This is a genomic window from Haemophilus parainfluenzae, from assembly GCF_003252755.1.
Taxonomy (GTDB): domain Bacteria; phylum Pseudomonadota; class Gammaproteobacteria; order Enterobacterales; family Pasteurellaceae; genus Haemophilus_D; species Haemophilus_D parainfluenzae_N.
This window is the reverse complement of sequence record NZ_QEPT01000001.1, coordinates 230687-461372: the sequence shown is the minus strand read 5'-3', so window position 1 is coordinate 461372 and position 230686 is coordinate 230687. Positions and strand designations below refer to the sequence as shown.

Below are 230686 nucleotides of genomic sequence, written 5' to 3'. Positions count from 1 at the left end.
AATATTCCCACATTTGGCGATAGCCCACACAGCGGATAGAAGGCAAATCAGGATGGAGATCTTCTCGTTGATAGAGTTTTTCAACCTCTTCTTGGAAACCTAATTCGATCATTTTATGGAAACGTTGTTCGATACGTTGATGTAACACAACGCGATCTTCTGGTGCAATAGCGAATTGTAAAAATTGATAAGGCAATTCTTCGCCTTTTTGTTCGGTTAATTCCGTTAATGATTTACCCGTTAAATAGAATACTTCTAATGCACGATTAATGCGCTGTGAATCATTTGGATTGATACGATCTGCTGAAACAGGATCAATTTTTTGTAATTCTTGATGAAGCACTGGCCAGCCAAATTTTTGCGCTTTTTCTTCAATTTCTAACCGTAATTTTTCATCAGCAGATGGAAGGGGGGAAAGTCCTTCAATCAATGCTTTGTAATACAACATAGTGCCGCCAACCAAAAGCGGAATTTTACCTTGCGCGGTAATATCAGTCATTTCTCTGAGCGCATCATCACGAAAATTCATCGCGGAATAACTTTCAGCGGGATCTAAAATATCGATTAATCGGTGGGGGGCAAGGGCTAGTTCCTCTTTAGAAGGTTTTGCCGTACCAATATCCATGCCTTTATAAATTAATGCAGAATCAACACTGATCACTTCTACGGGCAGGCTTTGACGTAATTGAATGGCAAGATCCGTTTTTCCTGAGGCAGTCGGTCCCATCAGAAAAAGTGCGGTTGGTTTGGAGTCAGTTTTTTGTGTCATATTACAAATCGCTTAAAAAAGGCTGCCAGTTAATCGGTTTCAGTAATGTATTAAATTTTTCTTGATGATTTTTATTCAGTAAGCGTTCCGTTTCACTTAATAAGCTGACCGCATCCGCTAATACTTGAATTGGTTTCATCTCTAGCGTCTGACAAAGTGCGGTCAGGAAATCAGGCATATTTTCTAGATGTTCAGCAAGCAGACCCACCACACATTTTTGTAAATTTTGTGTACGTAAAATAGCGGGTACTTTGTTTAATGTAAGGCGTAGCTGGGCTTCATTCTCAATGAATTCAAAACCACTTTGTTGAAAATAGGCTTTTTGTTTTTGCCATTGTTCAAATTGTTTTTCATCTAAGCGAAAAATAATCGGAATGAGCAACGGCTGTTGTGAAATTTCACCTTGTTGTAAGGTTAATTCATAATTTAAGGTTTGCAATTTAGCTAATGACATCAAATAAAACTGCTGATTTTGTTGTAAAAGCAATGCTTTATTTTCAATTAATGCCAATGCACGTAAATAGCCTATTTCACTTGTCTGTAGGAGTTGTTCAACGACAGGTGTTGTTAAAAGTTGAGAATTTTCCGCAGAACGTACTAATTCCCCATATAAGCGTTGTTCAGTCTTTGTAGGTTGTTCACAATAACCATATGACGGAACGTACTCACTACGGTTTGAAAAGTGCGGTCGATTTTCTGATTGTTTTTCACGAGGCGGATGATAATTCGAGGCAAAAATATTTTGCCCAGCCGCCGCACGATTGGGTTTCGATTCATAGTGGGTTTGATACGAAGCCGAAGGCTCTCTAGCTTCATTCATTGTAGGTACTAAATCTAGTTCAGTTTGAGGGATAGCATTGAGCGCATTTGTTACGCCCTGACAGATAAAATCATGAATTAAACGAGCTTGATGGAAACGCACCTCATGTTTTGTTGGATGTACGTTGACATCGACATCATGTGGATTAAGGTCGATAAACAGCACAAAAGCAGGGTATTGCTCAGTATTTAAATGTTCTGTATAAGCTTGGCGAATTGCGTGTGTGATCACTTTATCGCGCACCATTCGTCCATTGATATAGCAATAGCTTAAATCATTCTGAGAACGGGTAAATTCAGGTGTTGCAACCCATCCGGAAAGATGCAGATCATCATGTTTCCAATCAATGCGTAAGGCATGTTGAACAAAATCATCGCCACAAATAGCAGCAACACGTTTTAGTTGTTGTTCTTCATTCGTCGCAGGGCGGTATTGTCGAACAATTTTGCCGTTATGTGTGAGCGTAAAAGCGATATTAAATTTCGCTAAAGCAATACGGCGAATGACTTCATCAATATGAGCAAATTCTGTTTTATCAGTGCGTAAGAATTTACGACGAGCAGGCGTGTTAAAAAAGAGATTCGCCACTTCAACTGTCGTACCGACTGGATGAGATGCAGGTTTAATTGTGGTTTCCATCTCTCGTCCTTGCGCATAGACTTGCCACGCTTCATTTTGCTCTGCAGTTCGAGAGGTAAGCGTGAGACGAGAAACCGAGCTGATACTAGCAAGGGCTTCACCGCGGAAACCTAAACTTAAAATGGCTTCGAGATCATCAAGATCGGCAATTTTACTGGTTGCGTGTCGAGCCAGCGCAAGGCTTAATTCTTCTTTAGGGATACCGCTGCCATTATCTCGAATACGAATCAGACTGGCGCCGCCGTTTTCAATATCAATATGAATTTTATTGGCACCAGCATCAAGGCTGTTTTCCACCAATTCTTTCACCACAGAAGCAGGGCGTTCAACCACTTCACCTGCGGCAATTTGATTAGCCAGCTGTGGAGAAAGAATTTTGATTGCCATAGGATTCCTTATTTTTCTTTAAGTTTGATTTTTTGCCCAGTCACGACTTTGCCATTTTTCAATGTTGGGTTCAGTTTTAAAAGACGATTAACAGGTACATTGTATTCACGAGAGATAGCATAGAGAGTTTGATCAGCTTTCACTGTATGATAAAGTGGGGTTTCTTTTTTGCCATCATCTCTCTTTTCATTTCCTTTTGAAGAGGCGTCTTTTTTATCATTACCTTTTTTCTCAGGCTCTTTTTTATTCTCAGTTTTTTCTTGTTTTTGATCTTTTTTAGAAACCGCTTTTTCTGCTTCAACAATTTTGCTACTTTTTCCTTTGTTATCGGCTTTGGCTTTATCATCTGCTTTAGGTTTTTCTTCTACCTTTTTGCCTTTGCCGTTATCAGGAATTTTAATGGTTTCATTTAACCAGAGTTCTTTACGTTTCAGTTTATTTAACTCAATAATTTCACTGACTTTTACATCATATTTGTTCGCCAGGCTACCAATGCTTTCACCTGGTTTCACTTTATGACGGACGCCGCTGTCTTTAACGTTAGAAATGCGGTCTGATTTTTCGGTGTTTTTCTCTTCTTTTTTAGTTGGTTCTTCCGCTTTTTTGCCTTTGCCATTATCAGGAATTTTAATGGTTTCATTTAACCAAAGTTCTTTGCGTTTCAGTTTATTTAACTCAATGATTTCACTGACTTTGACATCATATTTATTTGCTAGGCTACCAATGCTTTCGCCTGATTTCACTTTATGGCGAATACCACTGTCTTTCACATCGGAAGTGCGGTCAGATTTTTCATTATTTTTGTCGTTTGATTTTGTAGGTTTGCTATCTTGCTCATCACTAGGTGGAACAGCAATCGCTTTTAAATTACCATTGCGATAAGCGACTAAGCCTTCATAAATCATATAAGCAATACGACGACGATAAGCAATGGTATTCAGTTTTTGTTCTTCTTCCATATTGGAAAGGAAACCTGTTTCCACCAGAACAGAAGGAATATCGGGTGAACGCAATACACCAAGGCTCGCATGTTGTGGGGTGCTACGACTTAATGAAGTCACGCGAGCAAAGCGACGTAAAATACTATTCCCGAGTTCATAACCTGTGCGTTGGCTGTGACCAAATTGCAGATCGAGTACGGTTTGATCTAAATATTTGTCATTGTTATTGGAAAGTACTTTTCCTGCACCACCTAAAAGCTCAGAGCGTTTTTCATCGTCTTCTAACCATTGTCCCATTTCATCATTGGCTCGGCGATTGGATAGTACCCAAACTGATGCGCCACGTTGGTCTGAATTAAGAGAGGAGTCCGCATGGATAGATACGAGAAAATTTGCTTTATATTTACGTGCAATTTCAGAACGTTCTGGTACAGAAATGTAGTAATCGCTACTGCGTGTTAAAACACCTTTGAAATTAGGATCTTTATCTAATAAGGCTTTTAATTCTCGCGCGATAGAAAGGGTGACATTCTTTTCATAAATGCCTAAATTTTTTCCGATAGCACCAGGATCTTTACCGCCATGACCAGGATCAATGGCAATTGTCCATTGTGGCGCGGCAAATACGGTAGTAGAAATTAGAGAAAATATTCCAAAAAGAAACGAAAATTTTGCTTTCATGTAAATCAATTTTATAGTTGTGTCAAAATATGCTCGCCCACTGAGTTTTGAGCAATTAGTGTAATGTTGCGAGCATCGTCGTAATAATCAATATTCACCAATAAATCAGCCTCAGGCAAGATGCCCTCACCTTTTTCTGCCCATTCGATTAAGCAGATACAATTTTGGCTGAAATAATCACGAATGCCCATAAATTCTAATTCTTCAGGATCGGCAAGGCGATATAAATCAAAGTGATAAATCATTTTCTCTGCAATGCTATATTCTTCCACTAACGTATAAGTAGGGCTTTTGACATTGCCTTGGTAGCCTAAACCTTGCACTATTCCGCGAGTCAGGGTGGTTTTCCCAGCACCAAGATCGCCATTAAAATAAAGCACAATGGCGTTATCTTTCGGTTGTTTTACAAGCACTTCTGCGAGTTTTTTACCAAAACGGAGCATCGTGCCTTCATCAGGAATGTATTGGGTTAATTCGGTCATTCTTAGAGTGATTTTTTAGGTTAAAGTTTCTGTGGAATTTTATCGTATTTTGAAGGGAATATGTAGGGAAAATACAATAAAAAAATCCGCTGCTTTTCAGCAACGGATTGAGAATTTGGAGCGGGAAACGAGGCTCGAACTCGCGACCCCGACCTTGGCAAGGTCGTGCTCTACCAACTGAGCTATTCCCGCAGGGCATTCATGTGAAAATTTGGAGCGGGAAACGAGGCTCGAACTCGCGACCCCGACCTTGGCAAGGTCGTGCTCTACCAACTGAGCTATTCCCGCATTTCACATTGGTGAATGAGGCAACATTATACGAAAAAATTTATTCAACGCAAGCGCAGATTTCGCAAATGATTGAGTTTGCCTAAGTTTTCATCAACCCAGATTAATAAAGTGATCACGGTAGTAAGCTAACTCTTTTATTGACTCTCGAATATCATCAAGGGCTAAATGAGTATTGCCTTTTTTGAACCCGTCTAAAATTTCTGGTTTCCAGCGAGCAGCTAATTCTTTTAACGTGCTGACATCTAGATGACGATAATGGAAATAATCGGCTAAATCAGGCATATATTTATAAAGAAAGCGTTTATCTTGTGCGATGCTGTTGCCACAAATCGGTGAAGCACCTTTCGGTACCCAACGTTTTAAAAAATCTAATGTTTGTAATTCAGCTGCACGCTCAGTAAGTTTGCTCGCTTTGACTCGGTCAACTAAGCCATTTGCTGTATGGGTTTTTACGCACCATTCTGACATTTTGTTTAATAATTCATCACTTTGATGCACGGCAATCACAGGGCCTTCCGCTAAAATATTGAGATCTTTATCCGTTACGATGGTTGCGATTTCAATAATTCGTTCTTTTTCAGGATCTAATCCTGTCATTTCTAAATCGATCCAAATCAGATTTTGTTTATCTAATTGCATAATATAAGGTATCCTATGAACATTTTGTAATCCCGTTTATTTTAACGAAAAACATCGGAAAAAACGACCGCACTTTATGAGCAAACGTAAACTAACGCAAAATCAAACTCGTCGAATTCAATCAAATAACGCGAAAGCCTTGCATCGCCACAAGAAGAAAGAAGTGGAATGGCAAGATGATATGCTAGGTGAAAGCCAAGATGGGGTAGTCGTTACGCGTTATTCGGTTCATGCAGATGTAGAAAATGCACAAGGTGAAATTTTCCGTTGTAATTTACGTCGTACACTTTCTAGTCTCGTAGTTGGAGACAAAGTAATTTGGCGACAGGGCAATGAACAGCTCCAAGGTGTGAGTGGGGTGATTGAAGCCATTCACCCAAGACAAAATGAAATTGCTCGCCCAGATTATTATGATGGGTTGAAACCGATTGCGGCCAATATCGATCGTATTATTATTGTTTCTGCGGTGGTGCCGGTACTTTCACTTAATATTATCGATCGTTATTTAGTGGTGTGTGAAAATGCGGGGATTGAACCTGTCATTGTGGTGAATAAAGGCGATTTACTGGATGCCGAGCAAGAGAAGGAAGTGGAAAGCCAGTTACAGATTTACCGTGATATTGGTTATCAGACCATCATCATTTCTGCTGAAACCGGAAAAAATATGGAAAAATTGACCGCACTTTTAAGTGATGGAACATCCATTTTTGTGGGGCAATCAGGGGTAGGTAAGTCCAGTTTAATTAATTATATTTTTCCGACAGTAAATGCTCAAGTAGGTGGTATTAGTGAAACTTCAGGCTTAGGCCAACATACCACAACTTCTTCTCGTTTATATCATTTGCCACAAGGCGGTAATTTGATTGATTCACCAGGCATTCGTGAGTTTGGTTTATGGCATTTGGAGCCAGATCAAATCACCAAAGGCTATCGTGAATTTCAATATGTTTTAGGTACGTGTAAATTCCGAGATTGTAAGCATTTAAATGATCCTGGTTGCGCATTACGTGAAGCGGTAGAGGCAGGTCGGATTTCACCAATACGTTATGAGAATTATCATCGTTTAATTGAAAGTTTAAGTGAGACGAAATCAAAACGCCATTTTTCTGTGTAGTATATGTTTTACTCAAATTAGGTACGCAAACGTTTAAATTTTGTGATATAACTCAATTTTTTTTACGTTTCACCTTGATTATTGGACATTTAATAGCGATACTACCAAGGTTTTTTGGATTAAATTGCTTAAATTTTACTATTACTAAATAGAGGTAACCTTATGTTCTCAAAAGATGTAGAAATTACAGCCCCTAATGGTTTACACACCCGTCCAGCGGCGCAATTTGTTAAAGAAGCTAAAGCGTTTGTTTCAGATGTAACCGTCACTTCAGGTGGAAAAAGTGCAAGTGCAAAAAGCTTATTTAAGCTACAAACCTTAGGTTTGACGCAAGGAACTGTAATCACCATCTCGGCTGAAGGCGAGGACCAACAACAAGCTGTTGAACATTTAGTAGCATTAATTCCCACTTTAGAATAATTAACGATTAGCCACAGAATTCTTATTCTGTGGCTATTGTTTATCTAACCTTTAATAATTGTCTCGGAAGGTAAAAGTATGATTACAGGTATTCCAGCGTCACCAGGTATCGTTTTTGGTAAAGCCTTAGTATTAAAAGAAGAAAAAATTGTTCTTGATACGCAAAAAATTTCAGAAGATCAAGTTGAGGCAGAAGTTGCCCGTTTTTATGCTGGTCGTGAAGCCGCTGTTGAGCAGCTTAATTCTATTCATCAACGTGCATTAAAATCCTTAGGTGAAGAAAAAGCAGCTATCTTTGAAGGACATTTAATGATCCTTGAAGATGAAGAATTAGAAGAAGAGATTATTGATTATCTCCGTTCACATAAAGTGAATGCAAGTGTGGCAGCAAGTAAAATCATCGATCAACAAGTTGAAATGTTGTCAGAAATTGATGATGAATACTTAAAAGAACGTGCAGGTGATATTCGCGATATCGGTAATCGTTTAATCAAAAATATTTTAGGCATGCATATTGTGGATCTTGGTGATATTACCGAAGAATCCATCCTTGTGGCTTATGATTTAACTCCATCAGAAACCGCTCAATTAAATTTAGAAAAAGTATTAGGTTTTATAACGGATATTGGTGGTAGAACATCGCATACCTCAATTATGGCTCGTTCACTTGAATTGCCGGCCATTGTTGGGACAAATGATGTCACCGCACGCGTGAATACAGGTGATTATCTTATTTTAGATGCGGTAAACAATCGTGTTTACGTGAATCCGACTCAAGCTGAAATTGATGAATTAAAAACCTTAGAAGCAAAACTCGCTGAAGAAAAAGCAGAGTTAGCAAAATTAAAAGATTTACCAGCGGTGACCCTTGATGGTCATAAAGTCGACGTGGTAGCCAATATTGGTACGATTCGCGATTGCGAAGGGGCTCATCGTAATGGTGCAGCAGGGGTAGGTTTATACCGTACAGAATTCCTCTTTATGGATCGCGATCAATTACCGAGCGAAGAAGAGCAATTCATTGCTTATAAAGAAGTGGTTGAAGCAATGGAAGGTCGTCTAGTGGTATTACGTACTATGGATATCGGCGGTGATAAAGAGCTTCCATATTTAAATTTACCAAAAGAAATGAACCCATTCTTAGGATGGCGTGCAGTGCGTATTGCCCTTGATCGTCGTGAAATTTTACATGCGCAATTAAGAGCGGTATTACGTGCTTCTGCATTTGGTAAACTTGCCGTGATGTTCCCGATGATTATTTCGGTAGAAGAAATTCGCGAATTAAAATTTGTATTGGAAACCCTAAAAGCAGAATTACGTGTGGAAGGTAAAGCTTTTGATGAAAACATTCAAGTGGGTGTCATGGTTGAAACCCCATCTGCAGCAGTGAATGCGAAATTCTTAGCAAAAGAAGTCGATTTCTTCAGTATTGGTACAAACGATTTAACGCAATATACCTTAGCCGTTGACCGTGGTAATGAATTAATTTCTCACTTATATAACCCAATGTCACCTTCAGTACTTGGCTTGATCAAACAAGTGATTGATGCCTCTCATGCAGAAGGTAAATGGACTGGTATGTGTGGTGAGTTAGCCGGTGATGAACGTGCGACCTTATTGTTACTCGGTATGGGCTTAGATGAATTTAGTATGAGTGCAATTTCTGTGCCACGTATTAAAAAATTAATTCGTCATGTGAATTATCAAGAGGTCAAAGCCTTAGCTGATGAAGCATTACAAAAACCAACCGCTGCTGAAATTGAGCAATTAATTCAAGCTTTTTTAGCAGAAAAATCGTTAAACTAGATACAAAAAAAGAGTTTTACGTTAAAATACTAGCCATCTTTAATAGATAGGAGATTAAAATGGGCTTATTTGACAAATTATTTGGTTCAAAAGAAAACAAAACAGTGGAAGTCGAAATTTATGCGCCACTTTCTGGTGAGATTGTGAATATCGAAGATGTGCCAGATGTTGTTTTCTCTGAAAAAATCGTGGGTGATGGTATCGCAATTCGCCCAACAGGTAACAAAATTGTGGCGCCTGTTGATGGTGTAATTGGTAAAATTTTTGAAACCAACCATGCATTTTCAATGGAATCAAAAGAGGGTGTTGAATTATTCGTTCACTTCGGTATTGATACCGTTGAATTAAAAGGTGAAGGATTCACTCGCATCGCACAAGAAGGTCAAAGTGTAAAACGCGGTGACACAGTAATCGAATTTGATTTAGCAACATTAGAATCAAAAGCAAAATCAGTTTTAACACCAGTTGTTATCTCTAACATGGATGAAATCTCATCTATCGAGAAAAAATCTGGTGAAGTGATTGCTGGAGAATCTGTTGTTTTAAGTTTAACAAAATAAGATTTATAGACTAAAAGATCCGCTTTAAATAAGCGGATTTTTTTATACTCATTCTTTTCGAGGAAGGCAAAATGATTTATCGATTAACTGGCCAAGTACAGCATTATGCATGGGGCGGAAAAAACTATATTGCATCATTGATTGGATTAAATTCAGCGAAAGATCAACCTTGTGCAGAGTGGTGGTTAGGTGCTCATCCATTGGCGCCTTCAGAGATTGAGAATGTAACAGGTAAACAATCCCTTATTGAATTTTTATCGCAAAATCCGACCGCACTTGGGCAAGCAAGCCACCAGCAATTTGGTGATGAACTCCCTTATTTGTTAAAGATTTTAGATGTTGAAAAGCCGTTGTCGATTCAATTACATCCGACTAAAGCCCAAGCTGAAAAGGGCTTTGAGGCAGAGAATGCAAAAGGCGTGGCATTAACAGACAGCACGCGGACTTATAAAGATAGAAATCATAAACCAGAAATGATGATTGCTTTATCTGATTTCTGGCTTTTGCATGGCTTTAAAACAAAATCTCAAATTCTTGCTACATTAAATGCTCGCCCCTCTTTGCAACCTTTGGCTGAAAAACTCGGCAAACAAAGCCTTGCTGAATTTTATGCGGATGTGATGTTGGCGGATCAATCAACGCTTGCAAATTGGCTATTACCCATTATTGAAGCCAACCAACAGCCTTATAAAAATGGCGAGTTGGCGCTAGACAACCCCGATTATTGGGTGCTTTATACCATGGAAGCTATGGCAATTTTGCCTGAAAAATTAGATGCTGGCTTGGTGTGTTTTTATCTCTTTAATATCGTGCATTTGAAAGAAGGGGAAGGTATTTTCCAAGATGCAGGCATTCCTCATGCTTATCTTCGCGGACAAAACGTGGAGTTAATGGCCTGTTCTGATAATGTGATTCGTGGTGGCTTAACACCAAAATATGTCGATATTGTTGAATTATTAAAAATTGTGGATTGTCGTGAAGTGACACCTCAAATTATCTCAGCAGCACCTCAAAATCAGTCAGAATTTACTTATAAAACGCCAGTAAAAGATTTTGCTTTAGCTCAAATTTGTGTTGAAGTACAACAACATACTGAATTGACTCTTCAAAGTGCAGGTATTTTATTGGTGATGCAAGGTGAGCTGAAAATCCAAGATAAATCAATCGCACTTACCTTGAAACAAGGAGAGTCAGCATTCATTACAGCGGATTCTGTTGTCGAGATAGAGAGTGAAAAAGGCGGTTATGCCTTCTTGGCAAAATTACCATAAAATTAATGTGATAAGTATCACGATTTGCGAACTTATCGCTAGATTAGTCGAAGATTTTAGGTATAGTGGGCGTCATTCAGGCGCCCTTTTTTATATGTCTAAATTGCATTGGGAGGTTTTTATGTCGTTGCCTCGCTATTTTGAAGATCCGCAAACCTTGCACGTGAATACCACACCACATCATGCTTATTTTATTCCTTTTTCTTCAGCAGAAAGTGCGGTCAAAAAGACACGAGAATTTTCCCCTTACTTTACCTTATTGAATGGCGAATGGGATTTTTCTTATTTTGAAAGCTATACTCACTTGCCTCAAGATTTTCTTCATTTTTCGTTTACAGATAAAATCCCCATTCCGTCCAACTGGCAAAATCATGGTTACGATAATCATCAATATACTAATGTAAATTATCCTTTCCCTTTTGATCCACCTTATGTGCCCATTGAAAATCCTTGTGGTTTATATCATCGCGTCTTTAATGTCGAAATAAATTCAGAAAAACGGTATCTCTTAAATTTTGAAGGGGTTGATAGCTGCTTCTTTGTCTATGTTAATAAACAATTTGTGGGCTACAGCCAAATTAGCCATTGCACTAGCGAATTTGATATTACTGACTTTTTACAACAAGGGGAAAATCACTTACATGTTTTAGTGCTGAAATGGTGTGATGGTAGTTATTTGGAAGACCAAGACAAATTCCGAATGTCTGGTATTTTCCGAGATGTTTATCTGTTAGAACGAGAAAAAAATTACTTACAAGATTTCTTCATTCAAACGCAATTGAATCAAGAGTTTATCAAGGCTCGATTACATGTAGCCTGCCAGTTTATAGAACGTGAACAACCCATTTCTTGGCAATTATTGGATCCTCAAGGCAAATTGATAACAGAACAAAAAGGACACGCATTTCATACTGAAATTGAAAATGCACAATTATGGCATGCAGAGAACCCTCGTTTATACACGTTGATTTTGCAATATGGCTCAGAAGTGATTTGCCAAAAGGTCGGCTTGCGTCATATCGAAGTAAAGAATGGTGTCATGTTATTTAATGGGCAAGCGATTAAGTTTAAAGGCGTTAATCGTCACGATAGTGATCCGAAAACGGGTTATGTCATTAGTCGAGAACAAGCGTTGCAAGATTTACGCTTAATGAAACAGCATAATTTTAATGCCATTCGTACCGCGCATTATCCTAATGCACCTTGGTTTACTGAACTGTGTGATGAATATGGTTTTTACGTGATTGCAGAAAGTGATATTGAATCGCACGGCACGAATGCGGTCTATGTAGAGTCGCCAGAAACAAGTATTTTGTTAGGGGTAAAAACAGAGATTGATCATGAATCAATTCGTCAAAAAACAATCGACAATTATTGCTATATGGCTCGAAGCCCTGAATTTAATCAAGCCATTTTAGACCGCACTTATGCCAATGTTGAGCGAGATAAAAATCGTCCTTCTGTTGTGATTTGGTCATTGGGAAATGAAAGTGGCTACGGTGAGAACTTTGAGCAAGCAGCTGCATGGATGAAACAGCGCGATTCAAGTCGCTTAGTGCATTATGAAAATGCGATCTTTCAACATTCAGCACATCAAAATGACACATCCAATTTAGATTTTCATAGCGAGATGTACACCAGCACGGAAGAATTGGATGCTTATTTTACCGATGCCAAAAATCAAAAACCGTATCTTTTCTGTGAATATTTGCATGCGATGGGGAATTCTTGCGGTGACACAGAAGATTATTTCCAAGCCATGAAACGACATGCAGGCGCTTGTGGTGGCTTTGTGTGGGAGTGGTGTAATCATTCGCCTTATTTGCCAAACTCAAGCAAGATGGGCTATGGCGGGGATTTTAATGACACACCGAATGACGGTAATTTTTGTGCAGATGGATTAGTCACGGCAGACCGTCAAATTCAAAGCAATTTGTTGGAATACAAAAATGTGTATCGTCCACTTCGTGCTACCTTAAAAAATGGTCATATTGAACTCAAAAATCATTTGGATTTTATGGATGCGGCAGAGGTCATTTCGATTCATTATCAAATAACAGAGGACTTTTGGGTTGTACAAGAGGGCCAAATAGATGATTTAAACATTGCGCCAAAATCAACCGCCCTTTTGCCTTTAACATTGCCAGCAACTCACGGTGCGTTACAAATTTTGACCTTGACCTATCATCAAAAAACAGAAACGGGCTTGATTCCCCGAGGGCACAGTTTAGGATTTGATCAGATTATTTTGTCGGAGCAACCACATTTATTCGCTAATGAGCTCAAATCAAATCTCCAACCTATTTCTGTTTCAGAGAATGCTAATTTAATTTCAGTTAAAGTGGCAGATGTTGAATATCAGTTTGATCAATATAAAGGCACTATTCACCAAATTCGTAAAGATGGTAAGCTGTGGTTGAATCAACCTACTGATTTCAATATTTGGCGAGCGCCTTTAGATAATGATAGTTTAATGAAAGCACATTGGCTTGCCGCAGGTTACGATCGTGCGACGAGTCGAGTCTATGATTACCGCTTAACCGAGCAGGAAAGTGCGGTTGAAATCACCTTTAAATTGGGGCTAGCCGCTGTATCAAAAGCGCGAATTTTGACATTGAATGTGGTGTATCGAATTGAACAAAATGGGTTGCTTCACCTCAATATTCATGCTGAAAAACAACCGCATTTGCCATTCTTACCACGCTTTGGTTTGCGTTTCTTCCTTAATCAAGGATTTAATCAAGTAGAGTATGTAGGCTATGGCCCAACAGAAAGTTATCTGGATAAACATCACGCCACGGCTTTTGGTCGTTATAAGACAACGCCAGAAAGTAATCATGTGCCTTATTTAAAACCACAAGAAAATGGCAGTCACTATGGTTGTCGTGAAGTGAAAGTGGCGAATTCGTCTGATTGCTTTACCGTGCAAAGTCATACGCCTTTTAGTATGAATGTTTCCCCTTATTCTCAAGAAGAATTGGGCAGTAAAAAGCACCAATATGATTTGGAGAAAAGTGACAGTACGATCTTGTGTGTGGATTACAAAATGAGTGGGGTAGGCTCCAATTCTTGTGGGCCCGCGTTAAAAGCGCAATATCGTTTGAATGAAACGGAGTGGGATTGGGCAATCTCGTTGCAAATTAAATAATAAAAAAGTGCGGTTGAAATTAACCGCACTTTTATGTTTTTAGCAATAATTAAGCCACAACGTTAAATTGTTCTTTCATTAATGCTTCGAAATCAGTGCAACCGCCGATTGGTTTTTCATCAATAAAGATTTGTGGCACAGTTTCCACTTCTTTACCGACAGATTTTGATAAATCTGCTTTAGAAATGCCTTCAGCGATAATATCTACATAGCGATAATCGAAATTCGCTACTTCACCTTTTAATTTTTCAGCAAGGTTTTTTGCACGTACACAATAAGGGCAGCCTGGACGACCAAAAATAACTACGAACATAAAATTTTCCTTTTATTTAAACAAAATTCCTAGCGATTTTACTCTATTTCCACAAAAGCAGAAATCATTTTTCAGGATTATTGTGATTGGTGTAATATATCAACTCCTCTTTTCCTAAGGATATAACTGAATGAAATTATTGATGCTTTGCCGTGAGCCTCGCCTTTATAGCTGCCAGCGTTTAAAAGAAGCAGCGGAAAGTTGCGGGCATCAAATGGATATTTTGGATCCTAATCGTTGCATTTTAAAACTCGACAAAAATCAACCGCACTTTTCTTTGTATTATCAACAAAATGCAGAAAGTACGCCTTATTTATTGCCTGATTATGATGCGGTGTTACCACGCTTTGGGACGACAAGCACCCAAATGGGGTGTGCAGTATTACGTCATTTCCAAGGAAAGGGTGTCTATTGCCTCAATAAAGAACTGGCGTTTTTAGTCGCACGCGATAAATGGCGTAGTTTGCAGATGTTATTGGAACAAGGCATTGCAGTTCCAAATTCAGTCTTATCGGGTTGTGAAGTTGCGCCGAAACAAGCCATTAAGCAGACAACCTCCCCAATGATTATTAAAACCTTAAAAGGATCACAAGGTATTGGTGTGATCTTAGCCGAATGTCCACAAAGTGCGGTTAGTATTTTAGAAACGTTAAAAGATGCGAATGTGCCTGTTTTGTTACAAGATTTTGTAGAAGAGGCAAAAGGAACAGATATTCGCTGTTTTGTGATCGGTGATAAAGTCGTAGCGACAATGCAACGTATGGGGCAAGACGGCGAGTTTCGTGCAAATTTTCATCGTGGTGGCACTGCAGAAAAAGTTAAACTCACTGAAGAGGAAAAATCCATCGCCATTCGTGCAACTAAAGCCTTAGGGCTTGCGGTAGCCGGTGTTGATTTGATTCGTTCAAAAGAAGGGTTATTGGTGCTTGAAGTGAATGCTAGCCCGGGGTTAGAAATGATTGAGAAAACCAGTGGCATTGATATTGCCTTGCAGATGATCTTGTTTTTAGAACAGCAAGTGAAACAATAAAAGAAAAGGGCGAACTATATCATGTTCCCCCTTGTTGTTTATCCTTTTGCGTCTTGTTTAAAATCGTAATTTGGTGGTAATTCCGGCATCGTATTTTCTTCATCAAAAGGCTCGCTAGCCGGTTGATGTTGAAATTCTTTGCTATCGTGAGCCGGTTTTTCTTTACCTAATAATTGCGGTTGTAATTTGATAAAACTACTTTTATCTGAAAGCCACACATCAATAAACGCTTGTGTAAATTTTTGATCGAATTCATGATCTAACACGGTATCATTCAACACAAAATAGCCTTTATCCGCTAAGGCAACAAAATTTAAGATGTCATTTGGTGAAAAATCAGGGAAGATTTCCTGCATTTTTTTGAGCCATGCCGTGGTGTCATCTTTACTTAAATTTTGTGATTCCATTTCTTTGGTTAAAGCAATGGCGAAGTTTTTTCCTTCTACTGGTTTTTCATATTTAATCGAAAACATTAACGGACGTTCATTGTTTTCATAGGAACCCGTTTCAGAATATAAGCCGACAGTATAAACATGGAATGGCCCCCATGTGTATTCAGCATTGCCAACCGGTTGCCATTGGGCAAAAAGTGCGGTGGAAAATAAGGCTGAAATGGCAGCAATAATAAATTTTAGTTTCATAGTTTTTTTCATGTCAAAAATATTGCCGTGATTATAACAAAAAAGCCCTTTAAAAAAACAAATAAAAAGGCAGGATAGACCTGCCTTTGACATCAAATTATGGGGTGAGTTTATTTTAAGCTACCCACCATATCTTCTGGACGAACCCATTTATCGAAATCTTCGGCTGAAACTAAGCCTAAGTTAATCGCTTCTTCACGTAGGGTTGTTCCATTTTTGTGTGCAGTTTTCGCAATTTTCGCGGCATTTTCGTAACCGATGTGTGTATTAAGTGCGGTTACTAACATCAATGAATTTTCCAATTGTTGTTTAATGCGTGGGTAGTTCGGTTGAATACCGGTTGCGCAGTGTTCATCAAATGATACGCAAGCATCACCTAATAATTGTGCCGATTGTAAGAAATTCGCCACCATTACAGGGTTAAATACGTTTAATTGGAAGTGACCTTGTGAGCCAACAAATGCGATAGTGGTATCGTTACCGAATACTTGTGCACACACCATGGTTAACGCTTCACATTGAGTTGGGTTCACTTTACCCGGCATGATTGAAGAACCTGGTTCATTTTCAGGAATTAAGATTTCACCAATACCAGAGCGAGGGCCAGAGGCTAATAAACGAATGTCGTTTGCAATTTTGAATAAGCTCATCGCTAATTGTCTAATTGCACCGTGAGTTTCAACGATTGCATCGTGTGCAGCTAACGCTTCAAATTTGTTTTCCGCAGTCACAAATGGTAAGCCGGTGAATTGTGCGATGTAATCCGCCACTTTCACATCATAGCCTTTTGGTGTGTTCAAACCTGTACCCACTGCAGTACCACCAAGTGCTAATTGGCTTAAGTGTGGAAGGGTATTTCTTAGTGCACGTAAACCGAAATCTAATTGTGCTGCGTATGCAGAGAACTCTTGGCCTAATGTTAATGGGGTGGCATCCATTAAGTGAGTACGACCAATTTTTACTACATCTTTAAATGCAGCTGATTTTTGTGCAAAAGTTTTTTGTAAACGTTCTACACAAGGAATAGTGTGTTCAACGACTTTTTTGTATGCCGCAATGTGCATTGCAGTTGGGAAGGTATCGTTTGAAGATTGTGATTTGTTTACATCATCATTTGGGTGAACGAAGGATTTTTCGCCTAATTTACCACCATGTAAAACGTGAGCACGGTTTGCCACCACTTCGTTCACGTTCATGTTTGATTGTGTACCTGAACCGGTTTGCCAAATGACTAACGGGAATTGGTCGTCTAATTTTCCTGCAAGGATTTCATCACAGGCGGTTGCGATCAAATCACGTTTTTCTGCAGGTAATACACCTAAATCACAGTTTGCGAAAGCAGCGGCTTTTTTCAAATAACCGAACGCTTCAATAATTTCGTGCGGCATAGAAGCTGCCGGACCAATTTTGAAGTTGTTGCGAGAACGTTCGGTTTGTGCTGCCCAGTATTTATCTGCAGGAACTTGAACTTCGCCCATAGTGTCTTTTTCAATACGAAATGCCATGTGATACTCCTATCATCGAAAATAAAAATAAATCTTGAAAATTCTAACACCTACGAGTTATGAATGGAATGTAACATAAAGGTTAAAAGTTACTTTTGTGATGTAGATCATAAAAGTGCGGTAAAAAATTTCCGTGTTTTTTCTATTTACCTTAATCACCTTGTAGATGATTTATTTTTTGCTGCTTTTTTGATAGAATCCGCCAGTTTACAAAACGATAAATGGAGAAGTCGCAATCATGGCAAAAAACGCACAATTTTATCTCTTAAATCCAGAAAAGAAGATAACAGTTGAGCAACTTGCCTGTGATCTTGCCGCTCAAGCGTGGCGTTTAGGCAAGCGAGTTTTAATCGCGTGCGAAACAGAAGAGCAAGCATTTTTAATTGATGAAGCATTATGGCAACGGGATCCAAATGAGTTTGTTCCTCATAATCTTTCAGGCGAAGCAACACAATATGCGCCGCCAATTGAGATTAGTTGGAAAGGCAAACGCAATGCCCAACGTAGAGATTTGCTGATCAATTTACAAATGGAAGTGCCGGATTTTAGCCACAGCTTTACGCAATTAATTGATTTTGTACCAGTAGAAGAAACGCAAAAAGCCCAAGCGCGTGAACGTTATAAAATTCTTCGCTCGCAAGGTTGGACGCTTTCTACTGAAAACACTTAATATTTTTAACTTTAAAACCTAGGAAATTAACATGAATTTAAACGCTAAAGTGGCTTTAAGCCTTATTCTTGGCGCAAGCACCTTATTATCTGCTTGTGACAATAAAGAAAATACATCAACCCAAGTTGAGAAAGCAGTAAGAATACCTGCACCAACAGAAAAAGCAGAAAGTGCGGTTGAAAAATCAAAAGAATTAGTGGCTGAAACTAAATCAGCCGAAAAAGTCGCTGAAAAAACAGAAAGCACGGAAGTTAAAGCTGACGTTAAAACTGCAGAAGTAAAATCCGATGTAGTCAAATTTGAAGTAAAAAAAGAAGTAAAAGAGGTTGATGTAGCAGAGAAAGCATCGGATAAAAAAGAGACTGTTGTCGCTCAACAAGCAACTCACTCTCAGAAACCACGCGTGGTAGTGACTAAAAAAGCACCAAAAGAAAGTGCAGAGCGTAAACAGCAAAGAGCCGTATTAAATGTGTTAGAAAAACAATACGAAGAAGTTCGTTGTTCTGCCAATGCGAAAAGCTTAAGCGGTGATAGTTTTTGCCGTCAAGAAGAACGCCGTTTATTCTTAGAAATTCAACGTATTAAAGATAAATTAAGAGGGATTAAGGAATAATCCTATCCTGACCAATATGAGGGCGTGCTCAATTCGCCCTCAAAATAAAAAAATAGATTTTTTGTGACCGCACTTTATGAACGATATTACCTTTTATCAACGCTTCGAAGCCGATATTCTCGCAGGGCGTAAAACCATCACGATTCGAGATCAATCCGAAAGCCATTTTAAAGCAGGTGATATCTTACGTGTTGGTCGATTTGAAGATAATCAATACTTCTGCACCATTGAAGTGTTAAGTGTGTTGCCAATTATGCTTGATAATCTAACAGAACAGCACGCAGCTCAGGAAAATATGAGCTTGTCGGAGTTGAAAGAGGTGATTCGGGAGATTTATCCGAGTGAAGAACGGTTTTATGTTATTAGATTTAAAATAAACAAGGGGATTATTAATGAGTTTTGAGGATAACATTAGTCATAATCCTATTAAATGGCTTTTAGGTTCTGTAGTCGCGACAGCTATGACAGTTAGTACAGGAATGTTTTTTCTTATGCAATATATAAACTCTATAAATAATGAGACCTTAAAGAATAGAATTGAGCATTTTTCTCTGATGGAAATAGAGAAAGAAAGTATCATCAATAAATTAAATAGCGAGAATCAAATTCTTAAAAGTGCCATAGAAAATAATAAAATAGTCCTAGATGAAATTAATAAGAAATATAACTTACTAGAAAGTGATTATGAAAGATTAAGGAATGAAAAGACTAAACTGTTCAAAAATGCACCTTCAAAAAATAGTTCTATCCTAACTAGAATAAAAGAATTGGAAAGTCAAAAGAAAAAATGTAGTGCATGGGTTCATCCTTCAAGTATATCTGAGCAAGAAAAAATAGATTCTTGCAACCAATATAATTTAGATATAGATAAACAAATAAACGATTTTTATAAGTCCTTACAATAATTAGTTTTTATAACGGTACAATAAATTGCACCATACCAAAGAGAAAAAATTAATGACACAAAAATTCGAAATGGCAGACCGTTTTAATCCGTCTGCGGTAGAGCAAGCCCTTTATCAACATTGGGAAGAGAGCGGTTATTTTAAACCATCTGAAAATGAAAATGCGCCGAGCTATTGCATTGCGATTCCGCCACCGAACGTAACAGGTTCCCTACACATGGGGCATGCTTTCCAACAAACCTTAATGGATACCTTAATCCGTTTTAACCGTATGGAAGGGCATAATACCTTATGGCAAGCGGGCACAGACCACGCAGGTATTGCCACCCAAATGGTGGTGGAACGTAAAATTGCCGCAGAAGAAGGCAAAACCCGCCACGATTATGGTCGTGAAGCGTTTATTAACAAAATTTGGGATTGGAAAGCCTATTCTGGTGGCACAATCAGCCAACAAATGCGTCGTTTAGGTAACTCAATCGACTGGGAACGTGAGCGTTTCACGATGGACGATGGTTTATCTAACGCGGTAAAAGAAGTGTTTGTGCGCTTGCACGAAGAAGGTTTGATTTACCGTGGCAAACGCTTGGTAAACTGGGATCCAAAACTTCATACCGCGATTTCTGATTTAGAAGTGGAAAACAAAGAGAGCAAAGGTTCCCTTTGGCATTTCCGTTATCCGTTAGCCAACGGTGCAAAAACAGCAGATGGTAAAGATTATTTAGTGGTGGCAACTACACGTCCAGAAACCATGTTAGGCGATACGGCGGTGGCGGTGCATCCAGAAGATGAGCGTTACCAATCTTTAATCGGTAAAACAGTGGTTCTGCCATTGGCAAACCGTGAAATTCCGATTATTGCCGATGAATATGTAGACCGTGAATTCGGTACCGGTGTGGTAAAAATTACCCCTGCGCACGACTTTAACGACTATGAAGTGGGTAAACGTCACAGTTTGCCGATGGTTAACGTGTTAACCTTAAACGCAGATATTCGTGATGAAGCGGAAATTATCGGCACAGATGGCAAACCACTTTCTGGCTATGAAGCGGCAATTCCTGCAGATTTTCGTGGTTTAGAGCGTTTTGCTGCGCGTAAGAAAATCGTGGCAGATTTTGAAGCACTTGGTTTATTAGACGAAATCAAACCGCACGATTTGAAAGTGCCTTATGGCGACCGTGGTGGCGTGCCGATTGAGCCGATGCTAACCGACCAATGGTATGTGAGTGTGAAACCGCTTGCTGATGTAGCGATTAAAGCAGTGGAAGACGGCGAAATCCAATTCGTGCCAAAACAATACGAAAACCTTTATTTCTCTTGGATGCGTGATATTCAAGATTGGTGTATCTCTCGCCAACTTTGGTGGGGACACCGTATTCCAGCGTGGTATGACGCGGAAGGTAACGTTTATGTGGCTCGCAACGAAGCCGAAGTGCGGTCAAAATACAACTTAGATTCTGCGGTTGAACTCAAACAAGATGAAGACGTGTTAGATACATGGTTCTCATCAGGCTTATGGACGTTCTCTACCTTAGGTTGGCCAGAGCAAACTAAAGAGCTCAAAATGTTCCACCCAACGGATGTGTTAATCACTGGCTTCGACATCATCTTCTTCTGGGTTGCGCGTATGATTATGTTTACGATGCACTTCGTGAAAGATGAAAATGGCAAACCGCAAGTGCCATTCAAAACCGTGTACGTAACAGGCTTGATCCGTGATGAGCAAGGTCAAAAAATGTCGAAATCAAAAGGTAACGTGCTCGATCCAATCGACATGATTGACGGTATCAGCCTTGAAGATTTACTTGAAAAACGCACTGGCAACATGATGCAGCCGCAATTGGCAGAGAAAATTGCTAAAGCAACCCGTAAAGAATTTGCGGACGGCATTGCTGCTCACGGCACAGACGCATTGCGTTTCACATTAGCCGCATTGGCTTCAAACGGTCGTGATATCAACTGGGATATGAAACGTTTAGAAGGCTACCGCAACTTCTGTAATAAATTATGGAATGCAAGCCGTTTCGTCTTAACGAATGAAAAATTAGATTTAAGCGAAGGCGAGATCGAATTCTCATTAGTGGATCGTTGGATTCAATCAGAATTCAATCGTACCGTGGAAACTTTCCGTAATTCATTAAGCCAATATCGTTTCGACCTTTGTGCCAATGCGATTTATGAGTTTACTTGGAACCAATTCTGTGACTGGTATTTAGAATTGACTAAACCAGTATTTGCAAACGGCAACGCAGCACAAATCCGTGCGGCAAGCCAAACCTTGGTTCATATATTAGAAAAATTATTACGTTTAGCACATCCACTCATTCCATTTATTACCGAAGAAATTTGGCAAAAAGTGAAAGGATTTGTGGACATTACTGCAGACAGCATTATGTTGCAATCTTTCCCACAAGTGGAAGAAAACGGCTTTGATCCAGAGGCGGAAGCTGAAATTGAGTGGTTAAAAGAAGTGATCGTTGCGGTACGTAATATCCGTGCAGAAAGCAACATCGCACCAAGCAAAGGTTTAGATCTGTTATTCCGTAATTTAAGCGCAGAAAACGCAAAAATTCTCGAAAAACAGACCGCTCTTTTAAAAGCCATGGCGAAATTAGATAACGTTCAAGTATTAGCTGCAAATGAAACTGCACCGCTTGCGGTAGCGAAACTCGTCGGCAATGCGGAATTGCTCGTACCAATGGCTGGCTTTATCAATAAAGAAGCAGAGCTTGCGCGTTTAACTAAAGAGATTGAAAAATATCAAAATGAAGTTAAACGTATCGAGAATAAACTCAGCAACGAAGCTTTCGTGGCTAAAGCACCTGAAGCGGTGATTGCGAAAGAACGCGAAAAACAAGCGGAATACCAATCAGGATTAGAAAAAATCCAAGAGCAGTATAAAGCGATTGAAGCGTTGTAGTCTTTAAATAAAAAAAAGCGGTTAGATTTAAAATCTGGCCGCTTTTTATTTTCTTAAATATTGTGGTAAGTAGAAAATCTATTTTAGTGATTCAATACTTCAAGCAATGCTTGAACAGGGTGTTTCAAGATAGCTTTTTCGTATCGTTTCACTTGGCTACGGCAGGAATAGCCGGTCGCAAGGCAATAATTCGGATCTTTACCTTGCATTTTTTTGCCCCATGATATGTCGTAAATATCTTTCGACATGGTTTGATTTTTAACTTCATGACCAAATACACCCGCCATACCACAGCAACCGACTTTTTCGACCTTTAAGGTTTGTCCAAATTGCGCGAAAATATGCTGCCATTCTTTTGGGCTGTTTGGCATAAAGGTGGATTCAGTACAATGAGGGAATAAATGCCACTCAGAAGTGCGGTCAGATTTGGCAATATTTGTCACCGCACTTTGTAATGCGTTACTTTTTAATTGATTGGTCAGCCATTCGTGCGCTGTGAGTACATGGAAGTCACCGCGAGAATCCCCTAAGACCTCTTTATATTCATCTCGATAAGAAAGCACAATAGCCGGATCTACGCCGACTAAAGGCACATTTAATTTGGCGACGCGATTTAAAAACTCCGCTTGTGTTTTCGCGGTTTTACTAAAGCGAGCTAAAAAACCTTTAATATGCATGGCTTTGCCATTCGGTTTAAAAGGCAGAAGGATTGGCTCAAAACCTAGTTTTTGTGTGAGCACCACGAAATCCCGAACCACTTTAGCATCGTAATAAGAGGTATAAGGATCTTGTACGATAAAGAGCATATTGGCTTTTTCTGTGGCACTGAGACCTTCCAATTCTTCTAATTTTTTGCCTTGGTAGCCAATTTCTACCAATTGTTGTTGAAGGTTTGGTTCTGAAAGAAGAGGCAAGTCAGTCATACCCAGTGTTTTTTCAACCAGGCTTTGTGTGATTTTCAGCTTGGTGAAATAATTGAATAATGCCGGTTGTTTCGCCATATAAGGTGCTGCTACTTCTAAATTCGCCACAATATGATCTTTGGCTGGACGCAAATACCGGCTGTGGTAAAAATGGAAAAATTTTGCACGGAAACTTGGTACATCAATTTTAATCGGGCATTGGCTTGCACAGGCTTTACAAGCCAGACAAGTATCCATTGCGCCTTTCACTTCATGTGAGAAATCATACTCACCGCGCCATTTCTGTACGCTATTGCGGAAACGCTCCACAAGTGCGGTCAGTTTCACTTGTGTTTTATGAAAATCTAATTGATCAGGCGATACGTTTTCATTGGCCATTAATCTCAACCATTCACGCACCATCGCGGCTCGTCCTTTTGGTGAGAATACGCGATTTTTACTCACTTTCATGGAAGGGCACATAATACTGTGCTCATCAAAGTTAAAGCAAAGTCCATTGCCGTTACAGTTCATTGCGCCTTTGAATTCATCTCGCATTTGAATCGGGATTTGGCGATCATTGTCCGCACGCATCGGCGAGAGAATCGAATAGAGCTCCGCATCGCTATTAAGTGGTGTACAGATTTTACCTGGATTGAGACGATTATTTGGATCAAATAAGAATTTCACATAACGCAATTCCTGCCAAAGTTCAGGTGTAAAAAACTTCTCTCCATAATGAGAGCGTACGCCTTTGCCGTGTTCTCCCCATAACAAACCGCCATATTTCACCGTGAGTTCAGCCACTTCATCTGAAATTTGTTTAAAGAGTTTGACTTGTTCTTTATCGCATAGGTCTAAAGCGGGGCGAACGTGTAATACGCCAGCATCAACATGGCCAAACATCCCATATTGCAGATTGTGGCTATCTAATAAGGCTCTAAATTCTGCAATGTAATCCGCAAGATGTTCTGGTGGCACACAGGTATCTTCCACAAAAGGAATCGGTTTGGCTGCACCTTTCGCATTCCCCAATAGCCCCACCGCTTTTTTACGCATGGCGTAAATACGTTCAATAGAAGGCAAGTCAGAACAAAGTTGATAGCCGATAATGTGATCTTGGCCTTGTGCAATTTTTTCATCTAATTGCTGACAAAGTGTGCTCACTTGGCTGTCAATTTTAGCTTGATTGTTACCCGCATATTCCACAATGTTTAAGCCAAGAATTGGATTTTGTTCTTCTTCTGTTAAAAGTTCTTTTACCGAATGCCAAATAATATCTTGCTTAGCAAGGTTCAGCACTTTGGAATCGACGGTTTCAACGGAAAGGGCATTGGCTTTCACCATAAAAGGCGCATTGCGAAGGGCTGCATCAAATGAGCTGTACTTCACATTAATTAAGGTACGATATTTCGGAATCGGTAATAAATTAAGTTTGGCTTCGCAGACAAAGGCAAGTGAACCCTCTGATCCAGTCAGAATTCTAGTGAGGTTAAATTCACTTTCATCTTTATTAAAGACATTCTTAAGATCGTAACCGGTGAGAAAGCGATTGAGTTGTGGTAAGTCTTGAATGATTGAGGTGCGCTTCTCTTTACAACGTTGGAAAATCGTTTGATGTAACGCTTTACCATTTTCTGCAAGCGGGTAGTTTCCTAAAACATCGTTAGATTTGACCGCACTTGTATCTAATATTTCACCATTCATTAAAACAGAACGTAATGCTAAAACGTGATCAGAGGTTTTCCCATATTGTAATGAACCTTGACCGGAAGCATCGGTATTAATCATGCCGCCTAAAGTTGCACGATTACTGGTGGAGAGTTCTGGCGCAAAGAATAAACCGTGAGGTTTTAAAAATTGGTTGAGTTGGTCTTTTACTACGCCCGCCTGAACGCGAACCCAGCGTTCTTCTATATTAAGCTCTAAAATGCTCGTCATGTGGCGAGAGAGATCCACAATAATATTGTTGTTAATAGATTGCCCATTGGTGCCCGTGCCACCACCGCGAGGTGTAAAGGTTAGATGAAGGTATTTCTCTTTATTGGCTAATTTGGTGATACGTACTACATCGGCAACAGATTTAGGGAATAAAATAGCCTGAGGAAGTTGTTGATAGACGCTGTTATCTGTCGCAAGACTTAAACGGTCAGCATAATTTGAGGCAATATCACCTTCAAAATGCTGCTTTTGGAGTTCGCTAAGATAATCACTTACCACGTTATTAAGTTGTGGCACATTAGAAAGACGGGGCAACATAAAATCACTCACCTATATAATAGAGAAGAAAGTGAATTTGATGATATATGAAGCTCAAAAAAAAGTCGATTTGAACAAAAGATATTTTTTGTTAGAATAGAAATCGGGTTAAAAAGTAACCCGATTTTTGTGAACAAATGTTCATTTTAGGGGTTGTTTGTCTATAAAATAACCAAAAAGGGCAAAAAAAGTTTGATCTTTGATGTTTTTATAGGATAATAACCATACTTTTGAACGTTCCTTTGGCTATGGCAAAGGAATTGAATTTGTCAAAAGGATAAGTTAGGGCAAATTCAAAACCCTAGTTAAGCAACGTTTAGAGTGTTTCTTTTTTATAAAGTTCACAATAAACAAGGAAACTTTTCTTATTAATAACGATGACTAAATAGAGGACATCAAAATGAAAAAAACTGCAATCGCATTAGTCGTTGCTGGTTTAGCAGCAGCTTCAGTAGCTCAAGCAGCTCCACAAGAAAATACTTTCTATGCAGGTGCTAAAGTTGGTCAAGCATCTTTCCATGATGGTATCAAAGACAACTTAGGTTCTTATCACCGTAACTCTGTTACTTACGGTGTGTTTGGTGGTTACCAAATCTTAAACCGTGATAACTTAGGTTTAGCGGTAGAATTAGGCTATGATGACTTTGGTCGTGTTAAAGGTCGTGATTTAGGTAAAACTGACTTCAAACACACTAACCACGGTGCTCACTTAAGCTTCAAAGGGAGCTACAATCTTGGTGGTTTAACTTCTGCTTTAGAAGGCTTAGATGTTTATGGTCGTGCAGGCGTAGCATTAGTTCGTTCAGACTACAAATTCTATGATGTAACAAACGGTGGTGCTCGTATCCACGATGCTGGTCGTCATAGTTTACGTACTTCTGGTATGTTCGCAGCAGGTGTTGAATATGCATTACCATCATTACCAGAGTTAGCATTACGTTTAGAATATCAATGGTTAACTCGCGTGGGTAAATTCCGTACTCAAGATGCACCTAACAGCTCTATAGACTACAACCCATGGATCGGTTCTATCAACGCTGGTTTATCTTACCGTTTCGGTCAAGGTGCTGCTCCAGTTGTTGCACCTGAAGTTGTAAGCAAAACTTTCAACTTAAGCTCTGATGTAACTTTCGCTTTCGGTAAAGCTAACTTAAAACCACAAGCTAAAGCAACTTTAGACGGTATCTATGGTGAAATCGCTCAAATCAACAACGCTAACGTAGCAGTTGCTGGTTATACAGACCGTATCGGTAAAGATGCACCAAACGTGAAATTATCACAACGTCGTGCAGACTCTGTAGCTAACTACTTAGTAGCTAAAGGTGTTCCAGCTCAAAGCATCTCTGCAGTTGGTCACGGTAAAGCTAACCCAGTTACAGGTTCTACTTGTGATGCGGTTAAAGGTCGTAAAGCACTTATCGCTTGTTTAGCACCAGACCGTCGTGTTGAAATCGCAGTTAACGGTACTAAATAATTTTATTTAGTTATCCATTAACGGATTAACATTAGAAGACCTAAACTTCGGTTTAGGTCTTTTCTTATATAAATTAAACCTATAATTGAAGGAATTTTTGAATGAAAAAGTGGATTATCTTGATTATTATTGCTGTTGCTGCAGGTTTTGGCTTAATGTCTAGCTACAATGGCTTAGTAAAAGCAGAAACTGAAATTGATTCTGTTTGGGCAAATGTTGAATCATCTTATCAACGTCGTGCTGATTTAATTCCGAACTTAGTGAATACTGTAAAAGGTCAAGCTAATTTTGAACAACAAACATTAACCAATGTCATCGAAGCTCGCGCAAAAGCGACACAAACTAAAATTGATCCGTCTAATTTAACAGAAGAACAATTAAACGAATTCCAACAAAACCAAAATCAAGTGGGTTCAGCATTATCTCGCTTACTTGTTACAGTAGAACAATACCCACAATTAAAAGCAAATGAAGGTTTTATGAACTTACAAGCGCAACTTGAAGGTACAGAAAACCGTATCAATGTGGCTCGTAATAAATTTAATGAAGCTGCACGTATCTATAATGAAAAAGTACGTCAATTCCCAACTAAATTAGCAGCAATGATTTTTGGTTTTAAAGCTAAACCTTACTTTAAATCAGCTGCAGGCGCTGAAAATGCACCAACTGTAAACTTTAACTAAGGTTTATCTATGCCATTTTTTTCCCGAATTCCGGTAGATAAAAAGCAAATCGAGGCGGCGATTAGTCGCCTCGAAAGCTTAAGTTCGGCTGAGTTACGTGTTTATATTGAACGTAAAGTACCAAAGGCTTCAGCACAACTGTCTGCAATGGAACGAGCTTTAGAAGTCTTTGACGAGCTGGAAATGCATAAAACAGCGGCACAAAATGCCGTGTTGATTTATGTGGGATATAAAAATCATCTCTGTGCAATCGTAGGTGATAAAGGCATTCATCAATTTGTTGATGTGGCTTATTGGCAGTTACAATGCGATTTAATGATTGAGCAGTTTAAACAAAAAGCTTATACACAAGGCATTGTCGATGCGATTGATCGTATTAGTGATATTTTATCTCGCCATTTCCCTATTCAGCCTGATGATGTGAATGAATTATCTAATGAGGTAATTATTAATGGCTAAGCTTTTATCTTTTATGAAAAGTGCGGTTATTTTTAGCCTTGTTTTTTTTGCTCAAATGGTTGTTGCGGCAGAATTTCCGCCTGTACCAAATCCTTTCCATTATATAAACGATTACACCAACACACTTTCATCAGAACATAAGCAAATTTTAGAAAATAAACTGATTGCTTATAGTAAAGAAACGAGTTCACAAATCGCTGTCGTTTTGGTTCCTACAACCGGTGAATATGAAATTGCTGATTATACCTTTGCTTTAGGTGATAAATGGGGCATTGGGCGTAAAAATCTGAACAATGGCGTGTTGATGTTGATTGCGAAAAATGATCGCAAAGTTTTTATCGCAACAGGACAAGGTTTAGAAGGTGTATTGCCGGATGCTTTTTTATCGCAAGTCATCCGTTCGGCAATTTTGCCACAATTTAAACAAGGCCAATATGCCCAAGGTATTAATGATGGCTTAAACCAAATTATTGCGGCAAGTAAAGGCGAGTTTGATGCGGCACAAGTTGAAGAAGATGTGTTCGATAAGTACATCCCATTCTTAATGGTATTGGCATTTATTGCTATTGTATTATTTGGTGAATTCCAATATCACAAAGATGAAGTCTATATTAGCCCGAATCAACGTGACCAACTGAATAAAATCATTCGTCAAAGTACGATTTCTCGTCGCCGTGGTGGCGGTTTCGGAGGCGGATTTGGTGGAGGCTTCGGTGGCGGTGGTTCTTCCGGTGGTGGCTTTGGTGGCGGTGGCTTTGGCGGCGGCGGAGCTGGTGGAAGTTGGTAAGACCAAGTCTTTCACTCAGGTTCTATCTTATGCTAGAATAGCGCCCTATTCAGACTTATTTGAACAAGGAACATTATGGAAACGTTAGACAAAATCAAAAAACAAATCGCTGAAAACCCAATTTTAATTTACATGAAAGGTTCACCAAAATTACCTTCTTGTGGTTTCTCTGCGCGTGCATCTGAAGCATTAATGAATTGCAAAGTGCCTTTCGGCTATGTTGATATTCTTCAACACCCAGATATTCGTGCTGAATTGCCGGCTTATGCAAACTGGCCAACTTTCCCGCAATTATGGGTGGAAGGTGAGTTAATTGGTGGTTGTGATATTATTTTAGAAATGTATCAAGCTGGCGAACTTCAAACTTTATTAAGCGAAGTAGCGGCTAAACATCAAGCTTAATTGACGATAGATTACTGAGATAAACCTGCTTTTTAGCAGGTTTTCTTTTGTTCAAAAAATGATAAATCAGATATAAAAGTGTGATCGGATTAACATTTTTAAGTTAAATAACTTGTTGATAAAATTCCCTTACGTTAGACTACATCGCGTTAGTCGGGGTGCCTCTATTAATGGCTGAGAAATACCCGTGAACCTGAAACAGATAATGCTGGCGTAGGAAACTAATCATCTCATTATGCTGTTTCGTTATGCAAAAATAAGGAGAACGCATAATGAACAAAACACTTCCCATTTTAACCGCACTTTTTACCGCTTCCGCTTTCGCACAAGCTGCACCTCAAACATTAGATGTTTATACTTATGATTCATTTAGTGCTGATTGGAGTGCTGGACCAAAAGTAAAAGCAGCTTTTGAACAACAATTCCCGCAATGTAAGCTGAATTATGTGGCTTTTGACAATAATGGCACCTTGTTTAACCGTGTTCGTCTAGAAGGTAAAAAAATTAAGGCGGATGTGGTACTCGGTTTAGATAGTTATCAAATTGAGGCTGCACAAAAACTCAATATTTTTGAGCCAAATAAAGTGGATTTAAGCCAGTTACGTTTACCCATTAAATGGGAAAATCACACGTTCTTACCATTTGATTATGCGCAATATGCGTTTATTTATGACAAAAATAAGCTGGCTAATCCACCAAAGAGCTTAAAAGAATTAGTTGAGCGTCAAGATCTTAAAGTGTTATATCAAGATCCGCATACAAGCAGTATTGGACGTGGTTTATTACTTTGGATGAATATAGTTTATCCAGAAGCAGATGTCGCAAATGCCTGGAAGACCCTTTCTAAACATACGGTCACGGTCACCAAAGGTTGGACTGAGTCTTATGGGGCCTTCTTAAAAGGCGAAGGTGATCTGGTTTTAAGCGTCAATACGTCACCGATTTACCATATTCTTTCTGAACAAAAAGACAATTATGTGGCAACGGAATTTGCAGAGGGTAGCGTATTACAAGTTGAAGTCGCGGCAAAAGTCGCTAACCGCAATAATGCCTGTGCTGATGAATTTTTAGGATTCTTACTTTCACCGCAAGCTCAAGTGGATATTGCTAAAAATAATGTGATGTTACCCGTGGTAGAGACCAATATCGAAAGTCATATTGATGCGCTTAATTCTCGTGCAAAATCAATGCGTATTTTAGATACCACAACGGTAACAAGTGAGCAGCTTAAAGGCTGGATCAATCAATGGCAAAAAGCCTTATCTAAATAGTATTAATGAGCTTATTGCAACATCCGCATTTTCGTCCTCGCCATTATTTGGGCGGAAGTGCGGTTATTTTTTTCATCGTTTTACTTTATGGATTTTCCCTTTCTGCGGTTTTTTCAGTAGGAAGTGATTATGCCTTATCTGATTTTTTAAAAGACGATTATCTGCATCAAGTTATCGCCTTTAGTTTCGGTCAAGCATTATTATCTGCCTTGCTTTCTAGCATAATTGGTATGTTATTTGCGCGTGCTTTTTTCTATTTAGATTTCAAAGGCAAATCGCTCATTTTACGCATTTTTTCCCTCACCTTTGTTTTGCCAGCATTACTGGCTATTTTCGGTTTGATTGGGATTTATGGCACGGCCGGTTGGCTAACACAACTGCTGCAAACCTTAGGTATTTCGTGGAAACCCTCCATTTATGGTTTAAGTGGTATTCTCATTGCCCATTTATTTTTTAATATTCCCTTAGCGGCACGGATGAGTTTGCAGGCTTTGCAAAGTGTTCCGACTGAGCAGCATCAACTCGCTGCACAATTGAATATCAAAGGTTTCACATTTTTCCGTTTAATTGAATGGCCTTATTTGAAAAGCCAAATCGTGTCAGCCTTTGTATTGATTTTTATGCTATGTTTCACTAGCTTTACGATTGTATTGGCTCTAGGTGGTGGACCACAAAACAGCACATTAGAAGTCGCGATTTACCAAGCCATTTTCTTTGAATTTGATTTACCCAAAGCCGCACTTTTTGCGCTTGTACAATTTGCGTTTTGTTTTGCGTTATTTTCACTTTCACAATATTGGGCGAAAGCACCTGAAACGCAGATTTCGCAACGTTATCGATGGGTTTTGCCTTCTTCAAGTGCGGTCAAATTTGGACATATTTTTGTCTTATTCTCGGTGTGTTTATTTATTTTAAGTCCCTTATTCAATATTGTTTTCCAAGGTTTGTCTGCAACTCAATTATTTGGCTATTGGCAAAATCCACAATTATGGAAAGCACTTGCTTATTCATTAACCATGGCACCGACCGCAGGGATTTTATCGGTATTATTTGCCTTCTTCCTATTGTTACTTTCCCGTCAGCTACAATGGTTATATCACCCCAAATTAGCGCACTTAATTTTAACAGGGGGCATGATGATTTTAGCCATTCCGACGATTGTCTTAGCAGTCGGCTTATTCCTTTGGTTGCAAGATATTGATTTTTCAGCAGGGCATTTATTTGTAGTGGTATCTGTTTGTAACGCCTTGGCTGCCTTGCCGTTTGTGATCAAAATTCTCAATATACCAATGAATCAATCGATGCAATATTATGAAAAACTCTGTTTATCGCTGAATATTACAGGCTGGCAGCGTTTTCGTTTAATTGAATATCCGTTGCTAAAAGTCCCGTTGAAATATGCCTTGGCGCTCGCGACGACCTTATCACTCGGCGATTTTACAGCGATAGCCTTATTTGGTAGCCCTGATTTTACTTCGTTGCCTCATTTGCTTTATCAACAAATCGGGCAATATCGAAGCCAAGAAGCGGCAGTGACGGCATTGATTTTATTGGGCTTATGTTTAGGTTTATTTATGTTTATTGAAGGGCAGAAGGAACAACATGATTAAATTAAATAATGTGGTCTTCAATTATCAATCCATGCCGATGGTATTTGATTTACATATTCAAGCCCAGGAAAAAATTGCCATCATTGGTGAAAGTGGCGCAGGAAAAAGTACCTTACTGAATTTAATTGCCGGCTTTGAATATGCTGATAGTGGGGAGATTTGGCTCAATGGTAAAAATCATACTAAAACGGCACCTTTTGAACGCCCCGTTTCCATGCTATTTCAGGAAAATAATCTCTTTACTCATCTTTCTGTGGAAGAGAATATTGCCTTAGGTTTAAAACCGAATTTAACCTTAAATGCAGAAGAAAAAGCCCTTGTAGAACAAGCTGCAAGTGCGGTCAATTTACAGGATTTTTTAACGAGAAAACCGACCGCACTTTCAGGTGGACAAAAACAGCGTGTGGCGTTAGCGCGCTGTTTGCTACGAGATAAACCTATTTTATTATTGGATGAGCCTTTTTCAGCCCTCGATCCTAAATTACGCATTGAAATGCAGGATTTAATGGATCAATTATGTGAAGAGAAAAAGCTCACCATGTTATTGGTTACGCATCAACCCAAAGAAATTGAACGGCATATTGATCGAGTGATTGAAATTCATCAAGGAAAAGTGATCTGATCTCTTTTTATCATATTGCAGAGTAATATGCTCAACTTAATAAAAGCTATGTAGCTTAAACGAGGAAAATATAATGACCACAACAAATGTAGTACAGCTTTCATCTATTACGCCCCATCCATCAGTAGAGTATTGGTCTGTTTGTAAAGTAGAAGCGTTGTTTGAAACACCTTTTTTAGAATTAGTCTATCGTGCGGCTCAAGTGCATCGAGAGCATTTCAACCCAGGTGCGATACAGTTATCGACGTTGATGTCGATTAAAACGGGTGGCTGTCCAGAGGATTGTGGTTATTGCCCACAATCAGCACGTTATCAAACAGGCGTGCAAAATCAGAAGATCTTGGATATTGATGAAATTGTCGAAAAAGCCAAAATCGCTAAAGCACGTGGTGCAGGGCGTTTTTGTATGGGCGCAGCATGGCGCGGTCCTAAGCCTAAAGATATGGAAAAAGTGACGGCGATTATTCGTGCGGTAAAAGATATTGGCTTAGAAACGTGCGGTACCTTTGGGTTGTTGCAAGATGGTATGGCGGAAGAGTTAAAAGATGCAGGATTGGATTATTACAACCACAATCTTGATACGGCGCCAGAGAATTATCACAATGTCATTGGCACGCGCCGTTTTGATGATCGTTTAAGCACATTAGGAAAAGTGCGTCATGCCGGTTTGAAAGTTTGCTGTGGTGGTATTGTGGGGATGAATGAAACCCGTAAAGAACGAGCTGGTCTCATTGCAAGTTTGGCAAATCTTGATCCGCAGCCAGAGTCAGTGCCGATTAACCAATTAGTGAAAGTAGAAGGTACACCGATGGCAGATGCAGCTGATTTAGATTGGACGGAGTTTGTTCGTACTATTGCGGTGGCGCGTATTACCATGCCAAAAAGTTATGTTCGTCTTTCTGCTGGTCGTCAAGGCATGAGTGAAGAAATGCAAGCGATGTGCTTTATGGCGGGAGCGAATTCCATTTTCTATGGCGATAAATTATTAGTGACAGGCAACCCAGAAGAAGATGGCGATCAACTTCTTATGGCTAAATTGGATCTTGAGCCGGAAACGGAAGAAAATAGAAAGCCACTCGAAAGAAATTAGTCATAAAAAAGTGCGGTGAAATCTACCGCACTTTTTATTGAGTCTTACTTCACTTGTTCGGTTAAGCAAGGCTGAATTTTATTTAGCATTTCTTTTAAAATACGTGCTGGAGCCGCCACGATATTGCCTGAGCGTAAATAGCCGTGACCCGCATTGAAATCACATACTAAACCGCCCGCTTCACGCACGATTAAATCACCCGCTGCGCAATCCCAAGGTTTTAAGCCCATTTCGAAATAACCGTCAACGCGACCGGATGCCACATAGCAAAGGTCTAATGCGGCAGAACCCGTACGACGGAAATCTGCTGCTTCATCAATTAAGTTATTCATGATGGCAAATTGAGTTGGCATCAAGCTTGGTTGCTTGAATGGGAAACCGGTGGCTAAAATCGCCCCGTTAAGTTCATTTTGGCTATCTACACGTAAACGCACTTCATTTAATTTTGCGCCTTCACCACGTACAGCGGTGAATAATTCATTACGAATAGGATCGTAAACCACACCCACTTCGGTACGGTTTTTTACACGGATAGCAATAGATACAGAGAAATGTGGCAAACCTTTTACGAAGTTGGTTGTGCCATCTAGTGGATCAATTACCCATTGAATATCACTGTCTTTGCCTTCTAATGCACCACGTTCTTCACTGATAATTGTGTGATCAGGATAAGATTTTTGAATGATTTCAATGATCTCAGCTTCAGCGGCTTTATCGACGCTGGTCACATAATCATTAATACCTTTTTTACTTGTTTGGATGTCATCACGGCGCTCATAGTTTTTAGCAATCACGTTGCCCGCTCTTCGTGCCGCACGAATAGCGATATTTAACATTGGATTCATATTTCCACCAGATTTTAAAGAACAGATAATAGGTCGCCTATTATAAGGGAGTTTTAGTAAATAGCCAGTTGAAAATGTTTAATTCACGGTTTTTCACGTTTTTTAAAGGAAATTTGCGATCAGTATCGCAAAAATAAAGTAGTAAATTTGGCTTTCTTCTGAAGGAATTTTAAAGTGCGGTCAAAAAAGAAGGCATTTTATGTATAAAGGGATAACCTTATTAGAAACCTTGATTGCATTATTTATTTTAAGCGTAACGTTGGCGTTTACATTGCCTAAATGGCAGAAAAATGATCCCAAATATTTTCTCGAAAAAGAGCAACAACGGCTTTATTTTTTCTTACGTAATATCCAAGCGAGGGCAGAAAACTCATCAGCGATTTGGTTTATTTTGGCCAATCAAGATAGGGCAAATCAACGTTGGTGTATCACAGCTCAAGTAAAAAGTGATCATTTTTGTGATTGTTTTCATCCCCAGAATTGTCCTAAAAACCTTTATGCGCATTTTTACTATCCTTATTTTGAAGGAAAAACGATGCTGATAGGCCCTAAATTATATCCATCTGAAGTGGCGGTGAAATTTAATGGGGCCAGAAATACCATGGAAACGAATTGCTTTATGTTGCAGGCTGAAGAGCATCGTACATTATTTTCTTTTTTCAATGTGGGCAGTATCAAATTAAAGTCTGATCAAGCGGCGAGTGCATGTACAAGATGAAACCACTAAAAGGCGAAACATTGGTGAGTTTGTTGATTTCACTTGGCTTATCAGCTTTATTATTGCTATTGGTTGCACAGTTTTATGTCCAAACTCAACAGCAAAATCAGCGTTTAATGTTACAACTTAAATTACAAGCGGAATTACAACGCACAATTCAACTCATCGGGAAAGATCTGCGTCGCGTAGGCTTTCGAGCCGCAAACCCAAAACTTATTGAAGATAATCTAGCTTTATTCGAATTAGACGAAAAGGGCACAGCAATAACCATTGCTCAAGCAGACAATGCTCCATCAAATAGCTGTGTTTTGTTTTTTTATGATTTGAATAGCAATGGTTGTATTGGTGAAAAATACACAAAAAATACCTGCGTAAATGGTGTTAAAAATGTGGCAAAAAATATCGAAAAAGAGCTATTTGGTTACAAACTTAACGGCAAAATGATCGAAACCAAACAAACTTATAAAAATGCAGTAAATGCAGATTGTCGCTCAGAAGAGTGTCAGAGAGCCTTAGCGCAATCTACTTGTAACGCTGGTGGTGGATGGACAGATTTATTGGATGAAAAAGAGTTTGAGATTTCTCAATTACGTTTTGATTGGTTAAAGGCAGGGAAAGGGATTGAAATTAAACTCACAGGGCATCTTGCCGCATATAAGCATATTCAATATGAAACTTCGCTTGTAGTGCCTTTATTAAATCAAGAAGAATGATGATGAAAAAAGGGATTGTGACACTGACAGCACTGATTTTACTTTCAGGCTTATTGGCGCTGATCTTATTATTTGATGAACAGATCTTTGCTTTTTTTCGATCTCAAATGAGTCAGCGAAAATATTATGTAGAACAAAGCCTTCCTTTACAGAAAATCAGTCAGCAACAAAAAACGTACATTTGTCAAAACGTGCCTTTAAATGGTGCTGAAAAAGTGAAACAAGTCTTTTTCGAGTCTTCTGGGGCTGAGGATAAAGTCGCCTATTCGGTTTGGTGTAAACGCGCTGAGTTATTTAAGAAATCGCCGACAAGAGGCATTAATGAAAATATGCTGCGAGATTTTATTTCTAGCGAAAAACAAGCGGATTTTCAACCGCACTTTGTGAAAGTAGCGTCAATTTTAACGGCTCAAAAAGTACCCCAAGTGTATTGGATAACACAAAACCAATTAGAAATTAAAGGGAATGTGAGTGGTATTCTGCTAGCAGAAGGGGATTTAACCTTAACGGGCAAAGGACGAATAAGCGGTGCAGTGATTACAGGTGGTTCACTTAAGTTAGAAGAGGGCGTGACGGTGGCTTACGGTAAAGCCGTGGTGACAAAACTTGTACAAGAATATAGCCAATGGCGTTTGGTGGATAAAAGTTGGAGTGATTTAAGTGCGCAAGATCAAAGTGAATAATGGTATGTCGTTAATGTCACTTTTATTAGCCTTATCGATTTTCAGCGGGTTGTTTTTGATCTTTAATCGGTGGACGACCGAGCAACGGAAAAGTGCGGTCAGACTTTTTCAAGAATTTCAGGCGATTCAAATTGCTGAAAATCAGGCTCAACGACAGTTTTTAGGCTTGTCTTGTGAAAATAGCATACAACAAAATGGCATTCAATTTGCAATTCAATGCAGTCATCATCAAGTGAATATACGCTATCCTCAAGGTGAATTTTCATTGAAAACCGAGTAAAATAACGCATTGTTTTTGCTTTCAAAAGGGCGTTACTTTGTTCGTTACTTATTATTCAAACCAACCGGAAATTCAAAAGGATATTTTAGTTTCGCTGTTGGAAAATTTACCGCAACATGATCCATTTCAATCTGACATTGTGTTGGTGCAAAGTCCGGGTATGGCACAATGGTTACAAATGGAAATTGCTAAAAAACGCGGCGTTGCAGCGAATTTCCAATTCCCCATGCCTTCCAGTTTTATTTGGAAACTTTATGCCGATAATTTGCCCAATGTTTCCACGCAAAACCCTTTTGAAAAAGATTTAACGTTATGGCGATTAATGCGATTAATTCCTACCTTTTTACAGCAAAAAGAATTTGAGCCATTAAAAAAATATTTAGCGTCCTCACCAGCATCAGAACAGCAAAAACTTTATCAATTAAGCCTAAAAGTTGCCGATTTATTTGACCAATATCTCGTCTATCGTCCCGAATGGATTGCCGCATGGGAAGAAAATAACGATGAAAAAATCTTGGCACAAATTAATCAGCAAAAGCAGGGGCTTTCGGCATTAAATCCTACCTTTCTTTCTCAAATTAAAGGCAATATTCACTGGCAGGGAATTTTATGGCGAGCCTTGGTGAATGATGTTCAACGTGATTTTGGTGGAAAAGCAAAACATCGTGCTGCACTCAATCAACAATTTTTAGCATTATGTCGTGATCCAAATGCGACACTCAACTTACCAGAGCGTATTTTTATTTTTGGTATTCCTGCATTGCCAACGGTTTATCTCAATATTTTCCAAGGTATTTCAGCTAAAACAGATGTGCATTTATTCTTCAATAATCCATGCCAAGAATATTGGGGAGATTTGCGAGATCTGAGCAAATCCTATTTATTAGAAAGACAGCGTTTCGTGCAAGAAACCAACGATGTGAAGCCTTTAATTTCAGCCGAGCAAGTGTCATGGGAACCTGCTGACCTTGATTATACCAATCAACAAGAAGAATTGTTCAGTGGAAATCCGCTTTTAGCCTCTTGGGGAAAAATGGGACGAGATTTTCTCTATCAATTAGTGCGAGATGAGGAAAATATTCAAGCGATTTCGCGTGATTACTATGCAGAACTTCCTGAACAAACCTTGTTAGGACAGATCCAAAATCAAATTTTGACGTTAAGCCATGGTGCATTAAATGTCACGAAAAATGACCGCTCTTTGGTGATGAAATCTTGTCATAGCGCGATGCGAGAAGTTGAAGTGCTACATGATTATTTGTTGGATTTATTCAATCAAAATCAGCATAAAGCAAAAGAAGAACAAATTACACCAAAAGATGTGGTGGTCATGGTTGCCGATGTTAACCAATATACGCCTTATATTCAGGCTGTCTTTGGTACGAATAGTGTGGACGCACCCGTTATTCCGTTCTCAATTTCGGACAGTAAATTGTCTGAAAGTGATGTGATCGTATCAAGCTATCTTTCTCTGTTAAATTTAAGAGAAAGTCAGTTTGGCGCGGAAGAAGTACTGGCTTTATTGGATATTCCCGCTATCCGTGAACGTTTTAATATTGCCCTTGCCGATCTCGAACAAATACGTGAATGGGTGAAAGAGTCAGGTATTCGCTTTGGTTTGGAAAAACGGCAGAATACACTGAATTTTAATGCGTGGCAGGCGGGACTTGAACGCATGACCTTAGGTTATGCGATGCGTGAAGAGCAAGGCGTTTGGCAAGACAGTCTTGGACTTGATAGTAGCTATGGATTGAAAGGGCAGTTAGTTGGTGCAGTGAATCAATTTTTTACGGCCTTAAATAAATGGCATCAAGATTTGCAAAAGGCACACAATATTGAAAAATGGCGTGAAAAATTGACCGCACTTTTGATGGATTTCTTTGTGCAAAATGAAGAAACGGCGGATACCTTATTTTATATTCAGGATTGCATCAATACCTTTGCCGATGATTTGCAGACCGTTAATTTTGAAGAAACTTTGCAAGCGGATGTCATTGCGGAAGTGATGTCTGCACGTTTAGAAGAAACGCCAAATAGCCTTCGTTTTTTAGCAGGAAAAGTGAATTTCTGCACACTTTTACCAATGCGTTCCATTCCTTTTAAAGTGGTGTGTTTGCTCGGAATGAATGAAGCGGATTACCCACGCAGTCATACACCAAATAGTTTTGACTTAATGCAATATCATCATCAAAAAGGCGATCGTGTTCGTCGAGATGATGACCGTTACTTATTCCTTGAGGCTTTGCTCGCCGCAAGATCCCATTTTTATGTGAGTTATGTGGGCTGTTCGATTATTGATAATCAACCCAAAGAGCCTTCAGTATTGGTGAGTCAGTTGGTTGATTATATTAATCATTATTCAGACGATGGCTTGAGGATTGAACAACATCCAATGACGGCGTTTAGTCCAAGCAATTTCCAAAGTGAAGGGAAAATTAACCGCTCTTTTGCGAAAAAATGGCTGCCGATTGCGCAATTCCAAGAAAGAAAATGTCATGAATTTGTTGTGCCGATGGGTGAAAATCAAGAGCCAATAACGGAAATTGAGCTCGATCGTTTTGTAAGTTTTGTTGAAAATCCAGTGAAATTCTTTTTTGAAAAGCAGCTTGGTGTGTATTTCCGAGATGAAGATGATCGCATTGAAGAAAGTGAAAATTTCACGTTAAATGGTTTGGATCATTATCGCATTAGTAATGAGTTATTGCATTTAGAGGAAGCGCAATTTAACGATTATTTTGCCAAACAGCGAGTGAAAGGCATCATGCCACGCGGCGAGTTTGCGGAAGTTTGTGCGCAATCCATTCGTGCTGATGTATTGGCTTTTAAAGAGAAAATTAAGGATTATTCTTCACCACATAGTGAGAGTGTTGATTTTGTGGTGGAAACGGCACAAGGCAATATTCGCTTATTTGGCTATATGGAGCCATTATTTGGTGATGAAAATCAGATAATCGAATGGCGATTTGCAAAATATAAAGATCGTTATCGCATTCGCCCATGGCTTTATTATCTCATTCAACTGACGACAAAAGAGAACGCAATGCCACCACGCATTATCGCTAAAGATAAGGATTTAACATTAAAAACAATAGAAAAATCAATCGCACTTGAGAAACTGAAAATGTATGTGGAGGCTTATTTACAAAGCCAGCAACAAATTCAGCTCATTCCAACGGAAAATATAGCGAAGTTTATTGAAAAAGATGAAAGTGCGGTCAATTTTGATAATGTTTTAACGAATATCGAATCCCTTGCGAAAACTGATCCTTATGGTTATAGAAAAGCCGATCCTTATTGGGTGAGGGTATTGGGGCAAACAGAACAATTTAAATCGCAGGATGGTCTTTTGCAGCTAGTGAAACAAACTACATCGTGGTTTGGAGAAATGTTGTCTTAACGCGGATCTTAAGATCGAAAAGATCCTGGATTTTTGATAAGATATCGACTTAGGAATAATTTTGAAAAGGAGCTAAAATGCGTTGTCCGTTTTGTTCAACTGAAGAAACTAAGGTAATTGACAGCCGTTTGGTTTCTGATGGGTATCAAGTGCGTCGTCGTCGGGAATGCGGGAATTGTCATGAACGCTTTACTACCTTTGAAACGGCCGAATTAGTCGTGCCAAAAATTATTAAAAATGATGGGTCACGCGAGCCGTTTAACGAAGATAAATTGCGTAGTGGTATTCAACATGCGTTAGAAAAACGCCCTGTCAGTTCAGATGATGTGGAAAAAGCAATCAGCCATATTATTATCCAATTACGTGCCACGGGTGAACGTGAAGTGCCAAGTCATCTCGTGGGCAAATTAGCCATGAATGAGCTGAAAGAATTAGATAAAGTGGCGTATATTCGTTTTGCGTCTGTTTATTTGAGCTTTGATAATATCAATGAATTTACCAAAGAAATTGAAAGCTTAAAGGATTAATATGAGTGACACTTTTTCCTCTGATGACGTAAAATTTATGCAACTGGCTCTTGAGCTTGCGGCAAAAGGGCAGTACACCACCGCGCCGAATCCATCGGTGGGATGTGTGTTAGTTAAAAATGGTGAAATTGTCGGGAAAGGGTTTCATTTTAAAGCTGGTCAGCCTCATGCAGAACGAATGGCGTTGGCCGATGCCGGTGAGAAAGCGAAAGGCGCAACGGCTTATGTAACGCTTGAGCCTTGTTCTCATTATGGCCGCACACCACCTTGTGCATTAGGTTTAATTGAAGCGAGGGTTAGTCGAGTTGTTGCCGCTATGGCAGATCCTAATCCTCAAGTGGCAGGCAAGGGCTTAAAAATGTTAGCCGATGCAGGCATACCAAGTGCGGTCAATTTATTGAACGAACAAGCAGAAGCCTTAAATAAAGGTTTTCTAAAACGTATGCGAACCGGCAAGCCTTATGTGCAGCTGAAATTAGCCATGAGTTTAGATGGTCGAACAGCCATGGCGAGCGGTGAAAGCAAATGGATTACAGGCGAAGCAGCTCGTGCGGATGTACAAAAAATGAGAGCCAAAGCGACCGCACTTTTATCAACAAGTGCTACCGTCTTAGCTGATGATCCAAGCTTGAACGTGCGCTGGAATCAATTTCCCGATGATTTAAAAACAGAATATGCCGAAGAAACCGTGCGGCAGCCTATTCGTGTTATTTTAGATTCTAAAAATCGAGTTCAGCCAAGCCATCAATTATTCCATACCCATTCGCCAGTTTGGCTTGTGGGTTCAATCCCTCGAGATATGTCTGTATTCCCAGATTTCTGTGAGCAAATTTTACTGCCAGGAAACTATGAGTTTGATCTATTGATGACAGAATTAGGCAAGCGACAAGTGAATTCTGTTTGGGTTGAAGCCGGCGCCAATTTAGCGGGTAGCCTGATTGAACAACATGCTGTAGATGAATTAATCATTTATGTTGCCCCGAAACTCTTGGGAGATAACGCTCGAGGATTATGCCAACTTCCGCATTTGGAAAAACTTGCTGATGCCCCATTGTGGCAACTGCAAGAATGTGAAAGAATTGGGGATGATTTAAAGATCAGTTATTTACCTAACTTATTAATAAAAGAATAAAAAATGTTTAAAAAACTTTTCCACTCCGCCCTTTGGGGGCTTGCTGCGGCAGGTGTTATTTTATTTGCCGTTCCTAAGCTCAATAACAGCAGCCTTTTCTCTGCTGACGATATAGTGTCGTTCAACAGCGCCGTGAGAATTGCTTCTCCAGCTGTGGTGAACGTGTACAACCGATCTTTTTCTTCTGCCAGCATTAATGATAGCGATCAATTACAGGTAAATAACTTAGGTTCTGGTGTGATTATGACGAAAGACGGTTATATACTCACCAATAAACACGTTATCCAAAATGCCGATCAAATTGTAGTCGCACTGCAAAACGGTAATATTTATGAAGCGAATTTAATTGGTTCGGATAATTTAACGGATCTTGCGGTACTAAAAATTAAAGCAACCGATCTTTCCACGATTCCACAAAATAAAGAGCGCCAAGTACGAGTGGGTGATATTGCTCTGGCTATTGGTAACCCGTATAACCTCGGTCAAAGTGTATCCCAAGGGATTATCAGTGCGGTAGGACGTAGTGCTGTAGGGGATTCTTTAGGTCGTCAAAACTTTATTCAAACTGATGCCTCGATTAATCGTGGTAATTCAGGTGGCGCATTGATTAACTCAGCGGGCGAATTAGTAGGCATTAGTACGTTAAGTATTGGTAAAACAGCTAATGAAATTGCGGAAGGACTGAATTTTGCGATTCCAATCAGTATTGCAAACGATGTATTGTATAAAATTATTCGCGATGGTCGTGTGATTCGTGGTTATTTTGGTGTTCAAAGTGAAATTTCTTCTAACTCCAACGGTGGCATTGTCATTACCGGCGTGACAGCCAATAGTCCCGCAGCAAAAGCAGGTATTCAAGTGGGGGATGTGATTTTACGTTTAAATAAACAAGATAATCTGTCTATTCGTGAAATGATGCAAATTATCAGTGATACTAAACCGAATACAGAAGTTATTATCACGATTTCTCGCTTAGGTAACGTCATCAATCTTCCCGTGATTATTGAAGAGTTGCCATCTAACTAAGGATATCTTGTGGAAGTTAAAACGAGTCACTTTTTTGCCTGTTTAGATCGTCTTCGCTTAATTCAGCGTTGGTCATTGATGCGCAATATTGAAAAGGAAAACTTGGCAGAGCATAGTCTGCAAGTTGCCTTTGTTGCACAGGCTTTAGCCATTATTAAAAATCGTTTTTTTGGTGGTGAAGTCAATCCTGAACGTATTGCAGTGATGGCAATGTATCATGATACTTCTGAAATTTTTACCGGAGATTTACCGACGCCAATTAAATATTTTAATTCTGAAATTACACATGCTTATAAAGACATTGAAACAGCCGCAGAATTACATTTAATTAGTTTGCTTCCGACAGAATTACAAGACAGCTTCGCGCCATATTTAGACAGTGAACAATTTAGCCCTGAAGAAAAGCATTTAGTAAAACAAGCGGATTTGATTTGTGCTTACATTAAAGCTCAATTTGAATTAGAGCATGGTAATCATGAATTTAAAACAGCTAAAAAACGTTTAGAAAATTTAATGGAACAATGGCACAGTCAAGAAATGGATTATTTTTTACAGGTCTTTTTGCCAAGTTTTGGGCGCTCGATTGATGAGATTGCGTTGTAAGCTAAAATAAAAAAGTGCGGTTAATTTTGACCGCACTTTGAGTTTATAAGGGTTATTTCAATGTTGCCAAGATGATTTGTTCTGGCTCCACATGTAACCACACTTCTTGTCCCACTTTCCAGCCATCTTTACTATGAATACTCGCACAAAATTCAATTGAGCTGTCTTTTATTTGCAAAATCGCTTCTTCATTTTGCATAGAAAGAATGGTTGCTTGGAAAAGGTTGTTTTTTTCTTCTAATGTAGTAGCACTCACCTTCACCCAAGGCGCTTTAAACATCACCATCACTTCTTTTTCAGTAATGAGTTTTAGACGTTCAGCACTGCGTAGCGTGATCGAAACGTGTAATGGATGGGCTAAATCCTGAATATTGACCGCAACGATGCAACGGGAATCCACAATATGTTGGCTTAAAACCTTACCGAAAAATTGATTACGCGCGCTACTTTGTAAGGAGAATTTTGCTGTTGCTGAAAGCAAGCTGTTGAGTGGAATTGTCTCATCTTGCAGAATATGGAAGGCGTGCTCTTGTGTTTGTTCGAGCAAATCATAAAGCTGCAGTAAACGTTCAGCATAAGTGGTTAATGACGTACCGCCCCCATTTTTTCCACCAATATTACGTTCTAAAAGTGGTTTTGGGCTGATTTTATTCATCGCCTCAAGGTGATCCCACGCACTTTTATAGCTCACTTTTGCATTTTGGGCTGCCTGATTAATTGAGCCACATTCTTTAATTTCTTTTAAGAGGCGAACACGTTTTGGGTCTATAAATAATTTTTGATGAAGTTTGATTGTCAGTAAAATTTCAGTTTGTTTCATCATCTCCTCCTAATACATAATTTTGCTTATTTTACTTGATTTTTGTTTTTTTCTGTATGCTTATTTTAAAATTAAAGTTATAATTCAAGCGCAGTATATTTTTTTACATATAGTTTCATTTATATAGGAGATAAATAATGAAATTAACCAAATTTGCAACCGCACTTTTAATTGCAGGTATGGGCGTGTCTTTCGCTGCATCTGCAAAAATCACTGTATTTGCAGCCGCTTCCATGACTGATGCGTTACAACAAATTGCAGAGAAGTATAAAGCTGAAAAAGCAAGTAATGAAGTAGTGTTTTCTTTTGCATCTTCATCCACTTTAGCTAAACAAGTTGAAGAAGGTGCGCCAGCAGATTTATTTATCTCAGCTAGCAATAAATGGATGAAATATTTATCTGATAAAAACCTTACAGTAAAAGAAACTGAAAAAGTATTAGTGGGTAATGAGTTAGTATTAATTGCGCCAGCTAAAAGCACTGTTAATTCAGTTGATGTTGCAAAAGGCGAATGGATTAAAGGCTTAAAAGATAGTTATTTATCTGTGGGTGACCCTGCCCACGTTCCTGCAGGACAATATGCAGAAGAATCATTAACGAAATTGAATTTATGGGATCAAGTTAAAGATAAATTAGCTCGTGCGAAAGATGTACGTGGTGCACTCGCCTTAGTTGAACGTGCTGAAGCACCTTACGGTATTGTGTATAGCACCGATGCTAAAGTGAGTAAAGACGTGAAAGCAGTAGGTGTATTCCCGAAAGACAGTTATAAACCGGTAGAATACCCAGCAGCGATTTTAAAAGATCATGATAATGCAGATACTCGTGATTTTCTTAATTACTTAGAATCTGATGCCGCGAAGAAAGTATTTGTTGAATATGGTTTCTCTGTGAAATAATGAGGCTTCGTTTTACAAGAAAAGGACAGGAAACTGTCCTTTTTGTTATCTATAAAGAAATTTAATCATATCGATATATACAAGGAAATATTTTGCTCTCTTGGTTTCAATTAAGCCCTATGGAATGGGATGCAATTCACTTAAGTATGAGTGTTGCATTGAGTTCTATGCTTTGGAGTTTACCTTTCGCGATTTTTATCGCTTGGTTACTGGCTCGTAAGGAATTCTATGGTAAGTCGTTGATTACAGGGATTATTCATTTGCCTTTGGTGTTGCCACCAGTGGTAATCGGTTATTTATTATTGGTTGCCATGGGGCGTAATGGCTTTATTGGTAAGTATTTATATCAATGGTTTGGTTTATCCTTTGGCTTTAGCTGGAAAGGGGCAGTATTAGCTTCTGCAGTGGTGGCATTTCCATTGGTCGTGCGGGCGATTCGTCTTTCCTTGGAAAGCATTGATTTTAAATTAGAGCAAGCCGCACAAACGCTTGGCGCTTCGCCTTGGCGAGTTTTTTTCACGATTACGTTACCCCTTTCTCTACCTGGTGTATTGGCGGGTTTAGTATTAGGGTTTGCTCGTTCTTTAGGGGAATTTGGTGCAACCATTACTTTCGTATCTAATATTGCGGGGGAAACCCAAACCATTCCTTTAGCGATGTATTCATTCATCCAAACACCAGGCGCAGAAGCACAAACTGCACGCCTTTGCTTGTTTGCGGTGATCCTTTCATTGATTTCCTTATTGCTTTCCGAAGCCTTAAGCAAACGGATGCAGAAAAAATTGGGGCAGGGCGATGCTACACATTAATGTACAACAACAATTAGGTCGCCTAACCTTACGTGCAGATCTTCAACTGCCAACTCAAGGTGTGACGGCTATTTTTGGTTTGTCAGGTTCGGGGAAAACCTCATTGATTAATTTAGTGAGTGGCTTAACTCATCCCGATCAAGGATTTATTCGTTTAAATGACCGCACTTTGGTGGATGTGGAGAACGGTGAGAATCTCCCCGTGCATCAGCGCAAAATCGGCTATGTATTCCAAGATGCGCGTTTATTTCCCCATTACAATGTCAAAGGCAATTTACGTTATGGCATGAAGAATGTAAGTCGTGAAGATTTTGACTATATCGTTCAGCTACTTGGTATTGAACCTTTACTCAAACGCTATCCACTTACTTTATCCGGTGGCGAAAAACAACGTGTGGCGATTGGGCGAGCCTTATTAACGGATCCTGATATTTTGTTAATGGATGAACCGCTTTCAGCTTTAGATGTGCCTCGCAAACGTGAGCTTATGCAATATTTGGAAAGTCTATCCAAAGAAATTAATGTGCCGATTTTATATGTGACGCACAGTTTAGATGAATTATTACGCTTGGCCGATCGCGTTGTGCTGATGGAAAATGGTAAAGTGAAAGCCTATGACACCTTAGAAAATGTGTGGAACAGTCCGTTATTTGCCCCTTGGAAAGGTGAATCGGAGCAGAGTAGTGTGTTGGCGTTGCCAGTATATTTACATAATCCAACCTATAAAATGACCGCACTTTCTTTAGGCGGACAGCAACTTTGGATCAACGAAGTGCATCATCAAGCGAATGAAAAAGTACGCGTCTGTATTTATAGCTCCGATGTGTCGCTTACTTTAAGCAAGCCAGAGCAAACGAGCATTCGTAATATCTTACGAGGACAAATTGTACAGATCGTTCCACAAGAGAATCGTATTGATATTGCGGTATTGGTGGAAGGGCATAAAGTTTGGGCAAGTATCAGTAAATGGGCGTTTAATGAATTACATTTTGCTCAAGGCATGGATGTTTATGTGCAAATAAAAGCGATTTCTGTCGTCTAGTAATCACTCTCTTTTCAATTTTAAAAAGGGATAAAATCGTTTATCCCTTTTAAATTCTATTTAGTTATATTTCATTCCTAAAAAACATTTTATTTCCGTTAATAAAAACCATTAAATAGACTTACTTATCAACTTCTTAAGGAACAAAAATGTTATTTATTACTTTAGTGCTTTTTGTTGCTGTGCTTTTAGGGCTTAATTATCTCTATCGTAGTACGCAAAAATTAGGTCAAACGGTATTTGTTGGTTTGTTATTAGGGCTTGTAGGCGGTGCATTACTGCAATCCTTAAGTGAGCAAGAAACCGTGAAAACCGCCTTGGATTGGATCAATTTAGTGGGCGGCGGTTATGTTCGCTTACTCCAAATGATTGTAATGCCGTTGGTGTTCGTATCGATCCTTTCTGCGATTACGCGTTTAAATCAAGCCGGCTCATTAGGCAAAATCAGTTTTAGCGTACTTTCCGTGCTTTTAATCACTACAGCCATTGCGGCATTAATCGGTATCATTATGGTGCAAGTGTTTGGTTTAACTGCAGAAGGTTTAGTGGCGGGTGAGCGTGAGTTAGCGGCACAGACGAAAGTTGTAGGGCGAGTTGATCAAGTCAGCAATCTTTCCATTCCAGCGATGTTGATTTCCTTTATTCCTAAAAATCCATTTGCAGAATTAACCGGAGCGAATCCAACCTCGATTATCAGTACCGTGATTTTCTCTGCATTTTTAGGTGTAGCAGCATTAAGTTTACGTAAAGAAGATCAATCACTTGGTGATCGTATCGCACAAGGAGTTGATACATTAAATAAATTAGTCATGCGTTTAGTACGCTTTGTCATTCGTTTAACCCCTTATGGTGTGTTTGCTTTAATGATTAAAATGGCGGCGACGTCAAAATGGGAAGATATTCTGAACTTAGGTAGCTTTATTGTTGCATCCTATATTGCGATTATTTTGATGTTTATTGTGCATGGTGTGTTACTTGGTTTATCTGGTATTAACCCAATTACTTACTTCAAAAAAGCATTGCCAACATTAAGTTTTGCTTTTACCTCTCGTTCAAGCGCGGCGAGTATTCCGTTAAACATTGAAACTCAAACAGATAAACTGGGTAATAACCCTGTTGTAGCAAACTTTTCTGCCACCTTTGGAGCAACAATCGGGCAGAATGGTTGTGCAGGGATTTATCCTGCGATGCTAGCGGTAATGGTGGCACCAACAGTGGGCGTTGATCCATTTACGGTGAGCTATATTGCAACATTAGTATTGGTGGTGGCGATCTCCTCTTTCGGTATTGCTGGAGTAGGTGGTGGTGCAACCTTTGCCGCGATTGTGGTGTTATCAACCTTAAATCTACCGTTAGAATTAGTGGGTTTATTGATTTCAATTGAGCCATTAATTGATATGGGACGAACTGCACTGAATGTGAATGGTGCAATGACGGCCGGAACATTATCTAGCAAATGGTTAAAGCTTAAAGAATAATACAGAGAAAAAGGGCCTAGTAGATAGGTCCTTTTTTATCAATAAAAAAGTGCGGTCAATTTCAAAATAGTTTTAAAATTGACCGCACTTTCTGTTTAGGATTACTTACCTAAGTTATCAAAGAATTTCTTCACACCGTCTAAAAAGCTTGAAGATTTCGGACTATGCGATTTTTGTCCTTTCAAACTTTCTTCCAGTTTTTCTAATAATTCTTTCTGTTCTTTATTTAAGTTCACCGGTGTTTCAATCACCACGCGACAAATGAGATCGCCTGCGTAGCCGCTACGTGTAGAGTTAACTCCTTTACCACGCATACGGAATAGTTTGCCTGTTTGGGTTTCAGCAGGGATTTTGAGTTTCACTTTACCGTCTAAGGTTGGGACTTCAATTTCACCCCCTAACGCTGCCATTGAGAAACTGATTGGCACTTCGCAGTAGAGGTTATTACCATCACGTTCAAAGATATGATGTTCTTTAACGTGAATCACCACATATAAATCGCCTGCTGGTGCACCATTTTCGCCAGCCGCACCTTCACCGCTTAAACGTAATTGGTTGCCGGTATCCACACCTGCTGGAATTTTAACGGACAGGTTTTTCTTCTTGTGAACACGACCTTCGCCATGGCAGCTTTTACATGGTTTTTCAATTTTCTTACCAGAACCATGACAAGTAGGACAAACCGCTTCAGTTACGAAGAAACCTTGTTGACGACGAACACGACCAGAACCATGACAGCTTGGACATGTTTCAACTTTCGATCCTTTTTCTGCACCAGAGCCATCACAGCTATCACAGTGAGCAAGCGTATTGATTTGGATGTCTTTGGTTGTACCTTTTACGGCTTCTTCTAACGTAATTTGGATGTCATAACGTAAATCTTCACCACGCACTACGCGCTGACGACCGCGTCCGCCACCGCCGAAGATATCGCCGAACATATCACCAAAAATATCACCGAAATCAGCGCCGCTGAATCCACCGCCGAAGCCACCGCCTCCCATGCCACCTTGTTCAAATGCTGCGTGACCGTATTGATCGTAAGCCGCACGTTTTTCTTTATCGCCTAAGATTTCATAGGCTTCTTGGATTTCTTTAAATTTTTCTTCTTTGGCTTTATCACCTTTGGTTCTATCAGGGTGATATTGCATGGCGAGTTTTTTATAAGCACGTTTAATTGCTTTTTCATCTGCGCCACGTTCAACACCAAGAACGTCGTAATAATCTTTCTTTGCCATAATGTTTTCGTTTTCCGTTTAAAAATATAAATTTAAAAAATTTTATTTTGTTATTGTGTGGTACTGCATTAACAACATACCTAACAATAAAAATGATGCCGAAGGCAGAAATATCAAGGGTAAATACGTTAATTTATACTTGTTTTTGTTTGCTTACTATTAAGATAAGTAAACAAATAAAAATAAGCGATAAGCTAAACGCTTTTATCTCTCTATTTAAAGTGGCAGGCAATTTGCCTGCCTTATAATACTTATTTCGCTGCAGCGAATGCTTGCTCTAAGTCAGCTAAAATATCTTGAATATTTTCAATACCGCAAGAAAGACGAATAAGCCCTGCAGAAATATCGGCTTGCTCTAGTTCAGCTTCACTTAATTGACGATGCGTTGAAGTCGCTGGATGTAACGCACAAGTACGAATATCAGCTACGTGTACTTCACGTGAGGTCATTTGTAACGCGTTTAACCATTTTGCCGCGGTTTCTTTGCCACCTTTAATCTCAAAGGAAATGACACCACACAAACCGTTCGGTAAATATTTTTGTTTGAGTGCGTAATCTGGTGAGTTCGATAAGCCAGGGTAATTCACTTTAACGACTTGCGGATGTTTTTCTAAAAACTCGGCTATGGCCTGTGCATTTTCATAATGACGTTGCATACGAAGTGCAAGGGTTTCCATGCCTACATTCAATAAGAAACTATTTTGTGGGGCAGGCGCTGCACCTAAATCACGCATTAATTGAACACGTGCTTTGACAATATAAGCTGCAGGACCAAAGGTTTCTGTATAAACTAAACCGTGATAAGTTTGGTCTGGTGTGCTTAGTTGCGGATATTTACCGTTATTCCAATTAAAGTTACCACCGTCTGTAATTGCACCACCAAGGGCAATAGCATGACCATCTAAATATTTAGATGTGCTGTGAATGACCACGTTTGCACCAAATTCGATTGGACGACAAAAATAGGGGGTAGCAAAGGTATTATCAATTAATAATGGCGCCTCTGCAGCTTTCGCTAAGGCAGCAAATTTTTCAATATCTAACACTCGTAAAGCAGGGTTCGCAATAGTTTCAGCAAAGACCGCTTTTGTGTTTGGACGAATCGCTTTTTTGAGTTCTTCAAGTGGTAAATCTTGATCTACAAAAGTCACTTCGATACCCATTTTTTTGAATGTGTGGGCAAATAAATTATAGGAACCGCCATACACATAAGAAGAGGAAATGAAGTGATCGCCCGCTTCTAAAATATTCAACATCGCATAGAAAACAGCAGATTGGCCTGAGGCAGTACACATTGTTGCGACCCCACCTTCAAGTGCAGTAATTTTTTCTTCCGCAGCATTTGTCGTTGGGTTTGCTAGACGAGTATAGAAATAACCTGCGGCTTGTAAATCAAATAACTTACCAATTTCTTCTGCAGAATCGTAGGTATAAGTCGTGCTTTGCACGATAGGTTGAACACGTGGCTCACCGTTTTTAGGGCTATAGCCAGCATGGAGGCATTTCGTTTCGAATTTCATTGTTTCTCCTACATTTTTGCGTATGTAAACTAAAAATTTCCTGTATAACCATCTAAGGTAAAATATTTTTTTTATCCTACTTTTAAGTGTGATTAATTATATTTTTAATAAGGTTAAATTATGAATTGTATTTGTATTATTTAAGTCAATATTTTCTAAATGTTTATTAAGTTGTGCAGTAATGCTTTTTTTATATGATTAAGCAGGTTTTTAGATGTTTTTTCATCACTTGATGTTTTTGAGAAAACCACAATGAATCGGTCGTCGTTAATGAATTTTAATTTGTTATGTGTTCCATCTTCTATGACTTCTAATTTTAATTTAGATAAGTCACTTTTCATTTTTTTTGTTATAGATGAATAATTTGTGAAAATCCTTTTGCACTCTCTTATTATTTCGTTTGCATATTCAAGTTTTAAGTTTTTATTGATTATATCCTCTAGGATTTTATATTGTCGATCATTTTTGTCTAAATCTGTGTTTTTGTAATAAGATTCAATTATACTTAAAATGAGATCCTTTATTTCATCAGGGTAAAGATCTTCCTCGACTCCATAGTTAAGTAATCCATATTCTTTTTTTATTTCTCTATCTTTTTTAGAATATATTATTCTATTTTCTAAATTATATTTATCTTGTTTTATTCTTTTTATTTCTTCTTCAAGCTCTAAGTTTTTTAAGGATAATTCGTCAATTTCTGCTTTGAAATCATTTTTTTTCTTATTGAATATATCATCTTGTTTTTTTAATTCATCAAATGCTTCGTTTGCTAAACTCTCATAATCTTTACTATCTTTAACTTGAGTTTTAAGGAGTTCAATTCTATCTCTTGACCTTTTTGATCTGACATCTGTTGGACTGAAATGTTTTCTTTTATTAAAACCATTAGTCGTATGAGTGATAAAAGAAAGTAACTCATGATAAATATCATTACCAAGTTCATTTAGCTTTGTTATTTCACAACTTCTAAATAGTTTTGTGTGTTTTACCCTTGGAGGGTAGATAATCCTAATTGCACCATCCCAAACACTATTAGCACCAATGTAATTTTCTAAATCTTTTAAATTAACATCTTTATCAATAGAAATAACTTTAGCTAACCCAACTAGTTGTTCTTGTAATTTATTAGGCTCTAATAAAAATTCATCACTGTGTTTCCTTTTACTCACGAGAACAAGAGAGTATTCTCTGTTTTCTTTATTTATCTCATAATCTAACGCTCTAAATTCATCGTGGTTATTCTTTAATCTACTGACTTTTAGTCCAATAGTATTAGGGGATAAGTATTTATTTTTATTCAATAAAGCAACTAAATAAGGTTTGGTTGTTTTGGGCGGCTCTTTTACACGGGTACTGATATCACTAACTTCTAATGAGATAGATATTTCAGTCTTATTATTTTCTGATTTTATGCTAATTTCAGTAATCCACTGTCTTCCAGATACGTTTTTATCAGGGTGAGAGAATAATATAGAATATAAATAGGGTTCTAATTCATCAGCAACATACGTTCTAATGTGACTAGTTTTTATTGAAAGTTCCTTACCACTTTTTAAAAATTCTTTTGAGATTTTTTTGTTTGCATTTTTAGTCAGCCATTTAGAAATAAGGTAAAAAGCCTCATCACAACTATTTTTGCCTACTAATTCAAATTGGTTAATATAAACGAGCATGGTTATTTAGTGTCTATTTTTATATAAAAAGGATAAAGGGCGTATTTCTACGCCCTGTTATTATTTAACAAAAAACTATTTATTATCTTTCACTTCTTCAAACTCAGCATCAACCACATCATCATTTGGGTTGCTACTTTGAGCTTGTTGTGTATCAGCTTGTGGTTGAGCAGCTTGAACAAGTTTTTGAGCAACTTCTGCAAGCACTTGAAGTTTAGCTTCGATAGCTGCTTTATCTTCCCCTTTCGCCGCTGTTTCTAGATCGCTTAATGCGCTTTCGATTGCTGCACGATCTTCAGCTGGAACTTTATCACCCGATTCTTCTAATTGTTTACGTGTGCTGTGTACAAGATGATCTGCTTGGTTGCGAGCTTGTACTAATTCTTCAAATTTACGGTCTGCTTCAGCGTTTGCTTCTGCATCACGAACCATTTTTTGAATTTCTTCATCACTTAAACCTGAAGAGGCTTTGATGGTGATTTGTTGTTCTTTACCAGTACCTTTGTCTTTTGCAGAAACGTGGATGATACCGTCAGCGTCGATGTCGAAGGTCACTTCAATTTGTGGCATACCGCGTGGAGCTGGGTTGATGCCCTCAAGGTTGAATTGACCTAAAGATTTATTTGCTGATGCTTGTTTACGTTCACCTTGTAATACGTGAATCGTTACTGCACTTTGGTTATCTTCTGCTGTTGAGAAAACTTGTGATTTTTTAGTTGGAATCGTTGTGTTTTTCTCAATTAAGGTAGTCATCACACCACCCATTGTTTCGATACCTAAAGATAATGGTGTTACGTCTAACAACAATACATCCGTTACATCACCTGCTAATACGCCACCTTGAACTGCTGCACCAATAGCAACGGCTTCATCCGGGTTCACATCTTTACGAGGTGCTTTACCGAAGAATTCTTCTACTTTTTGTTGTACTAATGGCATACGGGTTTGACCGCCCACTAGGATAACATCATCAATTTGTGACGCACTTAAGCCAGCATCGTTTAATGCAACTTTTACAGGCTCAAGTGATTTCGCCACTAAATCTTCTACTAAAGATTCTAATTTAGCACGAGTTAATTTAATGTTTAAGTGTTTAGGACCTGTTGCATCTGCAGTGATGTAAGGTAAGTTAACATCTGTTTGTTGTGCAGAAGAAAGTTCAATTTTCGCTTTTTCACCTGCTTCTTTTAAACGTTGCATTGCAAGTGGATCATTACGTAAATCAACGCCTTGTTCTTTTTTGAATTCATCCACTAAGTAGTTGATGACACGGTTATCGAAGTCTTCACCTCCTAAGTGAGTATCACCGTTGGTTGCTAATACTTCAAAGGTTTTTTCGCCACCTACTTCATCAATTTCGATGATAGATAAGTCGAATGTACCACCACCTAAGTCATAAACAGCGATAGTTTTGTTGCCTTGACCTTTATCTAAACCGTAAGCTAATGCTGCTGCTGTTGGTTCGTTGATAATACGTTTGACTTCTAAGCCTGCGATACGACCAGCATCTTTTGTTGCTTGACGTTGAGCATCGTTAAAGTATGCAGGAACAGTGATTACCGCTTTAGTCACTGGCTCACCTAAGAAATCTTCCGCAGTTTTCTTCATTTTTTTCAATACTTCTGCAGAAATTTGTGGCGGTGCAAGTTTGTCACCTTTTACATTTACCCATGCATCACCATTGTCTGCTTTGGTGATTTCAAATGGCATAATATCGATGTCACGTTTTACTTCAGCATCTTCAAAACGACGACCGATTAAACGTTTAATCGCGAACAATGTATTTTTCGGGTTGGTCACCGCTTGGCGTTTTGCCGGTTGACCCACTAAAATTTCGTTATCATTTGTATAAGCGATAATTGACGGGGTAGTACGATCGCCTTCTGCATTTTCAATTACGCGTGGTTTATCACCATCCATTACAGCGACACAAGAGTTTGTTGTACCTAAGTCAATACCAATAATTTTTCCCATGTTGTTACTCCTAATTAAATTTTAAATTCGTTGTAAGTTATTACGATGAATAAGATGTGGATACTTTTTCGCATTTCAAGAGGTAAGATTTAAAATTTTTTCTTCCTTTTAAAGTGCGGTCATTTCCGTTCTTGTTTTACAAAATAAGTCCGCAGGAATAAAGTTCAAGGGGAAAAATAAAATATTTTTGAAAAAATAAGAAAAAAATTTCATTTTATGATAAATTGCTGACAATTTTAGTCATCTATTAATTTAATAAAGGAATCAAAATGAAAAAATCAGTCGTAGCATTAGGCGTAATTGTGGCACTTGGCGTGGTAGGTGTCGGTGGAGCTTGGTTTACTGGGGAAAAAGCACAAACTGAATATTTACGCCAAATTGAATTAGCAAACAAACAAGCTCAGGCTTTAGGCTTATCTGATTCATTTAAGGTTGTTTATCAAAATAAACAGTTTGAGCGCGGTTTCTTTACTTCTCAAGTGGAAGATGAAGTGGTCATATCTTTACCCAAAGAGGGGAAGGTATTTACTATTCCATTTTCAACTAAGCTTTATCATGGTCCATTTCCGCTTAATCAGCTAGAAAAATTCAACTTTGTACCAACAATGTTTTCAGCACAAGGTGTGATTGGTAAAAATGAAACAACCCAACCTTTATTTGATTTGCTTAAATCAGATAAGCCTGTTCAATATCAAGCTTCTACTAGCTATAGCTTAGCAACAAAGGGTAAGATTGATCTAGCGGCAGGGGAAGTGATTGATCCTAACTCACCACAAAATAAATTAGCTTGGTCAAATATCAATATAGGTTTTGATGTTGATAAAGATCGTGCGGGTAAATATGAAATGACTTTAGACGAAGTGACTACTGATTTAGGACCTAATCATGTTGATGGGGAAGATAACCAGGATGTTACTGCTGTTAAATCGGTAAAAATGAAGATGAAGGGCTCGAAATTTGATGGGGCATTTAATCCAACAAAATGGGCCTATATTTATACAGGTAAAGGTTCTTCTTCAACTGAAAGTTTTGAAATGACCAGTACTGATTATGCAGGAAAAACAACGTCTATTATTGAAAAAGGTTTAAAAGCAACATCAGATATTTCACTTAATGGTGATTTTGTGAACTTTAAAAGTGAAAATACATTAGACTCAGTCATTATTGATGGAAAAGATTTGGGAAAATTAACTTACAATGGTGAATTAAACCATATTGAAGCAAACGCAGCAAATGCTTTGATTGAAGCACTTTTCACTGTCTTTAAGTCAGTAAGTGATGATAAAAATGTTAATGAGGAGGTTGTATCTGAAATTTTAAGTTCATGGGTTGAAAATCATGGTATGGCTATTTTTAATAATCAGCCTCAAATTAAATTGAATCCGGTTTCTATTTCAGATAATCAAGGTAAAGTCTCATTAGATTTAAATGTGGCATTAGCGAAAGATCCGAAATTAGATTTAATGGCGGGTAGTTTATATAAACAATTTACGGATTTCGCGGTAAATATTCATGTAGATAAAGCGACTGCAGAAAAAATTATTACACAATTTGCCACAGAAGAAGATAAAGCTTTGGTTAAAGAGAAAATTGAAGAGCAAGCGAAACAAGCGGCAGCACAAAATATTGTGGTGAATAATGATAAAAATGTAACGCTTACCTTAGTGCTTGAAAAGGGAGAACTCAAACTGAATGGTCAAGTAATTCCAGAAGAGCAAGTTCAAGGTGTGTTGTTTATGCTAATGATGGCAGCAGCGGCTCAAGGTCAGTAATTAACAACGAAACAATTAGAAAGGAGATAAAGTCATTTATCTCCTTTTTTATCAGGTTAGTATTGTTTGACTAGCAATATTATCATTTAATCTAAACGAGCCTTTAAATATCCTTCATAATCGGGAATATCAATATTGATTTTCTGATCAAATAAGTTTGATGTTAAAAGAAAATCAGCCGTGCTTTGATTAATTGCTACGGGAATATTCCAAACAGTTGCAATACGCATTAAGGCTTTTACATCGGGATCATGTGGTGCTGCGTTCATCGGATCCCAAAAGAAAATCATCATATCAATTTTTTTCTCAGCAATCAGTCCGCCAAGCTGTTGATCTCCTCCCATCGGACCACTTAATAATGAGGCTATTTCAAGTCCTGTTTCTCTAGACAATAGATGGCCGGTTGTACCTGTTGCATAAAGTTGATGGGGAGCGAGAGCTTCTTTATGTTTCTTTACCCAATTGAGCAGATTTTGTTTGCAACTATCATGTGCAACGAGCGCTATTCGTTTATGAGAAAAGATTGGGCGAGTTGTCGTGTTCATATTTTGTCCTCTAAAAAGCTTAAAAGCATGCGAACACTTTAGATCAAAGCGGGTAGGGAATGCAATATATAAAGTATGCTTTAACTTAACCCAAAAATCCTTTAAAAATGACCGCACTTTTAGTAACGAGTATGGCAATAACTCGAAGAAATGCGTGAGAACAGTGAAAATCTACTATCTTTCTTGCAAAAAATCTTCTAAAATTTGCAAGATTTGTTAAATGTTTGTAACATTGGTTAACAAGCTTGATTTTCGTGTTTGGTTATGACCAAACTTTATTTTCACTCAGTAAAATAAGGAAAGACTATGTCAAATACCTTAGTAAACGATATTGACCCAATTGAAACACAGGATTGGTTGTCAGCTGTTGATTCATTAATTCGTGCTGAAGGCGCAGAGCGTGCGCATTACATCATCAATCAAGTGATTGATCAGGCACGTAATGGTGGTGTGAACATTGCAAAAGGTGGCGTAACAACCCCTTATGTTAATACAATCCCTGTTTCTGAACAGCCAGCATACCCAGGTGATAAAGCTATTGAGCGTCGTATTCGTAGTGCTGTACGTTGGAATGCGATCATGGCGGTATTACGTGGTCAGAAAAAAGATCTTGAATTAGGTGGTCACATTTCAACTTATCAATCGGCTGCAAGTATGTATGAAGTCTGTTTTAACCACTTCTTCAAAGCAGCGACGGATAAAAACGGTGGTGACTTAGTCTTCTTCCAAGGCCATGCGGCACCAGGTATGTATGCGCGTGCATTTGTTGAAGGCCGTATTACTGAAGAACAAATGAATAACTTCCGTCAGGAATGTGAACCAGGTAAAGGTCTTTCTTCTTACCCTCACCCGAAATTAATGCCTGAATTTTGGCAATTCTCTACGGTATCCATGGGGTTAGGCCCAGTAAATGCAATCCGTACTGCTCGTTTCTTAAAATACTTAGACAACCGTGGCTTAAAAGACACCAAAGATCAAAAAGTATATGCTTTCCTTGGTGATGGTGAAATGGACGAAATCGAAGCGAAAGGTGATTTAACCTTCGCAGCACGTGAAGGCTTAGATAACTTAATCTTCGTAGTAAGCTGTAACTTGCAACGTTTAGATGGACCAGTAACAGGTAACGGTAAAATTGTTCAAGAATTAGAAGGTTTATTTGCTGGTGCAGGTTGGGAAGTGATCAAAGTCATGTGGGGTTCCAACTGGGATAAATTATTTGCCAAAGATACCTCAGGTAAGTTAACTCAATTGATGATGGAAGTAGTTGATGGCGACTATTTAACCTTCAAATCTAAAGATGGTGCTTATGTTCGTGAACACTTCTTCGGTCGTTATCCAGAAACCGCTGCATTAGTGGCGGATATGACAGACGATGAAATCTGGGCATTAAGACGTGGTGGTCACGATTCAGAAAAACTTTATGCCGCATTCCATAAAGCGCAAACTGCAGGTAAACCTGTTGTGATCTTAGCGCACATGGTTAAAGGTTATAAAATTCCTGAAGCAGAAAGTAAAAATACTGCGCATCAATCGAAAAAAATGTCTCTCGAAAGCTTAAAATCTTTCCGCGATCATTTCCAATTAGATATTAAAGATGAAGATATTCCTAACTATCCATACATCACCTTCCCAGAAGGTTCGGAAGAGTACAATTATCTTCACGGCAGACGTAAAGCGTTAAATGGTTATTTACCAAAACGTTTACCAAAATTCACCACTGAATTTAAAGTGCCATCATTGGAAGAATTTGCACCATTATTGGAAGAACAAGCTCGTCCAATTTCAACTACAATGGCATTTGTACGTTTCTTAAATACCTTATTGAAAGATAAGAACATTGGTCAACAAATTGTGCCAATTATTGCTGACGAAGCACGTACTTTCGGTATGGAAGGTTTATTCCGTCAAATCGGTATTTACAACCCACATGGTCAAAACTATGTGCCTTCTGACCGCGATTTAGTGGCGTACTACCGTGAAGCGAAAGATGGTCAAGTATTACAAGAAGGTATCAATGAATTAGGTGCAGCATCATCTTGGTTAGCTGCAGCGAACTCATACTCTGTAAATAACCTTCCAATGATTCCATTCTTCATCTACTACTCAATGTTTGGTTTCCAACGTGTGGGTGACTTAATGTGGGCAGCAGGAGACCAGTTAGCACGTGGTTTCATGATCGGTGGTACTTCTGGCCGTACAACATTAAATGGTGAAGGTTTACAACACGAAGATGGTCATAGCCATATTCAATCTCTTGTTATTCCTAACTGTGTATCTTATGACCCAGCTTACGTTTATGAAGTGGCAGTTATCCTACAAGACGGTATCAACCGTATGTATGGTGAAAAACAAGAAGATGTGTTCTACTACATCACCACATTAAACGAAACTTACGAACAACCAGCAATGCCAAAAGGCGCAGAAGAGGGTATTCGTAAAGGTCTTTATAAATTTGAAACCGTTGAAGCGAAAGGCAACAAAGGTCATGTTCAATTATTAGGTTCTGGCGCGATCTTCCGTCACGTTCGTGAAGCAGCACAAATCCTTGCAAATGAATATGGTGTAAGCTCAGATGTATATAGCGTGCCTTCATTCACTGAAGTCGCTCGTGAAGGTGCGGATGCCGTACGTTGGAATATGTTACACCCAACAGAAACGCTACGCGTACCTTATATCGCACAAGTAATGAACGATGCACCAGCGGTTGCAGCAACTGACTACATGAAATTATTCGCAGAACAAGTTCGTGCCTTCATTCCTGCACAAAGCTATCACGTATTAGGTACTGACGGTTTCGGTCGTTCAGACAGCCGTGAAAACTTACGTGAACACTTCGAAGTGGATGCGCGTTATGTTGTGATTGCAGCATTACATGAGCTTGCAAAACAAGGCAAATTTGATGCGAAAGTGGTGGCTGATGCAATCGCGAAATTTGGTTTAAAAACTGAAATTTTAAATCCGCTTTACGCTTAATAAAAACATCCTGTGTGTGAGCACACAGGATCATCTACAAATAAAGTGCGGTTGCTTTTAACTGCGTTTTTTAAAGGTAAGATAACATGTCAAAACAAATTCAAATTCCTGATATCGGTAGTGATGAAGTTACCGTAACAGAAGTGATGGTGAAAGTAGGTGATACCATTACCGCTGATCAAAGTATTATTAATGTTGAAGGTGATAAAGCTTCAATGGAAGTCCCTGCACCAGAAGCCGGTGTGGTAAAAGAAGTATTAGTAAAAGTGGGTGATAAAGTCACAACTGGCACACCAATGCTTGTTTTAGAGTCAGCGGATGCGGTAGCGCCTGCTCCAGCTGCAGCAGCACCTGCGCCAGCAGCCGCACCAGCCGCTGCAAGTGTCGTTGAAGTCAATGTACCAGATATCGGTTCAGACGAAGTAAACGTGACTGATATTATGGTGAAAGTAGGCGATACCGTTGAAGTAGACCAATCAATCATCAATGTTGAAGGTGATAAGGCGTCAATGGAAGTGCCTGCTCCTGTTGCTGGCGTAGTAAAAGAAATTTTAATCAATGTGGGCGATAAAGTTGTTACTGGCAAATTAATCATGAAATTTGAAGTGGCAGGTGCAGCACCAGCCGCAGCGCCTGCTCAACAAGCTTCGGCACCTGCAGCAGCACCGACAGCTTCAGCGATTAAAGAAGTGAATGTGCCTGATATCGGTGGCGATGAAGTTAACGTAACTGAAATCATGGTTGCCGTTGGTGACAGCGTTTCTGAAGAGCAATCTTTAATCACCGTTGAAGGCGATAAGGCCTCAATGGAAGTGCCAGCTCCGTTTGCGGGTGTGGTAAAAGAAATTTTAGTGAAATCAGGTGATAAAGTTTCAACTGGTTCATTAATTATGAAATTTGAAGTGGCAGGTGCCGCACCAGCGCCTGCAGCGGCAGCTCCAGCGACTCAAGCAGCACCTGCAGCAGCGCCGGCAGCACAATCAGGTAATGTATCTGGTTTAAGCCAAGAACAAGTTGTAGCAAGCGCAGGCTATGCACACGCAACACCGGTGATTCGTCGCTTAGCGCGTGAATACGGTATTAACCTTGATCGCGTAAAAGGTACGGGTCGTAAAGGTCGCGTAGTAAAAGAAGATATCCAAGCTTACGTGAAAACCGCGGTTAAAGCATTTGAAACAGGTGCTGTATCTTCTGCAGCGGCTGGTAATGGTGTGGCAAACGGCGCAGGCTTAGGTTTATTACCATGGCCGAAAGTTGACTTCAGCAAATTTGGTGAAGTAGAAGAAGTTGAATTAAGCCGTATCAACAAAATCTCTGGTGCGAACTTACATCGTAACTGGGTAATGATTCCACATGTTACTCACTTCGATCGCACAGATATCACCGATTTAGAAGCATTCCGTAAAGAACAGAATAAGATTGTTGAAAAGCAAAAATTGGATGTGAAAATTACACCAGTTGTGTTCATTATGAAAGCGGTAGCGAAAGCATTAGAAGCGTTCCCACGTTTCAATAGCTCTATCTCTGAAGACGGACAAAAATTAACACTTAAAAAATACATCAACATTGGCGTAGCGGTAGATACACCAAACGGTCTCGTTGTACCTGTATTTAAAAACGTGAACAAAAAAGGTATTATCGAACTCTCTCGTGAATTAATGGAAATCTCCAAAAAAGCACGTGACGGTAAACTTTCAGGTTCTGATATGCAAGGTGGTTGTTTCACTATTTCAAGCTTAGGTGGTATTGGTACAACTCACTTTACACCAATTGTAAATGCACCTGAAGTGGCAATTTTAGGTGTGTCTAAATCAGAAATGCAACCGGTTTGGAATGGCAAAGAATTTGAGCCACGCTTAATGCTTCCATTATCATTATCTTTCGACCACCGTGTGATCGATGGTGCTGATGGTGCTCGTTTCTTAAGCTATATCAATGGCGTATTAGCTGACTTGCGTCGCTTAGTGATGTAATTAACGCGGTAAGATGTGAGTGATTAGGCTCACATCTTACAGAAAGGATCGCAAAGTGCGGTTCAAAAATTTGAACGTTTTTACGAGGTAAAAATGAGTAAAGAAATTAAAACCCAAGTTGTGGTACTTGGTGCTGGTCCTGCAGGTTATTCAGCGGCATTCCGTTGTGCGGACTTAGGTTTAGAAACAGTACTTGTTGAACGTTATTCAACATTAGGTGGGGTATGTTTAAACGTAGGTTGTATCCCTTCTAAAGCATTACTTCACGTTGCTAAAGTAATTGAAGAAGCAAAACACGCAAGCAAAAATGGTGTGTATTTCGCAGAGCCTCGCATTGATTTAGATGAAGTGCGTGCCGGTAAAGAAGCGGTTGTGGCAAAATTAACCGGCGGTCTGGCAGGCATGGCTAAACAACGTAAAGTGACCGTTGTTGAAGGTTTAGCGGCGTTTACCGATCCACACACATTAGTGGCACGTGATCGTGATGGTAAACCAACCACAATTAAATTTGATAATGCGATTATTGCAGCGGGTTCTCGCCCTATTCAATTACCATTCATTCCACATGAAGACCCACGCGTGTGGGATTCAACGGATGCACTTAAATTAAAAGAAGTGCCGAAAAAACTTTTAATCATGGGCGGTGGTATCATCGGTTTAGAGATGGGTACCGTATATGATGCATTAGGTTCTGAAGTTGAAGTGGTTGAAATGTTTGACCAAGTAATTCCTGCGGCAGATAAAGATGTGGTAGGTATTTATACCAAACAAGTTGAGAAAAAATTCAAGTTAATGCTTGAAACTAAAGTGACTGCAGTTGAAGCAAAAGATGATGGTATCTATGTTTCAATGGAAGGTAAGGCATGCAACGATACTAAACGTTATGATGCAGTATTAGTGGCAATCGGTCGTACACCAAACGGTAAATTGATTGATGCAGGTAAAGCGGGCGTTGAAGTGGATGAGCGTGGTTTCATTCATGTTGATAAACAAATGCGTACCAATGTACCTCATATCTTCGCAATCGGTGATATCGTTGGTCAACCAATGTTAGCTCACAAAGGTGTCCACGAAGGTCACGTAGCGGCAGAAGTGATTGCAGGACAAAAACATTACTTCGATCCAAAAGTCATTCCCTCTATTGCTTATACTGAACCAGAAGTAGCTTGGGTAGGTAAAACTGAGAAAGAATGTAAACAAGAAGGTTTAAACTACGAAGTCGCTAAATTCCCTTGGGCAGCTTCTGGCCGTGCGATTGCATCTGAATGTGCAGAAGGTATGACCAAATTAATCTTTGATAAAGATACTCATCGTATACTTGGTGGGGCTATCGTGGGGGCTAACGGTGGTGAATTATTAGGTGAAATCGGTCTAGCGATCGAAATGGGTTGTGATGCGGAAGATATCGCATTAACAATTCATGCTCACCCAACACTTCATGAATCTGTAGGTCTTGCGGCTGAAGTATTTGAAGGTTCAATTACCGATCTTCCAAATGCAAAAGCGAAGAAAAAATAATCAATTCTAATCCTTTTAAGGGCTGCTCATTGAGCAGTCCTTATTTTTTTGAGATCTCACTCACAAAATTGCATAAAAATTCAATAAAAACTGGCGGGCATAATGACTTTTTGATAAAATCCGACCAGTTTTGTTTTTATATTTTTTTATTATTTAAAAGCTATGTTAAAGAAGATTTTGATTATTGTAGGTTTAGCTGTTTTGACAACAGCCTGCTCTAACAATTCGGGGCAGGCTCAAAATGGCATGATTAGTGAAAGTGATGATGCTGAGTTAACGGGATTGATTGCCGGTTTAGATGGGAAAAAAGGGGGCGTTTACCCTAAATTAAGAACTAACCGTCCTAAATCAGGTTTAATTGGTGACAAAGCACTTGCTCAAGTTTATAACGAATGGGTGGGAACTCGTTATAGAATGGGTGGCACTTCAAAACATGGTATTGATTGTTCTGCATTTATGCAAACTGCTTTTCTCGATGCTTACGGCATGGAGCTTCCACGTTCAACTTCAGAACAACGCTATTTAGGTCGCCAAATCCAAAAACATGAATTACGTAAAGGTGATTTAGTGTTCTTCCGTCGCAACAATCATGTTGGCGTTTATATTGGTAATAACCAATTTATGCATGCAAGTACAAGTCAAGGTGTAACAATTAGTTCATTGGATGAAGATTATTGGTCAAGAACTTATACACAATCTCGTCGAGTGATGTAATGACAATTTTATTTCAATAAAAAAGTGCGGTTAATTTTAACCGCACTTTTTCTTTATTTAGATTATTTGATTATTGGCTTAAGCAGCAAATTTCATTAAGTCTCTTCTTGGTTTCATTTGATGGATAGTATTCGTCACCGTGCCAACTAACGGAAGGTTTGTCCATTGTGTTGTTTTAATATTTTCCACTTTAGAATCTAATGCCATGAATACAAATTCATTACCGCTTACGCCGGCAAATTCATAAATATGGAATTCGTCTTGTTTTTCTAATACGACAAGATCACCAATGAAAAGGCTGTCATTTTTTTCAACCACTAACATATCGCCCATTTCAATCCCCCAAGCAAGCATATTCGGATTGGTAACACGAATAAAACAAGTTTGTTGTGGACGTTTGATACAATAAAGGTTGAGGTCTAATTTTTTATTAAATGTCGATTTGCTTTCAACATCATTGAAAAATGGTATAGGATGATAAGAAAACGTCATATCATTTTGTGCAACTGTATTTGCGTAGTTCATCATCTTGTGTTCCTTTTAGTTTGTGTGTTTTTAATCAGTGGTTGTTTATACAGTTGTAATATACTGGTATTAGATACAGTATGTCAATAGGGCATAGAAAAAATTTTTTTATAGGCGAAAATTTTAGAAAAAATTCATTCTTAGCTTAAAAAGTTCAATTTTTTAGCAAAATAATAAAGAAAAAATTTTCTTTTAAATAAAATTTGAGCTATCTTTATCGTGTTTCGGTGGATCGTAACGATCTGAAGTTCAACTTAATCTTTATTTAAAATTATTATGAATACATCACGTTTATTTCATTTTCTTTTCCAAGGTAATTTAGTAAAACGAATTGCCGTTGGTTTGGTACTCGGGATCCTTGTTGCATTGGTGAATGAGAGTGTTAAAAATTCATCAGGCATTGATCTTGCATCTAGCTTTGGTGTGCTGGGTCAAATTTTTGTTAAAGCATTGCGTGCAGTTGCACCAATTTTGATTTTCTTCCTTGTTATGGCAGCACTGGCTAATAAGAAAGTGGGCTCTAAAAGCAATATGAAAGAAATCGTAGTGCTTTATCTTGTGGGAACCTTCTTAGCCGCTGTTGCTGCGGTAATTGCAAGTATGGTATTCCCGTCAGAGGTGGCGCTTGCGGTAAAAGAAGATGCGAGCTCAGCACCTCAATCTGTTGGTCAAGTAATGCTTACTTTAGTATTGAATGTGGTAGATAACCCATTAAATGCAATTTTCAAAGCTAACTTTATCGGTGTCTTAGCGTGGTCTATCGGTTTAGGTTTAGCCCTTCGTCATGCATCAGATGCAACGAAACAAGTTGTGGCTGATTTTGCAGAAGGTATTTCTAAAATTGTTCACGTCATTATTTCATTTGCGCCTTTCGGTGTATTCGGTTTAGTAGCTGAAACATTATCTGACAAAGGCTTATCTGCGTTAGGTGGATATGTTCATTTATTATTCGTGTTAATTGGTACAATGTTGTTTACAGCCTTTGTACTTAACCCAATTCTTGTTTATTGGAAAATTCGTCGTAACCCATATCCATTAGTGTGGACTTGTGTACGCGAAAGTGGTGTAACTGCATTCTTTACGCGTAGTTCTGCAGCAAACATCCCGGTAAACATTGAATTAGCAAAACGCTTAAATCTTGATGAAGAAACCTATTCTGTGGCGATTCCATTGGGTGCAAATATCAATATGGCGGGGGCGGCAATTACCATTACTGTATTAACGCTAGCAGCTGTTCATACATTAGGTATCGAAGTGTCTTTTGTAAGTGCTGTATTATTAAGTATTGTTGCGGCGCTTTGTGCATGTGGCGCTTCTGGTGTGGCAGGTGGTTCATTATTATTAATCCCATTAGCTTGTAGCTTATTCGGTATCAATGATGACATTGCGGCACAAATGATCGGTGTAGGTTTTGTGATTGGTATCTTACAAGACTCAACAGAAACTGCACTAAACTCTTCAACTGACGTATTATTTACTGCGGCAGTATGTATGGAAGAAGAGCGTAAAAACGGTTAATTAAATTAATCTGACAAGGCGGGCAAATTGCTCGCCTTTTGTTTTTAAGGGAAAGAGAATGACACTTTTAATTCAGCAAGCAAAATTTGAACTTCATCAAAAACAGGCCTTAAACTTACCGCACTTTGCGATTGAGCCACAGCAATATTGGGTTGTGGTAGGCAGTAATGGGAGTGGAAAATCAGCGTTTGCCTTAGCCTTGCAAAATGAGTTGCCTTTACAGGAAGGGGAGTATCTTAATACTTTCAAATGTGTTCAATCTTTCTCTTTTGAAAAACAGCGAGAAATTCTTGAAGCGACATTAAAGAACTTAAATAACGATGATACCGATCCTGATTTTTTTGGTAAAACCGCAAGGGAAATGATCTTAAATGGCAGTTCATCGCTAGATTTTTGTGAAGAGATTGCAGAAAAATTAGGAATTACTTATCTCTTAGACCGTTTCTTTATCAAACTTTCTACTGGGGAAACTCGAAAAGTCTTATTGGCACAAGCATTATTACAAAAGCCCGATCTATTAATTTTAGATGAACCTTTTGAAGGGCTAGATCAGCAATCAGTACAAGATTGGATGGCGATGCTGAACGAACTGAAAAAAGAATGTGCTATCGTTCTGATCGTTAATCGTCTCGCAGATATTCCAGAACAGTCCACTCATTTAGCCATGTTGGAAAATTTAGAGTTAGTATTAGAAGGTGTACGCCAATCCATTGAGCAACAAAGTATTTATCAACAATTAGTGTATGTGGAACAGTCTGTTGATGTTGCGTTGCCTGAGCCGGCCTCACCATTACTAAAACTATCTGAAAACCAACCGCACTTTGAACTTAAAAATGTTACAGTTCAGTATGGCGATAAAGTGATTTTGGATCATTTAAATTGGGTTGTTCAGCCAAATCAAAATTGGTGGATTAAAGGACCAAATGGAGCAGGGAAGTCAACCTTACTTTCGTTAATTACAGGTGATCATCCTCAAGCCTTTGCGAATCATGTGGTGATTTTTGGTAAACAACGTGGTTCAGGCGAAACCATTTGGGATATCAAACAAAAAATTGGTTACGTAAGCAGCCAACTGCATTTAGATTATCGTGTGAATTGTTCCGTGCTAGATGTGATCATTTCAGGTTTTTTTGACAGTATTGGGATTTATCAACAAGTGCCAGAGGCAATTCGTTTGAAAGCCATGCAATGGTTAGCTCGTTTAAATCTGACTCATTTAGCAAAAAAGCCATTTCGTTCACTTTCTTGGGGACAGCAACGTTTGCTTTTAATTACACGAGCGATGGTGAAGCATCCACCTGTTTTAATTTTAGATGAGCCTTTTCAAGGGCTTGATGGGTTAAATCGCAAGTTAGTAAAACATTTTATTGAGCAACTCGTTAATAATAGTGAAACACAGCTTTTATTTGTTTCTCATCAAGATTTAGATGCCCCGAATTGCATTACACATCTTTTTGAATTTATAAGAGAAAACGATAAATATATTTATATACAAAGTGCGGTCTAATTTGTTAGACTTTTCTTATATTTCCTCACATTAAGGAGTAATCTATGGAAGGCTTATCCGTTGCCGCAATCGTCTTTATTGTATTAGTTGTAGTCGTACTTTTTTCAGCACTAAAAACTGTACCGCAAGGTTATAACTGGACGATTGAGCGTTTTGGGCGTTATACCCACACTTTAATGCCTGGCTTAAACTTTGTCGTACCATTTGTGGATCGTGTTGGTCGTAAGATCAATATGATGGAACAGGTATTAGATATTCCATCACAAGAAGTCATTTCTAAGGATAACGCCAACGTATCTATTGATGCGGTCTGTTTTGTTCAGGTGATTGATGCCCGTAGCGCGGCTTATGAGGTGAATCATTTAGAACAGGCGATTATCAATTTAACCATGACTAACATTCGTACCGTATTAGGTTCGATGGAGTTGGATGAAATGCTTTCTCAACGTGACTCCATTAACGGTCGCTTGCTGGCAATTGTGGATGAAGCGACCAATCCTTGGGGAATTAAAGTCACCCGTATTGAAATTCGCGATGTGCGTCCACCACGTGAGTTGATTGATTCAATGAACGCACAAATGAAAGCAGAACGTAATAAACGTGCGGAAGTGTTGGAGGCAGAAGGTATTCGTCAGGCGGAAATTTTACGTGCTGAAGGGGAAAAACAAGCCCGCATTCTGAAAGCTGAAGGGGAGCGTCAAGAAGCCTTCTTACAAGCAGAGGCGCGTGAACGTGCCGCGGAAGCAGAAGCTAAAGCAACCCAAATGGTGTCAGAAGCGATTGCTAGCGGTGATACCAAAGCGATCAATTACTTTATCGCACAAAAATACACGGAAGCTTTAAAACAAATCGGTGGCTCACCGAATAGTAAAGTGGTCATGATGCCGCTTGAAGCAGGCAATTTAATTGGCTCGGTAGCGGGTATTGCCGAACTGTTAAAAGGCGATAAAAAAGCGTAATTTCTTAAAGTGCGGTTAAAAATGACCGCACTTTTTCTCTCAAGGAGTTGATATGGCAGATTGGTTAACAACTTGGTCGGTGTGGCATTGGTTGGTATTAGGTTTTGTATTATTAATCGCTGAAACTCTCGTACCTGGCGTGTTTTTATTATGGTGGGGCTTGGCCGCGATTGTGGCAGCAGGTGTAATGGCGTTGGTGCCAAGTTTATCCTTAACCGCATTAGCCATTTTTTATGCGATTTTAGCGATTATTCTCTCGTTGCTTTGGTGGAAATACCAACATAGCAAAGATAATCAGGATCAATCACGTACAACCTTAAATCAACGGGATCATACTCTGTTAGGTAAAAAAGGCACGGTGTTAGAAATTGGTTCTAACGGGATTGGTCGAGGTGCTTTTGGCGATACCACATGGCGTATCCAAGGCGAGCATTTAAATGTGAACGATCTTGTGGTGGTAGAACGCGTTGATGGCATTACATTGTTAGTTAAAAAGGTAACAGAATGAATCATTTGATTATTTTTGCGCATCCCAATAGCCAAAAAAGTTTTGGTCGTGCCATCGTGGATCGCATTGTAAAAGCAAGCCAACAGCTTGGTGTTGAAACCCATTTGCGCGATCTTTATACCATGGAATTTAACCCGATTATCTCCTTTGAAGAATTGCAATCGGCTAACAAGGGTATTATTCCGGCGGAAATTCAGCAGGAACATGATTTTATTCGCCAAGCAGATTTGATTACGATGGTTTATCCTTTATGGTGGATGGGTTTCCCCGCCATGTTGAAAGGCTATTTGGATCGTGTATTAAGCCATGGTTTCGCTTATAAAACAGAAAATGGTGAATCCAAAGGTCTGCTTCAAGGTAAAGCGATGCAACAATTTATCACCATAGGGAGTAGCGTAGCAAAATATCAAGAATACGGTGTGGATAAATCCCTCAATCATTGTTTGATCAATGGTTTATTTAATTATTGCGGTATCGAGAATGTGGATTACTCTTTATTTGGTGATATTCATATTATTGATAATGCTGCTCGCCAAGCGATGCTTGATGAAGCTGCTGAAAAAACAACAGCACAATTGACCGCACTTTTAGCTCAATCTTGAGCACAATTATAGGAAAGCAACAGATGTCAGAAACTCAAATGAATAATTTCTCTTTAATTAGTCGCTTATTCGGCAATTTATTTTATCGCAGCCCTACGGATCCAATTTTGAGTGGGGTATTTGATTGGCTGCAACAACAAGGTTTAAGTCAAGTGTGGGCGCTTTCTACGGATAAAGAAAGTGAAGCGGCCATTGATAATTTACAGATGAAAATTGATTTAACGTTGCTTGATCAAGAATACCAAAAATTGTTTGGTCCAAACGGAAACGTGCCGACAGCTATTTCAAGTTATGATATGGATGTGCAACGTTTTGTGGATTTCCGCAATGCTCGTAATGTACCAGAAGCAGAGAATGTGGATCATTTCGCCTTGTTATTACTTACGGCTTCTTGGTTAGAAGACAACACGGAATCGCTATCTGCTCAACAAGATTTATTCGGTGATTTCTTATTACCTTGTGCTGCGAAATTCTTAACCCAAGTGGAAACTTATGCAACGCTTCCTTTTTATCGTTCATTGGCGTATTTAACCCGTGAAATCTTGGCTGCAATGGCTGATGAATTAGAAGAAGGCGAGTAGTTTTCCTCAATAGAATAGATCTCTAAAAGAGATTTTTAGATGCCAATAAAAAAGCCCCACGAATCAAAACGCAGGGCTTTTATTTAATGGAAGATCAATTATTCTTCAGAAGTCACATCTTCAGTACCTTCGTCTTCATCATCCACATCACAAACACGTTCAAGACTGACTACGTGCTCATCTTCTGCGGTACGAATTAAACGAACTCCTTGGGTGTTACGGCCAACGATGCTCACTTCACTGACACGAGTACGTACAAGAGTACCGGCATCGGTGATAAGCATAATTTGGTCGGTTTCTTCTACTTGTGTCGCAGCAACGACTTTGCCGTTACGTTCGCTTACTTTAATCGAAATCACCCCTTTGGTATTACGGGATTTGGTTGGGTATTCGCTTAATTGTGTACGTTTACCATAACCGTTTTGCGTCGCCGTAAGGATTGCACCATCATTTTTCGGCACAACTAAGGATACGACTTTATCGATGTTGAGATCGAGAGTTTCTTCTGCATTATCATCAGAAACGTCTTCAATTTCGACCGCACTTTCATCATCAGCGATGTCATTAGTAAGGGCAAGTTTAATACCGCGTACACCTGTTGCTAAACGACCCATTGCACGTACTGCGCTTTCAGCAAAACGTACTACGCGACCTTGCGAAGAGAACAACATGATTTCGTTAGAACCGTCAGTGATATCCACGCCGATTAATTCATCTTCATCACGTAAGTTCAAGGCGATGATACCGCTTGAACGTGGACGGCTGAATTCAGTTAACGCAATTTTCTTCACAATACCACCAGCCGTTGCCATGATGACGAATTTATCTTCTTCATAAGCAGAGATTGGTAGGATTGCAGTGATACGCTCGTTTTCTTGTAACGGTAGAATATTTACAATCGGACGACCACGCGCACCACGGCTCGCTTGTGGTAATTGATAGACTTTCAACCAATATAAGCGACCACGGCTAGAGAAGCAGAGAATCGTATCGTGAGTATTTGCCACTAAGAGTTTTTCGATGAAGTCTTCATCTTTCATCTTCGTTGCAGATTTACCTTTACCACCACGACGTTGTGCTTCGTAGTCGGTAAGCGGTTGATATTTCACATAACCTTCGTGAGAAAGGGTCACCACTACATCTTCTTGAGCAATTAAATCTTCTAAATCAATATCACCGGAAGCTGCAGTAATTTCAGTACGACGTTCATCCGCGAATTGTGCACGTACTTGTTCAAGTTCTTCACGAATCACTTCCATCAAGCGTTCAGGACTGTTGATGATGTGGAGAAGCTCTGCAATTTTAACCAATAACTCTTTGTATTCATTGATCACTTCTTCGGTAGCAAGACCAGTTAAGCGATGTAAGCGAAGTTCTAAGATTGCATCAACTTGTTCTGGAGAAAGGTAGTAATCCGAATCTTTAATACCAAATTCAGCCGCTAATTCAGCCGGACGTGCCGCCGCATCAAGCAAACCTAAAATTTCGTTATTCAGTTTCCAAGGACGAGAAATTAATTTTTCTGCCGCTTCTTTACGCTCTTTCGATTGACGGATGATGTCAATGATTTCATCGATATTTGAGGTTGCAACCGCTAACCCTTCTAAAATATGCGTACGCTCGCGGGCTTTACGCAATTCAAATAAAGAACGGCGAATCACCACTTCGCGACGGTGCATCACAAAGGCTTCAATGATTTGTTTTAAGTTGAATAAACGCGGTTGACCGTGATCTAAGGCCACCATGTTGATCCCGAAGGTCACCTGCATTTGGGTAAGCGCATAGAGGTGATTTAATACCACTTCGCCTACGGCATCGCGTTTGATGTCGATTTCAATGCGGATCCCTTCTTTGTTAGAAAGGTCGATAATATTGCTGATACCTTCGATTTTTTTATCTTTGATAAGCTCAGCAATTTTTTCCACTAATTTGGCTTTATTCACCTGATAAGGCAATTCGGTCACAATGATTTGCTCTTTGCCTTTATCTGTGGTTTCTACGCTAGCACGAGCGCGAACATACACTTTGCCGCGACCAGTGCGATAAGCTTCTTCAATCCCTTTACGGCCATTAATTAATGCCGCTGTTGGGAAGTCTGGGCCAGGAATATATTGCATTAACTCATCAATAGTGATGTTTTCGTTATCAATATAAGCCAAGCAGCCATCTAAAACTTCATTTAAGTTGTGTGGAGGAATATTCGTTGCCATCCCCACCGCAATACCGGAAGAACCGTTTGCTAAAAGTGCCGGAATACGGGTTGGTAATACGTCCGGAATCATTAATTCGCCATCATAGTTTGGCGAGAAATTCACGGTTTCTTTATCCAAGTCAGTTAATAGCGCTTGGGTAATTTTTTGCATACGAACTTCGGTATAACGCATTGCCGCTGGAGCGTCACCGTCGATTGAACCGAAGTTACCTTGCCCATCTACCAACATGTAGCGCAATGAGAACGGCTGTGCCATACGCACAATGGTGTCATACACCGCAGAATCACCATGCGGGTGATATTTACCGATTACATCACCTACCACACGGGCAGATTTTACGTATTTTTTGCCGGCAGTGATGCCAGATTGATCCATAGAGAAAAGCACACGTCGATGTACCGGTTTTAAACCGTCACGCACATCAGGCAAAGCACGCCCAACAATCACCGACATGGCGTAGTCAAGGTAAGAAGATTTTAGTTCTTCTTCAATATTGACTGGGGTAATAGAGGAATGGATTGAATCCGTCATTTTTATTCCTTTTTTGATCAAAAAATTGCGACGGATTATAGCATAAATTTAAGCGTTTTTGTGTGAAAAGTGCGGTTGATTTTAAAGCAGTTTTTTAATGTGGAAATAAATAAGGCAGACATAAAGTCCGCCTTATGATTGAGAGAAAATCAACTATTTCCAATTTTCTCGTTTAGCTTTTTGTAATTTCGCATAAGCACCAAGTAAAGCTTGGTGTTCTTTAAAGTTTTTAAGCATTTCATCGCTGGCTGGCAAGTTATAGAATGGGTTACCTTTTTCTGCAACTGCGGCCCAAGCTTGTTGAACGGCTTCTTTGCCATACATTCTTTCAAATACAGAACGATATTGTTGTGGATCGCGAGTATTGTCTAAATGCAATTCAATGATACTGATTAAAGCACGATAGTAATTTGCACGTTCTGGCGTAAATACAGAGCTGTTCATATTCATCGTCCAGTTAGCCCAATCTAAGGCTAATTCTAATTCACCTAATGCTAAGTAAAGCATGGATTTGAGCTCACCAACACGTAATGTTGTCCAACCGCTTGCTTTTGGTGCCACGATACCGATAAATTCGCGAACACGTGTGGCATCGTCAATATCTTGCTCATCCAATTCTGCTAACAACTCTTCGTAAGTTTCAGCATCATGATGATGGTGTGGTAAATCTAATAAGATCTCGCGCCAGTCCATCCCCATGTTGTTATTGGCATAAATGAGATCATCAGCAGGGTAGATATCAGACATGCCAGGCACAATAATGCGGCAAGCGTAAACGTCTAAATGATTGTAATCCATGATGTAGACTTCTTTTTCTTCCGCATTAAAGATTGCCATCAAGTTTTCATATTCTTCTTGTGTTGAACCTGAGAAATCCCAATCTGCAAATTCATAATCTGGCGTATTTTTGAATAAATCCCAAGAAATTAAACCGCTAGAATCAATGAAGTGTGTTTCAAGGTTGGCGTGCTCCGCCACATCATCATTATTGAATGATGGAGGAGAGAATACATCGAGATCTTTTAAGCTGCGACCTTGTAAAAGCTCCGTTACTGTACGTTCTAATGCTACTTGGAAATTCGGATGCGCACCGAAAGAGGCAAAGCACGTGCCGTTATTTGGGTTGAGTAATACCACACAAATCACAGGATATTTTCCACCTAATGAGGCATCGAAAGCATAAATAGGGAAGCCTTCTTCCTCTAATTTTGCAATAGAGGCTTGAATGGATGGATAGCGATCCATCACGGATTTTGGAATTTCAGGAAGACTGATGGCTTCTGCAATAATGCGATTTTTCACATAGCGCTCAAAGACTTCAGACAGTCCTTGTACACGCGCTTCATTTTTTGTATTGCCAGCTGACATCCCATTAGAAACATATAAATTCGCAATGATACTTTGTGGAATATAGACGGTTTGTTGATCGGATTGGCGCACATAAGGCATGGCGACGATACCGCGATCGTAATTACCGGATTGCAGGTCCACGAGTAATTCAGGCGTTAGTTCTTGGTTTGGATCGAAATAATCCCATAGATAATCATCTAAAATTCCTTCTGGTAAAAGGGCGTCATCTTCAATTGGAAACCATTTTTCAGTTGGGTAATGAACAAAATCACCGTTAGCAATTTCTTGTCCTAAATAGAAATCAGCAAAAAAATAGTTGGTGGAAAGACGTTCGAAATATTCACCTAATGCAGATGCTAACGCTGCTTTTTTACTTGCGCCTTTGCCGTTAGAAAAACATTGTGGGCAATCCTTATCACGAATGTGTACCGACCATACATTTGGCACAGGATTAAGCCAAGAGGCTTCTTCAATATTGAAACCAAGTGCGGTCAATTTTTGTTGAAATTTTGAAATACTGTCTTCAAGTGCGGCATCTTTGCCGGGAATAAATGTTTGTTCGGTCATAATTGTTCCTGTTATAAAAAGCCCCAGCATCATAGGGGAGTTTAGTGAGCTAATCAAGCATAAAATTTATGCACTTCTGCTCTTGTTTTCCTTGATTTTTAAGGGTAAATTAGCTTGGCGCAGAAAGGTATTTTCTGCGTGGGTAAAATTATAAACAAATCAACCAATTGGGAGATATCATGGCTCAAGGATTTTATGAATTAAAAGTGGCTAAAGATGGACAATTTATGTTCAACTTAAAAGCAGCAAACGGACAAGTGATTTTAACTAGCGAACTTTATAAAACTAAAGCATCAGCTGAAAACGGTATTGCATCAGTACAAAAAAATGGTGTGGATGCGAAAAACTTTGAATATCGCGTAGCGAAAAATGACAAACCTTATTTCGTATTAAAAGCGGCTAACCACCAAGAAATTGGCCGTAGCCAATATTATTCTTCTCAATCTGCAGCAGAAAAAGGCGTTGAGTCAGTGATCAATAACGCATCTTCTGCAGTAATCAAAGAAGTAACAGAATAATCATTCTGTTCTTATTTCTTTAAATGCACCTGCCGGCTCTAAAAACGCCGGCATTTTTGACCGCGCTTTCTCTGGATTCAGTGTTAATGGATAGGTTCGTTTTTGAGCAACGATGACCGTGAGCGGAGAGCAGAGCGTGCTCTTTTCTTGTTTTATAGATAGTCTTTCTTCTGCAATCACATCAAAATTTAATAACGATAACCAGTCAATGACTCGCCAAGTAGCATATTGTCGGAATTTGAAGTTACCTAACTTTGGTTTGAAAAGTAATGGACTCATCGGATTAAATAACGTGATGAAAATCCAGCCGTCATCCTTTAAAACGCGATGAGCTTCACGCAATATTTGGTGAGGATCTTGCGCAAAATTTAAGGTGTTTGCCAACAAGCAGGCATCCATTTCTTTTTCAATAAAAGGCAAGGCTAATGGTGAGGCTTGGATCAAACTGTCACTTTCATTTAAAAGTGCGGTAGAAAAATACGCTGTTTTTTCAGCTAATACAATTTGATGGCGTAAAGGCAAGTCAAAGGCAATTTCGCCACTTAAGGCACCGACTTTCAGAATTTGATAGCCTAAAATTTTTGGTGTCCATTGGGCAAAATAATGTGTTAATACGTTACAATAGGCTTCACCTTGTGGTAACGCTTGCCAACTTTCAGGTGAAAGAAGTGGTTTGTGCCATTTGGCTTTCCAATTCAATGTTAATCCTATTTTCATAAGGTAATTTATGCTAGTTCCTATTCCTGCATTCAATGATAACTATATTTGGCTTTATAGACGAGAAAATTTCCCCGTAATTGTGATCGATATCCCAGAAATAACGCGTTTAATTCCGTATTTAGAATCCAATAAGCTAGACGTAGAGGCGGTGCTATTAACCCATAATCACGATGATCATGTACAAGGTGTCGAGGCGTTTAAGCGATATTATCCCAATGTGCCAGTTTTCGGTCCAACAGAATGCGCAGACAAAGGGGCAACCAATATCGTGGATAGTGGAGTGATTGATACGGCACATTATCATATAGAGGTTTTACCAAGTGGTGGACATACAGCAGGGCATGTCAGCTATTTGGTGGATGGGCATCTATTTTGCGGCGATGCGTTATTTTCTGCGGGCTGTGGTCGCGTGTTCACGGGAAATTTTGCTCAAATGTTTGAAACCATGCAGCGTTTTAAGCAATTACCGAATGAAACCGTGGTTTGCCCGGCTCATGAATATACGCTGGGTAATTTAGCTTTTGCGGAAACCGTATTGGCGGATAAAAGTGCGGTCAAAAATCAACGTGTTTTGGTGGAACGTTATCGAGCAGAGGGTAAACCGAGTTTGCCAACAACGATTGGATTAGAGAAACAAATTAACCCGTTTTTACAAGCAAAAAATTTAGACGAATTTACACAATGGCGTTTAGCGAAAGATAAGTTTTAACTCATTTTAGTTATTTGTTTGAGTTTTTTCTCTTGAAATTTGCTCAATTCTCAACAATTCATTAAAATAGCGAAACTTTTACTTTCTACTTAAGCCGCCTATTCATAAAAGTGCGGTTGTTTTTATTAGGTTTTTATGACCCTTCTTGTTCTAGGCATTAATCATAAAACAGCTTCTGTCGCTGTTCGTGAGAAAGTCGCTTTTTCTGAAGAAAAGCGGCAGCTTGCCTTACAACAAATTCACCAACAAGATTTGGCTGAAAGTGCGGTTATTCTTTCTACCTGTAACCGTACAGAGATTTATCTTCACCATCGTCAAATTTCACCCCAAGAGTGTAAGCAATGGCAAACGAACTGTATAAATTGGTTTGCTAACATTCATCAGCTTTCTGTAGATGAATTAAATAAAAGTATTTACACACATCAAAATCAACAAGCAGCAAATCATTTAATGCGCGTGGCGTGTGGTTTGGATTCATTAATTTTGGGCGAGCCGCAAATTTTAGGACAGGTGAAACAAGCGTTCCAAATCAGTGAAGATTATTATCAAGCGGCGAATATTCCACTTTCAAGCACGCTTTCTCGTTTGTTCCAAAAAACCTTTGCAACAGCAAAACGAGTGCGTACTGAAACCAATATTGGTGAAAGCGCTGTATCGGTGGCTTATGCGGCTTGTAGCCTGGCGCGTCAGATTTTTGAATCTTTACGTGAACTACAAATTTTGCTTGTTGGGGCAGGGGAAACTATTGAATTGGTAAGCCGTCATTTATTACGCCACGGCGTAAAAAAATTGATGATTGCTAACCGCACTTTATCTCGCGCTGAACAGCTGGTGGAAAACTTAGCGTCTAATACACCGATAGAGGTGTATTCTCTTGAAGAGTTGCAAACACCTTTAAATCAAGCGGATATTGTCATCAGCTCAACAGGCAGCCCGAATGTTTTAATCACCAAAGCGATGGCTGAAATTGCGGAAAAAGCACGCCAATTTAAACCGACTTTGATGGTGGATATTGCGGTACCGCGTGATATTGATGAAAACGTCTCGGAATTAGAAAGTGTGTATCATTACACCGTGGATGATTTGCAAGATATTATCCAACGCAATCTTTCTCAACGTGAGCAAGCATCAGAGCAGGCGCAAGATATCATTACACAAGAATGCACGGATTTCTTTGAGTGGTTGAAGGTTCATCAGTTCTCCAATTTGATTCGTCATTATCGTGATGAGGCAGAGAATACTCGCCAAGAATTACTCGAAAAAGCCTTACACCAAATTCAACAAGGCGAGAATGCTGAAAAAATTCTGCAAGAATTGAGTTATAAATTAACGAATAAACTCATTCATGCGCCAACCCAAACCATGCAATCCATGATGAGATCGGGTAATGCAGAAGGGTTGCATGCCTTTTCAAATGCGTTGCATTTAACCCATCCTTTAAATGAAAAAAACGATTAAATTTTTGACCGCACTTTTCAGTAGCGCATCGTTACTGATGAGTGTGCCAGCCCTAGCGGAATACCGAACTTTTGATGATGGCAATATTACTTACGGAATTTTTCAAGCAAAGCCCGAAGAAGTACAGCTACATTGGAAAGATGCCGAAGGTAAAGATTATCAAAGTTTAACGCGTCTCAAAAATGCCTTAGAGCCTAGCTATAACGTGAAAATGATCATGAATGCAGGCATTTATAGCATGAATAACACGCCAGCGGGATTATGGATTGAGCATGGAAAAGAGCTCAATGCGTTAAATACAAAATCAGGCAAAGGTAACTTTCATGTACAACCCAATGGTGTGTTTGCCATTGCAAAAAATAAGCCCTACATTTTAACAACAGCGGATTATCAGAAAAGCAAACTCAAGCCGGATTTTGCGTTGCAATCAGGCCCGATGTTGATTATTCATGGCAAAATGAATTCGCAATTTAAAGCAAATCTAGAAAGCTATCATAAGCGTAATGCAGTGTGTTTGACGAAGCAAAATGAATTACTATTTTTGATGACGATAAAAGGTGAGCCTAATCTTTATACCTTGAGTCAAGGTTTGCTTAAAATTGGTTGCCAGGATGCTTTATATCTTGATGGAACCATTTCTAATTGGTACATTCCAGGGCAATTTAGCTCTTTGCATTGGAAGCATTTTGTGGGAATGATCTCCGTTCTTGATGTGAACAAAAAATAGCAAAAGCGTTTTATTTATAATCAACTAAATCAAAAAATCCGTTTTTTGCAAAAAAATGATTGACGAGAATAGGTCAAATCAGGATAATACGCCCCGCAAAGCCGATAAGGTAAAGCAAATGATGGCTACATAGCTCAGTTGGTTAGAGCACAACACTCATAATGTTGGGGTCGCAAGTTCGAATCTCGCTGTAGCCACCAAATTTGCGGGACTGGCGAAATTGGTAGACGCACCAGATTTAGGTTCTGGCGCCGAGAGGTGTGTGGGTTCAAGTCCCTCGTCCCGCACCATTTATCAGCTTGTAGTCAAATAGTAGTTGGGGTATCGCCAAGCGGTAAGGCACCGGGTTTTGATCTCGGCATCCCTAGGTTCGAATCCTAGTACCCCAGCCATACTATCTAAATAAAATCTTCTTTATTTCCAATCAAAGAATTTCAGTTGGGGTATCGCCAAGCGGTAAGGCACCGGGTTTTGATCTCGGCATCCCTAGGTTCGAATCCTAGTACCCCAGCCATCTTATTTTCTCTATTTCTTTTGTATAAAAAATGCGATTAAATTTAACCGCACTTTGTTCTATTCGTCAGTTGTTATTTACTACAAATTTTACTGTCTTTATATAAAAGAAAAGCCACCTTGCGGTGACCTTTCATATTGATTATTTTAATTCTACTAAAGTTAAATTACACTGTGCAGTTGATGCTGAAGGTAATGCCTCATAATCTTTACCTGCTTGGGGGGTGAATACAAGTTTTTTGCCTAGGCAATGTTCATGTACTATGAACTGATGATTGGTTATATAATTAGCACCATCGGGTGTAATAATTTCACTTTGTAGAGTGATTTCAGCCCCTGATGGGATTATAAATTCTTTAAAAAAAGTACCAGAACCTATTTCATTGAATTGACTAGGATTCATACTTGCACTAGAGCTTGGCATGCCAATAGATTCATTCCCTTTAAGATAGAGTAATGAGCTGAAAGATTGTCCAATGCTTCCTCCAACATTCACTTTTTCTGTTTTTCCATCCTGTTTTACTTCCATCTCGGTATAGCGCCCATTTTGTCCATATAGACGGATACGTGCATCAGTTTGTGGATTATAAGTTTTTCCTGCATTTGATAGCTCGGTGTTTACACAGCCTGAAAGTAGTAATGCTGCTGTACTGATAAGCATCAATTTTTTCATGATTTTTCCTTTTGTTAATGATAGAAAATAGTGAATTAATGTTCTCTTGTTTTAAAGAAGGTGACGTCTGGATAACGTTCTTGTGCTAGATTTAGATTTACCATGGTAGGTGCAATGTAAGTAAGATTATCACCGCCATCTAATGCTAGATTTTGCTCATTTTTACGTTTGAACTCTTCAAATTTTTTGTTATCCGCACATTCTACCCAACGAGCCGTTGCGACATTGACCGTTTCGTAAATGGCTTCAACGTTATATTCTGATTTCAAACGAGAAACAACCACATCAAACTGTAATACACCGACTGCGCCAACAATCAAATCATTATTACTTAATGGGCGGAACACTTGAACAGCACCTTCTTCAGAAAGTTGTACTAAGCCTTTTAACAATTGTTTTTGTTTAAGAGGATCTTTCAAACGAATACGACGGAATAATTCAGGGGCAAAGTTTGGAATACCGGTAAATTTAAGCTCTTCGCCTTGCGTAAAGGTATCACCAATTTGAATAGTACCGTGATTGTGCAAACCGATAATATCGCCAGCATAAGCCTCATCTGCATGAGTACGATCCCCCGCCATAAAGGTGAGGGCGTCAGAAATGACTACATCTTTACCAATACGCACGTGTTTAAGTTTCATCCCTTTTTCGTATTTACCAGAAACTACGCGTAGGAAAGCCACGCGGTCGCGGTGTTTTGGATCCATATTGGCTTGGATTTTAAACACGAAACCAGTGAATTTTTCTTCTTCAGCTAAGACTTTACGCGTATCAGCTTGACGAGCTTGTGGTGCAGGTGCCCATTCGGTTAAACCATCTAAGAAATGATCGACACCGAAGTTACCTAATGCCGTACCGAAAAAGACTGGCGTTAATTCACCACTTAAGAATAAATCTAAATCGAATTCATTACTTGCACCTTTTACAAGCTCTAATTCATCACGTAATTGTTGGGCTAAGTCATCGCCTACGGCAGCGTCTAATTCAGGGCTATTTAAGCCTTTCACAATACGTACTTCTTGAATAGTAGAGCCTTGTCCACTTTGATAAAGATAGGTTTCATCTTTATATAAATGATAAACCCCTTTAAACAATTTACCGCAACCAATCGGCCAAGTAATCGGCGCACAATCGATTTTTAATACGCTTTCCACTTCATCTAATAATTCCATTGGATCGCGAATATCACGGTCAAGTTTATTCATGAAAGTGATAATTGGCGTATCGCGCAAACGGGTCACTTCCATTAATTTAATGGTACGTTCCTCAACCCCTTTTGCCGAGTCGATAACCATTAAGCAGCTATCCACGGCCGTTAAAGTGCGGTAGGTATCTTCCGAGAAATCCTCATGCCCCGGCGTATCTAATAAATTCACTAAGCATTCATTGTAAGGGAATTGCATCACAGAAGTGGTAATGGAAATACCACGTTGTTTTTCCATTTCCATCCAGTCAGATTTTGCATGCTGTGCAGAGCCTTTACCTTTTACTGAGCCTGCTTTTTGAATGGCATTGCCGTATAACAATACTTTTTCAGTGATGGTGGTTTTACCCGCGTCAGGGTGGGAAATAATCGCAAATGTGCGACGTTTATTCACTTCTTCTAATGGATAATTCATTTGTCTTGTTTCTTCTGTTTTAAATGATGCTGTATTGTCGCTGATTTTCAGATTGAGCTCAAATTAAATTAGGAAAATAGCGATTTTGTCGTGAATTAGCTAAAAATATCACTTAAAACCGCTTATTTTTTAACCTTTGCAAGCGTTTGCGTTGGTTATGTTATAAACATTATGATTGTTTAATTCTATTTATATGTAATTAATTAATATTTAAAACCTTTCGTAGAGTAATAGTGATTCTCAAAAATTTGTAGCACCTATTTATAGGTATCTGATTTAACTAAATGTTTTATTTAATTTTAAAGTGAATTGTTTACTATTAGTTAATAAATGACGACATAGGCTGCTTTTTATAGTTCATAAATAATTGGTCCGATGAGTTTGGTTTATTTTGCTGTGCTAGCTTAATTGCGACTGGAATATACCGATTTCAGTTTTCAATCACCGATTGAATAATATTTTCTCATTGAGGAATCTTGAGGTAAAAATGAAAAAACAAACTTTTTGTTTTAAACAATTATTGCTTATTGCATTTGGTTTGTGTTCAGCATCTACATTTGTTTATGGGAGCACACAAAATGTAACTGTTAGCGGAGCGGTTGAGAACTCTTCTTCTGGTAGTGGTAAAGCAATGATTAACGTTGGTTCAGCTGTCGGAAAAACTGTTGGTAATAACACCCAAAATGTTGTTGTTAATGGTTCCTTAGTGAATAAGGCGTCAGGTAGCGGTAAAGCCAGCATAAATGTTGGATCATCAGTAAATGATGGCGGAAGCCATAATCAGTCAGTTAGTGTTGGTTCAATTGTTAATTCTTCTTCAGGTGGTAAATCTGAAGTGAATATCGGTTCCGTTGTTAAGGATGATTAGTCCTTAGTTCGGAAATCATGATTATATTAAATAATCATTAATTTTAATAAGCATAGTAATGCTCAATTTCTTTTTAAAGAGGAAAAACAATGAAAAACTTAGTTAAAATTAGTGCAGCGGCAATCTTTGCAGCAAGTTTAGCTTTATCTGCAAATGCAAAAGTAACTATTGGCGGTAATAACGATCAGTCAGTTAATGTTCAAGGTGCTGTGGCAAATGGTGCTCAAGGTATGGGTAAAGCTGTTCAAAACTTAGCATCTAACCATGGTAAAGTAACTATTGGTGGGAATAATAAACAAAGTGTGAATATTCAAGGTGCTGTAGGTAATATTTCTTGGGGGGCAGGTAAAGCAATCCAAAATGTAGCATCTAACAGTAGCGATGAATAATTTTTTAATTAATTGGTTATTGGCTTTTGCCAATAACCAATTTTGATTTGATATATCTATATGAATGTTGGTTGATATCATGAAAAAACTATACATTTTAATACTTTCTTTGGCGAGTATATTATTCTTTTGTATTTCTTCCTCTATAGCTGCTGAACTTGCACCGAGAAAAGAGATTGGTCCATTAGATCAAGCTAAAGTACAGAAGGTTCAAGCTCAAAAATGGTCAAGGATGTCAACATTTGATGATATGGGAAGTGAGTTTGATGATAATTCAATCTCTTCGACATCAACCACAGGTGTTGGGGGGATTAGTGGACGCTCCAGAGGCTGTGTTACAAATGTTGGAAATGTTGTCCAAAAGAAAGGTTTAAGTTCTGGTCGTTATGGGCCTAAAAATAAGAATGATAATGTCGTTGTAATAAAAGGCGATGTTGTGAATGTATGTAAATAATTAATTATAATAAAATTTGGATATCTATTATGAAATTCTCTCGAACTCTTATTTCATATTTTTTAATTTCTAATCTAGTAGGCTGCTCTTTATCACCTACAAATCTGAAAGATGATGAACCCTATATCGGTTCAACAACAACTCATAACCTTCCAGCAGTAGAGCCAGTTCGTGCCATTACTAGCTTTAGCGATAGCTTAGGTTGTATGGATGACTTACTACGTCAAAGCAATATAGGTGAAACAGTTGTTGCAGTTAAAACAGTTAAGGACCCATCAGGCAAAGCAGCTGTAGCAGCAGGTGAAATGATTGTGACAGCATTATCACAAATGTCAAAAACGAGTGGAGCATTTAAAGTTGCTGATTTTGAAGTCGATCCATTAAAACAAGATACAGTTCAAACATTAACAAATTTACTTCTTCCTACAGGTTCTATGGCCATTCCCGCACCACAGTTATATATTTCTGGTGCAATTTCTTATCTTGATCAAGGCGTTTTAAGAAAATCAAATAGCGCAGGCGTATCTTATGGTGAAAATGGTGAATTAGGTATATCTGGTGACTTACAGACAACAGCACTTGGACTTGAATTACATATTGGAGATTTTTTAACGAGAACATTATATCCAGGTATAGATTCAGCTAATGAGATTGTTGCAGCTAATAAAGGATTTGGTATTGATGGTGGCGCGAAGATAAAGAAAACGGGTGTTCAATTTTCTTTAGAACGCAATTTATCTCAAGGTGTTGGTGGTGCAATGCGAACCCTTGTTGATTTGGGAACGATTGAGTTAGTGGGTAAGTTAACTAAAGTTCCTTACTGGCAATGTTTATCACTTGACCAAGCTCATCCTGAATTCCAACGTGAATTATTAGATTGGTATGGTGGCATGGGGGAGCGAAGTAAAGTGAAATTCTTCCAAACTGGATTGAAAAATTTAGGTTATTACAGTGGAAAAGTCGATGGTAAGAGTTCAAAAGAGTTCCGTGAAGCACTATCTGCATTCCAAAAAGATAATAAAGCGACGCCTTCTGGTTTCATTAATTTTGAAAGCTATGAACGCTTAATGAAAAATTATGTAAAAACAGATGCAAATGGTAACTTCAAAAAAGTTGGCCTAGAACCATCGGACGATAAAGAAGATCAACCTCGAGATGGGTATCCTGTATTAAATTCTGATAGAGATGCACCAATTAATGTAGGGATCAATTTAAATAAGTCGACATATCGCCGAGGTGATAAATTAGAGTTAGATGTCAATGTAGATAGGGATTCGACCTATTTAGCGTGTTTCTACCAAGATACATCTAAAAGTATTACTCAGGTTTACCCAAATCCCGTTCAGGGAGAGAGTATAACCTCTAAAAATAGCCCGCTGAAAATTCCAGGTTCTGATGCATTTACTTTAAGTTTAAATGAAAAAGGTAAAGAAAGTGTGATGTGTATGGCTTCATATTATAGTGTGGCGGATAAGCTTCAAACTAACTTCGGTGATGCATTTAACCCGCTTAAAGTGAAGGATATGAAAGCCTTATCTGAGCAATTAAAAACAATCTTTGGCGATGATTTAAAAGGTATCAAAACAGTTAGTTATCAAGTGAAGTAAACAAATAATCCTGGAGGTCGATATGTCAAAAAAATATTCAACATCTAAATTATTTGTTTATGCCTTACTTGCAGGAATTCCGGTTTCTTACGGTCAAATTGTCATTAATAAACCAATTGAGCCTAAGAATCCAGCTGTTCAGCAAGAGCAAAATACGGGATTTTCTCTGGCATTTGCTTATGAAAGTTACCGTAATAAGGATTATCAAAATGCTTATGATGAATTCGAACATTTTGTCTTGCAAAATAATCCAAAGGCGTTAATGGCAAATGGCTATTTGCTATTTAGTGGGAATTTACCGAGAGATTTTGCAAAAGCTAATCAATATTTAGCGCAAGTGGCCTCTCTAAAATATGCCAGAGCAATATATTTGCAAGGTCTATTAGAAAAATACCAAAAAGGTTTAAGTCAGTTTAATGCAAAGGCTGAGCGATTGGTTAATGAGGCTGCAGTGATGGGAGATTATGCAGCAGCCAATGCCTTGGCTAATTTCCATTTTCAAAAAGGAAATTATGCATTAGCTCAGCGCTGGAATGAAAAAGCGATTGGCTTAGGAAGCCCAGCTGCAAGACAGAATCAACGTGTTATCTCAAATCGCCAATATGAGCCAGCCGTTCAAACAGTACCTAAGACTGTTTCTTCACCACCAAATACAGGTGTGATTGGAGAATTAAGAGAACGCTCCCAAGCTGGAGATGCAGGAGCGAGCTACGATTTGGCAGTTCGCTTCCATAAAGGTGTGGGAGTGGCTGTGAATTTTGGTGAGGCAATTCGGTTATACCAATTAGCTGCAGAGCAGGGAAGTGCTGAAGCGCAAAAAGTATTACCTATCTTGTTATCAAAAAGAACAACGGGGGGCAATATTAATAGTATGTGGATGCAACGAATGTCAAATATGCTTCCAAGCCCTGTCGTAGTTCAACAGGATGCACATTATACACATACAGTTAAAACTGAAAATAATATTGCTGGCTTTGATACAGAAAAAGCCACCAAAGCTATAACAACTTTGCGGGAAGATGATCCATTAGAAGGGTTATTAACTTTGGAACCAAGTCGTTAATTTATTTAAAGTAAATATGAAGGAAGGTAAACATGAAACACGTTTATTCAAAATTAGCTATCACATTATTGGGTTTTGCAGCATTATCAAGCTATGCGCAAACTGATAATAATCAATCTGTTACAGTAAATGGTAGAATTGTTAATAGTGCGACAGATGGTGGCGAATCAGTACAAACTATCTCGGGCAAAAAAAGTGCGGTCGTAAATGGCACCGTTATTACTCACAATGGTGAAACCACATATATCTCTAGTGGCAGTTCATCTTCAGATAAAGTTAATGCCGCTTTAGGTGGACAAGATTTCTCAGGTCAAGATTTAGCAGGGCAATCATTTACCAATTCAGATCTTGCTAATGCAAACTTCAGCAATGCAAATTTACAAGGGGCTGATTTCACAAATACAAATTTAAGTGGGGCTAACTTTCATAAAGCTAACTTAAAAGGCGCTAATTTGACCAATTCGAACTTAGCAGGTGCAGATCTTACTGGTGCCAATTTAAAAGGTGCAATTAAAACAAATATCAATACTCGAGGAGCCAAAACCAAAGGGGCAATTTGGCGATAAGACGACAAGTGATATACAAAAAACAGGCTTTATAGCCTGTTTTTTTTATTCGCTTTTATTTTTACAAAAAAAAGCAAACGTTTGCGCTAAAAGTGCGGTACAATATCCACCGATTTTTTATTCTTATAATTAAAGGTGCAAGCAATGACACAACTTAGTCTAAAAAAAATCTATTCGGGAAAAGTGCGTGATCTTTATGAGATCGATGATAAACGAATGCTAATGGTAGCCAGTGACCGTTTGTCCGCATTTGATGTGATTTTAGATGATCCTATCCCACGTAAAGGTGAAATCCTGACTCAAATTTCCAATTTCTGGTTCAATAAGTTAGCCCATATTATGCCGAATCATTTTACTGGTGATTCAGTTTATGATGTGTTACCAAAAGAGGAAGCTGATTTAGTAAAAGATCGCGCAGTGGTTTGCAAACGTTTGAATCCAATTAAAATTGAGTCTATCGTGCGTGGTTATTTAACAGGTAGCGGGCTAAAAGATTATAAGCAAACAGGGACCATTTGTGGTTTGAAATTACCGGAAGGATTAGTTGAGGCAAGTAAATTACCTGAACCGATTTTTACGCCATCAAGTAAAGAAGAATTGGGTAATCACGATATCAATATCAGCTATGAAGAATGTGAAAAAGCAATTGGCGCAGAGTTAGCGGCACAAGTGAGAGAAAAAGCGATTGCGCTTTATACTGAGGCAGCAAAATATGCGCTGACTAAAGGTATTATTATTTGTGATACCAAATTTGAATTTGGTTTAGATGAAAATGGCACGCTCACTTTAATGGATGAGGTATTAACACCGGATTCTAGCCGTTTTTGGTCAGTTGATACTTATAAAGAAGGCACAAATCCGCCATCATTTGATAAGCAATTTGTACGAGATTGGTTAGAACAAAGTGGTTGGAATAAACAACCACCAGCACCGAAAGTACCAAAAGAAGTGATTGAAAAAACAGTGGCTAAATATCAAGAGGCTTTGGATTTATTAACAAAATAACATTAACAAACTCCCTGCTATGCTTTAGAATAGCAGGGATTTTTATGGATAAAATATTGTGAATAAAAGAGTATGAAATCTGTTGCGATAGTTGGTTTAGGTTGGTTAGGCTTACCGCTGGCGCTGCACTTAAAAGAACTTGGTTGGTGTGTAAAAGGCTCAAAACAATCCCCTGATGATGCTCAGAAATTGCATCAGCTAGGCATTGAAACTTATCCTTTTTCGCTTTCTGACGAAATGAAACGTTTGCCAGACTATATTCGCCCTCTTTTTAATGTAGATGCTCTTATTATCACCCTACCACCTAGCAGTTTTTCTTCTCAACAGTATTGTGAATATCTTGCTTTTTTAACTAATCAAGCCAAGAAACAAGGTGTACAGCATTTGATTTTTACCAGTTCAACTTCTGTTTTTCCTAATATTTCGGGGCAATTTGATGAAAGTTCTCAACTTTCAGCTGAAACAGAAATGGGCAAAACACTGATACAAGCAGAACAGTGCTTGTTCCAATCAGGAATATCGCATTGCGATATTCTTCGACTTGCAGGATTAATTGGTAAACAGCGCCATCCGGTTAAATTCTTAGCAGGAAAATGCAATTTAAAACAGGGCTATTCACCGGTTAATTTGGTGCATCTAGAGGATTGTATCCAGGCTATTAGCGCCTTACTCATGAATCCAAATGGATTGCGAACTTACCATCTTTGTGCCCCTGTTCATCCTACGCGAGCAGAATATTACACAAAAGCAGCGGCATTTTATGATTTATTCACACCACAATTTGAATGTAGTGATTCGGATCCGAAACGAATCATTATGGCAGATAAAATTTGTCGAGATTTAGGCTTCGCTTATCGTTATCCAAATCCCGATGATATGTTAGAAAAGCGCGGTGATTTTTGACCGCACTTTTTAAAGACTTACTCACCATAACCACAATAAAGGAAATAAAATATGTCAAATACGATTCTGCAACATTTACCTAAAGGTCAAAAAGTTGGTATCGCTTTTTCAGGCGGGCTAGATACCAGTGCGGCATTACTTTGGATGCGTCAAAAAGGTGCAGTACCTTATGCTTATACAGCAAACTTAGGTCAACCAGATGAAGATGATTACAATGCAATTCCCAAAAAAGCGATGGAATATGGTGCGGAAAATGCGCGTTTAGTGGATTGTCGTGCGCAGTTAGCCCATGAAGGGATTGCGGCTATTCAATGTGGTGCATTCCATATTTCTACTGGTGGTGCAACCTATTTCAACACCACACCACTTGGTCGTGCGGTAACGGGTACGATGCTTGTTGCAGCAATGAAAGAAGATGATGTGAATATCTGGGGTGATGGTTCAACTTTCAAAGGTAACGATATTGAGCGTTTTTACCGTTATGGTTTATTAACCAATCCAAATTTAAAAATTTACAAACCATGGCTAGATCAACAATTTATTGATGAGTTGGGTGGCCGTTTTGAAATGTCACAATTCCTAATCGAAAATGGTTTTGACTACAAAATGTCAGTAGAAAAAGCCTATTCAACTGACTCTAATATGTTAGGTGCAACTCATGAAGCAAAAGACTTAGAAGAATTAAGCACTGGTATTAAAATTGTGAAACCAATTATGGGCGTGGCATTTTGGGATGAAAATGTTCAAGTAAAACCAGAAGTGGTGACTGTTCGTTTTGAAGAAGGTGTGCCGGTTGCATTAAATGGTAAAACATTTGATAACGTGGTGGATCTTTTCTTAGAAGCAAATCGCATTGGTGGTCGTCATGGTTTAGGCATGTCAGACCAAATTGAAAACCGTATTATCGAAGCCAAATCACGCGGTATTTATGAAGCACCGGGAATGGCATTATTCCATATCGCTTATGAACGTTTAGTGACCGGTATTCACAATGAAGATACTATTGAACAATATCGTATCAACGGTTTACGTTTAGGTCGTTTGTTATACCAAGGTCGTTGGTTTGATCCACAAGCGTTAATGTTACGTGAAACAGCACAACGTTGGGTCGCTCGTGCGGTGACTGGTGAAGTGACATTAGAACTTCGTCGTGGTAATGACTACTCAATCTTAAATACTGAATCACCAAACTTAACTTATGCGGCAGAGCGTTTAAGTATGGAAAAAGTAGAAAATGCACCATTTGATCCAATCGATCGTATTGGTCAATTAACTATGCGTAATTTAGACGTAGCAGATACACGCGGAAAATTAAGTATCTACTCTCAAGTAGGTTTATTAACTGCGGGTAAAGATTCCGTTTTACCACAATTAGGTAAAAAATAATTTTCTCCTTTAAATATAAAAAGTGTGGTCGATTTTGACCGCACTTTTAGTAGACATAATAAAAAAACCTTAGGTTTTAACCTAAGGTTTTTGTTTTTTAGCACGAATTATTTTTTCTCTTCACATTTGTTGATATCGCTACATTTGCCGTAGAGATATAAACTGTGTGCTTTTAATTTGATGCCATGTTGTTCACTGATTTCTTTTTGACGTTGTTCAATAATGTTATCAGTAAACTCAAATACTTTGCCACAATCTTCACAGATAATGTGATCGTGGTGTTCTGTTGGCGCGAGCTCAAAAACAGATTTGTTGCCTTCAAAATTATGGCGAATCAAAATATGCGCTTCATCAAATTGGTTAAGCACGCGATATACAGTTGCAAGGCCAATATCACTGCCTTGCTCTAACAAGATTTTATATACTTCTTCAGCTGAGAAATGTTCATGTTTATGCTCTTGCATTAATGCAAGGATAGTGAGCCGAGGTTCAGTAATTTTTAATCCTGCTTTTTTGAGTAATTTGATGTTTTCTTCAGACATAATGTTCCCTTAAATTTGCTAAATTAGAGATGGTTAAGCTAATTCTGCTAAACACATTTCATCGTAGATTTGTTTTGTCCATTTCTCTACGCGTTCTGCAGTAAGTTCAGGTTGACGATCTTCATCAATACATAAACCGATAAAGTTTCCATCATCTAACAATGCCTTTGATGATTCAAAGGTGTAACCGTCCGTTGGCCAATTCCCTACAATAATCGCACCGCGTGGTTCAACGATATCTCGTACTGTACCGATCGCATCACAGAAATAATCTGCGTAGTCTTCCTGATCGCCACAGCCAAAGATACCGACTAATTTGTCAGTAAAATCAATTTCTTCTAGAGTTGGGAAAAAATCATCCCAGTCAGCTTGTGCTTCACCGTAATACCAAGTTGGAATACCGAAAAGTAAAAAATCATAACCTTCGATATCTTCTTTAGAGCTTTTTGCAATGTCACGAATATCAACGAGTTCGTTGCCTAATTGCTTTTGAATCATTTTTGCAATGTTTTCTGTATTACCTGTGTCACTACCGTAAAATAAACCGACAACTGCCATTGTTCTTTCCTTTTGAAATAAAATTAGGTGAGTAGAAAAAAAGATGAGGGATCAAAGCCCCACAATTTGTGCGAACTATAACATAAATGAATTCTCATTTGAATAGAATAATTCTCATTTAAAACGATTAATTCTTATTTAGAAACCTATCAATAGCACGTATCACAAAATCAGGTTTTTCTGCATGAACCCAGTGCCCACAACCATTGATGGTGAAGGAGGTCGCATTCGGGAATTGTTTTAGAATGGTTTCGGTATATTCAGGTTTAATATAAGATGAAAGCCCACCTTTGATGAAGAGTGTAGGCGTATTAGCGAAGACCTCTTGCCAATCCATTAGCGCCGCATAATGTTCAAAAAGTGCGGTCAAATTGAAACGAAAATATTCACTTGAAGTAGGCTCAAAAGATTTCAACATAAATTGCACCACACTCGGATCGGCAATTTCAGTTTCTAAAATAGGCTTAGCTTGTTGACGAGTTTGTGGCTGCGCTTTTTTTACCGCAAACAAACCACGGAATACATCATCATGTCCAGCACTGCTATTTGCTACGGGGGCAATATCAATGACAACCAATTTTTCCACACGCTGCGGTTGAAGTGCGGTCATTTTCATTGCTGTTTTTCCGCCCATTGAATGACCAATTAAGATTACTTTATCTAATTGAAGGTGATCGATAAGTTGCCATACATCATCAGCCATGACATCGTAATTCATTGTTTCTGAATGAAAACTATGTCCATGATTGCGTAAATCTACGCGCAAAATATTATAGTTATCGCTAAATGCACGCGCGATGACACCAAGATTATTCATATCCCCAAACAAGCCGTGAATGAAAACTAAGGTAGGCGAATTAATTGATTGTTTTGCTTGGTGAAATTGATGGTTTAATAATTGGGAAGATGACATATATTTTGCGTGAGAATTTGGTTAGAAATCGTTATAATGGACGAAAATTTTAGCAAACGGAGAGAAAAAAATGAAGATAATTGAAGTCGATGAAGAATTATATCAATACATTGCGGCACAAACTCAATCTATTGGAGAAAGTGCGTCTGATATTCTTCGCCGTTTGTTGAATTTACCTACTCACGTAACAAGCTCGGTTGATTTCTTTGAGTCTGTAACTTCGACAGAAAACTCAAAAAGTGCGGTGCATTCTGAACCTGTTTTAACAGAAAAAACAACCGAAGTATCTCAACCAAAAGTTGAACCTGTCGAACCGCCAAAAGCAGTGAAAAAACAATCGGATGAAGCAATCAATCACATTGTTGATAAGGTGCGTGCACTCTTGAATTCTGCTGAATTTAAAGAAGAGCCAAAAGCCGTTGTGCGTTTTTTAAGTATATTACGTACGCTTTATCGTACCAATCCAGAAAGCTTTGCACAGGCAACCGAAAGCTTACAAGGCCGTACTCGTGTGTATTTTGCTCGTGATGAAGGAACGTTGCTGGTGGCAGGGAATCATACTAAACCAAAACAAATCCCAGATACACCATATTGGGTGATTACCAATACCAACAGTGGCCGTAAAATGTTGATGTTAGAAGGGGCGATGCAATCTATGCATTTGCCGGAATATTTAATCGACGAAGTTCGCCCTTATTTCGTTAGCAACTAATTCGATGCAACAATTTCCTTGGCAAGCATTTGCCCAAAATTCAGCGTATGCAAATCAGATCGCGTTGCGAAATTCGCAGGGCGATCCTTTTACTTGGGCAGAACTTGCTGAGAAAATTAATCAGGTGGAAGCCTTTCTTTTACAACAAGGTGTGACAGTGCAAAGTGCGGTCGCTTTTTGTGGTAAAAATTCAGAACAGATCTTATTTCTTTATTTAGCCGTTATTCAGCTAGGTGCAAAAATTTTAGGGATCAACCCTGCATTTCCTCAAGAAAAAAGAGAAGAGTTGTGCCAAGTGTATGGCATCGATTTTTGTTACCAAACCGAAGATATTCATTATTTAACTGCTGAAGCATTACCTGAACATAAAGCTGATTTTACAAAAGCGGCAACGATGACGTTAACATCCGGTTCGACTGGTTTGCCTAAAGCGGTGGTGCATAATGTGTCTGCTCATTTAGCTAATGCGGAAGGCGTTTGTTCCTTAATGAATTTTGGCAAAGAGCAATCATGGCTAATTTCTTTGCCGCTTTATCATGTTTCCGGACAAGGTATTGTGTGGCGTTGGCTGTATGCGGGGGCAACCTTAGTTTTACCGAAAGAAGATTTTTATCAATCTATTGGTGAGGTTTCTCATGTTTCTCTCGTGCCAACGCAATTGCAGCGTTGGTTTGATTATTTGGCCGAACATCCACAACCTATCCAAACTCAAGCGGTATTATTGGGTGGTACACAAATCCCTGTAAAATTAACCCAAGCGTTAAGTGAATTAGGGATTCGAAGTTATTCAGGTTATGGTATGACCGAAATGGCTTCTACCGCATTTGCTAAACAATCGGATGGAAAAATAGGTGTGGGGCAGCCTTTGCTTGGCCGAGAGTTCAAGTTAGTGAATGAAGAAGTTTGGCTAAAAGGTGCCGGACTTGCCATGGGATATTGGCGCAATGGGTGTGTTGATCCGCTTACTAATGCTGAAGGTTGGTTCCAAACCAAAGATAAAGGTCAATGGCTAGATAACGAATTAGTCATTCAAGGCCGATTAGATAATATGTTTATTTCCGGTGGTGAAAATATTCAGCCGGAAGAAATTGAAAAAGTGATTGCACAATCAGATTTGGTGAAACAAGTCTTTGTTTTACCTAAACATGATGAGGAATTTGGCCATCGTCCTGTCGCGATTGTTGAATTTCATACCTCATTTAATGAAAGTGCGGTTGAATCTCTCAATGTTTTTTTACAAGGGCGATTGGAACGATTTAAGCAACCCATTGCCTACTATGAACTCCCAAAGGATTTAATCCAAGGGGCAATAAAGATTTCTCGCAAGGCACTCGCCGATTGGCTGTCGCAACAATAGGAAAGTTAGTTTAATGAAAAAAATCTCTCGTGTTTTGACCGCACTTGGTCTTTCATTTGTTTTTACGCTGGCACTTTCTCAGCCTGTTTGGGCAGAGAATAGTAATGCTGATTTACCAACTGAAAAAACACTAAAAAGTGAATTAGCTGAGGCGGAAAAGTTACCGGATGGTGAGGAAAAAATAAATAACGTCGCAACAATCCAGGCTTCTCTTGATTTCTTGCAACAAATTCAAACACAGCAAAAAAATAATAACGATTTGCAAGATACGCTTATTGATGCAGATTCTGAAATTCAGAAGAATAATGCTGATCTTCAAAATCTTAAAAAACAGCTAAGCTCACCAAATAACACCGATTATGCTTCGCAAAGTTTAGCAAATTTGCAGGCTCAGGTTGAGAAACTGACCAATCAACAACAGGATGCCCAATCAGCATTAAGTGCCGTGAATACGCAACTTGCAGGGCAGAGCTCTGTGTCTGAACGTGCTCAAACAGCCTTAACAGATAATGTGAAACGTACGCAAGAGTTGAATCAGAAATTGGCAGATCCAACGACGAGTTCGTTGTTAAAACAGCAAATTCAGCTTGAATTGCAACTGATTGAGCTAAAAAATATCTATAATCAAGTGCTATTAAAAAATAGCGATCAGTTGACAGTGCTTTATCAAAGTCGATATGAACTATTGAATGCGCGTGTTCAAGCGCTACAAAAACAAATTGTAGCCATTCAAGAAGTGATTAATCAAAAGAATTTGGCGCAAACACAAAGCCAAGTTGAACAGGTACAACAGCAAAGTCAAGGCACTGTAAAAAATCCATTTATTCAGAAAGAATTAGATCTGAATGCGCAGTTGAGTCAATATTTACTTGAGCAAACAGAGAAGACGAATACATTAACGCAAGATGAGTTGCGTATGCGCAATGTATTGGACAATTTAACTCAAACCCAACGTACCATTGATGAGCAAATTAGTGCTTTGCAAGGAACGTTGGTGCTTTCACGTATAATTCAACAACAAAAACAAAAATTACCAACCAATTTAAATATTCAAGGGCTTTCAAAACAAATCGCAGATTTACGCGTGAAGATCTTTGATATTACTCAGAAACGTAATGAGCTTTATGATATTGATGCTTATATCAGTAAAATAGAGCAGGATGAAAATAAGTCTTTTACCTCTGCGGAAAAAGCACAATTAACCAGTTTATTGACAGAACGTCGTAAGGTTGCCTCTGATTTGATTAAGTCATTGAATAATCAGTTGAATTTGGCGATTTCCTTAGAGCTAACCCAACAACAGATTACACAAATCAGTGATCAGATTCAGTCTAAACTCGACCAACAAAGTTTCTGGGTAAAAAGTAATAATCCAATTAATCTTGATTGGTTCAAGAAATTACCGATGTCACTTAAGGCACAATTTGATGGTATTGGAAAGAAAATTGGCTTCCCGACAAATTTTGATAATTTGCCGTATTTACTCACTTATGTCTTTATTTTGTTTGTGATTGGTGGGTTGATTTTCAAATTTAAAGAATCGATTAAACAACGTTTGAGCGTGATTAATGGCGAAATTAATACGCTTCGTTCTGACAGCCAATGGCATACGCCACTTGCTTTATTTTATACCGCGCTTTTATCTTTATCAGGTACCCTTTGGTTCTTAGCAGCTTGTCAATTGTTGGGCTTTTTCTTGGTGAAAAATCCACAAGAATTTTGGGAATGGTCACTTCGCATGGCTGCCTATTGGTGGTTCTTTAGTTTTGTTTTAGCGACTCTTCGACCGAATGGTATTTTAGTCCGCCATTTCGGTTTTTCTAAAGAGAGTGCGGCAGCTCTACAAGACGTCACAAAACGTATCATTGTTTCTGTAGTGTTATTACTGAATACATCAATTTTCAGTAATGTTATGGATACAGGCTTAGCCAATGACGTCCTGGGCGAAATTAATACGATTGTTGCCTTACTTTTCTGTATCGTAATTATTGCGCCACGTTTTGTTCGTACAGAAAAATCGTTGAGTTCAAACACAACGGATCAGCGCGATAGAACACTTTTGAAAATTATGCGCATTTTATTGCAATTAGTACCTGTTATTTTAATTGTGCTAATTGCTTTAGGCTATTATTACACCGCCTTAAATTTGATTACACATATTATTAATACCTATATTGCATGGGTTGTGTGGTCGTTGGTGCGTCATACGATTTATCGCGGTGTGACTGTTGCATCAAGACGTTTAGCTTATCGTCGTTTACAAGAAAAACGTCAGCAAAAACAACAAGATTCAAGTGATGCTTCAGCCTCTGATGATGTGGTAGTGATTACCGAACAAGAAGAGGGATTAGCCTTAAATGAAGTACGTAGCCAGTTACTACGCTTTGCCGATCTCTTTATTTGGACCGCACTCTTTGCCATCTTCTATTATGTATGGTCAGATTTAGTTACGGTTGTAAGTTATTTGCGTGATATTACCTTGTGGCAACAAACTTCAACGACTGAAGCGGGCGTGGTGACCGAAACGATTTCACTCTTTAACTTGATTGTTGCTTTAATCATTGTTGTGATTACCTATATTTTAGTGCGTAACATTCAAGGTATTTTAGAAATATTGCTCTTCTCCCGAGTGAAACTTTCACAAGGTACGCCTTATACCATTACAACATTATTAACCTATATCTTGGTTGCAGTGGGTGGCGCATGGGCATTTTCGACGCTTGGGATGTCATGGTCTAAATTACAATGGTTATTTGCCGCCCTTTCCGTTGGTCTCGGTTTTGGTATGCAGGAAATTTTTGCGAACTTTGTTTCCGGTATCATTTTATTATTTGAACGTCCAATTCGTGTGGGCGATACCGTGACCATCAACGATGTAACAGGTACGGTGGCAAAAATCCGTATTCGTGCGATTACCATGATTGATCCTGATCGAAAAGAAGTAATTGTGCCAAATAAATCTTTTGTAACCGGACAAGTGACTAACTGGGCATTATCTAATACCGTTACTCGTTTAGTCGTGTCTGTTGGAGTGGCTTATGGATCAGATTTAGAGCTGGTGAAACGTTTATTATTGCAAGCTGCAAATGAGCAACCAAACATCTTAAAAGAGCCAGAACCAAGAGCGCTATTTTTAACCTTTGGTGCAAGCACGTTAGATCACGAACTACGTGTTTATGTTGGGCAAGTGTCTGAGCGAAATGATACGCTTGATGCACTCAATCGCCGCGTGAATGAGTTATTTGCAGAAAATAATATTGATATTGCATTCAATCAATTAGATATTTTTATTAAGAATAAAGATACCGGCGAAGAAATTCCATTTATTGATGTGGCAAAATTAGCCCAAAATCATTAATTAAAGAGAGAGAATATGGCAGGGAATACTATCGGACAACTTTTTCGTGTGACGACCTTTGGGGAGTCACATGGTATTGCATTAGGCTGTATTGTAGATGGCGTACCGCCGAATCTTGAATTATCGGAAGCGGATATTCAACTTGATTTAGATCGTCGTAAACCAGGTACATCGCGTTACACCACACCACGTCGTGAAGACGATGAAGTACAGATTTTATCTGGGGTGTTTGAAGGTAAAACAACCGGTACCAGTATTGGAATGATCATTAAAAATGGTGATCAACGTTCACAAGATTATGGTGATATTAAAGATCGTTTTCGTCCAGGGCATGCGGATTTTACCTATCAACAAAAATACGGTATTCGTGATTATCGCGGAGGTGGACGATCTTCTGCACGTGAAACCGCTATGCGTGTTGCTGCGGGAGCGATTGCGAAGAAATATTTACGTGAACAGTTTGGCATTGAAGTACGTGGCTTTTTGAGTCAAATTGGCGAAGTGAAGATTGCACCACAGACTATCGATAAAATTGATTGGGATAAAGTGAATAGCAATCCATTTTTCTGTCCAGATGAAAGTGCGGTCGAAAAATTTGATGAATTAATCCGTGAATTGAAAAAAGAAGGCGATTCGATTGGTGCCAAACTAACCGTGATTGCAGAGAATGTTCCTGTTGGTTTAGGAGAGCCTGTTTTTGATCGACTTGATGCTGATTTAGCCCATGCGTTAATGGGGATTAATGCCGTTAAAGGTGTAGAAATTGGCGATGGTTTTGCGGTGGTTGAACAGCGTGGAAGTGAACATCGTGATGAAATGACTCCAAATGGTTTTGAAAGCAACCATGCTGGCGGTATTTTAGGGGGTATTAGCTCAGGTCAGACAATTATTGCAACGATTGCTCTAAAACCAACATCTAGTATTACCATTCCAGGGCGTTCTATTAATTTAGAGGGCGATCCTGTCGAAGTGGTGACAAAAGGCCGTCATGATCCTTGTGTAGGAATCCGTGCAGTCCCTATTGCAGAAGCCATGGTCGCAATTGTGTTACTCGATCATTTATTACGTTTTAAAGCGCAATGCAAATAACTCTTTTAAATTAAGCTTATTTTTCTTTCATTAAAGATAAGAAGATTCGTTTTAGGAAATTTTATGAGTAGATCTTTAGCAAAATTACTTTCAAGTGCGGTTGTTTTAGGGAGTGTTTTTTTCTCGTTACAAACAACAGCCTCACCACAAGACTGGCAACGAATTAAGCGTCCAATTCCTGCAACAGATGGTAAAGCAAATCCAATCGGCAGCTATTCGAATGGTTGTATTATCGGGGCAGAGCCATTGCCTTATAAAGGGGAGGGCTATCAAGTCATTCGTATGAATAAAAACCGCTATTATGGTCATCCAGATATGATTGCCTATTTACAGCGTCTTGGACAAAAAGCGAAGTCAGCAGGATTACCAACGATGTTAGTTGGGGATATTGCTATGCCAGGTGGTGGTCGCTTTTTAACGGGGCATGCAAGCCATCAAATGGGATTGGACGCGGATATTTGGTTGCGTATGGGGACCATGACAGACAGCGAAGCGTTAAATTCTGACGGAAAAGGCTTGCTTGTGGTGAATCGCCAAGCACAACGAGTTGATGAAAATGTGTGGAATAGCAATCATGCAACGTTAATCAAACTGGCCGCGCAAGATCCCAAAGTGACCCGTATTTTTGTAAACCCAGCGATTAAATTAAAACTTTGTCAAATTGCGGGTGATGATCGTGCTTGGTTACATAAAATTCGTCCGTGGTTTGGTCATGATTCACATTTCCACGTGCGCATTGCTTGTCCGAAAGATGCCGCTTATTGTGAAGATCAAGCGCCGGTACCAGCAGGCGATGGTTGTGGCGATGAACTTTATTCTTGGTTTGAACCCGCAAAACCAGGTTCAGGCGCTTCTAAACCAAAAGTGACACCACCAGAACCGTTTTTATGTCAGCAAGTGTTAAGTTCGCCAAATAGTAGTGAATGGTTAGAGTAGGAGTTTAACAATGGAATTGGGGATTGATATTTTAGCCATGCTTTTTGCTGCTGCCTTTATTGCCGCATTTATTGATGCGATAGCGGGTGGCGGAGGCTTAATTACAATCCCTGCCTTATTAATGACAGGTATGCCACCTGCAATGGCATTAGGCACGAATAAATTACAAGCATTTGGCGGTGCGTTGTCGGCAAGTATTTACTTTTTGCGTAAAAGAGCGGTCAATTTATCGGAGTTTTCTTTCATCTTACTGGTGATTTTTATCGGCTCGGTGATTGGTACCTTGCTTATTCAAAGTTTAGATGCGTCATTAATTAAGAAAGGGCTTCCATTTCTCATTTTAGCGATCGGCTTATACTTTTTATTTACGCCTAAATTGGGCGAAAGTGATCGCAAACAACGAATTTCTTATACTGTTTTTGCGTTATGTTTTGGCTCGCTTCTGGGTTTTTATGACGGCTTTTTCGGGCCTGGGACGGGTTCATTGATGAACCTAGCTTGTGTGACGTTACTTGGATTTAACCTAACCAAAGCCACCGCACATGCGAAAGTGATGAATTTAACCTCAAATTTTGCTTCATTAATTTTCTTCTTTATTGGGGGGCATGTCATTTGGACTGTTGGTTTAGTGATGATGGCAGGAAGCCTGATAGGTGCAAATTTAGGTGCCAAAATGGTGATGGCCAAAGGTAAACAACTGATCAGACCGATGGTGGTGATTATGTCATTTATCATGACGATAAAAATGGCGTATGATCAAGGTTGGTTTCATTTTTAACGATTGATTATGACAGATTCTCAAAAAAAATTACGTATTACGGCACGAACAGGCTATGAACCACATTTTTCATGGTCATATTTGCACCCGAAAAATTGGGGCATTTGGCTTGGTATTTTTGTGCTTTTGTTACTTGCTTTTGTGTCATTTCGTTTACGCGATAAAATGGCCGAGAAACTGGCTCGTGCGCTGACGAAAAAAATCGGTAAACCACGTATTCGTGCCGAGATTAATTTGAAACTCTGTTTCCCAGATTGGACGGCTGAGCAGCGTGAAAAAGTGATTGAAGAGATGTTTGTGACGGTCGCACAAGTCATGCTTGGTATTGGTGAAATTGCCATTCGTTCTAAAAAACATTTACAAAAACGCAGTGAATTCATTGGTCTTGAGCATATCAAACAAGCCAAAGCCGAAGGGCATAACATCATTTTGATGGTGCCACATGGTTGGGCGATTGATGCCTCTGGCATTATTTTGCATACACACGGCATGCCGATGACGTCAATGTATAACCCGCACCGAAATCCGTTGGTAGACTGGTTGTGGACTTTAGCGCGTCAACGTTTTGGTGGAAAAATGCATGCACGCCAAAATGGTATTAAGCCGTTTTTAGCACACATCAAACAAGGCCAAATGGGGTATTATCTTCCTGATGAAGATTTTGGAGCCGAGCAAAGTGTCTTTGTGGATTTCTTTGCTACTTATAAGGCAACGCTTCCTGGGTTAAACAAAATGGCAAAATTAGCGAAAGCGGTGGTTATTCCAATGTTCCCACGCTATAACGCTAAGAATGGCAAGTATGAAATGGAAATTCGCCCACCGATGCAATTAAGCGACGATCCTGAGCAATCAGCCCGTGCGATGAACGAAGAAATTGAGTATTTCGTTACGCCAACACCCGAACAATATGTCTGGATTTTACAGCTTCTTCGTACTCGAAAAGACGGGGAAGATATTTACCCAGATTAATTCATCTTATTTACAAAAGTGCGGTCAAAATTCACCGCACTTTTGCATTTTTATATGCTAGAATGCGAGCCTAAAAACAGGATTTTTTCTTACTCTTTTTTGAGCAATTATTTATGAACAAACAACTTGAATTAATCAAATCTTCTATCAAATCTATCCCAAATCATCCAAAAGAAGGCATTATTTTCCGTGATATTACGAGTTTACTTGAAGTGCCTGCTGCTTTTAAAGCCACAATCGATTTGATCGTTGAAAAGTATAAAGATCAAGGACTCACAAAAGTAATTGGTACTGAGTCTCGTGGATTTATTTTTGGTGCGCCAGTTGCATTAGCATTAGGCTTGCCATTTATCCCCGTTCGTAAACCGGGCAAATTACCGCGTGAAGTGATTGCACAGTCTTATCAGTTAGAATACGGTCAAGACACCCTTGAATTGCACACTGATGCCATTTCACAAGGTGATAATGTGTTAATCATTGATGACTTGTTAGCAACGGGTGGTACAGTTGAAGCCACCGTGAAATTAGTTCAACGTTTAGGTGGTGATGTGAAACATGCAGCTTTTGTAATTAATTTACCAGATTTAGGGGGCGAAAAACGCTTACGTGATTTAGGCATCGATTGCTACACCTTAGTCAATTTTGAAGGCCATTAATTTTTAAAGAGATGCGATGAGCTACCAAGTTTTAGCCAGAAAATGGCGACCAAAAAACTTTTCTGAAGTAGTGGGGCAAAGCCATGTACTCACTGCTTTGGAAAACGGTTTAAAAGAAAACCGTTTACATCATGCTTATTTATTTTCCGGCACCCGTGGCGTGGGGAAAACCTCTATTGCTCGTTTATTTGCGAAGGGCTTGAACTGCGTAAATGGTATCACTGCCGATCCTTGCGGTGAATGTGAAAACTGTAAAGCGATCGAAGCAGGCAACTTTATTGATTTAATTGAAATCGATGCGGCTTCTCGTACCAAAGTAGAAGATACGCGTGAGCTGTTAGACAATGTGCAATATAAGCCGGTAGTAGGGCGTTATAAAGTCTATCTTATCGATGAAGTCCATATGCTTTCTCGCCATTCTTTCAATGCGTTGTTAAAAACCTTGGAAGAACCACCTGAATATGTGAAATTCCTACTCGCTACAACGGATCCTCAAAAATTACCGATTACGATTTTATCCCGTTGTATGCAATTTCATCTCAAAGCATTAGATGAACCGCAAATTTCAGCGCATCTTAATCGCGTGCTTACTGCAGAAAATATTCCTTTTGATGCGCCAGCACTAGATAAATTAGCCAAAGCTGCACAGGGCAGTATTCGTGATAGCTTAAGTTTAACGGATCAAGCGATTGCCATGGGCAACGGTAAAGTTTCCACCGATGTGGTGAATACCATGCTTGGGTTGTTAGATGAAGATCAGCCGATTGAAATCATTTACGCCTTACATCAAGGTAACGGTGAGCGTTTAATGAAAACCATCCAAACGGTGGCTGAAAAAGCGGGTGATTGGGATGAGTTATTGGCAGAAACAGCTGAGAAATTGCATCAAATCGCGTTAATGCAGTTACTTGCTAAAAATGCCACAGATGAAAACGATCACTTAGGTTTTCTGGCCAAACATATTTCACCGGAAGACGTACAATTTTTCTATCAAGTGATTGTATCAGGTCGAAAAGAATTGGCCTCCGCACCAAATCGTCGAATTGGTGCCGAAATGACATTATTGAGGGCATTGGCATTCCACCCAAAGTTCCTTACGGCAGCACAAACGCCTAAACAAGGCGGGCTATCCCCTGAACAAAATACACAGAAAAGTGCGGTTGAAAATCAGCCTGTTTCTGGTTATGTGGATATGCCGGTGCTGTCGCAAAACATCAAAGCAAATTATTCTGCTCAAGCACAAAAGCCGATGGCTCAAGCGGCGGTTGTGCATTCCTCGTCTTCTCAACCAGTTTCCACTCAAACCACATCTTCATTGAATTTGGCTAGCCTTGCTGCGCTAGAGGCATTGAATCAATTAACGAAAATTGAGCAATCAGAGCGCCAACATCATCATGATGAACAGCAAGCCGCGGTGGAAGAAACCTTGCATCATCTCCAAGAGTTAGACGAGCAAAAAAACGCGCCTAAAATGACCGCACTTCCCGTGCGAGAGATGACACCACCGAAAGCTACGCAAACGAAAGCCGCGGTACCAAATCCAATGACTCAACAAGCTGACAAGTTAAAGCAAAGTATTGAGACGGTTGAAAATACTATTGATGACAATGCTGAAATAGATGCGGAAGAGCAAGAAATTCTGGATGCGGAAACCTATCGTTGGGAGTGGAGCAACCCGGATTTAGCCAAGGTGGATAGCGGTGTGCGTCCTTCTGATATTAAACAGGCAATGTTGAAAGATGTGACACCAGAGTTGCGTGAGAAAATTATTCAAATTACGCAAAAACAAGATCCTTGGACGGATATTGTCGAACGTTCAGGCGTGATTGGCTTTTCAAAAGAGTTGGCATTAAATTGCTTCATTAAGTCTCAAACAGAAGATGAAATTCAACTCGGGCTTCATTCTGAAAAAGCGCATTTAAAACAAGATCGAAATATTAAAAATTTAGTGGAACATCTTGAACGTTTATATGAAAAACCAGTCAAATTGTCGATTTTTGTTGAAGATTCCGATGTTTTAACACCGATGGATTACCGTAAAAAGGTTTATCAAGACTTACGTGAACAGGCACGTACGGATTTACAGCAAGATAAAAAACTGCTTTTATTACAAAAAGAGTTTGATGCGAAGTTGGATGTTGAAAGCATTCGACCAGTCTAAAACTCATTTCTCTAAATTTTAACTTTATAAAGGAAAAATATGGCGTTTAGCTCTCTTTTTACTCTTATTGATGACATTGCATCGATTCTTGATGATGTCGCCTTGATGACCAAAATAGCAGCCAAGAAAACCGTTGGTGTAGTAGGTGATGACTTAGCCTTAAATGCTAATCAGGTAACAGGGGCATCTTCCGAGCGTGAATTACCCATTGTTTGGGCAGTAACCAAAGGATCGTTAGTCAATAAAGTCATTTTAATTCCAATTGCTTTACTGCTTTCTGCATTTTTACCTTGGTTGATCGTGCCACTTCTGATGATTGGTGGGGCATATTTATGTTTTGAAGGTGTAGAGAAAATTCTGCATAAATTTATTGCCCATGAAGAGCACGAAGAAAAAACAACCTTTAATGAAGCCGCTAAAATTAAAGGGGCAATTCGTACGGATTTTATTCTTTCTGCTGAAATTATTATTATTGCATTGGGCGAATTAACCGAAGCGAGCTTGCTCACTCGCATCATTTCTCTTTCGATAGTCGGTATCGGAATTACTATTTTTGTTTATGGCTTGGTCGCATTGATTGTTAGAGCGGATGATTTCGGTTTATACCTTATCAAAAAAGGTGGTGTGGCGAAGTCAATCGGGAATGCAATTTTAGTGATTATGCCAAAATTTATGCGTTCACTTAGTTTTATCGGTACGCTTGCGATGTTCTTAGTCGGTGGCGGTATTTTTGTACATAATGTGGATTTCATTCATCATTTGCTCGCTGATTATCAATTAGCAGATGGCTTATTAGGTAATGTGGCAACGTTAGTCGTGGGTGTGATTGTAGGCGCGATTGCTTGTGCGATTGTATTGCCCGCGATGAAATTATTCGGTAAACACTAAAAACGAGATAAAAAATAACCGCACTTTGATTGTTTCAAGGTGCGGTTTTTTTATGGATGGAACAGATTATTTGCGAGAAGTGTAATCGCCAACACAAACCCATTTATAGCTGGTTAAGGCTTCTAATCCCATTGGGCCTCGAGCATGAAGTTTTTGAGTACTTACCGCCACTTCTGCACCTAAACCAAATTGTCCGCCATCGGTGAATCGAGTACTTGCATTAACATACACGGCTGCCGCATCTACTTGATTGATAAATTGAGTGGCTAGTCGTTGATTTTCCGTCAAGATACTTTCTGAATGTTGCGTGCCATATTCACGAATATGAGCAATTGCCGCATCCATATCTTCAACGACCACAACATTGAGATCCAATGAGCCCCATTCTTGGCGTAGTGCTTGTTCAGTCACTTCTTGCACATCAACATTTACAGCTTGAAGAATCGAAAGTGCGGTCGATTTTGCATGGAATTTTACTTTTTTCTCGGCTAAATATTTCGCGAGTTTTGGTAGGAAAACATCAGCAATTGAACTTTGAACTAACAGCGTTTCCAGCGTATTACATGTGCTTGGACGTTGGCATTTTGCATTCGCAATCACCGCAAGAGCTTTTTCTTGGTCAGCGCTTTCTTCCACAAAAAGATGGCAAACGCCCACACCACCAACAATCACTGGAATGGTAGAATGTTGTTTACAAAGCTCATGCAAACCTGCACCGCCACGAGGAATAATCATATCCACATAGCGATCTAATTTAAGCAGTTGCATCACAAGTTCACGATTCGGATCCGTAATAGCTTGGACTGCATGGCGTGGTAATCCCGCTTGTTCAAGGGCATTTTGTACCACTTCCACCAAAATTTGATTGGAATGTTGTGTTTCTTTTCCACCACGCAAAATTACGGCATTACCGGTTTTTAAGCAAAGACTCGCTACATCAATAGTCACATTAGGACGTGCTTCGTAAATGGTACCAATCACGCCAAGCGGAGTACGGACTCGTTCGATCTTTAATCCGCTATCTAAGGTGCCACCATCAATGATTTTCCCCACAGGATCCGCGAGCGAAATCACATGGAGCACATCATTCGCAATGCCTTTTAGGCGATCTTCGGTTAATAAAAGACGATCAATTAATGCTTCTGATAAGCCATTTTGTTTTGCAATTTCAATATCTTTTTGGTTCGCCGCAAGAATACGATCCGCTTGCTGTTCTAATTGATCTGCAATAATACTGAGCGCATGATTTTTTTCAGTGGTGTTTAACTGCGCTAAAATAAAGGCCGCATCTTTAGCCTGTTTGCCCATTTGTTCTAACATAATTATTCCTTTTAATTATTTTGTTTTCTTCGGTAATTTATCATTTGTTTCATCTTCTTGCTCTTGGAAATCGAAAACAGGTAGTCCCCAGCCAAATCGAACAGCAAGTAAACGCAGTGCAAAACCGCTGAATAAAGTCAGTAAAATCGTAAATGTATGATCTAATTGAATGTATTGGAATGCCATATACATAGCAGCAGAGAAGAACGACACGCTCGCATAAAGTTCTTTTTGGAATACAAGAGGAATGCGGTTACAAAGTAAATCACGTAATACACCACCAAATGCACCAGTCACCGTTGCTGCAATGGATGTCACGGTAAAACCATAACCCATATCAATGGCAATTTGTGCGCCGATAATGGAATACACGATTAATCCTAAAGCATCTAATACCAAGAAAATGGTGCGAAAGTAGCGCATAAAATGTTTGATGAAGGGCGCGATAAAAACGGTTAATACAGCTGCACCAGCTACCATGATGAAATATTCAGGATGTTTAACCCAGCCAACAGGGTAGTGCCCTAATAATACATCGCGTACTGTACCACCGCCAATCGCCGTTACACAGGCGATAATAATTACCCCGAAAATATCCATTTTTTCTCGTCCAGCGGCTAATGCGCCGGTAATTCCTTCGGCGGTAATTCCAATAATATAAAGTACGCTTAATAGCATTTTTTGTGGTTCCTAAAGTGCGGTTATCATTTTGCTTATTTTAAAAGGGAATGAGGCAAAATGCACGAAAGCCATTAAAAAAAGCCGTAAATTTTGGCATAATGACGCCTTCTTTTCCTAATCGAGAATTTTATGTCAGAAGAACAATCCAAACCCTTGGCCGCATTTCTTGCTATCTTGCCAATTGGGTTGCTATTAATGATCGAGTTTTTTATAGAATCTTTGCAACTTGCTGAAAAATTGATTCCTCATTTAGCCTTTGGCGTGCTGATTGCCCAATTGCTTTGTTTAGTTGCCTTTATTAAAGGGGAAATTTGCCCAGGGCAGCGTGGACGTTTAATCAAAGCAAATGCTTGTTTTGCACTTTATTGGTTCGTTTGGCTAGGGATGAGTTTAGCCTCACCACATCATTACGTGATGACTGATATTGTCAGCTTATGCGGATTATCTGCTGTATATGCAGTATGGAAACAACCTAAAGATGAAGTCGCTAGCCGTGGTTTTCTCTTAATGGCATCGTTGGTGAGTGGGTTTGGTGTCATTGCCTATTTGATGATTTTCTTCGGCAATCCAACACCGAATTTAGTGCAATATAATCCACTAGCACAATCGGTAATGGGCGTATTATTAGCGAATTTATGTTTGTCTGTTTCTCGTAATCGTCTGCAAGGTTTTATTGCGTTACTGCCGTTATTGATGATTTTATTACTTGCCCTTAATGCGTTGGCTGTGCTGATTTTTATTATTTATCAAGGGGTAAGTGTGGTCAGTTTTGATGGTGTTTTCGCATATGGTATTTATTTTGTTCTTCATTTAATAATAGCTGGGGTATTGCTTTTACACAGTGTCAATAAATGGAAACTCAGTTATAACAGCTTACTCATTTTGTTCTTTATGGCGGCGAGTTTAGCTGTTTGGGCGATGTTTATTTAATGGATAAAATAAAATCTTATGCCGCCCCGATGTTAGTGGTGGGCTGCGTACTATTCGGTTTAGGAAGCCTGATTGTTAAGTTTGTGCCAGTGGGTGGTTATGCCATTGCATTTTGGAGTTTACTTATTGCCTCTTTTATTTTCTGGTTCTTAATGAAATTAAAAAGACAGCGTTTCCCGAAAAGCCGTAAAGCGATCATGTATGCCGTATTATCCGGTATCTTTTTAGCCTTTGATTTATCTTTTTGGCATGAAAGTGTATATGCGGTGGGGCCAGGCATTTCAACCTTGTTGAATAGCTTGCAGATTTTCTTCTTGGCGGCAATTGGGTATTTATTCTTTGGCGAACGTCAAAGCAAACTACAAATGTTAAGTCTATTTTTAGCGGTTGTGGGAGTTGTCTTAATCACAGGGGAAGAACTACAACATAATTTTGAAGGGATGTACGGCATTATCATTGGGCTCATTTCTGCAGGTATGCTTGCAGCCTCAATGGTTATGATTAAAAAGGTGCACGAAGAAGAACCCACCGCTTTATTTTCGTTAATGTTTATTTTGAGTTTGAGTGGTGCTTTCGTCTTAATTATTCCTTCGCTAATTTTTAATTCCGATAACCTCTATCCTACCACTTTCACCGATTGGGGATTAGTCTTCATTTATGGTGCTGTGATGCAATGTGTCGCCTGGGGCATGATTGCTTATACCATTCCTTATTTATCGTTAGGTTTAACCGGTTTGTTGCTTCTTTCTGAACCGGTGGTTGCGCTCGTAATTGATTATTTTGGATTAGATAAGCCCATCAATCATTGGCAATGGGCGGGGGCAGTGCTGACATTAGTGGCGATTTATCTGGGCTCTCAAAAAAACAAAACCACTTAAAACAAAAAAGTGCGGTAAATTTCACCGCACTTTGTCTTCACATTAAACCAAATTACTCAGCTGCTTTCTTTTTCAAGTATTGATAGAGCTCGTCTTTAATCCGTAATTTTTCTTTTTTCAAGTTCTCAATTTCCGTATGAGTAGCGAGTTCTATGTTATCAATCCTATTTTTGATCTCTTGGTCTAACACATTGTGTTTTTCAAACAAGCGATCGAAATAAGCATCTTTATTTTTGAGATTAGTAATTAAATCGCGAAATTCAGGAAACATTGGTTACTCCTCTTGGTTAACGTTCATTTTCATTATAGAACTTTTTTTTGCTATTTCTAGTGTCTCATTCTCAGAATTTGACAGAGATCACAAAATTAAATCATGGCTAAGTGCGGTCATAAAATGGGATGTTTTTGACGAGATTAATAAAAGAAAAATCAGGGTTTTAACTGGTTTATTTGCTCAAAGCACGCTAGAATAAAAGTATCTGTTTCATAATGAAAAATAGGGAATTCCAATGATCGATCCAAATTTACTCCGTAATAATCTGGCTGAAGTAGCAGAAAAATTAAAAGTAAAACGTAACTTTATTCTTGATACGGAAAAACTTACCGCATTAGAAGAACAACGCAAAGATTTACAAGTAAAAACTGAAACATTACAAGCAGAGCGTAATGCGCGTTCTAAAGCCATTGGTGCGGCAAAAGCACGTGGTGAAGACATTGCACCATTATTGGCTGAAGTGGATAACATGGGCGAACAGCTTAACGAAGCGAAGTCCCAACTTGATGCGGTGTTAGCAGAAATCAATCAAATCGCATTAAGCATTCCAAACCTTCCAGCAGATGAAGTGCCATTAGGTAAAGATGATACTGAAAATAAAGAAATTTTACGTTGGGGGACACCGCGTACCTTTGATTTTGAGATCAAAGATCACGTGTCATTAGGTGAAGATGCCAATGGTTTAGATTTTGCTGCAGGGGCTAAATTAGCAGGTGCGCGCTTTGCGGTAATGAAAGGTCAAATTGCTAAAATGCACCGAGCATTAGCACAATTCATGTTAGATCTTCATACCGAACAACATGACTATTTAGAAACCTATGTGCCTTATTTAGTTAACCATGTGACCCTTTATGGTACAGGCCAATTACCAAAATTTGGTGAAGATTTATTCCATACTTTAGCTTTAGAAGGTGAGCAACCTTACGCATTAATTCCAACAGCGGAAGTGCCAGTGACTAACCTTGTACGTGATGTAATTATTGATGAAGCAGAATTGCCAATCAAAATGACCGCACATACACCATGTTTCCGTTCTGAAGCGGGATCGTATGGTCGTGATACCCGTGGTTTAATTCGTATGCATCAATTCGATAAAGTAGAAATGGTACAAATCGTCGATCCAGATAAATCAATGGAAGCGCTTGAAGAATTAACCGGCCATGCAGAAAAAGTATTACAGCTTTTAAATCTACCATATCGTAAAGTCTTACTTTGTACTGGAGATATGGGTTTTGGTTCTTGCAAAACTTACGACTTAGAAGTGTGGGTGCCTGCACAAAATACTTACCGTGAGATTTCTTCTTGCTCAAATATGTGGGATTTCCAAGCACGTCGTATGCAAGCACGTTGCAAAGCGAAAGGGGATAAGAAAACCCGCTTAGTACACACATTGAATGGTTCTGGTTTAGCAGTTGGTCGTACATTAGTGGCCGTGCTTGAGAACTACCAAAATGCAGACGGCTCAATTACGGTGCCAGAAGCATTACGTCCTTACATGGGCGGATTAGAAGTGATCTGCAAATAATCAAAAATATAGAATTCAATTTAGGGCTAATATTTATTAGCCCTTTCTTTCATTTCGAGAAATGAGATTTTTATTCTAGTCTTTGAGATAAATCCACAACCATATTCACGCATTTACAGGTAATCTAATAAGGTATCAATTTTTAGGAGAATAATAATGACTGATAAACGACCATTTCCATTACCAACAGGGTATTTTGCGATTCCATTAGGTTTAAGCGCTTTATCTTTAGCCTGGTTGCATATGGGCGATACGCTCTCTTTTTCTCGAAATGTGAGTGATATTATTGGCGTAACGTCTGTTTCAGTATGGGCACTTTTCGTCTTGCTCTATATTTATAAAATGATTTATTTCTCTCAAGAAGTACGAGATGAATATTGTTGTCCGATACGTTTTTCTTTTCTCGCATTAATACCGATTACAACGATGTTAAGCGGGGATGTTCTGTATCGTTGGTTTCCTCTTATTGGTGAGGGATTAATTTGGATCGGGACAATTGGGCAATTATTGTTTGCTTCAGTGCGTATTAGTGCGTTATGGAAAGATGGCACATTTGAGGAAAAATCGACACTGCCACCTTTTTATTTGCCCTCTGTGGCGACTAACTTTACAAGTGCCTCATCATTAGCCTTGTTAGGCTATCAAGATTTAGGCTATTTGTTCTTAGGTGCAGGGATGATTGCTTGGATTATTTATGAACCTGTGTTATTCCAACGTTTACGCGTGTTGCAGATTGAACCACAATTTCGTCCAACCATGGGGATCATTCTCGCACCGGCATTTGTAGGATCGTCAGCTTACTTATCGCTTAATGGAGGAGAGATCGATCTTTTCGTTAAACTCTTATGGGGATACGGTTTTTTACAAATGTTCTTTTTAATTCGTTTGTTCCCTTGGATTAGTGAAAAAGGACTGAATATTGGGTTCTGGGCTTTTTCATTCGGATTAGCTTCTTTAGCGAATGGAGCTGTTTCTTTTGTTCATCATAACGTACTGAGCGGATTGGCAAACGGTGCATTTATCTTTGCTAACTTGATGATGAGCGGTTTGGTGCTGATGACATTAGGAAAAATTTTCAAAGGACAATTTTGGTTAAAATAGCTTAAATAAAAAGTGCGGTTAAAAATGACCGCACTTTTTTTATGAATTTTTTAAATAACAACCTATCATTTACAAAAACTAGACATGTCGTTTTGCTGTTGATGTAAATGCAATTTTATCTGGTCGATAGCTAATACTCCCATATTGAAACGGTCGACCATCAGCCAAATAAGTGGTACTCGTCACATTCACAACCATGTCATACTCACCAAGATCGATCGCCTTTTTTTCTTCTTCATTTGCATAACGAAAGACAATTTTCCGTTGTGAGTGACTAATTTTTAATTTTAATTCGTTTTCTAAATAGTGATAAATAGAGTGCTCAGCGATTTCTCGGCTAATAAAAGGCACGATGCGGCGATCAAAATAAGAAACTTCGTATTCAACGGCTTCACCATCAATTTCACGCAGGCGACTGATGCGGTAGAAATCGATCTGATCATCGACATTAAAAATATGCATTAACTCTTCTTCACCTTGCACAATATACAAACTGGTTAATGTCGTTTTTACGTGGTGTGTTAAGGCACTATTTAATTCGCTAACGGTTTTAATTTCAGAAAGCATTTGTGGTTTAGATAAGTCATGCTCTAAAACAATTGAATTTCGGCCTTGTTGCTTTTGAATATAGCCATCAATTTCAAGTAAGGAAAGCGCTTTTCGAATAGTATCTTTAGAAAAACCATAGCTTTGCATGAGTTCATTTTCACTCGGAAGCTCTTGCAATGGCGCTAAATTACCATTGTTAATTTGGGTCTTTATCTCATTATAGACCTGCTTATACTTGCTCATTTTTAATCCTTTTATCTATCGTTGGTTCCATAGGTGTCGTCATAGCATATCATAAAATCATAAATGTTATACGTATAAAATGTGATATTAGTCACTCTTTTACGAAAATGTTCTAAACTTTTACGTATAAGTTGTTGCATAAAAATACGGTTAGGTTAGAATGAGCCAAAATGATAACTTCCTAGAGGAAATATTATGCTTACTCGTTCAAGTGGTGTTCTTATGCACATTACCTCGCTACCAAATGCATTCGGAATTGGTAGCTTTGGGCAATCGGCTTATGATTTTGTCGATTTTTTAGTTGAAACTAAACAAACTTATTGGCAAATTCTTCCACTTACTACCACCAGTTATGGTGATTCACCTTATCAATCTTTCTCTGCAATTGCAGGTAATACTCATCTTATTGATTTTGATCTATTAACCCAAATGGGCTTGTTGAAAGAAGCTGATTATGCATCAGTCAATTTTGGTGATGATCCAACTAGCGTGGATTATGAGCGCGTCTTCTATGCGCGCCGTCCGATTTTAGAAATAGCCGTGAAAAATTTTTTAGAGAATCAATCATTCCAAGCTGATTTCAAACACTTCGAGAAAAGCAATCGTTTATGGTTGGATGATTTTGCTGAGTTTATGGCAATTAAAGAGCATTTTGGCAATCAAGCATTGCAAAAATGGGATGATAAAAAAGCTGTGGCTCGAGATCCAAAAACATTAGAAAAATATCGCACCATGTTAGCGGAGCAAATTCAGTACTTTAAAGTAACGCAATATTTCTTCTTCAAACAATGGGGCGAATTAAAAGATTACGCGAATCAAAAAGGCATTAAGATTATCGGTGATATGCCGATTTACGTGGCTGCAGATAGCGTGGAAGTTTGGACAAAACCAGAACTCTTCCAATTAGATAAAGAACGTAATCCGTTTTTTGTCGCAGGGGTTCCTGCCGATCAATTCAGTGCAACGGGGCAACTTTGGGGCAATCCTCTTTACGCTTGGAAAGAGCATAAAAAACAAGGCTATGCTTGGTGGATTCATCGCATTGAAGAAAGCTTCAAGATTTATGATGTACTCCGCATTGACCATTTCAAAGGTTTTTCCGATTATTGGCAAGTGGATGGAAAAGCCGATATTGCCAAATATGGTAGTTGGCAACCAGGTCCCGGCTATGATTTATTCAAAGCCGTTAAAGAGCAATTGGGTGATTTACCGATTATTGCCGAAGATTTAGGTAATATTGATGATAAAGCAAGAAAACTGCTTGCAGATTGTAATTACCCAGGCATGAAGATTCTGCAATTTGGCTTTGAAGATGTCAGCGGCAAAAGCTTAGATAGCCCGCATTATTGCATCCCGCATTCCATTGTTTATACCGGTACACATGATAACGATGTGACTAATGGTTGGTATAACGGTCTGACTGAACAACAGCAACAATATATTAATGATTATACACATCGTAGTGAGGATGAATCGATTTGTCAGGCCATGATTCGTCAGCTCTTTGCAACGGTTAGCAATACGGCGATTGCCACAATGCAAGATGTTTTAGATTTGCCTACGAGTTCAAGAATGAATGTTCCTTCAACGATTGGTGGAAACTGGCAATGGAGAATGCAGCAATCTGACTTAACGCAAGATAAAAAAGACTTTTTGGCCAAAATGACTACGTTATATCAACGTGCTAATCAGGAAAATCCAATGATTAAATTTAGTACATTTGTAAAAAATGAAACCAATAAATCGCTTGAGCAATTAAGTGATAAAGAAACTTATATTCAATTATTAAATTACGTAAAAGCACTTGCTGCAGATAAACCTAAAAACACGGGTAAACGTAAGGTTTACTATATCTCAGCAGAATTTTTAATCGGTAAATTACTTTCTAATAACCTCATTAACCTTGGTGTGTATCAAGATATTAAAGAGGAATTAGAAAGTGCGAGTAAATCATTAAGCCATATTGAAGATATTGAGCCAGAACCGTCTTTAGGAAATGGCGGTTTAGGGCGTTTGGCTTCTTGTTTTATTGATTCAATGTCTACCCTTGGCTTAAATGCTGAAGGGGTAGGTTTAAATTATCATTATGGTTTGTTCAAACAAGTCTTCAAAAAGAATGAACAACATGCAGAGCCTAATGATTGGATTGAGGATAACTCTTGGTTAATTCCAACGGATATTAGTTATGAAGTGCCATTTAAGAAATTTACATTAACCTCTAAATTAGATCGTATTGATATTTTAGGTTATAAGAAAGACACGAAGAACTATCTCAATTTGTTTGATATTAAATCAGTGAATCCTAAACTAATTAAAAAAGGTATCGAGTTTGATAAAACCGCGATTGAAGAAAATCTGACTTTATTCCTTTACCCAGATGATTCAGATAAAAATGGGGAATTATTACGTATTTATCAACAATACTTCATGGTATCAAATGCGGCACAATTATTAATTGATGAAGCGATTGCGCGTGGTAGTAACTTACATGATTTAGCGGATTATGCGTATGTACAGATCAATGATACACACCCTTCAATGGTGATTCCTGAATTAATTCGCTTATTAACCGAAAAACATAAAATTAAGTTTGCTGAAGCGGTTGAAATCATACGTAATATGATGGGCTATACAAACCATACCATTTTGGCTGAAGCATTAGAAAAATGGCCGCTCGATTATCTAGATGAAGTGGTGCCGCATTTGGTGGCGATCATTAAAAAATTAGATAAATTAGTGCGTGCAGAATATAAAGATCCTGCCGTACAAATTATTGATAAACAAAAACGTGTGCATATGGCACATATGGATATTCACTTTTCAAATTCTGTGAATGGTGTTGCCGCGTTACATACGGAGATTTTGAAAAATTCAGAACTTAAAGCGTTCTATGCTTTGTATCCTGAAAAATTCAATAATAAGACAAACGGCATTACCTTCCGTCGTTGGTTAGAGTTTTCTAACCAAGCATTAGCGGCTTACATTAAAGAATTGATTGGTGATGAGTATTTGCATGATGCAATGAAATTAGAGAAATTGTTATCCTTTAAAGATGATAAAAAGGTTCATCAACAATTAGCGAAAATTAAGTTTGAAAACAAATTAGCGCTAAAAGCGTACCTTAAAGAAAATAAAGGTATTGAGTTAGATGAAAACTCAATCATTGATACGCAAATTAAGCGTTTCCATGAATATAAACGCCAACAAATGAACGCGCTTTATGTGATTCATAAATACTTAGAAATTAAAGCAGGCAAATTACCAAAACGTAAAATTACGGTGATTTTTGGCGGAAAAGCTGCACCTGCTTATGTGATTGCACAGGATATTATTCACTTAATTCTTTGTTTATCTGAGTTAATCAATAATGATCCTAAAGTGAACAAGTATTTAAACGTACATTTGGTGGAAAACTATAATGTGAGCGTGGCAGAAAAACTGATTCCAGCAACCGATATTTCAGAACAAATTTCACTTGCCTCTAAAGAAGCTTCTGGTACAGGTAATATGAAATTTATGCTTAATGGCGCGTTAACCTTAGGCACAATGGATGGGGCTAATGTTGAAATTGCAGAATTAGCAGGTGCTGAAAATATCTATACATTCGGTAAAGATTCAGAAAGCATTATTAAACTTTATGAAACAGCGGGTTATGTTTCAAAAGAGTATTATGAAAACGACAAAGATATTAAAAGAGCGGTTGATTTTATTCTGAATCCTGCAGTAGTGAAATTAGGAAATAAAACACGTTTAGAACGTCTTTATAACGAGTTATTAAATAAAGACTGGTTTATGACGTTAATCGACTTTAATGCTTATGTCGACGCGAAAGAACAAATCTTAGCCGATTATGAAGATCAAGATAGTTGGAATGAGAAAGTGGTGCACAATATCGCAAAAGCGGGCTTCTTCTCATCTGACCGCACTATCGCTCAATATAATGCAGATATTTGGCATTGTGAGGGCTAAGGGGAAGCAATGAAACTACTTACCCTGAATGTACACGCTTGGTTAGAAGCTAACCAAGCGGAAAAAATAGAGATTCTTGCTGAGACTATTGTGGAAAAGGGTTATGACATCGTTGCCTTACAAGAGGTTAATCAATTGATGTCGGCTCCTGTTATTTCGCCAACGTTAAAGCAAGATAACTATGGTGTCATTCTGTTAAATAAAATCAATCAACGCGTTGCACAGAAATACTCGCTTTTTTGGAGCAATTCGCATATTGGTTACGATAAATATGATGAAGGTATTGCATTTCTAACGCGTTTGCCTGTTTATGATGTTGATGCGTTCTATTGTAGCCAACACCAACGTCTAGACTCGATTCTCTCGCGTAAAATCATTGGATTGACGGTAGAATATCAAGGCCAGTTAATTGAATGTTATTCTTGCCATATCAATTTGCCAAATTGTGATGGTGAAAACCAACTTGATAATGTTCGTTATATTGTAGAGAGAAGTCAAAGTGCGAATCTTAAAATCCTGATGGGTGATTTCAATACTGATGCAATAAGCGATCAGCAAGCTTACCAGCAGATTAAATCCTTAGGTTTATTTGATACGTTTGAAATGGCAGAGCAGAAGGATAGCGGTATCACTGTGGAGAAAGCGATTGACGGTTGGAAAGGCCATAGTGAAGAAAAGCGATTAGATTATATTTTTTTAAACCAAGCAAAAAGGGTTTTATCCAGTCAGGTTATTTTTAATGGTAAAAATAAACCGATTGTTTCCGACCATTTTGGCGTAGAAGTAGCTCTCATCTTGTAGGAGAATCAATATGAAAAAAATGCTCAGTTTTGAATTTTGGCAAAAATTCGGTAAGTGCCTAATGGTTGTGATTGCTGTGATGCCAGCCGCGGGTTTAATGGTGAGTATTGGTAACTCACTGCCTTTGATTAGCGATGCGGAATGGCTAGCGCTTGTTGGAAACATTATCGCCCAAATTGGTTGGGGGATTATTGGTAACCTTCATTTATTATTTGCTTTAGCGATTGGTGGTAGCTGGGCAAATGAGCGTGCGGGTGGTGCATTTGCAGCAGGCCTGGCTTTCATTTTAATTAACTTAATTACCGGTAACTTTTTCGGTGTGAAACTTGAAATGCTAGCGGATCCAAATGCACATGTAAGTACAGTATTGGCCGGTGAAATTCCTGTGGCGAATTACTTTGTGAATGTGCTTGGGCAACCTGCGTTAAATATGGGTGTGTTCGTTGGTATTATCGCCGGTTTTGTGGGTGCTACAACTTTTAACCGTTACTACAATTTCCGTAAATTACCTGAAGTACTGACATTCTTTAATGGTAAACGTTTCGTTCCTTTCGTTGTTATTTATCGTTCTGTATTAGTGGCGATCTTCCTATCATTATTCTGGCCTTTAGTTCAGACCGGTATTAATCATTTTGGGCAATGGATTGCTAACTCACAAAACTCAGCACCAATTTTAGCACCATTTATTTACGGTACCTTAGAGCGTCTATTGCTTCCATTTGGTTTACACCACATGTTGACCATCCCAATGAACTACACTTCATTAGGCGGTACTTATGAGTTCTTAACCGGTGCACAACAAGGTAAACAAGTATTTGGTCAAGATCCACTTTGGCTTGCCTGGGTGACTGACTTAATCAACCTTAAAGATGCAGGTAATTTAACGCAATATAACGAACTTCTTTCAACTGTGACACCTGCTCGCTTTAAAGTAGGACAAATGATTGGTTCAACCGGTATCTTAATGGGCTTGACCCTCGCAATGTATATCAATGTGGATGAAGACAAGAAAAAACTCTATAAAGGTATTTTCCTTTCTTCTGCACTTGCGGTGTTCTTAACAGGTGTGACTGAACCAATCGAATACATGTTTATGTTTGTTGCATTACCGCTTTATATTGTTTATGCGTTAGTACAAGGTTGTGCTTTCGCCATGGCAGATATTGTTGACTTACGTGTGCATTCATTCGGTAACATTGAATTCTTAACGCGTACACCAATGGCGATTAAAGCCGGCATTGGTATGGATGTGCTCAACTTTATTTGGGTATCAATCCTCTTTGCAGTGGCTATGTTCTTTATCGCGAACTTTATGATTAAGAAATTTAATCTTGCCACAGCAGGCCGTAATGGTAACTATGATGCAAAAGGTTCAGATGAAGCTTCTAGCAATGAGCCAAAAGTGGCGGATGCTAGCGCGCAAGTTATTCAAATCATCAACTTACTTGGTGGACGTAATAATATTGCAGATGTTGATGCTTGTATGACACGTTTACGTATCACCGTGCATAATCCAGATTTAGTGGGTGATGAAGCAAGCTGGAAACAAGCGGGTGCAATGGGCTTTATCGTGAAAGGTTCTGGTATCCAAGCGATTTATGGACCAAAAGCAGATGTCTTAAAATCCGATATTCAAGATGTGCTTTCATCTGGCGTTGACATTCCTAAAATGTAATTTTACCTAAATATCTATTTTATCCCCGCCTTCAAGGCGGGGATATCATCTAAATACCTCATCTCGATACTGCTCATCTTCAATCTATCCCAAGAATCCTTTTATTTGATACTATCAACGTACAAAATATTGTCACAACTTTGGTGCTATAAAAAATACCGCCCGTTGTGTAACGAGCGGTATTTCTAGATAGAGGGAAGTGGTCATTAAATGATTAATTGACCGATAATACTGCGAGTTTCTTCTCGTACTTCGGTAAGTTTCACTTTCACCAAATCACCGATTTTGTAACGGCGTTCCCCTTGAATATACAGTGCTAATTCATCAGCATTCACTTGCATTTCATCTTTATTTGGATGCAACGTGGAAGCTGGTACGAACATGGATGCACCATTTTCTAATAATTGAACACGTAAACCGCCACGCATCACATCTTGCACTTCTGCATCAAATTCAGCATTTTCAGCGACTTTGTCAGCAAGATAGCGACAATATAACCAGTCTGCGATATCACGCTCAACCAAGCGATTTTGGCGACGGGCTTCTTGCAAGCGAGCAAGCACTTCATCTTGTGGTTTTTCACAAGCTTGCTGTGTGAGCACGGCTTTAATTAAACGATGGTTCACCATATCGGAATATTTACGGATAGGCGATGTCCAGGTCGCATAACCTTCTAATCCAAGCCCAAAATGTGGAGCGAGTTCGGATTTAAACTCCGCAAAGGTTAAATAACGACGTAAACGGAATTCTAAATAGTCACCTTCAATTGGTTCAATATCATGACGCATTTGGCAATAACCTTTTAAGGTTGCCAAATTTTCCACTGAATAACGTTCAGCAAGTTCAGCTTGATTTTCTTCATTGGCTAAATTTGCCATTAAGAAATTATGGGCATTTTCTAAGAACTTCTTATCAAAGCCAGTATGTGTATTGAAAATACCGGTTTGTGCATGCTCCGCTAAGAATTGAGCGGCACAAATGTTGGCAATGATCATGGATTCTTCCACGATTTGATTTGCAATACGACGATATTCCGCTTTAATTTCTTTCACTTTGCCATTTTCAGCGAGAATAAAGGAGTAGTCCGGTTTCTCTTTAAATAAAAGAGAATGCGTTTTACGCCATTGAATACGCGCTTGAGTAAATTGATGTAACCAATCAATTTGTTGGGCAATTTCAGGTGTTTCCGGTTGCCATGCATCCGGTACTTGTTCTAAATAATCTGAAATCTTGTTATAGGCTAATTTTGCTTTAGATTGTACATAAGCGGACACAAAACGTGGTTTCGCTGTGATGTTACCGACAAGATCTGTTTCAATGTAACACACTAATGCAGGACGAGTTTCATTTGCCATTAATGAACATAATTCATCAGATAATTCACGTGGTAGCATTGGAATGTTGAAGCCTGGCAAATAATTGGTAAAACAACGCTGTTTGGCATCTTTTTCAATTTGTGAATCTAATGCAATGTAAGCTGTGGGATCCGCAATGGCAACGACTAATCGCCAGCCGGTTTGCGTACCATTTTGCTCGATAGGTTCGATGTAAAGTGCATCGTCCATATCCTGAGTACTTTCAGAGTCAATAGTGACAAAATGAAGTGCGGTCAGATCTTCACATGTTTGTTGATCTAACATTTCATAACTTTCTGCACCTTGCACAGGATGACGAGATTGCTCATGACGTGCTAATGTGATCCACCAAGGGGCTAATTCATCATCAGCACGGCAGATAAATTGATTGATAGTGGCATAGAAAAAGCGATCATCACGTAATGGGTGCGTTTTCAAATTTGCTACAACCCAGTCGCCTTCTTGTAATTCTTCTTTGACGGATTTGGCTTGCTGTGCCCCAATGGGTTGGTTGATACTTGGATGATCAACTAAAACTTGCAATTTCTTGTCTTTATTGAACCGCACTTTGGCAATAAAGCGAGTGAGCATTGGTTCAATTAATTCTTCAGGTTCAGCTTGCTCTTTATCGCCTTGCTTTTCAATGGTGGCTTTGATTTTGTCACCGTGCATTACTTTTTTCATCGCAGGCGGGGCAATAAAGTAGCTTTTTTTATCGCACTCTAAAAAACCATAAGCTTTATCAGTACTTTTTACCACGCCTTCAACGTGTTCTTTGCTGTCGTGGATTTGTTGCTTAAGTTGTGCGAGTAATGGATTATCTTGGAACATAGTTATATTTAAAAAAAGAGAAAAGGCAGACTGAAAAGCCTGCCTAAAAATAGATTGTACGAAAAATTATTCTTCGCCTAATTCGCCCATTGCGGTGATGCTGAAACCTGCATCTACGTGAACGATTTCACCAGTAATACCAGATGCTAAATCGGAGCATAAGAATGCTGCAGAGTTACCCACATCTTCGATAGTGACAGTACGGCGTAATGCTGCGGTTTTCTCGAATGTGGCAAGCATTTTCTTGAGGTTTTTAATCCCTGATGCCGCTAAAGTACGGATTGGACCTGCAGAAATTGCATTCACACGAATACCTTCTTTACCTAAATCCGCTGCCATTACGCGCGTTGCTGCTTCAAGAGACGCTTTCGCTAAACACATGACGTTGTAGTTAGGAATTGCGCGTTCTGCACCTAAGTAAGAAAGGGTTAATAACGCCGCATTTGGATTTAAGTAAGGACGTGCCGCTTGTGCCATTGCAACGAAGCTGAAAGCACTGATGTCGTGAGCAATACGGTAGCCTTCACGAGTTGCTGCGTTTACGTAATCGCCATCTAATTGATCGCCAGGTGCGAATGCGATAGCGTGTACGAAACCATCAAATTTTTCCCAACGTTTGCTTAATTCTGCAAAGCAGTTTTGGATGCTTTCATCGGTCGCTACGTCTAAAGGAAGGACGATGTCAGAACCAAATTCTTTTGCAAATTCTTCTACGCGCGGTTGTAATTTATCGTTTAAATAAGTGAAAGCAAGTTCAGCACCTTGTTCTTTCATTGCTTTTGCGATCCCGTAAGCGATAGAACGGTTGCTTGCAAGACCTGTTACTAAAATACGTTTACCAGTTAAGAAACCCATATTTTTTCCTATGTTTGAGTTAAAAAAATCGACGAGATTATACTTGTTTTGTGTGCTTTCGGCAATCAATCACACGTTGTACCAGTTAGGCGGGATTATCAATATCTTTAAATTCTACATCCAAGCCATATTCAGCCGCTAGCCATTCACCTAATGCCTTAATTCCGTAGCGTTCTGTTGCATGGTGACCAGCTGCAAAGAAATGAATACCTTGCTCACGAGCAGAGTGAATTGTTTGCTCCGAAACCTCGCCGGTAATAAAGGCATCACAACCTTGTGCTGCCGCTAAATCAATATAGCCTTGTCCGCCACCGGTGCAAATGCCTACTTTACGGATTAAGTGCGGTCCGTTTTCGGTGCAAATTAACGGTTTACGGTGAAGCACTTGTTCAATACGGTACGCAAATTCTTCAGCGGTAACGGAATCTTTTAACGTTCCCCAAACAGGAATGCTGGTTGAGCTATTTTCTAACGGTTGAAGATCGCTAATCCCTAATAACTGAGCAAGTTTTGCGTTGTTACCTAATTCAGGGTGAATATCTAAAGGTAAATGGTAGCCATATAAATTGATATCATTCACAAGTAAGGTTTTGATGCGTTTGCCTTTCATGCCACGAATACACGGATTTTCGCTTTTCCAAAAATAGCCATGGTGGACAAGAATCGCATCAGCTTGTTGTGCAACGGCATAATCAATCAAAGCTTGGCTTGCGGTGACACCCGTGATGATCTTTTTGATCTCTGCTTTACCTTCTACTTGCAAACCGTTAGGGGCGTAATCATTTATTCTGTCTGTGCTAAGTTTTTCGTTTAGTAAACGTTCAAGTTCTAGATTGTTCATCATTTTTGAGAGAAAAGAAAAAGGTGAGATATGGTAAGGGATTTAAAAAAAAATGGCTAGTGCAAAAGGAGTGGGGGGAATGCACTAGCCAGTAGTGTGTTTGTCATAACACAAGTTTACTATCTAAAACCTTAAAACGAGTTCATTATATATTTAATTATATAAAGATCAAGAAAAAAATAAGGAAATTTTCCTTATTTTTCGATATGTCGTTTTAGTATTCAAAAACAGATAAAAAATCAACCGCACTTATGAATACAAACTTGGCTCATCTTCAGTTGGACGCGTTTTAAATCGGCGGTGTAACCACATGTATTGTTCCACGCCTTTTAAGATTTCTTTTTCCACAACTTTATTCATTCTTGCAGCGATTGCTGTTTCATCTGAAAGATCGGAAAAATCCACTGGTGGAGAAATACTGACCGTATAGCCTGAGCCGTCTTTATTACGCAATGGAGCAAAAGGGACAACTTTACAATTTGGTGCAGATTTAAGCAGATAATAACTGCCTGTCGTAGTTGCGGCTTCTTTTACTGCAAAGAAAGGCACAAATACCGCATTTTTTCTGCCGTAATCGTGATCGGGCGCATACCAAATGGTTTCACCTTTACGTAAGGCTTTGAGCATACCACGCAGATCTTTTCGATTCAGCATGTCTTTGTTTGAACGTAAGCGACCTTTGATTTGTAACCAATCCAATACAGGATTGTCATTGGGACGATAAACGCCTACGCCAGGATGATGTAAGCCCACAATACGCGCGCCTAATTCAAGTGTAAGAAAATGGACGCCTACAAATATGATGCCGTCTTTGGCGTTTTCTTTTAAATAATTTAACCCTTCAATTTTTGACCATTTTTTGATGCGAGCATCAGACCAAAACCATGCCATGCCGGTTTCAATAATCGCCATCCCAATAGCACGTAAGTTTTCTTGCAAAATAGCTTCACGTTCTTGATCGGGCATTTCAGGGAAGCAGAGCTCAAGATTTCGACGGGCAATCGCCGCACGACGTTTTCCCACTTTTAATTTTGAGAAAAGCAAGCCTAAGCCATTGCCGATATGACGTAGAATTGGATAGGGAAGTAACAAAAGGCTTCGCCAAATCGCCACACCAAGCCAAAATCCCCAGTATTTTGGGGCTAGAAAGTGCGGTTGAAATTGAGGGAGTTTTTCGTTTTTCATAATTCTTTTCTGGTTAGTTCGGCGTGTAGTTTATCGCAAATTTGAGTTGTGGTAAAATTGCGCCAAATTTTTATTATTCCAACAGAGAGATTTCAAAATGGCTCAATATTCTGCCAATTTTAATCAAGCAAAAGTATTAGTGTTAGGCGATGTGATGCTTGACCGTTACTGGTTTGGTGCGACTAATCGTATTTCACCGGAAGCACCGGTTCCTGTGGTTCGTGTACAAGATAATGAAGAGCGTGCAGGTGGTGCAGCAAACGTGGCAATGAATATTGCTTCTCTTAATGTACCTGTTCAAATTTTAGGTTTAATTGGTCAAGATGAAACAGGTGCAGCCTTAACCAATTTATTACAACATCAAAAAATTGATTGTAATTTTGTGGCATTGGATACTCACCCAACTATTACGAAATTACGCATTTTGTCTCGTCACCAACAATTACTTCGTTTGGATTTTGAAGAAGATTTCCAAAATGTGGAATGTCATGAGTTGCTTGCGAAATTAGAAGCAGAAGTGAAAAACTTTGGTGCGTTAGTGCTTTCTGATTATGGTAAAGGCACGTTAAAAGATGTGCAAAAAATGATTCAAATTGCACGCAAAGCAAACGTACCAGTCTTGATCGATCCAAAAGGCACAGATTTTGAGCGTTATCGTGGTGCGACTTTACTGACGCCAAATATGTCTGAGTTTGAAGCCGTAGTGGGTAAATGTGCTTCTGAAGAAGAGATCATTGAAAAAGGCTTAAAATTAATTTCAGACATTGAATTGACCGCACTTTTAGTGACTCGCTCTGAAAAAGGCATGACATTACTTCGTCCAAATCAAGAACCGTTCCATTTACCAACCGTTGCCAAAGAAGTATTCGATGTAACAGGTGCGGGTGATACGGTAATCAGTGTCTTAGCTACTGCACTTGCAGATGGTCGTTCTTTTGAAGAATCTTGCTATTTAGCTAATGTGGCGGCAGGTATTGTGGTGGGCAAATTAGGTACATCAACGGTTTCTACTGTGGAATTAGAGAATGCGATCCATGGACGTTCAGAAACCGGCTTCGGTATTATGTCAGAAAGCCAATTAAAAATTGCCGTAGATCATGCTAAAGCACGTGGTGAGAAAATTGTGATGACAAATGGTTGTTTTGACATTCTTCACCCTGGCCATGTGTCTTATTTAGAAAATGCTCGCAAACTTGGCGATCGTTTAATTGTTGCTGTAAATACGGATGATTCAGTCAAACGCTTAAAAGGTGAAAGTCGCCCAATTAACAATCTGAATGCACGTATGGCAGTATTGGCAGGTTTAGCTTCAGTGGATTGGGTGGTCTCTTTTGATGAAGATACACCACAACGTTTAATTGGTGAGATTTTACCGGATTTATTGGTGAAAGGCGGCGATTACAAACCTGAAGAGATTGCAGGCAGTAAAGAAGTGTGGGCGAATGGTGGCGATGTTCGTGTATTGAATTTCGAAAATGGTTGTTCAACCACAAACGTAATTGAAAAAATTAAAGCGCTGAAAGATTAATTTATTAAGGAATGAGTAGAATAAAGCTTGCCTTTATCCTGCTCAATCGTTAAAATTCAGGCTCCTTGTCATCGCTGAGTTAGAGATCGGCGAATGATGTATTAATAACACTACCTTTTAGGAGTAAAAAATGTCTCTAAGTACTGAAAAAAAAGCAGCAATTGTTGCTGAATTTGGTCGCGATGCGAAAGATACTGGTTCTTCTGAAGTTCAAATCGCATTATTAACTGCACAAATCAACCACTTACAAGCTCACTTCGCTGAGCACAAAAAAGACCACCATGGTCGTCGTGGTTTATTACGTATGGTTTCTCGTCGTCGTAAACTTTTAGACTACTTAAAACGTACTGATCTTGCTTTATACCAAAGCACTATCGCTCGTTTAGGTTTACGTCGCTAATTTTTATTACGATAGTAAAAATAAAAGCCTTCGAATTACCGAGGGCTTTTTTATTTTTTGTATATTAGAAAAATAAAAAAACGGTCAAAAATTTGACCGCTCTTTGTTAATTATTAGTTTGCAATGCCTTTATGACGAAGTAATGCGTCTAATTGAGGTTCACGTCCACGGAAGCGTTTGAATAAGACCATTGGTTCTTCAGAGCCACCGCGAGTGAGAATTTCATCCAAGAAAGATTTACCGGTAACTGGATTGAAAATCCCCTCTTCTTCAAAGCGAGAGAAAGCATCTGCAGATAGCACTTCAGCCCATAAATAGCTGTAATAACCGGCCGCGTAACCGCCTGCAAAGATATGGCTAAAGCTATGTGGTGTTCTTGCCCATTCAACACCTTTAATCACGGCAACTTTATTTTTCACTGCTTTTAAGGTATCAAGTACTTGGTTAGCTTTACCCTCTTCAAAAGTATGATGAAGGGTAAAATCAAACAAGCCAAATTCAAGCTGACGTAACACAAACATTGCCGCTTGATAGTTTTTTGCTTTCAGAAGTTGATTTAATTTTTCTTCTGGCAATGGTTCATGTGTTTCAAAGTGACCAGAAATAAAATCAAGAGCTTCTTTTTCCCAGCACCAGTTTTCCATAAATTGACTTGGAAGCTCTACCGCATCCCAAGGTACACCATTGATACCCGCGACATCAGGCACATCAACTTTGGTGAGCATATGGTGAATGCCGTGACCAAACTCATGGAAGAGAGTCGTGACTTCATCATGGGTGAATAGTGCAGGTTTATCACCAATAGGCGCGTTGAAGTTACAGGTTAAATAGGCAACAGGTTTTTGAATTGAACCGTCAGCATTACGTTTTCTACCGATGCAATCATCCATCCAGGCACCACCACGTTTATTTTCGCGTGCATAAAGATCGAGATAGAAACTGCCGCGTACTTCTCCCGTTTCATCAATTAAATCAAAGAAACGCACATCTTTATGCCAAGTATCTACGCCAAAACGTTCAACTGCACGAATATTAAAAATACGTTTAATTAATTCAAATAAGCCCGAAATAACGCGATCTTCAGGGAAATAAGGACGAAGTTCTTCATCATTGATCGCATATAAATGTTGTTTTTGTTTTTCAGAGTAGAAACTGATATCCCAAGGGGCAAGTTCCGTTATACCAAATTCTTTTTCACAATAAGCTTTGAGTTCCGCTAATTCTTTCTCTCCTTGTGCTTTTGAACGATCCGCAAGATTATTTAAGAAATCTAACACTTGTTGTGGATTTTCTGCCATTTTGGTCGCAAGTGAGCGTTCAGTATAGGTATTGAAACCTAGCAATTTCGCTAGTTCCACGCGTAACGTCATGATTTCTTCAATGATCGCTGTGTTATCCCATTTACCTGCGTTTGGACCTTGATCAGAAGCGCGAGTTGCATAAGCACGATACATTTCTTCGCGTAGTGCTGCATTTTCGCAATAGGTCATGATTGGCAAATAACTTGGAATTTCTAACGTAAAACGATAGCCTTTTAAGCCTTTACTTTCAGCAGATTGTTTTGCTGCAAGTAATGCAGATTCAGGAAGACCCGCTAATTGGCTTTCATCTTCAATAACCTTTTCCCAACCCATGGTGGCATCGAGTACATTATTGCTAAATTGTGCACTTAATTCTGATAAACGTGCCACAATCTCACCATAACGCTTTTGTTTTTCTTCGGACAAACCAATACCTGAAAGCTCAAAATCACGCAGTGCATTTTCAATGGCTTTTTTTTGTGCTACTGAATAAGTGGCAAATTCAGGACTATTTTTTAAGGCTAAATAAGCGTTGTATAAGCCTTTGTGTTGGCCTACCCAGGTGCTGTATTCAGAGAGTAGTGGTAAGCAGGCTTGGTATGCATCGCGTAATTCAGGACTGTTTTTCACTGAATTTAAATGAGAGATTGGTGACCAAGCGCGGCTTAGGCGTTCGCCTGCTTCAGAAAGCGGTTCAATAAAATTTTCCCAAGTAAAGTGCGGTTGTTTTAAAACTTGTTCAATGGCTTGACGGTTTTCTTCGATAAGTTCTTGGATTGCCGGTTGAATATGTTCTGGTTTGATTTGAGAAAACGGCGGTAAACCTTCAATATGAAGTAATGGATTAGACATAAATATTCCTTTTGCTAACAGTTTCTTTAGTAAGTTGCGACAAATTCTATAATATCAAGGTTGAAAAATCTAAAAAATCAGTAATAATTGCGTATCACTTTTATTTAGGAATAAGAATGAACGGCGTGTTATTGTTTTCTGGCTTAATCACTTTTTCGATTATAGCCGGTTTTGTTGCACTTAAATTTTTTCCCAAAAATCCTTTAATTAAAGCCATTTATATTATACTAGGCTGTATTTCTTTGGTTTTAGGCGTGATTGGTATTTTTCTACCATTTCTGCCGACTACACCTTTTTTATTGCTCACGCTTTATTCGTTTGCGCAAGGTTCTTCTCGTTTAGAACGTTGGTTCTTGGAGACGAAACTTTATCAAAAATACCTAAAATCCTTTAATGAGCGACGTTCATTAACGAAAAAAACAAAAATCTCTATTTTAACCTTTTCAACCACGATGCTTTTAATTGGTTTTTATTTTACTCCAAGTGTTGTGGGACGAACGATCATTGCGATTTTAATTGCGGTAAAATATTGGTTCTTTTTCTTTTGGATTAAAACAGAAGACGTTGAAAATGGATAATGCTTTCCTTACTTGGCTTAAAAGTGCGGTCATTTTGGGTGTCGTTTTTGGATTAAGCGGTTGTGACAAATTAAATAGCCCGAAATCTACAAACACGGCAACAGAAGAGAAACCAACACAAAGCCAGTCTATTGAACAAGAAAATACTTCAAAACCGAGTAGAACTTTACTGACTCGGGCGTTTACTCATTCTCCTTCTTTTGAGCCTTGGTTTGTGCGTTATCCTGAACAAGAAAACTTATTGCGCGATTTATATGAAGGCTTAACCGCTTATGATCAGGAAGGACGAATCGTGCCAGGTATCGCAGAAAGTTGGCAAACAAAAGACAACAAAACCTGGATCTTTACCTTACGTGAAGGGCTTCGTTGGTCAAACGGTGAACTTTTAGTCGCTCAAGATGTGATGCTTTCTTGGCAAGCACTGTCTCAATCCAATAGTCCATTAAGATCTTATTTGGCTTATCTTAATCTAAAAAATGCGAAAGGCGTTTTAGAAAAAAATAAACCTTTTAAGAGTTTAGGCATTTATGCGGAAAATGACCGCACTTTACGCATTGAGCTTGATAAACCAACACCGTATTTGCCGGAAATGTTGGCGCATATTAGCCTCGTGCCACAATATAGCGATCCTGATTCCCCTGTGACTAATGGGGCTTATATGATCGAAAGTGAAAGTGTGAGAAGCATACACTTAGCGAAAAACCCCTATTATTGGCAGAAAAATAATGTCGCTTTTGAACGCGTAGCTTATCTACCTTTTGTTGCGCCTAAATTGGCTGAATTTGATGTGGTGGTTGATGTGCCTGAAGTTCATTCAGATCTTCAGCATTTTCCGAAGCTTTGTGAGTATTTTTATGAATTTAATTTAAACGATCCTAAACTTGCTAAGGCAGATGTGCGTAAGGCGATTGCTTCGTTGGTTTCGGTTACGAATATTGTGAATAATGAGATTCCAGCGGCAATTCCAAGTTCTTATTTTTTACCGAAAGCTATGCTAAATGGACAAGATTCAAGATGGGAGCCCGTTGTTGCCGAGCAGTTATTGGCTCAAAATAAAATTGATGAAAGACATCCGCTACATTTAAATGTGCTCTATGATGATGCACCCTTGCATGTGAATATCGCGCAACGTGTAGTAGGGCAATTAACGCAGTCCGATATGTTGCGCGTGGATGCTCAACCTGTTAATTGGCAAACATTACAGACTAAGCGCCAAAAAGGGGATTTCCAAGTCATTCGTTCTGGTTGGTGCGCAGACTTTAATCATCCGATGGCATTCTTGGGTTTGTTCTATTCTAAAAGCCCCGATAATAAAAATGGCTATGCTAATGCAGAATACGATCAACTTTTTGAGCAAGCACTGAAAAGCTTAAATGAAAAAGAGCGGTCAGAAATTTACTTAAAATTAAGTGAGAAGATCCAACAGGAAAACCTTGCGTTACCGCTTTTCCAATACACTACACCGGTTTATATTTCTCCAACTATTATGGGAGCGAAGAAAAATCCAGTAGGGGTTATTTACAGTAAGGATCTATGGCGAAAAGTTGAAAATTAAAGCTGATTAAGAAAGTTGTTCATAATGTGATGAACAACTTTTTTATTAAACTTCATTAAAAGTGCGAAGTAACACTATTTACTTTTTATTTTTATCCGCTACAATACACAACAAATCAACCTAGAGGGAAATCCTGATGTTAAAAATGAATGATTTGGTTAAGCTTAGTCAGACACCAAAATCCACGGTGCTGTACTATGTGAAAGAAGGTTTGTTGCCAGAGCCGGTGAAAGATAAACCGAATTTTCATCTCTATGATGAACATTGTGTGAAGTTGCTTAGTTTTATTAAATATCTACAAAGCAATTTCAATGCGACAATTTCACAAATTAAAGCACTTTTTGCTCATCCTCATTTTGATTGGAATAACCCTTATGAAAGCCTTATTGGATTATTGGATATCATCATGGGGGCAGAAAATGAGGTATTCACTATTGAGCAATTATGTGAAGAATTTCATCTTTCCGCTAAACAAATCGAAGACATGGTAGCGGAAGGCTTATTGAATCCTCGTGAAGGCATTTTTACAGCAAAAGAACGTGATATTTTGGCGATCTTGTCTCGTTGTGATGAAGCTGAAATGGATGTGGTGAAAGCTTATTTAGCTGCAGCGAAAATGTTAGCAGAAAAAGAGGTGAATGTGACTTTAGCTGCATTAGCCAATAGCGAACAAAAAGATGAAAAATTAAAACATTTATTTGATTTATTGTTGGTGTTAAAACCTTATCTTTTGAATATGAAAACCTTTAATCTTTATCAAGCGGAGAGTGCGAAATGAAACTCTTAAAATATGCTGGCTTTGTGCCTTATTTAGCCATTGCCTTTATTAATGCCAGTGTAGATTTGGCACATAAAATTACCATTCAAAATGTATTGCTGAAAAGCTTTTCAGGTGAGAGTTTGGTGGTTTTAACGGCATTAATTAATGCGATGATTTTATTACCGTTTATTTTCTTGTTTTCCCCTTCGGCATTTATCAACGATAAATTTTCTCGCACCAATGTGATCCGTTACAGCAGTTTAGCGGCGGTGGCGATTAGCGCGGGGATTTTATTGAGTTATATGACGGGTATGTTTGCGCTTTCCTTTGTACTGACATTGATTTTGGCGGCGCAAAGTGCGGTCTATTCTCCGGCTAAATATAGCATTATTAAATCGATTGTGGGCACCGAAAATATCGGTATGGCAAACGGTGTGATTCAAGCGCTCACCATTGTGGCCATTCTATTTAGTTCTTTTGCCTTTTCTTTCTTCTTTGAAGCACATTATGTGGCATCAGATGACCCGAATGAAGTATTACAAAGTGTTTGGGTGATAGGTGTAGCATTAGTATTATTGAGTGCACTAGAAGCCTATTTTGCTTTTAAAATTCCATTCTTTAAACAAGAAGCTGAAAATACAGAAGGTCAGTTTGATATGAGAAAATACCTTTCTCTAGGGTATTTAAAAGATAATGTTCGTACATTAAAAGCTGATCAAAATATTTGGCTGAGTGTCATTGGACTAAGCCTGTTTTGGGGCGTGTCACAAATTATTGTGGCGGCATTTCCTGCACATTATAAAGCAATGTTCAATGAAGATAATGCTGTTGTCATTCAAGCAATTCTAGCGGTGAGTGGAGTCGGACTAGTGTTAGGTTCATATCTTGCAGGACGTGCTTCTCGTTTGCATATTGAGTTAGGTATTGTGCCGCTTGGGGCATTGGGTATTTGTGCATCGTTATTTTTCTTAACGCTAGCCCAAAGTGGTGTGGTATTGGCACTTTGTTCTTTTGTCTTTGGTTTCTCTGGCGGTTTATTGATTGTGCCATTGAATGCAACTATTCAGTATTTCGCACCTGAGAAAATCAGCGGCAAAATCATGGCGGGTAACAATTTTGTGCAAAACGTGTTCATGGTGGTCTTCTTGCTATTAAGCATTGTTTTTGTACAACTTAATGTTTCGACTCAAGGTTTGTTCTTAGTGACATCTGCTGCATGTTTTGCTGCGAGTCTATATACCATGTCGAAAGTGCCTCATTTATTTACGCGTTTATTCTTACTCTTTGCGTTAAAAGCGAATTACCGTTTTCATGTGGATGGGTTAAAAAATCTTCCACAAAGTGGAGGAGTTCTATTATTAGGTAACCATATTAGCTGGATTGACTGGTTAGTATTACAAGCGGCTAGCCCTCGTGCGATTAAATTTGTGATGTATCGCCCGATTTACAACAAATGGTATCTCACTTGGTTCTTCCGTATTTTCAAAGTGATCCCAATTGGTGGCGGTTCAAGCCGTGAATCTATTGAAACCATTCGTGAATATTTAGCGCGTGGTGAAGTGGTGGCTTTATTCCCAGAAGGTCATATCAGCTATAACGGTCAAATCAATGAGTTCCAAAAAGGCTTTGAGCATGTATTAAAAGATTTAGAGAATGTGACGACTGTTCCTTTCTATTTACGTGGATTATGGGGCAGCAGCTTCTCTCGTGCGGATTCTTTCTATAAGAATTTAACTAAACGCCAAGGCAAACGTGAAATTTTAGTAGCATTTGGTAAACCAATTCATGGCTTTATTGATGCGACAGCGATGAAGCAAAAAGTACTAGAACTTTCTTTCTCAGTATGGGAAAAAGTCATGAGTAAACGTAAACCGCTGATGCATCATTGGTTGAGTTCAGCAAAATCGAATCTATTCAAAGAAGCTACCGTGGATGCACAAGGCACTAAACTGAATAACCTGAAATTTATTGCTGCAGTGCTAATGTTTGTGAAAACCTTAAAAACTGCTTTAGGGAATGAAAAAAATATTGGTGTGTTATTACCAAGTTCATCAATCGGGGCAATTATTAATATGACCCTAATGGTGATGGGCAAAGTACCGGTAAATTTAAACTACACACTAAGCCCAGAAGTGATGGAAAAAGCGTTGAAAAAAGCCAACATTTCGCAAGTCATTACCTCTGAAAAATTCTTGGATAAGTTGAACGCAAAAGGTTTTGACTTTAGCCAAGTGGTGGCTGATAAAGCCCTCTTTATGGAAAATTTAGGGAAATCGATCACTAAAGCGAATAAAGTGCGGTCATTTTTAACCGCATTTTTGGCGCCACAATGGTGGATTAAATTACGTTACTTTGCAGATGTAAGCTTGGAAGATAATGCAACCATCTTATTTAGTAGTGGCAGTGAAGGTGATCCAAAAGGCATTGAATTAAGCCATAAAAACCTACTGACAAACATTAAACAGATTGGTGAATTATTAAACTTCCACAAAGATGATGTGATTTTGAATTCCTTACCAATTTTCCATTCATTCGGCTTAACAGTGACAACTTTATTGCCATTGTGTGAAGGCATTAAAATGGTAAGTGTAGCGGATCCGACAGATGGGGCGACAGTAGGAAAAATGTGTGCTCGACATCGGGTGAGTATTTTATTTGGTACTTCAACTTTCTTTAGATTGTATGTACGCAATAAGAAATTCCATCCGTTAATGCTACAAAACGTACGTATGGTTATTGCTGGCGCCGAAAAATTGAAAGCGGATGTAAAAGAAGCCTTCAAACTTAAATTTGGCTTGGAAATTTACGAAGGTTATGGCGCAACTGAAACAGCACCGGTAGCTAGTGTGAATATGCCTAATTTACTTGATCCGGAAACCTTACAGGAATTTACCTTCAATCAAGCTGGTACGGTAGGTATGCCATTACCTGGCACCATTATTAAAATTGTGGATCCAGAAAGCTTGCAAGAATTACCAGTCGGCGAAGACGGTTTGATCTTGATTGGTGGTGGGCAAGTCATGAAAGGTTATTTGAATGCACCAGAAAAAACAGCAGAAGTGATTGTTGAAATTGACGGTGTACGTTATTACAAAACTGGCGATAAAGGCCATATCGATCATAACGGCTTTATTACCATTGTGGATCGTTATTCTCGATTTGCTAAAGTCGGTGGCGAAATGATCAGCCTCGGTAGCGTGGAAGAGAAACTTGCACAAGTATTTGATGAAGAAAATCAATTTGTTGCGGTCGCTGTAAGCGATGATAAAAAAGGCGAGAGCATAGTGCTTTTAATTAAATCTACGCTTTCTTTAGATGAGATCAATGAACGTATTAAAGGATTAAATGTACCGCCGATTACGCTTCCAAGCCAAGTCTTTTTAGTGGATGAAATTCCAATGCTCGGAAGTGGTAAAGTGGATTTTAAAGGCGCGAAGAATCTGGCGATGAGTTTGGTTGAGTAAAGAACATCGTAGTAAATAAAAGAGCGGTCAATTTGACCGCTCTTTTTATTGATAGATAAATAAATTATTCTACTTTTATAATCCAGCCTTCAGGTGCTTCAACATCACCGAATTGGATACTGGTTAGCTCGTTGTAAAGTTTACGTGTAACAGGGCCTACCTCAGTTTCTGAATAGAATACGTGGAATTTACCTTTGTGTTGAATACCGCCTACTGGGGTAATGACGGCAGCAGTACCACAAGCCCCTGCTTCGGCAAATTGATCAAGTTGATCGATATATACGTCACCTTCAATGGCTTCCATACCCAAACGTTCTTTTGCAATGTGAAGTAATGAGTATTTAGTGATACTTGGTAAAATGGATTCAGATGCTGGCGTGATAAATTTATTATCTTTGGTGATACCAAAGAAGTTTGCCGCACCCACTTCTTCAATCTTAGTGTGAGTTTTTGGATCAAGATAGATCGCATCTGCAAATTTACGTTCTGGCGTACCTTCTTCTGCGGCTAGTTCATGTGGAAGCAAACTTGCTGCATAGTTACCACCCACTTTTACGCCACCTGTACCCATAGGTGCAGCACGGTCGTAATCAGTGGTGATGAAGTTTGATGGCGCTAAACCACCTTTGAAATATGCGCCGACAGGGCAGCAGAATACAGAGAAAATAAATTCAGGTGCGGTTTTTACACCGATATTCGCGCCAGTACCAAAGAGGAATGGACGTAAATATAATGTCGCGCCAGAGCCATAAGGGCCTAACCATTCTTGGTTTGCTTTTACCACTTCTTTACAAGCACGGATAAATAATTCTGTTGGCACTTGTGGCATTAATAAGCGATCAGAGGTGTGTTGCATGCGTTTTGCATTTTGATCTGGACGGAATAGATTGATTGAACCGTCTTTACAACGATAAGCTTTTAAGCCTTCAAAGCATTGTTGGCCATAGTGAATTGCGGTCGAACCTTCGTGGATATGTAGCATGTTATCGGTAGTAAGTTTTCCTTCATCCCATTTACCATCTTTCCAATGTGCAATGAAACGGTAATCTGTTTTGACATAACTAAATCCAAGGTTATTCCAGTCTAAGTCTTTCATTTTGCTTCCTTAATTTGTATAAATAATTTTATGAATGGAAATGCAGTTAATCTACACCATAACGGCAACTATGAAAACCTTTAAACTCAAAAATATTGTGATTTTTCAAAATTTTTATTGGATTTTCAAATTTGTGAAGTAGGTCAGGAAATAAAATTTTGCTTATGTTAGAATGGCTGAAATAAAAAAACGCTACTCGAAATGAGCAGCGTTTAACCAAAAATGGTTTAATATATACAGGAAGTAAATGAGTAACTTAATTGTTACTCCAGTTCGGAGAACCGAACTATATGCAAACACAACATCATACTTAAGTCTGAAACTCATTAACTTGTAAGGAATTACCAATCATTAAGTATGTGTATATTGTAGGTAGAAGGTAATGAAAGGACAAATGATGTTTTTTTATTTGATGCATAAAAAAAACTAATTCGAATTGAATCTTTTTCATTATAAACTAAAATTTAGCTGTTGGGAAGAATTATGTATAAACGTTTGCCTCCCCTGAATTCATTGAAGTCTTTCGAATCAGCTGCTCGACATTTAAGCTTTACAAAAGCTGCTGATGAACTTTTTGTGACACAAGCCGCAGTGAGCCATCAAATAAAATTATTAGAAGATTTTTTAGGTGTCGAGCTTTTTATACGTAAAAATCGTTCACTCGAATTGACGGAATTTGGGAAAGCCTATTTTGTTGATATTAACAAAGTTTTGCGAAAATTAAATGAATCGACTGAACGTTTATTAACACTTAAAGCAGAGCCTCATTTGGCAATTAGCGTGCCACAAACCTTTGGTATCCAATGGCTTGTGCCACATTTGAGTGATTTTAATAAACAACACCCTGAAATTGAAGTACGTTTGAAGGGGGTCGATCAAGATGAAGGTTTATTGAATAAAGAAATTGATATTGCCATTTATTATGGCAAAGGTGATTGGGATAATTTACAGGTTGATCGTTTAGGCGAGGAAAATCTCGTGATTTTAGCAGCGCCTTCATTGCTTGAGAAAATACCCGTTCGCCGTCCTGGTGATTTGAAAAAGCACACGCTGATTCACACACACACTCGAGATAACTGGCAAGCGATGGCTGATTATCTCAAATTAGAGGATTTGAATATTCAGCAAGGCCCGTTATTTAGTCATACCTTTATGGCATTACAAGCGGCGGTTCATGGTCAGGGTATTGCACTCGCTAATCGCATTTTGGCTCAGCAAGAAATTGAAAATGGCCATTTGCAAATTGTGTTACCAACCGAATTACGGGATCCGAAATCATTCTATGTAGTTAATCATTTAGATCGTTTAGATGATAAACAAATTCAAGCCTTTAGAACATGGATTAAAGATTCAATAAAATTAGGGAAAATATGAATAAAATAGCCTTATATTGTCGAATTGGTTTTGAAAAAGAAGTCGCCGCAGAAATTACCGACCGAGCTTCTGAGCGTGGTGTATTTGGTTTTGCTCGCGTAGTAGAAAACAGCGGCTATGTCATTTTTGAATGCTATCAACCAGGTGATGCAGATCGTTTAGCGAGAGAAATCCCATTTAATCGTTTGATTTTTGCACGTCAAATGATCGTTGTGTCAGATCTCTTAGAAAATCTGGATCCTCAAGATCGTATTTCGCCAATTCGGGCTCAATATGAACGCATTGCAGAAGACATTAATCTTAAGCAAGCGGTAGAGCTATTTGTTGAAACTGCAGATACTAATGAAGCCAAAGAGCTTTCGACATTTTGCCGAAAATTTACTGTGCCGTTGCGCCAAGCGTTGAAAAAGAAAGGTTGGTTACAAGGCAAACCGAATGCAAAGCGCGGTCAGATTTTACATTGTTTTTTCACGCAGCCGAATTGCTGCTATGTGGGGTATTCCTATCTTGGTAATAACTCCACCCACTTTATGGGAATCCCACGTTTAAAATTCCCAGCGGATGCACCAAGTCGCTCAACTTTAAAATTGGAAGAAGCGATTTTAACTTTTATTCCTCGAAATGAAGAAAGTAAACGCTTGAATGAAAATATGGTTGGCGTCGATCTCGGTGCTTGTCCCGGTGGCTGGACTTATCAGTTAGTGAAACGTGGTTTATTTGTTTATGCGGTTGATCACGGCAAAATGGCGGCAAGTTTACATGATACTGGCAGAATTGAGCACTGTCCGGAAGATGGATTTAAATTCCAACCACCAAAACGTAAGCATATTGATTGGCTTGTGTGTGATATGGTGGAGCAACCAAGCCGAATTGCGAATTTAATTGGAAAATGGTTGATTAACGGCTGGTGCCGAGAAACTATTTTCAATTTGAAATTACCAATGAAAAAACGCTATCAAGAAGTGATGTTGTGCCTAGAAAATCTTGCGGTGATGTTAGCAGAAAAAGAACTGGAATTTGCTATTCAGGCGAAGCATTTGTATCACGATCGTGAAGAGATTACGGTACATATTGCTTTAAAATAAAAAAGCAAAGTGCGGTCAAAAAATCCCATGTTTTTTGACTGCACTTTTTATTTAAGCAATTATTTATTCGCTAAAATCACTGCGCGAGTTGAGGCTTGATAGCCTTCGATGGTTTTATTGTGATCGTTTGGATCTAAGAAATCAATCAAACTTTCATTTTCTAACCAATCCGTTTTACGCTGTTCTTCTAATGTCGTGGTGGCGACATCCACACAACGCACATTAGTAAAACCGACCTTTTCCAACCAATTAATGAGCGCAGCAACGGAAGGAATAAAATACACGTTCTTCATTTTTGCATAGCGATCTGAAGGCACTAAGACCGTATTGGCATCACCATCAACCACTAAGGTTTCTAACACCAATTCGCCACCTTTTACTAATTGATTTTTTAGTTGAGTGAGATGATCAAGCGGTGATTTACGATGATAAAGCACGCCCATTGAGAATACGGTATCAAATGCCGCAAGTGGTTGCATTTCTTCAATACCTAATGGGATCAAGTTAGCTCGACGATCGTTATTTAGTAATTTTCGAACTGCTTCAAATTGGCAAAGGAAAAGCTCGGTTGGATCAATACCAACGACCATTTTTGCACCTTCACCAACCATTCGCCACATATGGTAGCCGCTACCGCAGCCCACATCTAAAATGGTACGATCTTTTAATGGGGCAAGATGAGGCAAAACACGATCCCATTTGAAATCAGAACGCCATTCGCAATCCACGTGAATATCAAATAAATGATAAGGTCCTTTTCGCCATGGCATCAATTGTTTCAAATGATGGACAATGCGTTGTTTTTCGCCCTCTGAAAGTGGGGAAGTGCGGTCAGATTTCACCGCATTTTTTAAATCGATAGTGTCTGCCTGTAAATCAGGGAGAAAGTCCACGATTTTTGACCATTTGGCATAATCACCATGAGTTTGTTTTTCCCATTCTTTTAACTGCAAAGGCAATGTTTCTAGCCAAGCAGATAAATTTGTGGTGGCAATTTGTTGATAAAAAGGACGAAAATCAATCATTATTTTGCTTCCTTATAGGCTCTTTCTGCTTTTTCAAAGGTTTCTTTAACTTCATTTTCAGGTTCTGCAGAAAGGAGAGAAACCACAATAATCGCGAGGCTAGCAAGAATGAATCCTGGGATCATTTCATAGACATTAAACCATTCACTGGTTTCAGGAATCACCGATTTCCAAGCAAAGACAACTACTGCGCCGACAACCATTCCTGCCATCGCCGCTGATGAAGTCATGCGTTTCCAGAATAAGGAGAAAAGCACAACAGGGCCAAATGCAGAACCAAAGCCCGCCCAGGCAAATTCAACGAGTTTTAATACTTTGCTGTTTTCATCCTGTGCAATCCAAATTGCAATGCCCGCGATAACTAAAACCATCGCACGACCTAGCCAAACTAATTCTTTTTCAGAAGCTTTTGGACGGATAAACCCTTTATAAAAATCTTCAGTAATAGAACTAGAAGAAATTAATAATTGTGCGGAAAGTGTACTCATGACTGCCGCTAAAATTGCAGAGAGTAGAATACCGGCAATCCATGGATTAAAGAGCAATTTAGCCAGTTCAATAAATACTTGTTCTGGTTCATTATTTACCACGCCAGCCACATTGGGGTTAGCAAAGAAATAAGGAATACCGAAGAAGCCAATACCAATCGCACCCGCGAGGCAAATCACCATCCATGTCATACTGATACGGCGTGCTTTAATAAGAGATTTCACCGAGTAAGCCGCCATAAAACGCGCAAGGATATGCGGTTGACCAAAATAACCTAAGCCCCAGGCCGCTAAACTTAATAAACCTAATGGTGTAGTAGAACTAAATAAATCAGTAAAGTCTTTATTTGCTGCGATTTCTGCTTGATGTAGCACTCCAGTAAATTGTGATACATCACCCAAACTTAAAAAGATAAAGAGAGGCGTTAAAATTAGTGCAAAAATCATCAATGTGGCTTGAATGGTATCCGTCCAGCTTACGGCTAAAAATCCACCGATAAAGGTATAGACGATAGTCGCTAATGCGCCGTACCAAATAGCTGTGGAGTAGTCGACTGAGAATAGGTTTTGGAATAATTTCGCCCCTGCAACCACACCAGAACCACAATAAATGGTGAAGAATACTAGGATGATTGTTGCAGACACAATTTTTAAGAGATTATGTGATGTGCCAAAGCGATGGTGGAAATATTCCGGTAATGTGAGTGCATTGTTGTTAAATTCGGTATAGATCCGTAAACGACCAGCTACAAGCAACCAGTTAAAATAAGCCCCGAGGATTAAACCAATAGCGATCCAACCTTCTACCAGACCAGATACATACACCGCACCCGGCAGACCCATTAATAACCAGCCTGACATATCAGATGCGCCAGCAGACATAGCTGTCACAAAACTTCCGAGTTTACGGCCGCCTAAAATATAATCGGATAAGTTGTTTGTATAATAATAGGCAAGGACTCCGATTAAAATCATGCCGAAAATATAAATACTAAAAGTAATAAGTGTTGGGTCTAAACCAAACATTAAATACCCCAAAATAAGTCGTGAAAATTTGAGAAAGGTCACATTTTACCTCATTTAGGACTATTATTCTATTTTCCTTTTCGATAGACTAATATGATTAAAACTAAGGTCGAAAAAATGGATTCTGTTGAATTATTAATGAATGTTACGCCCAATGAAACCCGCGTTGCGTTGGTGGAAACGGGTGTTTTAAAAGAAGTTCATATTGAACGTCAAGCCAAACGTGGCATCGTGGGGAATATTTATAAAGGACGAGTAACCCGTGTTTTACCAGGGATGCAGTCCGCTTTTGTAGATATCGGTTTAGAAAAAGCAGCATTTTTGCATGCTTCCGATATTGTTTCACATACCGAATGCGTGGATTTGAACGAACAAAAACAATTCCGTGCAAAAAGCATTTCTGAACTCGTACGCGAGGGGCAGGATATCGTGGTACAAGTGGTGAAAGATCCCTTGGGCACAAAAGGCGCAAGATTAACCACGGATATTACATTACCTTCTCGTTATCTCGTCTTTATGCCGGAAAATAGCCATGTTGGTGTGTCACAACGTATTGAAAGCGAAGAAGAGCGCGCCAGATTAAAAGCATTGGTTGAGCCTTTTTGTGATGAGTTAGGCGGCTTTATTGTCCGTACAGCTACCGAAGGCGCAACAGAAGAAGAGTTGCGCCAAGATGCGGAATTTTTAAAACGTTTATGGCGTAAGGTGCTTGAGCGTAAAGGAAAATATCCAACACGTTCTAAAATTTATGGCGAACCCGCATTACCACAACGTATTTTGCGTGATTTTATCGGTGCCAATTTAGAGAAAATTCATATCGATTCCAAACTTTGTTTTAACGAGGTTAAAGAATTTACCGATGAATTTATGCCGGAATTAAGTGAAAAATTAATGCTTTATACGGGCAGTCAGCCGATTTTTGATATTTATGGTGTAGAACGTGGTATTCAAAATGCACTTGAAAAACGCGTGAATTTAAAATCAGGTGGCTATCTCATTATTGAGCAGACCGAAGCCATGACGACCATTGATATTAATACCGGGGCTTTCGTTGGTCACCGAAATTTAGATGAAACGATTTTTAACACCAATATTGAAGCCACTAAAGCTATTGCCCAGCAACTACAACTGCGTAATTTAGGCGGAATTATCATTATTGATTTTATTGATATGCAAACCGATGAGCATCGCAATCGCGTGATTGAATCCTTGGAAGAAGCCCTATCAAAAGATCGCGTGAAAACCAATGTGAATGGTTTTACTCAACTTGGTTTAGTGGAAATGACGCGTAAACGTACTCGCGAAAGTTTAGAACACGTTTTGTGTGATGAATGCCCAACTTGCCAAGGTCGTGGACGCGTGAAAACAGTTGAAACAGTATGTTATGAAATTATGCGTGAGATTATTCGCGTTAACCACTTATTCTCAAGTGAACAATTTGTGGTTTATGCGTCTCCAGCTGTAGCGGATTACTTAATCAAAGAAGAATCGCACGGTTTATTGCCAGAGATAGAAATGTTCATCAGCAAACAGGTTCAAGTCAAAACAGAGCAGTACTACAACCAAGAACAGTTTGATGTGGTGGTGATGTAGCGTGATTATATGGTTTTAGAATTATGACTCAGCCAAGTGTAGCTATAATAACTTCAACTATTGGACGAGCTGAGCTAGAACAAACGATACTAAGTGTTCAAAATCAGTCGTATTCTTGTAAGCATTATGTTTTTGTCGATGGTGAGATATTTTGGCATAAAGCGAAAGCAATTTTAGATAAATATCCTAATGTTATCCCAATTTACTTACCAATGAATACAGGTAAGAATTTAATGCTTAATAGTTCTATCAATGCTATTGCACCATTTTTAGTATCTGAAGATATAATTTGCTATTTGGATGATGACAATCGAATTACTAAAAATCATGTCGAGACAATTGTCGATGAATTAAACACTGGAGCAGATTTTGTATATTCATTAAGATCTTTCTATTTGTCAGATGGAGTATTTATCTGTCGAGATGATTTTCAATCATTAGGAAATTGGAGACCGAGAGGAAGTGTTCAGTTATCTATTAACTTGGGCGAACATCAAAAAACATTAGAATATGATCTTGATATATTAGGACATCATATTGATACCAATTGTTACGCATTGCCTAAAAATATCGCTTTAATGGTCGCTCAAAGTTGGTATTCAGGATTAGAGAATGATCGTGTTGTCTACAAAAAGCTGAAAGATTTAGGATTAAAAGGACAAACTACGGGAAAATATACGGTACATTATGTAGTTGATTTTGATAAGTTCATTAATGTAAGAGGCTTATTTCCAGAATTATTGTTATCTGACCAATATAATAATGAGCTTTCTTCAGAAATATTGAAGATATTGTGTCAAAAGAATATTGAAATGTATGGTAATGAACGGCCTTGGGCTAAAGAGTAAAAAGTGCGGTCAAATTTGACCGCACTTTTCACTTTAACTACTTCAATCTTTCTAACTGTTGAATAATGGCTTCATCAGGTTGTGATTGGATTTTTCGCATACGCATAAAGAGTAAAGCAGCAGCAATGGTTAAGGCAATGATAAATGCTACCCAGAAACCTTTTGCGCCGATGCTTGGTACGATCCAATCCGTACGGGAAAGAACATAACCAACTGGGATACCCACGCCCCAATAGGCAAGTAATGTGATGTAGAGAATAATTTTAGTATCTTTATAGCCACGTAAAATACCGCTCACAACGACTTGCACTGAATCTGAAAATTGATAAATCGCCGCCATCGCTAATAAGCTGCCTGAAAGAGCAATAACGGTGGCATTATCGCCAACAATTAATGCGGCAATCTCTGCACTAAATACCCAAATCACCAACGCTAATACACTTGCCGCAATCAAGCCAAGAATAATAGCGGCGTGAGCCATGATTTTGGCTTTTTGAGGTGCATGATTACCGAGCTCTTGCGCCACTAAAATGGTTGCAGCCATCGCAATAGACATTGGGAACATAAAGGCTACGGCACTGGTGTTTAACGCAATTTGGTGGCTAGCGACCACATCCGCACCTAATGGTGAAAGTAATAAACTACTTAGCGCAAAGAGTGAGACTTTACTGCACAGCGCAATGGCAATAGGTAAACCAAGTGCGGTCAATTTTTTCAGTGTTTTGATATCAGGCTTTTCAATAATCTTTTCAAAGACTTTCAAACTACGTTCATTATAGTTTTTGGCCGAATAGGTAATCATCAAAATTGCCATCGCCCAGTTGACAATAGCCGTTGCCACACCACAACCGACACCGCCCAATGCAGGTGCACCAAATTTGCCGTAAATAAACATATAATTCAGCGGAATATTCAGCATTAACCCCATGAAGGTAATCACCATGGCGGGTTTTGTTTTGGCAATGCCATCATTCAAACAGCGGAAATTAATCAGCAATAAATAGGCAGGTAAGCCCGACACCATTGCACGCAAATAATTCATCGTCACATCAGCCATGTGGGCATCCATATTCATAAACTGTAATATGAAATCATTATGATAGATGATGAGTGCAAGGGGAATCATCACTAAAAATGAAATCCAAAGACCTTGTCTCACTTGGTGAGCTATGCGATGACGTTGTCCTGAACCATTTAAATAGGAAATTGTTGGTGGCAAGGCGAGTAATAATCCTTGCCCGAAAAGTACCAAAGGTAGCCAAATGGAGGCACCAATACCGACACCGCCTACATCAGCCGAGCTCACACGCCCCGCCATAATCACATCCACGGTACCCATGCCAGTTTGAGCCAATTGGGCAAGCCCGATAGGTGTCGCAATTCGGATAAGTTTTTGAATATCAATACGGTATTGAGAAAAAAGACGAGAATTCATAAATTTTGCTATAATATTGGAAAAATTTTTAATGAAGGAATAATAATGTTTACAGGTATTGTACAGGGCATCGCCCAAATTCATGCAATTAAAGATAGCGATAATTTTAGAACACAGATCGTAAAATTACCAGCTGAAATGCGAAAAGGCTTAGAAATCGGTGCATCAGTGGCGAATAACGGCGTGTGCTTAACAGTGACTGAAATTCACGATGATCTTGTGAGCTTTGATTTAATGCAGGAAACCTTGCGCATCACCAATCTCGGTAGCTTAAAAGCAGGGGATTTTGTGAATATCGAACGCGCGATGCAAATGGGCGCCGAAATTGGCGGACATATTTTATCCGGCCACGTTTATTGTACCGCAAGTGTTTCACAAATTATCGAAAGCGAAAACAATCGTCAGGTTTGGTTTAAATTACCCAATAAAGAGGTGATGAAATATATCCTGACTAAAGGATTTATCGCGATTGACGGCATCAGCCTTACTATTGGTGAAGTGAACGGTGATGAATTCTGCGTGAATTTAATTCCTGAAACCTTACATAGAACTCTAATCGGCAAACGCCAAATTGGCGATTTAGTAAATATTGAAATTGATCCACAAACTCAAGCGATTGTGGATACAGTGGAGAATTATTTAAAAGCAAGAGGGATATAGTTAATTAAGATTACCATAAGGAGGAAATATGTTTAAAGATGAAGTTGCTCTTATTCGCTTTTTAGGCAGAGAGTTTATTGCCATGTTTAATGTGTTTTTTCTATTTCCACTTTTAATGGTTTTTGTACTGATTGGCGTTATTAATGGTGTAATATGGAACGTACTTTTAGGTATTGCCTTTACTTGCCTCGTCTTTCTTATCTTATTTAGGATATTAATCCATTTTTTATATAAAAAATGGGAGAAAGAGCATCAGAAAAAAATGCAAGAAGAGAATGAAGTTAAATACATTATTATTAAATAGTAAACTTATACTGTATTGTAATAACATCTTTTTTCATTTCGCAGTGCTATAATTCATCTCTAACCAAGTCCACGCTATACAGCGTTGTAGCTCCCTTTTTCATTTCGCAGTGCTATAATTGATTGCCAACGAGCATTATATTGCTGGAAGTTGTAGCTCCCTTTTTCATTTCGCAGTGCTATAATGGGGTGCGTGGCTAAGAGATACGGTATTGCGTTGTAGCTCCCTTTTTCATTTCGCAGTGCTATAATACGTGTTGCTCAGTATTGGTTGGAGGCTTGGTTGTAGCTCCCTTTTTCATTTCGCAGTGCTATAATGCCCTTTCCCTTGAATTTCAGTACTTGCTTGTTGTAGCTCCCTTTTTCATTTCGCAGTGCTATAATAACTTGTTTATGCTTACGCAATGTGGATTAGTTGTAGCTCCCTTTTTCATTTCGCAGTGCTATAATTTAAAAATTGATGGTGAAAATTTAGTGATTGTTGTAGCTCCCTTTTTCATTTCGCAGTGCTATAATGGAAATTGAATCGTTAGCCTCTACGCGTTCGTTGTAGCTCCCTTTTTCATTTCGCAGTGCTATAATGTCACCTGGATTAGGCAAATCATTTTGTAAGTTGTAGCTCCCTTTTTCATTTCGCAGTGCTATAATAACATAGATATTAAACTTCATTCCTCCAGTGTTGTAGCTCCCTTTTTCATTTCGCAGTGCTATAATTCCAAATGGAATTGGTTGCCTTGCCAATTTGTTGTAGCTCCCTTTTTCATTTCGCAGTGCTATAATTTTAATGATTTTAATATTTCACACAAAAACGTTGTAGCTCCCTTTTTCATTTCGCAGTGCTATAATTGAGGTATTGAAGAAACTTTATGGAAAGGCGTTGTAGCTCCCTTTTTCATTTCGCAGTGCTATAATAAAAATTATCGCTAACTGACTTGTCACAAAGTTGTAGCTCCCTTTTTCATTTCGCAGTGCTATAATCGAGTGTATATGCTATCTCTGTGTTTTTGAGTTGTAGCTCCCTTTTTCATTTCGCAGTGCTATAATCCGCTAAAGCTGCTTAATACGAGGACAACAGTTGTAGCTCCCTTTTTCATTTCGCAGTGCTATAATAGAAGGTGCTGAAACTATTGAAGAATTAACGTTGTAGCTCCCTTTTTCATTTCGCAGTGCTATAATTGATTAAAGAGGGCTATTTAGCACCGTTAAGTTGTAGCTCCCTTTTTCATTTCGCAGTGCTATAATGTTCGGCAGTGTTAGAAGTAAATGGCGTTGGTTGTAGCTCCCTTTTTCATTTCGCAGTGCTATAATAGTCAGCCAACCGTAAATCAGTGGCTAAAGGTTGTAGCTCCCTTTTTCATTTCGCAGTGCTATAATAGGGACGGCAAAAAGCCCCATGCCGTAAGGTTTAGGGGCTTTTGTTTTATCTAAAAAAACGGTTAAAAAAGCAGTAATTGATTTGAATTGACCTTTTTTTCTTGCAGTTTTTTCTCTCCCACTAAAATTTCCATGCTCGCAAATTGTTTTTCTGTAATAGATAAACATCGAATTGATCCCTCTTCAGGTAAGTGTGCGACGAGTCTTTTATGATGTTTTTCTAACGCATCTCGCCCTTTAATAATTCGAGTATAAATAGAAAGTTGTAACATTTGATAACCATCTTTAAGTAAAAATTGACGGAATTGGTTTGCTGCCCGCATTTTTGCTTTAGTGGTAACCGGTAAATCAAATAAAACGATCATACGCATAAAGACTTCCTCACTCATATTGGTATTCCTGTAGTGCATCGATCTCTGGTAACTGCAATAATGTTGCATTTTTTTGAATAAGTGCAATTTGTAAAGAGGCAATGGTTTTATCAATAGCAGTCAAAACACTCACTTTTTCCTGGTTAAAGCGCAGTTGATGATGCAGGATTTTGATTAATTGCTGTTTTGATAGAGGACTGAGATTTTGGGAGAGTAATCCTTTTTCGAGCAAGTTCCATACCAGCAAATCAACAAGAGGACGAAACGGTTCAATAAAATCATCCGCTAAATTAAAGGCATTAAGTTCGCTATGATGAAATAAGCCTAATTGTGGTAACCAACCATAAAGCACAAGGCTTCTTGCCACAGCTGAACGTATAACGGTATAAGCATAGTTCAGATGTATATTAATCGCATTGTCTTCTTCTTTTCGTCTGAAATGAGCGCCGAATAATCCAGAGAAATAAATGACCGCACTTTGTGCCTCAAGATTATCTTTATCACCTGATTTCACTAAATTAGCGAGTTGGAGTAACCGTTCTGATTTTTCTTGATGATGACAGAGTGATAAGACTTTTGCTTGATTACGAATTTTTTGTTGCACAATACGTTGCCAAAGTTGTTTTTTCAGTGGCAAGCTCGTTTCTAGTTGTAATTTAAGGGTTTTTAATTGTCGATAATATTGATTAAAAGGGAGCCATTGACCACAAGGTAAAAATTGTTCATCACAGCTCAATAAAGTAATCCCGTATAAACCGAATGCCGAGAGCAATGGAAGGGTAATCACTGTTTCTCGGCTTTCCACAACAACAATAGCAATATCTTCTAAAGGGACACTAAATTCATTCCCTTCTTGTTGAATCAGCATTTGTTGCTGATGCAAAGAGAGTTTTCCCCCTTTACTAATAAGAAGACTTCTCCATGTCATAATGTATCCTTACAAAAAATCCCCATACGTAATGCGCATGAGGATTGAATTGAGATTAACGAACAGGTTGGCGTTTACTTGGTTTACATAAACGAATATTTTTCCCAAGTTCATCTACTTGATATTTTTCAAAGGAAAGGGCAATTTTAACTCCAATACCTTCAAAAATACCTTGTTTACCTTTTGATTTTTCTAAATCATGGGTTCTTATATTTATCCCTCCCGTATGTCGATTTAGCCCGTTAAAATAACCCCAAAATTCATCTTTTTTAGTTTTAACTCTAATTAAATCATTTGGATGTAATGAAAATTGGAAAGTCGAATTCTCATCCATCATTTCCCATTCATTTTCATCAGTATCTGCAATAACAGCTCTATTGGGTAAAATACCCTTAGCCACTTGCCAGGTATAAATAGGTACAAGGAAATATTTTCTGTCTTTGATAAAAACATCTACTCGCACTATAGAGCCAGATGCATTGTCTGCTACTCCATTACCAGCATGGACTAATACGCCAGATTTTTGTACTTTTTCTACTCGTATTGATTTAACAATAGCCCAGCCATTTTTAACAAAAGATTCAGTAAAGGCTTTAGCAGGGTCATCATTAAAAGCTTCTAGTCGAGCTTTTAAAGATTTATATAGATCTTTTTCACGCTCACGATTTACCATCAATTCTAAATCTTTTAATTTTAATTTAGTGAGTGGTATTTTAATCACGCTTATCCCCTCATTGAGACGTTTCGCTGATTTCACGGTTTCCATGTGCCCTTGACCTGTCATTTTGCGTGTAGGCATTCGAGATACAAACAGAGGTTGGACAAATTCATGATTGGCTTGCGGACGATCTGACAATCTATTTTCTAGCTCCAGTTTAGGATTATCACTAAAAATACGGATTTCAACTTCTTGCTTGAAAAATTGCCATGGAGCAGGGAAGTGTAATGGAATAATTTCACCCGTTTCACGATCTCTTCTCTCACCTGTAAATACGTTGCCTTCCTCAAAGCGAACAAAACGTGTGATTTTTTGCTGCATGGCGACAGTTGAGCAAGCGACCACAACAGCATCTAAAGCATGATGGCGATCATTGTCTTCACGTGATTTTGCTAATCCCCAACGACTACGAAGTAAGGCAGTAATTTGCCCATTGGAAGCAAATACTTTGCGTTTTCCTTCACCTGTTAAGTGCATATTATCTGCAATAAAGTTACATAAGAAACGAGCAACGTAGCGTGTATCATTTAAGTTACGTTCAATAAAGCCCTTTTCATCAAGTTTTTGGCTTAGGATGCGTTGTTTTTTTGCATAAGGGAATGCACTGGTTTCAATTAATGCTTTGAAAGCTCTCCAGCGTTCGCTGTTATGTTTACCATCAAGCCATTCAAAAGGGGTTGAATTGCCTTTGTTTTGATTTTCATTAGCAAGCACCAGTACTTTATTGCTGAAACTGTTATCCCAAGTGCGGGAAAACGGCAAGGCATGATCGACTTCTACATAACCTTTTTCTAATAAACGGTGTAATTCGATAGGTTTGCCGGAATATAAACATTTTGCATTTTGTTGTTTATAAAGTCGCATTTTTAAAATGTCTTTGGTTTTAGGTTCACCAGCAAAATGAGGGAAGTACTCTTTAAATTCCTTGATTGCGTTTTCACGCTGTTTACGATTTTCTTCCTGACGTTTTTCTAGTTCACGGCGATCTTTGTAAGATTTGCCAACTTCTCGTCCTGTTTCAATATGAATACGAGCTGGCGAACCATATAGTCTCACTACACCATTAATCACTTTACGAGCCTGCGTGAGTGTTCTTAAAACTACAGGATTACGGATTTCATCAGCTGGAATCTGTGGTAAGAAGTGATGGTTTTCTTCTGTTTTTTTACCATAATGATCGCCATAAATTTCACGGCAAGCCTCGTCATAGCGTAGTCCTTGTTGCATTAATGGCAGAAGTTTATATAAAGCTTTAAGAGATAATTGGATAAATTTATCAAAACTAAGATTTTCCAATAATACATCTAATACAGGTTGAGAGAGTTTTCCTGCTAAGTAACCACTGATATCTTCATCAGTTTTATATAATGAAAATGCCGTGCCAATTTCATCTAATAATGTTGGATTTGCCTTTAATTCAGCCCATTCAGCTTTTAGGTTATTACCTTCTAATACCTTGCGAATTTGGTGATAGGTTTTCATTTCCATCAGAGTTGTTTTGGTTTCAATGGCTTTTTTATCTTCACCGGAATAACGGACGCCTTTAAAGATTGCCTCATCAGATAAATTTAATCTTGAACGTACTTGTGCATAATTTAATTTAGCTTTCTCATAAGGTTGGTTGATTAACATTAAACGTTCATTATCATTTAAAGCACGCTCTAAGCCATTTTCTTGAATACGTAAATTATTTAATTTCGTTATCCAAACAAAACGTTCTGCGGAATAAGTGTTCTTAGCTGCCTTATATTCATCTTCAAAAGTACATTTACCGAGCATTTTTAAAATAGCTTCACCAGATAAGGCAGGTTTTTGCCACATTAAAAGTGAGGTCAAATTTTCTAATAATTTTTCTGAAGCGAATGGATTTCCAAAGTGTTGTTGACGAGAGAAGAGGAGTTCCATTTCGGCGAGTAAGTCTAGTCGGCTAAACGTGTGAGTATAGGCGCCTTGTTGGTTACGGATATGGCCTTCTTCGACCTCAAATTTTTTTACGGCAAGTTCTGCAGGCGTGCGATATGTAGCTTGTTGCAGTAATTCATGGTTACTGGCTACACCGCTTAATAGCGCGCCTAGCTCTTTATTTTCGCTTTTACTTTCATTTTTACGCTGAGATAAATAACCACGATGCTTAATTAAATGTAATAACACCGCAGCCCATTCTTGGCGTTCTAATTTACGATCTAGACCTTCGACACGTAGTTGCCAAACTTGATGAGGAAGACGTTCATCAGTGGATAAGAGAATATTTTCTGATTTCAGAAGTCGTTTTGCTTTTTTCAGGCGAGCAACGCGACGCTGAGTTAATCGACGAGCAGAGCGGGCTAAGCGACGAGAAAGCGCAAGGCTTTCACCTGTTTTGGGCACTTCTGCTCGTTCGAAAGTACGTACACCAACATCAATTAAACGCAGAGGATTCTCTTTTTCGTCAATTTCAACCACAGCCCAGCCAACAGAGGCGATACCAAGGTCGAGACCAAGGATATAATGTAAGTTTTTATTTTCCATAAGGTTGGTTCCTTTTTATTAGTTTTTTTTGTTTAAATTTTAACAGATTTTTGTATAAAAAATATATTGACGATAAAAAAATAAATAGATAGAATTCACTTCGTTGTAATGGCACTGCGAAATGAAAAACGTTGTTACAATAAGAGAAAAGATTTCTCGCAAAGCTCTGTCCCTTGAAATGTAAGTTTCAAGGGATATCTTTTTTCTGCTTATTGAGAAAATAAAGATGTGAGAGTAGGTTAAAAAAAACAAAAAACGCTTAATAAATTATTAAGCGTTTTTTTATTGACGAAAATTTATAAAATTTTAACCGCACTTTATAGGAAATTATTTAGATTGTTTCTTTGCTTTTTTCCATTTCCAGAATAAGAAAACCGCTAATGCACCAACAAGGATATAAATCACAAGCTGACCTTTTTGGATTTGCTCATGGAGCCAGTCTAAATTTCTTGCACCAAATTCGCCAAGGTAAACCCAAATTGGCACAGAAATAATCGCGGCACAGAAATCAATGAATACAAAGCGAGTGTAGCTGACACGGCGGGTGATGCCTGAAACCATATAAATTGGTGCGCGTAATCCTGGAAGGAAACGAGCCACAAATAAAACACGGTTGCCGTATTGGGCAAATTTTTCACGCACCATTTTGAGGCGTTCTAATGTGACGATTTTACGCATTGGTCGGAAACGTAAAATGCGCGTGCCGTAAATGCGGCCAAGCCAGTACATGGTTGAATCACCGGCAAGTACGCCAATCATACTGACGACTAACATTAAGTGGGAATTAACGCTTTCAGGATAGAGCCCTGCAATTACACCGCCGGAGACAAGCGTGATATCTTCTGGAATAGGTACACCAAAGCCACAAATAATCAGAACAAATAGCACCGCCCAATAACCGTAATCGGTAAAAAAGCTGATAAGAAATTCCATTTGAAACCCACTTACAATCAGTTAGTTAAAATTAATTAAAAATTGGGGCTTATTTTAATCGCTTTGCCTTGAAAAGCCTAGAAAAAATTTGCTGTGTAAATTTGCATTGTGGGGCTGAATATTTTATAATCCGTCGCTCTCAAAGTTTGTCTTTGAGCAAATTTAGGAAAATTGCTGGGTCGCCTGCAATTTTTTATTTTAAACTTTTAATCAAGAGAACATTAAAATGGCATTTAAATTTAACGCTGAAGTTCGTCAAGCGCAAGGTAAGGGTGCGAGCCGCCGCCTGCGTCACAACGGTCAAATCCCTGCAATCATTTATGGTGGCAGCGAAGCACCTGTTTCAATCATCTTAAATCATGATGAATTAAACAACGCACAAGCTCACGATTCTTTCTATAGCGATGTAATCACTTTAGTGGTTGAAGGTAAAGAAGTTGCAGTGAAAGTTCAAGCAATGCAACGTCACCCATTCAAACCAAAATTGGTTCACATTGACTTCAAACGTGCTTAATTTTTAGCTTGTGATAAGAACACCAATAATGATGAGTTATTGGTGTTTTTTCTTTTCGGGCAAAGTGCGGTCAAATTTGAAATCGTTTTAGGAGTATTTTCCAATGAAGATAGCCTTAGGCATTGAATATAACGGAAAACAGTATTGTGGCTGGCAGCGACAAGAGAAAGTGCGTAGCGTACAAGAGGAATTAGAAAAAGCGTTATCTTTTGTGGCAAATGAAAAAATTGAAGTGTTTTGTGCGGGTAGAACAGACTCAGGTGTGCATGGCACAGGACAAGTGGTGCATTTTGAAACTACAGCGGTTCGCCCTGAAAAAGCTTGGGCATTTGGGACCAATGCGAATTTGCCTGATGATATTTCGGTGAGTTGGGCAAAAGTGGTAAATGATGAATTTCATGCTCGTTTTTCAGCAACTGCGCGTCGTTATCGTTATATTTTGTATTGTAATAAATTACGTTCAGCCATTTTGCCGGAAGGGATTACCCATTGCCATTTAGATTTAGACGAAAAGAAAATGCACCAAGCGGGGCAGTTTTTATTGGGTGAAAATGATTTTTCCTCTTTCCGCGCGGCACAATGTCAATCGAATACCCCTTGGCGAAATGTGCATCATTTAAATGTGGTGCGAAAAGGGCAGTACATTATTGTGGATATTCAAGCCAATGCTTTTGTGCATCATATGGTACGCAATATTGTGGGAAGCTTGATAGAGGTCGGCGCAGGCAATCAACCTGTTGAGTGGATGAAATGGTTGTTAGAGCAAAAAGATCGTAAATTAGCTGCTCCAACAGCGAAACCCGAAGGCTTATATTTAGTGAATGCCATTTACCCTGAAAAATTTGCGATTCCACAGAAAAATTTAGGGCCATTGTTTTTAGAAGATAATCTCATCTGACTAGCAAATTTCGCTAAATTATGATTAAATACGCAAACTTTTCTAGTTAATAAAAAAGGTAAAAAATGAGCTGGATTGATAGAATTTTTAGCAAAGGAACCTCTTCCTCTGCATCACGTAAAGCTAACGTACCAGAAGGGGTTTGGACAAAATGTACCTCTTGTGAACAAGTTCTTTACGGTGAAGAAGTAAAACGTAATTTATATGTTTGTCCAAAATGCGGTCATCATATGCGTATTGATGCTCGTGAGCGCCTTTTAGCCTTATTAGATGAAGGTTCAAGCCAAGAACTATCGGCTGATTTAGAACCAAAAGATATTCTTAAATTTAAAGATTTAAAAAAATATAAAGATCGTATTTCTGCTGCTCAAAAAGAAACGGGCGAAAAAGATGCGTTAATCACAATGACCGGTACACTTTACAATATGCCTATTGTTGTTGCGGCTTCAAACTTTAGCTTCATGGGCGGTTCAATGGGCTCGGTTGTAGGAGCAAAATTTGTAAAAGCGGCAGAAAAAGCAATGGAATTAAATTGTCCATTCGTTTGTTTCTCTGCAAGTGGCGGTGCACGTATGCAAGAAGCCCTTTTCTCCTTAATGCAAATGGCGAAAACCAGTGCGGTGTTAGCAAAAATGCGTGAAAAAGGCGTGCCGTTTATTTCGGTATTAACGGATCCTACATTAGGTGGGGTATCTGCAAGTTTTGCCATGTTAGGTGATGTGAACATCGCTGAGCCAAAAGCATTAATCGGTTTTGCAGGCCCACGTGTTATTGAACAAACTGTACGTGAGAAATTACCGGAAGGCTTCCAACGTAGTGAATTCTTACTTGAAAAAGGGGCGATTGATATGATAGTGAAACGTTCAGAAATGCGTTCAACCCTTGGAAACCTTTTAAGCAAACTCACCAATCAACCCTCACCTTTTGTTGAAGTAGAAGTTGTTGAAAATGCCTAATACAATGAATTTAAAAGCCACTTCGCCACTCGCTGAGTGGCTTTCTTATTTGGAAAACAGTCACTTCAAAGCGATTGATTTGGGGCTAGAGCGTATTAAGTCAGTGGCAGAAGAATTGGATCTTTTGAATCCCACGTCTTATGTGATCACGGTAGGGGGCACAAATGGTAAAGGCACGACTTGCCGTTTGCTTGAAACCATTTTGTTAAATCACGGCTTGCGTGTGGGTGTGTATTCTTCCCCCCATTTATTACGTTATAACGAACGTGTTCGTATTCAAAATCAAGACTTGCCGGATGAAATGCATACCGCTTCTTTTGATTTTATCGAAAATCATAAAACTCAGTCTCTTACTTATTTTGAATTTAGCACGTTGTCGGCTTTGCATTTATTCAAACAAGCGAAACTTGATGTTGTGATTCTTGAGGTAGGGCTTGGTGGGCGTTTGGACGCAACCAATATTGTCGATAATGATCTGGCCGTTATCACCAGTATTGATATTGATCATACGGATTTTCTAGGTTCAACACGTGAAGAAATTAGCTTTGAAAAAGCAGGTATTTTCCGTGCAAACAAACCGGTTGTGATTGGCGAACCCAATGTTCCGCAACCTATGTTAGAACAAGTGGAGGAATTACATTGCTACGTTTCACGTCGAGATGTTAATTGGTCGTTTAAAGCCAATGAGCAAACTTGGATGTGGCAGAGCAACAAAGTGCGGTTAGAAAATTTGCCGTTTTGCCAAATTCCATTAGCCAATGCAGCAACCGCTTTGGCGGCTGTTGAGCAATTACCTTTTGATATTTCTGTCGAGACCATTAAACGTTCATTAATTGAAGTGGAATTAGTGGGGCGCTTTCAACAATTGAAAGGCAATCAGTTAGAAAAACTGGCAGCCCGCTTGAATGTCCCTTATTCACAGTTGCCAAAAGTGATCATCGATGTGGGGCATAACCCTCATGCAGCAAAATATTTAGCCAAAAAATTGACTTCACTTAAAGCACAGATTTCAGGTCGTATCATTGCAGTTTGCGGTATGCTGAAAGATAAAGATGCGGAGTCGGTATTTACTCAACTTACTTCTGTTATTGACCAATGGTATTGTGTCACATTAGGTGGTTACCGTGGTCAATCTGGCGATGACCTAAATGCAAAATTAAAAACAGTTTGCCCATCAGAAAAAAGTGTTTCTGAAGATTCTGTAGCTAAAGGTGTACAAAGTGCGGTTAAAAATGCCGATAAAAATGACATTGTGCTGATATTTGGATCTTTCCACACAGTGGGAGAGTTTTTGGAATATTTAGCATAATGAAAAATAATAAAGGCTGGTTTTGACCAGCCTTTTGTTTTTAAAGTATTTTGTGAAAGTAATCCCTTAATTCAGAGTATTCGAATGTAAATCCGCAATCTAACAAATGTTTGGGATAGGCGTTTTGGCTATCTAAAAGAATACAAGCACGTTCACCTAGAAGAGTGGTGAGTAAAAATTGAGGCACTTGAGCAAAACAAGGCCGATGTAATGCTTGACCTAATAATTGGTTGAATGTCTTGTTTTTAACAGGATGTGGTGCAGTAAAATTAAATGCACCTTCACAATCATTATGGTCAAGTAAGAAGAGCAGTCCTTTTACCATATCCTCTAATGCGATCCAGCTCCAATATTGCTCGCCATTCCCTAATTTGCCACCTAATCCGAAGCGATAGAGCGGAAGGATTTTTGCAAAAGCCCCGCCTTTTGGAGAAAGCGCTAATCCCGTTCTGACTAAACAGACTCTTGTGTTAGCTTGTTTTGCTGCATTTTCCCAATCAATACAAAGCTGTGCAGTAAATTGAGTACTTGGATTTGTGTCTTCGGTAAGTATATCTTCGCCACCGTTTCCATAAATTCCCGTTGCTGAACCTGAAATCAAGACTGGAGGATGTTCACTTTGATTAATAAGTTGAACAAGCTGCTGTGTTAAATCAATACGGCTATGACGCAGTTTCTCTTTTTGTTGAACTGTCCATCTTTTATCGAAGATTGGCTCACCGGCAAGATTAATGACCGCATCAAATTCATTTAAGTCTTTGAGTGTTGAAAGTGCGGTCAAAAATTTCGGTGTTTTTTCAGGAAAAACAGCTTGGGCTTTTTCAATCGAGCGAGTTAATACGGTAATGCTATCGCCACGTGAAAGTAGCGATTCAACCAAGGGTTTCCCAACAAATCCGGTTCCACCGGTCACTAAGATATTCATTATAGATTGCTTTCAAAGAGCGTTTGAATTTGTCCTAAAAGCGATTTGATGGTTGTGTCTTTTGTTGGTGTTACAAAAATGGTGTCATCTCCCGCAATCGTGCCTAAAATGCCTTCTGGTTTACCAATGGAATCCAATAAGCGGGCAATCAACTGCGCGGCACCTGGAGAGGTTTTAATGACGATAACGAAATCATTGTGATCAATATCCAAAACCAAATTTTTTAATGGACTGCTGGTAGCGGGTACACTTAATTCACTTGGTAAGCAATACACCATTTCCATTTTCGTATTTCTCGCACGAACTGCACCAAATTTACTTAGCATGCGTGAAACTTTAGACTGGTTAATGCTTTGAAATCCTTGGTTTTTTAAGGCGTCAACAATTTCACTCTGAGAAGCAAATCGTTCTTGATGGAGCAGTTCTTTAAATGCTTTTGTTAATTGATCTGACATAGTTATTCTCGTATAGGGGAATTTGCATAAGAATTGCATAAAAATTCATTTTAAGCAATTAAAATAAACTTATCATTTGAAAAGTTTGAGCTAGATCGCATAATTGAATTTCTCTGTTTGTAATTTAATGGGCAAGACTTTAAAATCCTACCTAGTTAGGATTAATTAATACATAAGGAGTATTTTATGAAAATTGCAGTATTAGGCGCAGCAGGCGGTATTGGTCAAGCATTAGCCTTATTACTTAAATTACAATTACCCGCTGAAAGTGAATTAGCACTTTATGATATTGCACCAGTGACACCAGGTGTGGCTAAAGATGTGAGCCATATTCCAACAGCGGTGAAAGTAGAAGGTTTTGCGGGAGAAGATCCAACACCAGCCCTTAAAGGTGCTGATGTCGTTTTAATTTCTGCAGGGGTAGCACGTAAACCGGGTATGGATCGTTCAGATCTTTTCAACATCAATGCGGGGATCGTGCGTAACTTAATTGAACATGTTGCAAAAACTTGTCCAAAAGCTTGTGTAGGTATTATTACCAACCCTGTGAACACGACGGTTGCGATTGCTGCAGAAGTATTGAAAAAAGCGGGTGTTTATGACAAACGTAAATTATTCGGTGTCACCACTTTAGACGTGTTACGTTCTGAAACATTCGTATCTGAATTAAAAGGCTTAAATGTTTCTCGTACAAGCGTACCGGTAATTGGCGGCCACTCAGGTGTGACGATTCTTCCATTACTTTCACAAGTTCAATATGCTGAGTGGAAAGAAGAGGAAATTGCACCATTAACAAAACGTATCCAAAATGCAGGTACTGAAGTGGTTGAAGCAAAAGCAGGTGGCGGTTCTGCGACACTTTCTATGGCTCAAGCAGCAGCACGTTTTGCGCGTTCATTAGTGAAAGGCTTAAGTGGCGAAACTGTGGTTGAATGTACTTATGTAGAAGGTGATGGTAAATACGCACGTTTCTTCGCTCAACCAGTACGTTTAGGTAAAGAAGGTGTAGAAGAAATTTTACCAATCGGTACCTTAAGCAAATTTGAACAAGAAGCTTTAGAAGCAATGTTACCAACATTGCGTGCAGATATTGAATTAGGCGAAAAATTTATTAACGGTTAATTTAATTCTATTTCTAGAGAAGAGGAGCTGTATGCTCCTCTTTTTTTATACGAAAACGATTAAACATAAAAAAGTGAAGAAAAATCGTGATTTAGCTCACAAATTTGAACATTGCTATTTGCAATATAAAGGACTTTGCCGTATTCTTAAATCACTAAAAACAAGTGCTATTTTTAAATAGCCGACATCTATTTTGCTTTCCGAGTAGTGCCCCAGTGGGGCACTTTTTTTTGCCTTATTTTTAGTTGAAGCATAAAAAAGTGCGGTCAAAAAAACATTGGATTTTCTGACCGCACTTTTAAAATGAATACTAAGCGAAAGAATTATTCAAACATTGCTGAAATAGATTCTTCATTGCTGATACGACGAATTGCTTCAGCAAGCATAGTTGAAAGAGTCAGCACGCGTACTTTACCAAGTGCTTTCATTTCAGGTGAAAGTGGCACAGTATCCGTTACCACGATTTCATCAATGGCATCGCTCGCTAAATGTTGTGCAGCTGCGCCAGAGAATACGGCGTGAGTTGCGTAAGCAAATACGCGTTTTGCACCACGTTCTTTTAATGCTTCAGCCGCTTTACATAATGTACCACCTGTATCAATCATGTCATCCACAAGGATACAATCACGATCTGCAACATCCCCGATAATATGCATAACTTGTGATACGTTTGCTCGTGGACGACGTTTATCGATAATCGCCATCTCTGTATCATTTAATAATTTCGCAACTGCACGAGCACGAACAACACCACCGATATCTGGAGAAACAACGATAGGATTGACAAGATCCGTTTTCTTCAAGATGTCATCAAGTAAAACAGGTGAACCGAATACGTTATCAACCGGTACATCAAAGAAACCTTGGATTTGCTCTGCGTGTAAGTCACAAGTTAATACGCGGTCAATCCCTACAGTTGAAAGTAAATCTGCTACCACTTTTGCTGTGATTGGAACACGAGCAGAACGCACACGACGATCTTGACGAGCATAACCAAAATAAGGAACAACGGCAGTAATACGGCCGGCAGATGCACGACGTAAAGCATCAACCATTACAATTAATTCCATCAGGTTGTCATTCGTTGGTGCACAAGTGGATTGAATAATAAACACGTCTGCACCACGCACATTTTCATTAATTTGCACTTGGATTTCACCATCGCTAAAGCGTCCAACAGTGGCATCGCCTAATGAAATGTAAAGACGTTCAGAAATCTTTTTTGCTAGCTCAGGTGTAGCATTTCCTGCAAAGAGTTTAATGTCTGGCATTTTATATAACCTCAGGTTGAGAATGGATAAATTGGTTGGTTGAGAGTCGTTTTAGCATTGTATGTAAAGGAGAAGTGTTCAATCCTTTAGCTACAAAGCCAAACAATTCTTTCGGTTTTTTTTGTAAAACAGTTTTTGCTGATTTTTCATCATTAAATTCAGCAAAAACACAAGATCCGGTTCCGGTTAATCTGGCTGGTGCATATTGTAGCAACCATAGTAGGGCTTTTTCAACTTCAGGATATTGAGTTAGCACGACTTTTTCGCAATCGTTTGCAAACGGTTGATTCAAAAGTTCGGCAAGGGATCTTTTTTCTGTATTGCGAGGCAAATCGGGATCGCTAAAGACCACCGCAGTAGAAATCGCAGGTTCAGGTTTTAGTACCACATAATATTTTTCTTGTGGTTCACTGTATTGGATTTTTTCACCTACGCCTTCTGCAAAAGCGGCTTGGCCATGAATAAAGATGGGTACATCAGCCCCGAGTTTTAGTCCGAGTTCAGCAAGTTCATCAATGGATAAATGGGTTTGCCATAAATAGTTTAAAGCGAGCAGAGTCGTTGCCGCATTGGATGAACCACCCCCAATACCACCGCCTATTGGCAAAATTTTATCTAAATGAATTGTGGCACCGAGCGTACAGCCTGTTTTTTCTTGTAGTAGTGTCGCTGCACGATAGATTAAATTTTGCTCTAGAGGTAAGTCTGGAATTTCAGGCGTGATACAGATTTGTTTATCTTGGCGAATATCAATGGTGAGCCAATCGCCAAAATCGAGAAATTGGAAAAGCGTTTGTAATTCGTGGTAGCCGTTTGGCAGTTTACCGTTTATATAGAGAAATAAATTGAGTTTTGCGGGGCTTGGGAAGCGGTTAGGCTTTCCAAGAGAAGTTGAAAGTGCGGTCATAAAGTGATGTGTTTTCATTAGAACGCCCATTCATCCACACGAATTTTTAGGGTTTGCGATGTACTTTTATTCTTTAATAGAATATTTTCAGGCATCGAATTATCTGCATGATAACTTAAGTAATCGGCTGTCCACATCGAGCCATCAAGTGGGTAGCTAAATTCAGATAAAAGGTGATTCGTTCCAACTTGGTAATCGGCGTTATCCGCTGGCTGACCTTTTAACCAATAAGATAAATGCTCTAATGGTACATCCATTCCGATGATTTCACGTAGCAATAATTTGGCGTTTTTATCAGATTGCTGGTTGCCCTTATTATCCGAAATAGTCATGCCATTAGGATGCATCTCCATGGTTAGCGTTGTTTTGCTAATGAGAGAATAAAGTTTTAACTTATAGGCTTTCGGGTTTTGATATTGCCACTCAAAGCGACTAGAAAAACGCTCTTGTGGACTGATGTAACCAATTTGTCCTTTGGTGCTATAATATTGAATTTGTTTGATTTTTTTGAGGTGCTGTTGCCACGTAATATCGTTTTTATCGATATGTTGAACATCTGTTGGGCGCTCTGTATCAAGAGTACAAGCGGATAAGATCGCACTGGCAAGTACAGGCACGAGAAGCGATTTTAATAATTTCATAACAAAATATTTACTAAAAAATTGCACATATTGTAAGGGTTAGTTTACTTTTAGTAAAGCTTGATTAAGCGTTTAAGCGAGTTTTCTCCGCTTTCACCGCGGCAATTCTTCGACGCGTTAATTCATCTCGAATACCTTGTTTTTCAAAACCATCAGCAATGACTTGCTTTACATCAACAGCAAGAGCAGCTTGGTAGAGCGCTTTGAGATAATCAATTTGTGGATATTCTTTATTTTCAAATCCCGTTCGCCCGCGAGTATCAGATAAACATACCAATAAGAATTCTTCAAAGCGCTGAGGCTTGCGCCAAACGTCAAACGTATTAAAGAGTTTTACCACTGTTTCAGGACGAAGCTCTAAGGCTTTATGCACATGCGTGTGATATTCACAAGTTAATTCAGCTAATTCTTGAATATAATTAGGGATTCTAAAGCGTTTGCATAATGAACGAGTCGGTTTAATCCCGGCTTTTTCGTGACCATGATGACTTGGCCACATTTCTTTTGGGGTAAGGGCTTTTCCAAGATCATGACAAATCGCTGCAAAACGGACCGCACTTTTATTCAAATTGCTATTTTCAGTGAGTTTAACGGCTTGTTGCAATACGAGCATAGTATGAATAAAGCTGTCAATTTCAGGGTGGTATTTGGCTGGATTCGGTACCCCATCTAAGGCGGCAATCTCAGGGAAGAGTACTTTGAGGGCGCCGACTTGATGTAGTGTTTCAAAATAAATTTCAGGATGCGGTTCGTTTAATGCTTTTTCCGTTTCCATCCAAACACGCTCAGCCGTTAAGTGGGCGAGTTCACCTTGTTCAGAGAGTTCAGCCATTAATTTAAGGGTTTCTTCGGCAATAGAAAAACCTAAATGATGAAAGCGAGCCGCAAAGCGTGCAACACGTAATACACGCAGTGGATCTTCAGCAAAAGCAGGTGAAATATGACGTAAAATACGTTGATGAATATCCTCTACACCATGATAAGGATCGTGCAGCTTGCCATCTTTGTCTTGGGCAATGGCATTAATGGTGAGATCTCGACGAATTAAATCTTGTTCAAGCGTAATATCATCTGAAAAATCACAAATAAATCCGGTGTAACCTTTACCTGATTTTCGTTCTGTACGAGCAAGCGCATATTCTTCATGATTGGCAGGATTCAGAAAAACAGGGAAGTCTTTGCCGACTTGTTGATAACCTTGGGCTAACAACATTTCTGGTGTAGCACCCACGACAACCCAGTCACGATCTTTAATCGGTAAACCTAAAAGTTGATCACGTACAGCACCGCCGACAAGATAAATTTCCATTTTGCTCTCCCGTCAAAATATAAAGAAAAGGTAGGCAAATGCCTACCTCTACGATGAATCATTACCAGCTATCACGGCGTTTACGTCTAGGTAAAATGTGAGGTAATACAAGACCGATTAACAAACCTACGCCCAACACAGAACCGCCATAAATAAACCATTGAATCGCAATTTCACGTTTATTGGCATCAAGCATGGCTTCTAAATCACGATTTTTATTTTTCGTCATTTCTAATTCACGTTTAAGTTGTGAATTTTGCTCAAGCAATTCACTGCTTTGTTGTTCAGCTTGTTTGCTACGGCGTTGAATTTCGTTTATGCGTTGTTGCCAATCTGAATCGACACGATTTAGCTTTAACGTTAATTCTTGAACCTGTGCTTTTAATCTTGGATTTTCTTCACGGCTACTAGGGGTAGAACTTAGTTCAGAGGTTAAAATCCACGCCTCGCGATTTTTATTATCACGAATCAGGGTATATTTTCCTTGTTGTTCTAAGACTGTTACGGCTTCGCCAGACTGGATTGCACCCGCGATCTTAAACTGATCACCTGCACCACGGCGTAAATATGTGTTCAGATTTTCTGTCACATATTGCGTTTCAGCTTGAACTGTCCCAATGGTTGAGACCAGTAAAACACAAGAAAATAAAAGTTTGCTCACTTTTGACATAATACTTCCTAGATTCATGAAGAAAGTGCGGTCGGAAAATGAAATGAAAAATAACCGCACTTTTAATAATTATACTAGTGGAAAATCGCGCGAAGGATGTAGAAAATCACGATCGCAAAGAATGCACCCGCAGGTAAGGTCACAACCCATGAACTAATGATATTACGGATAACCGTTAAGTTAAGCGCTGCAATACCACGAGCGAAGCCAATACCTAAAATAGCCCCTACTAAAGTTTGTGTGGTGGAGATAGGTAGACCTGTACCTGATGCTACAACGACAGTCATCGCTGTTGCAAATTGCGCAGCAAAACCACGACTTGGGGTTAAATCTGTGATACCTGATCCAACGGTTGCCATCACTTTTTGCCCCATTGCGATAAGACCAATGGCGATACCTAATGCACCTAAAGGTAGAATCCACCAAGCTAAATCTCCACCGCTAATGATTTTTCCACCATTTTGCACGATTGATACCACGGAAGAAAGCGGACCAATTGCATTAGCAACGTCATTAGAACCATGTGCGAACGCCATAGCACAAGCAGTAAGAAGCATTAAGATACTAAAAATCTTTTCTACTGATCCGAATGAGCCTTTTCTTGCTTTTGCGGTAAAGGTTTTACTGCGGAAGTAGAAATGACAGAAAATCATACCAACAATACTGATGAGCAATGAAATAACGAGCGTTTCATTGTTGGAAAGATTTAAACCAACGTGCTTTAAACCTTTTGCCATGGTAACGATACAAAGTACGAATGCAGTAATCGCCATGTAGTAAGGGCCATATTTTTGTGCATTTTTCAGCGGTTCTTCGGTATCGAAAATGAGTTTCTGGATACTTGCAAAGATGGTATAGGCTAAAAGCCCAGCAATCACGGGGGTGATAAACCAACTTCCAACGATCCCACCGATGGTGGACCAGTCCACAGAACTTGGACCAATCGTAATACAAGCAAAACCAATTAAAGCCCCGATGATGGTGTGAGTACCTGAAACGGGCCAACCCATTTTGGTGGCGATAAACAACCAAGCACCTGATGCAAAGAGAGCAGAAAGCATCCCTAATGCCAATACGTCTGGCATGTCGACAAATTGAGTGGGGTCGATCACTCCACTTTTGATGGTTTCAGTTACTTCTCCGCCGGCCAAATAAGCCCCGGCAGATTCAAAGATAAGGGCAATAATGATCGCTTGTTTGGCGGTAATCGTTCCCGAACCAACCGAGGTGCCCATTGAGTTTGATACGTCGTTGGCACCAATACCAAATGCCATAAAAAAACCGAATGCCGCGGTAATTAAGACTAACCACGTGCCGTATGCATTAATAATTTCCATAGTGATTTCCTATGTTGTAGTTAATGTCGTCAAAATTAGGAACGGGCTAGCATTAATTCAATGCGAGATCCAACACGTTGAGCTTGATCGGCTAATACGCCTACCCATTCGATGATTTTATATAAGAACATTACATCAATAGGGTTATAACGGCTTTCAATTGTGTATAGCATTTTGCGTAATTTTATTTGCATTTGATCCGTATCATCTTCGATAGAATCTAATTCTTGGATCATGGTATTCACTAATTTCAGTTCACGGCCTTTGAAACCGGTTTCAAGTAGTTTATCCATTTCTTCAATCACTAAATGAGCTTGATGAATAGAATCTAAACTACGTTTCACATAGTGCAAAAATTCTTCCTGCATTTCTTCAGGAATACCAAACTGGCGACCAATCATACGACCCGCAATATCTTTAGCATAGTTAGCTAATTTGTCTTGTTGGGTGACTAACTCAAGTAAATCGGTACGATCAATAGGTAAAAATAAACCGCGAGGCAATTTCAAACGGATTTCGCGTTTTAAACTATCTGCTTCACGTTCACATTGAGAAATATCTAGGCGTGTTTTTTCCGCATCATCCCATTGTTTTACAAAGGTATGTTGGAAGAATGGAATTAATAAATCACAACATTCAGTCACTTTGTCAGAATGTTTCTGCAGTGGTTTTAAAGGAGAATGGGCAAATAATCCGAGAATATTATTCATTGCCATAGGTGTTTTACTCCATAACAAGGGTTAAAATTTCGGTTGCATATTACCTGATTTTATAAGGAAATACACGAAAAAGATCTTGATTTGTATAAAAATATCTGTATATTTAAACAGTTAAAAATAATAAGGAAAAATAAAATGAGTAATGAAGTTGAATTAAAGCTTGCAGTTACCTCTGATGCTTTCGATACCTTAAAAACACATCTAAATCAATTCAAAATCTTAGAACAAAATACTGTCTTCTTAGGAAATACTTATTTCGATTATCTTGATCATTTTTTGGCGAAACAAAAAATGGGATTGCGTGTTCGTCGAGAAAATAATGATTTCACACTCACTTTAAAAACAGACGGAAAAGTGGTTGGCGGATTGCATAGCCGTCCAGAATACAATTTATCTATACCTGATAATTCCGTACCCACAACGGAACAATTAACCTCATTGTATCCATTTGAAAACTTACCTTCCGCTACATTACAACCGATTTTCTCAACAGATTTTAACCGCACTTTTTGGTTAATTGCGTTTGGTGCATCAAAAATTGAAGTGGCTTTTGATCAAGGGAAGATTCTGTCTGGGGAGAAAACACAGCCTATCTGTGAAATTGAATTTGAATTAAAAGAAGGGCTTGTTTCAGATCTTTTCCATTTTGTCTCACTTTTACCTTTTGAACAGGATGTTTATTTTAGTTCAGCAAGCAAAGCAAAACGCGGCTATCAATTAGGTAGCAAACCACTTTTAATTGATTGGCTAAACAAATGGCGTGATTTCTTAAAAGAGGAACGTGAGGGAAGTGCGGTAGATTCTCGCCAGAAATTGAGTGCGGTCATGAAAATGGAACAACAATTAATTGAAGAAACGCTTTCATTCCCAACGGATGTGTTTGCTTTCGATTTTATGAAGACCGTTGAACGTGTAGGCGCATTTTTCAATCTTTATCATTATTATGATGACCACAAAGCCCTGTTTGAAAAACTGGAAGAAAATCGATCATCTGAGTTATTAGCTAGTAATCAATTTTTCCTTAATAAAATAAAAGGCTTGATTACCTTTCATAGCGAAACAAAAGATAATGTTCAAACTATTGAAAAGTTAAAAGCATTACTAAAGAGTCGAGAGTATTTTGAAAGAATGCTTGGTTTAATGATGTTGATGGCGTAAAACGGGTTCTCTAAAGGATAGTAAAAATGGCAAAAGCTCCTAAAACCGCTTATGTATGTAATGATTGTGGCGCGGAATTTTCGCGCTGGCAAGGGCAATGTTCTGCCTGTAAAGCGTGGAATACGATTAGTGAAGTGCGGTTAATTTCAGCCTCAAATTCCACAAAAAATGATCGTTTTAGTGGTTATGCAGGAGAAACTCGCGCAAAAATCCAAACGCTTTCTGAAATTAGCTTACAAGAAACACCGCGTTTCACCAGTGGATTTAAAGAATTAGATCGCGTGTTAGGTGGCGGGATCGTGCCGGGGAGTGCCATTTTAATTGGTGGGCATCCTGGTGCGGGGAAAAGTACCTTGTTACTTCAAGTGATGTGTGGATTAGCAAAAAATATGACCGCACTTTATGTAACAGGGGAAGAGTCACTTCAACAAGTTGCCATGCGAGCTAATCGCTTGAATCTACCGACAGATAAATTAAATATGTTATCTGAAACATCGGTTGAGCAAATTTGTAATTTGGCGGATCAACTAAAACCGCAAATTATCGTAGTAGACTCGATTCAGGTTATGCATCTTTCGGATATTCAATCTTCTCCAGGAAGTGTGGCACAAGTGCGTGAATGTGCCTCTTTCCTGACTCGTTATGCGAAAACCCGACAGGTCGCTATCATTATGGTTGGACATGTCACTAAAGACGGCACCCTTGCGGGTCCGAAAGTATTGGAACATGCCATTGACTGTTCGTTATTGCTAGAAGGGGAGGCTGATTCCCGTTTCCGTACGTTACGTAGCCATAAAAACCGTTTTGGTGCAGTGAATGAGCTTGGGGTATTTGGTATGACAGAGCAAGGCTTGCGTGAGGTAAAAAATCCATCGGCGATTTTCTTAAGTCGGGGCGATGAACAAACACCAGGTAGCTCTGTGATGGTGCTGTGGGAAGGAACGCGTCCGCTTTTGGTGGAAATTCAAGCGTTGGTGGATCATTCCATGCTCGCTAATCCGCGTCGAGTTGCGGTGGGGTTAGAACAAAATCGTTTAGCCTTATTGCTTGCGGTATTGCATCGTCATGGTGGATTACAAATGTCGGATCAAGATGTTTTTGTGAATGTCGTTGGTGGGGTAAAAGTCGGGGAAACCGGAGCAGATCTTGCGTTATTACTTGCATTAATTTCCAGTTTCCGTAATCGACCATTACCACAAGATTTAGTTGTCTTTGGTGAAGTAGGTTTAGCGGGTGAAATTCGCCCGGTGACCAGTGGTCAAGAACGTATTAGTGAAGCGGCAAAACATGGCTTTAAACGTGCGATTGTGCCTTTCTCCAATAAACCCAAAAGTGCGGTCGAAAATATGGAAGTTTTTACGGTGAAAAAACTCGCCGATGCACTTGCCATTTTGGATAATTTCTAAAAAAACGTTGTCCTATTGTTGTCTGATTACTGAAAGTTTTTGATAAATTAGATAGAATATGCGCCGTACATAAGGAAAGGTTATGGAAAAGAAATTAAATAAAGCGTTGGATAGTATTGATATCAAAATCTTAAATGAATTACAACGCAACGGTAAAATCTCTAATATCGATTTATCAAAGAAAGTTGGGTTATCGCCAACACCTTGTTTAGAAAGGGTAAAACGCTTAGAAAAACAAGGTGTGATTATGGGCTATCGTGCATTATTAAATCCTGAATTACTGGATGCGCCTTTATTGGTGATCGTTGAGATTACGCTCGTGCGAGGTAAACCTGATGTTTTCGAAGAGTTTAATGCCGCGATTCAAGCACTTGATGAAATTCTTGAATGTCATTTGGTATCAGGTGATTTCGATTATTTACTCAAAACACGTGTAGCAGATATGGCCGCATATCGAAAATTATTGGGTACCACATTATTGCGCTTACCAGGTGTAAATGACACCCGAACTTATGTTGTAATGGAAGAAGTGAAACAAACTAATTATCTCGTACTAAAATAAAAATGATTAAACGAATTACAAAACGATTTACACCGAAACAATATTTAGCAGAATTATTACTCGGATTGACCGCACTTTTAGGTTTATATTTAATTGTGGCATGGTCAAGCTATACGCCATTAGATAACTCTTGGTCTACAGCAAGTTTTCAAACTGAAACCATTAATAAAGCTGGTGCTTTCGGTGCTTGGCTAATTGATGCGTTTTTTGTTTTCCTCGGCTATGTAGGTCATCTTATTCCGTTTGTCATTTTCATCGTACCGATTTATTTACTGAAAACCAAAGCGGTTCATTCTCTCTCGGCAACTCGAATTGCATTACGTTCCTTTGGCTTTATTGCTCTCATCGTGGGCTTAACCATGATGGCAACCTTGTTGCTTTCAAATACGAACTACTATCTAGCTGGTGGCGTGTTTGGGGGGAGTTTAGTGGTGAATTTATACCCTACGCTCGGTAAGTTTGGCTGTATTTTAGTGGGCTTTATCTGTGCAGTTGTGGGCTTTATTTTCTGTTCCGGTGCATCATTAATTCGTTTAATTGTGAAATTCTATCATTGGCTAACCATGAAAAATCAGCCTGCAGAAGAGGAGCATGCAGAGCATACTTCTGTAGATGATCTTGAACAAATTGTGATTGAGGCACCTCAACAACTCACTTTTTCTGATTCTCAATTGGAAACAGAATCAGCAGAAGATAAAAAAGAGGATGAGTCTGAAAATACCTTTATTAAGCCTGAGCAGCTAATTAATATCAGTGGTTTATCCTCACCGAGTGCTTCAGAGCCTGCAGATGTTGAAAAATTAGAAGATAAGTTTAAAGGTTTCACAGTTGAATCAGACAATTTACCGAATGTATCTATTTCTGCGGCTTCTTCTGTTGAATTACCGACAAAAGAAGATTTTTCAGCCACGTGGAAAAATCCGCAAGTGAATCATCAAAGTGTGGATGAGTCAGACGACATTTTTGAAGAAAATGTGATGCCAAAAGTGTCACTTAAAACACCTGAAAATACGACCGCACTTTATCCAACTTATGATGAATCTTTAGAATCAGAAAATGATGGTTTAGAAGATGAATTAGCACGTCAGTTTGCCGCACAAGAGCAAGCGCGTTTGCAAGAAATGGAAGTACGAGCAAAAGCTGCAAATGCTGAAGATGCATTAAAAGTGATCTTAAATGAACCGGCAGTTTCAGCACCTAAAGAGCGTGAAATTCATATTGAGAATGCAACTGAAACAACCTATAAGCCGTATTCTGATACGCTTATTCATCCAGCATTCCAACAACCAACGAATAAACGTGAAAAACCAACGACACCATTACCAAGTTTAGATCTACTTGAGCATCGTCCTACACAGGCTCAAGACATTACGCGTGAAGAAATTTTAGACACATCTGCACGCATAGAACAACAATTAAAAAATTTTAATGTCAAAGCAACGGTACAAGATGTATTAGTAGGACCAGTGGTCACTCGTTATGAGCTTGAATTACAACCGGGTGTAAAAGCATCAAAAGTCACAAGCATTGATACCGATTTAGCTCGAGCGTTAATGTTCCGCGCGATCCGTGTAGCAGAAGTGATTCCAGGCAAACCTTATATTGGTATTGAAACGCCAAATGCACACCGTCAAATAGTGCCATTGCGTGATGTGCTCGATAGTAATGAATTCCGTTCCTCAACATCATTGCTTTCAATGGCTTTGGGTAAAGATATTAGTGGAAAACCCGTTGTGGTTGATTTGGCTAAAATGCCTCACTTGCTTGTTGCAGGTTCAACAGGCTCGGGTAAATCTGTTGGTGTGAATACCATGATTTTAAGTTTGCTTTTTCGTGTGACACCGGATGAAGTGAAATTTATTATGATTGACCCGAAAGTGGTTGAACTTTCTATTTATAACGATATTCCACACTTGCTTACTCCTGTAGTGACGGATATGAAAAAAGCGGCGAATGCATTGCGTTGGTGCGTAGAAGAAATGGAACGTCGTTATCAATTATTGTCAGCCTTACGTGTGCGTAACATTGAAGGGTATAACGAAAAAATTGAAGAATATGAAAAACTCAATATGCCAATTCCAAATCCAATTTGGAAACCTGGTGATACAATGGATAAGATGCCGCCTCCATTAGAAAAATTGAGTTATATTGTCGTGATCGTTGATGAGTTTGCTGACTTAATGATGGTTGCAGGCAAACAAATTGAAGAGTTAATTGCTCGCTTAGCACAAAAAGCCCGTGCAATTGGTATTCACCTGATTTTAGCAACACAACGTCCTTCAGTAGATGTCATTACCGGGTTAATTAAAGCTAATATTCCAAGCCGTATTGCCTTTACTGTGGCAAGCAAAATTGACTCTAGAACGATTCTGGATCAGGGCGGAGCAGAAGCCTTATTGGGCCGTGGTGATATGTTATATTCAGGTCAAGGTTCTTCGGATCTTGTTCGAGTACACGGTGCCTTTATGAGTGATGATGAGGTGGCACGTGTAGCAGATGATTGGCGTGCACGTGGTAAACCAAATTATATTGATGGCATTTTAGATGGCGCGGATGATGAAGACTCAGGTGAGAAATCAACGACAAGTAGTGGCGATCTTGATGCATTATTTGATGACGTTGTTGAGTTTGTCTTAAGCACAGGCAATACATCGACTTCTTATGTTCAACGTAAATTTAGTGTTGGGTTTAACCGAGCAGCTCGAATTATGGATCAGCTGGAAGAACAAGGTATTTTAGGCCCAATGAAAAATGGAAAACGAGAAATTTTAGCTCGACGTTCCGAATATTAATTCTCTTAAGTTTCACTTTACAAAAAGGAAAGTAGAATGAAAAAAACATTATTAAAAATGACCGCACTTACAGCACTTTTAAGCGCAAGTAGTTTTGCTTTTGCCGATGCGGCAGATGAGTTGCAAAATCGCTTAAATCAAGTGACTGTATTGAGTGCTGATTTTGCTCAAACTGTGACCTCTGTTGGCGGTAAAAACGTCCAACAAGGAAGTGGAAAACTTCAAATTAAACGTCCAAATCTTTTCCGTATGGATACCAAATCACCGCAAGAAACACAAATTATTGCAGATGGTAAAACCCTTTGGTATTACGATCCATTCGTACAACAAGTGACAGCTCAATGGGTGAAGGATGCGGTAAATAATACCCCTTTCGTCCTTTTAACCAGTAACGATAAAAGCCACTGGAATCAGTATTCAGTGACGCAGAATGCGGATACCTTTGTGTTAAAACCGAAGGCGAAAAATAGCAATATTAAACAATTTGATATTCGTGTAGATACAAATGGTGTGTTAAAAAATTTCAGCACCACAGAAAAAGATGGTCAAACCAATCTTTATGTGTTGCGTAACATTACAAATCAAACACTAGCTGATAGCTTATTCCAATTTAGCATACCAAAAGGCGTGGAATTGGATGACCAACGTAAAGGTAAAAAATAATCCATAAGGTGTGAATGATAATCTTCACACCTTTTGCTTATTAAGGAAAGAATATGTCTAATCTTAATTTTGATTTTGCTGAAAATGACTTTCGCCCTTTAGCCGCCCGTATGCGCCCAACTAATTTGGAACAATATTATGGGCAGACGCACTTACTTGGGGAAGGAAAGCCGCTTCGTAAAGCAATTCAAGCGGGGCATGTTCATTCTATGATTCTGTGGGGACCGCCGGGTACAGGTAAAACAACACTGGCGGAAATTATAGCTCAGCGCATCAATGCAGAAGTTGAACGAATTTCCGCGGTAACAAGCGGCGTGAAAGAAATTCGAGAATCAATTGAGCGCGCGAAACAAAATCGACTTGCAGATCGCCAAACGATTTTATTTGTGGATGAAGTGCATCGCTTTAACAAAAGCCAACAAGATGCGTTTTTACCCCATATTGAAGATGGTACGATTATTTTTATTGGTGCAACAACGGAAAATCCTTCCTTTGAATTAAATAATGCATTGCTTTCTCGTGCGAGAGTTTATCTCCTTAAATCATTGACAGTGGCTGAAATCGAACAAGTTCTGCAACAAGCCATTTCTGATCCTGAGCGAGGATTAGGTAAAGAGCGTTTAGTTTTAGAAGAGAATTTGCTACAGGTTTTAGCTGAATATGTGAATGGTGATGCTCGCCTGGCTTTAAATTGTCTTGAACTGATGGTAGACATGGCTTCTGACACCGAAAACGGTAAGAAATTAGACCGCACTTTGTTGAAAGAAGTATTAGGTGAACGACAAGCGCGTTTTGATAAACAAGGCGATCGTTTTTATGATTTGATTTCTGCTTTACATAAATCAATTCGAGGTTCAGCAGCAGATGCAGCACTTTATTGGTATGCACGAATTATCACAGCCGGTGGAGATCCCCTTTATGTAGCACGACGTTTATTAGCGATTGCCTCAGAAGATGTGGGTAATGCCGATCCTCGCGCAATGCAAGTGGCTCTAGCGGCTTGGGATTGTTTTACGAGAGTGGGCGCTTATGAAGGAGAGCGAGCTATTGCGCAAGCCATTATTTATTTGGCTGTAGCACCGAAGAGTAATGCGGTTTACAACGCATTTAATGCGGCAAAACAACATGCAAAAGAGTTTCCTGATTTTGATGTACCGCCTCATTTACGTAATGCGCCAACGGCTTTAATGAAAGAATTGGGCTATGGCGCTGAATATCGTTATGCACATGATGAACCTAATGCTTATGCCGCTGGAGAAAATTACTTCCCACCAGAACTGAAAGATACTCAATATTATTTCCCAACTAACCGTGGTATGGAAATTCAAATTAAAGAAAAGCTTGAGCGTTTACAAGAGCAAGATAAAAACGCATCAAAAAAACGCTATAAATAATTTTTCTAGTATGGTAAATATAAAAAAGTGCGGCTAAGTTTGGCCGCACTTTTTGTTATCACTTAAAAACGCATTATTTTGCTGCTTTTAACTCTTGGTAATACTGTTCGTAATATTGAATCGCATCACCTACATCATCTTGCCAGTGGCTTTTTTGAAGAATTTCAGCTGTTGGATAAATTGATGGATCTTCAGTGATTTCTTTTGGAAGTACTTTTTTCGCTTCAAGGTTAGCTGTAGGGTAACCGATCGCTAAAGTCAATTTTTCCGCCGCTTTTGCACCTAGCAAGTAGTTAATTAACTTGTGTGCACCATCTGGGTTTTTAGAAGTTTTAGGAATAGCTAAAGTATCAACCCAAAGAACAGGACCTTCTTTTGGGAACACCATATTTAATGGAGCTTGTTCTTTTTTCGCGATACGCACAGAACCATTCCATAACTGACCTAATTCTACTTCACCAGAGATGAATGAGTTTGCAGGGTTATCAGAATTGAAAGAAAGTACGTTTGGACGTAATTTCAATAACTCTTCATAAGCTTGCTTGATAATTGCAGGATCTTTGGTGTTTGGATCTTGACCAATTTTTAATAATGCAATATTGAATACTTCACGCGCATCATCCAATAATTGGATTTTGTTTGCATATTCTGGTTTCCAGAAATCGCCCCAAGAAGTGAAGTCAGAACCTTTATAGGTATTGGTATTAAATGCAATACCTGGCGCACCTAACAACTGAGGAAGTGAGTATTTATTGCCTTTGTCATAAGGTTTGTTGAGCCAATCAGGGTCTAATTCTTTGATAACAGGTAATTTACTGTGATCTAATTCTTGTAGCATTCCTTCGCGTGCCATTTTAGATACGAAGTAGTTAGATGGTGCAATAACATCATAACCGCCTGCATCACCTTGGGTTTTCATTTTGGCATACATCGTCTCATTAGATTCAAGACTTGCTACAATAACTTTGATACCAGTTTCTTTTGTGAAGTCATCTAAAAGACCATCTGGTACGTATTCAGTCCAAGTATATAAGTACACAGTATTATTTGCTGGAGCCTGTGCTTTTGTTGCATCAGACTTGGCTTCTTTGTCGTTACAAGCAGTTAATGTAGCGGCAACTAAACCGGCAGTAAGCAAACCTGCAAATTTTTTCATTTTTGTTTGTTCTCCGTAAAAGAGGGGTAAAAAACCACCTGCATTAATGCAGGTATAAAAAAACGCCTTGATTGTGCGTCAAGGCGTATTTTATTTGATCTTAAAAGATTTGTGAAACCTTTTTATATCAATGTTTAATGATTATTTTTGCGTGTAACTAATTGACTTAAAATTACTAATCCTAATGAAAGCACGATCATAATCGTTGCTAACGCATTTACTTCCGGTGTTACCCCTGTTTTTACAAGTGAGAAGATACGCAATGGTAGGATCTCATAGCTTACACCACTTACGAAAGAGGATACAACAACATCATCTAATGAAATAGTAAAGCTTAATAACCAACCTGATACTACCGCGGGTAAAGCAAGTGGTAGGATAATTTTACGTAAAATAGTGACTTCGCTAGCACCTAAATCTTTTGCTGCTTCAAGCATTCTTGCATCAAAGCCATTTAAGCGAGAGAAAATTGTCACGGTAACATAAGGTAGACAGAATGTTACGTGCGCCAATAGTAATGACCAGAAACCTAACGAAATCCCTACAACCATGAATAAGGCAAGTAGAGAAACCGCCATTACGATATCTGGAGACATCATGACGATAAATAACATACCGCTTACGGCTTGTTTACCGCGGAAACGATAGCGGTAAAGCGCGATAGCAGTTAAACCACCCACAATAGTCGCTAACGTTGCGGCAAAGAAAGCAATAGTGACAGAGTGGAACGCAGCTTGGATTAAGGTATCGTTATTAAATAAACGCTCATACCAGTTCCAACTAAAACCTTTCCAACTTAAACCATAACGGTCTTCGTTGAAGGAGTTAGTCACCAAAATAATAATTGGGATATACAAATAAGCGTATACCACAAACATAAAAATATTACGCAGTAAACGACTCATTATTCTAACTCCACTTTCTTATTCAACAATTTATTTGCACGATAGTAAACGAAAATCAACAATGCCATTAAAATGGTTAAACCGATGCTGATTGCCGAACCGAATGGCCAGTTACGGGAAATTAAGAATTCACTCTTAATCACGTTACCAACTAATAATACTTTCGCACCACCAAGTAAGTCTGCTACATAGAACATCCCCATTGCTGGTAGTAATACTAATAAACAACCTGCAACAATACCTGGCATGGTTAGTGGCAAAATAACGCGGAAAAAACGTTGAACAGCATTAGCACCTAAGTCTCTTGCCGCTTCTAATAAACGTCCGTCTAATTTTTCAATAGCAGAGTAGAGCGGTAGAATCATAAATGGTAAAAGGAGATAAACTAAACCAATGATTACAGCTACTTCGGTATTTAAAATACGAATAGGCTCACTTAAAATGCCCATATCCATTAACATGGTATTTAACACACCTTTCACACCAAGGAATACTTTCATCCCATAGATACGAATAAGTGAGTTTGTCCAGAATGGTAATACCACGAGGAACAACAAAAATGGACGATATTTTGGATTAATTTTGCTGATCATAAAGGCAAATGGATAGCCAATGAGTAAGCAAATAATCGTCGCGATGCCAGACATATACAATGAGTTCCACACTACCTGCGCATAAAGTGGATTAAACAGGTTCGTGTAGTTATCTAAAGTAAATGGCAAAGCATAAAAGTCGCTACCATCTCGGGTTAAAAAACTTACGGTTAAAACCAATAAGTTTGGAATTAGCACAAAGAAGATTAACCAACTGAAGATAATTGCAACAGTAATTTTCTGGAATTTATTATTGATTATCTTCATCGTTGAGTACAACCTCCCAACCTTCGTGCCATGTAATACCTACACGTTGACCAACACTGTGATCCATATGCGGGTCATCTTCGTTAAAGAATTCACTCACTAATACGCGTTTACCGTTGTGATCAAATTCTACTGTAGACTCAAGTGTCATCCCTTTATAGGTACGATCCACAATACGGCCAATAATTGCATTTGAGTGTTCATTTTCGTCAAGCTCCTCAATCACAATATCTTCTGGGCGTAATAATACTTGCAATTTTTGACCTTTTTCAGCAGAGATACTGGTGTGAATATCACATACACGACCTTCTACGTTAGCAAGTAGCTCATCATCAGATTTACGCTCAATGACAGTTGCATCAAATACGTTGATTTCACCAATGAAGCGAGCGACGAATAGGTTAGCTGGATCTTCATAGATTTCACGTGGTGAACCATCTTGTGCAATTTTACCTTTACGTAATAAGACGATACGGTCAGACATGGTGATCGCTTCTTCTTGATCATGGGTAACGAAAATAAAGGTAATACCAAGTTGACGCTGTAATTGTTTAAGTTCATTTTGCATTTGTTTACGTAACTTATAATCCAGCGCAGATAAAGATTCATCAAGTAGCAACACTTTTGGCTTATTCACAACAGCACGAGCAATCGCGATACGTTGTTGCTGACCACCAGAAAGTTGAGCTGGTTTACGGTCGGCCATTTCCTCTAATTGCACCATACGCAATGCATCCAGAACGCGAGGTTTAATTTCACTTTCTGCCACTTTTTGCATACGCAAACCAAAAGCCACGTTATCAAAAATAGTCATATGCGGGAATAACGCATAACTTTGGAATACGGTGTTAATGTGGCGTTTTTCTGCCGGAACATTAGTAATATCTTCACCGTCCAAAATAATATGACCTTCATCTAACTCTTCTAAACCCGCTAATAAACGCAATACTGTAGTTTTACCACAGCCGGATGGGCCAAGAATTGTGACGAATTCACCGTTATTAATGGTTAGATTAAAATCATTAATAATTGTGTTAGAACCATAGGATTTTTTGATAGAACGAAGCTCAATAATCGGCTTGTTTTGAACCAGATTTTCCACTAGCTTTGGTTTTCTCCCTAATTTCACCAATTTGATTGGTACTGAGTAGAAATAAACCTGCAAAAAATGATGCAGGGGCGACATAAAATTGAGCAGATATGATATAGCGAATTGTTAATGATGAAAAGGATTTAATCGTGTTTTTAGGAAAAAATTTATCGAAAATTTGACCGCACTTTTGTCAGAAAATTTTATAACTCTTCACTTTCTTGTTATATATCAAGAACTGTAACGAATTTTAGGATTAGACTAATCCAATATAAAGGAGAATTTTAAAATGGAAGAACATAATGACAATGAATTATTACAGCGATTTTTAACTTATGTCGCGTTTGATACGCAATCTAAATCGTCTGCAAAACATTCTCCAAGTTCGCCAGGACAAATGAAATTAGCTTTGCATTTGCAGCGGGAATTAATTGAACTAGGTTTACAAGATGTTAATGTGACAAAGCATGCCGTCGTCACGGCTTATTTACCCTCAAATCATCCTGATTTAACACACACTATTGGTTTTATTTCCCATCTTGATACCTCACCACAATGTAGCGGTAAAAATGTTCAACCCGAAGTGATTGCAAATTATCGGGGAGGAGATATCGCATTAGGTTTAGGGGAAGAATTTATTAGCCCTGTGTATTATCCATTTTTACACCAGCTTATTGGCAAAACCTTGATTGTGACAGATGGAACCACTTTACTTGGTGCGGATAATAAAGCTGGAATCGCAGAAATCATGACCGTACTTTCTGTCTTACAACAGGAAAATATCCCACATTGCAATATTCGAGTGGCATTTACGCCTGACGAAGAAATTGGTTTAGGGATGCATTATTTTCCATTAGACGATTTCCCTTGTGATTGGGCATATACCATTGATGGTGGGGAAGTGGGTGAGCTCGAGTATGAGAATTTTAATGCGGCAACGGCAAAAATCACCTTTAAAGGACGGGGAATTCACCCTGGTTATGCGAAAAACAAATTAGTGAATGCGCTTACGTTAGCTTGTCAGTTTCAACAAGGCTTTCCAAAAGATGATGTTCCCGAAAAAACATCAGGAAAAGAGGGGTTTTTCCATTTAGATGATTTTAAAGGGGATATTGAGAAAGTTGAATTACATTATCTGATTCGAGATTTTGACCAAGCTAATTTTGAGCAACGCAAGGCGTTTATTTATCAACTGGTGGAAAAATTTAATAGAGAGAAAAGCCTAAAAGACCCTGTGGAATGTGTGATTGAAGACAGTTATAAAAATATGTATGACACAGTCAAAAATGTCCCACAGGCGATTAAGCTCGCGGATGCGGCAATGAAAGCTTGTGGTATAACACCAAATCACAAACCAATACGGGGTGGAACCGACGGGGCATTTTTAGCGGAAAAAGGCTTAGCTTGTCCAAATATCTTTACTGGTGGCTATAATTTCCATAGCAAACATGAATTAGTGACCCTTGAAGGGATGGAAAAAGCCGTCGAAGTGGTTATAAAAATAGCAAACTGTAAAGATTTGTAAATTAGTGTAAAGAAAAAGCTTGCATTTGTCATAATATGTCAATATAATCGTTAGCGTTTTATCGAGCTTTCCTTTGATAAAGCTAAACTTTAGAGATTTTATTCATAAATTCCTTTTTGGTGCTCCTAAGAAATTAGGAGCTTTTTTTTACCCCAAATTCCGATTTTTACTTCAAAAACGGATTGCTTCGTTTTTCTTGTCCAATGGTTGTGTAGGGGCCATGTCCCGCAATGACAACCATATCATCATTTAATATAAATAATTTATTTTTTATTGATGAGATCAATGTGTCGAAATTCCCACGAGGGAAGTCTGTACGACCAATACTGTTTTGGAAAAGGACATCACCGGTAAAGGCGATATTTTTTTCGTGTTCAATAAAACCAACATGGCCAGGTGTATGACCAGGAAGGTGAAGAATTTCAAAGGTAAATGTGCCAATTTGAATTTTTTCCCCTTCTTGATTAAACCAGCGATCGGGCGTAAACGCGGAAATATAAGGTAAGCCAAACTGCTGAGATTGTTGTGGTAGACTTTCAAATAGGAAACGATCTTCTTCCTGTGAGCCCCAGATTTCAATGTTAAAATGATCGCGAATCACTTCAGCTGCCCCTACATGATCAAGATGACCATGCGTTAATAAGACTGCTTTTAGGTTTAATTCTAATTCCTCAATACGTTGAATAAGCTTTTCCGCATTACCACCAGGATCGATAATTGCCGCATTTTTTTCATCATCCCAAATAAGTGAGCAATTTTGCTGAAAGGCTGTAACTGGAATAATTTCAATATTCATCTTTTTTCCTTATCGTTGATAACAAAAAACCGCACTAAAGTGCGGTCTAAAATAAAACTGTTTTTTATGCACCACGCCATGTTCTTACAGGGCCAGTATCCACGTGAATAAAATTGCTATACGGATAATATCCTACACCACCGCTATCAAGATTTTCAGCCGCTTGGCGTAATCTTGCTAAAGGTACACCAGGGATTTTAAAATCAATCGCTTGGCCTTTAATATGATAACTGTTGCTTGCTACATCACGACTTTGTCTACGGCGCATGGCATTTGTTGCTGCACTACGATAGCCACAAATCACATCAATTTGTGCAGTGCGTAAACCTAAATCACTTTGTAACTGATAAAATTTCATGAAAAGGCTAGGATCCATTCGATGTACTTGATCTGTACGGCGATCCCTCATAAAGTAATCAAGCTTGCCAAGCATTGAACGATTAAATCCAGTCGTTGCAGAGAACTCACCGCTTAATCGTTCATTGGTATTGACATTATAGAAGCTAAGAATGCGAGGTTTAGGGGTAGAGACCATCGCTAACACCGTACTCGGCATCATGCTTGCGCCCAAAACGATGCCGCCTAATGAAAGCCATTTACGACGATTTTTGTCAATGTTACCCATTTTTTAGTCTCTTTTATTATTCATTCTTCACTCTAGACACATTTTTCCTTAAAAAGTTCTAGTGTGAACATTTTTTTAAAGATATTTTTTCACAACAGCCCAGTCGATACCATTAAAACTTGCTGCATCATCGTATTTATAAATATCTGGTAAAACTTGTGTTTGACCGTTTTCAACCCATGCAGTCACATAATATAAGAATACAGGATCATTTGTACGAATGTTCGCAGAAGTAGTTTTTTTGCTTGCTAGGACATTACGTTTTCTATCTTCTGACCAGCCAGCTTCTTGCAATAGGATAGAGGCAAGTTGATCGGATTTTTCTACACGCACGCAACCAGAACTTAATGCGCGGTCTTTCTTACTAAATAAGTTATGATTTGGGGTATCATGAAGATAAATTGCATCAGAGCTTGGCATATTAAATTTATAGTTACCTAATGCACTATCACCAGCTGCTTGGCGGATACGGTACGGGAATCTATCACCAATACTACTCCAATTAATAGAGTAAGGATCGATAGTGTTACCTTTGCTATCCAAAATAGAGTAGTTGTGTGCTGCTGCGTAGCCTGGGTCACGTTTTAATTTCGGTAAAATATCTTCATTGATTAAACGTGTTGGGGCATTCCAAGGTGGATTAACAACCACATTGCTCAAACGGCTGTACATTACCGGTGTACGACGTTCATTTTTCCCCACGATAACGCGCGATTCTAAAATTGCTTTGCCATCACGATAATATTTCAATTGATAGCTGGGAATATTAACAAAAATTCCATTTTCAAAATCAGGAATAACACGTAAACGTTGTGCATTAAGGGCAAGTTTTTTACCCATTTCAGAAATACCTGAAGCTGAAATCATTGACGGTAGCGATTGTACCGTTTCACGGTATAAACGATTATGGTTAGATAATCCATTTACAAAGCCCGAAACATTATTGTTTTTAACCGCACTTTGCCATTCGTCAATAATTTCTTGATTTGGTAATTCTGGTTTATAAGCATTCGTTGCGTATAACCAACGTTGTGCTTGTTGATTTACGTTCTTGCTGTAATACAAGTAATCAAGGAAAGCGTCACTTAACAACACATCATAGGTGAGTCCACCCGTTTTTTCAGCGTTATGTAAATTGACTAACGATTGAGCTGAACGTTTAGAAATACCAGATGCCACCATGGCTGCATATTCACGTAGGAATTGTTTCTCAGCCGCCTTGTCTTTCCACATTAGGTCATATTTATTATCGGCATATAATTTAGCCAAAATTGGTTTGAACTGTAGATTTTGTTCACCAATTTCATGCGTTAATGACATCTCTAGCATCGCTTGCTTTTCAGCGGCAAGACGAGCTTGATCTTCTTTGATTTCAGCTTCAAGTTTTGCTCGCTCTTCTGGACTTAATTTAGACATATCAACGCCTTTATTTTCGGCTTGTTGAGGCTGTCCAACTGTTTTGGCCCATTCAGCTAATGCACAACCTGACGTCATCATTGATAATGATAAGACTAATGCGCTTAATTTCATTGTTCCTTTTAACATTGCTGTACCTTTAAAAATATTCATAAAAAATAACCGCACTCAGTTTCTTTATCTGCTAAAGTGCGGTCAAAATAATCGTTATTTTGTTGCTTTTGCCGCTTCTTGTTTTATTTCAGCATCCACTTTTTGTTGATTAGCATTAAGTTTAACTAAATCAGCAGCCATTTTTTCCGCTTCTTTTAAGAAGAAATCTGGTGCTTCATAGTCTTTTGGCAAATCATCAATGTCTTTTAATGCTTTTTTACCTTCACGTTTAAAACGATCATTGAGATCTTTTAAACGTCTCGCATCATCCTTATCATTTTCCGCTTTGCGTTCTTGGAAATTTAATGATAAGAATTTGCGCTCACGACGTTCATCACGAATCTTAAGATCTTCATTTAAAGCAATAAATTCAGGATCTTTTGCAATACGTTCAAGATGTTTTTCATTTAATGCTTCAACATCTTTACGTGCTTTATTGGTTTCAGAATAAGTCGCTGGTGGAATTTTATCCCAAGGTAATGCGTTATCTTCTTTTTCTTCACCAATTTCTTTGGCATCAATAATTTCAGGAAAATTAATATCTGCTGAGACACCTTTTAATTGGGTTGAACCACCATTAATTCGATAGAATTTTTGGATAGTATATTGCAATACACCAAGTGGTGTTTGGTCTAAATCATAAACAAAGTTTAATGAACGACTTTGTTGTACGGTACCTTTACCAAAGGTATTTTGCCCAATAATGATACCACGATTGTAATCTTGCATTGCCGCAGCAAAAATTTCAGAGGCTGATGCACTGAAACGATTAATCATTACCAACAATGGTCCTTTATATTGTTGAGCATTGTCATCATCTTCGTGTACACGAATACGTTGATACGCATCTCGTACTTGTACTACAGGACCATCAGTGATGAATAAACCGCTTAATGCCACGGCTTCTGTTAATGCACCGCCGCCATTCTCACGAAGATCCACAATTAAAGCGCCAATTTTTTTCTTCTCAGCATCTACTAATAATTTTTTCACATCATCAGTTAAGCCTATATAGAAACTTGGAATTTTAATGACACCAACAGTTTCACCATCTACTTTAGAAACTGTAAGTTTTGCTGCTTGGTCTTCAATACGGACTTTATCGCGAACTAAAGTGACAATACGGCTTTTCCCACCTTTTGCAGGTTCAATTTCAAGACGAACTTTTGTTCCTTTTTTACCTTTGATTTTGTCAACGATATCTTCTAAACGCCAACCGATAATATCTTCGATTTCGCCTTTTTCTTGGCCCACACCAATGATTTTATCGCCCGCTTGCAATTTCTTACTGCGTTCAGCCGGTGCACCTGGTACTAAAGACTTAATACTGGTTTCGTCATCTTCAGATTGTAATGTTGCACCAATCCCTTCTAAAGAAAGGTTCATGCTTTCATTAAAGCTTTTGGCAGTACGTGGCGCAAGGTAGCTTGTATGTGGATCAATTTCTCGAGCAAAAGCATTAATATAAATTTGAACAATATCATCTGCTTTGGTTTGAGTTAATCGACGAATCGCTAAATTGTAACGTTTAGTGAGTTTTTCCTTAATTTCAGGCCATTTTTTATCTTTTAATTTCAGGCTGATTACATCATTTTTGACGCGTTCTTCCCAAAGCTTATTCGCTTCTTCTTCCGTTGCTGGGAAAGCGGCTTTTTCACGATCGATCTCAATTTGATCATTACCTTTTAAATCAGGTTCTTTATCCAATAGAGATAGAGCATAAGCATAACGCTCATAACGACGTTTCATCATCAGATCGTAAATAGCAAATGCTGCAGAAAGATCGCCCTCATTAAGTTGGTCATCTAATTTTGAGCCATATTTAGCACGTAAATCATCAATATCTGATTTTAAAAAGGTGTTATGGCTGTAATCTAAACTTTTAATATAACGATCAAAAATCTTTTCGGAAAAGGCGTCATCAAGCTGGAATTTACGATAATGTGATTGGGTTAAACGTGTCGTTGCACGCTTCGTTGCTAACTGATTTGCATCAGTTGCCGAAGGAATCGTAATATCACTTTGCTTTAATTTCGGCTGCACAGCAAATGTGTCAGACGAATGAAGAAATAACGCACCTAAAATTGCTGTCGCAATAAGACTTTTGGTTGTATGTAATTTCATTTAACCTTTCCCGATAAGAAATAAATTATTAGGCAAATAAACGATCTGCGGTGACTGTCATCACTAAACCATTTTCAAGTTCTACGCGTGCGCCATCTTTTTCCACATTTAATACGGTCGCATTTTTCGCTTGTTCAGCCACTTTCACTTTCACTTTGCTACCTGCAGAAAGTGTGGTGAAATCAACCGCACTTAGTTTTACTTGTGGTGCTTTTGGTTTGCGAGTTGCTTGATTTGAATTTGGTTTACGAGCAGGTCGTTTTTGTTGTGCTTTTTTCGCTGCTAATTCTGCTTTGCGTTTTTCTGCAAATTTAGCTTTTGCTTCTGCTAATTGTTGCGCAGCATGAGAAACGTGTTCTGCGTCTAATACACCAGCAGGGTTGCCGTATAAATCTACACGCTCAGCTCCTTCACGGCAGCCGTGTAAATAGCGCCAATTAGAAGTGTATTGACGTAAAGCCTGACGTAATTGCGTTTTGCTGACACGTTCATCATCTTTTAATGCTTCAGCAAGATCTTGGAAAAGACCAATTTTTAATGGCTTTGCTTCACCTTCTGCAATAAAGCAAAGCGGGAATTTTTCCACAAGATATGCAATAATCGCTTTTGTATCAGTTAATTTTTGAACGCCTTCAGCATTATTTTCAGCTTGGGCTTCAACTTGAGAATCTGTCATTTCTGCGTTTTCCTAGGATAAAAATAAAAACTTGCACAGTTTACCGCACTTTTATAAGGATTGACAATGGTTGGACAGAATAATTCCGTTTCTAATTCTAATGAATAACTTCACAAATTCCCTTAATTCAGGCTAAAATAGTCCACTTTTATAATTTCTGAAAACATAATGACAAAAACACCTGATTTTACTCATGCCACTTATAGACTAGTGCGTTGCATAGGATGCGATGCAACAGTGTCTGTTCGTCGTCCGCAAGAAGGGGAACACGCGCAATGTCCGCGTTGCCATCATAAATTGCAATCAGGAAGTCGTTGGTCACTTAAACGTTGTTCATTAATCGCCCTTTCTATCTTAATTTTAATGCCATTTGCTTTAGGCTATCCTTTATTAAGCTTAGATTTACTAGGTACCAAAATTGATGCTTCTGTTTGGAAAGGGATTTGGAAAATGGCAGTAGAGGGATATTCCTATACTGCATTTATGATTTTCATCTGTGCTGTTTTAATGCCTGTCTCTTTTGCAATTTTAGTCATTATGTTGCAGATTTCTAAATTACTCAAAATTAAGCCTCGTAATGTCTTATTATTTGTGGGTTATATTAAGCCTTGGGTGATGTTCGACGTCTATTTAGTTGCACTGGCTGTCACTATGTTTAAAGTGCGTGAATATGCCACATTAGAAGTGGATGTGTATTTAATTGCTTTTGTTTTTACTGCACTTTTAACCACTTTATTATTCATTAAAATTAATTTAGATGATTTATGGCATGATTTTTATCCCGATCAGAAACCGGTTACCAAAAGTGATAAACCGTTAGAGCTTTGTACCGCTTGCGATTACACTTTTTTAAAAGAAGATCAACAATACGATCACCGTCATCGAGCCATTTGCCCACGTTGTGCATCGCTTATTGAAATACCAGAGAGTGTAAAATTACAACGTGTTTGGGCGACATTAGTGGCGGGGATTATCATGCTTTTCCCTGCAAACTTGCTCCCAATATCTGGCGTTTATTTGACAGGAAGTTTGTCACAAGATACCTTGATGTCGGGTGTAATGTCATTTATAAGCATGGGCAGCTATTTTGTTGCTTTCGTGGTATTCTTCGCCAGTATTTTTGTGCCCGTAAGCAAAATCCTGATTATGTTGTATTTACTGGCAAGCGTGCATTTTAAATGGAGACATTCAATTAAATGGCAAATGCGGCTATTACATATCGTTCACTTTGTAGGACGTTGGTCAATGCTGGATCTTTTTGTGCTAGCCTTGATGATGTCTCTAGTAACACGCGGACAGATTATTAATTTTACTGTAGGCCCTGCGGCATTTTATTTCGGTGCAGCAGTGTTTTTAACTATGATTTCAACTTCTCAGTTTGATAGTCGATTAATTTGGAAAATTTATGACAGAAAACAATAAACCAGAATCTCAATCTATTGATGAGCAATCTAACAATGTAGAAGCGTTATTACGTAAGAATAAACGCATCTCACCGTTTTGGTTGTTACCTTTTATCGCATTATGTATTGGTGCCATTTTATTTTTCCAAATTGTACAAGAACGAGGAAAGACTATTACGATCACGTTCTCTAATGGGGCAGGGCTCGTTGCAGATAAAACCCCTATTCGCTATCAAGGTTTGCAAATTGGTGTCGTGAAGAAGGTTAACTTTACCGACAATATGCAAAAAGTGAAAGTTGAGGCAAATATTTATTCTGAAGCAACAGAAGTGTTAAAAGAGAATACCAAGTTCTGGCTTGTTCAGCCAAGTGTGTCTCTTGCAGGTATTTCAGGCTTAGATTCTTTGGTTTCAGGAAATTATATTACCCTCCAACCAGGTGATGGTGATTCAGAAGATGAATTTATTGCGGAAGAGCAAGGCCCTATTGCACAAGTCAATCCTGGGGATTTATTAATTCATTTAATTTCAGATGACTTAGGTTCAATTTCGATCGGTGCTTCTGTGTATTTCAAAAAAATGCCAGTCGGGAAAATTTATGATTACCGATTCAATAAAGACAATAAAGTTGAAATTGATGTGGTGATTGATAAAGCCTTCGCGCATTTTGTGAAGAAAGATTCACGTTTCTGGAATATTAGCGGTATTAACGCCAACATTAATTCATCTGGTATGAATGTGGCAGTGGAAAGTTTAAATGCAGTGGTGCAAGGTGCCGTATCATTCGACTCGCCATCAGATAGCCCGCAAGCGGTGACTAATAGCAATTATATCCTTTATTCTAATTTACAAGCGGCTAAACGCGGGATTGAAGTTGAAGTGACTCTACCTGTTTCAGCAGGTTTACAAGCAGGACAAACTTCAGTTTATTATGGTGATGAGCAAGTTGGTTTGCTTTCGTCTTTAAGAACCGTCGAAAATAATGAAGATATTTTACAAGGGACATTATTAATTGAGCCAAGTCAGGCTAATCTCTTAAAAACCAATACGCACATTGTGTTGAAAAGTCGCAAGTTAGATTTAGGTGATATTGCCAATCCACAGAAATTCTTCCGTGGTGATTATTTCGAAATTATTCCAGGAAGTGGAGAAAGCAAAACGCAATTCGAAGTCATTCGAGAAAATGAGTTATTACTCAAAGCACCAAATACCTTGGTTTTGACCTTAACGGCACCAGAGACTTATGGTATCGCGGAAGGACAATCGGTGTTTTATAACAATATTGCCATTGGGCAAATTGTGAAGCAGCACTTAAATGTTGATGGTGTCAAATTTGAAGTGGCGATTGCGTCAGAGTATCGCAATCTTATTCATGAAAACACTCAGTTTGTCGCTGCCTCTAATTTTGATGTGAGTTTGAGTATTGATGGCTTACGTTTTGAATCTGCGACACCATCAAAATGGTTGCAAGGTGGCGTGCGTGTCTTAGCGAAAAAAGGAAATGGCGCACCGCATTCTACCTATCCACTTTATAAGGATATTAGCAGTGCAGAAACAGGTGTTACGGGCAACTTAGTGAATCCAACGATTGTGTTACATTCCACGAATTTGCCAAGTATTAGTAAAGGTTCTGTGGTGCTTTATCGTCAGTTTGAAGTGGGTAAAATTATTAACGTAAGACCAAAAGCCAATAATTTTGATATTGATGTGTACATTTATCCGGCTTATCAAGATCTTCTAACAGATAAAAGCGTATTCTGGGTTGAAAGTGCGGCACAGATTGATATTACGCCGAAAGGCATTAGTATCCAAGCTTCACCGGTTGCTCGTTCATTAAAAGGCGCAATTAGTTTTGATAATACGGGTTCAGGCAAAAATAAAACACTTTATCCAAGTGAACTTCGAGCTAAATCAGCTGGGCAAGTGATTACGTTAATAACAGATGATGCAACCGCTTTAAGTAAAGGAATGAGTTTGCGTTATCTTGGTATGAATGTTGGTGAGGTTGAGCAGATTGCCCTTGATCAAAAAACAAATCGTATCACAGCAAAAGCATTAATTAACCCAAGTTATATGGGCATGATTGCAAAAGAGGGGACGGTATTTAAAGTGATTTCCCCACAAATCTCAGCGGGTGGAATTGAAAACTTAGATAGCCTTTTACAGCCTTACATTGATATTGAATTAGGTAAAGGTCCATCAAAAACACAGTTTAATTTAGCGCAAACCGCACAACCTCGAAATAAATACAGCAATGGCGTGCCATTTATTTTGGAAACGAGTGATGCGATGAATTTAACGGAAGGATCACCTGTGCTTTATCGCGGTGTTGAAGTGGGAACCGTTCGTAAGTTTGAATTGAATTCTTTAGGCGATCGTGTGTTGGTACATATTGCGATTACACCGAAGTATCAACATTTAGTACGCAAAAATTCAGAGTTCTGGGTTTCATCAGGTTATGATTTCAACCTTGGTTGGAAAGGCGCAGAGTTTAATACCGGTAGTGTACAGCAATTGTTGAAAGGTGGAATTTCGTTCTCGACTCCATCGGGTACGATCGTTCAACCACAAGCAACGGCAAATCAGCGCTTTATGTTGCAAGTGAAAAAACCCGCTGAAGCACCAACTTGGAATTCGGGTGCTTTACCGGCAAATCAATAAAACATAAATAGAAATAACCGCACTTTTGAATCATCAAAGTGCGGTTATTTTTTTAGGTGTTTTGAGTGGTGCTATTGACCCATATTTTTGACTGATTTTAAAAAGCCCTTGGCTGAAGTATAGACTTCATCTTTGCCCTGAGCATGTAAAATCATATCGGACATTTCACGGAATGCACCCTTCCCGCCGCCAAGTGAAAGTATATAATCCACAGCATTTTGCACATAAGGCGCAGAGTCTGCCACAGCAAAAGAAAGGCCACAGGTTGCAAAAGCAGGGAGATCGACGCTGTCATCACCAATATAGGCAGTTTGTTCTGCCGTAACACCAGCTTGTTTCATGAGATCCAAACAAGCACTTTCTTTTTCAAGCTTACCTAAAAAGAACAATTTAATTCCGAGATCACTAATTCGTTTACGTAAAATCGCGGAATCTCTGCCCGATAATACGGCGACATGAATACCTGCATCCATCAACATTTTGACACCAAGTCCATCGCGCACATGGAAGCTTTTAATGGCTTCGCCATTTGCATCATAATGGAGTAGTCCGTCAGTTAATACGCCATCAACATCGGTGATGACCAATTTAATTTTCTTTAATTTTTCGTTAATCATTAGCTTGAGAACTCCACTAAACCCACAACATTATTTTCGTCATTGACCACAACCAGTGAGTGAATTTTCTTCTCTTTCATCAAGTCTTCCGCTTTCGCCAAGAATTCATTTTCATGAATGGTTTTTGGTGAAGAGGTCATCAATTCTTTAGCGGTCTTGTTAAGGGTATCAGCACCATTAGCTGTTAATGCTCGGCGCACATCACCATCGGTAATAATGCCTTTAAGTTGTTGGTTTTCCATCACTAATGCCACACCCATACGACCTTCATTCATAATTGTTAAGCAATCAGTGAAGCAGGTATCTGGTGTGGTAATCGGTAATCGAGTTTGCATTTGATCTTTTACTTTGCATAACAAACGACGACCAAGGCTACCGCCTGGATGGAATTTCGCAAAATCAGCCGGTTGGAAATGACGAGCAGTAATCAATGAAACGGCAAGGGCATCACCTAATGCTAAAGTCACTAACGCAGAAGTGGTTGGGGCGAGGTTATTTGGACACACTTCGCGTTCAACAGTAATATCCAAAACATAATCAGCATGGCGAGCAAGCGTTGAGTTTTTATTGCTGGTTAGGGCAATAATTTTATTGCCAAAGTTTTTCAAACTTGGAATGAGTTTATTTACATCATCGGTTTCACCGCTATAAGAAATCAGCATCACGATATCGATCGGTTTTAACATACCTAAATCGCCATGAAAGGCTTCAGTCGGGTGCAGGAAGAAACTTGGGGTTCCTGTTGAGGCAAAAGTCGCCACCATTTTTTTGCCAATTAGCCCTGATTTACCAATACCACCGATGACTAAACGACCTTCGCAAGCAAGGATAAGATCCACAACTTGAGAAAACTCATCATCCAAGCGTTGGCTTAGTTGTGCAAGCGCTTGGCTTTCAACGGAAAGGGTTTCTCGTGCGATTTGTAAATAATTCATAGGAGATCCTTATGATAGAAGTGCGGTTGAAAATAACCGTGTTTTGTAGGGCTATTCTAACGGAAGTTATTAAAAATAAGAATGAAAATTTGACCGCCCTTTGAATTCCTCCTATACTACGCCGCGAGTTGGTTAGACAATCGCTGGTTTATTGAAGCCCTTAACCGTGTTCGCACGACCTAGTGGGACAAGTAAACGAGAGGAAAGTCCGAGCTACAAAGGGCAGAGTGCCGGATAACGTCCGGGCGGCGTGAGCCGACGACCAGTGCAACAGAGAGCAGACCGCCGTGAAAACGGTAAGGGTGAAAGGGTGTGGTAAGAGCACACCGTGCCGTTGGTAACAACGTGCAGCAAGGTAAACTCCACTCGTAGCAAGACCAAATAGGAACTCAATGGATGGCCCGTCCAGAGTTCGGGTAGGTTGCTTGAGCGGCAGAGTAATTTGTCGCCTAGAGGAATGATTGTCCACGACAGAACTCGGCTTATCGACCAACTCAATAAATTCATAAAAAAATGACCGCACTTTTGTTTTTTCGTTATCCTACTCGGGATAGAATGAATAAAAGTGCGGTCATTTTCTTTTTTGTTTTACCATAAGCTCATTTGTTCTAAATGGCTTTCTTCCGGTAACGTCACGTGTAATCCCACAAGACGAATGGATTTTCCGTGGCTACGTTGCCAAATTTGTTCCAGTAATTGCTGAAAGCTTTTTAGTGATAAAGGCAAGCCTGTTTTTTCTAAGGTCGTCACCTGAAAATCTTCAAATTTTAATTTCACCCCAATTTTGCGAAAAGCCGTTAAGGGGACATTCGGCGCGCTTCGTTCAATACGGCGAATAAGCTCAGCATAGAGATTATCTAGTAGCGCTATACCTTGTTCAACATGGCTAATATTTTCAGATAAAGTGCGTTCTACACCGATAGATTTTCGTTCTCGATGAGCTTGAATTTCACGATCATCAATACCATGGCTAAAATCCCAAATTCGTTTGCCCATTTTCCCGAAGATATTTAATAAAATAGATTGATCGAGTTTTTGCACATCTTCACAAGTTTCTAACCCCATTTTCAATAAACGTTCAGAGGTGACCTTGCCCACACCAGGGATTTTCTTTAATGGCAGTGTTTTTACAAACTGCTCAACTTCATGAGGCTGAATCACAAATTGCCCGTTCGGTTTATTCATATCGGAGGCAATTTTGGCAAGAAATTTAAGGGGCGCAACGCCAGCTGAAGCAGTCAGTTTTAACTCATCAAAAATCGCTTGGCGAATTTCTTGTGCGATCCACGTGGCGGATCCTGAACATTGTGTACAATCCGTGACATCTAAATAAGCTTCATCTAAGGAAAGTGGCTCAATGATAGAAGTGTAACGCTGAAAGATCTGATGAATTTGTGCGGATACCTGTTTATAAAGCGGCATATTAACTGGCACTAAAATCAGATTCGGACATTTTTTGATGGCTTGTGCCGTCGGCATCGCACTGTGTAGCCCAAATTTTCTCGCTTCGTAGTTACAGGTGGTAAGTACACCACGTTGTCGAGAACTTCCCCCCACTGCAACAGGTTTGCCCTGTAGCGTTGGATTTTCACGGATTTCAACAGAGGCATAAAAGCAATCCATATCAATGTGAATGATTTTTCGGGTGGAACTCATGCGGTAAGTGCGGTCAAAATTAGGCGTGTTTTTAGTATATCGAAAAGAAAATAACTGTTCAACCATACAGCTATTAAAAAGCCCACATTGCGTGGGCTAGATAAGAGAATTAACGATCAGAAAGAACGGTTTTATCACCAAACAGGATAACGCGTTCAATAGGATAAACATCAATTTTTTCTTGTTGGTTCATAAAGACTTTACGTGCATCTTCAGCCAATTGAACAAATGGAATTTGCAAATTAATATTGATGGATTTACCCGGTTGTAATGGGGTTTCTAAATTGATTTGCATATCTTGGCTGTAAATAACTTTACGGTTATTCACATATACGCCCACCCATTGAATATTTTTGATTGGTTTTTGACCAATGTTAGTGATTTCATGTTTGAATGCGCTTAATGCTTGGCCATTTTCATCAACCACCATTTCACGATTACCAATATTGATGGCAAGGTATTTGTCGATGTTATCACTCGCTTTTGCCACTTGTTGAGTTGATTGTGATGCTTTTGTAGGTGTTGCTTCTTTTGCGATAACTTGTGTGTTAAATGCTAAACATAATGCACCTAATGAAAGTGCGGTCAGAGATTTTAATGTTTTCATTATTCGATTCCTTATAAAAAAGTGGCAAAATTTTACCCTAACTTCTCAGGTTAATAAATAGCTTCTTTTCCTTTCTTGGATTTTTTGATAAACTGCCGAATGATTTTGGGGCTGATTCTGGATTCGACGGGATTAGCGAAGCCCAAGGTGCACGTCGAGGTGCGGTAGGCCTCGTAAATAAACCGCAAAAAAATAGTCGCAAACGACGAACAATACGCTTTAGCAGCTTAATAACCTGCTCATAGCCTTCGCTCCCCAGCTTCCGCTCGTAAGACGGGGATAAAGCGGAGTCAAACCAAAACGAGATCGTGTGGAAGCCACCGTTTGAGGATCGAAGCACTAAATTGAATCAAACTAGCTTAAGTTTAGCGTGTCTGTCCGCATGCTTAAGTGAAATTAAAGACGAGACTAAACGTGTAGTACTGAAGGTAGAGTAATTTCGGACGCGGGTTCAACTCCCGCCAGCTCCACCACAAAACAAGATCTAAAAAGATCATAAACGGTCAAATTTATTGAAAATTCAATAGTTTGACCGTTTTTGTTTAGTATCTAAATACTGCTTAAAAGATCAGTTAATTTCACAAACGATCACATTTTTTAGTAGTAAAAATGGAAGTAAGAACTTACAATGCGCAAAATCTTACTACCATTTTATGAAATTCCTACCATGGCAAAAATCATCAAACAGCTAACCATTGCACAGGTAAACAACGCCAAAGCGGCGGAAAAGATCTATTATTTATTCGATGGGGAAGGGCTGAAACTTGTCGTCAAGCCTAACGGTGTGAAAACGTGGGTGTTTAATTACAAACGCCCCTACACATTAAAACGCACAGAAAAAACCATCGGCACTTATCCCACTGTATCGTTAAAAGATGCACGTCAAAAATCGCAAGAATTTCGCCAACTCTTAGCCAATAAGATTGACCCGCACGAATTTGAGCGTAAACAAGCCATAGACGCATTAAAAGAACAGCAAAGCACGTTCGCCCATGTTGCGAATGAATGGTTGCTCTATCGTGAGAAAATTGGAAAAGAACAAGGCAATTACACAGAAAAGACAAAGATTGATACAGAAAGACGTGTTAATGCCGCCATTGATTTAATTGGTGACGTACCTTTCAAAGAATTGACATTAAAACACGGCTTATCCGTGCTTGAATCTTATCGCCAATCAGGCGCAACGGCTGAATTAAAAAAGCGTTATTTGGTTTTGAAGTCAATCGCCGAATATGCAGAACGTTTTGAATATTGGGAAAACAACAAATGGAAATATCTTGGCGATGATCTTCCTGCAGTGAACAAAAACAAACATCACCCGTCAATCCATTACAAAGCCTTACCAGAATTTATGATCAGCCTTGCACGGGCCAACATATCACAAACTGTTCGCCTTGCGATTTTATGGGGATTGCTTAACGCCACCAGGGCGAGCGAAACCGTCAGCGCAAAATATTCTGATATCATAGAACACGAACATTTGCCGAATGGTAAAGTGTGGCAAGTGGAAATTTCAAAAGGCGGGAAAGGGGAGCGATTGCACCTGGTTCCATTAAGTAAACAGGCAGAAACTTTGCTTTCATACATCAAACATCACGCAAATAAGGAATATTTGTTCCCGTCCACTTTGTCAAAGTCGAGAAATGAAAAGCATATCAATAGCCAAACGCCGAATGAAGTAATAAAAACAATGGACGGCGGCAAATACAAAGGCACCATGACAAATCACGGCATGCGGTCGCTATTCAGCAGCTATTGCAATGATAATCGCCTAGAACTCGGATTAGATAAAGAAGTCATCGAAATTTGCCTAAGCCATTTGAATTCCGATGAAATACGAAACGCCTATAATCGGGCGGAATATTTGCCTTACCGATTAAAGACGTTTCAAGAATGGGCCAACTATGTTGAAAAATGTGCGAATGGTTTATTCAAAGAAATTATTGCCGACAAGTCTTAATGTATTCGTTCAAATCGCTTTCCGCAATCTTGCGGGAGCGACCGAATTTATAAGACTTTAACTTTCCGCTAGAAATCCAACGTTTCACTGTCGCTTCTGAACAAATACCCGTCTGCACGATCTCTTTTATTGATAAATAGCGTTCCATTATAAATCACCTTCTTTCACAAATACGCCATTAATCATGCGTCCTTTGCGATCTTTGATTTCGTTATAAGCTGAGATTAAGCAACTCTCAAAATTTAACTCGAAATTTAATGCGATTTTACTTATATAATAAATAAACCTAAATAAAGTCTCCGCTAATCGATACTTGGACTCACTAGATGTCATATACATAAGTAAATTTGATGCATTACCTAAAACTCCAGACGCTCTTAGGCAGATAATTTCGTTATTTTCCGTTGGGAAATCCGTCGCTTTATACGCAGTTATAAAACCAAGATTATTTGCTTTTAATTGTTCCGTTAAAATAATAACAACAACCGAGCAATCACCAATACTGTCTTTGATTTTCTCTTTATCGTTTCGTGCGATACCTGCACAAAGCTCACCAAATTCTTCCATTAATTTAATGAATTGTTTTTTCGGTGTAGAACCCTCAATCAAATTGCGAGCTTCTGCCCAATTTTCGATGTTTTTAATAAGTTGTGTTAAATCTGTCATTTTTATTTCCTCTAACTTTTCCCCAATCTTTCCCAAAATCCAGTCACTTTCTGACTAAATTTTTTCACAGAAAAGAGCGGTATTTTTTCTTCTTTAATGAAAACGTTGTCGTTTTCATAACAAATCCACTGAAAGTCATTAATCCGTAACCGTTTATGTTTGATTAATAGATCAATTTGTGACCGATTAATCATAAACCCGACAGGTAAAAGTGCATTTTTTACCTTTTGTTCAATTTCTGAACGGTTACAGTTACTGACACAAGTCCAAGCGTCGCTACGCTCCTTGTTTGTTTCGGTGGTCTCCGCATTGGCATCAGTTGCAACATCTGCCACTGTGCCTTTTTTGATAACCCAATTTTTAAGTTTGGTTCTTACGCTTGCAAAACTGAAACGATTTTTCACCCCCACAATTTTTTTTCTTGTTTCGCCGTATTGGTTCGGCTCGCGCTCTTCATATTCCACGCACAATGGCTGATCTTCACGTTTAGCCATTGCGCCCCCTTGCAACTCTAAATAGCTTGCAAAACAAGACACATCACAAACCGCTTGCGCGTCTGCAATGGTCTTATCATCCACATCATCTAACTGCCATTTCTCTAATTTGCGTAATTCACGCCACACAGAAATTGGCGGATTGCCGTAAAACTGGAATTGACGAATGCCCCAAAGGTTCGCCCACGCACGCACACGTTGCACGTTTTCGTCAAGTTTCAATCCTTCCACTTCGTCCGATGTTTCATCTTTCTGATTGCCCGCATAAATGTTTTTAGCAATGTATTTCGCAATATAAGAAACGGCAGAACCTTTTGCAGGGTCAATTTCATCGACTCTGCAGCGGTGTTTTTTCGCCCCGAATTCATCACCGTCTAACTCTAAGGCTTTTGATTTGAATAACCGGATCACTTCTTCTTTATCTTCCGCTTTCACATACACAAGCAAGTGCCAGTGCGGTGTGGCGTCATGGTGCGGCTCAACGCCACGCATGCCAAAAAAGCCGATGCCACGTTTAGCAAACAATGCCCGCAACTGCGCCCAATTCTTGCTTAAATAAGCGTGCGTTGTGCGTGGGTCTGCACCTTTCCATTTCTTGTTATTTGTGCCGTTGTTATGCGTTGCATGGAAAGATGAAGGGGCAGTCATAGTAAGGAATAATGACACATAGCCTTTTTCTGTTGCCCATTCGTCCACGCCACGCAAGCGGTTCATCATCTCGTTAAAACGGATGGCGGGATTACCGGAAGATTTTTGCCACATTGCCATCAATTCCACCTGTTCGGATGGATCGTCAATGTTTTCAATAATCATCTGTTTTAAATACTCAAGATTGGCTTTCTGTTGATTGCGGTAATCGCTCAATGCGCCTGTTGAAATATACGGGCTGACTTTTGCCGATACTTCACCGCAACCAATCGCCAAATGCTCGATAAGGCGTTTTTGTGTGCTGCGTAATGTGCGGAACCAGTATTTTTCGCATACCACACGCAACAATTCGCCTTCTTGTTGTTGCACTGAAAGACGTTTGCCTTCTTCTAGGCGGTGTTGGCTTTTAAGTGGAAAGCCAATGTTTTTGCAAACATCGGCACAAAGGCGGTGCAGTTCACTGCTTAAACGTGAAAAATCGACCGCACTTAATAGCCCAACGGCTTTTTGATTGGCACAATCTTCCACGAAATCGCTTTGCAATCCGTTGAAGTGCAAGGCGAGCTTGTAGGCGATTTCTTTTAATTGGCGTTCGCCTAAGAGATAAAAATGCAAGCCTTGACTATCCACAGGCTTTTGCATGGCCAAATTGGCTGAATAGTGTTTGCGTTCAAGCAACCACGAAACAGAAATGCAATATTGCTCAAAAACGGCTTCCAAACGATTGGTCAAAACATCACGCAAGGTTGTGTTGGCAATGCGGGCTTGTTTATTGCCTAAGCTAAAACTAATTGACCCATCATCTTTCACACTGCGATAAGCACGCAACCACACATTGCGGAAGTGTTCGCGTTGGCGTTTGCGCGGTAAATCTGAAAGCAGTTTTTCAACATAATCAAAATGATTCGGGGCAACCGCAAACAGCTCAATTTGTGCGGCTGTTGCTTGTGGCAAGTCTAAAGTGCGGCCAGTTTTAACCGCACTTTCCATTCTTGCCAAACGAGTTTCTTCCATCGCTAAATCACGTTTAGCGATGTTATTGTCTCGTTGTTGCTCCCAGTTCATCATGTTATTTCTATGCTCTTTGTAAGTTGGCTAAATATTCATTGTGTTGATCAAAGTAATCTTTAATGGCTTGATTGGTTGAGTTGATCGCACTTTCCATTTCAGTGAGTGAAAGCACTTCATATTGTGCTAAGGCAAAGTTGCGGACTTCATTCACTGCACCAATGATGGTGTTATGTAATCGCCCAATCACTCTTGCTTTTTGTTTTCGCCAACCATCACTATCTGCGACAATCTCTAACACTTGAAAGCGGTCGCCAATCTTGGTGATTTGCAATTCGGCTCCGCAATCTAAATTGATGTAAATATCGGTACTCATTTTGTTTTCTCCTTAAAAGTGCTTGCTTATCCAACTTGCCAACCAACACAAGGCGGCATCTAATAATGCGGCGGCCATAAAACAGCCCAACATCACCACCGCTAATCCAATGAAAAAATCACTCATTGCCTTTCTCCAAAAAATCCTTGAAATCTAACTGTCTGCTTTTTCTTACCTTGATTGCGCCTGTATCAATGGCGGCTTTAAAACAACGATCTGCACGTGCAAAGCACCAATCTTCATCCGGTGTACTTGGTGCTAACTGATAGGCTTTGCGCCAAAACTGTGCGGCTTTTAAAAATTGTTCTGCACGTTCTGCTTCTGCTGCAGTTTCGCTTGCCGTTCTAAAGGCGATAAATTTTGTTCTCATGCTGTTTTTCTCCGTGGATTGGCTTGCCATTGCTCCCAATCTCTGTATTTTTGTAAAAATATTTGGCGTGCTTTTGTCGCTAAATCACCGTTTTCAATAAATTCGTTAAATGCCTGTCTTGCTTGTTCTTCATCGCCTTTATCTAAGTGATAGATGTAAGCGAATAATTTTTCCTGTGCCTTATCGAGTTTTTGATAATATTCCTTTGCCACAATGCTCAATGCGCCACGGCTTAAAATCACGGTTGCCATACTTCCCCCTAATTCAATGCTTTATCAATCAATGTGAATTCGCGTTCGGTAATGCCTTTCGGAAACATCCCCGAAATCAACCGCACTTTGCGAAACGCCTTGGCGATTTTGCGTTGTCCGTTTTCGGTGTAGTGGTGTAGTTTCTCGCCTGAAAATGTGGTGCTAACTAAATCATTGATGTCGAGTTCTGCCATTGCCAACAGGATTTCTCTTTCGCCTTGTGAAAGGTTGCTGAAAGCGTATTCCACGCGATAGCGACTTTTACCGATCACATGGCGGCAATCGCCCCAACTTTGCACAGGCTCAACCACAATTTGATTTTCTTTGCAGAATTTTGCCGCCGCACTTTCTTTGCCTGAAACGTACATCACATGGCCCCTTGCTTATTTACCTTGAACCCAACTTAACCAACGACCAAACATCCCTTGCTTGCTCCAACTTGCTTTTTCAAGCAGTGCCACACGGTCGGAAAGTGTTTCATTCAATAGCACTTGTTGTTGGTTTAAGTTGATTTGATGTTGAAGATGACGTTTAATTGCTTGGTTCTGCACTTCCAACGCTTTCACACGCTTTTCTAACTGATACACATTCACACGTTCTTTGTGTGTTTTCCCGTTGTCGTACACATAGTTTTTACGTGACATTTTCTTGTTCTCCCTAAATTTTGGTTGCAAAAATCCTGTCGCATGAATTTCTTCAAACGACTGTGTTTAAAAATCTTGATTGAAGTTAAAGACTAGATGTCGATTTCTTGCTGACGCTCGTCAATCTGATTTAACGGCTTATTCGCACTTAATGCTTCTGGGCGGTCGTTATAGATTGGCGTTCTTACTCTTGTAATTTGGCTTTGCACTCTTAATTCTGTGCCGCAGTTGTTGCAGTAAGCCAACACGTCGATTGACAATAAACCGATCTTTTCGGAAGTTCGCACACGGATGTTATTACTTCCGCAATTTGCGCATTTATGATCTACGTTCACTATTTACCACCTAATTTGTTATACTCAATTTGATTTATTCACGATTAACAAAGGAACCGACACTATGAATGAAGAACAATTTATCGAATTGACCGTAGAAAATTCACAAAATCGCCTACGCATTCACGCCCTTGAGCAAATTCTTGCTCTGTTTTTGCATCATAAAACTGACCAGCAGCATCACGCACTTCATCAATATTACGAATACATACGCGACCAGCATCTAAACAATTTTTCTCTTGATGAAGATCAAGCAGAAAAGATTGAAGCAATATTTGACGCGCTTGAAGATGTTCTACAGAAGTAGAATCGTCATAAAATAACGTGAATGAAAGACGGTATTTGCCGTCTTTTGTTTTGCGAAGAAGAAATTTTCCGCCCGCTTGAATTGCTGTTTCACCCATACACACCACCTTTTCTATTTAACTATTCCGAATCACTGCCCAATCCACATCAGGGCGTAAATCTTCGGCTCTTACTTTGCCTTCTGTTGCTTTGATAATGGCGGGAATATATTTCACATCCATTTTTCCACCGCAAAGCCACTTAAGCACCGCTGTTTGGCTCACTCCGCAAGCTCTAGCAAGAGAAGATTGCCCGTTGCAAAGTGCAACTGCTTGTTTAATTCCTTTCATAAAACTACCTATAAAACTAAAGTTTGAAATATATTAATCTGAAAGTTTTAATATTGCAATAACTTTTTTGATGATATTTTATAACTTAGGTTTTAAACTATCACACTAAAGGAGAAAAAATGCCTGATTTATCTACACGCTTTAAAACTTTACTTTACGAAAAACATCTTTCAATGAATGCTTTTGCAAAGATGATTGGAGTTTCTCAACCATCAATCGCAAAGATTGCAAATGGTGAAACAAGAAACCCTAAAAATATTTTAGAAATTGCGACCGCACTTAATGTGGACCCGCATTGGCTAAAAACAGGGGAAGGCGACCCTGATCCGTCTTATCGCATTGTAGAAGTGAGCGAACCGCAAAACCCAAACACAGTGCGGGTTGATATTTTGGACGTGGAAGCGAGTGCCGGAAACGGGGCATATTTAAGCCCAACCGAACAAGGCTTGCTTTCACAAGAATTTGATTTGACGTTCTTCCGTCAACAATTTGGACGTGCTGATGCAAAACATTTGAAGTTGATCACAGTGAAAGGGGATAGCATGGCACCAACCCTTGAAAGCGGTGATTTGCTTTACGTGGATATTTCCGAAAATTACTTTGCCGCCGATGGGCTTTATGTGTTCACCTTTGACGGCCAAACATTCATCAAGCGTTTGCAAAAAGTGGGAAAAGAAATGCTCGTCATTTCCGACAACCCAACCTACAAAGAATGGACATTCACGCAAGATGATGATGTATTTATCCACGGTCGTGTTGTTTTCAGCATGCCGATGAAGTGGCGGAAGTGGTGATTTATTTTAAAAAAACAAACCTAAGGAAACCCTAATGAAAAAGTCACTGCTAATTCTAACCGCGCTTTTGTCTATCTCATCTTCAGCTTTTGCTGCGAATTTCCCGCCAACCTATAAGAAAGCGTTGAGTGGGCTAGATATTCTTGAGGCAGAACTGCAAGGAAGTTTTTTATCAGTGACATTTAACCGCGACGAAATCGGCAAACAGATGCTAGAAAGTGTTGTGCATGGGATTTGTTATGAAACCTATTTAGATAAAAAGTTTGCTAAAAAATTAGATCTAAAGCGTGTCATGATTATGAATAAGCATTATACGCGTAGCTTTAATTTTGAAACAGATGTGAAGCAATACTGCGAAAATGTTGGCAAACTTAATAGCGAAGAAGCGAAAAAACAATACCCATTTGATAGCTATGTTTCGGAGCGTTAGAGATGAAATCACTTTGTTTAATTCTAACCGCACTTTCACTTGCTTTCTCAACAGTAACCTTTGCCAAAAGCAAAAAAGCGGATGCGGAACAGTTTAGTTGTGCTGATAGTAAATATTGCAAAGAGATGACTTCTTGCGCTGAAGCTAAATTCCATTTAAACGAATGTGGTGAAAGCCGCTTGGACCGTGACCACGATGGCGTGCCTTGTGAGAATGTCTGCCGATGAAGTGGCGGAAGTGGTGATATATGCAATCTTTTAGTTATAAGTCAAAATTGATATGGATGCGTCTTGTTAGAAAACGGACAAGACGAAATTCAAGAATTTTATTTAATCGGCGGGAAATTAGAGCGAAACGCTTAAAAATATCACTGATTGAAAAGAAACTTATTCGGCATAACATCCCCTGTATTAAAGCCCCTGAAATTTTAGCTTTATCCCCAGCTGGATTGAGTAAAAAAGAAGCGAAGCGTGGCACAGAGCATACTCGCTTTGTGAGATTTAAGAATGAGTTGCAGGCAACAGCAGATCGAGTGTGCAAGTCAGGCAAAAATCAAATGATGATTTCTTTTTTAGAAACTCAATATCTTTATGCTGATGCTTGCGTGTTATTAATTGCGGTGATTGATTCATTAAAAACGCAATACCCTCAACTTCGTTTTTTAGTTCAACGACCAAATAAAAGTCTCCAGAATCACAGACCAACAAGAGACAAATATAATACATTTAATGTTGATGCTGTCTTTTGTCATATTGGGCTTTATAAATTGCTTGGTTATGATTATACGACTAAAGTAAAACATAAATATGTGCAATCGTGGCATTATGTTTGTAGCGATGAGGCAAATGGCGATGTTACCAATCCTATTTTTGATGAATTGGAAAAAATGGAATTGGCAAATTTAAGCGAACTTTATGGCGGCGTGATAGAAGGCATTTCAAATGCTGTTGAGCATGCTTACAATAAAGACATCAAAACCGAACGAAACTTTGTGCTAAAACGATGGTGGATGTTGATTGCTGAAATTAATGACGAATTTATGCTTTATGTTTGCGATTTAGGGCATGGCATTCCTAACACATTAAGATTTAACAAAGACCCTTCGTTATTGCAAGCTGTTTTTGATAAAGTGAAGGGGTTAGCAAGCACGGATTGTCGTGACATAAAAGCGGCAACACTTTTAAAGGCAACTAAAACAAATTTGGCTTATCGTGGCAAAGGTGGGCAAGATATTAAAACATTTATTGATAAAACCCCTCATAGTCGGATGAGTATCTATTCCAATCGTGGTTTATATCGTTATAATAATAATGTGAAGAGAGTTAAAGAAATGCTTTTAGATAATAAACTCTCAATTGATGGAACTTTGCTGCATTGGGCAATACCATTCAAGAAGAAGGATAAACTATGACTATTTTATATGTAAAAGATTTTAGTACAACACCAGGCGCGCGTTATCGTCATTTAGGGAAAGCGAGTGGCGAAGAATTTAGAGATGACGTGCTTGTGCCTGAATTTGAAAAAAACAAGAATCTTATTGTTAATTTAGATGGTGTGCGTGGTTATGGATCATCATTTCTTGATGAGGCCTTTGCGGGGCTTGTGAGATTGAATAAATTTAGTGAAGATGAAATAAAAACGCTCGTTTCTAATATTCAATCAACGAATCAATCATGGATAACAGAACTTACTGGGTATGTAAATGATGCACTCAGTGCTGAGGGTAGTGAGGGTAAATAGTGGAAGGCTTTCCTTTCTTTGAATCAATTGTTGTTCCTTTTATTGTCTCGATTTTAACAAGCGGAACAACTTGGTTTTTCGCTGTTCGGAAAAGTCGCAATGAATATCGAAACAGTCTTATTGATGGAATTGATGATAAATTAGATAAGATTTACCAAAATGCCGTTGAAATATCAAACGATTCTTATTCTGATGCAAATTATCATTATATGGTTTATGAGGTGGATAACTTAGAAGCAAGCTTGCTTAAGATAGAAAAAGATCTTGCAAAATTTAATTTTCTTGTGCTTAAGCGAATTTTAACGGACCATATTTTCCATTCCACTGATAAAAAAAAGGTTTTAACCCAACTATCTTCTGGTTTTCAGAATGTGAAAAAAAATTTAAATAAACGTTTTTTATAGCTTGCTTATGCAAGCTATTTTTTCACTTTTTTCACGTCCACTTCTTCATCTTCCACTTTCAATTCGCATTCAATTTGACTGGTAAAGCCAGCGTCTGAAAGATTGTGCGTCACTCTTGTGATCAGCCAATTTGTGGCATCAATTTCGGCTTTAAAGCCTGAAAGTTCAATCGGCGTTTCTGGCATTAAATCAGGTTCACCAAAGGCGAGATTAAGGCTAAATGTTGCCACGCCACGTTTAAGCTTATCAAAGGCGGATTTGGCTACAGTGATAGCTCTAGCTTCTGAAGGATAAGTAACACGAAGACTTTTAATTTTATCATTGTCACTTTCCACTGTGGCTTTCTGTTCAATAGTGTTATATTTTATTTTAGTTAGTCGTCTGCCTTTCACTGTGCCATTTTTCAGCGTTCTGCCTTTCGTCATACGCTGTTTTTTCACAATCTTAGTATTTTTATCTATGATAATTTCGCCACGTTTGCCTGTGGCCGTATCATGCCAATACGCCCGCACGGCTTTGTAGTTTTCACTTTCGGCAATGGAGAAATTGTAGTTGTCACCACTTTTGCGAGTGATTTTACGCAGTGGAATCGGCTTGCCTGTGGCAGTTTTGCCTTGTCCTAATGGCATAAATAATAGCGTACCATTTTTAACGGTGCACATCGCCCCGTGCTCTTCTGCCAGTCGGCTTAATAGATTAATGTCGCTTTCGTTGGTTTGGTCGATGTGGTCGATTAAGCGGCTTGCAAGCTCTTCCGCCACTTGGCTTTTGAGTTTGTTCCCTTGTGCAATTTCGTTGACGATTTCGCCCAATTTCTTCTTATGAAATGACCGTTCTTTTTGTTCTGTTAATGTGCCTTTTAAATCGGCGGCTCTTGCGCGAATGGTTAGCCTGTCGGCTGAATTTGCTCCTCCAGAAAACTGCACTTCATCGACAGAATATTGTCCCTTATCAATCAGCGGTGCGCCTTTCCAACCCAGTGCAAGGCTGATTGTGGCATTGCGTGGCGGCAAAGCCAGTTTGCCGTCATGGTCGGATAATTCTAAGTCGAGCGTGTCCGCTTCTAAGCCGCGATTGTCGGTTAAAGACAGATTAATCAAGCGGCTTGATACCACTTGCGTGATGTCTTGCTGTTTGTTGTCTTTTGTGGTGATCACCACTTTAAAAGCGGGTGTGCGGTGATTGTCGTTAAAATCTAAGCCTAACATTACAGATTACTCATTAAACTGTCTGCAATGGCAATCAACATCGGATCATCAGTGCGTTTTAGGTTCATGGTGAAGTCAATGGCACGGGGTGCGCCATCGCCAAAGAATTCTGTGCGGGTTTCTTGGATATTTTCAATCACAAAAAAGCCTATAATCTCAAAGGTTGCGCCGTCAATCAGTGGAAAGGCACCGCCACTATCAGCCATTAATTCCAACGCTTTAATGGAAAATCTGCCGCCCGTGATTTCGGGGATAAGTCGCCCGCCGATTGTCACGGTTTCGCTTTCCTTACCGGTGAATTGTGATTTCGGCATCGCCCCCACAATCGCATTGGTTGGATGTCGCCACGTTGATGTGCGGTCTAAGCTTTGGAAAGGCACGGTTTGCCGTGTAAAAACGAACATACCAAGCGCGGCTAAAGCAAAGTTTTGAAACATTATTTATTATCCTCAACTTTGACGGTCATTAACATCAATAAAACATCAATAAAAATAACCCATCCCCACCCGTCAATATTGTGATACATCAAAAACGTGGCGTATCCTGTGACGGCAATAATTGATAAAAAATAGAAAAAGAAGATTATAATTGATTTCATGTTTTATCCTAAAGAAAAGTGCGGTCAAAAAATCCCGTGATTCCTGACCGCACTTGGTGAATTAGCGAAAGAGAAATGCAATGCCGAAAATCACAAGCAACCAAAAAACAACAAGTGAGATTAACAGCCCACGCCATACAATATGCCGTGGCATATTTAATACATAATCAATCAGTTTCTGTTTCATTTCGTTCCCTTGCTTTTTCTCGCCATGTCATTAATTCGGCAAATGTCATTTGCTCAAAGGCTTGTGGTTGCCAATGGAAAATTAATGCAATGTCCGCCATGGCATCTTCTACCGTGGCGGCAATCATTATTCGGTCGCTTCCGCTTCCGAATTCTTCCCTAAAAAACCGACAGCCACCGCCGCAAGCTCGGTGAAGTCTGCCACTTCCATTGTAGAGAAGTCAGATTTGTGCAACACAGGATTTGTCACGCGAGTGAGCAACACTTGCAATGCGTCCACGTCCATTTGCAACACGTCAAACATTTTCAAGCCTTTTAATGCCGGCACGGTGGGTTTGTTGACGGTGATTTCTGTGATTTTGTTTTCGCCACGCACAAGTGGATTGGTTAATGTGATCACTTTGCTGTTTTCGTTTTTCATGATTTCTACCTTTAAAAATGCCACGCTTTAAGCGTGGGGGGAGTATTTAATAAAAGCCCCTTGCGGGGCTCGGTGGTGATTAGATGCCAATCGCTGAACGGTGTTCTGCCAAGCGGTCAGTGCCGCCGACAATAAAGATTGAGTTGAGTAAATCAATCTCGACTAAATCTTTGCCGTTTTCGATGATTTTGTAATAGGTTAATGGCACGGTGTAGCTTTGTTCGGTGTCATCGCCTGATTTGCTTGTGCCGTTGTCAATTTCACTGAAACGACCACGCATAATCAATTCAATAGCGGTGACTTCTTCTGTGTCGTCTTGTTGATATGCACCCGCAAAACGTAATGCCGAACCGTCAATTTTGCCGCCAAATTCTTTAATGAGTTCGGTCATATAACCGCCCATTTTGAATTGCGCTTCCAAGCCTTCCACACCTAAATTAACTTTTACTGGACCAATCATGCCGCCTGCACGGTATTCTTCCAGTTTCATTGCCAATTTAGGTTGGGTGATTTCGGTGACTTGGCCACGGTAAGAATTACCGTCAGCCAAGAAGTTCATGAGTTTTAATTTACGTGGTAAAGCCATTTGTTATGCTCCTACTTTGGCAATCTCTGCGGCGAATTCCACAAGGTATTCATCGCTGATGTATTGGTTAAAGCCTAATTGTTCTAATGGCGGAACAGGGCAGTAATCATAAGACACAAGTAATTTTGCATCTTTTAATGTGGCGGCAGTGTTCAGTGATGAATTGATAAATGCTTTACCACCGACTAAGTAACCTTTCGCCACATATTCACGCCATTTCGCATTAATCGCTTCCACGATTTCTTTCACCAACATCACACTGATGTTTTTATCTACTGCCCAATCAAAGGATTGTGCGATAGTGTCTTTCAACACTTGTGCGGTGCGGGTGTAGTTTTCGTAGATGAATAACTTGTCTGCTGAACAGGTGCGTAATCCCCATAGCTTGAAGCCATTGTGATTCACACAACAAGTGATGCCTTGTTCGTTTAAGTAGTTGACATCGGTCGCACTGTCGTTAATGTCAAATGAAAGTGGTTTAGTCACGCCAGTGACGCCAGTTAAACCTTTGTTAGAAATGCAAGTGTGCCAGCCGTATTCTTTATCTTGATACGCTCGCATTGCTGCTGCACGGACGACTGCATAATCCACTTCAGTTGCTTTGGTGTTCGGGTTGAACGATAAGAAATCACCAAAGATCAGCATTAATTCACGCTGTGAGAAATTACGTCTATAAGTCACCGCTTCTTCTTTGGTTTTTGCCGAACCGCACGATGCATACACAAAGCCATTGAGTTTTTTCGCTACGCTTAACAATTCAGTGGTTACGTCTTGGCTGTCATACTTCGGCACGCAGAAAATACGCGGTTTCACGCCACAAACGGCAGCAGATACCAAGAACGCTTTCAAGCCAGTGTAATTGCCTTCGCTGTCCACTGTGCCGATGACGTTTGCTTTCATGGCGCTTTCATCTTCGCTTTCTTCCACACGAATGACGACCACTTTACAATTCACGATGTCCGCAATGCCATCTAGCGCACGAGATAATGTGCCTTGTTTACCGGCTTTCGCTTGTACTTCGGCGGTGATACCTGTTAAAAGAGTGGGTTTATTGAGTGGGAAAACAGTTGCGTCTGCATCTGCTGCCGTTGCCACTAAACCGATCACGGCAGTGGATGATGTGGTGAGTGTTCGCAAGGCTTCGGCAATTTCCGTTACCTTGACCCCATGGAGATATTCATCAGACATAATTTTAGCCCTATGGTTTCTATGGTTTGAAAAGATGTGGGTATTTTGTAAGGATTTGAAATAGAGGGGTAGCGCTTGGCGTTGTGGTATTTAAACTAACAAAGGGCGATTAGGTAGAGTCGGAGGGATAAAAACGGCAGAATTACCCGCCGTTTGTCTTTAGTCATCATGTTTAAACATTGCCCCTAATTGATTTGGGCTAAATCGCCAACCGCTCTCGCCACCGAGAATCGCATTAAAACACCATTCGCTACAAAAATATTTTGAGCGTTTTTGTTTGATTCCAAGTACGATTCCTAGTGCGCCCCACCAGTCGTATTTACAACCTAAAGTGCGGTCAAAATAGGCTTCAATTTGTTGCTCGGTGACCTCGTTGAGTGGGATTAAATCCCATTTGGTGCTATCGGACACATCAATTTGTTTGCAACGCACCCCGCCATCTTGCACAGATGACGAGTAACAGTTATACACTGTTGCATGCTCATAATGATGCCCGTTGGTAAATTCAATGCGTTCTACGGCGATTTCACAGTGGGAATATTTGCCTTTGGTAAAAAATCGAGTAATGCGGTCGGCGATTGCTTTAACTGGCTCTTTGCGCCAGTCTCGCTTGTGTTTATACATTGCCAAATAAACCTTAGCCATTTTGGTATGCCTCCATCAAGTTATCCATTTGTTTGATAATGTCATCATGGATTGATTGCAGTTGCTCTAGTGTGAGATTAGGGGCTTGGAGTTCATACTTGCGCATACGTTGGTTGGCAAGCTCCATTTGTAGTTTTTCGAGCCCTGCTGCCTGTGTCAAAATCAGATTTGTTGCGGTCTTATTATCCAGTCTCGCACGTTGTGCAAAATCGGTGATATATCGACTGCACTCGCCTTGATAATTCGTGGATTTGTAGGCTTCCGCTGCTGCTTGACGCTCACGATATTCCGATTCGAATCGAGTCCATGTGCTGTAGATTTTTGCCGCATGATTGTCAATTTGCTCAATAAAGCTGTCACGCTTTGTCGATAAAAGTAAAGTCAAATCCACCTTGATATCTTCGGATACAAATTGACCGTTGATAAATTTAACTTTCCCCGTACTTTTGTGACAAAACTGTGTATATTGTTCGTCGGTCAAGGCGGTTAATTTTGTAAAATCCAAATGAGGATAAACCGCTGCCAGGTCGCCGTCGATGATTTCAAAATTACCTAATTTATCTAATACATTAATATAAAAAGCCATTTTTAATAACCCTCAATAACAACATATAAATCAACGATTTCATCGGCATCCCCTGTAAATCGTCTCGTGTTGATATACACATTACCTTTATCGTTACCTTGTTCGCGGATCGCCCATGCACTTATCCATTCGCCAGCTTCACTCACATAGGTTGTTGAGGTAGTTGGATGCGTTGTCCGTACCATCTGTGGCATAGCGGAAAGAATTTTATTTGGCATCGCTGACCATAGCGGGATTTTGATTAATGGATGGCGATAACCTGCATTGGCATAACCTACCGTCGGGGATTCGGCATCAAACCACATAATTCTGAAATTTTTTAAATGTAGGATTTGGACAATTCGCCCATCAGGGTAAATGGTAACACTGCCAGTTAACGTAATAGTTTTGCTTTTTCCGTTATCCCAATTTGATGTCCCATTGATTGTGCGGTTATAATCGCGACGATGCACATTTTTAATATCTTCAAGCAGTGCTAGAGTCCCTGTTTTTTTAGGCACTTTAACCACATTTACATTTTGATTGTCTCTTGTGCGATAAATCAGATTTAAAAATTGATTTTCGGAGTCTGGAGTCGACTCAATTATGGCAATTTTGGATTTGTTGTGGAGGATAACACCAGCATAGTCATTACCTCTATCAATCTCTAAATTACCTGTAATTTTGCCACCAGTTAAAGGCAGATAAGACCCTTCAACCCATGATTGATAAGCAACGGTATCTCCATTGTCGCCAACGTGCGGGAATGCTAGATACATTCTTTTCCCGCCACCATCGTAAAATGCGTTAAATCTCCGCTGGCCAGCCTCATGGCTATTTGGATTTGCCTCAAATGTCCATTTGCCTTGCTTAGTACCTATTTCAAATCCTGCCCAAGAGTTTTCATTTTCCGAATTAAATCTTAGTTTGCCGGTTATTGTGTCGCCATTTTTAGACACTCGACCGTTTGCATTATTGTTAGCATCATTAGCAGATTTTTGTGCGGCGGTCGCTTTTGATACGCCGTCATTTGCTGTACGTTGAGCATTATCTGCAGCATTGTTAGCATCATTAGCAGATTTTTGTGCGGCGGTCGCTTTTGATACGCCGTCATTTGCTGTACGTTGAGCATTATCTGCAGCATTGTTAGCATCATTAGCAGATTTTTGTGCGGCGGTCGCTTTTGATACGCCGTCATTTGCTGTACGTTGAGCATTATCTGCAGCATTGTTAGCATCATTAGCAGATTTTTGTGCGGCGGTCGCTTTTGATACGCCGTCATTTGCTGTACGTTGAGCATTATCTGCAGCATTTTTGGCTTCCACGCCTTTGTCATAAGCAGTTTTGACCGCTTTTGATGTTGCTACATTATTTTCGTCGTTGCTATTGACTGCGGATGATCGTTTGTTAAGAGGGATATAGTTATTTAACGCAAGCTGCACCGTCGCAATCAGTTGCGCGAGTTTTTTCCCAGCTTTTGCGGTGAGCGCAAGAGATTCACTTTCAAGTCCTGTGTCGTTGGTGAGTTGGGTTATACCTTGTTGTGTGGTGCTTGCTTTATTAATTTCGTGGCTGTGCCCGCTTTCATCAAATCCATTTTGCGTTGTGGCAGTAATGGTTTTTGGTGCCATTTGTTGGCGGGTGACAAAAATCACACTGTTATCGATGGATAATGTCACTGCACTAGAGGATTCTACTTTTAAGATCATCCGTAGTACTTGGACTTTACCACTTCCGCTACTTTCTGTCGGTTTAAAACTTTCAGGGCAGTTTGCGTAGGCAATGAGTTTATTTTGTGAGTCAAATACGCCCATTTCTCGGATATAAAAACCGCCGACATTTTCAGGGATGGTTAATTCAACGATCACTTGTTTATTATTGCGAGGGTCGAGAGAGACGGCACTGACTGGCGCAATGTGCGTTTGATGTACGAGAGCTGTTGCACTCGCCGTTGGTGTGACCGCTTTCCCATTGCCATCGCCTACAGCAAATTGGGTGAGTTGTAACGGTTGCCCTTGGCTTAATGCGTGAGCGATAGCACGTGTTCCGTAGTCGGTTAAGATTGCAAAATATTGTGATGCCATAAATATTCCTATTGTGGATATATAGTGATGATTTCACCACATTGTTGACCAATAAAGGTTCTGAGAGCACCTGTTGGTGAGATTGCGATAGCGAGCTGATTGAGATGTCTTGAGACGGGTTTAACATCGTTAATAAGTCGCACGAGTTCGTTATAGGTTTGTTCATTCAAGCCACTTTCAGACACTTCTACGGTTAAGCTAAATGTTCCTGGCGTGCCTTGCGGATTAGTTTGAAACCATTCTTTCAGTTCAATGAGATAGCCTATTGGCTCAACTACACGTTTTACTGCGCCAATCGTGCCTTTGTGTTTGTGCACAAAATAAGATTGTTTAATCGCAATGCGTTTAACTTCTTCCGTCCAGTTTTCGTCCCATTTATCCACTGAAAACGCCCAAGCTAAATAAGGCAGTAAATCAGTAGGACAGCGTTCAGGGTTGATTAAATCTGCAATAACAATAGGATTTTCTACCGCACTTTTTAGAATTTCTGCCGCACGTTTTTCTAATGGAGTTGAACCTATCGGCAGTAAATGATTAGTAATCATCACTTGTCACGATCTCCAAATTAATTGCCGTGCAGTAGGCTGATTTTGAGCTTGGTAGCACAATGTCGGCGGTAGGCGAGATAAGTTCTACCCGTTGTACACCTTCCAAGTGTAATGCGGCATAAATACCCGATAGGCTAATGTCTCGCCCTAAACGGTGTTTTTCTTTGGTGTAAGCGGTCAATTTTTTTAATGCAGCCGCTTTGATTGGCTCGTATTCAGGGCCACGATAAAGATGTAATTTGGCGCGGATTTCGTAGGATTGGATCACCGCACTTTGGACAATAACGCGGTCGCCAATAGGACGTATGTCATCATCGTTGAGTTTTGTTCTAACTACATTTAAAAGGCTTTCATCAGCCTCGCCTTGACCATTACGGCTTAAAATCGTGACGGTGACATTGGCTGGCTGTGGTGATGCCACAGACACATCTGCAACATCGGGGTGTGCAGAGAGTGCGTGGAAGATATAAGCAGAGCGAGGACCTGCCACAGAAAGCCCCTCAAAGGCTAATTGCGTGCGCAATCTTAATGAGGTGTCATCTTCTAAAATTTCGGGGATTTGAGGCGTAACATTATTATTCGCCTCTTGAATGACTTGTCTTTTCACATTGTAATTGGCTGCAATCACATCTAAATCTGAACCGCTTGCATAGGCTAACATTGTGGCTTTTGCCGCGTTATTGATGCGGTTTCTTTCCATCAACTGTAAGTAAACCACTTCTTGTAATAATTTCGTGATAGGTTCACTTTCTAAACTTAATCGTGCTTGCCAAAATTCCCTTTCATCTTGTGGGAAAAGCGCGATAAATTCCGCTTTTCTGTCTGCGAGCAAACTTTCAAAATCTAAATCTTCTAGCACTTTCGGTGCATCTAGTTTTGATAAATCGACTAATTCGCTCATTGTTTATGTCCTAAAAATAGTTTTTCGTTGTGCATTTCTTGGTTATCTTTACGACTGCGTGCGACATAACTTGCCACAATGCCACCTTCAACCAATTCAGGTTTAAATTGTGTGATCTGTACGCGTGGCTCCCAGCGATTAATTGCAGTGACGGCACAAGCCGCTAGTTGTAATAACAATGTGTGGCTAATTGGGCGGTCTATTAACATTTGGATTAAGCTGCCATATTCACGCCGCTGAATGCGCGAGCCAACAGGCGTTAGCAAAATATCGGCAATGGATTGTTTAATGTGGTCGCTTTCGTTTTTTAATTTTTCGCCAGTGTATCGATTCATGCTATGCCTTCGCGTTAGAGGTTCGTTGGCCATCGCCTTGTTCAACGTGAACGTGGTTTTGTAAACTAATTGAGCCACCTTTAATATCACCGCTTGCGGTCACACTGCCTTGTGTGCTGATATTGCCTTTTGTGGTGCTTGTGCCTGAGGTTGATAAAGAGCCGTCAATATTCACATTGCCTTTGATATTGATAGTAGGGCAGTCAATATCAATTTGATTAGCGGCAGTAATACTGGCGGTTTTGATACCTGTCACAACCAATGCACCACTTGATTGGTTATAGGTAATTTTGGCACCGTCAGCAAATTCAATTACGTGTTCATCGGGCGATTGGCTTGGGCTATTTTGTGTATAAAGCCCAACTAATATGCAGGCAGTAGTAAATTCGCCACTAACCGATAACATCACACATTGTTCGCCCACTGTAGGCGGCGACCAGGTTTTAGTTGTGCCCGCTCGAAATGTAACGAAGGGTAAAAACTCTGTGAGAATATCACCGCTCTTTACGCGAGCACGTGCGGTGGCGTAATTCACTTCAGCAATCACCCCAAAGCGGATAATGTTGTCTAGTTTTCGTTGTAATTCAGCAGACATAGGCATTCACAATTAAAGAATATGCCTTATTGTTGGCAATATTGTGTGATGTGGCGAGTGTAGTGGCGTGTGGAATAGTAGGTAACAAAAAAGGGCTTGCGCCCTTTTATTATGCTCTGTCCCACATAGAACTCCGCGCTCTTGCTTTGCGTTGGTTTTCGATGCGTTGTATTTCTTTTGCCACTTGTTGTGCTATGGCTCGTTCGTCCATGCCTTGTGCGGCATGGATGGTGATATTTACGCTCATTGGTTGGCTGGATTGCGTCACCACTGGACGAGCAGAAATTGGCGCACGAGTATCAACTTGCACAGGGGCGGCAGTTGCAACGCTGATACCTAAACCGCCCGCAATCAGTGCTTGTTTACCGTAATTAAGGGCATTAAGTGTATTGATGCCAAGGCGTGATGTGGCTTCTTTGGTCATCACGTATTCGCCCCCGTGGACAATGCCCATGGGTTCATATTTGCCACCATTGCCAGTGTAGCCCCCTGAAGAATACATATTCGAATCAGAAAGTGCATCGAGTGTTCTTTCAGTTATACTTCCTGATTTGATAACCTTATTTGTTTCTTCATTTCTTGATTGTTTGGCATTTTCAACAATTTTTGCTCCCGCTTGAATACCTGGCATATTATCGATTACCCATTTAATGCCATCCATTAATAGCTGTAATGGTTTGAGCGCAAAATCAATACCTGCTGCTATCCATTCGCCAAATTTTTTACCCGCACTGGCTGCAGCATCTAAATCATCTTTAGTACTTTGTACTGGAGACAATAAATCAGTAAACCATTTCACCGCTTTTTCAATCCAGCCAACGACGACACTAAATGCGGTGCCAAGCGGTTGGAATTTTTCAAGGACGGGGGCGAGACCTGATTTTAAGCCCTCCCAAAAACCGCCGAAAAAGGCTTTGATTGGATTCCAGAATTTATAGATTAAGAGTCCCGCACCAATAAAAGCTGCGCCGCCAAGTGACAGAACATAAGGCAGAAGTTTTAGAGGGGAAAGTAACCATCTTGAGATTGCACCGCCGACATCTATAACTTTCCCCATAAATTTAGGTAAAATAACATCCAATTTTGACAATCCAAGAACAATCCTTGCGATTGGGTAGAACACAAAACTTGTTAAAAGACTCAATGCGCCGAGTGCCGTGACCGCCCCTGCCATTGCCGCGCCCCATTTAACGATTTTTGCGGTCAATTCTGGATTTGCTTTTATCCATTCATTGACTTTTCGCACCATTTCAGTGATTAATTGAACACTGGCGCGCATATCGTCAGAAATAGTGTCATAAATAGCAATGCCGACAGCCTCACGGGCTGATTCAAGGTTTTTAATGTCACCGAGTAAGTTATCTGCCATTGTTTGCGCAACTTGTTCGGCTCTACCCGCAGAATTTTTTAATTTATCTGTAAATTCCTGAATACCATTTACGCCCGCTTGTTTGACTAATTCAACCATTGCCGTTGCGGCTTCAGTGCCAAAAATGGCTTTGTAATATGCCATTCTGTCACCGGTTCCCATTTTGGCGGTTTTACGCTCCACATCTATCAAAATATTAGTTAAAGCGCGCATATTTCCACGACTATCTTTGGCGGACACACCTAGGCTTTTCAATGCTTTTGCGGCTTGTTTAGGTGGTGCGGCAAGTCTTAACATAGCAGAACGCAACGATGTACCGGCTTGTGTACCTTTTATCCCCACGTTACCCAATAAGCCGACCATTGCTGACATGGTTTCAAAGTCTTGGCCTGTTGCCGTGGCAATCGGTCCAAGATATTTCATTGTGTCGCCCAAGCCTTCAAGGGTAGTGTTTGAGCCAGAAAATGTGGCTGTGAGTACATCCGCAACCCGACCCATTTCGTTAGCGGAAATTTTAAAACCTGAGGAAATATCTGAAGAAATATCAGACACTTGCCCCATTTCTATTCCTGCGGCTTTCGTCATAGATAAAATAGCTGGCATTGATTTTTCGATTTGGTCAGCATTAAAACCCGCCATGGCTAGATAGCCTTGACCTTGTGCGACTTCACCCGATGTAAATGATGTTGTCGCACCAAGATGAATCCCTTGATTGCGTAAACGTTCAAGCGCGGCGGCTTGTTCTGGGTTCGCTTTACTCAATCCTGTTAATGCTTGCACGCGCGAAAAGTCTTGTTCAAAGTCAAGTGCAGGTTTAAGCATGACACCTGACAGCGCATTTGTCACTGTTCCTGCTATTATTGAGCGCTGTCCGAATGTTCGTAACTGGTCGCTTTTATTTTTTAAATTATCCACGCTTTCGCGGTAAGATTTATATTTTGCTTGTCGCTGATGCAACTTTGCCATTGCTGCATTTTGTTTTTCGATTGCCGCCGTTGATTGTTTAATTTTTTGCTTTAGTTTTTCTTGGCTTTCCTTGAATTTTGACGTGTCAAATCCGCCTTGTCTTAGTGATTGGCGCAATTCGTTCAGTTTTTTCCGCTGATGTTCTTGTGCTTGCGCTAATCGGTGTGCTGATTTATGCGCGGATTCGACTTGTCTTTTTAATGCTGCTGTCGGTGCGGCAGTATTTTTTAATTGTTCGGCTAATTTCTTCGCTTTTTCTCGCGCTTCTACAAGTTTTTGATTGTTTTGTTGTAGTGCGTTTTCTAATCGTTTAAATGAATTAGCGGTTTTTTCTTGCTGTTGTAATTTATTCAGCTCGGTTGTTGTGTTTTTTACTTTTTTCTGCAAAGAATCAAGCTGTTTTTGTACGCTTTTTAATGGCGTGGTGAGCCTATCTACTGCATCTAAAACAAATTTCAACTCTAAACTTTTCATATTTTCTCGCTTTTTCTTGACTTTTCAGAAAGAAAGATTAAATAATGTACCAAAACAAAGGGGGCTATATGATCACAATTCTTTTTCTGCTCATCTTCGCTTTTGGTGCTCTTGGGCTCGCTGTCGGTTTCGGTTTGATTGCATTGCCTTGGTTAGTTTCTGGCATTATTGCCGCGCCTGTTCTGTTTCTTTATATGTTGATGATGGGGTCGGTGCTTTGGCTTGCTGAAATCAACTTTTTCCTTGGTGTTGCAGCACTTGCAGTGTATTGCTATTGGATTCACATTATTCGCAAGCACATCAAATTAAAATCACAATCTAAAGACTTAATTGCTCAATAATTAAGTTTTCAATCAACTCCACATCACTTTCCGAAAAGCCCAGTAATTCACGCTGGGCATATTGCACTTTGAAATCTTTATTTTTAGATGGGCTAGCGCTTAAACCGTATTGATGCACTGCAGCAATGGCGGCACTTGAGCCATTAAACCCCACTGAAACTTCGTTACCGTTTGACCGCACTTTTAAATGTCGGGCGGTGCGAAGTTTAGCGAACATGGCTTTTCGTTTAATTCTGCCTTTCTTTTTGCCAAATTCTTTCCTTGGTTTTCTTGGCTCAAATGCTGTGCCGTCTGGGTTTTCTTGACGTGCGATGCGGGCTTGTTGATTTTTTCGTAAAGCTTGCCCAATGTTGCGGGCCAACTGGCGGCGGGCTTGTGGTGAGAGATTATTAATCAGTGCGGTTAATTTCGCTTGGACTTCTTCCACCGTTGCCATTACTCACCGCCTTTGAAAATCAAATGTTCATCGTCTATTTTTTCAAGATAGACTTTCAATGTGTTTAATGTTTCCCATTCCTGTGCGGTTGGTTCTGTGGCGTAAGTCATCTGCACGTTTTCGCCCAATTGTTTTGCCACAACGCGTTCGGTAAGTTGGATTTCAAAAGATACGTCTGCCGTGTTGTTATTGTTGTAATCCATTTGGAATTTAAAGGCGTTTTCACGGCGTTGCGGATTTTCGAATAGTTCAGGTTGGTTTTTCCGTAAGTACGCATTAATCGGCACGATTAGGCTTGCAATATCAAAGGCAAAATCGGTGATGATGATATTTAGCGTGTAACGATACTCAAAACTTAGTGATGTGCTGCCAGTTGCAACAACTTGACCGCCGTCAACATAAAGCTGTAAGCGGTCAGGATTTTTCACAAAGTCTTGGTGACTTTGCTCAAGGATTTTGCGCAATTGGTTTGGTTTTTTCATTTTGCGTATCTCTGCAAATTAATGGTCGGCTGTCTTTATCTACGGCAACAATCAAATGTCCAGTGTCCGTCATCAAATAGCCTACTTGATGAATGCATACTTCTGTTATTCTTCCGTCAGGGTAATTTGAATATTTACCAAATGGGCCATCTCTAAATGGTACGGTGTACGTATTTGCTAAACACGGCAATGACGCGGCAATGGCGAGATAAAGTGTTGTTTTTCTCATTTTCTGAAATTCCGTTGTTGCATTTCGTATTTTTGCTGACAATCCACGCAACGGGTTACGCCTTGAATTAATTGGCGGCGTTTTTCTGGGATGGGCGCATCGCAATCTTCACAATAAAGGCGACTTACTGCTTTAAAAGTGCGGTGTTTTTGTAACGCAATGTCACGTGTCATTTGTTCGAGTTCTTGCGCACGGTCAAATTGATCGGTCATTGTTTTTCCTGTTTATTAAATTCATCAATACATTTCTTCAATGCTTGATTTTCAACAATGCACACACTTAGCTTTTGTTGGCTTTGTAGATAAGCATTAGCCAAATCGCCGTTTGTTTTAATTGTGGCGGCAAATGGCGTACATTCTGCAACTTGCGGGCATAAAATTGGCTGTTTAATGATTTTCGGAGTTGAACACGCCGCCAACATCATCAGGGATAAAAGTGTCAGCCCAATCTTGGTGTTTTTTAAGTGCATTTTTTAAATCCTGTGTTTGCTTGGTTTGAGAGATTTTTAATTGATTAACGGCTTCCGTGAGTGCTTTTTGTTGTTCGTTGAATTTATCCACGCTTTCATTTAAAGCAACGTAAGACGCTTCCCATTGTTGTTTTAATTGTTCTTCTTTTGCCGCTTCGGCTCGCCAGTGGTTGGCTTGCCATCCTTGAAACAGGATGATCGCCACAAGCATGAGCGGGCCAACCAATAAAATGTATTTTTCTTTTTTCGTTAAGAACCCAAACATAATGCTTTCTCCTTTTGTCGTCTTTCAATTAAGCCTTTCAGTGGAACGCCGTTTGCATAAATCCATCGTTCAAATTGACCGCACATAGCTTTGCTATATCCTTTCCGTGCCATTTTAAAAAGCGTGCTGTTTTTTAAGTTCCCGCATCCTGCATTAAAGGTAATTGACACTAAGGCATCAAATGCACCTTGCGGCATGGCTTGACCGTTTGCATACGTATTCACACATTTTTCGGCTTGTTTAATTCCCTTTGTAAAGGCATTTGCGATTTCTTCATCTGTATAGACTTTATGTGGAATGACTTTTTCGACTGCATCAGTGGTTCCTAGCCCGAATGTTAATACAGCGGAAGGGCAGTTATATGGCACTCTTTGACATCCTTCGGCATTGCCAGTCAATAGCAAGCCTTTTTCTGATGTTCTAATTTCATTCCCATGTAAAGAGAGTGCCAATCCTACAATCGCCACTACACTGCATGCATATTTTGCTGTTCGTTTAATCATGGTGATGGCTCCGTTGGTTTAATTCTTTTTCTTTTAATTCAAAATCTTTTTTCTTGTAATACCAATTTACAAGGAATGTTGAGACGCCGATCACAATACCTGTTGCTGATGCGACGTCAGCCCAATTTACATTTGAAAACATATCCGCAATGCGTCCGATGAAGAAGGCAAATAATCCTGATATGTAAGATGCTCTTGATGGTGTGTCGTGCATATCAGCTCCAAAGTTGTATAGTGTCACTTGCCACGCTGATCTTTTCAGTGTCAGCCTCAGGCAATATTACTGGTGTTCTGATGGGAATGACGGGCTTATCCATTAAGTGCGGATTTAATTCGCACGCAATTTCTAAAAGCCCTTCACTGCGGCCAAAATAGCGATAAAGAATGGCGTCCAAGTTGTCATTTTGTTGTGCGTGAATTTTCATTAAATTAACTCCGCATCGACCCGTCTTTTGCCGATAATGTCGCTAATGGCAAAGCGTGCATCTCGTCTTAATTCGTTGATGCTGTCTTTGAGTAAATCCATTTTCTTTTCGCCATCATTGGTGCTGTCATAGCTTGCGTAACGCTCGTAAAGGTTAGCCAGTGCCAAACAATTCACCGCGCGTTTATAGCGATAAATCAACACGCTTTCGCCGTTGACTGATGGTGCGGGGATTTGTTCAAGGAAGTGATGTTCGCTTTGTGCTTTGAATGTAGATAATTCATCATTTACACTGGCGATGGCTTCAATCAATGCATCTTGCAAGCGTTGTTCGGTAACTGTGCCGTCTGCACGATATTGATTGCGAAAAGCAGAAAGAGAAATGTCAGGGAAAAAATCATCGTTTCGAATAATATCTTCGCCTGATCCGTAATCTTCCAGTTGTTTTTGCACTGCGCCCATTTCATAATCGGGGGCGAGTTTGATTGAGATTGCACCGTCTGACATAAAATCTACCTATAAAAAAGCGGGGTGAGGATAAAGAGCAACAATCAGGAAAAGAGGTAAAGAAACCTGACCGCGCTTTTATCCGCCCCGCGGGTGCGTGGTTTGCTCGTTATCAAATCCGATTATTCATCGGATTTGCTTAATTTTTTGCGTAATTTTTTAATGTCACCTTTCACGCCCACTTTCTGATCTAACCCTAAAGCACGTTCAAGGTATTGCAAGGCTTGTTCAGGATTCTTTTCAACCAATAACAAGCCTAATTCACGCAACAATCGCGCACGGCTTTCATCTGGCATGTCACATTCAGCGGTGATGCGTTGTACTTGCTCTAAGTACGACACTTCGAATGGCTGATTGGCGGCTTGTGCGGTTTTTGCTTGGTCGGCAAATTCTTCCGCCAATAATGTGCCAAGTGTTCGTGTGAACGGTTCAGGCAAACGCAAATCATGGAACACGGCATAATCCGCAATCTGCAAGGCAAGGTGATATTCCCCGCAGTCAATCGCCCATACGCACCATGTCATCAAGACGTTATCTTGTTTGCCTGTTCCGGCAGATAGCGCCCCTGTAATCCATGGCAGATAATCAGGCAGAATTTGCTTTTTAAATGTGGCTTTGCGTTCTGTCGATTGAATATTTTTTAAATCCTTTCGATGTCGCGCAAGAATACGGCACATTTTTTCGTATTCCGTGAAGTCGCTTAGATCTTCGGTTTCTGCCGCATTAGCGATAGCGGCAGAAACTTCGAGAAAGTGACGTTTAGTTGGTCGCATTGTGATTACGCGTGAGTTGGTGCATCAAGAATGGTGATGTTTTTCGCCATCGCCACGGCTTCGTAGTTTTCAACTACATAAGCTTCATTGGATGACAAGTAATCTTCCACACGGTTGCGTTCCGGCACGTCTTTTAAGTGACGGCGAACACGACCTTCTTGAACATAGATTGACAAGTTGTCGAGTGATGTCACCAATACAGTGCCTTTCGGGAAGTATGGCACGGTTACGGCTTGTAAACCGCCAACACGTTTTTGGCTGATAATGGTATCGCCTGCCGCTTGCTCGCTTGGTTTATCTTGATTGATTAGCGGGAAGTATTTATCTGCTAACAAGTCGCTACCCATAATCGCCACAAGTTTTGTGTCGTCGCGGTATTGGTCAGGGATGAAATCTTCTTTCAGTGCATAAACTAATGCATCAAGATTTTTATATTCTTTGCCTGCACCGATTTCGATTTTGCCTGTACCGCTTTTCGCTTCTTTCATTACGCGCGCAGTTGCTTTATCTTCGATTTGTTTCAACCAGCCTTTGTTCACATCTTGCAATAATGGATTTGATGTGCGGTTGGTTGTTGCTGCCACGCTTGTGCCGTTCCAGCCGATCATGATACGGTCTAATGCAATGCGTTCTGCTTTAAGCTTGCCAACACGTGCCGCAAAGTCAGGGAATTTCGCCCAACTGTCTAACGTTGCATAGTTTAAATGCGTGTCAAAGTTGGTTTGTTCGCAAGAATATAAGTTTTCTTGCAAGCTGTGGATGTCCGTGGTTTCACGTGCTTTGGTGTTGGTATCTGTGCGGCTTGCAACTGGTGAAAGCACGCCCAAACGCAATGCAGAACCTTTCATATCTTGCACCATCACAACGTTGATGCGTTTTAAGAAATCGGAGCTTTCAAGTACTGCGTTTTCAAGCTTTTGTTGAATTGTTGGTTCGACAGTGAATTGTCCGCCATTTGCAACAAATGCCACATCTTCGCCGTTATCTTGTGCAACGCCTGCAATGTAAGCTTGGAATTTTTGTTGGGTAAATTTATTCATTTGGTTTTTTCCTAAGATAAATTAAAAGAAGCGGCCGTCAGTTTCTGGTTCTTCACCATAAACTAATGGGCGGGAGTTTTCGGCTTGTGCCGGCTTTTGTTTGAGTTCTTCAAACGTGGCTTGGATTTCTTCATTGCCCGCTTTCATTTCTTCAATTTCGGCTTGTTGATTTTCCAAATCGCCGTGAAGTGCGGTCAATTTTTCCAAGATTTCCTTTTGTTGCTCGGCTAAAAGCTCAATGGCACTGGATTGGTCGGCAAAGCGTTCATCATCCGATTTTTCTTTTTTCGCAAATAACGCTTTGATTTTTTCCAACACAGATGGGCTTTTTTCTGCTTCTTCAACAAATTCCAATTCCGTTTCAACGGCAGCGGTAAAAATGTTGTCCGCTTTTAATTTGCGGGCATTTAAGCCATTGTGCGAGAAACTTAACATTTCAGTGCCTAAGCTTGCCGGATTATCCGTAACGGCTAAACCGACTAAGTATGCCTTGCCTGTGTCTGCAAAATTGGTGTCAATTTCAACGGACGTGTAAACCTTTTGCCCGTCTTTGTTTAAGGCAATGAGTGCGTCAGTTGGTTGAAGTTCTGCTAAAAGCTGTAATTTTCCATCTTCGCGTTCTTCTGCCTTAATTGCTAAAACGTCGCCAAAACAGTGAGCATTGGCAAGTTCAGGGAGATAGATAGAAAATTTGATGTGGTCAAGGTTGATGCGTGCGCCGTAGGTGTTTTTCGGATCGTAACTTTCGGCCATTTCTTCAATCCAGTTGCGCTGAATTGTGCGGCCGTCAGTTGTTGCACCTTCGGTTGCGACAACGACCCATTTAGATTTTTTTGCCATTGGTTGTCCTTTCTGTGGTTGGTTTGGCTCAAAGATTGCCATTATTCTGAAAGGTTTAATTTTGGTGGTCTATGAGTTGCTTTTGTTGTATGCCGATTCACAGAGCAAGCGGAAAGACTAACATTCGCCTCCTTTCTATTATGCGGTTGTAAATAGAAAGGATTAGGAATGGACGAACAAGTTATTAATCAACCTTCCCCCGAATTGACGGCGGAAATCAAACGTAAAGCACAGCAGATGTATTTCAGTGGTTATAAAATCGCTGAAATATCTCGTCAGCTTGATATTCCTGCATCAACGATTGCCAGTTGGAAAGACAGAGAAAAGTGGGACGATATTGCGCCTGTCGGTCGGGTGGAATTAGCACTTGAGACAAGATTAAATTTGCTGATTGCGAAAGAAGAAAAGAGCGGTTCAGATTATAAAGAAATTGATTTGCTCGGGCGACAAATGGAACGCATGGCGAGAGTAAAAAAATATTCTTTCGGCGATGGCAATGAAGTGGATTTAAATCCGAAACTGGCGAACCGCAACAAGGGCGACCGCAAGAAAGCTGAACCGAATGCCATTGATCAGGAACAAGAAGAATTGCTGATTAATGGCTTTCTTGATGGGATGTTTAATTATCAGCGTGTTTGGTATAAAGCGAAAGAAAACCGCATTAGAAATATTTTAAAAAGCCGACAAATCGGGGCGACTTACTATTTCGCCCATGAAGCTTTTATTGATGCGCTGACGACGGGCCATAACCAAATTTTTCTTTCAGCTAGTAAAAAGCAGGCGTTGCAGTTCCGTTCTTACATTGTGGAATATGCGAAAAAAACCGCAGATGTGATATTAAAAGGAGAAACTATTAAGCTGCCAAATAGCGCGGAGTTATACTTTTTGGGAACGAATTCTGCAACCGCACAATCCTACCACGGTAACTTGTATTTCGATGAGGTGTTTTGGATACCGAAATTTGATGTGATGCGGAAAGTCGCCAGTGGTATGGCGGCCCAAAAGATTTATCGGCAAACCTACTTTTCTACACCTTCGACAATCACCCATCCTGCCTATGCGTTCTTTTCCGGGAAATCGTTTAATCGTGGACGGGCGAAATCGGAAAAAGTAGAAATTGATATTTCACATGAAAATTTGGGCATGGGGAAACTTTGCGGTGACCGTCAGTGGAAACAGATTGTGACGATTTATGATGCTTTAGAAGGTGGTTGCAATTTGTTCGACATTGAAGATTTGTTAGCAGAAAACAGCAAGGAAGAATTTGAACAGCTTTTTCTGTGCCAGTTTGCTGATGATAACAGTTCTGCCTTTAAATTTGCCGACTTGCAACTTTGTCAAGTTGACAGCCTAGAAGAATGGCACGATTTTAAGCCATTTTATCAACGACCTTTTGGCAATCGAGAAGTGTGGTTAGGCTATGACCCTGCTTTTAGTGGCGACCGTGCAGCCTTAGTGATTGTTGCACCGCCGAAAGTGGAAGGGGGAGATTATCGCGTTTTACACAAACAAACTTTTCACGGTATGGATTACGAAACACAAGCAAACCGCATTAAACAGTTTTGCGATGATTACAATGTGACTCGCATTGTGATTGACAAAACGGGAATGGGTTCCGGGGTGTTCCAAGAAGTGAAGAAATTCTATCCGATGGTGCAAGGCTTGGATTATAACGCAGACCTGAAAAATGAGATGGTTCTGAAAACCCAAAATCTGATTCAAAAACGTCGCTTGAAATTCGACAGTGGCGACAATGATATTGTGACCAGTTTCATGACTGTGAAAAAACGCATTACTGTAACCGGAAAGATTACTTATGTTTCTGACCGTTCGGAAGATGCAAGCCACGGCGACTTATCATGGGCAATCATGAACTGCGTTTTAAATGTGCCTTATGGTTTAGGCGGTGATGTATCAAGCAACAAATCAACAATATTTACCTTTGAATAGGATAACCCAATGAGCAAAAACACAAAAAAATCTACCGCACTTTCTACTGGAAATCAAGCACAGGCATTTAGCTTTGGTGAACCTATTCCGGTGCTTGACCGTGCAGAAGTACTGAATTATTTCGAAAGCGTGTTGATGTATGAAAAATATTACAATCCGCCAATTAATTTAAGTTACTTGGCTAAAGCCTTAAATGCCTCAGCCCATCACAACAGTGCGATCACGGTGAAGAAAAATATTTTGCTTTCTACCTGTAAAACGACCGCACTTTTACCACGCACGCAGTTAGAAAAACTGGTGCAAGATTACTTAGTATTCGGTAATGCTTACCTTGAAAAAGTTGAAAACACATTCGGGAAAGTGATTGCGTTAAAATCGCCCCTTGCAAAATATATGCGCGTTGGCGTGAAGAAAGGCATTTTTTATCAGATAGTTAATGGCTTTGATGAATATGAATTCCCGAAAGATGCAGTGTTTAATCTGATCAACCCTGATGTGAACCAAGAAATTTACGGCGTGCCGGAATATTTAGCGGCATTACAATCAGCTTTCTTGAATGAAAGTGCAACATTGTTTCGCCGCAAATATTATTTGAACGGTGCGCATGCGGGTTCGATTATTTACATGACCGACCCAACACAAAACAAAGACGACATTGAAGCAATCAAAACACAAATCCGTCAAACAAAAGGCACTGGCAACTTTAAGAATTTATTCGTGTATATTCCTAACGGCAAGAAAGACGGGATGCAAGTCATTCCATTGTCTGATGCAGTGGCAAAAGATGACTTTTTAAACATAAAAAATGCAAGCCGTGATGATGTATTGGCGGCCCATCGTGTACCACCGCAATTAATGGGAATTGTACCTAATAACACTGGCGGTTTTGGTGATGTAGAGAAAGCAACGCGAGTATTCTTTATTAATGAAATCATCCCATTGCAAGAACGTTTAAAAGAGATAAATAATTGGGTAGGGGAAGAAGTGATCACGTTTACTGAATACAAATTACTACAATAGATCCTTTTAAAATAAACAGCCCGCAGAAATGCGGTTTTTTTTATTGCGCAAGTAACTGTTTTTGTCTTGTATAGTATTAGTATTGCCCTAGTTTATTATATCAAATCAATCAATAAAACAAACTTTAAAGCCCTGTTTTAACCCGATTTTTCGCCCAAATGCACGCACGAAAAATCGCAGTCAAACCCTCGCCACGCCCGCACAGTAAATGTGTGTGTTTCAACGCAAACTTAGATCCTTTGCAAAGCCTTTTCAGATCTACCGCCTTTCGGATCCTTTTATTCAGATCCTTCAACGCAAAATAACGCAAGTAAATGCAAATTTTGATGATATAATCGTCGCCCTAAAAGGCAAAAGATCATCTGAATTGGCGTCTTGTTTTTTTATGGTAGTAGGCGTGGTAGTAAACTATTTTTAACCATTAAATATTTCTTTTAAAAACAAAGTGATATTTATCCAGATCAGTTTTCGCCAGCTCCACCACAAAATAAACCTATCAAGTCCTATGAAAGACTTTAAAGCCTTGAAAATAATGACTTCAAGGCTTTTTTATTGCGCTTTTAACTTCTATCAAACTTTCGAAATTGAGTAGTACGTTTAATAGTTGGCGCTTATTGATTGGTAAAATTGTTGCATTAGTAAAGTGCTTAGTAATCGGTAAATTATCAGCTAAAGGAGAAAAAATGAATATTTTATTACTAGACGGTGGAAAAGAGTTTGGTCATTCACATGGTGAGTTAAACCACACACTTCACAAAAAAGCGAAAGAAGTTTTGACCGCACTTGGACACAATGTAAAAGAAACCGTGATTGATGCCGGCTATGATGTTGAAGCAGAAATCGAAAAATTCTTGTGGATGGATACCGTGATTTGGCAGATGCCAGGTTGGTGGATGCACGAACCTTGGACAGTGAAAAAATACATAGACGAAGTATTAACCGCTGGACACGGCAAACTTTACCATAGTGATGGTCGCCATCGTGTCAATCCGACTGAAGGCTACGGCACAGGTGGCTTGTTGCAAGGCAAAAAACACATGCTTTCGCTTACTTGGAATGCGCCGATTGAAGCGTTCACCCGTGAAGGCGATTTCTTCGAAGGCAAAGGCGTGGATGCGTTATACATGCACTTCCACAAACTCAACGAGTTCATCGGTTTGACCCGTCTGCCGACATTCTTATGTAACGATGTGATTAAAAATCCACAAGTTGAACAATACTTGGCAGACTACCAAGACCACTTGGAAAAAGTGTTTGGTTAATTGCAAAATATTGGTTTAGAAGGTGAGCATTTTGCTCACCTTTTTTATGTCAAAATTAATTATTATGCCAATTTTTTTAATTCTAATTCACCAACGCGCTCACAGGCTTTACGGTAATATTCGTTGAACCTTTTCATTTCCGCAAACCTTATTGTCTGGTAGCATTGCATATTCTATAATTATTATCAAAGGTAGATATATGGGTTTATCATTAAAAATGTAAATAATTTAGATATCTATGTAAAAACGGAGAGAATTGTTTTTAATTTAATGATTAGGAACCTAGAAAAATTTAAATGGTTGGTAATATGGAATATATGATATTAAGTCTTCAGGTGCTTTGGGAGGAAATTGGCAAATACGCATTCTTTTTGATTGTCAATGCCTACTGCATTATCAGAATGTATCAAAACCGTCATTGGAAATATTGTGCAGTTGTTTTCATTCTGCTCAATGTTTGGGTAATTTACGGATACTGGATTGATATCATTAATTCGTATCTTTATTGGAATCAATAAGATAGTCAAAAGGCCGTCTGAATGAAACACAAGAAAACAAATATCCTTTTAGGAATAGTAGCAGCAGGTTACCTCAGCATTGTATTGGCAAACATAGGATTAAATAGAATGATTGAAGGCAACGGCAATCCCGAGCAGGCAAAAGGCATGGCTTGGGGTGTTAAGATGGCGGAGGCTATATTGGTTAACGCCACACCAGAAAATTCTTCATATTTGACGTTGGGAGCATATGCGGTAGACGTATCTAATAAGTACAGTTCTGATTTTTATTTGCAGAACGGAACGGTCTTGCGAAACTTCTTTGGTACAGGCTCTATCTGGGGTCGAGGAGGATACTTAGGAAGAACGGCAGAGTTTGATTTACTTCCCGAAAGGTTAACTTTTACCTATTTATCCCGGTTTGAAAATAAATTTTATCAGCTGGACGAAGCTCTTCCTACAGACAAGATACGTCCTATGATGGCAAAAAGTTACAGGGTATTTAATAATGCAGTAGAGGATACTGAAACTCCGCGATATGAATCTCCCAATAATTTTGAATTAGCTGTTGCTCCTGGTGGTTGGGTTACGTTGAATTTGACCAGCACTTTTATTCATAAGGAATTAATGTCCTGGCAAGCAAGAGAAATTGTACCTTCTTTAGAAGAGGCTGCTAAACACCACTTTAATGAAATGTGGTATTACGATGTTGAGTTTTATCATGACCCTAAGAGAAGGGCTGAATACTTAGATGGAGTACGTAAAGAACACCCCGATTTCTATCACACTTATATAGCTGGATCCAAAAACGTCAGTGCAGAATGGTACAAACAAATGCAAACAAAATATCCATGGAACTTGGAAGTTGAAGTGGATGGGGGGGAATGGAACGGCGAATATTATATGGAATTCGCTAATACGGAGCGCTGGACGGCCATCGGTAAGGAGAGGATAGAAGAAGAGAAGAAGGCAATGAAGGCGATGCCAACTTACATCAGAATATGGTTAATAGACAAAGAAACGGGTAATCGGTGGGGCATCAGATTGCATCCATTTAAGACTGAAGAACAAGAACAGAATGATTATAAAATCATATATGATGATGCCCGACTAAACGGGTTATACAAGATATTTCAACAGGCATTCCCCGGAAGGAATCAAGCGCACAATATCAGTACACCTTCAATAAATCAGTTTGCCACGTTGAAATTGAAATTTGATGATCATTTTGAATTAACCGAAGCATATCTTCAAAAAGATGGACAAAAATTTGTATTGCCAGATGCTAAGCTCCATCAACGTTATGAAATCAGCAATACTGCTTATTACTAATATTATTAGGAAAATACGGCTTTGATAACTTTATCGGTCATGAAAACCAATCAGTCGAGGAGAACTTCTGCCTGCCGAACAGGTTAGTGCCAAGAGGGATGAGAACGGCAATCCCATTTTTCGGGAAGATACTGTTTGGCGGCTACTCAAGTGTGAAGATAAAGGTCAAGCCCGCTTTAGTGAAAAAGAATTGGAAGATCTTCAAAAGTAAAATATAAACGAAACGATAAAAAGGTCGTCTGAAATCATATCGGGTTTTCAGTTTCAGGAAAACCGCCTGCCGGAAAACTTGACCGCGATGCAGAATATCGCTATTTTTATGGACAAACCCGATGAAGGCGAAATCATCGCGCTGGCGGCGAAAGTCGGGCTGACTGCGGGCGATTTGAACAAATATCCGACCGAATTGTCCGGCGGCATGGCGAAACGGGTAGCATTTTTGCGCCTGCTGCTGTGCGGCTGCGACCTTGCCTTGCTGGACGAGCCGTTCGTCGGTTTGGACCGCGATTTGCGCGATATTTTGGTCGCCATGCTGGTGGAAAAAATCGAGCGGCAGGGCATGGCGTGTATGCTGGTAACGCACGACCGCTTCGAAGCCGCACGCCTGAGCCATGAAATCATGCTGCTTTCCACTAAGGGCATGAACGTGCAAAACATGATTACCCTGCCTACGCCGCTGTCCGAACGCGATTCGGCTTTTGAAGAAGCCGTGGTGGCAAGAGAGTTTCAGGGGATTCATTATTATGAGTGATAGGAATTTAAATTTCTGACAAACCTTGCGGTTCGTTGCCCTCTCCCTAGCCCTCTCCCACGGGGAAAGGGGATCAGGTTTCTCAAAATCAGAGAGCCGTAGAATTGGGAATCAGATGTCAGGTAAACCTGAAAATGTTCAGGCTCGACAGCCCAATTCCCTCTCCCCGTGGGAGAGGGCTAGGGAGAGGGTAAGCAAGCCGCAGGCTTGACTCTTTAGCGAAAGATACGAATCTGTTATCCGAACGCGATTCGGTTTTTGAAAAAGCCGTGGTGCCAAGGGGGCAGGGGATTCATTATGAGGTGCTTTATGTTTTCGACTGTGATTACTGCTGCTGTTTTATATATTGCTACAGCAGTAGATTTGTTGGTAATACTATTTATATTTTTTGCTAGAGCAAATACTAGAAAAGAATATCGAGATATTTATATCGGACAATATTTAGGTTCTGTAATTTTAATATTAGTTAGTTTATTTCTAGCTTTTGTTTTGAATTATGTTCCGGAAAAATGGGTGTTGGGTTTATTAGGTTTAATACCGATTTACTTAGGTATTAAAGTTGCTATTTACGACGATTGTGAGGGCGAAAAAAGAGCTAAAAAAGAATTGGATGAAAAAGGGTTGTCAAAATTAGTCGGTATTGTTGCTTTGGTTACAGTTGCTAGTTGTGGTGCAGATAATATTGGACTTTTTGTTCCTTACTTTGTGACTTTAGATCTTGTCGACTTATTAGTTACTCTTCTTGTATTTTTAATATTGATTTT

Annotated in this window: 217 protein-coding genes, 6 tRNA genes, 2 other RNA genes, 1 CRISPR repeat array and 1 riboswitch (2 of these 227 cut by a window edge); of the genes, 121 read left to right on the top strand and 104 right to left on the bottom strand. The window is 39.3% G+C overall.

Annotation, left to right across the window (positions count from 1 at the left end; all coding sequences use genetic code 11):
• The 7 genes from miaA to orn all read right to left on the bottom strand — a co-directional run.
• On the bottom strand, positions 1-769 hold the 5' portion of the coding sequence (gene miaA, locus DPV95_RS02190; protein ID WP_111406583.1) for a tRNA (adenosine(37)-N6)-dimethylallyltransferase MiaA. It extends 185 nt beyond the left edge of the window; only the first 769 of its 954 coding nucleotides appear in the window; it begins with the start codon at positions 767-769; the stop codon falls past the left edge of the window.
• A 1-nt stretch (position 770) separates the two neighbouring features.
• Positions 771-2615 (bottom strand): DNA mismatch repair endonuclease MutL, encoded by a 1845-nt coding sequence (gene mutL, locus DPV95_RS02185; protein ID WP_111406582.1) that lies wholly within the window; start codon positions 2613-2615, stop codon positions 771-773.
• A gap of 8 nt (positions 2616-2623) precedes the next feature.
• Positions 2624-4237: an N-acetylmuramoyl-L-alanine amidase gene (locus tag DPV95_RS02180; RefSeq protein ID WP_111406581.1), complete on the bottom strand. Its 1614-nt coding sequence runs from the start codon at positions 4235-4237 to the stop codon at positions 2624-2626.
• A gap of 11 nt (positions 4238-4248) precedes the next feature.
• The gene (gene tsaE / locus DPV95_RS02175) at positions 4249-4719 is read right to left on the bottom strand and encodes a tRNA (adenosine(37)-N6)-threonylcarbamoyltransferase complex ATPase subunit type 1 TsaE (RefSeq protein WP_049367944.1); all 471 of its coding nucleotides are present in this window, start codon (positions 4717-4719) and stop codon (positions 4249-4251) included.
• 116 nt (positions 4720-4835) lie between these two features.
• Positions 4836-4911: transfer RNA gene (locus tag DPV95_RS02170), tRNA-Gly, on the bottom strand.
• Between the two features lie 20 nt (positions 4912-4931).
• A tRNA-Gly gene (locus DPV95_RS02165) sits at positions 4932-5007 on the bottom strand.
• Positions 5008-5100: 93 nt separating this feature from the next.
• Positions 5101-5649 (bottom strand): oligoribonuclease, encoded by a 549-nt coding sequence (gene orn, locus DPV95_RS02160; RefSeq protein WP_049366140.1) that lies wholly within the window; start codon positions 5647-5649, stop codon positions 5101-5103.
• A 76-nt stretch (positions 5650-5725) separates the two neighbouring features.
• On the opposite strand from orn, the gene rsgA reads away from it, so the two are divergent.
• The 6 genes from rsgA (at position 5726) to DPV95_RS02130 (ending at position 13968) form a co-directional block, all read left to right on the top strand.
• Positions 5726-6763 (top strand): small ribosomal subunit biogenesis GTPase RsgA, encoded by a 1038-nt coding sequence (gene rsgA, locus DPV95_RS02155; RefSeq protein ID WP_049366791.1) that lies wholly within the window; start codon positions 5726-5728, stop codon positions 6761-6763.
• A gap of 162 nt (positions 6764-6925) precedes the next feature.
• Complete coding sequence (ptsH, locus tag DPV95_RS02150; RefSeq protein WP_049366790.1) at positions 6926-7183, top strand: phosphocarrier protein Hpr; 258 nt, start codon at positions 6926-6928, stop codon at positions 7181-7183.
• Positions 7184-7261: 78 nt separating this feature from the next.
• Positions 7262-8989, top strand: a complete 1728-nt coding sequence (gene ptsI, locus DPV95_RS02145) for a phosphoenolpyruvate-protein phosphotransferase PtsI (protein ID WP_049366789.1) — start codon at positions 7262-7264, stop codon at positions 8987-8989.
• Positions 8990-9048: 59 nt separating this feature from the next.
• Positions 9049-9549 carry a PTS glucose transporter subunit IIA gene (gene crr, locus DPV95_RS02140; protein ID WP_049366136.1) on the top strand — a complete coding sequence of 167 codons (501 nt, stop codon included), beginning with the start codon at positions 9049-9051 and terminating at the stop codon, positions 9547-9549.
• A gap of 71 nt (positions 9550-9620) precedes the next feature.
• Positions 9621-10820, top strand: a complete 1200-nt coding sequence (gene manA / locus DPV95_RS02135) for a mannose-6-phosphate isomerase, class I (RefSeq protein ID WP_049366788.1) — start codon at positions 9621-9623, stop codon at positions 10818-10820.
• A gap of 121 nt (positions 10821-10941) precedes the next feature.
• Positions 10942-13968 (top strand): glycoside hydrolase family 2 TIM barrel-domain containing protein, encoded by a 3027-nt coding sequence (locus DPV95_RS02130; protein ID WP_049366787.1) that lies wholly within the window; start codon positions 10942-10944, stop codon positions 13966-13968.
• A gap of 49 nt (positions 13969-14017) precedes the next feature.
• Here the strand turns inward: DPV95_RS02130 and DPV95_RS02125 are convergent, their stop codons facing one another.
• Positions 14018-14281 carry a GrxA family glutaredoxin gene (locus DPV95_RS02125; protein ID WP_049366786.1) on the bottom strand — a complete coding sequence of 88 codons (264 nt, stop codon included), beginning with the start codon at positions 14279-14281 and terminating at the stop codon, positions 14018-14020.
• Positions 14282-14411: 130 nt separating this feature from the next.
• Here DPV95_RS02125 and DPV95_RS02120 point away from each other — a divergent pair, with 130 nt between their 5' ends.
• Entirely contained in the window at positions 14412-15311 is a 900-nt protein-coding gene (locus DPV95_RS02120; RefSeq protein WP_049366785.1) for a RimK family alpha-L-glutamate ligase, read from the top strand.
• Between the two features lie 38 nt (positions 15312-15349).
• Here DPV95_RS02120 and DPV95_RS02115 read toward each other — a convergent pair whose 3' ends face one another.
• Together DPV95_RS02115 and fumC are read right to left on the bottom strand one after the other, a co-directional pair.
• Positions 15350-15952 carry a chalcone isomerase family protein gene (locus DPV95_RS02115; RefSeq protein WP_049366792.1) on the bottom strand — a complete coding sequence of 201 codons (603 nt, stop codon included), beginning with the start codon at positions 15950-15952 and terminating at the stop codon, positions 15350-15352.
• A 110-nt stretch (positions 15953-16062) separates the two neighbouring features.
• Positions 16063-17457, bottom strand: a complete 1395-nt coding sequence (gene fumC, locus DPV95_RS02110; RefSeq protein WP_049366784.1) for a class II fumarate hydratase — start codon at positions 17455-17457, stop codon at positions 16063-16065.
• 238 nt (positions 17458-17695) lie between these two features.
• On the opposite strand from fumC, the gene DPV95_RS02105 reads away from it, so the two are divergent.
• From DPV95_RS02105 to valS, 5 genes are all read left to right on the top strand, one after another.
• Complete coding sequence (locus tag DPV95_RS02105; protein WP_049355404.1) at positions 17696-18127, top strand: DNA polymerase III subunit chi; 432 nt, start codon at positions 17696-17698, stop codon at positions 18125-18127.
• Positions 18128-18158: 31 nt separating this feature from the next.
• A complete protein-coding gene (locus DPV95_RS02100) occupies positions 18159-18740 on the top strand; it encodes a hypothetical protein (protein ID WP_049366783.1) in 582 nt (193 codons plus the stop codon).
• 76 nt (positions 18741-18816) lie between these two features.
• A complete protein-coding gene (gene yqfB, locus DPV95_RS02095; RefSeq protein ID WP_049366782.1) occupies positions 18817-19143 on the top strand; it encodes a N(4)-acetylcytidine aminohydrolase in 327 nt (108 codons plus the stop codon).
• On the top strand, positions 19133-19645 hold the full coding sequence (locus tag DPV95_RS02090) for a hypothetical protein (RefSeq protein WP_049366781.1): 513 nt from the start codon (positions 19133-19135) through the stop codon (positions 19643-19645). The genes yqfB and DPV95_RS02090 overlap by 11 nt, the downstream gene beginning before the upstream one ends.
• 52 nt (positions 19646-19697) lie before the next feature.
• Positions 19698-22562, top strand: coding sequence for a valine--tRNA ligase (gene valS / locus DPV95_RS02085; RefSeq protein WP_111406580.1), 2865 nt, complete (start codon positions 19698-19700; stop codon positions 22560-22562).
• A gap of 83 nt (positions 22563-22645) precedes the next feature.
• On the opposite strand, the gene ydiJ is transcribed toward valS, so the two are convergent.
• Positions 22646-25723 (bottom strand): D-2-hydroxyglutarate dehydrogenase YdiJ, encoded by a 3078-nt coding sequence (ydiJ, locus tag DPV95_RS02080; protein ID WP_111406579.1) that lies wholly within the window; start codon positions 25721-25723, stop codon positions 22646-22648.
• Between the two features lie 400 nt (positions 25724-26123).
• Here ydiJ and ompA point away from each other — a divergent pair, with 400 nt between their 5' ends.
• The 9 genes from ompA (at position 26124) to bioB (ending at position 34121) form a co-directional block, all read left to right on the top strand.
• Entirely contained in the window at positions 26124-27197 is a 1074-nt protein-coding gene (gene ompA, locus DPV95_RS02075; protein ID WP_049374044.1) for a porin OmpA, read from the top strand.
• Positions 27198-27298: 101 nt separating this feature from the next.
• Entirely contained in the window at positions 27299-27880 is a 582-nt protein-coding gene (locus DPV95_RS02070; protein WP_049364356.1) for a LemA family protein, read from the top strand.
• 9 nt (positions 27881-27889) lie between these two features.
• On the top strand, positions 27890-28339 hold the full coding sequence (locus DPV95_RS02065; protein ID WP_014065676.1) for a TPM domain-containing protein: 450 nt from the start codon (positions 27890-27892) through the stop codon (positions 28337-28339).
• On the top strand, positions 28332-29126 hold the full coding sequence (locus DPV95_RS02060; RefSeq protein ID WP_049374043.1) for a TPM domain-containing protein: 795 nt from the start codon (positions 28332-28334) through the stop codon (positions 29124-29126). The genes DPV95_RS02065 and DPV95_RS02060 overlap by 8 nt, the downstream gene beginning before the upstream one ends.
• 75 nt (positions 29127-29201) lie before the next feature.
• Positions 29202-29528, top strand: a complete 327-nt coding sequence (grxD, locus tag DPV95_RS02055; protein WP_005699458.1) for a Grx4 family monothiol glutaredoxin — start codon at positions 29202-29204, stop codon at positions 29526-29528.
• Between the two features lie 144 nt (positions 29529-29672).
• Positions 29673-29765, top strand: a riboswitch (TPP riboswitch).
• 35 nt (positions 29766-29800) lie between these two features.
• On the top strand, positions 29801-30799 hold the full coding sequence (gene thiB / locus DPV95_RS02050; protein ID WP_111406578.1) for a thiamine ABC transporter substrate binding subunit: 999 nt from the start codon (positions 29801-29803) through the stop codon (positions 30797-30799).
• Positions 30800-30804: 5 nt separating this feature from the next.
• On the top strand, positions 30805-32409 hold the full coding sequence (gene thiP / locus DPV95_RS02045) for a thiamine/thiamine pyrophosphate ABC transporter permease ThiP (RefSeq protein ID WP_111406577.1): 1605 nt from the start codon (positions 30805-30807) through the stop codon (positions 32407-32409).
• Complete coding sequence (gene thiQ, locus DPV95_RS02040) at positions 32402-33031, top strand: thiamine ABC transporter ATP-binding protein (RefSeq protein ID WP_049366773.1); 630 nt, start codon at positions 32402-32404, stop codon at positions 33029-33031. Before thiP ends, thiQ begins: the two co-directional genes overlap by 8 nt.
• 73 nt (positions 33032-33104) lie before the next feature.
• A complete protein-coding gene (gene bioB / locus DPV95_RS02035) occupies positions 33105-34121 on the top strand; it encodes a biotin synthase BioB (protein WP_049366772.1) in 1017 nt (338 codons plus the stop codon).
• Positions 34122-34165: 44 nt separating this feature from the next.
• On the opposite strand, the gene suhB is transcribed toward bioB, so the two are convergent.
• Positions 34166-34966: an inositol-1-monophosphatase gene (gene suhB, locus DPV95_RS02030; protein ID WP_005695663.1), complete on the bottom strand. Its 801-nt coding sequence runs from the start codon at positions 34964-34966 to the stop codon at positions 34166-34168.
• Positions 34967-35165: 199 nt separating this feature from the next.
• Between suhB and DPV95_RS02025 the strand changes: the two genes are divergently transcribed.
• The 9 genes from DPV95_RS02025 (at position 35166) to yfbR (ending at position 44045) form a co-directional block, all read left to right on the top strand.
• Complete coding sequence (locus DPV95_RS02025) at positions 35166-35684, top strand: hypothetical protein (RefSeq protein ID WP_049366771.1); 519 nt, start codon at positions 35166-35168, stop codon at positions 35682-35684.
• Positions 35681-36397: a PulJ/GspJ family protein gene (locus DPV95_RS02020; RefSeq protein WP_080351280.1), complete on the top strand. Its 717-nt coding sequence runs from the start codon at positions 35681-35683 to the stop codon at positions 36395-36397. The genes DPV95_RS02025 and DPV95_RS02020 overlap by 4 nt, the downstream gene beginning before the upstream one ends.
• Positions 36394-37080: a DUF2572 family protein gene (locus DPV95_RS02015; protein WP_049366769.1), complete on the top strand. Its 687-nt coding sequence runs from the start codon at positions 36394-36396 to the stop codon at positions 37078-37080. Before DPV95_RS02020 ends, DPV95_RS02015 begins: the two co-directional genes overlap by 4 nt.
• Before the next feature lie 13 nt (positions 37081-37093).
• A complete protein-coding gene (locus DPV95_RS02010; protein ID WP_005699425.1) occupies positions 37094-37360 on the top strand; it encodes a DUF5374 domain-containing protein in 267 nt (88 codons plus the stop codon).
• A 37-nt stretch (positions 37361-37397) separates the two neighbouring features.
• Positions 37398-40757, top strand: a complete 3360-nt coding sequence (gene recC, locus DPV95_RS02005) for an exodeoxyribonuclease V subunit gamma (RefSeq protein ID WP_049366768.1) — start codon at positions 37398-37400, stop codon at positions 40755-40757.
• Positions 40758-40834: 77 nt separating this feature from the next.
• Positions 40835-41284, top strand: coding sequence for a transcriptional regulator NrdR (gene nrdR / locus DPV95_RS02000; protein WP_005695670.1), 450 nt, complete (start codon positions 40835-40837; stop codon positions 41282-41284).
• A 1-nt stretch (position 41285) separates the two neighbouring features.
• Positions 41286-42416 carry a bifunctional diaminohydroxyphosphoribosylaminopyrimidine deaminase/5-amino-6-(5-phosphoribosylamino)uracil reductase RibD gene (gene ribD / locus DPV95_RS01995; RefSeq protein WP_049366767.1) on the top strand — a complete coding sequence of 377 codons (1131 nt, stop codon included), beginning with the start codon at positions 41286-41288 and terminating at the stop codon, positions 42414-42416.
• 3 nt (positions 42417-42419) lie between these two features.
• Positions 42420-43442 carry an outer membrane-stress sensor serine endopeptidase DegS gene (degS, locus tag DPV95_RS01990; protein ID WP_049366766.1) on the top strand — a complete coding sequence of 341 codons (1023 nt, stop codon included), beginning with the start codon at positions 42420-42422 and terminating at the stop codon, positions 43440-43442.
• A 9-nt stretch (positions 43443-43451) separates the two neighbouring features.
• Positions 43452-44045, top strand: coding sequence for a 5'-deoxynucleotidase (gene yfbR, locus DPV95_RS01985; RefSeq protein ID WP_049366765.1), 594 nt, complete (start codon positions 43452-43454; stop codon positions 44043-44045).
• 52 nt (positions 44046-44097) lie between these two features.
• Here the strand turns inward: yfbR and modE are convergent, their stop codons facing one another.
• Positions 44098-44865, bottom strand: coding sequence for a molybdenum-dependent transcriptional regulator ModE (gene modE / locus DPV95_RS01980; protein ID WP_049366764.1), 768 nt, complete (start codon positions 44863-44865; stop codon positions 44098-44100).
• A 134-nt stretch (positions 44866-44999) separates the two neighbouring features.
• Here modE and modA point away from each other — a divergent pair, with 134 nt between their 5' ends.
• The 4 genes from modA to DPV95_RS01960 all read left to right on the top strand — a co-directional run bounded on the left by modA (position 45000) and on the right by DPV95_RS01960 (position 49093).
• Positions 45000-45764, top strand: coding sequence for a molybdate ABC transporter substrate-binding protein (modA, locus tag DPV95_RS01975; protein WP_080351276.1), 765 nt, complete (start codon positions 45000-45002; stop codon positions 45762-45764).
• 92 nt (positions 45765-45856) lie between these two features.
• Positions 45857-46573, top strand: coding sequence for a molybdate ABC transporter permease subunit (gene modB / locus DPV95_RS01970; RefSeq protein WP_255308508.1), 717 nt, complete (start codon positions 45857-45859; stop codon positions 46571-46573).
• Positions 46560-47615 (top strand): molybdenum ABC transporter ATP-binding protein ModC, encoded by a 1056-nt coding sequence (gene modC, locus DPV95_RS01965; protein ID WP_049366762.1) that lies wholly within the window; start codon positions 46560-46562, stop codon positions 47613-47615. The genes modB and modC overlap by 14 nt, the downstream gene beginning before the upstream one ends.
• 149 nt (positions 47616-47764) lie before the next feature.
• Entirely contained in the window at positions 47765-49093 is a 1329-nt protein-coding gene (locus tag DPV95_RS01960; protein WP_049366761.1) for an L-cystine transporter, read from the top strand.
• A gap of 101 nt (positions 49094-49194) precedes the next feature.
• On the opposite strand, the gene dnaJ is transcribed toward DPV95_RS01960, so the two are convergent.
• The 4 genes from dnaJ to dnaK form a co-directional block, all read right to left on the bottom strand.
• Complete coding sequence (gene dnaJ / locus DPV95_RS01955) at positions 49195-50331, bottom strand: molecular chaperone DnaJ (RefSeq protein WP_049366760.1); 1137 nt, start codon at positions 50329-50331, stop codon at positions 49195-49197.
• A 251-nt stretch (positions 50332-50582) separates the two neighbouring features.
• Positions 50583-51851, bottom strand: a complete 1269-nt coding sequence (locus DPV95_RS01950) for an O-acetylhomoserine aminocarboxypropyltransferase/cysteine synthase family protein (protein WP_111406576.1) — start codon at positions 51849-51851, stop codon at positions 50583-50585.
• Positions 51852-52006: 155 nt separating this feature from the next.
• Positions 52007-53524 carry a hypothetical protein gene (locus DPV95_RS01945; protein ID WP_049366758.1) on the bottom strand — a complete coding sequence of 506 codons (1518 nt, stop codon included), beginning with the start codon at positions 53522-53524 and terminating at the stop codon, positions 52007-52009.
• A gap of 75 nt (positions 53525-53599) precedes the next feature.
• Positions 53600-55498, bottom strand: coding sequence for a molecular chaperone DnaK (dnaK, locus tag DPV95_RS01940; protein WP_049366757.1), 1899 nt, complete (start codon positions 55496-55498; stop codon positions 53600-53602).
• Positions 55499-55767: 269 nt separating this feature from the next.
• On the opposite strand from dnaK, the gene DPV95_RS01935 reads away from it, so the two are divergent.
• Positions 55768-57270: a YdgA family protein gene (locus DPV95_RS01935; RefSeq protein WP_111406575.1), complete on the top strand. Its 1503-nt coding sequence runs from the start codon at positions 55768-55770 to the stop codon at positions 57268-57270.
• Positions 57271-57356: 86 nt separating this feature from the next.
• Here the strand turns inward: DPV95_RS01935 and mgsA are convergent, their stop codons facing one another.
• Positions 57357-57815, bottom strand: a complete 459-nt coding sequence (mgsA, locus tag DPV95_RS01930) for a methylglyoxal synthase (RefSeq protein WP_049366755.1) — start codon at positions 57813-57815, stop codon at positions 57357-57359.
• Positions 57816-58121: 306 nt separating this feature from the next.
• Here mgsA and aceE point away from each other — a divergent pair, with 306 nt between their 5' ends.
• The 4 genes from aceE to DPV95_RS01910 all read left to right on the top strand — a co-directional run bounded on the left by aceE (position 58122) and on the right by DPV95_RS01910 (position 64993).
• The gene (aceE, locus tag DPV95_RS01925; RefSeq protein ID WP_111406574.1) at positions 58122-60788 is read left to right on the top strand and encodes a pyruvate dehydrogenase (acetyl-transferring), homodimeric type; all 2667 of its coding nucleotides are present in this window, start codon (positions 58122-58124) and stop codon (positions 60786-60788) included.
• A gap of 86 nt (positions 60789-60874) precedes the next feature.
• Entirely contained in the window at positions 60875-62761 is a 1887-nt protein-coding gene (aceF, locus tag DPV95_RS01920; RefSeq protein WP_111406573.1) for a pyruvate dehydrogenase complex dihydrolipoyllysine-residue acetyltransferase, read from the top strand.
• Between the two features lie 93 nt (positions 62762-62854).
• On the top strand, positions 62855-64279 hold the full coding sequence (gene lpdA, locus DPV95_RS01915; protein WP_005698251.1) for a dihydrolipoyl dehydrogenase: 1425 nt from the start codon (positions 62855-62857) through the stop codon (positions 64277-64279).
• 162 nt (positions 64280-64441) lie between these two features.
• Positions 64442-64993: an NlpC/P60 family protein gene (locus tag DPV95_RS01910; RefSeq protein WP_005695690.1), complete on the top strand. Its 552-nt coding sequence runs from the start codon at positions 64442-64444 to the stop codon at positions 64991-64993.
• Between the two features lie 78 nt (positions 64994-65071).
• On the opposite strand, the gene DPV95_RS01905 is transcribed toward DPV95_RS01910, so the two are convergent.
• Positions 65072-65521, bottom strand: a complete 450-nt coding sequence (locus DPV95_RS01905) for a LexA family protein (RefSeq protein WP_111406572.1) — start codon at positions 65519-65521, stop codon at positions 65072-65074.
• A gap of 273 nt (positions 65522-65794) precedes the next feature.
• Here DPV95_RS01905 and sstT point away from each other — a divergent pair, with 273 nt between their 5' ends.
• From sstT to DPV95_RS01875, 6 genes are read left to right on the top strand one after another with little or no spacing between them, the layout of a single operon-like run.
• On the top strand, positions 65795-67036 hold the full coding sequence (sstT, locus tag DPV95_RS01900; protein ID WP_111406571.1) for a serine/threonine transporter SstT: 1242 nt from the start codon (positions 65795-65797) through the stop codon (positions 67034-67036).
• 58 nt (positions 67037-67094) lie between these two features.
• Positions 67095-68543, top strand: coding sequence for a molybdate ABC transporter ATP-binding protein ModF (gene modF, locus DPV95_RS01895; RefSeq protein ID WP_111406570.1), 1449 nt, complete (start codon positions 67095-67097; stop codon positions 68541-68543).
• Positions 68544-68587: 44 nt separating this feature from the next.
• The gene (locus DPV95_RS01890) at positions 68588-69502 is read left to right on the top strand and encodes an SPFH domain-containing protein (RefSeq protein WP_049370905.1); all 915 of its coding nucleotides are present in this window, start codon (positions 68588-68590) and stop codon (positions 69500-69502) included.
• A gap of 52 nt (positions 69503-69554) precedes the next feature.
• Positions 69555-70010 carry an NfeD family protein gene (locus tag DPV95_RS01885; protein ID WP_111406569.1) on the top strand — a complete coding sequence of 152 codons (456 nt, stop codon included), beginning with the start codon at positions 69555-69557 and terminating at the stop codon, positions 70008-70010.
• On the top strand, positions 70007-70612 hold the full coding sequence (locus DPV95_RS01880; RefSeq protein WP_111406568.1) for an NAD(P)H-dependent oxidoreductase: 606 nt from the start codon (positions 70007-70009) through the stop codon (positions 70610-70612). Before DPV95_RS01885 ends, DPV95_RS01880 begins: the two co-directional genes overlap by 4 nt.
• Positions 70613-70635: 23 nt before the next feature.
• Entirely contained in the window at positions 70636-71193 is a 558-nt protein-coding gene (locus DPV95_RS01875; RefSeq protein WP_111406567.1) for a TorD/DmsD family molecular chaperone, read from the top strand.
• Positions 71194-71291: 98 nt separating this feature from the next.
• Here DPV95_RS01875 and gyrA read toward each other — a convergent pair whose 3' ends face one another.
• Both gyrA and ycaO read right to left on the bottom strand, forming a co-directional pair.
• Complete coding sequence (gene gyrA, locus DPV95_RS01870; protein WP_049366060.1) at positions 71292-73937, bottom strand: DNA topoisomerase (ATP-hydrolyzing) subunit A; 2646 nt, start codon at positions 73935-73937, stop codon at positions 71292-71294.
• 153 nt (positions 73938-74090) lie between these two features.
• Entirely contained in the window at positions 74091-75854 is a 1764-nt protein-coding gene (gene ycaO, locus DPV95_RS01865; protein ID WP_111406566.1) for a 30S ribosomal protein S12 methylthiotransferase accessory factor YcaO, read from the bottom strand.
• Positions 75855-76033: 179 nt separating this feature from the next.
• Here ycaO and DPV95_RS01860 point away from each other — a divergent pair, with 179 nt between their 5' ends.
• On the top strand, positions 76034-76372 hold the full coding sequence (locus DPV95_RS01860) for a YegP family protein (RefSeq protein WP_111406565.1): 339 nt from the start codon (positions 76034-76036) through the stop codon (positions 76370-76372).
• Here the strand turns inward: DPV95_RS01860 and DPV95_RS01855 are convergent, their stop codons facing one another.
• Positions 76373-77071 (bottom strand): class I SAM-dependent methyltransferase, encoded by a 699-nt coding sequence (locus tag DPV95_RS01855; RefSeq protein WP_111406595.1) that lies wholly within the window; start codon positions 77069-77071, stop codon positions 76373-76375. It lies immediately after the preceding gene.
• A 28-nt stretch (positions 77072-77099) separates the two neighbouring features.
• Between DPV95_RS01855 and gloB the strand changes: the two genes are divergently transcribed.
• The 7 genes from gloB to DPV95_RS01820 all read left to right on the top strand — a co-directional run bounded on the left by gloB (position 77100) and on the right by DPV95_RS01820 (position 80500).
• Positions 77100-77801, top strand: a complete 702-nt coding sequence (gene gloB / locus DPV95_RS01850) for a hydroxyacylglutathione hydrolase (RefSeq protein WP_111406564.1) — start codon at positions 77100-77102, stop codon at positions 77799-77801.
• A gap of 135 nt (positions 77802-77936) precedes the next feature.
• Entirely contained in the window at positions 77937-79259 is a 1323-nt protein-coding gene (gene hemA, locus DPV95_RS01845) for a glutamyl-tRNA reductase (RefSeq protein WP_111406563.1), read from the top strand.
• Positions 79243-79986: a phosphodiester glycosidase family protein gene (locus tag DPV95_RS01840; RefSeq protein ID WP_111406562.1), complete on the top strand. Its 744-nt coding sequence runs from the start codon at positions 79243-79245 to the stop codon at positions 79984-79986. Before hemA ends, DPV95_RS01840 begins: the two co-directional genes overlap by 17 nt.
• A gap of 123 nt (positions 79987-80109) precedes the next feature.
• Positions 80110-80186, top strand: a tRNA-Met gene (locus DPV95_RS01835).
• A gap of 5 nt (positions 80187-80191) precedes the next feature.
• Positions 80192-80276, top strand: a tRNA-Leu gene (locus DPV95_RS01830).
• A gap of 27 nt (positions 80277-80303) precedes the next feature.
• Positions 80304-80378, top strand: a tRNA-Gln gene (locus tag DPV95_RS01825).
• A 47-nt stretch (positions 80379-80425) separates the two neighbouring features.
• A tRNA-Gln gene (locus DPV95_RS01820) sits at positions 80426-80500 on the top strand.
• A 141-nt stretch (positions 80501-80641) separates the two neighbouring features.
• Here the strand turns inward: DPV95_RS01820 and DPV95_RS01815 are convergent.
• Both DPV95_RS01815 and prfC read right to left on the bottom strand, forming a co-directional pair.
• Positions 80642-81172 carry a hypothetical protein gene (locus tag DPV95_RS01815; protein WP_111406561.1) on the bottom strand — a complete coding sequence of 177 codons (531 nt, stop codon included), beginning with the start codon at positions 81170-81172 and terminating at the stop codon, positions 80642-80644.
• A gap of 35 nt (positions 81173-81207) precedes the next feature.
• Entirely contained in the window at positions 81208-82791 is a 1584-nt protein-coding gene (gene prfC / locus DPV95_RS01810; protein WP_111406560.1) for a peptide chain release factor 3, read from the bottom strand.
• A 487-nt stretch (positions 82792-83278) separates the two neighbouring features.
• On the opposite strand from prfC, the gene DPV95_RS01805 reads away from it, so the two are divergent.
• The 9 genes from DPV95_RS01805 to argG all read left to right on the top strand — a co-directional run bounded on the left by DPV95_RS01805 (position 83279) and on the right by argG (position 91032).
• Positions 83279-83659, top strand: a complete 381-nt coding sequence (locus tag DPV95_RS01805; RefSeq protein ID WP_111406559.1) for a hypothetical protein — start codon at positions 83279-83281, stop codon at positions 83657-83659.
• A gap of 89 nt (positions 83660-83748) precedes the next feature.
• The gene (locus DPV95_RS01800) at positions 83749-84048 is read left to right on the top strand and encodes a hypothetical protein (protein WP_111406558.1); all 300 of its coding nucleotides are present in this window, start codon (positions 83749-83751) and stop codon (positions 84046-84048) included.
• 79 nt (positions 84049-84127) lie between these two features.
• Positions 84128-84502 carry a hypothetical protein gene (locus DPV95_RS01795; RefSeq protein WP_111406557.1) on the top strand — a complete coding sequence of 125 codons (375 nt, stop codon included), beginning with the start codon at positions 84128-84130 and terminating at the stop codon, positions 84500-84502.
• A gap of 29 nt (positions 84503-84531) precedes the next feature.
• Positions 84532-86109: a DUF4384 domain-containing protein gene (locus tag DPV95_RS01790; RefSeq protein WP_243583145.1), complete on the top strand. Its 1578-nt coding sequence runs from the start codon at positions 84532-84534 to the stop codon at positions 86107-86109.
• Between the two features lie 22 nt (positions 86110-86131).
• Positions 86132-87172 (top strand): tetratricopeptide repeat protein, encoded by a 1041-nt coding sequence (locus DPV95_RS01785; protein ID WP_111406556.1) that lies wholly within the window; start codon positions 86132-86134, stop codon positions 87170-87172.
• A 32-nt stretch (positions 87173-87204) separates the two neighbouring features.
• Positions 87205-87738: a pentapeptide repeat-containing protein gene (locus tag DPV95_RS01780; RefSeq protein WP_111406555.1), complete on the top strand. Its 534-nt coding sequence runs from the start codon at positions 87205-87207 to the stop codon at positions 87736-87738.
• A 144-nt stretch (positions 87739-87882) separates the two neighbouring features.
• A complete protein-coding gene (locus DPV95_RS01770; RefSeq protein WP_111406553.1) occupies positions 87883-88743 on the top strand; it encodes a phosphoribosylaminoimidazolesuccinocarboxamide synthase in 861 nt (286 codons plus the stop codon).
• Between the two features lie 72 nt (positions 88744-88815).
• A complete protein-coding gene (locus tag DPV95_RS01765; protein WP_111406552.1) occupies positions 88816-89646 on the top strand; it encodes a Rossmann-fold NAD(P)-binding domain-containing protein in 831 nt (276 codons plus the stop codon).
• A 51-nt stretch (positions 89647-89697) separates the two neighbouring features.
• Entirely contained in the window at positions 89698-91032 is a 1335-nt protein-coding gene (argG, locus tag DPV95_RS01760) for an argininosuccinate synthase (protein ID WP_111406551.1), read from the top strand.
• A 107-nt stretch (positions 91033-91139) separates the two neighbouring features.
• On the opposite strand, the gene fur is transcribed toward argG, so the two are convergent.
• The 3 genes from fur to DPV95_RS01745 all read right to left on the bottom strand — a co-directional run bounded on the left by fur (position 91140) and on the right by DPV95_RS01745 (position 93045).
• Positions 91140-91574: a ferric iron uptake transcriptional regulator gene (gene fur / locus DPV95_RS01755; protein ID WP_049366031.1), complete on the bottom strand. Its 435-nt coding sequence runs from the start codon at positions 91572-91574 to the stop codon at positions 91140-91142.
• Between the two features lie 33 nt (positions 91575-91607).
• Positions 91608-92132 carry a flavodoxin FldA gene (gene fldA, locus DPV95_RS01750; protein WP_049362803.1) on the bottom strand — a complete coding sequence of 175 codons (525 nt, stop codon included), beginning with the start codon at positions 92130-92132 and terminating at the stop codon, positions 91608-91610.
• Between the two features lie 127 nt (positions 92133-92259).
• Complete coding sequence (locus DPV95_RS01745) at positions 92260-93045, bottom strand: alpha/beta fold hydrolase (protein WP_049374574.1); 786 nt, start codon at positions 93043-93045, stop codon at positions 92260-92262.
• Positions 93046-93115: 70 nt separating this feature from the next.
• On the opposite strand from DPV95_RS01745, the gene seqA reads away from it, so the two are divergent.
• The 10 genes from seqA to DPV95_RS01695 all read left to right on the top strand — a co-directional run bounded on the left by seqA (position 93116) and on the right by DPV95_RS01695 (position 105949).
• Positions 93116-93757 carry a replication initiation negative regulator SeqA gene (gene seqA, locus DPV95_RS01740; protein ID WP_111406550.1) on the top strand — a complete coding sequence of 214 codons (642 nt, stop codon included), beginning with the start codon at positions 93116-93118 and terminating at the stop codon, positions 93755-93757.
• Positions 93758-93761: 4 nt separating this feature from the next.
• On the top strand, positions 93762-95114 hold the full coding sequence (gene menE / locus DPV95_RS01735) for an o-succinylbenzoate--CoA ligase (RefSeq protein ID WP_111406549.1): 1353 nt from the start codon (positions 93762-93764) through the stop codon (positions 95112-95114).
• Positions 95115-95127: 13 nt separating this feature from the next.
• On the top strand, positions 95128-98472 hold the full coding sequence (gene mscK, locus DPV95_RS01730) for a mechanosensitive channel MscK (protein WP_111406548.1): 3345 nt from the start codon (positions 95128-95130) through the stop codon (positions 98470-98472).
• Positions 98473-98487: 15 nt separating this feature from the next.
• Positions 98488-99561 (top strand): chorismate synthase, encoded by a 1074-nt coding sequence (gene aroC, locus DPV95_RS01725; RefSeq protein ID WP_111406547.1) that lies wholly within the window; start codon positions 98488-98490, stop codon positions 99559-99561.
• Between the two features lie 63 nt (positions 99562-99624).
• Positions 99625-100497, top strand: a complete 873-nt coding sequence (gene mepA, locus DPV95_RS01720) for a penicillin-insensitive murein endopeptidase (RefSeq protein WP_111406546.1) — start codon at positions 99625-99627, stop codon at positions 100495-100497.
• Positions 100498-100507: 10 nt separating this feature from the next.
• On the top strand, positions 100508-101275 hold the full coding sequence (locus DPV95_RS01715; RefSeq protein ID WP_049367391.1) for a TSUP family transporter: 768 nt from the start codon (positions 100508-100510) through the stop codon (positions 101273-101275).
• Positions 101276-101284: 9 nt separating this feature from the next.
• Positions 101285-102244: a lauroyl-Kdo(2)-lipid IV(A) myristoyltransferase gene (gene lpxM / locus DPV95_RS01710; RefSeq protein WP_049367392.1), complete on the top strand. Its 960-nt coding sequence runs from the start codon at positions 101285-101287 to the stop codon at positions 102242-102244.
• A 113-nt stretch (positions 102245-102357) separates the two neighbouring features.
• The gene (gene apt, locus DPV95_RS01705) at positions 102358-102900 is read left to right on the top strand and encodes an adenine phosphoribosyltransferase (protein ID WP_049367393.1); all 543 of its coding nucleotides are present in this window, start codon (positions 102358-102360) and stop codon (positions 102898-102900) included.
• A gap of 16 nt (positions 102901-102916) precedes the next feature.
• Positions 102917-105061 carry a DNA polymerase III subunit gamma/tau gene (dnaX, locus tag DPV95_RS01700; protein ID WP_111406545.1) on the top strand — a complete coding sequence of 715 codons (2145 nt, stop codon included), beginning with the start codon at positions 102917-102919 and terminating at the stop codon, positions 105059-105061.
• A gap of 39 nt (positions 105062-105100) precedes the next feature.
• Entirely contained in the window at positions 105101-105949 is an 849-nt protein-coding gene (locus DPV95_RS01695) for a DUF808 domain-containing protein (RefSeq protein WP_049374003.1), read from the top strand.
• Between the two features lie 66 nt (positions 105950-106015).
• Here DPV95_RS01695 and proA read toward each other — a convergent pair whose 3' ends face one another.
• Both proA and DPV95_RS01685 read right to left on the bottom strand, forming a co-directional pair.
• Positions 106016-107269, bottom strand: coding sequence for a glutamate-5-semialdehyde dehydrogenase (gene proA, locus DPV95_RS01690; RefSeq protein WP_111406544.1), 1254 nt, complete (start codon positions 107267-107269; stop codon positions 106016-106018).
• 15 nt (positions 107270-107284) lie between these two features.
• A complete protein-coding gene (locus tag DPV95_RS01685; RefSeq protein WP_111406543.1) occupies positions 107285-107947 on the bottom strand; it encodes a trimeric intracellular cation channel family protein in 663 nt (220 codons plus the stop codon).
• Between the two features lie 132 nt (positions 107948-108079).
• On the opposite strand from DPV95_RS01685, the gene DPV95_RS01680 reads away from it, so the two are divergent.
• Positions 108080-108880, top strand: coding sequence for an HI_1241 family integral membrane domain (locus DPV95_RS01680; protein WP_049367399.1), 801 nt, complete (start codon positions 108080-108082; stop codon positions 108878-108880).
• Positions 108880-109758 carry a DMT family transporter gene (locus DPV95_RS01675; RefSeq protein WP_049367400.1) on the top strand — a complete coding sequence of 293 codons (879 nt, stop codon included), beginning with the start codon at positions 108880-108882 and terminating at the stop codon, positions 109756-109758. The genes DPV95_RS01680 and DPV95_RS01675 overlap by 1 nt, the downstream gene beginning before the upstream one ends.
• Before the next feature lie 52 nt (positions 109759-109810).
• On the opposite strand, the gene DPV95_RS01670 is transcribed toward DPV95_RS01675, so the two are convergent.
• The gene (locus DPV95_RS01670) at positions 109811-110029 is read right to left on the bottom strand and encodes an HP1242/YdcH family protein (RefSeq protein ID WP_049367401.1); all 219 of its coding nucleotides are present in this window, start codon (positions 110027-110029) and stop codon (positions 109811-109813) included.
• Between the two features lie 238 nt (positions 110030-110267).
• Here DPV95_RS01670 and serS point away from each other — a divergent pair, with 238 nt between their 5' ends.
• Complete coding sequence (gene serS / locus DPV95_RS01665) at positions 110268-111557, top strand: serine--tRNA ligase (RefSeq protein ID WP_049367402.1); 1290 nt, start codon at positions 110268-110270, stop codon at positions 111555-111557.
• Between the two features lie 156 nt (positions 111558-111713).
• Positions 111714-112658 carry a dicarboxylate transporter/tellurite-resistance protein TehA gene (tehA, locus tag DPV95_RS01660; RefSeq protein WP_049367403.1) on the top strand — a complete coding sequence of 315 codons (945 nt, stop codon included), beginning with the start codon at positions 111714-111716 and terminating at the stop codon, positions 112656-112658.
• Positions 112659-112736: 78 nt separating this feature from the next.
• Here tehA and DPV95_RS01655 read toward each other — a convergent pair whose 3' ends face one another.
• Entirely contained in the window at positions 112737-113450 is a 714-nt protein-coding gene (locus tag DPV95_RS01655) for a UTRA domain-containing protein (protein ID WP_049367404.1), read from the bottom strand.
• 195 nt (positions 113451-113645) lie between these two features.
• Between DPV95_RS01655 and malQ the strand changes: the two genes are divergently transcribed.
• From malQ to DPV95_RS01640, 3 genes are read left to right on the top strand one after another with little or no spacing between them, the layout of a single operon-like run.
• Positions 113646-117419: a 4-alpha-glucanotransferase gene (malQ, locus tag DPV95_RS01650; RefSeq protein ID WP_111406542.1), complete on the top strand. Its 3774-nt coding sequence runs from the start codon at positions 113646-113648 to the stop codon at positions 117417-117419.
• A gap of 9 nt (positions 117420-117428) precedes the next feature.
• Positions 117429-118220: an endonuclease/exonuclease/phosphatase family protein gene (locus DPV95_RS01645; protein WP_111406541.1), complete on the top strand. Its 792-nt coding sequence runs from the start codon at positions 117429-117431 to the stop codon at positions 118218-118220.
• A gap of 10 nt (positions 118221-118230) precedes the next feature.
• A complete protein-coding gene (locus tag DPV95_RS01640) occupies positions 118231-119895 on the top strand; it encodes a PTS transporter subunit IIBC (protein WP_111406540.1) in 1665 nt (554 codons plus the stop codon).
• A gap of 206 nt (positions 119896-120101) precedes the next feature.
• Here DPV95_RS01640 and rnb read toward each other — a convergent pair whose 3' ends face one another.
• The 4 genes from rnb to DPV95_RS01620 form a co-directional block, all read right to left on the bottom strand.
• The gene (gene rnb, locus DPV95_RS01635; protein ID WP_111406539.1) at positions 120102-122081 is read right to left on the bottom strand and encodes an exoribonuclease II; all 1980 of its coding nucleotides are present in this window, start codon (positions 122079-122081) and stop codon (positions 120102-120104) included.
• A 66-nt stretch (positions 122082-122147) separates the two neighbouring features.
• Positions 122148-122936 carry an SDR family oxidoreductase gene (locus tag DPV95_RS01630; protein WP_005635869.1) on the bottom strand — a complete coding sequence of 263 codons (789 nt, stop codon included), beginning with the start codon at positions 122934-122936 and terminating at the stop codon, positions 122148-122150.
• 85 nt (positions 122937-123021) lie between these two features.
• Entirely contained in the window at positions 123022-123777 is a 756-nt protein-coding gene (locus DPV95_RS01625; protein ID WP_111406538.1) for a Nif3-like dinuclear metal center hexameric protein, read from the bottom strand.
• Positions 123778-124026: 249 nt separating this feature from the next.
• Positions 124027-124962, bottom strand: a complete 936-nt coding sequence (locus tag DPV95_RS01620; RefSeq protein WP_070853077.1) for a Kdo(2)-lipid IV(A) acyltransferase — start codon at positions 124960-124962, stop codon at positions 124027-124029.
• Between the two features lie 97 nt (positions 124963-125059).
• Between DPV95_RS01620 and hldE the strand changes: the two genes are divergently transcribed.
• A complete protein-coding gene (gene hldE / locus DPV95_RS01615; protein ID WP_111406537.1) occupies positions 125060-126490 on the top strand; it encodes a bifunctional D-glycero-beta-D-manno-heptose-7-phosphate kinase/D-glycero-beta-D-manno-heptose 1-phosphate adenylyltransferase HldE in 1431 nt (476 codons plus the stop codon).
• A gap of 130 nt (positions 126491-126620) precedes the next feature.
• Positions 126621-126890 carry a 30S ribosomal protein S15 gene (rpsO, locus tag DPV95_RS01610; protein WP_005628925.1) on the top strand — a complete coding sequence of 90 codons (270 nt, stop codon included), beginning with the start codon at positions 126621-126623 and terminating at the stop codon, positions 126888-126890.
• A 113-nt stretch (positions 126891-127003) separates the two neighbouring features.
• On the opposite strand, the gene prlC is transcribed toward rpsO, so the two are convergent.
• Positions 127004-129043: an oligopeptidase A gene (prlC, locus tag DPV95_RS01605; RefSeq protein ID WP_111406536.1), complete on the bottom strand. Its 2040-nt coding sequence runs from the start codon at positions 129041-129043 to the stop codon at positions 127004-127006.
• Between the two features lie 206 nt (positions 129044-129249).
• Between prlC and DPV95_RS01600 the strand changes: the two genes are divergently transcribed.
• The 4 genes from DPV95_RS01600 to DPV95_RS01585 all read left to right on the top strand — a co-directional run bounded on the left by DPV95_RS01600 (position 129250) and on the right by DPV95_RS01585 (position 135400).
• Positions 129250-129621, top strand: coding sequence for a YbaN family protein (locus DPV95_RS01600; protein WP_111406593.1), 372 nt, complete (start codon positions 129250-129252; stop codon positions 129619-129621).
• Positions 129614-131176, top strand: a complete 1563-nt coding sequence (locus DPV95_RS01595) for a peptide ABC transporter substrate-binding protein (RefSeq protein WP_111406535.1) — start codon at positions 129614-129616, stop codon at positions 131174-131176. The genes DPV95_RS01600 and DPV95_RS01595 overlap by 8 nt, the downstream gene beginning before the upstream one ends.
• A gap of 136 nt (positions 131177-131312) precedes the next feature.
• Entirely contained in the window at positions 131313-131954 is a 642-nt protein-coding gene (locus tag DPV95_RS01590; RefSeq protein WP_111406534.1) for a MerR family transcriptional regulator, read from the top strand.
• Complete coding sequence (locus tag DPV95_RS01585) at positions 131951-135400, top strand: acyl-[ACP]--phospholipid O-acyltransferase (protein WP_111406533.1); 3450 nt, start codon at positions 131951-131953, stop codon at positions 135398-135400. Before DPV95_RS01590 ends, DPV95_RS01585 begins: the two co-directional genes overlap by 4 nt.
• Positions 135401-135464: 64 nt before the next feature.
• On the opposite strand, the gene DPV95_RS01580 is transcribed toward DPV95_RS01585, so the two are convergent.
• The gene (locus DPV95_RS01580) at positions 135465-136496 is read right to left on the bottom strand and encodes a branched-chain amino acid aminotransferase (RefSeq protein ID WP_111406532.1); all 1032 of its coding nucleotides are present in this window, start codon (positions 136494-136496) and stop codon (positions 135465-135467) included.
• A 483-nt stretch (positions 136497-136979) separates the two neighbouring features.
• Here DPV95_RS01580 and gcvA point away from each other — a divergent pair, with 483 nt between their 5' ends.
• Positions 136980-137870 carry a transcriptional regulator GcvA gene (gene gcvA, locus DPV95_RS01575; RefSeq protein ID WP_111406531.1) on the top strand — a complete coding sequence of 297 codons (891 nt, stop codon included), beginning with the start codon at positions 136980-136982 and terminating at the stop codon, positions 137868-137870.
• On the top strand, positions 137867-138955 hold the full coding sequence (rlmM, locus tag DPV95_RS01570) for a 23S rRNA (cytidine(2498)-2'-O)-methyltransferase RlmM (RefSeq protein ID WP_111406530.1): 1089 nt from the start codon (positions 137867-137869) through the stop codon (positions 138953-138955). The genes gcvA and rlmM overlap by 4 nt, the downstream gene beginning before the upstream one ends.
• 59 nt (positions 138956-139014) lie before the next feature.
• Here the strand turns inward: rlmM and cmoB are convergent, their stop codons facing one another.
• Together cmoB and putP are read right to left on the bottom strand one after the other, a co-directional pair.
• Positions 139015-139980, bottom strand: a complete 966-nt coding sequence (gene cmoB, locus DPV95_RS01565) for a tRNA 5-methoxyuridine(34)/uridine 5-oxyacetic acid(34) synthase CmoB (RefSeq protein WP_111406529.1) — start codon at positions 139978-139980, stop codon at positions 139015-139017.
• Positions 139980-141494, bottom strand: a complete 1515-nt coding sequence (gene putP / locus DPV95_RS01560; RefSeq protein WP_111406528.1) for a sodium/proline symporter PutP — start codon at positions 141492-141494, stop codon at positions 139980-139982. Before putP ends, cmoB begins: the two co-directional genes overlap by 1 nt.
• Before the next feature lie 117 nt (positions 141495-141611).
• Between putP and rng the strand changes: the two genes are divergently transcribed.
• Positions 141612-143087, top strand: a complete 1476-nt coding sequence (rng, locus tag DPV95_RS01555) for a ribonuclease G (protein WP_049367419.1) — start codon at positions 141612-141614, stop codon at positions 143085-143087.
• A gap of 23 nt (positions 143088-143110) precedes the next feature.
• Positions 143111-143935, top strand: coding sequence for a glycosyltransferase (locus DPV95_RS01550; RefSeq protein ID WP_080351296.1), 825 nt, complete (start codon positions 143111-143113; stop codon positions 143933-143935).
• Between the two features lie 37 nt (positions 143936-143972).
• On the opposite strand, the gene DPV95_RS01545 is transcribed toward DPV95_RS01550, so the two are convergent.
• Positions 143973-145370, bottom strand: a complete 1398-nt coding sequence (locus DPV95_RS01545) for an MATE family efflux transporter (protein ID WP_049367420.1) — start codon at positions 145368-145370, stop codon at positions 143973-143975.
• 45 nt (positions 145371-145415) lie between these two features.
• On the opposite strand from DPV95_RS01545, the gene DPV95_RS01540 reads away from it, so the two are divergent.
• Complete coding sequence (locus DPV95_RS01540; protein ID WP_049367421.1) at positions 145416-146030, top strand: riboflavin synthase subunit alpha; 615 nt, start codon at positions 145416-145418, stop codon at positions 146028-146030.
• Between the two features lie 28 nt (positions 146031-146058).
• Entirely contained in the window at positions 146059-146334 is a 276-nt protein-coding gene (locus DPV95_RS01535; RefSeq protein WP_065422173.1) for a hypothetical protein, read from the top strand.
• Positions 146335-146351: 17 nt separating this feature from the next.
• Positions 146352-147707: direct repeats of the CRISPR family, unit length 36 nt; unit sequence GTTGTAGCTCCCTTTTTCATTTCGCAGTGCTATAAT.
• Positions 147708-147769: 62 nt separating this feature from the next.
• Here DPV95_RS01535 and cas2 read toward each other — a convergent pair.
• The 4 genes from cas2 to DPV95_RS01515 all read right to left on the bottom strand — a co-directional run bounded on the left by cas2 (position 147770) and on the right by DPV95_RS01515 (position 153165).
• A complete protein-coding gene (cas2, locus tag DPV95_RS01530) occupies positions 147770-148096 on the bottom strand; it encodes a CRISPR-associated endonuclease Cas2 (protein WP_049367422.1) in 327 nt (108 codons plus the stop codon).
• Positions 148089-149006, bottom strand: coding sequence for a type II CRISPR-associated endonuclease Cas1 (cas1, locus tag DPV95_RS01525; RefSeq protein ID WP_111406527.1), 918 nt, complete (start codon positions 149004-149006; stop codon positions 148089-148091). The genes cas2 and cas1 overlap by 8 nt, the downstream gene beginning before the upstream one ends.
• Before the next feature lie 55 nt (positions 149007-149061).
• A complete protein-coding gene (cas9, locus tag DPV95_RS01520; RefSeq protein ID WP_049367424.1) occupies positions 149062-152232 on the bottom strand; it encodes a type II CRISPR RNA-guided endonuclease Cas9 in 3171 nt (1056 codons plus the stop codon).
• A 327-nt stretch (positions 152233-152559) separates the two neighbouring features.
• On the bottom strand, positions 152560-153165 hold the full coding sequence (locus DPV95_RS01515; protein ID WP_111406526.1) for a DedA family protein: 606 nt from the start codon (positions 153163-153165) through the stop codon (positions 152560-152562).
• Positions 153166-153391: 226 nt separating this feature from the next.
• Here DPV95_RS01515 and rplY point away from each other — a divergent pair, with 226 nt between their 5' ends.
• The 4 genes from rplY (at position 153392) to folC (ending at position 156842) form a co-directional block, all read left to right on the top strand.
• Positions 153392-153679, top strand: a complete 288-nt coding sequence (gene rplY, locus DPV95_RS01510) for a 50S ribosomal protein L25 (RefSeq protein WP_005698823.1) — start codon at positions 153392-153394, stop codon at positions 153677-153679.
• Between the two features lie 103 nt (positions 153680-153782).
• Positions 153783-154577 (top strand): tRNA pseudouridine(38-40) synthase TruA, encoded by a 795-nt coding sequence (gene truA / locus DPV95_RS01505; RefSeq protein ID WP_049381002.1) that lies wholly within the window; start codon positions 153783-153785, stop codon positions 154575-154577.
• A 65-nt stretch (positions 154578-154642) separates the two neighbouring features.
• Positions 154643-155533: an acetyl-CoA carboxylase, carboxyltransferase subunit beta gene (gene accD / locus DPV95_RS01500; RefSeq protein WP_049381001.1), complete on the top strand. Its 891-nt coding sequence runs from the start codon at positions 154643-154645 to the stop codon at positions 155531-155533.
• A 4-nt stretch (positions 155534-155537) separates the two neighbouring features.
• A complete protein-coding gene (gene folC / locus DPV95_RS01495; protein ID WP_111406592.1) occupies positions 155538-156842 on the top strand; it encodes a bifunctional tetrahydrofolate synthase/dihydrofolate synthase in 1305 nt (434 codons plus the stop codon).
• Between the two features lie 40 nt (positions 156843-156882).
• Here the strand turns inward: folC and DPV95_RS01490 are convergent, their stop codons facing one another.
• Both DPV95_RS01490 and argR read right to left on the bottom strand, forming a co-directional pair.
• Entirely contained in the window at positions 156883-157767 is an 885-nt protein-coding gene (locus DPV95_RS01490; RefSeq protein ID WP_049381000.1) for a TIGR01777 family oxidoreductase, read from the bottom strand.
• Positions 157767-158222: a transcriptional regulator ArgR gene (argR, locus tag DPV95_RS01485; protein ID WP_005698809.1), complete on the bottom strand. Its 456-nt coding sequence runs from the start codon at positions 158220-158222 to the stop codon at positions 157767-157769. Before argR ends, DPV95_RS01490 begins: the two co-directional genes overlap by 1 nt.
• A 186-nt stretch (positions 158223-158408) precedes the next feature.
• Here argR and mdh point away from each other — a divergent pair, with 186 nt between their 5' ends.
• A complete protein-coding gene (mdh, locus tag DPV95_RS01480) occupies positions 158409-159344 on the top strand; it encodes a malate dehydrogenase (RefSeq protein ID WP_049380999.1) in 936 nt (311 codons plus the stop codon).
• A gap of 323 nt (positions 159345-159667) precedes the next feature.
• On the opposite strand, the gene DPV95_RS01475 is transcribed toward mdh, so the two are convergent.
• The 7 genes from DPV95_RS01475 to DPV95_RS01445 form a co-directional block, all read right to left on the bottom strand.
• Positions 159668-160615 carry a ribose-phosphate pyrophosphokinase gene (locus DPV95_RS01475; protein WP_005698775.1) on the bottom strand — a complete coding sequence of 316 codons (948 nt, stop codon included), beginning with the start codon at positions 160613-160615 and terminating at the stop codon, positions 159668-159670.
• A gap of 1 nt (position 160616) precedes the next feature.
• Positions 160617-161552, bottom strand: coding sequence for a 4-(cytidine 5'-diphospho)-2-C-methyl-D-erythritol kinase (gene ispE / locus DPV95_RS01470; RefSeq protein ID WP_165818916.1), 936 nt, complete (start codon positions 161550-161552; stop codon positions 160617-160619).
• A complete protein-coding gene (gene lolB / locus DPV95_RS01465; protein WP_111406524.1) occupies positions 161540-162163 on the bottom strand; it encodes a lipoprotein insertase outer membrane protein LolB in 624 nt (207 codons plus the stop codon). Before lolB ends, ispE begins: the two co-directional genes overlap by 13 nt.
• A 64-nt stretch (positions 162164-162227) precedes the next feature.
• Positions 162228-163472, bottom strand: a complete 1245-nt coding sequence (locus DPV95_RS01460) for a multifunctional CCA addition/repair protein (protein WP_111406523.1) — start codon at positions 163470-163472, stop codon at positions 162228-162230.
• A gap of 61 nt (positions 163473-163533) precedes the next feature.
• A complete protein-coding gene (locus DPV95_RS01455; protein ID WP_049367427.1) occupies positions 163534-164142 on the bottom strand; it encodes a TIGR04211 family SH3 domain-containing protein in 609 nt (202 codons plus the stop codon).
• 74 nt (positions 164143-164216) lie between these two features.
• Positions 164217-165479, bottom strand: coding sequence for an inorganic phosphate transporter (locus DPV95_RS01450; RefSeq protein WP_049367428.1), 1263 nt, complete (start codon positions 165477-165479; stop codon positions 164217-164219).
• Positions 165480-165514: 35 nt separating this feature from the next.
• Positions 165515-166195 carry a TIGR00153 family protein gene (locus DPV95_RS01445; protein ID WP_049367429.1) on the bottom strand — a complete coding sequence of 227 codons (681 nt, stop codon included), beginning with the start codon at positions 166193-166195 and terminating at the stop codon, positions 165515-165517.
• 138 nt (positions 166196-166333) lie between these two features.
• Between DPV95_RS01445 and DPV95_RS01440 the strand changes: the two genes are divergently transcribed.
• From DPV95_RS01440 to DPV95_RS01415, 6 genes are all read left to right on the top strand, one after another.
• Entirely contained in the window at positions 166334-167356 is a 1023-nt protein-coding gene (locus DPV95_RS01440) for a CYTH domain-containing protein (protein ID WP_049367430.1), read from the top strand.
• Between the two features lie 26 nt (positions 167357-167382).
• Complete coding sequence (gene radA, locus DPV95_RS01435) at positions 167383-168762, top strand: DNA repair protein RadA (protein WP_049367431.1); 1380 nt, start codon at positions 167383-167385, stop codon at positions 168760-168762.
• A gap of 82 nt (positions 168763-168844) precedes the next feature.
• A complete protein-coding gene (lrp, locus tag DPV95_RS01430) occupies positions 168845-169324 on the top strand; it encodes a leucine-responsive transcriptional regulator Lrp (RefSeq protein ID WP_005695827.1) in 480 nt (159 codons plus the stop codon).
• A gap of 2 nt (positions 169325-169326) precedes the next feature.
• Positions 169327-172116 carry a DNA translocase FtsK gene (locus tag DPV95_RS01425; protein ID WP_049367432.1) on the top strand — a complete coding sequence of 930 codons (2790 nt, stop codon included), beginning with the start codon at positions 169327-169329 and terminating at the stop codon, positions 172114-172116.
• Between the two features lie 36 nt (positions 172117-172152).
• A complete protein-coding gene (lolA, locus tag DPV95_RS01420) occupies positions 172153-172779 on the top strand; it encodes an outer membrane lipoprotein periplasmic chaperone LolA (RefSeq protein ID WP_049367433.1) in 627 nt (208 codons plus the stop codon).
• Between the two features lie 53 nt (positions 172780-172832).
• Positions 172833-174173: a replication-associated recombination protein A gene (locus DPV95_RS01415; protein ID WP_049367434.1), complete on the top strand. Its 1341-nt coding sequence runs from the start codon at positions 172833-172835 to the stop codon at positions 174171-174173.
• Between the two features lie 73 nt (positions 174174-174246).
• On the opposite strand, the gene DPV95_RS01410 is transcribed toward DPV95_RS01415, so the two are convergent.
• The 4 genes from DPV95_RS01410 to potA all read right to left on the bottom strand — a co-directional run bounded on the left by DPV95_RS01410 (position 174247) and on the right by potA (position 178196).
• Positions 174247-175329 carry an extracellular solute-binding protein gene (locus DPV95_RS01410; protein WP_049367435.1) on the bottom strand — a complete coding sequence of 361 codons (1083 nt, stop codon included), beginning with the start codon at positions 175327-175329 and terminating at the stop codon, positions 174247-174249.
• Between the two features lie 134 nt (positions 175330-175463).
• Positions 175464-176234, bottom strand: a complete 771-nt coding sequence (gene potC / locus DPV95_RS01405) for a spermidine/putrescine ABC transporter permease PotC (RefSeq protein WP_005695832.1) — start codon at positions 176232-176234, stop codon at positions 175464-175466.
• Complete coding sequence (gene potB / locus DPV95_RS01400; protein WP_014065179.1) at positions 176234-177094, bottom strand: spermidine/putrescine ABC transporter permease PotB; 861 nt, start codon at positions 177092-177094, stop codon at positions 176234-176236. The genes potC and potB overlap by 1 nt, the downstream gene beginning before the upstream one ends.
• Positions 177078-178196, bottom strand: a complete 1119-nt coding sequence (potA, locus tag DPV95_RS01395; protein WP_005698520.1) for a spermidine/putrescine ABC transporter ATP-binding protein PotA — start codon at positions 178194-178196, stop codon at positions 177078-177080. The genes potB and potA overlap by 17 nt, the downstream gene beginning before the upstream one ends.
• 277 nt (positions 178197-178473) lie before the next feature.
• On the opposite strand from potA, the gene pepT reads away from it, so the two are divergent.
• Positions 178474-179709 (top strand): peptidase T, encoded by a 1236-nt coding sequence (pepT, locus tag DPV95_RS01390; RefSeq protein ID WP_111406522.1) that lies wholly within the window; start codon positions 178474-178476, stop codon positions 179707-179709.
• 166 nt (positions 179710-179875) lie between these two features.
• Here pepT and DPV95_RS01385 read toward each other — a convergent pair whose 3' ends face one another.
• From DPV95_RS01385 to proQ, 5 genes are all read right to left on the bottom strand, one after another.
• A complete protein-coding gene (locus DPV95_RS01385) occupies positions 179876-180505 on the bottom strand; it encodes an MBL fold metallo-hydrolase (RefSeq protein ID WP_005695836.1) in 630 nt (209 codons plus the stop codon).
• Positions 180506-180569: 64 nt separating this feature from the next.
• Positions 180570-181130, bottom strand: coding sequence for a peptidoglycan L,D-endopeptidase MepK (mepK, locus tag DPV95_RS01380; RefSeq protein ID WP_005695838.1), 561 nt, complete (start codon positions 181128-181130; stop codon positions 180570-180572).
• Between the two features lie 75 nt (positions 181131-181205).
• A complete protein-coding gene (locus tag DPV95_RS01375) occupies positions 181206-182675 on the bottom strand; it encodes a L,D-transpeptidase family protein (protein ID WP_032822730.1) in 1470 nt (489 codons plus the stop codon).
• Between the two features lie 78 nt (positions 182676-182753).
• Positions 182754-184823, bottom strand: coding sequence for a carboxy terminal-processing peptidase (gene prc / locus DPV95_RS01370; RefSeq protein WP_111406521.1), 2070 nt, complete (start codon positions 184821-184823; stop codon positions 182754-182756).
• 28 nt (positions 184824-184851) lie between these two features.
• The gene (proQ, locus tag DPV95_RS01365; RefSeq protein WP_005698557.1) at positions 184852-185499 is read right to left on the bottom strand and encodes an RNA chaperone ProQ; all 648 of its coding nucleotides are present in this window, start codon (positions 185497-185499) and stop codon (positions 184852-184854) included.
• Between the two features lie 168 nt (positions 185500-185667).
• On the opposite strand from proQ, the gene DPV95_RS01360 reads away from it, so the two are divergent.
• Entirely contained in the window at positions 185668-186921 is a 1254-nt protein-coding gene (locus DPV95_RS01360; RefSeq protein ID WP_111406520.1) for a PqiA/YebS family transporter subunit, read from the top strand.
• On the top strand, positions 186905-189562 hold the full coding sequence (locus tag DPV95_RS01355) for a PqiB family protein (protein ID WP_070853068.1): 2658 nt from the start codon (positions 186905-186907) through the stop codon (positions 189560-189562). Before DPV95_RS01360 ends, DPV95_RS01355 begins: the two co-directional genes overlap by 17 nt.
• A gap of 71 nt (positions 189563-189633) precedes the next feature.
• Here DPV95_RS01355 and DPV95_RS01350 read toward each other — a convergent pair whose 3' ends face one another.
• A complete protein-coding gene (locus DPV95_RS01350; protein WP_070853067.1) occupies positions 189634-190179 on the bottom strand; it encodes a KdsC family phosphatase in 546 nt (181 codons plus the stop codon).
• Positions 190179-191114 (bottom strand): KpsF/GutQ family sugar isomerase, encoded by a 936-nt coding sequence (locus tag DPV95_RS01345; RefSeq protein ID WP_111406519.1) that lies wholly within the window; start codon positions 191112-191114, stop codon positions 190179-190181. Before DPV95_RS01345 ends, DPV95_RS01350 begins: the two co-directional genes overlap by 1 nt.
• A gap of 124 nt (positions 191115-191238) precedes the next feature.
• Between DPV95_RS01345 and rnpB the strand changes: the two genes are divergently transcribed.
• Positions 191239-191615, top strand: an RNA gene (gene rnpB / locus DPV95_RS01340) — RNase P RNA component class A.
• A gap of 87 nt (positions 191616-191702) precedes the next feature.
• Here rnpB and dinB read toward each other — a convergent pair.
• Together dinB and DPV95_RS01330 are read right to left on the bottom strand one after the other, a co-directional pair.
• A complete protein-coding gene (gene dinB, locus DPV95_RS01335) occupies positions 191703-192770 on the bottom strand; it encodes a DNA polymerase IV (RefSeq protein ID WP_111406591.1) in 1068 nt (355 codons plus the stop codon).
• 109 nt (positions 192771-192879) lie between these two features.
• Positions 192880-193377: a hypothetical protein gene (locus DPV95_RS01330; RefSeq protein ID WP_111406518.1), complete on the bottom strand. Its 498-nt coding sequence runs from the start codon at positions 193375-193377 to the stop codon at positions 192880-192882.
• 107 nt (positions 193378-193484) lie between these two features.
• Between DPV95_RS01330 and ssrA the strand changes: the two genes are divergently transcribed.
• Positions 193485-193850: a transfer-messenger RNA gene (gene ssrA, locus DPV95_RS01325) on the top strand.
• Positions 193851-194005: 155 nt separating this feature from the next.
• Positions 194006-195337, top strand: a complete 1332-nt coding sequence (locus DPV95_RS01320) for an integrase arm-type DNA-binding domain-containing protein (protein WP_111406517.1) — start codon at positions 194006-194008, stop codon at positions 195335-195337.
• On the opposite strand, the gene DPV95_RS01315 is transcribed toward DPV95_RS01320, so the two are convergent.
• The 11 genes from DPV95_RS01315 to DPV95_RS01265 all read right to left on the bottom strand — a co-directional run bounded on the left by DPV95_RS01315 (position 195318) and on the right by DPV95_RS01265 (position 200764).
• Positions 195318-195485: a helix-turn-helix domain-containing protein gene (locus DPV95_RS01315; protein WP_111406516.1), complete on the bottom strand. Its 168-nt coding sequence runs from the start codon at positions 195483-195485 to the stop codon at positions 195318-195320. The genes DPV95_RS01320 and DPV95_RS01315 overlap by 20 nt on opposite strands.
• A complete protein-coding gene (locus tag DPV95_RS01310) occupies positions 195485-196003 on the bottom strand; it encodes a MazG-like family protein (RefSeq protein ID WP_111406515.1) in 519 nt (172 codons plus the stop codon). The genes DPV95_RS01315 and DPV95_RS01310 overlap by 1 nt, the downstream gene beginning before the upstream one ends.
• 11 nt (positions 196004-196014) lie before the next feature.
• Positions 196015-198213 (bottom strand): replication endonuclease, encoded by a 2199-nt coding sequence (locus tag DPV95_RS01305; RefSeq protein ID WP_111406514.1) that lies wholly within the window; start codon positions 198211-198213, stop codon positions 196015-196017.
• Positions 198214-198220: 7 nt separating this feature from the next.
• Positions 198221-198529, bottom strand: a complete 309-nt coding sequence (locus DPV95_RS01300) for a hypothetical protein (RefSeq protein ID WP_005700155.1) — start codon at positions 198527-198529, stop codon at positions 198221-198223.
• Between the two features lie 118 nt (positions 198530-198647).
• Positions 198648-198899 (bottom strand): ANR family transcriptional regulator, encoded by a 252-nt coding sequence (locus DPV95_RS01295; RefSeq protein ID WP_111406513.1) that lies wholly within the window; start codon positions 198897-198899, stop codon positions 198648-198650.
• Positions 198896-199150 carry a hypothetical protein gene (locus DPV95_RS01290; RefSeq protein ID WP_049367455.1) on the bottom strand — a complete coding sequence of 85 codons (255 nt, stop codon included), beginning with the start codon at positions 199148-199150 and terminating at the stop codon, positions 198896-198898. The genes DPV95_RS01295 and DPV95_RS01290 overlap by 4 nt, the downstream gene beginning before the upstream one ends.
• Before the next feature lie 8 nt (positions 199151-199158).
• Complete coding sequence (locus DPV95_RS01285; protein ID WP_111406512.1) at positions 199159-199518, bottom strand: hypothetical protein; 360 nt, start codon at positions 199516-199518, stop codon at positions 199159-199161.
• A 15-nt stretch (positions 199519-199533) separates the two neighbouring features.
• Positions 199534-199794 (bottom strand): hypothetical protein, encoded by a 261-nt coding sequence (locus DPV95_RS01280; protein ID WP_049372666.1) that lies wholly within the window; start codon positions 199792-199794, stop codon positions 199534-199536.
• A 92-nt stretch (positions 199795-199886) separates the two neighbouring features.
• Positions 199887-200129: a hypothetical protein gene (locus DPV95_RS01275; protein WP_080351297.1), complete on the bottom strand. Its 243-nt coding sequence runs from the start codon at positions 200127-200129 to the stop codon at positions 199887-199889.
• Positions 200130-200209: 80 nt separating this feature from the next.
• Complete coding sequence (locus DPV95_RS01270) at positions 200210-200533, bottom strand: hypothetical protein (RefSeq protein WP_243583144.1); 324 nt, start codon at positions 200531-200533, stop codon at positions 200210-200212.
• An 18-nt stretch (positions 200534-200551) separates the two neighbouring features.
• Positions 200552-200764 carry a helix-turn-helix domain-containing protein gene (locus tag DPV95_RS01265; protein WP_014064343.1) on the bottom strand — a complete coding sequence of 71 codons (213 nt, stop codon included), beginning with the start codon at positions 200762-200764 and terminating at the stop codon, positions 200552-200554.
• Between the two features lie 119 nt (positions 200765-200883).
• Between DPV95_RS01265 and DPV95_RS01260 the strand changes: the two genes are divergently transcribed.
• From DPV95_RS01260 to DPV95_RS01235, 6 genes are read left to right on the top strand one after another with little or no spacing between them, the layout of a single operon-like run.
• The gene (locus tag DPV95_RS01260) at positions 200884-201558 is read left to right on the top strand and encodes an XRE family transcriptional regulator (protein WP_111406510.1); all 675 of its coding nucleotides are present in this window, start codon (positions 200884-200886) and stop codon (positions 201556-201558) included.
• A gap of 34 nt (positions 201559-201592) precedes the next feature.
• Entirely contained in the window at positions 201593-201988 is a 396-nt protein-coding gene (locus DPV95_RS01255) for a hypothetical protein (protein WP_111406509.1), read from the top strand.
• 2 nt (positions 201989-201990) lie between these two features.
• Positions 201991-202215, top strand: coding sequence for an excalibur calcium-binding domain-containing protein (locus DPV95_RS01250; protein WP_111406508.1), 225 nt, complete (start codon positions 201991-201993; stop codon positions 202213-202215).
• Between the two features lie 20 nt (positions 202216-202235).
• The gene (locus DPV95_RS01245; RefSeq protein WP_133253130.1) at positions 202236-203399 is read left to right on the top strand and encodes a hypothetical protein; all 1164 of its coding nucleotides are present in this window, start codon (positions 202236-202238) and stop codon (positions 203397-203399) included.
• On the top strand, positions 203396-203728 hold the full coding sequence (locus DPV95_RS01240; RefSeq protein ID WP_111406506.1) for an STAS-like domain-containing protein: 333 nt from the start codon (positions 203396-203398) through the stop codon (positions 203726-203728). Before DPV95_RS01245 ends, DPV95_RS01240 begins: the two co-directional genes overlap by 4 nt.
• Entirely contained in the window at positions 203728-204132 is a 405-nt protein-coding gene (locus DPV95_RS01235) for a hypothetical protein (RefSeq protein ID WP_111406505.1), read from the top strand. Before DPV95_RS01240 ends, DPV95_RS01235 begins: the two co-directional genes overlap by 1 nt.
• Positions 204133-204146: 14 nt before the next feature.
• On the opposite strand, the gene DPV95_RS01230 is transcribed toward DPV95_RS01235, so the two are convergent.
• The 14 genes from DPV95_RS01230 to DPV95_RS01165 all read right to left on the bottom strand — a co-directional run bounded on the left by DPV95_RS01230 (position 204147) and on the right by DPV95_RS01165 (position 216801).
• Entirely contained in the window at positions 204147-205340 is a 1194-nt protein-coding gene (locus tag DPV95_RS01230; RefSeq protein ID WP_111406504.1) for a phage late control D family tail protein, read from the bottom strand.
• On the bottom strand, positions 205340-205777 hold the full coding sequence (locus DPV95_RS01225; protein ID WP_005700061.1) for a phage tail protein: 438 nt from the start codon (positions 205775-205777) through the stop codon (positions 205340-205342). Before DPV95_RS01225 ends, DPV95_RS01230 begins: the two co-directional genes overlap by 1 nt.
• Before the next feature lie 328 nt (positions 205778-206105).
• A complete protein-coding gene (locus DPV95_RS01220; RefSeq protein WP_111406503.1) occupies positions 206106-206252 on the bottom strand; it encodes a GpE family phage tail protein in 147 nt (48 codons plus the stop codon).
• On the bottom strand, positions 206252-206545 hold the full coding sequence (locus DPV95_RS01215; protein WP_007242702.1) for a phage tail assembly protein: 294 nt from the start codon (positions 206543-206545) through the stop codon (positions 206252-206254). Before DPV95_RS01215 ends, DPV95_RS01220 begins: the two co-directional genes overlap by 1 nt.
• A 79-nt stretch (positions 206546-206624) precedes the next feature.
• Positions 206625-207131: a phage major tail tube protein gene (locus DPV95_RS01210; protein ID WP_005700105.1), complete on the bottom strand. Its 507-nt coding sequence runs from the start codon at positions 207129-207131 to the stop codon at positions 206625-206627.
• Between the two features lie 3 nt (positions 207132-207134).
• A complete protein-coding gene (locus DPV95_RS01205; RefSeq protein ID WP_111406502.1) occupies positions 207135-208319 on the bottom strand; it encodes a phage tail sheath subtilisin-like domain-containing protein in 1185 nt (394 codons plus the stop codon).
• A gap of 159 nt (positions 208320-208478) precedes the next feature.
• Positions 208479-208964, bottom strand: coding sequence for an enoyl-CoA hydratase (locus tag DPV95_RS01200; RefSeq protein WP_111406501.1), 486 nt, complete (start codon positions 208962-208964; stop codon positions 208479-208481).
• Positions 208957-209550, bottom strand: coding sequence for a hypothetical protein (locus DPV95_RS10585; protein ID WP_243583143.1), 594 nt, complete (start codon positions 209548-209550; stop codon positions 208957-208959). Before DPV95_RS10585 ends, DPV95_RS01200 begins: the two co-directional genes overlap by 8 nt.
• Positions 209551-209552: 2 nt before the next feature.
• The gene (locus DPV95_RS10580) at positions 209553-211613 is read right to left on the bottom strand and encodes a phage tail protein (protein WP_243583142.1); all 2061 of its coding nucleotides are present in this window, start codon (positions 211611-211613) and stop codon (positions 209553-209555) included.
• Between the two features lie 8 nt (positions 211614-211621).
• Positions 211622-212158, bottom strand: coding sequence for a phage tail protein I (locus tag DPV95_RS01185; protein WP_111406500.1), 537 nt, complete (start codon positions 212156-212158; stop codon positions 211622-211624).
• Positions 212148-213062 (bottom strand): baseplate assembly protein, encoded by a 915-nt coding sequence (locus tag DPV95_RS01180; protein ID WP_111406499.1) that lies wholly within the window; start codon positions 213060-213062, stop codon positions 212148-212150. Before DPV95_RS01180 ends, DPV95_RS01185 begins: the two co-directional genes overlap by 11 nt.
• On the bottom strand, positions 213059-213397 hold the full coding sequence (locus DPV95_RS01175; RefSeq protein WP_111406498.1) for a GPW/gp25 family protein: 339 nt from the start codon (positions 213395-213397) through the stop codon (positions 213059-213061). Before DPV95_RS01175 ends, DPV95_RS01180 begins: the two co-directional genes overlap by 4 nt.
• A 1-nt stretch (position 213398) precedes the next feature.
• Positions 213399-213998, bottom strand: a complete 600-nt coding sequence (locus tag DPV95_RS01170) for a phage baseplate assembly protein V (protein ID WP_111406497.1) — start codon at positions 213996-213998, stop codon at positions 213399-213401.
• A gap of 103 nt (positions 213999-214101) precedes the next feature.
• A complete protein-coding gene (locus DPV95_RS01165; protein ID WP_111406496.1) occupies positions 214102-216801 on the bottom strand; it encodes a phage tail tape measure protein in 2700 nt (899 codons plus the stop codon).
• 68 nt (positions 216802-216869) lie between these two features.
• On the opposite strand from DPV95_RS01165, the gene DPV95_RS01160 reads away from it, so the two are divergent.
• Positions 216870-217142 carry a hypothetical protein gene (locus tag DPV95_RS01160; RefSeq protein ID WP_105905565.1) on the top strand — a complete coding sequence of 91 codons (273 nt, stop codon included), beginning with the start codon at positions 216870-216872 and terminating at the stop codon, positions 217140-217142.
• On the opposite strand, the gene DPV95_RS01155 is transcribed toward DPV95_RS01160, so the two are convergent.
• From DPV95_RS01155 to DPV95_RS01095, 13 genes are all read right to left on the bottom strand, one after another.
• Entirely contained in the window at positions 217120-217578 is a 459-nt protein-coding gene (locus tag DPV95_RS01155; protein ID WP_111406495.1) for a phage virion morphogenesis protein, read from the bottom strand. The genes DPV95_RS01160 and DPV95_RS01155 overlap by 23 nt on opposite strands.
• Positions 217578-218060: a phage tail protein gene (locus DPV95_RS01150; RefSeq protein ID WP_111406494.1), complete on the bottom strand. Its 483-nt coding sequence runs from the start codon at positions 218058-218060 to the stop codon at positions 217578-217580. Before DPV95_RS01150 ends, DPV95_RS01155 begins: the two co-directional genes overlap by 1 nt.
• Entirely contained in the window at positions 218026-218289 is a 264-nt protein-coding gene (locus DPV95_RS01145) for a hypothetical protein (RefSeq protein ID WP_111406493.1), read from the bottom strand. Before DPV95_RS01145 ends, DPV95_RS01150 begins: the two co-directional genes overlap by 35 nt.
• The gene (locus DPV95_RS01140; protein ID WP_111406492.1) at positions 218286-218501 is read right to left on the bottom strand and encodes a TraR/DksA family transcriptional regulator; all 216 of its coding nucleotides are present in this window, start codon (positions 218499-218501) and stop codon (positions 218286-218288) included. The genes DPV95_RS01145 and DPV95_RS01140 overlap by 4 nt, the downstream gene beginning before the upstream one ends.
• The gene (lysC, locus tag DPV95_RS10575; protein WP_111406491.1) at positions 218498-218710 is read right to left on the bottom strand and encodes an Rz1-like lysis system protein LysC; all 213 of its coding nucleotides are present in this window, start codon (positions 218708-218710) and stop codon (positions 218498-218500) included. The genes DPV95_RS01140 and lysC overlap by 4 nt, the downstream gene beginning before the upstream one ends.
• A complete protein-coding gene (locus DPV95_RS01130; protein WP_111406490.1) occupies positions 218676-219023 on the bottom strand; it encodes a chemotaxis protein in 348 nt (115 codons plus the stop codon). The genes lysC and DPV95_RS01130 overlap by 35 nt, the downstream gene beginning before the upstream one ends.
• The gene (locus DPV95_RS01125) at positions 219008-219526 is read right to left on the bottom strand and encodes a lysozyme (protein ID WP_111406489.1); all 519 of its coding nucleotides are present in this window, start codon (positions 219524-219526) and stop codon (positions 219008-219010) included. Before DPV95_RS01125 ends, DPV95_RS01130 begins: the two co-directional genes overlap by 16 nt.
• Positions 219519-219740, bottom strand: coding sequence for a phage holin (locus DPV95_RS01120; protein WP_111406488.1), 222 nt, complete (start codon positions 219738-219740; stop codon positions 219519-219521). Before DPV95_RS01120 ends, DPV95_RS01125 begins: the two co-directional genes overlap by 8 nt.
• Position 219741: 1 nt before the next feature.
• Complete coding sequence (locus DPV95_RS01115) at positions 219742-219951, bottom strand: tail protein X (protein ID WP_111406487.1); 210 nt, start codon at positions 219949-219951, stop codon at positions 219742-219744.
• On the bottom strand, positions 219951-220457 hold the full coding sequence (locus tag DPV95_RS01110; RefSeq protein WP_111406486.1) for a head completion/stabilization protein: 507 nt from the start codon (positions 220455-220457) through the stop codon (positions 219951-219953). Before DPV95_RS01110 ends, DPV95_RS01115 begins: the two co-directional genes overlap by 1 nt.
• A gap of 122 nt (positions 220458-220579) precedes the next feature.
• Positions 220580-221230 carry a phage terminase small subunit gene (gene gpM / locus DPV95_RS01105; RefSeq protein ID WP_111406485.1) on the bottom strand — a complete coding sequence of 217 codons (651 nt, stop codon included), beginning with the start codon at positions 221228-221230 and terminating at the stop codon, positions 220580-220582.
• A gap of 5 nt (positions 221231-221235) precedes the next feature.
• Complete coding sequence (locus DPV95_RS01100) at positions 221236-222270, bottom strand: phage major capsid protein, P2 family (RefSeq protein WP_111406484.1); 1035 nt, start codon at positions 222268-222270, stop codon at positions 221236-221238.
• Positions 222271-222291: 21 nt separating this feature from the next.
• Positions 222292-223110: a GPO family capsid scaffolding protein gene (locus DPV95_RS01095; protein ID WP_111406590.1), complete on the bottom strand. Its 819-nt coding sequence runs from the start codon at positions 223108-223110 to the stop codon at positions 222292-222294.
• Positions 223111-223278: 168 nt separating this feature from the next.
• On the opposite strand from DPV95_RS01095, the gene DPV95_RS01090 reads away from it, so the two are divergent.
• From DPV95_RS01090 to DPV95_RS01060, 6 genes are all read left to right on the top strand, one after another.
• Positions 223279-225060 (top strand): terminase large subunit domain-containing protein, encoded by a 1782-nt coding sequence (locus DPV95_RS01090; protein ID WP_111406483.1) that lies wholly within the window; start codon positions 223279-223281, stop codon positions 225058-225060.
• Positions 225061-225069: 9 nt separating this feature from the next.
• Complete coding sequence (locus tag DPV95_RS01085) at positions 225070-226080, top strand: phage portal protein (RefSeq protein ID WP_111406482.1); 1011 nt, start codon at positions 225070-225072, stop codon at positions 226078-226080.
• Between the two features lie 683 nt (positions 226081-226763).
• Entirely contained in the window at positions 226764-227342 is a 579-nt protein-coding gene (locus tag DPV95_RS01080; protein WP_111406481.1) for an NAD(P)H-dependent oxidoreductase, read from the top strand.
• 539 nt (positions 227343-227881) lie between these two features.
• Positions 227882-229171: a DUF2931 family protein gene (locus DPV95_RS01070; protein WP_111406480.1), complete on the top strand. Its 1290-nt coding sequence runs from the start codon at positions 227882-227884 to the stop codon at positions 229169-229171.
• A 214-nt stretch (positions 229172-229385) separates the two neighbouring features.
• On the top strand, positions 229386-229922 hold the full coding sequence (locus DPV95_RS01065) for an ATP-binding cassette domain-containing protein (RefSeq protein ID WP_347792447.1): 537 nt from the start codon (positions 229386-229388) through the stop codon (positions 229920-229922).
• 309 nt (positions 229923-230231) lie between these two features.
• A protein-coding gene (locus tag DPV95_RS01060) for a CadD family cadmium resistance transporter (RefSeq protein ID WP_165818915.1) crosses the window boundary here: on the top strand, positions 230232-230686 show its 5' portion. It continues 160 nt past the right edge of the window; the window shows 455 of its 615 coding nt (coding positions 1-455); it begins with the start codon at positions 230232-230234; its stop codon lies off the right edge, out of view.

Coding starts and splice junctions, on each gene's coding strand:
- mutL (WP_111406582.1), bottom strand. CDS start 2,615: ATGGCAATCAAAATTCTTTCTCCACAGCTGGCTAATCAAATTGCCGCA.
- DPV95_RS02180 (WP_111406581.1), bottom strand. CDS start 4,237: ATGAAAGCAAAATTTTCGTTTCTTTTTGGAATATTTTCTCTAATTTCT.
- tsaE (WP_049367944.1), bottom strand. CDS start 4,719: ATGACCGAATTAACCCAATACATTCCTGATGAAGGCACGATGCTCCGT.
- orn (WP_049366140.1), bottom strand. CDS start 5,649: ATGCAATTAGATAAACAAAATCTGATTTGGATCGATTTAGAAATGACA.
- rsgA (WP_049366791.1), top strand. CDS start 5,726: ATGAGCAAACGTAAACTAACGCAAAATCAAACTCGTCGAATTCAATCA.
- ptsH (WP_049366790.1), top strand. CDS start 6,926: ATGTTCTCAAAAGATGTAGAAATTACAGCCCCTAATGGTTTACACACC.
- ptsI (WP_049366789.1), top strand. CDS start 7,262: ATGATTACAGGTATTCCAGCGTCACCAGGTATCGTTTTTGGTAAAGCC.
- crr (WP_049366136.1), top strand. CDS start 9,049: ATGGGCTTATTTGACAAATTATTTGGTTCAAAAGAAAACAAAACAGTG.
- manA (WP_049366788.1), top strand. CDS start 9,621: ATGATTTATCGATTAACTGGCCAAGTACAGCATTATGCATGGGGCGGA.
- DPV95_RS02130 (WP_049366787.1), top strand. CDS start 10,942: ATGTCGTTGCCTCGCTATTTTGAAGATCCGCAAACCTTGCACGTGAAT.
- DPV95_RS02125 (WP_049366786.1), bottom strand. CDS start 14,281: ATGTTCGTAGTTATTTTTGGTCGTCCAGGCTGCCCTTATTGTGTACGT.
- DPV95_RS02120 (WP_049366785.1), top strand. CDS start 14,412: ATGAAATTATTGATGCTTTGCCGTGAGCCTCGCCTTTATAGCTGCCAG.
- DPV95_RS02115 (WP_049366792.1), bottom strand. CDS start 15,952: ATGAAACTAAAATTTATTATTGCTGCCATTTCAGCCTTATTTTCCACC.
- fumC (WP_049366784.1), bottom strand. CDS start 17,457: ATGGCATTTCGTATTGAAAAAGACACTATGGGCGAAGTTCAAGTTCCT.
- DPV95_RS02105 (WP_049355404.1), top strand. CDS start 17,696: ATGGCAAAAAACGCACAATTTTATCTCTTAAATCCAGAAAAGAAGATA.
- DPV95_RS02100 (WP_049366783.1), top strand. CDS start 18,159: ATGAATTTAAACGCTAAAGTGGCTTTAAGCCTTATTCTTGGCGCAAGC.
- yqfB (WP_049366782.1), top strand. CDS start 18,817: ATGAACGATATTACCTTTTATCAACGCTTCGAAGCCGATATTCTCGCA.
- DPV95_RS02090 (WP_049366781.1), top strand. CDS start 19,133: ATGAGTTTTGAGGATAACATTAGTCATAATCCTATTAAATGGCTTTTA.
- valS (WP_111406580.1), top strand. CDS start 19,698: ATGACACAAAAATTCGAAATGGCAGACCGTTTTAATCCGTCTGCGGTA.
- ydiJ (WP_111406579.1), bottom strand. CDS start 25,723: ATGTTGCCCCGTCTTTCTAATGTGCCACAACTTAATAACGTGGTAAGT.
- ompA (WP_049374044.1), top strand. CDS start 26,124: ATGAAAAAAACTGCAATCGCATTAGTCGTTGCTGGTTTAGCAGCAGCT.
- DPV95_RS02070 (WP_049364356.1), top strand. CDS start 27,299: ATGAAAAAGTGGATTATCTTGATTATTATTGCTGTTGCTGCAGGTTTT.
- DPV95_RS02065 (WP_014065676.1), top strand. CDS start 27,890: ATGCCATTTTTTTCCCGAATTCCGGTAGATAAAAAGCAAATCGAGGCG.
- DPV95_RS02060 (WP_049374043.1), top strand. CDS start 28,332: ATGGCTAAGCTTTTATCTTTTATGAAAAGTGCGGTTATTTTTAGCCTT.
- grxD (WP_005699458.1), top strand. CDS start 29,202: ATGGAAACGTTAGACAAAATCAAAAAACAAATCGCTGAAAACCCAATT.
- thiB (WP_111406578.1), top strand. CDS start 29,801: ATGAACAAAACACTTCCCATTTTAACCGCACTTTTTACCGCTTCCGCT.
- thiP (WP_111406577.1), top strand. CDS start 30,805: ATGAGCTTATTGCAACATCCGCATTTTCGTCCTCGCCATTATTTGGGC.
- thiQ (WP_049366773.1), top strand. CDS start 32,402: ATGATTAAATTAAATAATGTGGTCTTCAATTATCAATCCATGCCGATG.
- bioB (WP_049366772.1), top strand. CDS start 33,105: ATGACCACAACAAATGTAGTACAGCTTTCATCTATTACGCCCCATCCA.
- suhB (WP_005695663.1), bottom strand. CDS start 34,966: ATGAATCCAATGTTAAATATCGCTATTCGTGCGGCACGAAGAGCGGGC.
- DPV95_RS02025 (WP_049366771.1), top strand. CDS start 35,166: ATGTATAAAGGGATAACCTTATTAGAAACCTTGATTGCATTATTTATT.
- DPV95_RS02020 (WP_080351280.1), top strand. CDS start 35,681: ATGAAACCACTAAAAGGCGAAACATTGGTGAGTTTGTTGATTTCACTT.
- DPV95_RS02015 (WP_049366769.1), top strand. CDS start 36,394: ATGATGATGAAAAAAGGGATTGTGACACTGACAGCACTGATTTTACTT.
- DPV95_RS02010 (WP_005699425.1), top strand. CDS start 37,094: ATGTCACTTTTATTAGCCTTATCGATTTTCAGCGGGTTGTTTTTGATC.
- nrdR (WP_005695670.1), top strand. CDS start 40,835: ATGCGTTGTCCGTTTTGTTCAACTGAAGAAACTAAGGTAATTGACAGC.
- ribD (WP_049366767.1), top strand. CDS start 41,286: ATGAGTGACACTTTTTCCTCTGATGACGTAAAATTTATGCAACTGGCT.
- degS (WP_049366766.1), top strand. CDS start 42,420: ATGTTTAAAAAACTTTTCCACTCCGCCCTTTGGGGGCTTGCTGCGGCA.
- modE (WP_049366764.1), bottom strand. CDS start 44,865: ATGAAACAAACTGAAATTTTACTGACAATCAAACTTCATCAAAAATTA.
- modC (WP_049366762.1), top strand. CDS start 46,560: ATGCTACACATTAATGTACAACAACAATTAGGTCGCCTAACCTTACGT.
- DPV95_RS01960 (WP_049366761.1), top strand. CDS start 47,765: ATGTTATTTATTACTTTAGTGCTTTTTGTTGCTGTGCTTTTAGGGCTT.
- dnaJ (WP_049366760.1), bottom strand. CDS start 50,331: ATGGCAAAGAAAGATTATTACGACGTTCTTGGTGTTGAACGTGGCGCA.
- DPV95_RS01950 (WP_111406576.1), bottom strand. CDS start 51,851: ATGAAATTCGAAACGAAATGCCTCCATGCTGGCTATAGCCCTAAAAAC.
- DPV95_RS01945 (WP_049366758.1), bottom strand. CDS start 53,524: ATGCTCGTTTATATTAACCAATTTGAATTAGTAGGCAAAAATAGTTGT.
- dnaK (WP_049366757.1), bottom strand. CDS start 55,498: ATGGGAAAAATTATTGGTATTGACTTAGGTACAACAAACTCTTGTGTC.
- DPV95_RS01935 (WP_111406575.1), top strand. CDS start 55,768: ATGAAAAAATCAGTCGTAGCATTAGGCGTAATTGTGGCACTTGGCGTG.
- mgsA (WP_049366755.1), bottom strand. CDS start 57,815: ATGAACACGACAACTCGCCCAATCTTTTCTCATAAACGAATAGCGCTC.
- aceE (WP_111406574.1), top strand. CDS start 58,122: ATGTCAAATACCTTAGTAAACGATATTGACCCAATTGAAACACAGGAT.
- aceF (WP_111406573.1), top strand. CDS start 60,875: ATGTCAAAACAAATTCAAATTCCTGATATCGGTAGTGATGAAGTTACC.
- lpdA (WP_005698251.1), top strand. CDS start 62,855: ATGAGTAAAGAAATTAAAACCCAAGTTGTGGTACTTGGTGCTGGTCCT.
- DPV95_RS01910 (WP_005695690.1), top strand. CDS start 64,442: ATGTTAAAGAAGATTTTGATTATTGTAGGTTTAGCTGTTTTGACAACA.
- DPV95_RS01905 (WP_111406572.1), bottom strand. CDS start 65,521: ATGATGAACTACGCAAATACAGTTGCACAAAATGATATGACGTTTTCT.
- sstT (WP_111406571.1), top strand. CDS start 65,795: ATGAATACATCACGTTTATTTCATTTTCTTTTCCAAGGTAATTTAGTA.
- modF (WP_111406570.1), top strand. CDS start 67,095: ATGACACTTTTAATTCAGCAAGCAAAATTTGAACTTCATCAAAAACAG.
- DPV95_RS01890 (WP_049370905.1), top strand. CDS start 68,588: ATGGAAGGCTTATCCGTTGCCGCAATCGTCTTTATTGTATTAGTTGTA.
- DPV95_RS01885 (WP_111406569.1), top strand. CDS start 69,555: ATGGCAGATTGGTTAACAACTTGGTCGGTGTGGCATTGGTTGGTATTA.
- DPV95_RS01880 (WP_111406568.1), top strand. CDS start 70,007: ATGAATCATTTGATTATTTTTGCGCATCCCAATAGCCAAAAAAGTTTT.
- DPV95_RS01875 (WP_111406567.1), top strand. CDS start 70,636: ATGTCAGAAACTCAAATGAATAATTTCTCTTTAATTAGTCGCTTATTC.
- gyrA (WP_049366060.1), bottom strand. CDS start 73,937: ATGACGGATTCAATCCATTCCTCTATTACCCCAGTCAATATTGAAGAA.
- ycaO (WP_111406566.1), bottom strand. CDS start 75,854: ATGACCGAACAAACATTTATTCCCGGCAAAGATGCCGCACTTGAAGAC.
- DPV95_RS01860 (WP_111406565.1), top strand. CDS start 76,034: ATGGCTCAAGGATTTTATGAATTAAAAGTGGCTAAAGATGGACAATTT.
- gloB (WP_111406564.1), top strand. CDS start 77,100: ATGCTAGTTCCTATTCCTGCATTCAATGATAACTATATTTGGCTTTAT.
- hemA (WP_111406563.1), top strand. CDS start 77,937: ATGACCCTTCTTGTTCTAGGCATTAATCATAAAACAGCTTCTGTCGCT.
- DPV95_RS01840 (WP_111406562.1), top strand. CDS start 79,243: ATGAAAAAAACGATTAAATTTTTGACCGCACTTTTCAGTAGCGCATCG.
- DPV95_RS01815 (WP_111406561.1), bottom strand. CDS start 81,172: ATGAAAAAATTGATGCTTATCAGTACAGCAGCATTACTACTTTCAGGC.
- prfC (WP_111406560.1), bottom strand. CDS start 82,791: ATGAATTATCCATTAGAAGAAGTGAATAAACGTCGCACATTTGCGATT.
- DPV95_RS01805 (WP_111406559.1), top strand. CDS start 83,279: ATGAAAAAACAAACTTTTTGTTTTAAACAATTATTGCTTATTGCATTT.
- DPV95_RS01800 (WP_111406558.1), top strand. CDS start 83,749: ATGAAAAACTTAGTTAAAATTAGTGCAGCGGCAATCTTTGCAGCAAGT.
- DPV95_RS01795 (WP_111406557.1), top strand. CDS start 84,128: ATGAAAAAACTATACATTTTAATACTTTCTTTGGCGAGTATATTATTC.
- DPV95_RS01790 (WP_243583145.1), top strand. CDS start 84,532: ATGAAATTCTCTCGAACTCTTATTTCATATTTTTTAATTTCTAATCTA.
- DPV95_RS01785 (WP_111406556.1), top strand. CDS start 86,132: ATGTCAAAAAAATATTCAACATCTAAATTATTTGTTTATGCCTTACTT.
- DPV95_RS01780 (WP_111406555.1), top strand. CDS start 87,205: ATGAAACACGTTTATTCAAAATTAGCTATCACATTATTGGGTTTTGCA.
- DPV95_RS01770 (WP_111406553.1), top strand. CDS start 87,883: ATGACACAACTTAGTCTAAAAAAAATCTATTCGGGAAAAGTGCGTGAT.
- DPV95_RS01765 (WP_111406552.1), top strand. CDS start 88,816: ATGAAATCTGTTGCGATAGTTGGTTTAGGTTGGTTAGGCTTACCGCTG.
- argG (WP_111406551.1), top strand. CDS start 89,698: ATGTCAAATACGATTCTGCAACATTTACCTAAAGGTCAAAAAGTTGGT.
- fur (WP_049366031.1), bottom strand. CDS start 91,574: ATGTCTGAAGAAAACATCAAATTACTCAAAAAAGCAGGATTAAAAATT.
- fldA (WP_049362803.1), bottom strand. CDS start 92,132: ATGGCAGTTGTCGGTTTATTTTACGGTAGTGACACAGGTAATACAGAA.
- DPV95_RS01745 (WP_049374574.1), bottom strand. CDS start 93,045: ATGTCATCTTCCCAATTATTAAACCATCAATTTCACCAAGCAAAACAA.
- seqA (WP_111406550.1), top strand. CDS start 93,116: ATGAAGATAATTGAAGTCGATGAAGAATTATATCAATACATTGCGGCA.
- menE (WP_111406549.1), top strand. CDS start 93,762: ATGCAACAATTTCCTTGGCAAGCATTTGCCCAAAATTCAGCGTATGCA.
- mscK (WP_111406548.1), top strand. CDS start 95,128: ATGAAAAAAATCTCTCGTGTTTTGACCGCACTTGGTCTTTCATTTGTT.
- aroC (WP_111406547.1), top strand. CDS start 98,488: ATGGCAGGGAATACTATCGGACAACTTTTTCGTGTGACGACCTTTGGG.
- mepA (WP_111406546.1), top strand. CDS start 99,625: ATGAGTAGATCTTTAGCAAAATTACTTTCAAGTGCGGTTGTTTTAGGG.
- DPV95_RS01715 (WP_049367391.1), top strand. CDS start 100,508: ATGGAATTGGGGATTGATATTTTAGCCATGCTTTTTGCTGCTGCCTTT.
- lpxM (WP_049367392.1), top strand. CDS start 101,285: ATGACAGATTCTCAAAAAAAATTACGTATTACGGCACGAACAGGCTAT.
- apt (WP_049367393.1), top strand. CDS start 102,358: ATGAACAAACAACTTGAATTAATCAAATCTTCTATCAAATCTATCCCA.
- dnaX (WP_111406545.1), top strand. CDS start 102,917: ATGAGCTACCAAGTTTTAGCCAGAAAATGGCGACCAAAAAACTTTTCT.
- DPV95_RS01695 (WP_049374003.1), top strand. CDS start 105,101: ATGGCGTTTAGCTCTCTTTTTACTCTTATTGATGACATTGCATCGATT.
- proA (WP_111406544.1), bottom strand. CDS start 107,269: ATGTTAGAACAAATGGGCAAACAGGCTAAAGATGCGGCCTTTATTTTA.
- DPV95_RS01685 (WP_111406543.1), bottom strand. CDS start 107,947: ATGCTATTAAGCGTACTTTATATTATTGGAATTACCGCCGAAGGAATT.
- DPV95_RS01680 (WP_049367399.1), top strand. CDS start 108,080: ATGTCAGAAGAACAATCCAAACCCTTGGCCGCATTTCTTGCTATCTTG.
- DPV95_RS01675 (WP_049367400.1), top strand. CDS start 108,880: ATGGATAAAATAAAATCTTATGCCGCCCCGATGTTAGTGGTGGGCTGC.
- DPV95_RS01670 (WP_049367401.1), bottom strand. CDS start 110,029: ATGTTTCCTGAATTTCGCGATTTAATTACTAATCTCAAAAATAAAGAT.
- serS (WP_049367402.1), top strand. CDS start 110,268: ATGATCGATCCAAATTTACTCCGTAATAATCTGGCTGAAGTAGCAGAA.
- tehA (WP_049367403.1), top strand. CDS start 111,714: ATGACTGATAAACGACCATTTCCATTACCAACAGGGTATTTTGCGATT.
- DPV95_RS01655 (WP_049367404.1), bottom strand. CDS start 113,450: ATGAGCAAGTATAAGCAGGTCTATAATGAGATAAAGACCCAAATTAAC.
- malQ (WP_111406542.1), top strand. CDS start 113,646: ATGCTTACTCGTTCAAGTGGTGTTCTTATGCACATTACCTCGCTACCA.
- DPV95_RS01645 (WP_111406541.1), top strand. CDS start 117,429: ATGAAACTACTTACCCTGAATGTACACGCTTGGTTAGAAGCTAACCAA.
- DPV95_RS01640 (WP_111406540.1), top strand. CDS start 118,231: ATGAAAAAAATGCTCAGTTTTGAATTTTGGCAAAAATTCGGTAAGTGC.
- rnb (WP_111406539.1), bottom strand. CDS start 122,081: ATGTTCCAAGATAATCCATTACTCGCACAACTTAAGCAACAAATCCAC.
- DPV95_RS01630 (WP_005635869.1), bottom strand. CDS start 122,936: ATGGGTTTCTTAACTGGTAAACGTATTTTAGTAACAGGTCTTGCAAGC.
- DPV95_RS01625 (WP_111406538.1), bottom strand. CDS start 123,777: ATGAACAATCTAGAACTTGAACGTTTACTAAACGAAAAACTTAGCACA.
- DPV95_RS01620 (WP_070853077.1), bottom strand. CDS start 124,962: ATGAAAAACGAAAAACTCCCTCAATTTCAACCGCACTTTCTAGCCCCA.
- hldE (WP_111406537.1), top strand. CDS start 125,060: ATGGCTCAATATTCTGCCAATTTTAATCAAGCAAAAGTATTAGTGTTA.
- rpsO (WP_005628925.1), top strand. CDS start 126,621: ATGTCTCTAAGTACTGAAAAAAAAGCAGCAATTGTTGCTGAATTTGGT.
- prlC (WP_111406536.1), bottom strand. CDS start 129,043: ATGTCTAATCCATTACTTCATATTGAAGGTTTACCGCCGTTTTCTCAA.
- DPV95_RS01595 (WP_111406535.1), top strand. CDS start 129,614: ATGGATAATGCTTTCCTTACTTGGCTTAAAAGTGCGGTCATTTTGGGT.
- DPV95_RS01590 (WP_111406534.1), top strand. CDS start 131,313: ATGTTAAAAATGAATGATTTGGTTAAGCTTAGTCAGACACCAAAATCC.
- DPV95_RS01585 (WP_111406533.1), top strand. CDS start 131,951: ATGAAACTCTTAAAATATGCTGGCTTTGTGCCTTATTTAGCCATTGCC.
- DPV95_RS01580 (WP_111406532.1), bottom strand. CDS start 136,496: ATGAAAGACTTAGACTGGAATAACCTTGGATTTAGTTATGTCAAAACA.
- gcvA (WP_111406531.1), top strand. CDS start 136,980: ATGTATAAACGTTTGCCTCCCCTGAATTCATTGAAGTCTTTCGAATCA.
- rlmM (WP_111406530.1), top strand. CDS start 137,867: ATGAATAAAATAGCCTTATATTGTCGAATTGGTTTTGAAAAAGAAGTC.
- cmoB (WP_111406529.1), bottom strand. CDS start 139,980: ATGATTGATTTTCGTCCTTTTTATCAACAAATTGCCACCACAAATTTA.
- putP (WP_111406528.1), bottom strand. CDS start 141,494: ATGTTTGGTTTAGACCCAACACTTATTACTTTTAGTATTTATATTTTC.
- rng (WP_049367419.1), top strand. CDS start 141,612: ATGGATTCTGTTGAATTATTAATGAATGTTACGCCCAATGAAACCCGC.
- DPV95_RS01550 (WP_080351296.1), top strand. CDS start 143,111: ATGACTCAGCCAAGTGTAGCTATAATAACTTCAACTATTGGACGAGCT.
- DPV95_RS01545 (WP_049367420.1), bottom strand. CDS start 145,370: ATGAATTCTCGTCTTTTTTCTCAATACCGTATTGATATTCAAAAACTT.
- DPV95_RS01540 (WP_049367421.1), top strand. CDS start 145,416: ATGTTTACAGGTATTGTACAGGGCATCGCCCAAATTCATGCAATTAAA.
- DPV95_RS01535 (WP_065422173.1), top strand. CDS start 146,059: ATGTTTAAAGATGAAGTTGCTCTTATTCGCTTTTTAGGCAGAGAGTTT.
- cas2 (WP_049367422.1), bottom strand. CDS start 148,096: ATGAGTGAGGAAGTCTTTATGCGTATGATCGTTTTATTTGATTTACCG.
- cas1 (WP_111406527.1), bottom strand. CDS start 149,006: ATGACATGGAGAAGTCTTCTTATTAGTAAAGGGGGAAAACTCTCTTTG.
- cas9 (WP_049367424.1), bottom strand. CDS start 152,232: ATGGAAAATAAAAACTTACATTATATCCTTGGTCTCGACCTTGGTATC.
- DPV95_RS01515 (WP_111406526.1), bottom strand. CDS start 153,165: ATGGAATTTCTTATCAGCTTTTTTACCGATTACGGTTATTGGGCGGTG.
- rplY (WP_005698823.1), top strand. CDS start 153,392: ATGGCATTTAAATTTAACGCTGAAGTTCGTCAAGCGCAAGGTAAGGGT.
- truA (WP_049381002.1), top strand. CDS start 153,783: ATGAAGATAGCCTTAGGCATTGAATATAACGGAAAACAGTATTGTGGC.
- accD (WP_049381001.1), top strand. CDS start 154,643: ATGAGCTGGATTGATAGAATTTTTAGCAAAGGAACCTCTTCCTCTGCA.
- folC (WP_111406592.1), top strand. CDS start 155,538: ATGAATTTAAAAGCCACTTCGCCACTCGCTGAGTGGCTTTCTTATTTG.
- DPV95_RS01490 (WP_049381000.1), bottom strand. CDS start 157,767: ATGAATATCTTAGTGACCGGTGGAACCGGATTTGTTGGGAAACCCTTG.
- argR (WP_005698809.1), bottom strand. CDS start 158,222: ATGTCAGATCAATTAACAAAAGCATTTAAAGAACTGCTCCATCAAGAA.
- mdh (WP_049380999.1), top strand. CDS start 158,409: ATGAAAATTGCAGTATTAGGCGCAGCAGGCGGTATTGGTCAAGCATTA.
- DPV95_RS01475 (WP_005698775.1), bottom strand. CDS start 160,615: ATGCCAGACATTAAACTCTTTGCAGGAAATGCTACACCTGAGCTAGCA.
- ispE (WP_165818916.1), bottom strand. CDS start 161,552: ATGGGCGTTCTAATGAAAACACATCACTTTATGACCGCACTTTCAACT.
- lolB (WP_111406524.1), bottom strand. CDS start 162,163: ATGAAATTATTAAAATCGCTTCTCGTGCCTGTACTTGCCAGTGCGATC.
- DPV95_RS01460 (WP_111406523.1), bottom strand. CDS start 163,472: ATGGAAATTTATCTTGTCGGCGGTGCTGTACGTGATCAACTTTTAGGT.
- DPV95_RS01455 (WP_049367427.1), bottom strand. CDS start 164,142: ATGTCAAAAGTGAGCAAACTTTTATTTTCTTGTGTTTTACTGGTCTCA.
- DPV95_RS01450 (WP_049367428.1), bottom strand. CDS start 165,479: ATGGAAATTATTAATGCATACGGCACGTGGTTAGTCTTAATTACCGCG.
- DPV95_RS01445 (WP_049367429.1), bottom strand. CDS start 166,195: ATGGCAATGAATAATATTCTCGGATTATTTGCCCATTCTCCTTTAAAA.
- DPV95_RS01440 (WP_049367430.1), top strand. CDS start 166,334: ATGAGTAATGAAGTTGAATTAAAGCTTGCAGTTACCTCTGATGCTTTC.
- radA (WP_049367431.1), top strand. CDS start 167,383: ATGGCAAAAGCTCCTAAAACCGCTTATGTATGTAATGATTGTGGCGCG.
- lrp (WP_005695827.1), top strand. CDS start 168,845: ATGGAAAAGAAATTAAATAAAGCGTTGGATAGTATTGATATCAAAATC.
- DPV95_RS01425 (WP_049367432.1), top strand. CDS start 169,327: ATGATTAAACGAATTACAAAACGATTTACACCGAAACAATATTTAGCA.
- lolA (WP_049367433.1), top strand. CDS start 172,153: ATGAAAAAAACATTATTAAAAATGACCGCACTTACAGCACTTTTAAGC.
- DPV95_RS01415 (WP_049367434.1), top strand. CDS start 172,833: ATGTCTAATCTTAATTTTGATTTTGCTGAAAATGACTTTCGCCCTTTA.
- DPV95_RS01410 (WP_049367435.1), bottom strand. CDS start 175,329: ATGAAAAAATTTGCAGGTTTGCTTACTGCCGGTTTAGTTGCCGCTACA.
- potC (WP_005695832.1), bottom strand. CDS start 176,234: ATGAGTCGTTTACTGCGTAATATTTTTATGTTTGTGGTATACGCTTAT.
- potB (WP_014065179.1), bottom strand. CDS start 177,094: ATGAAGATAATCAATAATAAATTCCAGAAAATTACTGTTGCAATTATC.
- pepT (WP_111406522.1), top strand. CDS start 178,474: ATGGAAGAACATAATGACAATGAATTATTACAGCGATTTTTAACTTAT.
- DPV95_RS01385 (WP_005695836.1), bottom strand. CDS start 180,505: ATGAATATTGAAATTATTCCAGTTACAGCCTTTCAGCAAAATTGCTCA.
- mepK (WP_005695838.1), bottom strand. CDS start 181,130: ATGGGTAACATTGACAAAAATCGTCGTAAATGGCTTTCATTAGGCGGC.
- DPV95_RS01375 (WP_032822730.1), bottom strand. CDS start 182,675: ATGTTAAAAGGAACAATGAAATTAAGCGCATTAGTCTTATCATTATCA.
- prc (WP_111406521.1), bottom strand. CDS start 184,823: ATGAAATTACATACAACCAAAAGTCTTATTGCGACAGCAATTTTAGGT.
- proQ (WP_005698557.1), bottom strand. CDS start 185,499: ATGACAGATTCTCAAGTTGAAGCCCAAGCTGAAAATAATGCTGAAGGC.
- DPV95_RS01360 (WP_111406520.1), top strand. CDS start 185,668: ATGACAAAAACACCTGATTTTACTCATGCCACTTATAGACTAGTGCGT.
- DPV95_RS01355 (WP_070853068.1), top strand. CDS start 186,905: ATGACAGAAAACAATAAACCAGAATCTCAATCTATTGATGAGCAATCT.
- DPV95_RS01350 (WP_070853067.1), bottom strand. CDS start 190,179: ATGATTAACGAAAAATTAAAGAAAATTAAATTGGTCATCACCGATGTT.
- DPV95_RS01345 (WP_111406519.1), bottom strand. CDS start 191,114: ATGAATTATTTACAAATCGCACGAGAAACCCTTTCCGTTGAAAGCCAA.
- dinB (WP_111406591.1), bottom strand. CDS start 192,770: ATGAGTTCCACCCGAAAAATCATTCACATTGATATGGATTGCTTTTAT.
- DPV95_RS01330 (WP_111406518.1), bottom strand. CDS start 193,377: ATGAAAACATTAAAATCTCTGACCGCACTTTCATTAGGTGCATTATGT.
- DPV95_RS01320 (WP_111406517.1), top strand. CDS start 194,006: ATGCGCAAAATCTTACTACCATTTTATGAAATTCCTACCATGGCAAAA.
- DPV95_RS01315 (WP_111406516.1), bottom strand. CDS start 195,485: ATGGAACGCTATTTATCAATAAAAGAGATCGTGCAGACGGGTATTTGT.
- DPV95_RS01310 (WP_111406515.1), bottom strand. CDS start 196,003: ATGACAGATTTAACACAACTTATTAAAAACATCGAAAATTGGGCAGAA.
- DPV95_RS01305 (WP_111406514.1), bottom strand. CDS start 198,213: ATGATGAACTGGGAGCAACAACGAGACAATAACATCGCTAAACGTGAT.
- DPV95_RS01300 (WP_005700155.1), bottom strand. CDS start 198,529: ATGAGTACCGATATTTACATCAATTTAGATTGCGGAGCCGAATTGCAA.
- DPV95_RS01295 (WP_111406513.1), bottom strand. CDS start 198,899: ATGAGAACAAAATTTATCGCCTTTAGAACGGCAAGCGAAACTGCAGCA.
- DPV95_RS01290 (WP_049367455.1), bottom strand. CDS start 199,150: ATGGCAACCGTGATTTTAAGCCGTGGCGCATTGAGCATTGTGGCAAAG.
- DPV95_RS01285 (WP_111406512.1), bottom strand. CDS start 199,518: ATGTACGTTTCAGGCAAAGAAAGTGCGGCGGCAAAATTCTGCAAAGAA.
- DPV95_RS01280 (WP_049372666.1), bottom strand. CDS start 199,794: ATGTCACGTAAAAACTATGTGTACGACAACGGGAAAACACACAAAGAA.
- DPV95_RS01270 (WP_243583144.1), bottom strand. CDS start 200,533: ATGGGTGAAACAGCAATTCAAGCGGGCGGAAAATTTCTTCTTCGCAAA.
- DPV95_RS01265 (WP_014064343.1), bottom strand. CDS start 200,764: ATGAAAGGAATTAAACAAGCAGTTGCACTTTGCAACGGGCAATCTTCT.
- DPV95_RS01260 (WP_111406510.1), top strand. CDS start 200,884: ATGCCTGATTTATCTACACGCTTTAAAACTTTACTTTACGAAAAACAT.
- DPV95_RS01255 (WP_111406509.1), top strand. CDS start 201,593: ATGAAAAAGTCACTGCTAATTCTAACCGCGCTTTTGTCTATCTCATCT.
- DPV95_RS01250 (WP_111406508.1), top strand. CDS start 201,991: ATGAAATCACTTTGTTTAATTCTAACCGCACTTTCACTTGCTTTCTCA.
- DPV95_RS01245 (WP_133253130.1), top strand. CDS start 202,236: ATGCAATCTTTTAGTTATAAGTCAAAATTGATATGGATGCGTCTTGTT.
- DPV95_RS01240 (WP_111406506.1), top strand. CDS start 203,396: ATGACTATTTTATATGTAAAAGATTTTAGTACAACACCAGGCGCGCGT.
- DPV95_RS01230 (WP_111406504.1), bottom strand. CDS start 205,340: ATGTTAGGCTTAGATTTTAACGACAATCACCGCACACCCGCTTTTAAA.
- DPV95_RS01225 (WP_005700061.1), bottom strand. CDS start 205,777: ATGTTTCAAAACTTTGCTTTAGCCGCGCTTGGTATGTTCGTTTTTACA.
- DPV95_RS01220 (WP_111406503.1), bottom strand. CDS start 206,252: ATGATTGCCGCCACGGTAGAAGATGCCATGGCGGACATTGCATTAATT.
- DPV95_RS01215 (WP_007242702.1), bottom strand. CDS start 206,545: ATGAAAAACGAAAACAGCAAAGTGATCACATTAACCAATCCACTTGTG.
- DPV95_RS01210 (WP_005700105.1), bottom strand. CDS start 207,131: ATGGCTTTACCACGTAAATTAAAACTCATGAACTTCTTGGCTGACGGT.
- DPV95_RS01205 (WP_111406502.1), bottom strand. CDS start 208,319: ATGTCTGATGAATATCTCCATGGGGTCAAGGTAACGGAAATTGCCGAA.
- DPV95_RS01200 (WP_111406501.1), bottom strand. CDS start 208,964: ATGGCTAAGGTTTATTTGGCAATGTATAAACACAAGCGAGACTGGCGC.
- DPV95_RS10585 (WP_243583143.1), bottom strand. CDS start 209,550: ATGGCTTTTTATATTAATGTATTAGATAAATTAGGTAATTTTGAAATC.
- DPV95_RS10580 (WP_243583142.1), bottom strand. CDS start 211,613: ATGGCATCACAATATTTTGCAATCTTAACCGACTACGGAACACGTGCT.
- DPV95_RS01185 (WP_111406500.1), bottom strand. CDS start 212,158: ATGATTACTAATCATTTACTGCCGATAGGTTCAACTCCATTAGAAAAA.
- DPV95_RS01180 (WP_111406499.1), bottom strand. CDS start 213,062: ATGAGCGAATTAGTCGATTTATCAAAACTAGATGCACCGAAAGTGCTA.
- DPV95_RS01175 (WP_111406498.1), bottom strand. CDS start 213,397: ATGAATCGATACACTGGCGAAAAATTAAAAAACGAAAGCGACCACATT.
- DPV95_RS01170 (WP_111406497.1), bottom strand. CDS start 213,998: ATGCCTATGTCTGCTGAATTACAACGAAAACTAGACAACATTATCCGC.
- DPV95_RS01165 (WP_111406496.1), bottom strand. CDS start 216,801: ATGAAAAGTTTAGAGTTGAAATTTGTTTTAGATGCAGTAGATAGGCTC.
- DPV95_RS01160 (WP_105905565.1), top strand. CDS start 216,870: ATGATCACAATTCTTTTTCTGCTCATCTTCGCTTTTGGTGCTCTTGGG.
- DPV95_RS01155 (WP_111406495.1), bottom strand. CDS start 217,578: ATGGCAACGGTGGAAGAAGTCCAAGCGAAATTAACCGCACTGATTAAT.
- DPV95_RS01150 (WP_111406494.1), bottom strand. CDS start 218,060: ATGAAAAAACCAAACCAATTGCGCAAAATCCTTGAGCAAAGTCACCAA.
- DPV95_RS01145 (WP_111406493.1), bottom strand. CDS start 218,289: ATGAGAAAAACAACACTTTATCTCGCCATTGCCGCGTCATTGCCGTGT.
- DPV95_RS01140 (WP_111406492.1), bottom strand. CDS start 218,501: ATGACCGATCAATTTGACCGTGCGCAAGAACTCGAACAAATGACACGT.
- lysC (WP_111406491.1), bottom strand. CDS start 218,710: ATGTTGGCGGCGTGTTCAACTCCGAAAATCATTAAACAGCCAATTTTA.
- DPV95_RS01130 (WP_111406490.1), bottom strand. CDS start 219,023: ATGTTTGGGTTCTTAACGAAAAAAGAAAAATACATTTTATTGGTTGGC.
- DPV95_RS01125 (WP_111406489.1), bottom strand. CDS start 219,526: ATGATTAAACGAACAGCAAAATATGCATGCAGTGTAGTGGCGATTGTA.
- DPV95_RS01120 (WP_111406488.1), bottom strand. CDS start 219,740: ATGCACGACACACCATCAAGAGCATCTTACATATCAGGATTATTTGCC.
- DPV95_RS01115 (WP_111406487.1), bottom strand. CDS start 219,951: ATGAAAATTCACGCACAACAAAATGACAACTTGGACGCCATTCTTTAT.
- DPV95_RS01110 (WP_111406486.1), bottom strand. CDS start 220,457: ATGTCAGACGGTGCAATCTCAATCAAACTCGCCCCCGATTATGAAATG.
- gpM (WP_111406485.1), bottom strand. CDS start 221,230: ATGCGACCAACTAAACGTCACTTTCTCGAAGTTTCTGCCGCTATCGCT.
- DPV95_RS01100 (WP_111406484.1), bottom strand. CDS start 222,270: ATGAATAAATTTACCCAACAAAAATTCCAAGCTTACATTGCAGGCGTT.
- DPV95_RS01095 (WP_111406590.1), bottom strand. CDS start 223,110: ATGGCAAAAAAATCTAAATGGGTCGTTGTCGCAACCGAAGGTGCAACA.
- DPV95_RS01090 (WP_111406483.1), top strand. CDS start 223,279: ATGGACGAACAAGTTATTAATCAACCTTCCCCCGAATTGACGGCGGAA.
- DPV95_RS01085 (WP_111406482.1), top strand. CDS start 225,070: ATGAGCAAAAACACAAAAAAATCTACCGCACTTTCTACTGGAAATCAA.
- DPV95_RS01080 (WP_111406481.1), top strand. CDS start 226,764: ATGAATATTTTATTACTAGACGGTGGAAAAGAGTTTGGTCATTCACAT.
- DPV95_RS01070 (WP_111406480.1), top strand. CDS start 227,882: ATGAAACACAAGAAAACAAATATCCTTTTAGGAATAGTAGCAGCAGGT.